We start from the raw sequence: 227225 nt of genomic DNA, 5'->3' as shown, positions 1-227225 counted from the left end.
AGCTCCGCGTCGTCCCCCAGCACTAACTTCTCCCTAGCCCGGCGCGATGCAGAACGGTACGGCCTGATGCGCCGTCCGTCCATGTTTGTACAACATGCAACAACATGGTCGCCAAGCGGGGTGTGACAGAAAACGCACGCACGGCGCTGAAGGGAGTACGGGCCGTCACACGGTCCGTACCGTGCGTCGGTCGGGGCCTCTCCTGTGGGGGGTGGCGGCCCCGACCGCGCATCCTCATCTCTATGGCCTGAACTGGGGTTATGCGGAAGGTCGCTCGCCGCCATGGCCCACCGCGTGACCAGCGCGTCCGGGAGTCCGCCCATCCGGCCAAGGCCGGTGCGCCGCGCCGTTCCCGGGGCCAGCGATCCGATCAGTGGCCACTCCGAGAACGCTCACTCAGCGGAACGCACCCTCGCCCCGGACAGCACGAACCGCGACCGCAGGACTCAGAAGAGCGTCTCGCAGTTCGCCCGGGTCTCGATCCGGATGTCGCATCGGTCGGCTACGCCCGGCCCTCCGTTGCCGAAGTCGCCCGCACCAGAGGGATCGGTCAGCAGATCGTTGCCGCCGCCACCGTGAAGTCGGTCGTTGCCCGCACCGCCGTCAAGGTCGTCGGCGCCTGCCTGGCCATGGAGAACATCCGGTCCGGCGCCGCCGTTGAGGGTGTCGGGCCCGGCCCCGCCGTAGATGGTGTCCGGGCCCGCGCCACCAGAGATCCGGTCGACCCCCGCCCTGCCATAGAGCGTGTCGCCGCCCCCGCCACCGGAAATCCGGTCGGCACCTGCTCGGCCGTCGATTAAGTCGGCGCCGGCACCCCCGTCCAGGGTGTCGGCTCCGGCGCCCCCGATGAGGCGGTCGTTGCCCGCACCGCCGAGCACGGTGTCTGGGCCGACGCCGCCGAAAACGGTGTCAGCGCCGCCCCGGCCCTCGATGTGGTCCCTGCCTCGCCCCCCGTTGATCCAGTCAGCGCCACTGCCCCCGATGACCGTGTCCGCACCGGCTCCGGCACAGATGATGTGGTTACCGGCGCCGCCGAGGATGATGACGTCGTTGCCAGCTCCGGTGGAGACCACCAGGCGGCTGTCGGAGTTCAGCACGATCCGGTCGCTGCCGTCCGTGCCGACGATGTCGGCAGCCACACCGTTGCATTTCGCCGCTGGCGCGGCATGCGCCGCCGTCGGCAGCGTGAAAGCCATCGCACCGGCCAGCATGGTCACGACAAGAGCCTGTCTCGTAGTGCTCATCAGATTTCCCTTCAGGTTGAACACAGGACTTTGGTTGGGACGGGCCACTGGGGCTCTCCCGCTTTCCGCTGCCGGAAGCAGCTCGGGCTACGCCCCAGCGATGTGTATCGTGCCGTGTCGGGAACAGCTTGTGACGGACCGATCACGCCAGGTTTCAGGACGGCGGGATAGTGGCTTCTTGAGCCTGCCCAGTGCCGGAGGCGCAGGCCGACGGCGCCGCCCACGCATGCCGCACCTCGCCGCACACGCCTCACGCCGGAACCTCCACTGAGGTTTTCAATCGCACCGGCCTGGGAATCTGGTCTACGCCGAGAGGGGGAGACGGGTGGCGGATTCAGACTCCGAAGGTTCTTCGAATCGAACGGCTCGAATTGCCGTGGTCGTTGCGATAATTACCGCAGTGGGGACTATCAGCGCCGCAGCCGTAACCGGAGTGTTCGGCCTGTTAGGAAACGGCGATTCCACCGAGGAAAAGGGTGCGCCGCCGAGCGCATCGGAATCTCCGAGTGGCACTCAGTCGGTCGCCCAGTCAGCGCCCCCGAGCGCCTCGGGTTCTCCGAGTACCGTTCAATCCGCGCCGCCCCCGAGCGCCCCTGGCGTAGTGGGCGATCCCGTGATGGTGGGAACCTGGGAAGGCTCCTACCGATGCGACGACGTCAAGGGAGTGCGGCTGGTCATCGTGAGCGACCCCGAGGTGGGTGAGGGTGGATTGCGGGCGACCGTGATCTTCTACCCCAAGGATGGAAACGCGGGCAGCCCTCTGGGGCAATACGCCTCAAAAGGAAGCTTCACCAGTGACACCTTCGTACTCAACGGGGACTACTGGATCGATAAACCCGCTGGTTACGGCATGACGGATCTCACGGCAGACGCCCCTGAAGGAGATCCACTCGTCTTGAAGGGCGCCATGAATGGCTACGGTTGCAAGCACTTCGAGGTGACGAAGGTATCCAAGGAGGCGACCCCACCCCCACTGTGATCAAGTGGGGCTCCACCTACCCGGACAGTGTGCGAACTCACTCGGCGGCCGCGCCGTCCCGGCAGCTGGTCAGAGGCGCGGGGTGCGTGACCCGGAGCTTGGACTGGCCGTGCGGCAGTCGCTCCCAGTCGTCCATGAAGCGGGCGCTCAGGCCGTGCTTCTCGGCGAGCTGGATCAGCGTCCGGGGACGGTAGTAGAAGTCCTCGCCGAGCACCTGGTGTTCGGTGCCCTCGGTGCGGTCGAAGGTGAAGTCGAAGAAGCCGTCAGGGGCCAGCACCCGTCCGACGTGGGAGAGGCATTCGTCGATGACCTCCAGCGGCGAGTGCGAGAACACGCTGTGCGCGTGCACCACCGTGAAGTACCCGTCGGGAAGGAAGTCCAGCGTCAGGTCCGCGACGGGGGTGAGATGCGGCACCTTCTGCTGGAGGTCGTACCGGACCAGGGTCTTCTTCGCCTCGATGAGGATCTCGGGCGAGATGTCGATCCCGAAGTAGTGCCCGGGCTCCAGGTACTCGATGAACCGCCACCCGGCGCGCAGATTGCCGCACCCGATCTCCAGCACCCGGTCCTGCGGCTTCAGCCCATGCCCCAGCAGGTAGTCGTACTGCATCTGCCCGATGGCCAGCCAGCGCGCGTGCGACGGCCCGCCGCCGACCGCGGCCTCGGGACTGCGCGCGGCGTCCGACGCCATCACCGCCCGGTAGTACGCGACGTGACTCCCGCGGTGCCGGAACCGCAGCCAGCCGTCCCTCGCCGACCGGCGCAGGTAGGGCACCACACGCTGTGGATGACGCAGTGCGTAACGCACCTTGTACCCCAGCCGCGAACGGTTCGTCGACAGGGGCGCGGCCGATGAGCTGGGCATGAGGGTCTCCGTGCCTTCCGTCCGGTCCGTAGGCATCACCTGTCCGGATGGTAACCACGGGGGGCCGACACAGCCTGTCTTCCGTGGAGGCTCCCCGGCTCGCCCTCACTCCTTCGGGAATAACCGCTCGGCCGAGTGCCTCACCGGCCTGGTGAGGCACCACAACCACCGGCAGCGTGCAGGAGCGGACACCAGCCGCGGGCACACGCCGCGGGCGCCGTCATCGGCCGGACCGTCGACGTCGAAGGAGACCGGACCATCCAGGAGCCACGTTTGATCTCCGGCTCGCGACAAGAGGTGCCGGATGACGCACAGCGAGAACAGACGCGAGGCGGCCGAGGCCGCCGAGGACACCCGGGCCGCCTAGGACACGGTGTGCGGCGGCGCGCCCTCAAACCCGGCGCGGCCGCCCGGCCAGTGCTGTGGCTGACGGCCGTCGCCGCCGCCTTCACGCTCGTCCAGCTCGTCCTGGTGGTGCCGGGTCTGGGGCTGGGCTGGGACGAGACGGTGTACGTCAGCCAGGTCAGCCCGCAGGCCCCGGCGGCGTTCTTCAGCGCGCCGCGTGCCCGGGGTGTCACCTTCCTCGTCGCCCCCGTCACGGCGGTGACCACCTCCACCCTGGCGCTGCGCGTCTACCTGGCACTGCTCTCCGGCGGCGCGTTGTTCAGCGCGCTGTGGGTGTGGCGGCGGATGCTTCCCACTCCCGTACTCGCGGTCGCCGGGGCGCTGTTCGCGAGCCTGTGGATCACGATGTTCTACGGCCCGCAGGTGATGCCCAACCTCTGGGTCGCGTACGGGGCGCTCATCGCCGTCGGCTGCTTCCTGCGCGCCGCCCGCCGACCCGGCCCCTGGGTGCTGACCGGCGTGGCCGCGGGGGTCGGACTCGCCTCGCTCATGCGTCCCACCGACGCGGTATGGCTGGCCCTGCCGCTCGCGGTGGCGGCCCTGCTGATGCGGGTGCGGCGCCAGGTGCTGCTGCTCCTCATGCTCGCTACGGGCCTGGCGATCGGCTGGGCCGGTTGGGTCATCGAGGCGTACGTACGGTACGGCGGCCTCTTCGCGCGGCTGCGGCGCGCCAGCGACATCCAGGGGCACCTGGGCGCGTACTTCGCCATCGACGACCACGTACGCGCGCTGAGCGGCCGCACCCTGTGCCGCCCCTGCGACGTGCCCTGGCAGCACCCCGTCACCAGTGTGTGGTTCCTCGCACTGCCGTTGCTCGTCGCGGGCGGCGTATGGGCGGCGGCCCGCACCCGGCACCGGGCCGCCATCGTCCTCGCGACCGGTACCGGACTGGCGCTGGCCGCACCGTACTTGTTCACCGTCGGCTACGCGGCGCCGCGCTTCCTGCTGCCCGCGTACGCCCTGCTGAGCCTGCCGGTGGCGCAGTGCCTGGTCCGCGTCTCGCGGGTCCGGCCGCGGTGGCGCCGGGCCGCCGTAGCGCTCGTCGCCGTGGCGGTCGCCGCGCATCTGGCGGTCCAGTTCCGGATCCTCGACAGTACGACGCACCGCGTACGTGGCTATATCGCCGACCAGAACCGCGTCGCCGCCGAACTGCGCGCGCAGGGCGTACGCCCGCCGTGCGTGATCACAGGGGAGGAGGCCATCCGGGTCGCGTTCGACATCGGCTGCGCCTCCCGCCAGCCCAGCGGTCACGACGAGAGCATCACGCCCGGCGGACTCGCCGCCATGGCCCGGCAGCGGCCGGTCGCCGTCCTGCGCTCCGACGAGCGGCCTCCCCCGGCCTACGCCCGCCGCTGGCGCGTCCACCCGCTCCCGGACCTGCACCACCGGACTGGCCTCCGTGCCTACCTGTCTCCCACGGCGTCCCCGCTGGGTCAGGCACCGGCTCGATGAGGTGAGGTGCGGTGAGGTGCGGTGAGGTGCGGTGCGGTGCGGTGCGGTGAGGTACCGCGGACCGTGCGCTGGCTACGGCCGACTCGACCGGGACGGACTTGGTCGCGAGCCTGGCCGGTTCGCCCTCGTCAGGCCCGCGACCAACGCGCCGAGAACGGCCCGCAGCGCGGCCCGGCGCCACGGGGAACGTGGCCGCCAGTCGTCCCGTCGCCGGGTGAGCCACGTACGGACGCCGGACGCGTGCGAGGCACGGAAGGCGGCGACTGCGGCGGACTCGGCGCCCGGGTCGACGGCGGACGGCCGCGCGGCGGCGGAGAGCAGCGCGTCGAGCCGAGCCGGGTCAGGCAGCTCTCCGGAGGGCGGCGGCCGGTCGGTACTCATCCTGTATCCCCCAGCGTCCGGGTGTCGTCATCCGTCACATCGCCGGGCCGCCCCAACTGTCCCGCCAGTCTCTTCAACCCCCGGTACACCGCCGTCCGTACGGCTCCCGGGCGCTTGCCCAGCACCCGTGCGGCAGCGGGCCCGTCGAGCCCGACGACGACGCGTAGCAGCACCGCCTCGGCCTGGTCCCGTGGCAGCCCCGCGATCAGTCCGAGCGCGTGCTCGGTGGAGATCGCCTCCATGGCCTCGGCGGGGGTGTCCAGGTTGCCCGCGACCTCCAGCAGCTGGGACTCAAGCCCGCCCGCGCGCGGCCGTTTCTTCTGCCGCCGCAGATGGTCGAGCGCCCGGTGCCGCGCGATGGTCGCCGTCCAGCCACGGAACCCCGCACCGTCACCCCGGAAACGCCCCAGATCACGGGCGATCTCCAGCCAGGCATCCGCCGCCACGTCCTCGGCCTCGTCGCCGACGAGCCCCCGCAGGAAGCCAAGCATTCCGGGCTGCACCAGCCGGTACGCGACCGCGAAGGCCCCCTCGTCCCCCTCCTGTGCCCGAGCGACGGCCGCCCCGAGTTCCCCGTCGTACGCACGCGCGCGACGGGACTCCCCACCCTGGCCCAATACGCCCCTCTTCGCCCCGGTCCGGCATGGACCACCGTGTCGATGACCTGTCCATGACCCCACCCGTACAGCGCTCAACCGCGCAGAAACGTCACAGAGAACTCAGGGGCCTCCGGCGCTACCGAGAGCAAGCGCGCTACGGGCACGGGGTCGCCGCCCCCGTCAGGCCTGGCCGCCCCGCGCCCGGCGGGAGACCACCGCGCGCAGCACCCGGCGGCCCTCCGTGGACACCTCGAGCGCCTGGCGCAGGCCGCCCGCGCCGCGCGTTGCCAGCAGCTCCAGGATCTCGGTCTGGCGGCGGAGTTCGCCCGCGACCAGGGGTCCGGCGCTCTCGGTGATGCCCTGGCGCAGCTTCTCCGACGGCACCTCGTCGTCGGCCGCCGTGCCAAGGAGCCGGTGGATCTGCAACGCCGCCACCGAGCAGGCGTCGGCCCAGCCGCGCAGCGCGTCCGGCGAGCGCCGCTCTGGTACGGCGTCGAGCATCCGGCGAGTGAGGGCGGACGGTTCGTCCTCGGCGTCGGCGGCGGCCGGGGCGCCCGAGGGCGCGAGGGTGGCCCGTACCTCCGCCAGCTGCTCCGACCAGTCCTCGCCGTGCTCCAGCCGCGCCCACAGCGGACGCAGCGCGTCATCCGGGGCGCCGGAGTCGCCCAGCAGGGGCAGGCACCGGTCGAGGCACGCGAGGCCGCTCGCGGCCAGGCCGCGCTCATCGGCTTCGGCCATCTGTTCCACGAGGCTCATGAACATCTCCTGTTGCGGACGCTGACTCCCTTACTGCGTTCCGCCTCCCGGAAATGTCACAGGGTCATGATCCCCTCACAGAAACGTCACGCCTCGCTCACGGCTCAGTTCGCTGCTCAGTTCGCGGCCCAGCTCACGGCTCGGTCATGCCTCCGGAAGGCCCAGCCGCTCCAGGAACCGGAAGAAGAGCAGCTCCGCGGAGGGCTCGGCGGCCGCGGTCAGGACCTCGGTGAGCTCCGCGGCCGTGGCCTGCTGCCCGGCCTCCGCCGCCCAGGCGACGGCCCGCTCGGCGGCGTCCCTGGCGGGCAGGAACAGGTCGTCCGGTTCCTTGCCGTCGGCGCTCAGGTACCCGGCCATCGCCTCGCGGTCCAGGCAGGCGTTCCACGCCCCGCTTTCGGGGCCCGCCGCCTCGACGGCCACGCACTCGCTGTCCATCACGAAACCGAACAGCGCGGGCGCCCCGGTCTCCCGCGCCAGTGAGGTCATCGAGCCCACCTCCGGCACCGCGGCCTCCCAGATCTGCCAGCCGCCATCCCGCCGCTCGTGCAGGGTGAGCCCTTCGCTCACGGCGCTGAGCGCGTCCAGTTCCGCCAGCGGCCGCTCGCTGCGGCCCACCACGTAGTAGCCCCAGAAACCCATATGTGTCCCCCATATCCCCCGTGCGCAACACAGCGGTTCAGCCAGTTCGGCCGGTTCAGCGGTTCAGCCGGTCCGGTCAAATCCATCACACCTGACCGGAACTCCGCCACCGAATCCGCAGCAGAATCCCGGATCAGGTCAGTTTCCCGGCGAGGCGTACGAACTCCGGCCAGGGCTTCGACGGTTCCCTCGGGTCCCACACCTTCTGCGCCAGCGCCCGCAGCGGCAGCCGCACCCCCGCCGCCACCTGGGCAGGTGTCTGCGCGTCGGCGAGGTCGCACCACACGGCGAGCCGGGCGCCGAGGATCTGGTCGTCATAGACGGCCGGGACCGGCTGGCTGCCGCGCAGGACCAGCGGGGTCCACTCCTGGTAGATCCGCCGCCCTGTCGGGTAACGGAATTCGTTGGGTTCGCCGAGGACGTAGTAGAGGTACTCGTCGTTGAGGTTGACCACGTCGCGGCCCGCGCTCAGATACTCCACTGGCTCGCGCGCGCCCAGTTCCTTCCCGGTCCAGTACTCGACCTCGATATCCGCCGCCGCCTCGACGGTGCCGCCGCGATAGAAGCCGTCGTTCCAGGCCTTGGGCCGCTTGTCGTGCGAACGGACCACGTCGGCCCGGTCGTTCAGCCACCCGGTCGCCAGGTCCCGCACCCGGGCCGCTGGCCCGTAGCGCTCGCGCGCGAGGCGGGCCAGTTGCGGATACGAGGCCTCCGGGTCGCGCGCCGTCAGCGCCAGGTACTCGTCGGCGCCCAAGTGCCAGTAGCTGCCGGGGAACAGTTCCGCGTACTCGTTCAGCAGGTCGTCGATGACGCGCGCGGCGCCCGGCTTGGAGATGTCGATGGCGCCGCGCGCGGGCCGCCCGTTGACGTCGCGCAACTGGAGGTCGGGGTGGGCCTTCAGGACCGCGCCGAGGTGCCCCGGCGAGTCGATCTCCGGGATGACGGTGATGTGCAGCCGCGCGGCGAGCCGCACGATGCGCCGGACCTCGGCCTTGGTGAGCCGCTGGGCGGAGACCACCTCGGGGTGCGAGGACGACTCGATACGGAACGCCTGGTCGTCGGAGAAGTGCAGGCCCAGCTGGTTGTACTTGAGGTCGGCGAGTTCGCGTACCCGGCTCTCGATCCAGCCCGCGGTGAAATGCTTGCGCGCGGTGTCGAGCATGAACCCGCGCTGCGGCTTGGCCGGACGGTCGCGTATGACACCCTCCGGCGCCGCGCCGTCCGCACGTATCGCCTGCTTGAGCGTGCGCGTGCCGTAGAAGACCCCGGCCTCACCGGTCCCGGAGATCCGCACCCGCCGCTCGCGCACGGTGAGGGTGTACGCCTCGGAGTCCGCCTGGCCCGACGCGAGGGCGAGTTCGACGTCCCCCGCGCGGGCTTTCGCCCCCTCGCGGTACGTCAGCCTCAGCTCACCGGCGAGGAGCCGCCCCTCGTCCGCCAGGTGCCTGGCGTCCGCCTTGGCGACCACGACCCGGCCGCCGTCGGCGGGCCGCCAGCCGGGGCCACGGGCCGCCTGGTGCTCTCGTACGGAGGGGATGGTGCTCGGCGCCTTGGACAGCGGGTACGTGGACGGGCTCGGCTCGTCGGTCGGCGCGCCGTCCGCAGTCCGAGTCGGCGGGGCTTCCGGCGGGGACGCCGTGGCTGGGGACGTCGCGGGCGGCGGGCTGTCCGTACCGTCGCGTCCGGCGGGGCTACCGGTGCCGTTCCCGTCCGGCCACAGCGTCAGCGTCAGCACGGCGGCGCCTCCCGCGACCAGCCCGCCCGCGAGGAGCGCCCGCCGTCCGCTCACGGGCCGCCCGCGCCGCCCGCGCCGACTCACCACGCCGCGTCCGGCGCGCGGGCAGCCCCCAACACAGAACCCGACACAGAACCCGATACGGACCCCGACACGCCCGCACAGGACCCCATAGCCGAGAATATTCGCGTCACGTCAGAAACCTCCCATGAGGGGCGCGGCTACGACTCCAAAACGACTCCGTCGTCCACCGGGCGTTCCGAAACTCTCCCATCCGGGTGAATTTCGCGCATCCGGCGGACGTCACTCCTGACACGTCGATAGCGTGGCGCCACTCCCTTGCCACCGCTCTCGCCGTTGCCTGCTTCCCCTGCTTCCCCTTTTCCTGCTCTGGAGCGCACGCTGCCCACGCCCACCGCTTCCACCGTGCACCCGGGACTCGAGCTGTTCAACCGCGCCCCCGTGGCCGCCACCGAGACCGCCCTGCTCCGGTGCTGCGCCAGCCCGCTGTGGGCGCGGCGGGTCGCCGCCCACCGCCCGTACCCGGACCTGGACGCGCTGCTCGCCGCCGTCGACGAGGCCAGCTACGACCTGCCGCTCGCCGACCGCACCGCCGCCCTGGCGGCGGAGGAGCCGCCGCGCCCAGGGCACGGCGACACGCCGCGCGCCGCGCTCACCGCGCTGAGCGCGGCCCACTGCGCGTACGAGAGCCGGTTCGGCCACGCGTTCGTGATCAGCCTGGCCGGGGTCCGCCCCTCGGAGCAGCTCGACCACACCCTGTCCGAGCTGCGCGCCCGGCTGGCCAACGAGCCGGAGGACGAGCGCGTGCTCGCCGCCGAGGAGCTGCGCGAACTGGCCAGGACCCGGGTCACCCGCCTCGTACAGAAGTTCCCAGAACAGCAGGAGCGGCAGGACCGCCAGGGCCGCCAGGAGCGCCAGACCCTCCAAGCACTCCACGCGGCCCAGGAAGTCCACACGGTCCAGACAGCCCAGGCGGCCGGAAAAGCGGGAAAAGCACGGCAAGCTCCGGATTCCGGACAACCTGATAGCCCGTACGTGGCTGTTTGATCACACCTGAGGACCCCGGGCGAGCGCACCGACAACTCGTCGATACGATGACGAGCGGCCGGTGGACCGTACCCGGCCGGGTCAGACCGACATCGAAGCCGGCCGACCCTAATCCCCGCTCCCGGAGGGTTCTTCCGTGCCGGCTGGAACGCTGTACCGCGGCCGGGAAGGCATGTGGTCATGGGTGGCTCATCGAGTCACCGGTGTCCTCATTTTCTTCTTCCTGTTCGTGCACGTCCTCGACACCGCTCTCGTCCGCGTCTCCCCCGAGGCGTACGACACTGTCGTGGCTACCTACAAGACGCCGATCGTGGCACTGCTGGAGTACGGCCTGGTGGCCGCAGTCCTCTTCCACGCACTGAACGGTCTGCGCGTCATCGCCGTCGACTTCTGGTCGAAGGGCCCTCGCTACCAGAAGCAGATGCTGTGGACCGTGGTCGGCTTCTGGGCCGTGCTGATGGCCGGGGCGCTCTACCCCGTCCTTGGCCACGCATTCCGTGAACTGTTCGGGAGCTGACGCTGATGTCTACCGACACCTCCGGCGCCATCGACGGCGTCACCCTCTACGACGTGGACAACCCCGCTCCCGTCATCGAGCCGCCCCGTAAGCGCACCAAGAAGACGCCCAAGGGCGGCGGCACCAACTTCGAGATGATCGCCTGGCTGTTCATGCGGCTGTCGGGCATCGTCCTGGTCGTCCTGGTCATTGGTCACCTGCTGATCCAGCTCGTCCTGGACGGCGGCGTCTCCAAGATCGGCTTCGCCTTCGTCGCGGGCCGCTGGGCCTCGCCGTGGTGGCAGACCTGGGACCTGGTGATGCTGTGGCTGGCCATGCTGCACGGCGCCAACGGCCTGCGTACGGTCATCAACGACTACGCGGAGCGGGACAACACCCGCTTCTGGCTGAAGATGCTGCTGTACACCGCCACGGTGTTCACCATCCTGCTGGGCACGCTGGTGATCTTCACCTTCGACCCGAACATCAGCTAGGCACCGGGACCGAGGGAATCACTGATGAAGATCCACAAGTACGACACCGTCATCGTCGGCGCCGGCGGCGCCGGAATGCGCGCGGCCATCGAGGCCACCAAGCGCAGCCGCACCGCCGTGCTGACCAAGCTCTACCCCACCCGCTCCCACACCGGCGCGGCGCAGGGCGGCATGGCCGCGGCGCTCGCCAACGTGGAAGAGGACAACTGGGAGTGGCACACCTTCGACACGGTCAAGGGCGGTGACTACCTGGTCGACCAGGACGCCGCCGAGATCCTGGCGAAGGAAGCCATCGACGCGGTCCTGGACCTCGAGAAGATGGGCCTGCCGTTCAACCGCACCCCGGACGGCACCATCGACCAGCGCCGCTTCGGCGGCCACACCCGCTCGCACGGCGAGGCCCCGGTGCGCCGGGCCTGCTACGCGGCGGACCGCACCGGCCACATGATCCTCCAGACGCTGTACCAGAACTGCGTCAAGGAGGGCGTGGAGTTCTTCAACGAGTTCTACGTCCTGGACCAGCTGATCGTCGAGGAGGACGGCGTACGGAAGTCGGCGGGTGTCGTCGCCTACGAGCTGGCGACCGGCGAGATCCACGTCTTCCAGGCCAAGTCGGTCGTGTACGCGTCCGGCGGCACCGGCAAGTTCTTCAAGGTGACGTCCAACGCGCACACCCTGACCGGTGACGGGCAGGCCGCCTGCTACCGGCGCGGGCTGCCGCTGGAGGACATGGAGTTCTTCCAGTTCCACCCGACGGGCATCTGGCGCATGGGCATCCTGCTGACGGAGGGCGCCCGTGGTGAAGGCGGCATCCTCCGCAACAAGGACGGCGAGCGCTTCATGGAGAAGTACGCGCCGGTCATGAAGGACCTCGCGTCCCGTGACGTCGTGTCCCGCTCCATCTACACGGAGATCCGCGAGGGCCGCGGCTGCGGTCCCGAGGGCGACCACGTCTTCCTCGACCTCACGCACCTCCCGCCGGAGCAGCTGGACGCCAAGCTGCCGGACATCACCGAGTTCGCCCGTACGTACCTGGGCATCGAGCCGTACACCGACCCGATCCCGATCCAGCCGACCGCGCACTACGCCATGGGCGGCATCCCGACCAACGTCAAGGGTGAGGTCCTGGCGGACAACACCACCGTCGTACCGGGCCTGTACGCCGCAGGCGAGGTCGCCTGCGTCTCCGTCCACGGCGCCAACCGCCTCGGCACGAACTCGCTGCTCGACATCAACGTCTTCGGCAAGCGGGCCGGTATCGCCGCCGCCGAGTACTCGGCCACCGCCGACTACGTCGAGCTGCCGGAGAACCCGGCCGAGCTGGTCGCCTCCCAGGTCGAGCGGCTGCGTGAGTCCACCGGTCCGGAGCGGGTGGCGGACATCCGCAAGGAGCTCCAGGAGACCATGGACGCCAACGTCATGGTGTTCCGTACGGAGCAGACGATCAAGAGCGCCGTCGAGAAGATCGCCGAGCTGCGCGACCGCTACCTGCGGGTGTCCATCCAGGACAAGGGCAAGCGCTTCAACACCGACCTCCTCGAGGCCATCGAGCTGGGCAACCTGCTCGACCTGGCCGAGGTGATGGCCGTCTCCGCGCTGGCCCGCAAGGAGTCCCGTGGCGGTCACTACCGCGAGGACTTCCCCAACCGCGACGACGTCAACTTCATGCGCCACACCATGGCGTACCGCGAGGTCACCGGCGAGGGCCCGAGCGCAAAGGACTCGGTCCGGCTCGACTACAAGCCGGTCGTGACGACCCGCTACCAGCCGATGGAGCGTAAGTACTGATGGCTACTCCCGTAATGGACAAGGCCCAGGCCACGGCTACCGCCGACTACATCACGGCCACGTTCCGCATCCGGCGCTTCAACCCGGAGGAGTCGGACGCGGTGATCTGGGAGGACTTCCAGATCACGATCGATCCGAAGGAGCGCGTCCTGGACGCCCTCCACAAGATCAAGTGGGACACGGACGGCACGCTGACCTTCCGGCGCTCCTGCGCGCACGGCATCTGCGGCTCTGACGCCATGCGCATCAACGGCCGTAACCGCCTGGCCTGCAAGACGCTGATCAAGGACATCAACCCGGACAAGCCGATCACGGTCGAGCCCATCAAGGGCCTCACGGTCCTGAAGGACCTCGTGGTCGACATGGAGCCGTTCTTCCAGGCGTTCCGCGATGTGATGCCCTTCCTGGTCACCGAGGGGAACGAGCCGACGCGCGAGCGTCTGCAGTCCGCCGAGGACCGCGAGCGCTTCGACGACACCACCAAGTGCATCCTGTGCGCCGCCTGCACGTCCTCGTGCCCGGTGTTCTGGAACGACGGCCAGTACTTCGGCCCGGCGGCGATCGTCAACGCGCACCGCTTCATCTTCGACTCGCGTGACGAGGCGGGCGAGCAGCGCCTGGAGATCCTGAACGACAAGGACGGCGTGTGGCGCTGCCGCACGACGTTCAACTGCACGGACGCCTGCCCGCGCGGTATCGAGGTCACCAAGGCGATCCAGGAAGTCAAGCGCGCCCTGATCACGCGCCGCTTCTGACGCTGACCTGCTTGGTCGTACGTCAACCGAGGGCCCCGCGCTCCCCGTTCATCCGGGAGGGCGGGGCCCTCGGCCGTTGCGGCTGTGCCAGGATCAAGGGCACCGTAGGGCTAGGCGCCGCCGCGGCCGAGGGGAGACCGGGACACATGAGCGACTCACGTCCGTACAAGGACCAGGGCGACGACCCCGGCGACGGCGCCTACCAGTGGGGCCCGGCACAGCCACCCGGCATGGGCGCGTACGGCCAGCCGCAGTACCCCACACAGCCGATGCAGCCGTTCGGCCAACCCATGCAACCCATGTACCCCATGGGAGGCGCCCCCCTGCTCGCCATCGGGGACATCACGGTGATCGGCGACCAGATCGTGACGCCATCCGGCACGATGCCGCTCAAGGGCGCCGTATGGAACGCCACCGACTTCTCCCGCGTGGAGGAGAAGATCCCCAGCCACGCCATCGTCCTGGCGGTCGTCTTCGCCCTCTTCTGCCTCCTGGGCCTCCTCTTCCTCCTCATGAAGGAACAGGTGACCACCGGCTACATCCAGGTCACCGTCACCAGCGGCGGCCGCCACCACGCGACGATGATCCCGGCCACCGGACCACAGACCCTCCCCTGGGTCATGGGCCAACTCAACTACGCCCGCTCGCTGAGCATCTGAGTGACCCGATCACCTCGTGCGGGGATCAGGCCGTCAGGCCGAGGCGGGTCAGGAGGGTGCCGACTCGGGCGTTCTCGGTGGTGAGGAAGTGGGCGAAGGCGTCGCCGGAGAGGTAGGCGTCGGTCCAGCCGTTGGAGCGGAGGGCGTGGCGCCACTGCGGGGTGGCGCGTAGGCGGTCCAGGAGGGTGAGGAGGTCGGCGCGCTGGCGGGGGGTGAGGTCGGGTGGGGCCAGGAGGCCGCGCCAGTTGACTACCTCCAGGTCGTGGCCCGCCTCGCGCAGGGTGGGTGCGTCGATGCCGGGGACCCGGGCGGGGCCGGTCACCGCGAGGACCCGGAGCTGGCCCGCGGCGATGGCGTGCCGGTACTCGGCGGAGCCGGTGAGGGCGAAGTCCACTTTGCGGCTGAGGACCGCGGCGAGCAGTTCGCCGCCGCCGTCGTAGCGGCCGAAGCTGATGTCGGTGGGAGACAGGCCCACCGTCTCCGCGATCAGCACCAGCGCCTGGTGGTCAGGGCCACCGACGTGCGAGCCGACCCCGGCGCGCAGCCGGGCCGCATCGCCGCGCCAGGCCGCGACCAGCTCGTCGAAGGTGCGGTACGGGGAGCCGCGCGGCACGACCACGGCTTCTGGCTCCTCGATCAGGCGGACCAGCGGGGTCGCCTCGTCGACCGACCGCGACGCCTCGCCGGTCAGCGCGCTGCCGACCAGGCCGAGGCCCATCTGCATGAGCAGCCGGTCATTGCCGGACTCGTGGACCAGCCGGGTGAGCGCGGTGGTTCCGGCCGAGCCGGTGAGGTTGAAGACCTCCGCCTCGTCGGTGAGGCCCGACTCCTCCAGGGCGAGGGCGATCGTGCGGGCGGTGACGTCGTAGCCACCGCCCGCGGGAGTCGGCACCATGAGCCGAAGCGGTTCGTCCCGCTTCGGCTCCACGGTGCAGCCACCGAGCAGCGCCGCCAGCAGTGGCAGCAGCGACACCGTTGCGATGACTCTGCTTCTCATGGTCGGTGCCTCACGGTCGTGTCACGTTCGCGTCCACCTTCGCGCCCTGCTCGTCCGGGTCATCCTGACCCGCGCCATCGTCCTGGGGCAATGCCCGCCCGCGACGCCTCCGCCGAAGCTGGCCGAACACCGGCGCCAGCAGCGAGACCGCGGCCAGGGCCAGCAGCACCGCGGAGATCGGCTTGGTGACAAAGGTGCTGAGGTCTCCGGAGGAGATCAGCAGCGCCTGCCGCATGGACTTCTCCATCAGGCCGCCGAGGATCACGCCCAGGATGAGCGGCGCCGCGGGGAAGTCGTTGGCTCGCATCAGGAAGCCGAGCACCCCGAACCCGATCAGCAGCCACAGGTCGAACGTCGAGAAGGACTGCCCGTACACGCCGACCACGCAGAAGACCACGACCAGAGGGAGGAGAAGGGCCTGCGGGGTCTTGAGGACCTTGGCGAAGAGCGGGATGAGGGGGAGGTTGAGGATCAGGAGGACGACGTTGCCGATGTACATGCTGGCGACGACGCCCCAGAACATGTCCGGTTGCTCGGTCATGAGCAGCGGCCCCGGCTGTACGCCGAGGACCAGCAGGGCCCCAAGCAGTACGGCCGTGGTGCCGGAACCGGGCACACCCAGCGTCATCAGCGGCACGAAGGAGCCGACGGCCGCGGAGTTGTTGGCGGACTCGGGGGCCGCGACGCCCTTGATGTTGCCCTTGCCGAAGGTCTTGCCGTCCTTGGCCAGCCGCTTCTCAAGGGAGTACGAGAGGAACGAGGCGACGGTAGCGCCCGCGCCCGGCAGTACGCCGACGAAGAAGCCGAGCACGGAGCCGCGCCCGGTGGGCCCGCTGATCTCCTTGACCTCGCGCTTGTTCAGCCGCAGGGAGCTGATGGCCCCGGTCTGGGCGCCCTGGCCACGCCGGGTCAGCATGGCGAAGACCTCCGCGAGCGCGAACACGCCCAGCGCCACGATCAGGAACTCCACTCCCTCGTACAGCTCCTCGTGACCGAAGGTGAAGCGGAGCACCGAGGTCTGCGAGTCGATGCCGACCAGCGCGATCATCACGCCGACCGTGCCGGAGATCAGGCCCTTGGTGACGTTGCCGCCGGAGAGGGAGACCACCGCGGTCAGCCCGAGCACCATCAGGGCGAAGTACTCGGCCGGGCCGAAGCTGACCGTCAGCGACGAGAGCGAGGGGGCCACCAGCATCAGGCCGATGACGCCCACGGTGCCGCCGATGAAGGAGGCGATCGCGGCGATCGACAGGGCCTTGCCCGCCTGCCCCTTACGGGCCAGTGGGTAGCCGTCGAAGGAGGTGGCGACCGTGCCCGCCACACCGGGTGCGTTGAGCAGGATGGACGAGGTCGAGCCGCCGAAGATGGCGCCGTAGTAGACCCCGGACAGCATGATGATCGCCGAGACGGGGTCCATGGTGAAGGCGACCGGGATCATCAGCGAGATCGCGCTGATCGGGCCAAGGCCCGGCAGCATCCCGATCACGGTGCCGATCAGGACGCCCAGGAAGACGAAGAGCAGGTTCTGTGGCGACAGCGCGACACCGAAGCCGCCCATGAGGTGAGAGAAAGCGTCCATGACGGCTCCCAGTCAGAAGGGCAGAGAGTCAGCGGGGAGTTAGAAGGGCAGAAGGCCCATGGGGAGGGCTACTTCGAGCCCTTCGGACATGACGAAGTAGAGGCCGAGCGCCGTCCCGGCCCCGACCAAGGCGTTCACCGCGTGCCTGCGGTAGCCGAGGTGCCAGGCCAGGCCGGACACGAACAGCGCCGTGGACAGGACGAAGCCGAGCGGGACGAAGAGCGCGGCGTAGAGGCCGATCGCGGCGAGCAGCGCGGCGAGTTCGAGGCGGGTGTCGGAGAAGCGGCCGATGGGTGGGGCGGACTGCTGCCCCACGGGCCCGCCGCCAGGCGGCTCCGGCTTCGACACCAGCTCCGACACCGACACCGGCTCCGGTTTCGGTTTCGGCACCGGCCCCGACTCCTCCTTCGCCTTCGGCTTCTGGAAGAAGAGCGCCACACTGAGCACGAACAGCACCAGGCCAAGCACCCGAGGCAGCGAGCCTGGCTGGACCGGTGTCTCGACCGCGGTGAACTCCGGAATGCGGTACGCCTGCACGGTGTACGCCACGGCCAGGATGCCGAGCGCCACGGCCAACTTGCGTTGGGTGAACCGGAAGTGATGCATGTCCCGGCCCCGACTATTTCTTCAGTCCGACGCTGGTCAAAACCTCGGAGTATTCCTTGTTCTGCTCGTCGAGGAACGTGCCGAATTCCTTGCTTCCCATAAAGGCGTCGGTCCAGCCGAGCTTCTCGCTCGCCTTCTTCCAGGAGTCCTGCTTGACCATCTCGGCGTATGCCTTCTCGTAGTACGCGATCTGACTCTCGCTCAGGTCCTTGGGCGCCATCACCCCGCGCCAGATGTCGAAGGCGTAGTCCACCCCGGTCTCGGTGAGGCTGGGGGTCTCCGGCAGGATCGGGGACCGCTCCTTCGAGGACACCGCGAGCACCCGTAGGTCGCCGGAACGCACCAACGGCTGCACCTCGGACGCACCCGCGACCGCGGCGTCCGCGTGGCCGCCGAGCAGCGAGGTCAGGGCCTCGCCGCCACCGTCGAAGGGCACGTATTTGACCTTCGACGCGTCGGCGCCCGCCGCCTGTACGGCGCCCGCGAGGCCGACGTGGTCCAGGCTGCCCGGGCCCGAGCCGCCCGCCACGCTCACGTCCTTCGGGCTGGCCTTGAGCTTCTTCGCCAGGTCGCCGAAGGTCTTGTACGGCGAGTTCGCCTTCACCACGTAGGCCAGCGGTTCGCTGTTCAGCCGGGCGATGGGCGTGAAGTCCTCGTACGTCTGGCCGGACGCGCCGGCCAGCGGCACCAGCAGGATGGGCGGGCTGGTGACGAAGAGCTTGTGCGGGTCCTTCTGGTGCTTGGCGACGTACGACCAGCCGATCGCGCCACCGGCGCCGGGCTTGTTCACCACCCGCAGTGGGCGGTCGACCAGGTTCGACTCGTCGAGGACTCGGGCGGTGGTCCTCGCCAGGGTGTCCCAGCCGCCGCCGGTCCCGGCGGGGGCGACGTACTCGATGGGCTTGGTCGGCTTCCAGTCACCGCCGGAGGCCGCGTCCTGCTGTCCGCCACCGCCGCAGGCGGCGAGGAGCACGGCGGCGGAACCGACGGCGACGGCCGCTCTTACCGCCCTGGGGCCTGAACGGGACATGTTTCCTCCAGCTGCTGCGTACGTCGGGGGGTGGGGCGTAATGCAAGCAGCGGGAGAAGCAGCCGGAAAGGGCTCCGGGTGTTGTGCAGCTATTGGCGATAACGAAAGTTGTGGACATAGTGTTCACGGCCGGAACGCGCCGGTGAGCGGCACAATGTCGACCGCGCGCAATGCGACAGGCAGGCCGAGACGAAGGGGACGAGATGCGGCGAATATCCCGCATACCCCTGGTATCCCGAATATCCTGCATCCCCCGGGTGCCCCGGATGCTCCGGGTACCCCGGATTCTCGCGCCCCGGCTGTCCCTCGCCGGTCAGTTCCTCGCCTTGCAACTGGCCCTGATCGTGGTGGTGCTCGGCGTCATCGCGGCCGTGTCGGTGGCCCAGTCCAACGCGGAGTTCCGCCGAGCCGAGGGCCGTCGGCTGCTGAGCGTCGCCGAGACCGTCGCCTCCACCGACGCCGTACGGGTCGGTCTGGCCGACACCGAGGAGCAGGGCATCCTGCAACCCACCGCGGAGAGCGCGCGCAGCGTCTCGGGGGCCTCGTACGTGATCATCACCGGCACCGACCGGCAGGTACTCACCGACATCGACCCGCGACGGATCGGGAAGCCGCTCTCCGTGGGCCCCAGTGGCGTGCTCTCCGGCCGGTCCTGGGTGGGCAGCGCCGAGCCAGCAGGACGGGACGCGGTGGAGGCGCATGTACCGGTGTTCGGGGAGCGAGGCCGGTTGCTCGGGGCCGTGGTCGCCGGGCGTTCCTACCCTGATCTCGGGGCGCGGATCGCCACCGCCGCGCCGTATCTGCTGGTCTACCTGGGCATCGCCAGCGCGCTGGGCGCCGCGGGCTCGGTGCTGCTCTCGCGGCGGATCAAACGACAGACGCTGGGCCTGGAGCCGCAGGAGATCACCGCCCTGGTGGAGCACCGCGAGGCGATGCTGCACGGCATCAAGGAGGGCGTGATCGGCCTGGACGGGCAGGGCAGGGTGACGCTCGCCAACGACACCGCCGTAGACCTGCTGCGGCTGCCGCCCGACGCGCCGGGGCGCACGCTCCGGGAGCTGGCCGTCGATCCCGCGCTGCACGATGTGCTCACCGGGCGGGTCGGGGGCGCTGACCAGGTCGTGATCGCCGGGGACCGGATGCTGACGGTCAACCGCATGCCGCTGGTCGCCAAGGCGGGGGCGAACGGCTCCGTGCCCCACAACTCCGTGACCCACGGCTCCGTGACCACGATGCGGGACCTCACCGAACTGGTCGCGCTCCGCAGCGAGTTGGACACCACTCGCAGCGCCACCAACACGCTGCGCGCCCAGGCGCACGAGTTCCACAACCAGCTCCATGTGATCGCGGGCCTGGTGGAGTTGGAGGAGTACCCGGAGGTCGCCCGCTATGTGCGCGGGATCTGCGGCACCCACACCCGGCGTACGGCCGAGGTGATCTCCAAGGTCACCGACCCCTCGCTGGCCGCGCTGCTGATCGCCAAGTCGAGCCTCGCCGCCGAGCAGGGTGCCACGCTGCGGCTCACCGGCAGCGGCGGGCTGGGTCCGGTGGACGACGACTCCCTCGCCTCCGACCTGGTGACCGTGGTCGGCAACCTGGTGGACAACGCGCTCGACGCGGTACGCAACACGGGACCCGGCAGTTGGGTCGAGGTGGAGCTGACCGAGCGGGAGCCGGAGATCGAGATCCGGGTACGGGACTCGGGCCCCGGCGTCGCCCCCGAGCTGACCGAGGAGATCTTCCGGCACGGCTTCACCACCAAGACGGCGGCCAGAGGCGGGCAGCGAGGGCTTGGCCTGGCCATCGTGCGGTTGGTGTGTACGCGGCGGGGCGGCTCGGTCGCGGCGGACGGGGCGGAGTTCCGGGCGATCCTGCCACGCGCGGCAGCATCAGAACGAGCGGCAGCTGACGGCAGACCTGAAGGCAAAGGCATACGAGGAAGCGAAGGAGTCCCCTCATGATCCGCGTACTCGTCGTCGACGACGACTTCATGGTCGCCCGGCTGCACAGCAAGCTGGTGGAGCGGGTCCCCGGATTCACCGTGGTCGGCGAGGCCCGCAGCGGCCGGGACGCCCTGACCGCGGTCCAGGAGCTCCGCCCCGACCTGATGCTGCTCGACATCTACCTGCCGGACATGAGCGGCCTGGACGTACTGCGCGAACTCCGCCGAGGCCAGACACCACCGGCCGAGGTCGACGTACTCGTGGTGACGGCCGCGCAGGACGCCGAGACCGTACGCGGGGCGCTGCGCGGGGGCGCCGTGCACTACATCATCAAGCCCTTCGAGGCTCCCGTACTGCGGGAACGCCTGGAGCACTACGCCCAGCGCCACCAGCAGCTCGCGACCATCGCCACGCCCGGCCAGGCCGACGTCGACCGCGTCTTCGGCACGCCCCCCAACGACGCACCCGCGCCGCCACCGGAGCCCACGCCCTCCTCCACGCCCGCCCCCGTCGCCACGATGCTGGGCCCCGCCACGCGCCTGCCCAAGGGCGTCACGGCGCAGACCGCCGAACTGGTGGCCAGCGCCCTCGCCTCCCACCCCGACGGCGTCTCCGCCTCCGAGTGCGCCGCGCACAGCGGCCTCTCCCGGGTCAGCGCCCGCCGCTACCTGGAGTTCTTCGTCTCCACCGGCCGGGCGGTCGTCACCCTGCGCTACGGCACCACGGGCCGCCCCGAACGCCGGTACCACCGGGGCTCAGGACTGCCGTGACGCCAGGGTGACCACGGTGATGTCCGAGGGCGCGCCCACACGCACCGGCGGGCCCCAGGTACCCGCGCCCCGGGTGACGTAGAGCTGGGTGTCGCCGTAGCGTTCGAGTCCGGCGAGGGTGGGGTTGGCGAGGTCGGCGATGAGGTTGCCGGGCCACATCTGGCCGCCGTGGGTGTGCCCGGACAGTTGCAGGTCCACTCCGTGCCGTACCGCGTCATGGATGGCGACGGGCTGGTGGGCGAGGAGTACGGAGGCGCGGGTGGTGTCGCGGTCGCCGAGTGCCTTGTCGTAGTCGGGGCCCTGGCCCTCGTTCTCGCCCGCGATGTCGTTGACGCCCGCGAGGTCGAAGGCGCCCAGCTCGACGCGGGCGTTCTCCAGTGGGCGCAGGCCGAGTTCGCGGACGTGGTCGACCCATTCCTCGGCGCCGGAGAAGTACTCGTGGTTGCCGGTGACGAAGTACGAGCCGTGCCGCGACCGCAGCTGGGCCAGCGGCTCGGCCGCCGGGCCGAGGTCCGCCACCGTGCCGTCCACCAGGTCGCCCACGACGGCGACCAGGTCGGGCTGCTGGGCGTTGATGGTGTCGACGATGCGCTGGGTGTGGGCGCGGCCCAGGACCGGGCCGATGTGGATGTCGCTGACCACCGCGATGCGGTATCCGTGGGCGCGGCGGCCCAGCTTGGCCAGGGGTACGGTCACGTTCTTGACGCTCGGTCCGCGCAGCACGCCGTACGTGCCGTAGCCGACGGTGCCGACGCCTGCGGCGAGGGCCGCGCCCGCGACCACCCGGGAGACGAACAGGCGGCGGGAGGGGTCGGCGAGGGTGGATGGGGCAGCGGGCGCGGGTTCGGGTGCGGGCTCCGATGCGGGTGCGGGCGCGGATGCGGGTGCGTTCTCGCCGCCGCGCGCCGCGACCGGCTGGGCCTCCCGTACCGGCGCGTCCTCCACGGCAGGCTCGGCCTCGGTCACGGCCTCGGCCCTCGCCGCGGCTCGCCGCTCCAGGAACCTCCGCAGCAACGGCCGTACGGCCTCGCCCACCAGCAGCGCCAGCAGTACGTACAGCGCGAGCGCCAGCCACAGGTAGCCGGGCCAGGCCAGCACCTGCTGGAGCCGGAACGGCAGCCCGGCCCGCCCGCCCACCAGCGCGCCGACCATCAGCAGCGGACCGGCCACGAACACCGCCGTACCGGCGCGGCGGCCCAGGCCCCCGGGTGCCGTGGTGTCGCGGACCAGCCTGCGCCAGACGTACCAGTGCAGGCCAGCCAGGACCGAGAGCACGGCAAGCGCGACGAGCACTCCCAGAACGATCACTTGAGTCACTCCCTATGACGTTCGGCGCAGCACTCTCAGCGATCGGAACCCAATGCCCCCGACCACCGTCCCCAAGACAAAGGACGTTACAGCGAGCAGCAGATGCACCCAGAAGTACCCCGTCGGATCACCGGCGTCGTCGAAGGCGAGGCCGCTCGCGTCCTTCCATAGATTCTTGACGAAAGTGACCCAGATGCCCCAGCTCCACACCCCGAAGGCGAGCAGGAACCAGGACAGGGAGCGGCTGAGCTTCATAGGGCCAGTATCGCTACTGTCCGTTCTGTGGAGCCGTCGGGGTGCGCCGGGGCTGGCTTCCTCTGCCACACCCTGTACGTTCTCGACCGTGCACGCCTTCAAGAAGATCGCCACCGTGGCCGCTTCTGCCAGTTTGCTGGCCATGTCCGTCGCCGTTCCCGCACTCGCGGACGAGAAGCCGGACAAGGACCAGGACGACAAGAAGCCGAAACCACCGGCCACCATGTCGACGGTCGGCGGTACCCGGCTGGGTCAGCCCGGCACCCAGGTGGACCTGGGGGGCGGCGAGGCTCCGGTGCTGCCGAAGAAGGAGAAGCTGACAGCACGCTCCTGGATCGTCGCGGACGCCCAGTCGGGCGAGGTGCTCGCCGCGCACAACGCGCACTGGCGGCTGGCTCCGGCGAGCACCATGAAGATGCTTCTCGCGGACACCCTGCTGCCGAAGTTCCCCAAGACCCGGGAGCACAAGGTCGACCCGTCGGACCTGGAGGGCATGGGGTCGGGCAGCAGCCTGGTCGGTATCAAGGAGAACCAGACGTACACCGCGCATGACCTGTGGCTGGGGGCCTTCCTGCGCTCCGGCAACGACGCCGTACACGTCCTGTGCGCCATGAACGGCGGCAAGGAGAAGACCGTACGGGACATGAACAAGCGCGCCCAGGAGCTCCAGGCGCTCGACACCCATGTGGTCAACCCGGACGGTTACGACGCCAAGGGCCAGGTCTCCAGCGCGTACGACCTCACCCTGATCGCCCGCTCCGGGATGCAGAAGAAGGACTTCCGCGAGTACGCCGCCACGGCGACCGCCAAGTTCCCCGGTGTGGAGAAGAAGGGCGGCAAGAAGGGCAAGCCCTTCGAGATCCAGAACACCAACCGGCTGCTGACGGGCGCGAGCGGAGTGACGCCGTACCCGGGCATCGCGGGCATCAAGAACGGCTCCACCACGCACGCCGGTACGACGTTCACGGGCGTCGCCGAACGGGACGGCACGGTGCTCCTGGTCACCGTGATGAACCCGGACTCGGAGGAAAGCGGCGCCGTCTACAAGGAGACGGCGCGGCTGCTTGACTGGGGCTTCGCCGCGTCCGGGAAGGTCACGCCGGTGGGCGAGCTGGTCCCGCCGCAGAACGTGGACACCAAGCAGTCGGACGCCGCCCCGGCACCCGGCCACGACAACGGCCAGGGCAAGGGCAAGGGCGGCGAGCAGGACGAGAAGGACTCGACGGCGGTCGCGGCGACCGGGCAGGGGGGCTCCGGCGGTCTGGGGATCGCGCTCGCGGTCGTCGGCGGGGTGCTCGCGCTGGTCGGGGCCGGGATGTTCCTGGTCAACCGCCGTTGGCCGGTGCCTGCTTTGGCCCGTCGCCGTCGCGGGCTCCGCCTCCGCCTTCGCCGCTGACGTCTGCCTCCGCTTCCGTCTCCGCCTCCGTTTCCTCTCCCTCTCCCTCTTCCTCTTCCGGTTCCTCTTCCGGATTCGTCGCCGTCCACGCGGCGCAGAAGAGCAGCACCTTCGCCATGAAGTTGATCCACAGCAGCAGCGCGATGGGCACCCCGAACGCCCCGTACATCGACTTCGCCGCGACGCCCTTCATATAGCCGCCGAGCAGCGCCTTGAGGAGCTCGAAGCCGACCGCGCCGATCAGCGCGGCGACGACCAGGCGGCGGTGCGGCGGGTGCACGCCGGGCAGCAGGGTCAGCACGTAGAGCAGGATCAGGAAGGCCGCGAGTACGGCGAACCCGAGTACGGCGACCACCAGCAGCCAGCCGACCGGCCCCTCGTCGTCGAGCCCGACCTCCCGTACGAACCAGAACACCGCGGTGTTGCCGATCGCCGACGCGGCGAGCGAGACGAGCCCGGTGAGACCGAGACCGAACAGCACACCCGCGTCCTTGAGCTTGCGCACGAATACGTTCTCGTCCGTGTCCTCCAAGCCCCAGACGGCGCGCAGCGACTCCCGCATCGAGCCGACCCAGCTGATACCGGTGACCAGCAGCAGCAAGGCCGCGACCAGGCCCACCGTCGCGGCGTTCTGCACCAGCGCCTCGATGTCGAGCTGCTCGGAGATGCCCGGCACCTGCTCGGTCAGCTTGTCCTGAAGCTCCTGTTGCTGCTGGGTACTGAGGGTCGCGGCGGCGATGGCGGCGGCGACGGTGAGCAGCGGAAAGAGGGCGACGAAGCTGGTGAAGGTCATCGCGGCGGCCAGCCGCGTCCAGTGGGCGCGGTCCAAGGTCTCGTACGAGCGCCACGCGTGAGTGGTCATCAGCCACGAGACGATCGGCCCGATCACGGGGAGCTTCTTCAGCCAGTCCATGCGCCCAGAATCCCAGCCAGCACAGTCCTGACCACGCGCCGAAGCCCACGTCGGCGCGTCGCGGCACGCCGTACGTCAGTCGGCGGCGCCGCCGCCTTCGGGCGCCTCGCCCGGTAGTTGCTCGGCAACGTAAGTGCCGCGCCCCTGCACCGTCCACACGACCCCGTCGTCGACAAGCACCGCGATCGCCCGTCGCACCGTCGACCGAGCAAGGCCGTACTCCTGCACCAACCGGGTCTCTGACGCGATCGGACGACCCGGCGCCCAATCCCCACGGGCGATGCGGGCGCGCAGGATCTCGGCGAGCTGTCGGTATGGGGTCACCGGGCCGACGTGATCGATCTCGGCGTTCGGATCTGCGGTCATGATCTCGACGTTACGCGGATGACCACAGATCGACCCTTTGAGATACGTATCGACTCGTCTCGACTCAGGGCGAGACAGGGCGATACAAGTTGCCTTACGCTGCGAAACGAGAAGACCCCCGCGACGCGGCGAACGTCCGGGGGCGTGGCCAACAGCCGTAGCCATAGAGGAGCTGTCAGCAATGCGCATTATCCATGCCCTAATCCTGTGGGCGAGCCTGGAGTTCGGCCTGCGGGGGCACGGCCGACACCGCACCCGCCCCGCCGCACTCCCCGCGCCCTCGCGCCCCGCTCCCGCCGCACCCCGACAACACGCAGCCCGCGCCCGCTCCCCGTACGGACTGGACACACCACTCAACGGCGAGGACACCGCACTGGTCCGCCCGTACCTCGCGGCATACGAGGAGCGGCAAGAACGTGCCAGGCGGCGCCGCCGACGCCTCGCCCTCGTACTCGCAGCCGACTTCGGCATCGACCTCGACGACCACCTGATCGGCACGGAGGCAGCGGCGTGAGCGACGAGGCCTACGTCGCGCTGCTCGACCACGCCGCCGCATGCACCGCGTGCCGCACCGCCCCGGACCTGTGCCCGCACGGCCAGCGCCTCGCGAACGCACTACGGAGCCCTTCGGCGATCTGCTGCCGCTGCGACCGGACCATCAAGCCGGACGAGCCGTACGAGCGCCACATCCACGACCGGGGGACGGGCGCACCCCTGGTCAACTACAGCCACCGCGACGGGTGTACCACCCCGGCACCGGCATCACACCCGAAGCGGGGCCGGTAAGCGGGGCCGGTCCTGGGGCGAGGTCAGCCGACTTCCTTCTCGATCGCCTCGAAGATGTACGCGTCGGTCTCCCGCTGATGGGGACTGTTTGGCCCCCGGTGTGGGATTCGGAAGCAACCGGCCGCTACCAGGTAAGAGGTGGGATGGAGCCGGCCGGATTCGAACCGGCGTCCTCCCACATGCGGTGAAGGCGCGACAACCGCTGCGCTACGAGCCCCATCCCGCTCGTGATCATACGAGCCACCCGCACCCTGCCGCTCTCGAATATTCGAAGGCGACGACAGATCACTCAGGGTGTCCGCGTCACGGAAGTTGAGCCAGAACCCAAGTTCAGGCGCCCCGACACAACTTCCCCTACCGTCACGGTCTCCACCGTACGAGGGAGACGCAAAGCGCTGGCCGCCGCACACGACCTCTCCCAGCTGCGATTCCGCCGCACCACCGACCCGGACAGCAACATCACGGTGTGACGCCCCGCCTCCTGCGACGGCGGCGGTGGCACGTAGCATCTGGTGCGTTTGCTCTGGCTTGGCAAGGTCACAAGGGGGAAGTCATGGCTGGCGGCGGGCGGAACCGCCTCAGCGTGGTCGGCGGATTGCTGGCGGGCGCGGTCTTCGCAATTGGTATCGGACTGGCTCCGGCACCTACCGGTCGCCGGAGAAACTGCCGGCCCTGCCCGGGTGGGAGGGCGTGAAGCCGGACACCTTCTGCGGGGTGAAGGGCCTCCAGCTCCCCGCCACATACCGCAAGGACCTGGAGCGTGTCGGCGGCGAGGGCGGGGCGACGGCCCGCACCTGCGCGTCGGGCCGTGACGGCCGCCCGAAGGATACGGATGTCGACGATCGTCGACCCGACTCAGACTTCGTCCGTGTCCTGCTGCCAGCCTACGTCGAGGCGGAGTTCGAACGCATCGGCTGCGGCCCGGGGAAGGCGAAACTCCCGGCTCCCTGAACTCCCTGAACTCCCTGACGAAGCCTCGCTCACCAGCACTCCCTCTGTCGCGTTCCCGAAAGTAGACAAAGTCATGACGCAGTCGCCGCTTCCCCCGCCCAATCAGCCGCCACCCGGTGGCTTCGGCCCCCCGCAGGACCCCCCGCCCGGAGGATTCGGCAACCCTCAAGGCCCCGGGCCCGGTTACGGCTACCCCCAGATGCCGCCGCCCACCCAGTCGCCGCAGCCGCCCGCCCTGCCCCCATCGCAGCAGCCGACGGATGCCGGGGACCAGCCTGTTTACGGTGCCCTGGCGCAACCGCCGCACTACGGGGCATACCAGCAGCAGCCCACCATGCCGATGCAGCCGCCAGGACCGGGACCGGGACCGGCGGGCCCCGGTGGGGGTAGCGGTGGCAAGAGGTTCAACTCAGCGACGACGGTCGTCATCGCCGCGGTGGTGGCGGTGGCCCTGGTCGTCGGCGGCGGCGTGCTGTACGCATCGAAGTCCGGTGACGACCAGGGCAAGACGGATGAGGCCAAGAGTTCGGCGGGCAAGGACGGCGGCAAGGAGGACACCGAGGGCGGCGGTACCGGCGGCAAAGAGGAGGCACCCTCCAACACCAGCGCCAAGGTGCTCCTCCGGGAGGTGACGCCCGAGATCCCCGAGGACATTCTCTGGGACGCCAGGGGCGCCTGGCTCACCGGCGACGTCTACGCCAAGAGCAACGACAAGGGGGTCGCCGGTTATGACCTGGCCACCGGCGAGGAGAAGTGGATCATCGAGCTCCCGGGCCCGGTGTGCGCGGCGAGTCGCCACGTCAACGAGGACGACCTGACGGCGATCGTCCACCAGAACAAGTGGCCGAAGAAGGAGAGCGATTACGCGGACGCGGACACGTTGTGCACCGAGGTCACGGCCATCGACCTCGCGGCGGGCAAGGAGCTGTGGACCCACACGGTCTCCGGCGGCACCAAGAAGGTGGAGTTCGAGGAGATCACCGTCAGCGGGAACATCGCCGCGGCGGGAGGCACGGGCGGCGGTGCGGCGTACGACATCTCCACCGGAAAGAACCTCTGGAAGCCGAAGGTCACGGACAGCTGCGCGGACGCCGGGTACGGCGGCGGCGCGCAGCTCATCGCGATCCGCAAGTGCGGTGAGTACGAGGATACGAGGATCGAGGTCCAGCTCCTCAAGAAGGACGGCAGGCCCGAGTGGAGCTACCGGCTGCCGGCCGGACTCGAGTACGCCTCGGTCGTCTCCACCGATCCGGTCGCCGTCGCCGTGGAGGACCCGCGCGCGGCCATCGGCGAGGCCAGTCCCGTGGACGTCTTTTCCTTCGACGACGAGGGCGAGCTGCTCACCAAGCTGAGCTTGATGGATGACCTGTACGAGTTCCACTGTGAGGGGGCGATCAGCGTGGAGCGCTGCGTAGCCATGACCGTCGGCAACGGCAAGCTCTATGTCGCGACCACCCAGCACTCCGGCAACAGTGAGTCCGGCCAGACCAACGAAATCGTCGGCTTCGACCTGAAGACCGGCAAGCTCTCGGGTCCCAAGGCCGACGCGGGTGAGCGAGGCAAGATCTACCCCCTGCAGATGGACGGGAGCAACGTCATAGCGTACCGGACCCCGTCCTACGAGAAGGGCGGACAGGTCGTGTCCCTCGACTCCCGGACGATGAAGGAGACGCTCCTGCTGGAGAACCCGGCAGAGGGCTCCGTACGCCAGGCGGAGACCAGCTTCAACTTCCCGGACGAGGGGACCGAGTTCCGCTACGGGAACGGACGGCTGTTCATCTCAGACGACCGGATGAGCGACACGGAGACTCTGCCCGGCCGCGAGGACTATCTGGCGATCGGCTTCGCCGTCGACTGACGCCGACTGACAGCCGGCCGCGGGGACCCGCCCCTGACAGAACGCGCCGCCGCGAATGATGACGACCCGTTCCCAGGTCTGGAAGAGCGGATGGCCGGGCGTAGCGTTGAGCAGTTGGTGGCCGAACTCAAAGCGGCCAAGCCGGTAGAGAAGGAGCAGTTCTGCCGCAGGCCCGCGCCATGCGACTGATGTCGAACGGTTCAACTTGCCTGATCCAGCTGCCGCTTGCCGTAGCTGTGGCTCTCGTCCCGGAGGCCTGCTTCATCTCGCGGTAGCGCTGGCGCCGTCCTCGGTCCTGGACCCACGCCGACATCCCCCAGACCTTCCTCGCCCTCAACTGCGCACATCTGCTGGCGGCGCCTCAGAAAGCAGTGCTGAATCTGAGCCCTCAGCCCGAACCGGCGACCAGTGCCTCGCCGAGCGGGGTGCGGCAGTAGAGCACCGACCGTCCGGACCGGGCGCGGACGAGCAGCCCCGCGCCTCGCAGGATGGCGAGGTGGTCTCCTACCGCGCCGGGTGCCATGGCGAGGCTTCGGGCGAGGTGGCTCGTACTGGCCGGGGCGTCCAGAGCTACCAGCAGCCGGGCTCGGGCCCGGCCGACCAGAGCGGTCAGCGCGTCCGGTCGGGGGATGGTCTCCTGTTCTCCCCACAGGGCGGCGGTGCCGCGGGCACGGTAGATCAGGGTTCTGGGCCAGGGGTCTTCCAGGTGGGCGGCGATGTTCCCGACGAAGACCGAAGGGATCAGCAAGAGCCCGTCCCCGGCGAGGCGGACTGTTCCGACTTGGGGGAAGTGGCCGACCTCGATGCCGCCGGCTTGCCAGGCGATGCTCGGGTGCAGGCTCTCGATCGTCGTGGCCCAGCCGTGTTCGCCGATCACCCCCACCTGGTGCACGACATCGCGCTCACAGATCGCGCGCAGTTGCGGCCAGTCCGTGGCGAGCAGCTCGTGCCACGCCTGGTCCATCGCCGCGGCGATCCTGGAGACGGCGTCCGGCGAGTCCAGCACCGCGCGTACGCGGGGATCACGGGCGGACGGACCGGTGGCGGTGGCGGCGGTGGCGAATTCGTGGCGGGCCGCTTCCCGTGGTGTGGCCCTGATCACGGCCAGGTCGTCCGCCCAGGTCTGGTTGAGGCCGCGCGGGGGCGGGGCGATGAAGTTCGGTCCGCCTTGCGGGATCTGCAGAGCGAGGGCGGCGTTCAAGTCGGTCTCGCGGCGCAGCCGTTCAAAGGCCGGCAGGAGCCGGGTGGCCCAGGCTCGCGGCAGCGGCCGGTCCTGGCCGGCGAGCGAGCGCAGCAGGAAGCAGAGGTCCATCGCGGGCGACAGTGCGAAGCGGCTGCGCAGCAGGTCCTCGACGGAGACTTCGAAGCGCAGCACCCTGCCAGGCTACCGCGGGACGTCTGTTCCGATTCGTCCAGCGACGAATCATTGGTGAGTGGCGTGGGCGCACGTCGAGGCTGGGCGCCATGACCCCGACCGCCGGACCCGCGCAGGGCAGCCACCGTGCCACCTACCGGGAGGTGTTGGCCGAGCCGCGTTTCCGGCTGCTCTTCTCGACCCGCATCGTCGCGATCACCGCGGGCTCGCTGCGGATCACCACGTTCTCGGTGCTGGTCTTCGCGGCCACCGGCTCCGCGCTGTTGAGCGCCGTGGCCTTCGGCATCGGCTTTCTCCCGCAGTTGTTCGGCTCGCTGCTGCTGGGCTCACTGGCTGACCGACTGCCGCCCCGCGCGCTCATCACTGGCGGCTACGCGTTGGAGTGCGCCGCCGCCCTGCTGCTCGCCCTGGTGCGGATGCCGATCGCGGCAAGCCTGGGTGTGGTGGCGCTGGTCGCCCTCGCCACACCGGTGTTCGGCGGCGCGTCGAGCCGTCTGGTCGCGCAGTGGCTGGAGGGCGACGCCTATGTGCTGGGCCGTTCACTGAACAACATCGCTGCCTCTGGCGCGCAGTTGTTCGGTCTGGCGCTGGGAGGTGCGGTCGTCGCGGTACTCGGCCCGCGCCGGGCGCTCGCGCTGAGCGCCGCGCTCTACCTCGGCTGCGCGCTCGCTGTCCGCATCCGGCTGCCCCGGCTGCAGCTGGGAGAGTTCGGCGGCATTCCCGGCAGCGCTCGGGGCGATGGCGGGGCCGTCCGGGCAAGCCTGCACGGTGCAGGTCTGCTGCTGCGCGGGCGCACGGTGCGACGACTGATGCTGGCCCAGTGGCTACCGCCCGCGTTCGTAGCGGGCGCGGAAGGCCTGATCGTCGCCTACGCGGGAGGACGCCACTTCGCGCCCGGCTGGTACGCGGTGCTGATGGGCTGCCTGCCGGTCGGCATGCTGGTCGGTGACCTGCTGGTCGGTCGGCTGCTACGGCCGCCCACCCGGGAGCGACTGGTCGTCCCGTTGATTGCGCTGATGGGACTGCCGCTGGTCGGCTTCGCTGCCGAACCCGGAGTGGGCGTCTCGTCCTGTCTGCTGCTGCTCTGCGGCTTCGGATTCGCCTACGGTCTCGGCCTGCAACGGCCGTTCCTGGACGCCCTGCCACAGCATGGCCAGGGCCAGGCCTTCGGCCTGCTCGGCTCCGGCAGCATGACGCTACAGGGCGTCGGGCCAGTCTGCTTCGGCTCGGTGGCCGCAGGCATCGGAACAGGCCGCGCCATCGCCCTGGCAGGCTGCGCGGCGGCGCTCACCGCCAGCTGGATTCTCACCTGGCACCCGCCCACACATCCCGGTCCCCGGTCCCCGTCCCGAACTACCCAACGGGATCTTGAGACCACGAACAACCCATGGAAGGTTCATGCCGCATGACCGATAAATTCGCGAAGGACAACCTGCACGGGAGACTGCGGCGGGACCGCGAGGCGCTGCTCTGGAAACTCGACGGCTTGTCCGAATACGACGCCCGCCGACCTTTGACAGCGACCGGGACCAACCTCCTCGGCCTGGTCAAACACGTGGCCACCGTCGAGGCCAGGTACTTCGGCGAGGTCTTCGACCGCCCCTCCCCGGAACCGCTGCCCCGGTGGCAGGACTCCGACGGCAGCGACCAGTGGGCGGCCGAGGACGAGACCCGCGATCAGATCATCGGGTTCTACCGGCGTACGTGGGAACACTCGGACGCGACGATCAATGAGCTTCCCCTCGACGCCCCCGGCCACGTGCCGTGGTGGCCGGAGCCTTATCCCAACACGAACCTGTTCGCCATCATGGTCCACGTCCTCGGCGAGTCCATCCGGCACGCCGGGCACGCCGACATCCTGCGCGAGGGCCTCGACGGCCGGACCGGGCTGCGCGCCGAACACGAGCAGCAGATCGATGAGGAAGCCCGTGCCGCCTACCGCGCGAAGATCGAGCGGGCCGCCAGGACGGCCGCATCCATAAAGGCTTAGTCGGACATACCAGGCAGCCTCAGGGGCCGAAGGGGCGCGGAGTCAGTTCGCGGGCCGCTTCCGCCAGTGAAGCCATCGCTGCCCGTTGCAGGCCGGGGCCGAACGTGATGCGGGTCGCGCCTGCCTCGCCCAGCGTGCGCACGCTCGAACCGTCGGGGCCCGCGAACGCGTTGAGGGGGCCGTCGATGGCCGCCCGCAGCTCTGGCAGCGCCTCGGGCGGGGCCAGGATCGGGTAGACGCAGTCCGCCCCGGCCGCCACGTACAGGCGTGCCCGGGTGATCGCCGCCGTCACGGGATCGGCCGACCCCCGTACGAACGTGTCCACGCGTGCGTTGAGGAAGAGCCGATCCCCCGCCTCGGCCCTTACCTCCGCCAGCCAGTCCGCGTGGCGCCGCGGGTCCTTGAGGACGCCGTCGACTGAGTCCTCAAGGTTTATGCCGACCGCGCCGGTGTCCAGGACCCGTGCGACCAGCTCCTTGGGAGCGAGGCCGTAGCCGGACTCGATGTCCGCTGAGACCGGTACGGAGACGGCCCGTACGATCCGGGTCACCGCCGCGAACATCTCCTCGGCGGGCGTGGACCCGTCCTCGTAGCCGAGGGAGGCCGCGATTCCGGCGCTGGGCGTCGCGAGGGCCGGGAAACCGGCCTCCTCGAAGACCCGGGCGCTGGCGGCGTCCCAGGGGCCTGGCAGGACCAGCGGGTCGCCGGGGGCGCGGTCGTGGTGCAAGGTCCGGAAGGTGTCCACCGGCACAGCCATAGCTATCTCGCGTCCGTCTCTACTTGAAGTCGCCGGGCTTGTAGTGGCCCGGGACCATACGGGTGCTGACGGCGAAGCGGTTCCAGGCGTTGATCGTGATGATCTGGGCGAGCAGATGGGACAGCTCCTGCTCGTCGAAGTGCTCGGCGGCCTTCGCGTAGACCTCGTCCGGTACGAAGCCGTCGGTGAGGACGGTGACCGCCTCGGTCAGCTCGATCGCCGCGAGCTCCTTGGCCGTGTAGAAGTGCTGGGACTCCTGCCAGGCGCTGAGCTGGATGATCCGCTCGACGGTCTCGCCCTGGTCGAGGGCGTCCTTGGTGTGCATGTCGAGGCAGAACGCGCAGTGGTTGAGCTGCGAGGCGCGGATCTTGACCAGTTCGGCGATGACGGGGTCCACTCCTTTCGCGGCGGTGGCCTCGAACCTCGCCATGGCCCGGTAGACCTCGGGGGCGTTCTTGGCCCAGTCGAATCGTGGGGTGTGCTCGGGTGCGTAATGCGTGGTCATGGGTACGAACTTAGCGGCGGGGCAGCCCAAGGGTATGGTCCATTTCCATGCCGGAAAACTGGGCCAATCTCGGCGTCGATCTGCATCTGGACGTGGGCACTTCAGGCGTACGGAAGGGGCTGACCGACGCCCTGCGCGAAGCCGTACGCGGCGGGCGGCTCGCCCCCGGCACCCGGCTGCCCTCCTCGCGTTCGCTCGCCGTTGACCTGGGCATCGCGCGCAACACGGTGGCTGATGCGTACGCGGACCTGGTGGCCGAGGGGTGGCTGACCGCGCGGCAGGGCTCGGGGACGCGGGTCGCCGAGCGGTCGGTGCCCCGGCCCCTCGCGGCGCCGCTGCCGCCGCGGAGCAGCGGCCCGGTGACGTACAACCTGCTGCCCGGCTCCCCCGACCTCGCCTCGTTCCCGCGCGCCGAGTGGCTCAAGGCCGCCCGGCGCGCGCTGGCCGCGGCGCCCAACGAGGCGCTCGGCTACGGCGATCCGCGCGGGCGCGTCGAGCTGCGTACCGCGCTCGCCGACTATCTGGCGCGGGCCCGTGGCGTCTACGCCGACCCGGACCGGATCGTCGTCTGCTCCGGCTTCGCGCACGGGCTGGCGCTGGTGGCGAAGGTGCTGCGGGAGCGCCGGGTGCGGGAGGTCGCGGTGGATTCGTACGGGCTCGATGTGCACTGGGACGTGCTGAGGTCGGCGGGGTTGCGGCTGCCGCCCTTGGCGTTCGACCTCCTCGGTACCCGTACCGAGGAGCTGGCGGCGATGCGGCCGGGGGCGGTGCTGCTGACGCCCGCGCACCAGTTCCCGATGGGGATGCCGCTGTCGCCGGGGCGGCGGGCGGAGGCCGTGGAGTGGGCGCGGCGCGGCGGCGGGCTGATCCTGGAGGACGACTACGACGGCGAGTTCCGGTACGACGGTCAGTTGGTCGGCGCGTTGCAGAGCCTGGACCCGGACCGGGTGGTCTACATGGGGACGGCCAGCAAGTCCCTGGCGCCGGGACTGCGGCTGGGCTGGATGGTGCTGCCCGGCTCCCTCGCGTCCCCCGTGGCCAAGGCCAAGGGACCCGAGGACTGGGCCTGCGGGACCCTGGACCAGCTGACGCTCGCGGAGTTCCTGACCTCGGGGGCGTACGACCGCCATGTGCGCGGCGCCCGGCTGCGCTACCGCAGGCGGCGCGACCAACTGGTGGCGGCGGTGCGAGAGCGCGCGCCGGAGGTGACGGTGAGCGGGATCGCGGCCGGGTTGCACGCGGTGCTCGAACTCCCGCCGGGCACCGAGCAGTCGGTGCTGCGCGGGGCCGCCTGGCAGCGGCTCGGCGTCCTCGGCCTCAGCCGGTTCCGCCACCCGGACGCCGATCTGCCCGCGCGCGACGCGGTGGTCGTCGGCTATGGGACACCCCCGGACCACGCGTGGGCGGGGGCGCTGGACGCGCTGTGCGGGGTGCTGCCGTAGGGCATGCTGGGCTCGAACACACGCAACCAACCACGGGGGATGGCAGAGATATGACGAGGCGTCAACGCAACCGGCAGCTGAAGACGGGTGGCGTGGTGCTCACCGCGACGGCTGTCCTGATGACCGCACTCGCGGCGTGCGGCTCCAGCACCAAGAAGTACTGCGTGGACGAGGACGACTTCCGCGCGGGCCGCGGCTATCGCGTGATCAACAAGAAGTACTGCTCGGACTCGGACAAGACCAAGGTGTCGGACTCCTCGAGTCTCAAGATCAAGGGCGTCGTCTCGGACCCGGAGTGGTACTACAAGGGCAAGAAGAAGAAGGGCTGGGCCAAGGGCGGCACCTTCAACAAGCCTGGTTAGAGCGCGTCGCGGGACCCGGGGCGGCGACGCGGCGCCCCGGGTCCCGCGCGGACCGTGCGAGCCGCGCGGGCCGTACGGCTCGGTGCGAACCGCGCGGGCCGTACGGCTCGGTGTCAGTCGGCTACGTACTGCCGCAGGTTCGCGGGCTTGAGGCCCGCCGCGTCCGCGGCGTCGAGTGCGCGGGTCAGGTCGGCCTCCAGCGTCGGGCCCATGTGCAGCAGGATGATGTCCCCCGACTCCAGCTCACCGGTGGGCTGCTGGCCCCAGGACAGGTCCTGGCTCCACATCACCAGGGCCTCGGCGCCACAGGCGCGGGCGACCTTCCGGGTGTCCTCGTTGTAGAAGGGCCAGGGGTACGTCGCCCCGCCCGAGGGGCGGAAGAGGCGGGGGCTGTCGCCGAAGGCGGCCAGTTGCCGGTCGCGGGCGTCGCACAGCTCCGCGCGCTGGTCCTGGTAGCTGAGCTTGGTCAGGTCGGGGTGGTTGACGGTGTGGTTCTCGACCCGGGAGGGCCCGCTCGCCAGCAGCGAGCGGTAGTACTCCGGGTACGCCTCATACGCGCCGGGCAGCAGGAAGAGCGAGGCCGGGATCTGGCGGTCCATCAGGAGCTTGCGCGCTCCGGCGGCCTGGTCGGCGCCCCAGCCGTCGTCGATCGTGATGAAGACGACCGGGTCTTCGGTGTCGACCTTGGTGACGACGGGGACGGGCTCCGGCCAGGCCGACCCGCCAGGCACCGACTCGCCTGGCGCCGAAGCGGCACCGGCCGCCGCTGCCGGGCCAGCGAGGCCCAGGAGCATCAGAACGGGTACGAGGACGGCGAGTGTTACTCGGGTTACTCGGGTTCTCCGCATGAGCCGCATCATTGGTCCAGACCAACTCTGCTGTCAACGCCCCGAATTCGGCCTCACACGCCGCCCTCGCCGCCCTCCCCCACCGGTGAGATCAGCCCGCCAGCACCGCCCGCAGCTGGTCGAGCCCCCAGTCCAGGTCCTCCTTGCTGATCACCAGCGGCGGCGCGATCCGGATCGTCGAGCCATGGGTGTCCTTGACCAACACCCCCTTGGCCATCAGCTTCTCGGAGATCTCCCGGCCCGTGCCGTACACCGGGTCGATGTCCACGCCAGCCCACAGCCCGCGCCCGCGCACCTCACGTACCGCCCCGGTGCCGGTGAGCAGCCCCAGCTCGCGGTGCAGATGCTCGCCCAGTTCGGTGGCCCGCTGCTGGAACTCGCCGGTCCGCAGCATCGCGACCACCTCAAGACCCACCGCACAGGCCAGCGGGTTTCCGCCAAAGGTCGAACCATGCTCGCCCGGCCGGAACACCCCGAGCACCTCCGCGCTGGACACCACCGCGGAGACCGGCACCACACCCCCGCCCAGCGCCTTGCCCAGGACGTACATATCGGGCACGACACCCTCATGCTCACAGGCGAAGGTCCGGCCCGTACGCCCCAGACCGGACTGGATCTCGTCCGCGATGAACAGGACGTTCCGCTCCCGCGTCAGCTCACGCACCCCCGCCAGGTAACCGGCCGGGGGCACCAGCACGCCGGCCTCGCCCTGGATGGGTTCGAGCAGTACGGCCACGGTGTTCTCCGAGACCGCCTTCTCCATCGCCGTCAGGTCGCCGTACGGCACGATCTCGAAGCCCGGCGTGTAGGGCCCGAAGTCGAGCCTGGCCTCCCGGTCGGTCGAGAAGCTGATGATCGTGGTCGTCCGGCCATGGAAGTTGTTCCCGGCGACGACGATCTTCGCGGCGCCCTCCTTGACGCCCTTGACGCGATACCCCCACTTCCGGGCGGTCTTCACCGCGGTCTCCACCGCCTCCGCCCCGGTGTTCATCGGCAGCACCATCTCCATGCCGCACAGCTCGGCCAACCGCGTACAGAAGTCCGCGAACCGGTCGTGATGGAAGGCCCGCGAAGTGAGCGTGACCCTCTCCAGCTGGGCCTTGGCCGCGTCGATCAGCCGCGGGTTGCCGTGGCCGAAGTTCAGCGCCGAGTACCCGGCGAGCATGTCGAGATAGCGACGGCCCTCGACATCCGTCAACCACGCGCCGTCGCCCGTCGCGACGACGACGGGCAGCGGGTGGTAGTTGTGCGCGCTGTGGGCCTCGGTCGCGGCGATGGCATTCGCCGTGGCGCTCGCCGTGGCATTCGCCGTGGCGTCCGCCGTCGAGGACGGCTGGCCTGTTGCAGTCGTACGAGACACGGGATCTCCGTTCGTTCTGCGATGTGATGTGGGGCAGGTGGTTCCGCGGTGTGGGGCGGGGGTGGTGCCCACTTTCTATCGTCGCTCGCATGCTGGACGAAGAAACCTCGCCCGGCGTCGCCGGGTAGTCTGCCCCCAGGATCGTGACTGGCGTGCTGGGATGGGATGGACCATCGGGGAGCGGTCCTTGAACTGTGTGCCGCGCGCCTGGGCCGACCCGTGTACGAACGTCACGTCCGGAGGTCCGTCCGTCATGCCAGAGCCCACCCATCCCGCCGCGTCCCCCGCCTTCCGTAACGCCCTCGAAGTGATCCGCGGGGTCGAGCCGCGCGTCGCCGACGCCATCAGCCAGGAGCTCGCCGACCAGCGCGAGATGCTCAAGCTGATCGCCAGCGAGAACTACGCGTCCCCCGCCACGCTGCTCACCATGGGCAACTGGCTGAGCGACAAGTACGCCGAGGGCACCGTCGGCCGCCGCTTTTATGCGGGCTGCCGCAACGTCGACACCGTCGAGGCCCTCGCCGCCGAACACGCCCGCGAACTCTTCGGCGCCCAGCACGCCTACGCCCAGCCGCACTCCGGCATCGACGCCAACCTCGTCGCCTTCTGGGCCGTACTCGCCCAGCGCGTCGAGGCCCCCGCCCTGGAGCGCGCGGGCGCCCGCCAGGTCAACGACCTCTCCGAGCAGGACTGGGCCGAACTCCGCGGCGAGCTCGGCAACCAGCGCATGCTCGGCATGTCCCTGGACGCGGGCGGCCACCTCACCCACGGCTTCCGCCCCAACATCTCAGGCAAGATGTTCGACCAGCGCAGCTACGGCACCGACCCGGCCTCCGGCCTGCTGGACTACGAGGCCCTGCGCAAGACCGCCCGCGAGTTCCGGCCCATGATCATCGTGGCGGGTTACTCGGCCTACCCCCGGCTGGTGAACTTCCGGATCATGCGGGAGATCGCCGACGAGGTGGGCGCGACCCTGATGGTGGACATGGCCCACTTCGCTGGCCTGGTCGCGGGCAAGGTCCTGACCGGCGACTTCGACCCCGTACCGCACGCGCAGATCGTGACCACCACCACCCACAAGTCCCTGCGCGGCCCGCGCGGCGGCATGGTCCTGTGTGACTCCACGCTGGCCGACCAGGTCGACCGTGGCTGCCCGATGGTGCTCGGGGGTCCGCTGCCGCATGTGATGGCGGCCAAGGCCGTGGCGCTCGCCGAGGCCCGTCAGCCCTCCTTCCAGGGCTACGCCCAGCGGGTCGTCGACAACTCCCGCGCGCTGGCCGACGGCCTGATGCGCCGGGGCGCGACCCTCGTCACCGGCGGCACCGACAACCACCTCAACCTGATCGACGTCGCCTCCTCCTACGGCCTCACCGGCCGCCAGGCCGAATCCGCCCTCCTCGACTCGGGCGTGGTCACCAACCGCAACGCCATCCCGGCCGACCCCAACGGCGCCTGGTACACCTCCGGCATCCGCATCGGCACCCCCGCGCTGACCACGCGCGGGCTCGGGGCGCGGGAGATGGACGAGATCGCCGCGCTGATCGACACCGCGCTCACCGTCGCCAAGCCCGGCACCACCAGCAAGGGCGCGCCCTCCAAGGCGCAGTACGTGCTGGACCCGAAGACCGCGGACGAGATCTCCCAGCGAGCCACCGACCTGCTCACGGACTTCCCGCTCTACCCGGGCATCGACCTGAGCTGAGCGGACAGCAGCGGCGGCAGCGGCGGACGGGCGGAGGCGCACCAGTACCAGCGCCCCGCCCGCCCGTCTGCCCGTCAGCCCGTCTGCCCGTCCGCCCGTCCGCCCGCCGCCCGTCCGTGCTCCCCGCGCGCCCCCGCGCGCTCCCCCATGTGTTCCCCGTCTCATTCCCCACGCTCCGCCGCTCGTCGGCGGCCCGGCACCGGCCACCTGAGCCCGAACCGGCCACGGCACCTGAGAGAATGAGCGCATGGCCTCTGATCGTCCCCGCGCGCTCTCCGGTATCCAGCCCACCGCAGGTTCGTTCCACCTCGGGAACTACCTCGGTGCGATCCGTCAGTACGTCGCCCTGCAGGAATCCCATGACGCGTTCTACATGGTCGTCGACCTGCACGCGATCACCATTCCGCAGGATCCGGCCGAGCTGCGCGCCAACACCCGGCTCGCCGCCGCCCAACTGCTGGCGGCCGGTCTCGACCCCGAGCGCTGCACCCTCTTCATCCAGAGCCACGTCCCCGAGCACACGCAGCTCGGCTGGGTGATGAACTGCCTCACCGGTTTCGGCGAGGCCTCCCGGATGACGCAGTTCAAGGACAAGTCCGCCAAGCAGGGCGCGGACCGCGCCACCGTCGGACTGTTCACCTACCCGGTACTCCAGGTCGCCGACATCCTCCTCTACCAGGCCGACCAGGTCCCGGTCGGCGAGGACCAGCGCCAGCACGTCGAGCTCACCCGCGACCTCGCCGAGCGCTTCAACACGCGTTTCGGACAGACCTTCACGGTCCCGGCCCCGCACATCGTCAAGGAGGTCGCCAAGATCTACGACCTCCAGGACCCGGCGGTCAAGATGAGCAAGTCCGCCTCCACGCCCAAGGGCCTGGTCAACCTGCTCGACGAGCCCAAGACCACGGCCAAGAAGATCAAGAGCGCGGTCACCGACACCGGGTCCGAGATCCGCTTCGACGCCGAGCACAAGCCGGGTATCAGCAACCTCCTCACCATCTACTCCACCCTCACGGACACCGGAATTCCGGAACTTGAGCAGAAGTACGAGGGCAAGGGCTACGGTGCGCTGAAGACGGACCTCGCCGAGGTGATGGTGGAGTTCGTCACACCGTTCCGCGCTCGCACCCAGGAGTACCTGGACGACCCGGAGACGCTGGACTCGATCCTCGCCAAGGGCGCGGAAAAGGCCAGGGCCGTCGCCGCGGAGTCCCTCGCCCAGGCGTACGACAAGGTGGGCTTCCTGCCCGCCAAGCACTGACCGGACCAACACCAGCACCAGCACCGCCACCACCACCAGCACGCGACGACCGCACATGGAGGAGAACGACGTGGGGACCGTAACGCTCGGCGTTTCGATCGCGGTCCCGGAGCCCTATGGCAGCCTGCTCCAGGAGCGGCGAGCGGGCTTCGGCGACCCCGCGGCATACGGCATCCCCACCCACGTCACCCTGCTCCCCCCGACCGAGGTAGCGGCCACGTCGGTGCCCGCCATCGAGGCGCATCTCGCGGAGGTGGCGGGCGCGTCCCGCCCCTTCCCGATGCGGCTGTACGGCACCGGCACCTTCCGGCCGCTGTCGCCGGTCGTCTTCGTCCAGGTCGCCGAGGGCGCCGCGGCCTGCACCTGGCTACAGAAGCAGGTCAGGGACGCGTCGGGCCCGGTCGCCCGGGAGCTGCAGTTCCCGTACCACCCGCATGTCACGGTGGCGCACGGCATCGCCGACGAGGCGATGGACCGGGCGTACGACGAGCTCAGCGAGTACGCCGCCGACTGGTCCTGCACCGGGTTCGCCCTGTACGAGCAGGGGCCCGACGGCGTCTGGCGCATGCTCCGCGAGTTCGGCTTCGGCTCCCCGACGGTCCCCGCGCAAGCCGACGCCCCAGAGGCCGAGGCCCCGTCAGCGCCTCGGGGTACGCTCCCCGCCCACTGACACAGCCGTGCCGGGCGCCCCACCACGGGGGCACCCGGCACCGGTCACTGTGCTACCGCGTCACTTCTTCGGGATCCACTGCTCCCAGGTGGACTTGTTCTCCTTGACCCACTTCTCGGCAGCCTTCTCCGGGGTCATCTTGTCCTTGGCCACGTACTTGGCCACCAGGTTCTGGTCGTCCGTCGACCAGTTGAAGTTCTTCAGGAACTCGGCGGCGTCGCCGCCTTCCTTGGCGAAGTCCGCGTTCATCCACTTCTGCAGGGGAACGTCAGGGTAGGCGCACTCGATCTTCTTGGCGTCCTTGTCACAGCCTTCCTTGTACTCAGGAAGCTTGACCTCGACCAGGTCCATGGTCGCGTTCATCCACTGCGGGGTCCACCAGTAGGTGAGGAAGGGCTTCTTGTTCTTGTAGAGCTGCTCAAGCTGCGCCAGGTGGGTGGCCTCGGCTCCGGCCTCGATCGGCTTGTAGTTCAGATCGAGGTTCTTGATCAGCGCGTTGTCGTGCGAGACGTACGACGGGTCGCCCTTGATGAACTGGCCCTTGTCGCCGCTCTCCGGTGTCTTGAAGAGATCGGCGTACTTGTTGAGGTTCTTGTAGTCGGTGATGTCCGGGTTCTTGTCGGCGACGTACTTCGGCACGAACCAGCCGATGTGACCCGTCACGCCAAGCTCACCGGCGGAGACGATGGTCTTGTTGCCCTCGACGTACCGCTTGACCTCCTTGGGGTGGCCCCAGTCCTCAAGGATGGCGTCGATCTTGCCCTGACTCATATCGTCCCAGGCCGGAGTCTCATCCATCTGCTTGGTCTCGACCTTGTAGTCGAGCTCGTTCTCCAGCAGGTACTTGGCGACAGCGGTGTTCACCTCCGCACCGACCCAGGTGGGCGTGTGCAGGCTGACGGTCTTGTCGTCGGAGCCGGTGTCGGCGGCACTGCAGGCGCTCAGGGCGAGCAGGGCCAGTGCGCCGGTGGCGGCGATGCCGGTTCTACGGAGACGGGCGGTGTGGTTCTTGTTCATGACGTACTGACTTCCTTAAATGGGGGGGAACAGCTGGTGAGCGGGGACGCTCACTGGGGTTTGCGCGCAGCGGACGGCTGCGTCAGCTTGTCGAGCATCAGGCCGAGGCAGACGATGCCCACGCCAGCGGTCAGACCCGTGCCGAGCTCGCTGGCTGTGAGGCCCTTGACGACGTCGAAGCCGAGGCCGCCACCGCCCACCAGGCCGCCGATGACGACCACCGCGAGGACCAGGACCACGCCCTGGTTGACAGCGACCAGCAGCGCGGGCCTGGCCAGCGGCCACTGGACCTGGCGGATCTGCTGCCAGGTGGTGGCGCCGAGCGAGCGGGAGGCCTCCAGCGTGGCCGGGGCGACGTTCTTCAGGCCCTGGGTGGTGATCCGGACCACGGCGGGCAGGGCGTAGACGGCCGCCGCGGTCACCGCCGCCACGCGACCCGCGTTGAAGAGCTGCACCACGGGGATGAGGTAGATGAACTGCGGCAGCGTCTGCATGGTGTCGAAGACCGGACGCAGCAGCTTCTCGGCCCAGCCCACTCGGGCGGCCAGGATGCCCAGCGCGAAGCCGAGCAGCAGTGCGATCGCGACAGCGACGAGGACCTGGGACAAGGTGTACATCGACGGGCCCCAGATGCCCAGCATCCCGATGCACGCCAGCGCCAGTACGGCGGTCACCGCACCGCGCCACGTGCCGACCAGCCAGGCCAGGGAGGCCGCGAGAAGCATGACCGACCACCAGGGCAGGGCCTGCAGACCGTCGTTCAGCGGAGCCAGCACCCAGGTCGTCAGGTTCCCTGCCCAGGCGGACGTGCCGCCGAGCACCGGAACATCCTGGTAGAAGTTGTTGACTACCCATTCCATGGCGCTGTTGAGCGGTGCCGTGACATCCACGGTCCAGCTCTCGGGCCAACTCCGGGAGAGGATCTGGCCGAGAGCCAGCGCTACGGCTCCCACCATGGCGGCGATACCGGCGGCCCACCGACCGGTGGCTGCTCCGGATCGCTCACCCGCCGCCGCGGTCGTTCGGTCCAGCCAGACGGCGATCAGCACGATGGCCAGGCCCGCGACGAGTCCCTGCCCGAAGTCCCGGCTCTTCAAGGCCGAGTAGATGCTCTCGCCCAGGCCACCCGCGCCGACGACGGCGGCGATGACCACCATGGACAGCGCCATCATGATCGTCTGGTTGAGGCCGAGGAGCATCTCCTTGCGGGCCAGCGGCAGCCGAGCTGTCCACAGCCGCTGCCACGGAGTCGACCCGAGTGAACGGGAGGCCTCAAGCACCGCGGGGGCACCGCCGCGCAGGCCCAGCGAGGTGAGGCGCACCATCGGCGGAACGGCGTAGATGACCGTGGTGATCAGCGCGGACGGGGTGCCGGTGCCAAAGATCAGGACGAGTGGCAGCAGGTACGCGAAGGAGGGCAGCACCTGCATGGTGTCCAGGACAGGCCGCAAAAGCCGCTGCGCCGTATCGGAGAGCCCGGCGGCGAGCCCGAGCAGCGTGCCCAGCACAGCGGCCGCGGTGACGGCGACCACCATCAGCGCCAGGGTCTCCATCGCCGGGGACCACAGGTCGACCAGGCCGATCGCGGCGAGTGCTCCGACGGCGATGCCCGCCGTCTTCAGCCCCTTACGGCCCGCACCCGCGACGTACCAGGCGAGGGCGGCCGCGATACCCAGCACACCGGCCCAGCCGAGTGACTCGAGCAGGTTGTGTACGCCGTCCACCGAGTCGGTGGCGACATTGGATATGTGCAGCAGGAAGTAGAGGAACAGGGGGTGGGTCTGGCGGTTTTCGATGACCCAGTCGGCGAACGAGTCCAGCGGAGTGACGGCGTCGACGCCCAGGCTGTCCGGCCAGCCGCCACTCCACAGCAGGGCGCTGGTCGGCAGCAGCAGCGCGAGGCCGAGCAGCACGAGCCAGGTCACCGGCAGCGGTCCCCGGGGGGTGGTTCCCTGCCGCTCGTCTTCCGCGCCGCTGCCCGTGTCGGCGCTCCCTCCCTTGGCGGCTGCCTTCTCAGCAGTGGTCGCACTCATGCCTGAACCACGTCTTCCGCGGCCTGTTCCGGTGTGGCGGGCAGCCCGATGCCCGCCACCACGGCGAGCAGCCGCTCGTGATCGACAACGCCGAGCAGCTTCCCGTCCGACACGACCCGCGCCGGGGCGCCTCCACGGGCGACAGCCTCGATTCCCTGGGCGACGGTGGCGTCGGGAGGCAGCGCCGCCCCGGTGTCGGCCTCGCCGTCGTGCGGTGGGCGCATGGCCCTGGCCACCGTGACGACCTGTTCGCGCGGCACATCACGGACGAAGTCCCGCACGTAGTCGTTGGCGGGGCTGTCCACGATCTCCTCGGGCGTGCCCAGCTGCACGATCTCGCCGTCACGCATCAGCGCGATGCGGTCACCCAGCTTGAGCGCCTCGGAGAGGTCGTGGGTGATGAAGACCATGGTGCGGCCCTCGTCGCGGTGCAGGCGGATGACCTCTTCCTGCATATCGCGACGGATCAGGGGGTCGAGGGCGCTGAACGGCTCGTCGAAGAGCAGCACTTCGGGGTCGACGACGAGTGCGCGGGCCAAACCCACGCGTTGCTGCTGCCCGCCGGAGAGCTGGTCGGGGCGGCGCTCGCCCAGACCGTCGAGGCCAACCTTCGCCACCATCGCGGCGGCGCGGTCGCGGCGTTCCTGCTTGGCCATGCCCTGGATCTCCAGGCCGTAGGCAATGTTGTCCAGAACAGTGCGGTGCGGCAGCAGGCCAAAGTGCTGGAAGACCATGGAGACACGGTTTCTCCGCAGCGCGAGGAGTCGCTTCTTGTCCATGGCGCGGACGTCCTCGCCATCCATGGAGAGCGTGCCGCTGGTCGGCTCGATCAGCCGGGTCAGGGTGCGTACCAGCGTGGACTTGCCCGACCCGGACAGGCCCATGACGACGAAGACCTCGCCCTTGCGGACGTCGAAGGAGACATCGCGTACGGCGGCGGTACAGCCGGTGCGCTCGCGCAGTTCGGCCGTGCTCAGGTCGGTGAGTGAGGCGTCGCCGGGGATGCGGTCGGCCTTGGGGCCGAAGACCTTCCACAGGTTGCGGACGGTGAAGACGGTGTCGGCGTCAGCGGGCACGCCCCCGGGTATGGGCTCGGGGGTGGCTTTGTCGAGGATCGCGGTCATCGGTTATCACTTCCGGTCAGCAGGTCCGCGCACTTCTCGCCGACCATCAGCACGCCGATCATGGGGTTCACGGCGGGCATGGTCGGGAAGACGGAGGCGTCGGCGATACGGATGCCGTCGAGGCCGCGGATGGTCAGGTCGGGGGCGACCACGGCGAGTTCGTCGTCGGCCGCGCCCATCTTGCAGGTGCCCGCGGGGTGGTAGACGGTGTGCGCCACCTTGCGCGCGTACGCACTGATCTCTTCGTCAGTGGTGATCTCGGGGCCCGGGCAGACCTCGCGCTTCAGCCAGTGGGCGAGCGGTTCGGTCTTGGCGATCTCGCGGGCGATCTTGATGCCGTCGACGAGGGTGTTGCCGTCGTAGTCGTCCTCGTCCGTGAAGTAACGGAAGTCGAGGGCGGGCTTGACCTCGGGGTCCGCACTCGTGAGGTAGAGGCGGCCGCGGCTCTTGGGCTTGGGGATGTTCGGCGTCATCGACACGCCGTGTTCGGGGCGTTCGTACCCCAGGCGCTCGGGGTTGTCGGTGAACGGGATCTGGTAGAAGTGGAACATCAGGTCGGGGCCCTGGAATTCGGGGTCCCGCTGGACGAACAGTCCGGCGTCGCTGTCCATCGCGGAGTTCTCGGGTATCGGCCCGTCGGTCTCCCAGACGATGACCGACTCGGGGTGGTCGAGCAGGTTCTCGCCGACTCCCGGCAGGTCCACGACGACCGGGATGCCCAGCGCCTCAAGGTCCTTGCGGGGTCCGATGCCGGAGTGCATCAGCAGGCGGGGGGTGTCCACCGCGCCCGCGCAAACCAGCACTTCACGGTGGGCCTGGACGAGGATCTCCGCGCCGTCCTTGGTGCGGACGTGCACGCCCCGCGCGTGGGTGCCGTCGAGCTCCAGCTGGTACGCCCAGGTCTCCAGCTTGATGTGCAGGTTCGGGCGGTCACCGGCCTCGATGTGCGGGTGGAGGTACGCGACAGAGGCGCTGGAGCGCTTGTTGTTCTCGGGGTGGTACGCGAGGTCGAAGAAGCCGACGCCGTCGGCGAAGGGCTTCTTGTTGAAGCCCTCGACGCGCGGCACGCCGAGCGCGGCCTGGGCGGCGTCGACGAAATCCCTGGCTATCGCGTTGCGGTCCTTCTCGTCGACGGCGACGATGTTGTTGCGCAGCTTCGGGAAGTACGGGTCCATGGCCGCGGCGTTCCAGCCGTCGGCGCCGTTCGCCTCCCACTCGTCCCAGTCGGACGGCAGCGGCTTGAACGAGATCAGCGTGTTGTGCGAGGAGCAGCCGCCCAGGACCCGGGCCCGGCTGTGCCGGATGTGCGAGTTGCCGCGAGGCTGCTCGACGGTCGGGTAGTCGTAGTCCAGGTCCCCGCCGAGCAGGCCGAGCCAGCGGCGCAGGGTGAGGACGTCGGGGCGGTCGATGTCGCTGGGACCGCCTTCGATGACCGCGACGGTGACATCCGGGTTCTCGGTGAGGCGCGAGGCGATGACCGAACCGGCGGTGCCGCCACCGATGACCACGTAGTCGTATATCTCGGTGGTCTCGTACTGAGGCATGTTCTGTGCTGCTCCACTCCGTGCGATGCCGCAAAGTGCTGCGCGTGTCAGGGGGTGGTACGGGTCGTACCGCGTCGTACGACCCGTACGGGAACGTGTGAGGGTCTGGGAGAGTCAGGCGCTAACCGGCGAACCAGCGCACCGGCTCCGGCGCGAGGTTCTGGTAGATGTGCTTGCTCTCGCGGTACTCGGCGAGACCGGCCGGACCGAGCTCGCGGCCGACGCCCGACTTGCCGAAGCCGCCCCACTCCGCCTGCGGCAGGTAGGGGTGGAAGTCGTTGATCCAGACCGTGCCGTGGCGCAGCCGGGCGGCCATCCGGCGGGCGCGTCCGGCGTCCGCGGTCCAGACGCCGCCGGCGAGGCCGTACTCGGTGTCGTTGGCCAGGGCCACGGCCTCGTCCTCGGTACGGAAGGTCTCCACGGACAGGACAGGTCCGAAGACCTCCTCGCGGACGACGCGCATCTCGCGGTGGCACTGGTCGAGCACGGTCGGCTCGTAGAAGTAGCCGCCTTCGGGGCGTACGTCGCTGGGCTCGGGGCGCTTGCCGCCCGAGCGCAGAACGGCGCCTTCCTCCAGCGCGGAGGCGACGAAGCCCTCGGTCTTGTCCAGCTGCTGCTGTGAGACGAGCGGGCCGCACTCGACGCCGTCCTCGGTGCCGCGGCCGAGCCTGATCTTGGCGGCGCGGCGGGCGAGTTCGGCGACGAAGCGCTCGCGCGCCGACTCCTCGATGATGAGGCGGCCACCGGCGGAGCAGACCTGGCCGCTGTGGATGAAGGCGGCGTTGAGCGCCTGGTCGACGGCGGTGTCGAAGCCCTCTTCAGTCTCCAGCGCGTCGGCGAACACCACGTTGGGGTTCTTGCCGCCGAGCTCCAGGGCGACCTTCTTGACGCTGACGGCGGCGGCCTGCGCGACCTTGGTGCCGCTGATCAGACCACCGGTGAAGGAGATGAGGTCGACGTCGGGGTGCTCCGAGAAGCGGGCGCCGACGGTGTGACCGGGGCCGGTGACGAGGTTGCCGACACCGTCCGGGAGCCCGGCCTCGACCAGCAGGTCCATCATGGCCACGGTGGTCAGCGGGGTGACCTCGCTGGGCTTGATGACGAAGGTGTTGCCCGCGGCGAGCGCCGGGGCGATCTTCCAGCTGGCCTGGAGGAGCGGGTAGTTCCAGGGGGTGATCATCGCGCAGACGCCGATCGGCTCGTGCACGACGACGCTGTGGATCGTGTCGGAGCCCGCGTCGACCACGCGGCCGGGGCCCTCACCGATGACGAGATCGGCGAAGTAGCGGAAGGCGTCGGCGACGCAGTCGACGTCGACCCGGCCCTCCTCGACGGTCTTGCCCGCGTCCCGGCTCTCCAGGAGGCCGATCTTCTCGCGGTCGCGCACCAGGAGGTCCGCGACGCGGCGCAGCAGCGCGGCGCGCTCAGTGACCGGCGTCTTCGGCCACTCTCCGTGATCGAATGCGCGGCGGGCGGCGTCGATCGCGGCGTCCGCGTCCTCCACGCCGCCCTCGGCCACCGTGGCGAACGGCTTGGCATCCGCGGGGTCGAGGATCTCGCGCGTGGCTCCGTCAGCGGCGTTACGCCACTTACCGTCCACATGAATGGTCTGTTGTCCCGACACGTCGCTTTTGGCCTTCCGTTCCCGTCATGTTCACCGCCGGTCCCCGGCAGCCCAGGGCGTCTGCCCTGCATGCACGAAAGCATGCGCCTCCGCTGCCGAAAGTGGGTCGGGTCACTTCCGGAGGGAGCCAAATATCACACGATCACCCGAGAAATTAGCTATTTGGCCTAGTCAGAGCGGGGATACGGGCCGAGGAACGGGCCATCGTCCCTGGTCACTCTTCGTGTGCGCCTCACCGGCAGACCGTAGCCCGTGAGGTGCTCGGGAGGCAGAAGGAGTCGACCACGGTACTCAGGACCCGCCGCTGGGTCGGCCACTCGGTGGCCGGGCCGCTGCTCAGCACCGCGTAGAGCGTGTCATCGGCCGTGGGGAAGACACGGTCCAGGACGCGGATCCGGGTGTCCCAGGTCTTGCTGGTGTAGGAGTAGTCGAGCTCGGCCGCGGGCCCGCTGACGCCAGGGACGTCGCGGAGGGAGTGGCGCCGGTAGCCGCTGTCCGTTTCCTTACCCTTGGTCTCGTCGGTCACGGAGAGTGCCTTTCGCGGGGTGTAGCCCTCTTCGGTCACCGGGAAGACCTGGACGAAGCGCGGGCCGCCGCCCGGCTCCTCGTAGAAGTAGATCGTGACGCCCTTCTGGCCCCGTTCCGTACGGCGCTCCCAGCCCTCGGGGACGTCGATGACGAAGTCCGACTCGACGAAGGACTGGTATCCGGCGGGCGGGCCGGACGGTGCGCCCTGGGAGGCGGCGGTTTCCTGGGGGTCCTCGGTGCCTTCGGTGAAGGTCGGGCCCTCGGCCGGGCCCTCGGTAGCGCCTTCGGTCGGGTACGTGTACGAGGGGGTGGGCGGGGGCGGCACCGGCTGAGCGTCAGTCGGATCGGTCGGTGTGGACAGGGTGGACGGGGCGGCGGTGTCCGCGGCCCGCTTCGCGTCCGGCGTCCCGTCGTCGGCCGGGCTGAACAGCAGCCAGCCGCCGAACCCCGCGAGCAGTACCGCGGCCGCGACCGGCACGACCACCACACCCCGGCGGTACCAGGGCAGCCGTGGTAACCCGAGGGCGGGCCCCATCCCCACCGACTGCCAGTGCGGCCGCGGCGCCAGCTCGACGCGCGGCTCGGTCGGTGGCTCGGTCGGCGGCTCCGACCCGGGCGGTGGCGGAGGGGGCGGGGTGAACCGGGGCGGCGGGGCGTTGCCGGTCTCCCAGCGTTGCGTGCGCGCGTTCCAGTGCGGCTCGCCAGCGTCGGCCACGCTTCCTCACTCCCCGATCAGCGCGCGCACCGAGTCGGACAGCGCCGTCGCCGAGGCCAGCAGCCCCGTCACCGCCGTCGCCCGCGTGAGCGCCTGCCCGATCCGGCCGAGCAGCCCCGGCTCAGCCCGCCCGGTCCGGCCGATCTCGTCCTCCGCGTCGGCGAGTTCCCCGTCCAGGGCGGCCGTCTCGTCGGTGGTGTTCAGCCGGGCCAGATCGGCACGCAGTTCCCGTACGGCCTTGAGCAGCTCCGCCGCCGCGGGGTCCGGCTGCGCGGCGCCGGGCTGGTTGACGACGCTGTTGTGGTCGCCGATGGCGAACGCGCCCTGTACGTGCTTGATGTGGATGCCGCCCCGGCTGTCATCGCTCGCCATCGTTGTCGCCTCCCAGGCCACTGCGCGCGCCCTGCGCGTTGTTGTTGGTGATCGTGTTGTGGTCGCCGACGGCGAACGCGCCCTGCGCCTTCTCGATGAGCACCCCGCCGCCGCTGACGTGCGTGATCTTCTGGACGAACTCGTCGGTGTGGTACCCCGCTTCGCGCAGCGCCTGCCGCACACCGTTGGCCACCCGGTCCTGGACGGCCTTGAGATAGCGGCGTACGTCCATGTCCTGGAACAGCGAGCAGGCGTCGGCCGCGCCCAGCTCACGGACCGACACGGCGGGCCCGTCGGGCATCGCCCCGCCGTAGCCGCCGGTCATGATCCGCCAGGTCAGTGCCATCCCCTGGGCGAGCGTGGCGACGGCGAGCGGCAGCGAGCGCGGGGTCCTGGCCAGGGCCCAGACGGCCTTGCCCAGCACGCTGTTGTTGCGGTACTGGTGCGCGATCCGGTCGGCCTCCTCGAAGTCCTCTCGTACCGGAAGCAGCACATGCGGGGCGATCTCCAGCATCAGCATCCGGCCCTGCGTGTGCACGCGGACGAAGACGGTCGTGACCAGCTCCTCCTCCCAGCCGCCGACCCTGATCCGCAGGAAGTGCCGCCGGGTCTCGCCGCCCTCCTCGACCGCGTCGGCCCGGTGCGCCTCGAAGACCTGCTGGTCGTACGGGGCGAGTTCACGGCGCGGCAGTCCGGCGACCGGGAGGAACACGCACTCGTCGATCTCCAGCTGGCGCAGCCGGTCCCGTACCGCGTCCCCCGCCTGGGGCGACGGCACCCGCAGCCCGGCGAGCAGCGGCCGCACACGCTCCAGGATCATCCGGTTGCTGACCGGCTCCGGGGGGTGCTTCCGGTCGGCGTCGGGCCGCAGTTCGACCGCGAGGGTCCAGGAGTCGTACGGGCTTCCGGCGCCGCAGAACGGGTGTCCCGCGTGGTACATCACCAGCGGGGCGTGCTGCTCGGTCCTGATGCGCTGCCGCAGCCGCTGGAAGCGCTGGCCCGGCGCCGCCTCGGCGGGGTCGCTGGCCATGTCGGCGAACCGGCCCGGGTGCAGTTCACCGGCGAGCGCCCGGGCGAACTGCCCGCGCTGCCCGGCCAGACACAGCGCCGCCAGCAGCAGGACGACGATCGCGACCCAGGCCTCGAACGGCTTCACCTGGCCGTCGGTGTCGAGCATCGCGAGCACGGGGTCGGGCAGCAGGGCGTCCATGAGCTCCCTGACGTCCGCCGACTCCTCCGCCCCGAAGCCGATCCGCACCATCAGGATCACCATGAACAGCAGCAGCGGCCGCCCCGTCCAGCGCATCCACCAGGCGGGCACCCTGCGGTAGAGCGGCGGACGCGGCTCCCGCCCGCGGATCCGGTCGGCGGCCGTGAGCATCAGACAGGGCAACAGGAGGAGGATCACCGTCTCGACGGCGAGCACCGCCCCCACCAGCCACACCGCCAGGGCCCCGGCCGCCCAGCCGAGTTCGGCGCGGCGGGCGCGCAGGGCGTGGGCCAGTACGCGGGCCGCGTCGAAGCCGAGCGAGGGGGCGGCGATGCGCTCCTCGTGGACGTACAGCTCCTCGATGACGGCGTCACGGTAGGCGCTGTCGAGGTAGCTGCCCGCGCAGAGCAGCCGGGTGGCCTCGCTGGCTCCGGGCGGTGTCACGGGGACCTGCGGGGGTGCGTCCGGCAGGTCCGGCTGCCCTGGCGGCTCCGGCTGCTGCGGCACGTAGGTCTGCGTCAACGCTTCCCCCTGGGACTCCAACTGCCTTACGAGACGCACGTGTTGCCGTGGGCATGTGCGCTGCGTCACATCATAGGGGAGCGCCGGGCGCTCGGGAGCCATCTCGACAGCAGCACACACAGAAGGTCCCGGCCCTTGCGGACCGGGACCTTCTGAGGTGTCTGGCGGGACCAGACGCGAGGATCAGACGACGGGTCAGATGAGGCCGAGACCGCGCACCGCGTCGCGCTCCTCGGTGAGCTCCTTGACCGACGCGTCGATCCGGGCGCGGGAGAAGTCGTTGATCTCCAGGCCCTGGACGATCTCGTACCTGCCGTCCTTGGCGGTGACGGGGAAGGAGGAGATCAGGCCCTCCGGGACGCCGTACGAGCCGTCCGACGGGATACCCATCGAGGTCCAGTCGCCGTCAGCGGTGCCGTTGACCCAGGTGTGTACGTGGTCAATGGCGGCGTTCGCGGCCGACGCGGCCGAGGACGCGCCACGGGCCTCGATGATCGCGGCGCCGCGCTTGGCGACGGTGGGGATGAACGTGTCGGCGAGCCACTGCTCGTCGCTGACGACCTCGGCGGCGTTCTTGCCCGCGATCTCGGCGTGGAAGATGTCCGGGTACTGGGTCGCCGAGTGGTTGCCCCAGATGGTGAGGCGCTTGATGTCGGAGACGGCGGCGCCGGTCTTCTTGGAGAGCTGCGAGAGCGCGCGGTTGTGGTCCAGGCGGGTCATCGCGGTGAAGCGCTCGGCCGGTACGTCCGGGGCGGCGGCCTGCGCGATGAGCGCGTTGGTGTTGGCCGGGTTGCCGACGACCAGGACCTTGATGTCGTCCGCGGCGTGGTCGTTGATGGCCTTGCCCTGCGGCTTGAAGATGCCGCCGTTGGCGGAGAGCAGGTCGCCGCGCTCCATGCCCTTGGTACGGGGGCGGGCGCCGACCAGGAGGGCGACGTTGGCGCCATCGAAGGCGACGTTCGGGTCGTCCGAGATGTCGATGCCCTTGAGCAGCGGGAAGGCGCAGTCGTCCAGCTCCATCGCGGTACCCTCGGCCGCGCCGAGCGCGGGGGTGATCTCGAGGAGGCGGAGCTTGACCGGCACGTCCGGGCCGAGCAGGTGACCGGAGGCGATACGGAACAGCAGCGCGTAGCCGATCTGTCCGGCCGCGCCGGTAACGGTGACATTCACGGGAGTGCGGGTCATGGCGATCTCCGTAAGACAGCTGGCGGTTGGGGTCCTGCCCCGGGGTGCGGGATCTCCCGACGCTCAGCGATCTGACGATCCGGGGACCGAACCAACGATCCGATGATCGATCTTTCCCTCGACGTCAAGAGAGATCCATCGGTCAGGCTATCCGAACCCCGGCACCGTACACCTCCTGGGGCGTGTGGCCCGGCGCACAGCGCGGGGGCGGGCATGCCCCCGCGCTGCTCCGCTTCCCGTCCCCTACTCCGTTTCCGTGCAGCCCTTCTGGCCGGTCACCAGCGTGCCGCATGCCTTGACGTCGGTCGCGCCCTTCGCGGGCACCATCGCGGTGTACGTGTCACCAGGCACGGTCAGCTCGTCGGCCTGCTTGCCCTTGGCGCCCTTGACGGAAGACGTCGAGATCTCGATCGTGTCGCCGACCGCCGCCTGCTGGATGCGCGCCCAGGCGGCGCCGCAGGTCTTGCTGTACCTGACCTCGATCAGGGCCGTACCGACGGTCGCCCTGGCGCTGGTCGTGGCGTGCTCGCCACCGCAGCCCATGTCCTCCGGGTCCTGGCCCGCGCAGTCGGTGCCACTGCACTTGACGCCGGCGGGCAGCGGGGCGGCGCTGGTGGTCGGCGGGGGCGTCGACGGCTGGGCCTGCGGGGTCTTGTCGCCCCGGCCGAAGTCGGTGAAGTAGACGGCCGCCGCGATGACCACGAGGGCGCCGACGACGCCCGCGAGGAACATCGTCAGCTTCCGGCGCTGCCGCTCCTTGTCGGGCGAGCCGCCACCCTGGGGCCCGGCCGTCGGCGGTCCGGGAGGTCCCGGAGGGCCGGAGCGCGCGGCGACGGAGCCGTACGAGCCATCCGGACTGTCAGCGGGACGCGCGGCACCGGCACCGGCACCGGCACCCCGGGGCCCCTGGGGGGCGCCGGACGGGCCGGACGGGCCGCCGGGCGTACGCCCATGGGCGCTGCCGTTCCTGCCCTTCGCCCTCCCCGGGGCGGAACCGACCTCGCCAAGCGCGGCGCGCGCCTGCGAGATCCGGATCGCCTCCATGGTCATGTCGTGCCGCATCTCGGAGCGGCTCCAGGCGCGCTCCGCGAGCTCCCACATGGTGGTGAGGTGCACGGGGTTCGTGTTCGTGACCTCGGCCAGCGCCACGACCGCGCCCTTGGGGGCGAGCAGCCGGCCGTTGAGATACCGCTCCCAGGACGTCTTGCTGTAGCCCGTGCGGTCCGACACCGCGGCGATGCTCAGCCCACTGCGGTCCACAAGCCGCCGCAGCTGGCTCGCGAACTCGCGTACCTGAGGGTCGAGCTCCTCCGGTAGTGCCTTCCAACGAGGCATTACTTCCCCCTTGTCCCCCCATGTACGTGCCTGACAGCCCCCGCGCGCGACGCCCTGCTTGCCTGCGATCCGGCTACCCACAGGGATGCGCGTAGCCAGGGTGTCAGTTCCCGCGAAGGGGGCGCACAGAAGCATCCGGCCATGGGCGTGCCCCGTCGCGCGCCACCTGGTCCGCAGACCAGTGTCCCATCACCCGGGAGCCCGACTCCACGAATCCCCCTGCTTGTGACCTCACAGTTGTGAATCAACGCATTCGTTGCAGGGCTCGGACACGGTCCCGGAATGGTCACTTCCGCGCTACAGAGGCAACCCATCGCTTGTTCACGCTTGGCACGTCCATGACTCTGGTTCCCGGAACGCCCCACTGGCAGACGGTGCCCGTCCTTCCTCGGGGGAGGGGATGGACACCGTTGCCTGGGGCCTCCGGCGGGGGGGCCAGACGGCCCCTAGGACGCCCAGGACGCCCAGGACGTCTAGGACGCCTCGGGTGCGACGCTGGCCCCGCCGTCGAAGCACTCCCGCACCCCGTCCCGTACGAGACAGGCCCTGACCCGGGACAGATCGGCCTGAACCACCGGTGCCATCGGCGTCGACACCGAGCTCTGCGCGTCGAACCGGTCCCGCACCTCGCCGCGCTGAGGCTTCGCCCCGGGGGCGGTGACATCGAACTGGTCGCCCTCCAGCCCCCGGTCGATCCGGGCCCACACCGTGCCGCAGGGCACGGAGCGCCGCACCTTGATCACCGTGCCGCCGTCGAAGCGGTGCGCGACCACCGTGCCCGGCGGGTGGACGGCACTGGCACACCGGGTCGACTCCGGGTTCTTGCCGGTGCAGGCCTCGCCCTCGCAGCTCGGCCCGGGCGCGCTGCCAGTCGGCGGCGACGCGCCCTCGGCGGACTGACCGCTGTCACCGCCCACACCCCAGACGACCAGCAGGACTCCGGCGGTGACCGCGGCCAGACCGGCGACGACACCGGTGAGGAAGCCGAGCTTGCGCCGCTTGTGGAACCCGCGCGCGGGAGCAGCCTCGGGAGCGTCGGCAGGAGCACCAGGTGGTCCCTCTCCCCCGGCCGCCTCCGTACCTCCAGTACCTCCAGTACCTCCAGTACCTCCCGTACCGGCGGCTGTCGTAGGCCCCGCCCTCGTACGCCCGGCTCCCGCGCGGCCGCTCCAGGTGGACTCCGCCAGATCCCAGAACGCCAGCGCCCTGGCCGGGCGTTCGTCCGCCAGCATGCACAGCTGCTCGACGGCGCCACGCGGCGGCAGCGCCTTGCCGTTGAGATAGCGCTCCCACGAGGACTTGCTGTACGGGGTCTTCGCCGCCAGCGCGGCCAGGCTCAGCCCCGTCGCCGCGCGCAACTCACGCAACGCGCGCGCGAGCTGGACGCATTCCACGGACTCTTGTGGACGTCTCACTTGCGTCACTTGCGCAGCACCTTCCAGGTGTCTGGTCCCACCTTCCCGTCCACCGCGATGTGCGCCTCGTCCTGGAGGCGCCTGACCGCGCGCTCGGTGTTGTTGCCGAACGCTCCGTCGACGCCTTCCGGTGAGAACTCATGGTGCTCCAGCAAACACTGGGCCTCCACCACGGACCACCGCGTGGACGACTGCTCGATCAGCTCGGTACGGGTGCGGCTGTAGCCCGCGTAGAGCCTGCCGTCATCGTCCCGCTTGACCTCGCACGCGTACGTCTTGCCCGGCTCGTAGGTGAACTCGCCGAGTTCCGGGTGCGCTTCCCCGGTGAACGGCTTGTCGCGGGCCTCGCTTCCGGAGTTGCCTCCGCCGCCGCTCTCCCAGGGCGCCCAGAGGACGAGCGCGACCAGCATCACCAGCGCTGTCACGGCACTCGATCCGACGATGGCCAGCCACGGAACGACCGCGGTCCGCGTGCCGCGCACGTCGGAGGTCGGGGAGGGGTACGGGTCGGGGTCGGGGTCTGCGTCGGGGGCCGCGTTGGGACCGGCTTCGGGCTCGGGGTCGCCGCCACGCCCGGCGTTCCACGCCTCGGCGGCCACCTCACGCTGGACGAGCAACCGGGCCGGATCGGTGTCACAGGCCCTGGCCAACGCCTCGACCGCCTCGGCCGGTGGCAGTGCCTTCCCGTTGAGATAGCGGTCCCAGGACGAACGGCTGTACCCCGTTCTGGAGGCTAGCGCCGCCAGCCCCAGACCACTGTGGTCCTTGAGCCTGCGCAGTTGTACGACGAGCTGCCGCACTCGCGGGTCCAGCGAGTCGGGCAGCTCCTTCCACCTAGACATGTTCCACCCCACGTCTTGGATTCCTTGGTGCCGATGATGTCCGAACTCCGGCCTCCAGTTCCTCTTCCTCCATCGGACGACGCTGGGGCAAGGCGGTTTCCAGCCGTCCCGCCGTCCCACTCACGCCGCGTCGCGCGGCACATCGCCGCAGGTCACCGCCTGGGACGTCCCAGCCTTGCCTGGAATCCCGTACCCCTCTGGCCGCGGCACGGACTGACCGGCCAAGGTCAGTGGTGCACCAGGGGCGGTGCGGTCCACCCCGCACCGCCCGGCCACGTCACCACCACGGCGGGGAAGCTCCACGGTGGCCCGTCCTGCTCGGGGGAGAGGACGGGCCACCGGGGGCGGGGACTCGGGGGCGGGTCGCGGGGTCGGGTCGCGGGGGCTTAGCGAATCGTGAAGTGCAGCGTGTCGTCCAGGAACGGGATGTTGATCACGGGGTCGGGCTGCGCCATCAGCGCCAGCAGAACGATCACCACACCGAGCACGCCGTACGTCAGGATGTCCGTGAAGCGCGACCGTACGGCCAGCATCCCGACCACGGGCAGCGCCCAGCGCAGCACGGCGCCGAGCAGCAGCGCCACACCGATCAGCAGCGTGCCCGCCCGGAACACGTCGAACGCCGTGAGCAGCAGGCCGAGCCCGGCGGTGCCGAGCACCAGGAGCATGGGCCACTGGCGCGCGGGCGCCGGAGCGTCCCCGGGCGCGACCCGGCCGCCGCCTTCGGGGCGTGCGGTGTCCTGGGTGACGGAGGGGAAGCGGCGAGACTTCCGCAGCAGCCCGGACCGGGTTCCGGGCTCCTTCACGGGCTCGCTCACAGGCTCCTCCATGGGCTCGTTCACCGGCGCGTTCACGGCCTCGTTCGCGGACGCGCTCACGGGCTCGCCGCCCTCCTGGTCAGTCGGCAACGTTCGCCGCGCGCTCGGCCGCCTCGACCACGTTGACGAGCAGCAGGGCCCGCGTCATCGGGCCGACCCCGCCGGGGTTCGGCGAGATCCAGCCCGCGACCTCGGCGACCCCGGGGTGCACATCCCCGACGATCTTGCCGCTCTCGTCCCGGCTGACGCCGACGTCGAGCACGGCGGCGCCGGGACGTACGTCCTCCGGCTTGATCAGGTGCGGGGAGCCCGCGGCCGCCACGATGATGTCCGCCTGCCGTAGCTGCGCGGAGAGGTCGCGGGTGCCGGTGTGGCACTGCGTCACCGTGGAGTTCTCGGACTTGCGGGTGAGCAGCAGCGGCAGCGACCGCCCGATAGTCACGCCCCGGCCGACGACCACCACATGCGCGCCGTTCAGCTCGACGCCGTACTGGCGCAGCAGCTTGATCACGCCGTGCGGGGTGCAGGGCAGCGGCGCGGGCTCGTTCAGTACGAGGCGACCGAGGTTCGCCGGGTGCAGACCGTCCGCGTCCTTGGCCGGGTCCATCAGCTCCAGGATGCGGTTCTCGTCGATGCCCTTGGGGAGCGGCAGCTGCACGATGTACCCGGTGCACTCGGGGTCGTCGTTCAGTTCACGGACGACGGCCTCGATCTCCTCCTGCGTCGCCGTGGCGGGCAGCTCCCGCTGGATCGAGGCGATGCCGACCTGGGCACAGTCGCGGTGCTTGCCCGCGACGTACTTCTGGCTACCGGGGTCCTCACCCACCAGCACGGTGCCGAGTCCGGGCGCGCTGCCCCGCGCCTTGAGTGCGGCCACGCGCTGGGCGAGGTCCGCCTTGATCGCGGCCGCGGTGGCCTTACCGTCGAGAATCTGGGCGCTCATGCCCCCATCCTCGCGGATAAAGCGCCCCTGGCTCCAATTACCCCCGTAGACCACGCGTAGATCGCACGTACATCGCGCGTAGATCCGAACCTCACACCCGTTTTGCCTGGGTTGGCGATGTTGCACTTGCGCAACGCGGGTCCATCTGGCTGGACAAACAGGCCACGCCTTTAGAACCATGAACCGCGCAGTGCCGCGGGCAGTGCCGGGGGGAACGACCAACACACCGCTCAGGCTCCTCCGTACGGAACCGCGCAGTCCCCGCACTTTCAACGGAGGAAGTAACACCATGGCTTACGGCGACCCGAACAACCCCTACGGCCAGCAGCAGCCCCCGCAGGGCCAGCCCGGGTACGGCTACCCGCAGCAGGCTCCCCAGGGCGTACCGCCCCAGCAGGGTTACCCGCAGCAGCCGGGCTACCCCCAGCAGCCGGGCCAGCCGTACGGCGCGTACCCGCAGCAGCCCGGCCAGCCCTACGGCGCGTACCCCGGGGGCCCGCAGGGCGCGGCGCTGATTCCGAACGCGTACGCCGGGTGGGGTTCGCGGTTCATCGCCCGCATCCTCGACACGCTGATCATCAGCATCGTCCCGACGATCCTGATGATCAGCTCGATGGACTTCGAGACCGGCGAGAGGGGCGGCCTGTACTACGTCGGCGTGCTGCTGATCTTCGTCGGCATGATCGGCTTCGCGTACCTGCTGGGCACCACCGGCCAGACCCCCGGCCGCAAGGCGGTGAACATCCAGGTCCTCAAGGAGTCGACCGGCCAGCCGCTCGGCTTCGGCATGGCCGTCGTGCGCTACATCCTGGACTTCCTCAACAGCCTCCCCTGCTACCTCGGCTACCTGTGGCCCGCCTGGGACGCCAAGAAGCAGCACTTCACCGACAAGATCTGCGGCACCGTCGTCGTCCGCAAGAACTGACACGGGCGCTACACACCCCGCACCACCGCTCAGGGCCATGCCCTCCCATACGACGGGAGGGCATGGCCCTTTCGGCGCGCTGGCTGAGCGCGCTACCGCGCGCTGACGAGCGCTCCTGGGGCGACCCTGAATAGTTCTAGGTTCCGCTCGCCACGGCTTTCGGCCAGAGTGGTGACTGCGCCGCAACGGGGGGCAGCGCATATCGGGGGAGCAGGTAGCAGCACCATGGGGCCGTAGAACGCCCCATGTCTGTCCAGCGGCCGCGGGGACCTCAGGGTCTCCGCGGCCGACTGCTTGCCACCCCCGCCATCCCCGCCTACCCCCACCGCCCCGCACCACCTGTCAGGGACCAAACACGCACAAACCAGCCAGACACGGGCCCGGAAAGGTTCGCTCCGCCTCTCGCACTCCCCCTACCCTGACGACCGTATAGGGGTAAAGGGGGCGATCTTGTACACCATCATCGTGGTTCCACCGGCCTGTGCCGGTCCCGAGCAACAGACCCGTCTCGCGCCCGGCGAGAAGCTGACCTTCGGCAGGAGCACGGCAGTTCGCGGCCGTCACCTCGCCCTCGCCCACTCTGGCGTGTCCAGAGCCGCAGGCGAGATCGCCGCACAGGACTCCTTCTGGCTGCTGAGCAATCTCAGCCGCACCCAGACGTACGTGGTGGAGAACCCGGAGGGCGCCGGAGAGCACATCAAGGTGGCGCCGGGCCGACTGGACGCCCCGGTGCCGTTCGAGTTCTCGCGTGTCGTACTGCCCGCGGCGGGCGAACTGCTCGGCCTCGACGTCTGGGCACCGCGCCACGACCACCTGGACACGCGGCCCACCGACCCGGAGTTGATGACCGGCGACCCGACCGCCGTGGCCTTCGCCCTGGACCGTACGAAGCGCTACTTCGCCGTGCTGACCGCCCTGTGTGAGCCCCGGCTGCGCGGCGCACCGCACGCTCCACTGCCCACCGTCGAGCAGGTGGTGGAGCGGCTGCGTCCCAGCTGGCCCGCGGCGAACCGCGCGAACGTGCAGTGGAACATCGACTACCTCTCGATCAAACTCCGCCTGAAGCCCGCCCCGGACGCCGTGGACGCTCCGGAGCCGGGCCACCGCCTCAACGGCAAGAAGGAGTCCCTGGTCTCGCTCGCCCTCCGCTTCGACCTGGTGCGCGAGGAGGACCTCGTACTCCTGACGGCCGACGCGGCAACTCCCGCCGACGCGGCCCGGGAGACGGTGCGATGAGCGCACGCCCCGCAGGCGCGGGACGGCCGTACGCGGTCAGCGTCCCGAAGGGGTACCGGGTGGGCCGCTGGGAGGTACGTGAGGCGCTCGCCTCAGGCGCGTTCGGCAGCGTGTACGCGGCCCGGCGCACCCCCTGTGCCGACGACAAGCTGCCCAAGGGCAAGCTGCCCGAGGACGGACTGTCCGACGATGGCCTCCCCGACACCGCAGCCCTGAAGTTCCTGCCCACCGGCACCCACACCCCGCGCCAACTCCGCCACCTGCGCGAACTCGCCGAACGCGAAGTCGACCTGCTCCGACGCCTCCGCTCACCCCGGCTGATCCGGATGTACGAGACCCTCACCGTCGACGATCCCGGCATACCCGAACTCGACGGCGCCACCGTCCTCGTACTCGAACAAGCCGAGGGCTCCCTGGACACCCTGCTGACCCGCTCCCCCACGCCGGACACCGGGCCCGCCCTGCTGGCCCAGATCTGCGAAGGGCTGCGCCAACTGCACCGCGCGGGCTGGGTACACGGCGACCTCAAGCCCGCCAACGTCCTGCTGATGCGCGACGGCACGGCACGGCTCGCCGACTTCAACCTCGCCGCCGAGCTGGAGGGCACGCACGCCTATACCCCGGCCTTCTCCACCCCCGACTACACCCCGCCCGAACTCCTCTGGTCCGAGATCGGCGAACGCGGCCAGCAGATCCGCCCCACCGCCGACACCTGGGCCTTCGGCGTACTCGCCCACGTCGTGCTAGCCGGTTCGCTGCCGCTGCCCGGCGCCACCACCTCCGCCCGCAGGGACGCGGCGGTGCGCTACGCCCGGGGCACCCTGGAGCTGCGCCTGTCGCCCGAACTCCCGGAAGCCTGGCGGCAGATCATCACCGACTGCCTCGCCCCCACGCACGCCGAACGCACCGCCCGCACCACCGACACCGCCACTCTGCTCCGCCGAGTCGAGCGGGCGGCGGGTACGCCCCCTTCGGCACGGCCACGCCCGGCGCACGTACTCCGACGGCGGCCCTGGGCCACCGCCGCCACCGCTGTGGCGGCGGTCGCCGCGCTCGGGTTCGGGGTGAGCGGCACCCTCACCGACTCCGACTCCCACTCCGGCCCCCGTGCCTCCAAGCCCCAGGCCACGGGCTACGACCGCTGCGCCCGGGGCGACGTCTGCTTCTTCACCCAGCGGGACGGACAGGGCGAGATGTGCGCCTGGGAAGGCGACGACACCGACTGGGTCAGAGGCCCCCACACCTGCGACTGGGCCACCACGCGTCACCCAAGGTCGGTGTTCAACAACGGCTACGACACCGACGAAGGCGAGGAGCTGGTCGCGGTCCTCTACTACGCGGAGAACCGGCTGCGGGAGCAACTGGGCTGCCTAGGGGTGCGGAAGAAGGCGAACTTCGCCAAGCCGGTCGCGGTCCGGTCCCACACCTGGGTGGAGCACTGCTAGACCGGCGGCGCCTCCTCACCCACCTCCTCACCCACACCTCCGCCGTGCTGACGACGGCCGCGACAACGGGCCGGTGGCGCTGACGCGTCACCGGCCCGCCGCGTTGCCGTACGGCTCAGTGGTTGCCGTTCGGCTCAGTGGAAGAAGTGGCGCGTGCCCGTGAAGTACATCGTCACGCCCGCCTTCTTGGCGGCCTCGACGACCAGCTCGTCACGGACCGAACCACCCGGCTGCACCACGGCCCTGACCCCGGCCGCGGTCAGGATCTCCAGCCCGTCCGGGAACGGGAAGAAGGCGTCCGATGCCGCGTACGCGCCGCGGGCGCGCTCCTCGCCCGCCCGCTCGATGGCCAGCTTCGCGGAGTCGACGCGGTTGACCTGGCCCATACCGACGCCGACCGAAGCGGCGTCCTTGGCGAGGAGGATGGCGTTGGACTTGACCGCGCGGCAGGCCTTCCAGGCGAAGGCCAGCTCGCGCAGCTCGTCGGCGTTCAGGGCGTCACCGGTGGCGAGGGTCCAGTTCTCCGGGTCGTCGCCCTCGGCCTGGAGCCGGTCGGTGATCTGGAGCAGCGCACCGCCGTCGATCGCCTTGACCTCGACCGGGTCGGCCGGGGCGTCCGGGCAGCGCAGGACCCGGATGTTCTTCTTACGGGCGAGGACCTCGACCGCGCCGTCCTCGTACGCCGGGGCGACGATGACCTCGGTGAAGATCTCGGCGACCTGCTCGGCGAGCGCGACGGTGACCGGGCGGTTGACGGCGATCACGCCGCCGAACGCGGACAGCGGGTCACAGGCGTGTGCCTTGCGGTGCGCCTCGGCGACGTCCGCGCCGATCGCGATGCCGCACGGGTTGGCGTGCTTGATGATCGCGACGCAGGGCTCGTCGTGGTCGTACGCGGCACGGCGGGCGGCGTCCGTGTCCGTGTAGTTGTTGTACGACATCTCCTTGCCGTGCAGCTGCTCGGCCTCGGCCAGGCCGCCGCCGTTGGCGCCCGTGCCCGCGCCGCTGACGTAGAGGGCGGCGGGCTGGTGCGGGTTCTCGCCGTAGCGCAGGACGTTCGCGCGCTCGTAGGTGGTGCCGAGGAAGTCGGGGAAGCCCGAGTCGTCGGCGGCGGCGTAGTCCGCGGCGAACCAGGAGGCGACCGCCACGTCGTACGCGGCCGTGTGCTGGAACGCCTCGGCGGCGAGCCGCTTGCGGGTGGTGAGGTCGAAGCCGCCGCCCTGGGCGGCGGTCAGGACGTCCGCGTACCGCTCGGAGCTGGTGACCACGGCCACCGACGGGTGGTTCTTGGCGGCGGCGCGGACCATCGAGGGGCCGCCGATGTCGATCTGCTCGACGCACTCGTCGGCGGACGCGCCGGAGGCGACGGTCTCCTTGAACGGGTAGAGGTTCACGACGACCAGGTCGAAGGGCTCGACGCCCAGCTCGGTGAGCTGCTCGCGGTGGGCGTCCAGGCGCAGGTCGGCGAGGATGCCCGCGTGCACCCGGGGGTGCAGGGTCTTGACCCGGCCGTCCAGGCACTCGGGAAAGCCGGTGAGCTCCTCGACCTTGGTGACCGGGACACCAGCGGCGGCGATCTTCGCGGCGGTGGACCCGGTGGAGACGAGCTGGACGCCCGCCTCGTGCAGGCCGCGGGCCAGCTCTTCGAGCCCCGTCTTGTCGTAGACGCTGACCAGGGCGCGGCGGATGGGCCGCTGCTGCTGCGTACCTTCGGCGGACTTCGTACCTTCGGCGGTCACGGGATGGAAACCTTTCGTCCCTCAATGCGGTAGCCGTGCCGGGCCAGACGCCCCACGACCTCGACGAGCAGGCGTCGCTCGACTTCCTTGATGCGCTCATGGAGCGCGGCACCGTCGTCCTCGTGGTCTTCGCTGCGGACCTCGACCACGCCCTGCGCGATGATCGGGCCGGTGTCGACGCCGTCGTCGACGAAGTGGACGGTGCAGCCGGTGACCTTCACGCCGTACGCGAGCGCGTCACGTACGCCATGGGCCCCGGGAAAACTGGGCAGCAGGGCGGGGTGTGTGTTGACCACGCGGCCGCCGAACCGGGCGAGGAAGTGCTTCCCCAGGATCTTCATGAAACCGGCGGACACGACCAGGTCGGGGGCGTAGTCGGCGGTGGCCTCGGTCAGCGCCTGGTCCCAGGCCTCGCGGCTCTCGTAGTCCTTCACCTTGCGGACGAAGGTGGGCAGCCTGGCGCGCTCCGCCCGCCGAAGGCCCTCGATGTCGTCCCGGTCCGCGCCGACGGCCACGATCTCGGCGCCGTAGACGGACGCGCCCTCGGCGGCGATGGTGTCGAGCAGGGCCTGCAGGTTCGTACCGGAACCGGAGACCAGGACGACCAGGCGGGTCCGGGGGGAGGGGGAGGCCACGGCGGGGCCCTTTCATGAATCAGGATCTGACACACTCGGTCGTTTGTATGGTCGTACGAATAGTCCGCGCTCCCTGATACGGGGAACTCTACGAACCGGCCGACCGTCAGCAACGATACCGGCACACCAGCCTGCCCCCACGGCACGGGGGCAGGGCCGGAAGGTAGCGTCTGGGGAGCAAGCGCTACGGAACTTCGACTCAACCTCAACTAGGGGAAGACGCACACCTGATGCCGGACCGACAGCCCTCACCCTTGTCCTCCACTCCGCAGGGCGAGCCCGAATCGGGCGCTCCGAAGGGTTCGCACGACCCTCAGGACCCGCAGGGACAGGCGCAGGGACAGGCGCAGGGAGAGCAGGGCTCGCGGGACCCACAGGACGCGCGTGACGCGGGCGACTCGTCGCGTGAGGACAACCCCTTCGCACCGCCGCCAGAGGGCAGCCCCGACCAGCCTTGGCAGCCCCGGCACCCCGAGAACGGCGCCAGAGGCGGCGACGGCGGCGCGGGTGACTCACGCCGGGGTCGCGGCCGGTGGAGCAACCGCCAGCCCGGCCGTTCCCCTGGCGGCTTCGGCCAGAAGCCCGGCGCGCAGGACGGCCCCGGCGGCTCCGGCGGCCCGGGCGGCTCACGCTGGGACCCCACCGACCCCACGCAACGGCGCGCCAGGTACGCGCTGCTCGCGGGCATGTGGGCGTTCTTCTTCGCCCTGTTCAGCTGGCCGTACGTCGCGCTGCTGCTCGGCGCGCTCGCCGTGCACTGGGGGATCGCCGCCCTACGGGCCAAGCCCGACCCGACGAAGCCGAGCACCTCCGCCACGGCCACGGCCGAACCCAGCACCCCCACCACGCCCGCGACACCCCCCAAGGCGCCCGGCAGGCCCCAGACGACCGCGGCGGTAGCGGGCCTGGTCACAGCGGGCCTCGCGCTCTCGATCGTCGCCGCGACCTTCACGGCGCAGATCGTCTACCGCGACTACTACACCTGCGTAAACGACGCTCTCACCAACGCGGCCAAGGATTCCTGCGAGTCCCTCCTCCCTGAAGAACTCCGCCCCCTCCTAGGCGAGCAGGACTAGGGCTCCTCCACCCCACCCACTACGCGCTTCCCCAGCCTGCCCCGCAAAATCCAGCCCGGTCGGCGTTTGAGGCCATTCTTAAGCTCGGTCGGGACCGGGAGACGGTTGAGCAAGCCTGTCCAGCGCTTGAGGACTCTCGGGAAGGGGCGGGGTGGGGGATGAATCCTTGACCTCAGCCCCCACCTCCAGAAAGTCGTACAGCTCAAAGCCGGAGTCGACATCGGAGCCGGGCCCCGACGCGGCCGCCGGGACAGCGGCGGCCTCCGGGACAGCGGCCGAACCGGAAACAGGCTCACCCCGCCCAAACCACCACCGCCGCCCCAAAGCCACCGGCACCCCCACCACCCCACCCCATCCCAGCGCCGCGCCCCCCACCTGCCACCACACCGGCCCAAACGACGCCAGTCCCCCCACCCCGAGCGGCCCACCCGAGAGACCCGCGAGCGCCCCCACCCCCACCCCGCACAACCCCGCCGCGAAGACCGCCACCAGCGCCGTCTCCCCCACGGACCGGCCCACAGGCCGGACAGCGTCGTCGCCCCGCACGGTGAACCACCCCACCGCCACCCCTGACGCGACCGCCACCCCCACCGCCGCCCAGTTCAACGGCGTACCCGCACCCGCGTCCGGCATCGCCGCCAGCAGCGGAAACGGCGGCAGCGCATCCACGGACGGCCCCGCGAGCGGCCAGACGACACCCCCGCCGCCTTCCCCCGTACCCAGCGCGAAGCCGGGACCAAGCCCATACGCCGCACCCCACACCACCGCGTTCGGCACCAGCGCGAGCGCCACCAACAGCACGGCGAACCGCCCCGACCAGTCCCCCTCCCCCGTGACCTGCGAGAACATCCCCTGCGCCGCCCCCATATGGCACACCAGGGACACCGCGACCAACAGCGCACCACCCCCGAGCAGCACCAGCGCCCCGGCCGCCCCAGCCCGCCCCGCGACCGCGCCCCGGTCCCGTACCAGGAACCACCGCAGCCCACCAGGCAGCACCTCCAGGCCCCGCCGCAGCCCGGGCGGCAGCGGGCCACGCGGCCGCCCGTACCCCGTCCACACCCCGGCCGCCGCCGCGAGCACCGCGACGGCGACCAGGTGCAGCGCGGCGCTCCGCACGTCCGGCCGCAGCGAGCCACCCATGGCGTACGCCGTCGCGGCCGCACCGACCAGCAGATACCCCGCGACCACCCCACACAGCGCGCCCCGCACCTCGGCCGCCGCGTCCACCGCGTCCCGCGCCGCCCGGTGCAGCAGCCAGCCAGGCAGCGCGACCAGCAGCAACGGCGTCACCCCCACCGGCGCGGGCACACCGGACAACGTGTCGGTACGGATCAACTCGGCGCCATGGGCGAGCAGCCACAGCCCCGCCGCGACCCGCAGCGCGCCACCGGGCCCACTGTCCGGATAGGGCGAGCTGATCCACAGCCCCATCACCAGAACCGCGAGCGCGCCAAGCCCAAGGCCCGCGGCGATCACGCCGCCGAGCAGCGACGTGGCCAGGCCGGGCACTCGGCGGCGCTTCGCGAGGCCGGAGAACAGCAGGGACGCGCGACGGGCGTGATCGGTCATCTGCGGCACGCCGCCATGCTCCCAACGACACGCGCTTCGTCCGGGTAACAGGCGAATGCCGGAAGTGTCGCTCAAGATACGTTTATGTACTTTTCCGTACGGCATGGTGCCGCGCTCGGCGCACCAACCTGCGGAAAACGGTCCTAAGGCCCACGGTGTGGAGAGTCCGACATGCCCCAGAACCCCGCCACCTCCCTGCCGCCCCCGAAGGAACGCCGCAGACTGCGGGAGTCGAAGGCGCTGACCCAGGCCCAGGTCGCCGCCGAGGTGGGGGTAACCCGCGCGACCGTACGGTCCTGGGAGACCGGCCGCACCCGCCCCCGGGGCCGCACCCTCGAGGCCTACGCGGAACTGCTCGCCGCGGCGTTGACTGAAGCAGAGGCGGAAGCGGAAGCAGAACCCGCCAGAGCTACCCACACGACAGCTCCCACCAAAACCACCAACACCAACGCCGACGCCAACGCCGACACCAACGCCGACGCCGACACCGACACCGGCACGGGCACCGGCACCGGCACCGGCACGGGCACCGGCACCGAGGGCGGCGTCGCCCCCACCCCCCATCTCCCCCTCACCCCAGCCCAGGCGTTCGACGCCCTCTACGCCTTCAGCGCCCCCGACCTCGTACGCCAGACCTACCTGCTCACCGGGCGGCGCGCGCTGGCCAAGGAATCCGTGGAGCGGGCCTTCCACCAGGCCTGGGAGCGCTGGCCAGAAGTCGCGACCGACCGGGACCCGGTGGGCTGGGTACGGGCCGCGGCGTACGAGTACGCCCTCTCTCCCTGGCACCGCCTCCGCAGCGCGCACCGGCACCCGGACGCGCCACCCGCCGCGCGCGACGACCGCGAGCTGCTCAGCACACTGCTCAGCCTGCCCCCCGCGTACCGGCGCACCCTGGTCCTCTACGACGGCGTGGGACTCGACCTGCCCGAGACCGCGGCCGAAACGGAGGCCACCACTCCGGCCGCCGCGAACCGGCTGCTGCACGCCCGGGAGACCGTCGCCGAGCGGCTACCCGAACTCTCGGCCCCGCCGGAACTGCACCGGCGGCTCACCGAGCTGGCCGCTTCCGAGAAGCTGGCCGCCCCGCCCGCACGCCGGGTCCGTAGCGCGAGCGAGCAGCGGACCCGGTTCTGGACCCGCGCGGCGATCGCGTTCACGGCGCTGATCGTCGGGGCCTCCGCACTGACCCTGGCGACCGCTCCGACCCGCTACGAGCCGCCCCGCGCCCCCGGCGAGACGATCAGCGGGGTGCCGCCGCGGATGGGGCCCGGCCAGCTGTCCGAGCGGGTCAGCGAGCTCCGCGAGAAGCTCAAGGCGGAACCGATGAACGGCCCGGAACGACTGATCCCGCAGGCCCACTAGCACGCGTGTGGGCCCGCACCCCCCGAAAGGGAGTACGGGCCCACACGTACCGGAAGACGCTCAGGCGGTGAGCGCCTCGCGTGCCAGCTTGGCGGTCTCGGTCGGGGTCTTGCCGACCTTGACGCCCGCGGCCTCGAGGGCCTCCTTCTTCGCCTGGGCGGTGCCGGAGGAGCCGGAGACGATGGCGCCGGCGTGGCCCATGGTCTTGCCCTCGGGCGCGGTGAAGCCCGCGACGTAGCCGACGACCGGCTTGGTGACGTTCTTCGCGATGAAGTCCGCCGCACGCTCCTCGGCGTCGCCGCCGATCTCGCCGATCATCACGATCAGGTCGGTGTCGGGGTCGGCCTCGAACGCCGCGAGGGCGTCGATGTGCGTCGTACCGATGACCGGGTCGCCACCGATGCCGACGGCCGAGGAGAAGCCGATGTCACGGAGCTCGTACATCATCTGGTACGTCAGCGTGCCGGACTTCGAGACCAGGCCGATACGGCCCGGCTTGGTGATGTCGCCCGGGATGATGCCCGCGTTCGACTGGCCGGGGGTGATCAGGCCGGGGCAGTTCGGGCCGATGATCCGGGTCTTGTTGCCCTTCTCGACGGCGTACGCGTAGAACGCGGCCGAGTCGTGGACGGCGATGCCCTCGGTGATCACGACGGCCAGCGGGATCTCGGCGTCGATCGCCTCGACGACGGCGGCCTTCGAGAAGGCGGGCGGCACGAAGAGCACGGACACGTCGGCGCCCGTCTTCTCCATCGCCTCGGCGACGGTCCCGAATACGGGGACCTCGGTGCCGTCGAAGTCGACGGACGTACCGGCCTTGCGCGGGTTCACGCCGCCGACGATGTTGGTGCCGTCACCGAGCATGAGCTTGGTGTGCTTCATGCCCGTGGCACCGGTCATGCCCTGGACGATGACCTTGCTGTCCTTGGTGAGGAAGATAGCCATGGTGGTCTGAGTCCTCTTCCTTACTTCGCAGCCGCTGCGGCGAGCTCGGCGGCCTTGTCGGCCGCGCCGTCCATGGTGTCCACGCGCTGCACGAGCGGGTGGTTGGCGTCGCTCAGGATCTTGCGACCGAGCTCCGCGTTGTTGCCGTCCAGGCGCACGACGAGCGGCTTGGTGACGTCCTCGCCCTTGGACTTCAGCAGCTCCAGGGCCTGCACGATGCCGTTGGCGACCTCGTCACAGGCGGTGATGCCACCGAAGACGTTGACGAACACGGACTTGACGTCCGGGTCGCCGAGGATGATCTCCAGGCCGTTCGCCATGACCTCGGCGGAGGCGCCGCCACCGATGTCGAGGAAGTTGGCGGGCTTGACGTTGCTGTGCTTCTCACCGGCGTACGCGACGACGTCGAGGGTGCTCATCACGAGACCCGCGCCGTTGCCGATGATGCCGACCTCGCCGTCCAGCTTGACGTAGTTGAGGTTCTTGGCCTTGGCGGCAGCCTCGAGCGGGTTGGCTGCGGCCTTGTCCTCGAGCGCCTCGTGGTCGGGCTGGCGGAACTCGGCGTTCTCGTCGAGCGAGACCTTGCCGTCGAGGGCGATGACACGGCCGTCGGCGACCTTGGCCAGCGGGTTGACCTCAACGAGGAGCGCGTCCTCCTTGATGAAGGTGTCCCACAGGGTCACCATGATCTCGGCGACCTGCTCGGCGACCTCGGCCGGGAACTTCGCCTGGGCGACGATCTCGCGGGCCTTCTCGATGCTCACGCCTTCGTTGGCGTTCACCGGGACCTTCGCGAGGGCGTCGGGGTTCTCCTCCGCGACGACCTCGATCTCCACGCCGCCCTGAACGGACGCCATGGCGAGGAAGGTGCGGTTCGTGCGGTCGAGGAGGTACGAGACGTAGTACTCCTCGGCGATCTCCGGAGCCGTCTCGGCGATCATCACCTTGTGGACCGTGTGGCCCTTGATGTCCATGCCGAGGATGTCCGTCGCGCGGGCGACGGCCTCGTCCGGTGTGGCGGCCAGCTTCACGCCACCGGCCTTGCCACGGCCACCGACCTTGACCTGGGCCTTGACGACGGACTTGCCGCCAAGACGCTCGGTCACCGCGCGCGCCGCCTCAGGCGTGTCGATGACTTCACCGGCCAGCACCGGTACACCGTGCTTGGCGAAGAGGTCCCTCGCCTGGTACTCGAACAGGTCCACGCGCGTCCATCCCTTTTCAGTGGTCTCGCGAGCGGTGTGCATCGCCTGCATCGCCGCTCTTGCGATTCGTTGTCTGCGTGGGCGTGCCGCGAAGGGCAACGTGACGGGCGCTGTCACAGGGAAGGCGCTCACGGTGTCCGTGGACGCGGCATGTCCGTCTCGCAGATTATCGCCGCAGGCCCTGGGGCCCTAAATCGCAGATCACACTGCGGCGGTGATTACAGTCACAGATCGTGGGCCAGACGGCGGATCGAAACGCTTCCGGGTCCCCTCCGGTGCGCTGACGAGTCCCGCTGTCCGGCCCACGATCAGCTACTTCAGCTAGTCAGGAGCTCAGCTCTGTATGTCTGCCTGTCTCCTCATCGGCTCAGAAGCTGGGCACGTAGCTCGGGGTGACGGACGAGACCGCGCCCTGGGTCCCGGTCGCGATGTTCTCGACGAGCGGCTCGGCGTCGGATGTGACGGTTCCCACGACGCCCTCGGCGACCGGCTCGGCGCCGCCCGTCACGTTCTGCGCCAGATCGGTGGTGTTGCCGCCGACGCCCTTGGCGAGCGGCTTGACCGGGGCCACCACCGTCTCGGCGAAGTCCTTCGCGTCTCCGGTGACGGCACCGGCGTAGGGCTTCACCTCGCCGGTCGCGTCCTGGGCGAAGGGCACGGCGCTGCCCGTCACGTCGCCCGCCACGCCGTCGGCGAGCCCGGTGGCGTCGCCTCCGGCCCGCTCGACGACCGGGAGCACCGCCTGGACCGCGTCGACGGCCAGCGGCGGCAGGACGGCGTACGCGGTCTCGTCGACGATCGGGCCCGCGGTCCGCGCGACGTCGTCGGCGTGGCCCGGCGCCTCGTCGACGAGCTGCGGGGCGAAGTCGGCCAGCGGGCCGAAGAGGTAGTCGACCTCGGCGTCGACCGTGGCCTCGGCGTCAGGCGTGGAGACCTCGGGGGCGCCCGGGATGGCCGGCAGGTCGTACTCCGGGGTGTGCGCCTCGCCGGTCCGACCGGCCGCGTCGGCGGTGTCGGTGGCGTCCGAGGTCTCGGGGGTGTTGGCATCGTCGACGTCCGGCGTGCTGACCGGCACGGAGACGGGGAGCTTGCCGAGGTCCGTGGCGTTCGCGGCGCCCGCGCCCAGCGCGATCATTCCGGTGGCGCCCGCGGCTATCACGATGGAGCGGCGGATGTTCCCGCTGCCCGTGTTCGGCTTGGCGTGCTTGCTGCTGTGCTTGCTCATGCTTGCGTCAGATCCTTCGAATTCGCACTCGGGTGCTTCGGTGGGCAGACCTGTCCCGCCCCCGCGCGGCAGGTCAGACGGCGGGGAAGGCCTGCCCTAACCGGGGAATTCGAGGATGTCGCGGTGCCGGTCGCGGACCGGTGAGTACGTCTCGGGGGCACCGGGTCCCGGGACGAGCTGAACGGACGCGCCGCCGGAGAGGGTGGCGGCAAGGGGCTCACCGTGGTGGCGCTGAGTGCCGCTGTCCACGACCGCGTGGGCACCGACGCCGAACGGCTGCGGCACCAATGGCCGCGGAAGCGGAATTCGAATCGGAAGCGACGCATGCGGCGGTACGGCGACGATCCCGTCAACGACGGCGTGGCCACGGCTCATCACGGAGCCGCCGTCCAAGCCCCGGGTGTCCAGCGGCCTGTACGTAGCCGTCGGCTCCACCACCGGCGAGGAGGCGGCGGCGGAAAGATCGGCAGCGTCGGTGGCAGCGTCCACGCCGCCCCGCTTCACCTGCCCCCGCTCAGCCGCCACCGGGTCACCGTCAGCGCCCGGCCGCACGGCCTCCCCGACCAGCCTCCCAACCCTCCGGTCCACCGGCTGCCGCACCGTCTCAGAAACGGACCGCAGCCCGTCACCAACAGCCTGGACGGACTCACTCAGCCTGTCCCTCACCGGGGCACCCACGGCACCCACCACACCACCAAGGCGCTCGCCACCAGCGGCGCCAGCGCCCTCGACGACGCGGGCAACCTCAGCGCCCCGGTCGATCGGCGCCGCGTCCGAAACCACGTCCGAAACCACGTCCGAAGCCACGTCAGCCACGTCCGAAGCCACGTCCGGCACCTGGGCCGCGTCGGAAACGGCGGCCGCGGCACCGTCAGTCGACCGCTGCGCGGTCTCACGTATGGAGTCCAACGCCTCCGTCTCCTCGGTCGCGTCGGTCAGGGCCTCGGCAGGGGTCGCGGCCTCGGCCTCGGCGGCGGACTCGGCCTCGAGGAGCCGGGACTCGCCCGGAGCGTCAGGCGCGTCAGGCGCGAGTTCAGACGCCTGCGCCTGTGCCGCGCCGATGAGGCCGAGCGCCAGCAGACCGCTGAGGAACAGGGCCACCCGCAGCGCACGCCACCCGACCACCGAGCGCACAAGGCGCCGGGCGGCAGGGCGAAGCGTGGCTGTGGCAGTCAAGGTGAGGTGAACTCCTATCGCGGAATATGCCGCTCCGTACGCGGCGCGCGCCGATCCTTGCATGGAACTCCTGGCTTCGCGCAAGCCCCCTGTTACTGATGAGTCGCCATGTCCGGTATGGGCAGGGGCCGTTTCTCGATCGCCGCCGCCATCACCTCCGGGAAGAGGTCGGGGGTGCAGGCGAACGCCGGTGCGCCGAGCGCACCGAGCGCCGCCGCGTGCTCCCGGTCGTAGGCGGGCGCGCCCTCGTCCGACAGCGCGAGCAGCGTCACGAACTGCACACCCGAGGCCTTCATCGCCGCGACCCGCTTCAGCATCTCGTCGCGTATTCCCCCTTCGTAGAGGTCGGAGATGAGCACGACCACGGTGTCCGCGGGCCGGGTGATCTGCGACTGGCAGTACGCGAGCGCGCGGTTGATGTCGGTGCCGCCGCCGAGTTGGGTGCCGAAGAGGACGTCGACCGGATCGTCAAGCTGGTCGGTGAGATCCACGACGGCCGTGTCGAAGACGACCAGGCGGGTCTGGATGGACCGCATGGAGGCGAGCACGGCGCCGAAGACGGAGGCGTACACGACGGAAGCGGCCATCGAGCCCGACTGGTCGATGCAGAGGACCACTTCCTTCTTCACCGACTGGGACGCCCGGCCGTACCCGACGAGTCGTTCGGGGACGATCGTGCCGTATTCGGGCAGGTAGTTCTTGAGGTTGGCCGCGATGGTGCGGTTCCAGTCGATGTCGCGGTGGCGCGGCCGGTTGATCCGGGCCGAGCGGTCCAGGGCGCCGGTGAGTGTGGCGCGGGTGCGACTGGCGAGGCGCTTCTCCAGGTCGTCGACGACCTTGCGGACCACAGCGCGTGCGGTCTCCTTCGTCGTCTCCGGCATGGCCTTGTTGAGCGAGAGCAGGGTGCCCACGAGGTGCACATCCGCCTCGACCGCTTCGAGCATCTCCGGCTCTAGGAGGAGCGTGGAGAGCCCGAGCCGGTCGATCGCGTCGCGCTGCATCACCTGCACCACGGACGCGGGGAAATACGTCCGGATGTCCCGAAGCCATCGTGCGACGGACGGCGCCGACGCCCCCAGCCCCGCGCCGCGCCGCCGCCCCTGCTCCGGCTGCTCCCCCTGGCCGTAGAGGGCGCTGAGCGCCGCGTCCATAGCCGCGTCCTGGCCAGCTAGCTGGCAACCGGTGCCGTCAGCGGACTCTCCGCCTAGAACCAGGCGCCACCGCCTGATCCGCTCCTCAGTGCTGCTGTCCACGCCCATCAGCCCGCCACCTCCACCACGCCGTTACCCTCCACGGCATCCGCATCCATGACATCTGCATCCATGACATCCGCCAGATTCGCGACATCAGCCCCCGGTACAGACCCCAGCAGCAGCCGAAGCACCGGAAGGACGGCGTCGGCCCGCTCCTGGTCGAGTTCCGGCGCGAACCCCGGGAGCGCCGCGGCCTCCGGGCGCACCCCGGGAGCCTCGGGGCCGCGGCGGACCAGTTCCCCCAAGGTGCGGCGCACCCCGGGCTCGTACGCCGAGAAGGTGCGGCGCAGCAGCGGCAGTACGTCCGTGAAGGCCTCCGCCGACACTCCGCTCAGCCAGGCGTCCACCAGGCCGAGCAGCCGCCCGTCGTGGACCAGTAGCATGCCGCCACCCGAGCCGCCACCGACGAACCCCTCGATCCAGGCGGCCGCGTCGGCCGGTGGCGTACCCGGGGAGAGGGCGAGCCCCATCAGCCGCGCCGCCGCGTCGTCCGCCAACTCGCCATCGTCCAGCAGCAACCGCACGGCCCGCCCCCGGATGACCCCGGGCACGGTGTCCCGCCCGGAGAGCACCCCCAGCACGGCGTGCCAGCGCCCCCGCAGGCCCGTGCCCGTGCCACCCGTACCGCCAGTGCCGCCGCCTTCGGCCGTCGTGGTTTCGCCGAGCAGCCCCACCGCCGTGTGTACGGCGTCCACATGGCCGCGCAGTTCGGCCGCTCCGTCAGCGTCCAGGGCGGCGCACGCCGGAGGCAGGCCGACGAAGACGCGTTCGGCGAGGCCCGCGGCGACCTCGGCCAGGGCGTGCGTCCCGGTGCCGCGGACGTCGCCGTAGCGCAGGGAGCGGACCAGGGCGGGCAGGGCCTGGGCGAGCTGTCCGACGTCCGTGTCCAGGGCCGCCCGGTCGGCCAGGACCTTCATCACCACCGGGAGCGCGTCCGGCAGTTCGGCGAGCAGGCACCGCTCGGCCAGCGCGGTGACGTCGGCGAGCGCCGTCGCGCCGACCGCGTCCGCCTCGGCCTTCGCCGTCGCCGCGGCATCCACCGTGGTGCCCCAGATGCCCGCCTCGGCGATCCGCACCGCCAGCTCGGGCTCCCAGCGCAGCCGCCAGCTCTCCCGGAACGTCCCGGTCGTGCTGCGCGCCGACCGCGCGGGCTCGCCCCAGTCGATGCCGAGCAGCCGCAGCCGGTGCAGCAGTCGGCTGCGCGCGGCGTCGGTCTCCTTGCGCAGGTCGAGGTCCACCTCCCGCTCCAGCGCCTCTGGTTTGAGCCGTAGCGTCCGCTGGAGTCGGGTCAGGTCACGCTGCAACGGCACGGCGGGTGCCGACGCGGGCACCTCACCCAGGACGTCTCCGACGATGAGCCGGTCCCGCACCAGCGCGAGCGGGATGTCGGACCCCTCGCACATCACGGCCCGTACCGCGTCCGTCGTCTCGGACAGGCCCGGCAGTGGCCTGCCGCGCATCGCGGCGAGGGTGTCGGCGAGCCGGACCGCCTCGATGACATGCGCCGACGACACCGGCTGGTCCTCGTCCCGCAGCAGACCGGCGACCTTGGTCATCCAGCGCTCCAACGGCCGGTCGGGTGAGCCGAAGAGGTGCGCGTACCAGCCGGGTGAGTCGATCCCGGCGCCGTAGCCACCGGCGCGGGCGAGGCGGCGGTGGGTCCAGGGCACCCAGGTCAGGTCGACCTTGGCCTTCGGCAGGCCCTTGAGCAGGGCGCGGTCGGCGGCGACGGTGCTCTTCGCCGTGAGCGCGGGGACATGCCAGGCGCCGCAGACGACCGCGATCCGGTCGTCGAACTCACGGCGTGCCGCCCGCACCTGAAGCCGCATATACGCCTCGCGCACCAGGTCCTGTCTCGCCGGTCTCTGCGGAACAGCCTGCGGCGTCAGGTGCGTGCTCTCGGCGTGCCGGGTGCACGCCCTCGTACTGGATGTACTTGGGCTTGTGCCCGGTGCGGCGAGAGTGCGTGCATGGCGCCGCGGGCCCGCAGAGACCGGGGAGACAGGGCCTGGGTCGCGCTGGTGGCCGCCGTCTCCGTACTCCTCGCGCAGGGCCGTCATGGCGTCCCCGAGCGCGTCGAACGGGGCGAGCGGATCGGCGGCGGCTGGCCCGGCGCCCCGGTGCTCGACGGCGTCCTCCCACCAGCGCTCCGGATCGTCGTACCCCGCCGCCTCGGCCAGCGCGGCAAGCGGATCAACCCGCAGCCCCGCGCCCGCACCCGCGTCGCGCTCGTCCGACTCATCCAGCCCATCCGGCTCATCCGGCTTCCGCGCCAGCGTGTGGGCCGCCGGGAGGTCGATGAAGCGGGCCGGAACGCCGTGCTCCAGCGCCCAGCGGATCGCCACCCACTCCGGGGAGAACCCGGCGAACGGCCAGAACGCGGAGCGCCCGGGATCGTCCGTGACATGGGCCAGGAGCGCGACGGGTGGGCTCATCCCGTCGTCGGCGGCCAGCTCTACCAGCGCGTCGGCCTCCGGCGGGCCCTCGATCAGTACGGCCGCGGGCCGCCGCGCCTCGAGCGCGGCACGTACCGCCCGCGCGGAGCCTGGCCCGTGATGCCGTACACCGAGCACCCAGGGCCCACCCCCGTCCGCCGTCGGCGCACGGCCCGCCGTCCCCGCGACACTCACGCCGTCACCTCCCGGCAGGCGCGGTAGAAGTCCTTCCAGCCATCGCGCTCGCGGACGACCGCCTCCAGGTACTCCTGCCAGATGACGCGGTCCGCGGCCGGGTCACGGACGACGGAGCCGAGGATTCCGGCCGCCACGTCGCCGGGACGCAGCACTCCGTCACCGAAGTGCGCCGCCAGGGCGAGTCCGCCGGTGACCACGGAGATGGCCTCGGCGGTGGACAGGGTGCCGCTGGGCGATTTCAGCTTGGTCCGCCCGTCCGCGGTGATGCCGTCGCGCAGCTCGCGGAAGACGGTGACGACGCGGCGGATCTCGTCGATGCCGTCCGGCCCGGCGGGCAGGTCGATCGAACGGCCGATCTGGTCGACGCGGCGGGAGACGATGTCGACCTCGGCCTCAACACTCTCCGGCAGCGGCAGCACGACGGTGTTGAAGCGGCGGCGCAGGGCGCTGGACAGGTCGTTGACCCCGCGGTCGCGATCGTTCGCCGTGGCGATGAGGTTGAACCCGCGGACGGCCTGCGCCTCCTGGCCCAACTCCGGGATGGGCAGCGTCTTCTCGGACAGGATCGTGATCAGGGTGTCCTGGACGTCGGCCGGGATACGGGTGAGCTCCTCGACCCGCGCGGTCATGCCCTCGGTCATGGCCCGCATGACCGGGCTCGGAACCAGCGCGTCCCGGCTGGGGCCGTGCGCGAGCAGCTGCGCGTAGTTCCAGCCGTACCGTATGGCCTCTTCCGGCGTACCGGCCGTGCCCTGCACCAGCAGGGTGGAGTCGCCGCTGATCGCCGCGGCCAGATGCTCCGAGACCCAGGTCTTCGCGGTACCCGGCACTCCGAGCAGCAGCAGTGCGCGGTCGGTGGCGAGTGTGGTGACCGCGACCTCGACGAGGCGACGCGGGCCCACGTACTTGGGTGTGATCACGGTCCCGTCCGGGAGCGTGCCGCCGAGCAGATAGGTCGCCACGGCCCAGGGCGAGAGGCGCCAACGAGCGGGCCGGGGTCGGTCGTCGGCCGCGGCGAGTGCGGTGAGTTCGTGCGCGAACGCGTTCTCGGCGTGCGGCCGCAGGGCGTCGTTGGTCATGAGTCCCCCTCAGGTTCCGACAGCTTTCCGGCTGTGTGACCACCGTGCACCACGCCACTGACAATCGACCGTCTGCGCAGGTCAGAAAGGTACGCACGGCCGTTGTCAGTGGCGGGGCCTACCGTCGCAGACATGACTCAGCAGGGGGTTCGCTGGACGGCTGAGCAGGTGCTGGCATTGGCGCCTGACGCGTCGTCACGCAAGGCGGGAAGCAAACTCGGCGTGGCCGGGCCGTGGTCGGAGACGGGAAGCTCGGGAGAGGGGGCGGTGTGGGGACTGTGCAAGGGCAGCGGCAGCAAGCCGTATCAGACGGTCGTGGATGTCGCGGACACCACGGGCCCGGCGTACAAGTGCAGTTGCCCCAGCCGGAAGTTCCCGTGCAAGCACGCGCTGGGACTACTGCTGCTGTGGGCGGGCGACGACGGCGCGGTACCAGACGCCTCGGCACCAAGCGCGTCGGCACCAGACGCCTCAGCGCCTGAGTGGGCCGAGCAGTGGCTGGCCGGGCGTCGCACGCGGGCGGAGAAGAAGAGCGGAACCGGGGCGGACGCGGCCAGGTCCGCTGATCCGGAGGCGGCCCGACGCAGGGCGGAGCGCCGGGCCGAGCGGATCAGCGCGGGTGCGACGGAGCTGGAGCAGCGGCTGACGGACCTGCTCCGGGGCGGCCTCGCCACGGCGGAGCGGGCGGGGTACGGCATGTGGGAGGAGACGGCCCGGCGCATGGTCGACGCGCAGGCGCCGGGGCTCGCCTCGCGGGTGCGGGAGCTGGGTGCCATCCCGGCATCGGGGCCAGGCTGGCCGATGCGGCTGCTGGAGGAGTGCGCGCTGCTGCATCTGCTGGACCAGGCGTGGCTGCGCCGGGAGCGGCTGCCCGAGCCGCTGGCCGCGACGGTCCGCGCGCGGATCGGGCTGACCACCACACCCGAGGGGCCGCCGGTGCGGGACCGGTGGCTGGTTCTCGCGCAGTACGACACGGCCGACGCCAAGCTCACGACGCGCCGGATATGGCTGTACGGCACCGAGTCCGGGCGTACGGCGCTGCTGCTGTCCTTCGGGGCGGCCGGGCGGGCACCGGAGCTCGCGCTGCCGGTCGGCCTGTCGCTCGACGCCGAGCTGTCCCCACATCCAGGAGGCGGGCAGCCGCGCGCGGGTCTGGGCGAGCGCTTCGCCGCGCCCGAACCCACCTCCGCGCGTCCGCCGGGGCTGGGCCCGTGGGAGGCCGCGGCTGCCTACGGCACCGCGCTGCGGGACGACCCCTGGCTGGATTCCTGGCCGGTCACCCTCCAGGGGGTCATACCGACTCCAGTCGGCGACAGTTGGCAACTGGCCGACGCGGAAGGCAAGTCGGCGCTCCCCCTGACACCGGCGGCCCTGACCCACCCCGGCCGGTGGAAACTCGCCGCGCTCTCGGGCGGATCCCCGGTCACGGTCTTCGGCGAGTGCGGCCACCGAGGCTTCACCCCCCTTACCGCCTGGCCGGACCCCGCAGGAGAGGCGGTCCCCCTGTGCTGACGCACGCGACGCCGTACAGCCCAGACCTCGTCCACCCCGCACGGGAGGCCCGATGACCAGCACCGGCACGGCCACCAGCAGCAACAACAGCGCCAACAGCCCTGCCAGCTGGCAGGAGTGGGAGGAGCTCGTCACCTCAGCCCTGCTCGGGACCGAGCGGCGAACACCACCGGTCGCCGTCCCCGGCAAGGACGCCCCGAGCGCGCTCCTGGACGCGGCGGCCGCGCACACCGTGCGGCGCAGGGCGGGCCTGTGTGCCGCCCCCGCCGCCGCCCCACCGGCGTTGGCCACGCCCGACGCTCGGCCGGTGCTGCCCACCGCCGCCAGGAACCGGCTCGCGATGCTGCTGACCGGCCGCCCCGGGGGCGGCGGAGGCGGGCGGCGCGGTGCGGCACCCGACCTGACAGAGCTGCTGCCGCAGTGGCTGGCCCTGGCGAACGAGCACGGCTATGCCGCACCCCCGGAGGCACTCCCCGCGTTGCTCGACGCGGCCCGTGCGCGTACGGATCTGCGGCCGCAGGCGCTGGCCTTCGCGGGGCCGCGTGCGCTGTGGCTGGCCCGGCTCAACGCCGACTGGAAGTTCGCACTGCGCGCGACCCCGGGCGGTGCCGAGCTACCCGCCCCCGAAGAGACGGCGGAGGTCCAACGGCTCTGGGAGGAGGGCCTGTTCGCGGAGCGAGTGGCGCTGCTCAGCGCCGTACGAGCACATGACGCGGCCACCGCGCGCGACCTGCTCGCCACCACTTGGACGACCGAGCGGGCCGAGGACCGGCTGATGTTCCTTGACTCTCTCCGCGTCGGCCTGGGGGACGCCGACGAGCCGTTTCTGGAGCAGGCGCTCACCGACCGCAGCCGTAACGTCCGGGCGACCGCTGCCGAACTGCTCTCCGCCTTGCCCGGATCGGCCCTGGCAGCACGGATGGCGGCCCGCGCCGCGACCTGTGTCGCGCTGGACCGGACGGACGGCAAGCTGGTGGTGGAGGCGCCGCACGAGTGCGACGCGGCCATGGAGCGGGACGGCGTCACGCCGAATCCACCGTCCGGGCGGGGCCGCCGTGCCTGGTGGCTGGGCCAGGTGGTGGAGGCAACGCCCCTCGCCTCCTGGTCGGCGCGGCTGGGCGACCGTACGCCGGAGCAGATGGTGGCGCTGCCGGTCGCCGACGACTGGCAGAGCGAGCTGCACGGCGCGTGGTGCAGGGCCGCCGTACGCCAGCAGGACGCGCCATGGTCCCGGGCCCTGCTCGGCACACCCGCGGCGCCGGGTGCGAGCGGCCCAGGTGCGGTGTCGCTCGCCGAGCGCGCCAAGCTGCTGGCCGCGCTGCCCGCCGATGAGCGGGCGGACTGGGTCGCCGGTTTCATCGCGGCGCACGGCCTGTCCGAGGCGTTCCAGCTGCTCGGCGGGTGCGCGGTGCCCTGGTCTCAGCCGCTCGGCCACGCGGTGGTCGACGCGCTCAACATCGCGCGGGACGCGGGGAGTTATCCATGGAGCTTCAGCGGGGTGATGGGCCTGGCGGAACGCTGCCTGGACCCGGTCGAGGCCGACCGTCTGGAGTCCCTGGCCGCGATACCGGACGAGCCGGAGGACGGAGCGCCAGGGGCCGTGGGGTACTGGTCGGAGGCGTTCCAGCGACTGGTGAGCACGTTGCGCTTGCGGGCGGCGATGCGAAGGGAGCTCACGGGAACCTAGCAAGGCCCGCAGACCGCATCCGCAGGCCGCGGGTCGTAGGCCGCGGGTCGCAGGCGTCCGCCCACCTCGCCCCTGATCGGGCGGGGCGGGAAGGAAACCCCTACCCCTACCCCTACGCCTCGGCCGGGAGCCGGACGTTCGCGCGAACCCAGTCCACGATCGACTTCGTCGTCGCACCCGGGGTGAAGATCTCCGAGACGCCCTGCGCCTTGAGCGGCGCGATGTCCGCCTCCGGGATGATCCCGCCGCCGAAGACCTTGATGTCCTCCGCGTCGCGCTCCCGCAGCAGCTCGATCACCTTCGCGAACAGCGTGTTGTGCGCACCCGAGAGGATGGAGAGGCCGATCGCGTCAGCGTCCTCCTGGATAGCCGTGTCGACGATCTGCTCGGGCGTCTGGTGCAGACCGGTGTAGATGACCTCCATACCGGCATCGCGCAGCGCACGCGCGATCACCTTGGCCCCGCGATCGTGCCCGTCGAGACCTGGCTTGGCGACCACCACGCGGATCGGGCCGGTTGCCACACCCATCACTGCCTCCATGTACCGACATTTGCCGAGATATACCGAGCGTCACCCAGTGGACACGGCGGGTTACCCCGCAGACACACTGACCGGGCGCAACCCAGGACCATGTGAACGAACGTTATCTCCAGCATCCCCTACCCGGCAGTTTCGCGGTGGAGAGGGAGGGGGAAATCACACGAAGGGACACGTTCGCTAGCGCCTGCTACCGCACGCACCACCCGGCCCAGAGGCCAGGGCCACGACTACAGCCGGGAGCACGCGCCAAGGGGAGCCGCTACGAGGCCTCCTCTGCCCACCGTGCCATCAGCCGCACGGCACGGCGGCAGAGGTGCATCACCGACCTCCGACCGGCGCCCCGTGAGGGCACACGGGGGACAGAGCCGTCCTTCGCGTGCCATTCGGGAGGTCGGCCATGAGGGCCCTACCCTTTCTGCTTCCGCCGTGGCTCCAAGCCGCAGGCCAGGCATCACACGCCCCCCTCAGACTCTCCGCCACGCTGCTCAAGGCGACCGCGCTGGAGCTGACCATCCTCGCCGGGCACCTCCTCCTCTACCCGTCAGGCATCACCCAGGAGAGCCGCCCCGCCTCCAGGCCGACCGGGACACCTCACCTGCCGCCCGCCGACGGCGCCAGGCCCGTCGTCCTGCTGCATGGCTTCATCGACAACCGCTCGGTCTTCGTCCTGCTGCGCCGCTCGCTGGCCCAGCACGGCAGGCACCATGTGGAGTCACTCAACTACTCGGTGCTCACCTGCGATATTCGCACCGCGGCCGACCTGCTCGCCCAGCACATAGAGGAGATCTGCGAGCGCACCGGCCACCGCGAGGTGGACATCGTCGGACACAGTCTCGGTGGCCTGATCGCGCGCTATTACATCCAGCGCCGCGGCGGCGACCACCGCGTCCGTACCCTGGTCACGCTCGGCACCCCGCACGAGGGCACCAGCGTCGTCCCCCTGATGAGCGCGCACCCGATCGTCCGCCAGATGCGCCCCGACTCCGATGTGATCGCCGAGCTCAGGGAGCCCGCCCCCGGCTGCAGCACCAGGTTCGTGAGCTTCTGGAGCGATCTCGACCAGGTGATGACCCCACCGCGGACGGCCCGCGTCGACCACCCGGACCTGCTCACCCACAACGTCCCGGTCACTGGCATCGGACATCTCGCCCTGCCCGTACACCCCGCGGTCGCGGCGGGAATCCGGCAGGCGATCGACTCCGACGACCTGGCGTCCCACGCCGACGGCTCAGCCTCCGTGGCCTGACCCGGCCCCACCCCGACCCCACCCCGAGCCCCCAGGGTCGAACGAAAGTCGAACACAAAGCCAAGGCTGTACCTATGAACTCCCGAAAGGCGGCCGATTGCCCGTTTCCTGAAATCATGAAACCTGCCGAAGATTGTCGCCGTCGCATACCGCCGGGTACAGTCGCCGCACTCGCTCTGCCCCCCGCTGTCGAGGCGAAAGAGAAGTTGGTGAACGACCAGCACGGCTATGCCGCCGGTTACGGCGACAACGCGACCGGTGCCTTCGACGCCACCTTCGCCTCCGACCCGCTGTTCGGCACGATGCCCGGCGCCGCCACACCGTCCGACCCGTACCACGCGTACGACTCCGGACAGAGTGGCCAGTGGGACAGCACCGCATGGTCGACGGGTTCGTACGACACGCTGGGCACCACCGGCGTCGGCGCGCACGCCACGGTCACCTACGACCCGTACGCCGCGCAGTCCACCACCCCGTACGAGACAGGCAGTTACGACACGACCGCCGTCTGGGCGAACGCCGGTTACCAGCAGCTCTCCGACATCCCCGCCCAGCCGGGACCGCAGGCCACCGAGCAGTGGGACGGCACGGGCCAGTGGCAGGCGGGGTCCTACGGGCAGCACCCGCAGACGTACGACTCCGGGGCCTACGACGCCACCGCCTGGAACTCCGACGGCGCGACGACCACCGCGTACGGCACCTACGACGCGTACGGCACCCTCACCACGCCGACGTACGAGCAGCCGTCCACCGGAGCGGACTTCCCCGAAGCCGAGTTCCCCGAAGCCGAGTTCAGCGAGCCGGACGTCATCGGCACCACGGAGCCCGACGACGGCGCCAACGGTTACGAGAGCACCGGGTACGCGTACGACGGCGGTCACGACGGCGACGTCGGCTACGACGACCACGACGCGTACGCCACCGAGGACGACGACCACGGAAGCCTCGCCGCCGACGTCACCCCGGCCCCAGCCCCGGCCGCGTACACCCCGGACACCGCGCGCCCCCGCAACCGCGACCGCGGCGGCAACCGCACCCGCCGCCGCGCCCCCGCCAAACGCTCCGGCCTGCTCACCGTCGCCGTGCCCTCCGTCTGCGCGCTCGGCGTCGCCGGGATCGCCGCCGCCTCGGTGAACACCGGCCTCGGCGACAGCAAGGGCGACACCAAGACCCAGGCCGCACCCGACCCGGCCACCCCCACGGTCAAACCGGCGCAGGTCAACAGGCAACTGGACACCCAACTGGCCAACCTCTCCGCCGAAGCCGACAACTTCGCCGGACGTGCGAGCCGCACCCAGGAACGTATCGACCTCAAGGAACGCCAAGAAGCCGAGCGGAAGCGCAAGATCGAGGAGGCGGAGCGCAAGGAGCGGCTACGCCCCAAGTTCGCCGCGCCCGTGGCACCCAAGGGGCTCAGCGCGCGCTTCGGCCAGGCCGGGATCAACTGGATGTCCGTGCATACGGGCATCGACTTCCCCGTCTCGTACGGCACTCCCGTGATGGCGGCGACCGACGGCACCGTACGCACCCAGTGGAACAGCGCGTACGGCAACATGGCGATAGTGACCGCGCCGGACGGCACCGAGACCTGGTACTGCCACCTCTCCAGCACGAAGATCCGCAGCGGCACGGTCAAGGCCGGTGACGTCATCGCGTACGCCGGTAACTCGGGCAACTCCACCGGCCCGCACCTGCACTTCGAGGTGCGCCCCGGCGGCGGCGCGGCGATCGACCCGCTGGCGTGGTTCCTGAGCCACGGCATCAACCCGGCTTAGGACCGATCACCTCCCCCTCCCCACCGGCGCACCTGCCCATCCTGCCCCTCTCTACAACTTCTCCACCGGCGCGTACCGCAGCAACAGCACCTTCGGCTTCGGGTCGCCGAAGTCGATGCTCGCCCGGGCCTGATCGCCCACGCCCTCCACCGCAACCACCGTTCCCAGCCCGAACTGGTCGTGCGTGACCCGGTCCCCCACCGCCAGCGACACCACCGGCTTGTCCCCCGCCCGACGCGTCGCGAACCCCGACGGCCCGCGCCGCGCACGGGACGAGGACAGCGAAGACGTCAGCGAAGACACCGCGCCCGATCCGCCCGATCCGCCCGACCCGCCGCCCCTGCTGGACGTCGGCGCCGGGACCGAAGGCCCGGTCCGCTTCCACTCCAGGTGCTGGTCCGGAATCTCCTCCAGGAACCGCGACGGCGGGTTGTACGAAGGCTGTCCCCAGGCACTGCGCATCGTCGCGCGCGTCAGATACAGCCGCTCACGCGCCCGCGTGATGCCCACATAGGCCAGCCGCCGCTCCTCCTCAAGCTCCTTGACCTGCCCCAGAGCACGCATGTGCGGGAAGACGCCGTCCTCCATACCCGTCAGGAACACCACAGGAAACTCAAGGCCCTTGGCGGTGTGCAGGGTCATCAGCGTGATGACACCCGAGCCGTCGTCGTCCTCGTCCGGAATCTGGTCGGAGTCCGCGACCAGGGCGACCCGCTCCAGAAACTCCGAAAGCGTCCCGGAAGCCGCCGCGCCCCCGCCTTCGCCACCCGCGCCTTCGCCACCCGCGCTCTCACTCTCGACCGAGGCCGCGGCCTCGGTCTTCTCCTGCTCGAACTCCAGGGCCACAGCCGCCAGTTCCTGGAGGTTCTCGATCCGCGTCTCGTCCTGCGGGTCGGTGGAGGCCTGCAACTCGGCCAGATACCCGGTCCGTTCCAGCACGGCCTCCAGGACCGTGGCCGGTCCCACGCCGGACTCGGCGATCGTACGGAGCTCTTCCATCAGCGTGTTGAAGCGCTTGACGGCGTTCGCCGAGCGCGCCGCCATGCCGTACGCCTCGTCCACCCGCCGCAGTGCCTGCGAGAAGCTGATCCGCTCACGCTGCGCCAGCGCGTCGATCATGGCCTCCGCACGGTCGCCGATGCCGCGCTTGGGGACGTTGAGGATACGGCGCAGCGGTACGGAGTCCTCCGGGTTGGACAGCACCCGCAGGTAGGCCAGTACGTCCCTGACCTCCTTGCGCTCATAGAAGCGCACCCCGCCGACGACCTTGTACTGGAGCCCGACCCGGATGAAGATCTCTTCGAAGACACGGGACTGGGCGTTCGTACGGTAGAAGATCGCGACGTCACCGGCCTTGGCGTCGCCCGCATCCGTCAGCCGGTCGATCTCTTCGGCGACGAACTGCGCCTCGTCGTGCTCGGTGTCGGCGACATAGCCGGTGATCCGGGCACCAGCGCCGGCGTTGGTCCACAGGTTCTTCGGACGGCGGCTTTCGTTACGCTCGATGACGGCGTTCGCCGCGGTCAGGATCGTCTGCGTGGAGCGGTAGTTCTGCTCCAGGAGGATCGTGGTCGCGTCCGGGTAGTCCTCCTCGAACTGGAGGATGTTGCGGATGGTGGCGCCGCGGAAGGCGTAGATGGACTGGTCCGCGTCACCCACGACGCACAGCTCGCCCGGCTCCGGGTCGCCCTCGCCGCCGACCGGGCCGACCAGTTCGCGCACCAGGGCGTACTGGGCGTGGTTGGTGTCCTGGTACTCGTCGACCATGATGTGCCGGAAGCGGCGGCGGTAGTGCTCGGCGACGTCCGGGAACGCCTGCAGCAGATGCACCGTCGTCATGATCAGGTCGTCGAAGTCGAGGGCGTTCGCCTCGCGCAGCCGTGACTGGTACATCGCGTAGGCCTGGGCCACGGTCTTCTCGAAGCCGTCCGCGGCCTGCCCCGCGAAGGTCTCCTCGTCAATCAGCTCGTTCTTCAGGTTCGAGATCTTGGCGCTGAAGGACTTGGGCGGAAAACGCTTGGGGTCCAGGTCCAGATCCCGGCAGACCAGCGCCATCAGCCGCTTGGAGTCGGCGGCGTCGTAGATCGAGAACGAGGACGTGAAGCCGAGCCGCTTGGACTCGCGGCGCAGGATGCGTACGCAGGCGCTGTGGAAGGTCATCACCCACATCGCGGCCGCGCGCGGTCCGACGAGGTCGGCGACGCGCTCCTTCATCTCGCCCGCGGCCTTGTTGGTGAAGGTGATCGCCAGCACCTGCCCGGGGTGCACCCCGCGCTCGGCGAGCAGATACGCGATCCGGTGGGTCAGCACCCGGGTCTTACCCGACCCGGCCCCGGCGACGATGAGCAGCGGGGTGCCGGAGTGCACGACGGCGGCGCGCTGATTGTCGTTCAGCCCGTCCAGCAGGGCAGCCGGGTCCACCGCGGGGCGGGGGGCGCCGTCGCGGTAGTACGCGTCCCGGTCCACGGGTGCGTCGAACCGGCCCCCGAAGAGGTCGTCCGGAAGCGGCTCGGCTTCCGGAGCGTGCTCCTCGGGTGGCGGCGGAGGCTCGTCGCCCGAGTGCTTGAGGTCCGCCAGGAAGCTGTCGTCAAAGAGGCTGCTCATCGTCTACCGAGTCTAGGCGGCCGCACTGACAACCGGTCCCGGGTTCCCCCGGTCACCACATGAACGCACACACTCACAGAGCGCGAAAGTCACGAAAAGGTATCGGACATATCGCGCACCAACCTTCCCAGGCACCTCGGGAGTTGGCTAGCGTGCTCACCGGGCGGTCCGTATCCCCACCGGCGAACCACGCCGGGAACGGGCAGCCCCCGCCGAGTCTGGCGCGCCCGCGAGGGGCCGCCGGAGCCGGGGACCCACGTGCCCCTGGGGTGAATCGGCACCGTACGCACACACCTGCACGCGCATACACGCCCATGCACAAGAGGTCGCGTACGAGACCGTAGGGCAACCTTCCGACACACCGCCCGAACCCGACAGCTAACCCGGTAGGCGGTCTACGGAAGGAGCGCCTCCGTTGGCGTCGCACCGCAAGCCGCGCAACAGTTTCGGCCCCATACGCAGCACCTCCCAGGCCGTCGGGATCACCACGGCCGCCGTCACCTCCGTGGCCCTGTTGTCGCAGACCGCGTACGCCGGGCCGCCCGCATCGCCGTCCACGGCCCCCGAGCCGTCCCTCGAAGAGGTGCGGAAGAAGGTCGACGACCTGTATCAACGGGCGGGCGTCGCCACGCAGAAGTACAACGCGGTCAAGGAGCGCACCGACAAGCAGCGCGGGCAGGTCGACAAACTCCTCGACGAGGCCGCCCAGCGCACCGCCAAGCTGAACGACACCCGACAGGAACTCGGCGCCATCGCGGCAGCCCAGTACCGCAACGGCGGGGCTTCCGACACGGCGACGCTGATGCTCGCGGACGACCCGCAGAGCTACTTCGACCAGCGTCACCTGATGAGCCGCCTGAGCGGCAAGCAGGAGAAGTCCCTCTCGGACTACCAGCAGCTCCAGGCAACGGCGGCCAAGAAGCGCGGCGAGGCGACCAAGAGCATGAAGACCCTGGCCGAAACCCAGGGTGAGCTCAAGTCCTCCAAGCGGGAGGTCCAGCGGAAGCTGTCCGAGGCTCGTGAGCTGCTGTCCACGCTGACCGCTGAGGAGAAGGCGCGGCTGGCGGCGCTGGAGAAGAAGCGGGAGGCCGAGGCCCGCGAGAAGGCGAAGGAGCTGGCCCGCAAGAAGGCCGCGGAGGCGGAGCGCAAGCGGCTGGCGAAAGAGGCGACAGCGAAGGAGCAGAAGCAAGGGCAGGAGCAGAGCTCCAACACCGACGCAGGCACCGACGCGGGTCCGAACGACGACGGCAGCGGCGGCGCAACCGAGACCACCCCACCCCCAGCTGCAACGCCAACCCCAACCCCCTCCCCCGACACGTCGACGGACGGCTCGACAACGGGCGACTCGACGAACGACTCGTACGCCGCCAAGGCCGAGAAGGTCATCGCCTTCGCCGAGGCGCAGATCGGCAAACCGTACGTCTGGGGCGCGCAGGGCCCGGACTCGTACGACTGCTCAGGGCTGACCGGCGCCGCCTGGAAGACCGCCGGTGTCACGCTGCCGCGCACCACCTGGGACCAGGTGAAGTTCGGCACCCAGGTGTCGGTCGACGACGCCAAGCCCGGTGACCTGGTCTTCTTCTACGACGACATCAGCCACGTCGGCATCTACATCGGCGACGGCAAGATGATCCACGCCCCGAAGCCGGGCACCAACGTCAGGACCGAGTCGATCTACTACATGCCGATCCACAGCGTCCGCCGCGTGGCGTAACGCGTGGCATAGCAGTGCAGTACGGCTGGAGGCGCGCTGCCACCCAGATCAGGTCCACCAGATCAGGTCCACAGGACAGCGATAAAGACGTTCGTCGTGGTCAGCGCGCCTACAGCGCCAAACATCGACTTGTCGATGCTTTCCTCGTCCCGCTTCACGTACACCAGCGCCAGGATCACGATCAGCACCGCCATCTTGACGGCGATCTTGACGTTGTTGACCGCATGGTCATCGGCCTGGTTCAGACCGACGAGCGCGACGCCGGTCACCAGCATGGTCAGCGCGCCATGCAGCATCGCGGGCGTGAACCGCGCCGTACCCTCGCCCATCGCCTTCATCTGCGTAAGGAACCCGCCCAGCAGCGAGGCGATACCGATGATGTGCAGACCGACGAAGACATTGATCAGTACGTCCATAACGCCGGAGCCTAACCGGACCCCCACCAGCCCCCCTCAGCCAGGTGTGCCCCACCAGACCCGCCAGACGCACCAGCCCCCCTCCCACACGCGACCCATCACACTCGCGCCGCACACGATCACCTGCGCTCACATACGGTCATCGAGCCACGCATTTCCACCACCTACGGGCAACTCCCCGCCGCCTCCCGGCCCCCAGGCCTAGCGTCCCTCTCCAGGTGACCGGCTCCCCACCGCCGCCCGGGCCGACCCGGGCGGCAGTTCGGTCACCACCGCCGAAAGGACTGGCGGCGGCCCGTTCCCCTGGGCGGGCCGCCGCTGGGACGAACGTAGGGAGTTATCCGGTGGCCGCTCACCGAAAACCCAAGCAGTACCAGTCCCCGCTGACCGGCACGACCGCCCGAACCGCCCTGACCCTCGCCCTGGCCAGCGCCGCTAGCGCCATGGCCCTCGAGGGCACCTCGGTCGCGGAGCCGCGCCTCACCCCGTCCCAGGTGAAGGCCAAGGTCGACCGGCTGTACCAGGAGGCCGAGGTCGCCACCGAGAAGTACAACGACGCCAAGGAGAAGGCCGAGCAGGCTAAACGCGAATTCGGCAACCTCCAGGACGAGGCCGCCCGCAAGACGGAGGACCTGAACGCCGCCCGCAGGTCCCTGGGTTCGGCCGCCACCGCCCAGTACCGCAACGGAGGCATCGACCCCGCGGTCCAACTCGCCCTCAGTTCAGACCCGGACGACTACCTGGAGCGCGCCACCTTCGCCAACCGCGCGGGCCTGCGCCAGGCCGCGACCATCACTCGCGTACAGCGGCAGCTACGCGACGCCGACCGGCTGAGCAAAAAGGCGGACAGCCGCCTCAGCGAACTCCGCGCCCGCCAGGCCGACCTCAAGCGCCACAAGGCCACGGTCACCACCAAGCTCAAAAAGGCCGAACGCCTCCTCAGCAACCTCACCACCGAGGACCGCGCCCGCATAACGAAGCCCCCAGCCACCCCCACCCCAACAACCACACCAAAGAACCCCACCCCAGCCACCCCCACAACCCCCGCAACCCCAACCACCCCACCCCGCAACTCCCCCAACGCCACCCCCACCCCCTCTTCCTCCCGAGCCGCCCAAGCGATCGCCTTCGCCCACAGCGCCATCGGCAAGCCGTACGTCTGGGGCGCGACGGGCCCGAACGCCTTCGACTGCTCCGGCCTCACCCAGGCCGCCTACCGCTCAGCAGGTGTCTCCCTCCCCCGCACCACCTTCACCCAGATCAACGCGGGCCGCCGCGTCTCCCGCTCCGAACTCGCCCCGGGCGACCTGGTCTTCTTCTACTCGGGCCTCAGCCACGTAGGCCTCTACATCGGCAACGGCCAGATGATCCACGCCTCCAACCCAAGCGCCCCGGTCAAGGTGGCCCCCATCAGCTCCATGCCGTTCGCCGCCGCGACGCGGGTGGCCTAGCGGCGGTTCGGGAATCCGGGGGCTTCCAGCCGCGTTGGCCAAACAGCCACTCGTACGTCCCCGCTTCGCCCAGGAGACGTCTCTCATGTCAGACCTCACGTCAGATCTCACGCTCGATCTCACGCCAGAGCCAGAGATCGATGCCGTCGTGTTCGACGTGCTCGGCACGCTGGTCGACGAACCCGCCGGTATCCGCGCGGGCATTCGTGAACTCGACCCATCGCTCGGTCATCCCAGGGTCGAGCAGCTTTTGTCGCTGTGGCAGCAGCACATCGACCGCGAGCAACGTCGCATCCTCGACGGCGTCCGGCCCTACCACCCAAGCGACGTCCTCGACCTGGAAGCGGCCCGGCTCGTCGCCGATGCCGTCGGAGTCGACGACCCGACCGCTGTAGCGACGCTGGCTCTGTCAGGTCGCAGGCTCCCGCCATGGCCCGACACCCTGGCAGGGCTCGCCCGACTTGCCGAACGGTTCCCGCTGATCGGACTCTCCAACGCCAGCCGGACAGCACTGCTGCGACTCAACGCTCACGCCGGGCTGCGCTGGCACCAGGCACTGTCCGCCGAAGACGCCCGGACCTACAAGCCGGACCCAGCAGTCTACCAACTGGCCGTCACCGTCTCCGGACGCCCACCGGAGCGACTCCTGATGGTCGCCGCGCACGCCTGGGACCTGCGTGGAGCACAGGGCCTCGGCCTGCGCACCGCCTACGTCGCCCGCCCCGTCGGCGACCCGCCCACCGCATCGGACGAGTTCGACCTGCACGCCGATGACCTGGTCACCCTGACCGACCAACTCACCCAACTCACCCAACCCACCCAACTCGACCACGCCTAGACGGTGCCGTGGGGGCCTAGCGCGGGTCCCTCCATCACGAGCTGCGCGCAGGACCACACCGACCGAATCGGTCCGCAGCGCACGCACCCTCAGGGCGGCCTGGTCGAACGGCGCCCGGGTCAAGGTCAGCTTGGCAACACAGCGGCCCCGTCCGCCCGTTGGCCGGGGCAGTGTCGGGGGCGCCCAGTGTCCGCAAGGGCACAGGGATGGCCGCCCTCTAGTCGCAATGGTCGCGGGGCCGGGCCGGCCGTCAAGGGCGCTCCCTACGGTCGCGTCGGCTCCGCCGATTCCGCTGTCGCTCCACCCTTGACACCCGCCCCGTCCCCGCTATGCGGGTTGTGGGAGGGCGGCCCGGGGGAGGCGGCGGGCAGCGCTTCGGGAGGGGCGAGCGTTTCGCTGCCGGGTGCGGACCGGTTGTGGTTGCGGGGCGCACGAGGGGGATGGGTGGTCCGACACCGGCTCAGCGGCTGCGGCAGGTGGGGACCGAGGGTGCGCACGAAGGCTGGGTGGGTGGTCGCGCCCCGGCTCAGCGGCTGCGGGCTGGTGGGACCGGGCCGCGAGCGGCGCGTGGGTAGTGACGCCCGGCCTGGCGGCCACCGGCCGGTGGGGCAGGAGGGCACGTCTGGGGCTGGTGGGATCAGGTCGCGGAGTGAAGTGCGACTTTGGGACACTAAAAGCCGGGCAAAAGGGGCGACTTGGTGTCCCAAAGTCTCCTCTTACTCCCGACTGGGGTGGGATGGGATGGGCCCGCCAAGCGCCCCTCAGCCCAGCCCCAACCCCCGGTCCGGGCCTCCTGGCCGGTCCGGGCCTCCTGCCCGGTCCTCGGCCGGGCCACCGGCCTGGCCCTCGCTTAGCCTCGCGCGACGGGTGCGAGTGCGAGTGCGACCGACAGCAAACCAGCCGCCGAGCCGGGGCGGCACCACCCACCCCCTCATGCGCCCCAACAACCAGTCCGCACCCGGCAGCGAAACGCGCGCCCCTCCCCCACCCGCCCCGCTGCCCTGCTTTTTGGGCCGCCCGGTGTACCTCGCCCTCGCGGGTCCGGGACGGGTGTCAAGGGTGGAGCGACAGCGGAATCGGCGCAGCCGACGCGACCAAAGGGAGCGCCCTTTACACCCGGCCCGGACCCGCCACCATCCGACGAACCGGGCGGCCACCGGCGCCCAACGCGGCACTGGCCCACCACAACGCAGCCCCGCCCCACCCTGGACAGTTCGGCCAGCCCCGATCCTTTGCACCAGCTGAGTCAAACGGCGGGAGGCTGGGCAGACGGCTCACCAACCCCCGACGTGAGCTGGGTAGATGACGGACGCTCACACGTACGGGGACAAAGTGCCTCCAGGAACTCCAAGAGCATGGCATGGAGGAGTTCCGGTCGTTCGAGGTGCAGGTCGTGGCTGGTGCCGGGAACACTCATCGCGACGGTTGTGGGCCGCTGTTGGAGCATCCTGTCAACGTCTGGCTCGGAAAGGACGCTCGACTGGGCGAGCACGACGAGGGTAGGGCAGGTGATCTGCCGCACTCATCCTCGAAGGAGTACTGGGCGCCTTCCGCCAGCGCGGCGACCATGACGTCCCGGTCGAAGCGTGGGTGCCAGGCGCCGTCGCGCTCTTCCAGTCCCGCTGCCCAGCCCGCGCCCACCGGCCCTCCGCCGAAAAACTCGGCCGCCGCTGCACGTGAGGGGAACGGGGTCGGCCATGAGTCGAACCAGTCGCCGATCTCCTTGGGAACGTTCGGATTCGGGCCGTCAGGACCGGCTTCGACGAGCACAAGTCCGCGCACCACTTCGGGGTGAGAGGCGGCGGTGAGCATCGCGGTATGGCCGCCGAGCGACTGGCCGACCAGGACCGGTCGCTCCAGCCCCAACTGCTCGGCAATGGCCACCACGTCGGCGACGTAGGCAGCGCGCGAGACATCTCCCGGATACCGCTCGCTGGCGCCGTGTCCACGCTGATCGACCGCGACCACGCGAAACCGTTCACGCAGGCGACTCGCCAGCACGTCCCATTCACCCGCGTGACCGGCCAGTCCGTGTAGCAGCACGAGCGGGTGGCCCGCCCCTCCCCAGTCACGACAGACCACCCGGACGCCGTCCCGCAGCACGAGCCGCTCGGACACACCCATCTCAACCCTCCCCGCAGACGTCATCCCGATCATGCCCCACGGGGTCTGGCCGCGCCCGACGAGGTGGTGTCCGCGCGGCACCCGGCAGCTTCCGGCTTCCGGCTTCCGGCACTCACGCGAGGAGCGGTGCGCGGACCTTTGCGCGCAGGTGCGCGGCGCGAGCGCGTACGTCCTCCGGGGTCAGCCAGCGCCGCCGCGCTTCGGTCGCGCCTCCATGGCCACGGCAGGCGCGGCAGAGTCCGCCAGGCAAGGCCTCCGGGCGGCCGGGTACGCCGCAGTCGGTGCACTCCATGATCGGCGCGCGAGCGGCCAGGGACAGATGTGCCGGAGCCAGCGCCGGGGCCGGGGCCGGGGCCGCTGGCAGTTCGGGTGGCATCCGGTCGATAAGGCGGCGACGGGTGAAGGCTCCGGGCGCGTGTACGCCCTCGGCGGGGAGCCCAGCCGTGAGGGCGTACGCGAGGGTGTCGGGCGTCGCCCCACGCGCCAGCCAGTCGGCGGCGAGGGGTTCCAGGGCTTCGCAGTCGGCGGCGGAGAGGGCCAGGCGCGGGTCCCTGCGGCCCAGTTGGGCGAGGGCGAAGTAGGCGGGGGACGGCTGGGAGGTGTGCTCTGCCTTAGGGAATTCCTCGGGCGATACGTCGTCGGCCGCGCCCCCGTCACCCTCTGACACTGCGGCGGCCTGCCCGGTCGGGACCACTGGGACGTCACCGTTGAGGTACCGGGCCCACCATTCGCCGGTACGTGCGGTACGGGACCAGTGAGTACGGGAGACCCAACGGGTCACGCCGTCGCCGGTGTCGGCGAGCTGACGTACGCGGCGCAGGTGCCCGGCGCTGGAGAGGGCGTTGAGGGCCGTACGGACGGCCTGCTGGCCGTAGAGCGGGAGCGCCTTGGCGAGGGTCTTGGCATCCATCGCGGCGCCTTCGGGGAGCCGGTCGACGAACGCGGCGATGTAGGCCTCGCGGGCGGGGAGATGGGCGAAGTCGCCGGGGCGGCTGGGCGGCTCGTCAAGCACGGAGCGTTTGCCGTAGCCGGGGTTGGCCATGGGGTGTGCGTGCGCGGGCAGGGCCGCGTTAGAGTTTTCGTAAGCCACGAGATCGCCTTTTCCGATCTTGAGGTGAGACCCCGGCGGGTGTTGTCAGCACCCGACCGGGGTTGTTTATTGCCGCGAACGCTAGACCGTCGCAACTGCCCGTGGCAAGCCGATCACGAAAAGTCATGCGCGCTGGTGAGTGCGGGAGTTGGCGGGGAGGAGGGGAGGTAACCCAACCTCCCATTCCCTGCAAAAGCGGCTCGGACCTCGACGCCCGAAGCTCGGGTCGCGAGCGCCGGGGCTCAGACGCGGGTCGCGTACGCGACGAACGCGGCCCAGGCGGGTGCGGGCACGGCGAACCGGGGGCTTTGGGCTCCGAGCTTCGAGTCTCGGACGTGGATGGTGTGCGGGCAGGCGGCAACTTCGAGGCACGCGCCGCCCTCAGTGCCGCTGTAGCTGGACTTCCGCCAGGCGTAGGCGACTTCGAGGCAGGCACTTCCCGAGTCGTCGCTGTAGCTGGACTTGAACCAAGCCAGTTCGGTGCTCACAGCTCCTCCGCCACCTTCCTGATGAACTGGGCAGACTCCGCAGCGTTGAGCGCCTGCATGCGGATCATGCCATAGCGTTGACCAAGGACACTCAGCTTGTCCCCATCACCGTAAAGGGCGCCCGTCTCCTGCCCGTCGACGAAGGCATAGCGCTCGTGTTCCGCCGTCTCCACCAGCACGATCGGCCCGCTGAGTGCAGCAGCAGGAGCCAGATCGAACGGTAGGACCTGAATCGACAGATGCCGCTGCCCGCCTGCCTCCAGTAGGTGACCAAGCTGTCGCTTCATCACGACCGGACCTCCTACGGCTGAGCGCAACGTCGCCTCGTGGATCACGTAGCTGAAGTGTGTCGGCGGCATGCTGGTCAGCTTCTCTTGCCGTTTGAGCCGGGCGGTGACTCGTTCCCCGACCGTTTCCTCATCCAGAGGAGGACACCTGTCGCTGATCAACGCCTGCATGTACTCCCTGGTCTGCAACAACCCCGGGATCAGCATGGGCTCGTACCACTGGATCGTGATCGCCTCGGCCTCAACCTGCACGTACTCCTGCGCACGCTCGGCAAACGGCTCCGGCTTCAGGTACTCCTGCGCGGCCGTGAGCTTCCCGCCCGCCCCGCACACCTGGTCCGCCACCTGCAACAACCGCAGCGTCGGCCGTCTCCGACCGTTCTCCATCGACTTGACGTACTCGTAGTCGTAGCTCGACTCGTCGGCCAGCGACTGCCGACTGACGCCCGACGCCTCGCGCCACAACTTGATCTGACTCCCGCAGTACCGCCAAGCAATCGGCGGCTGAGAGTTCGTCTCGGACACAGCGCCCACCTCCCCGGGGTCCACGCCGGGTACGCCACCCTCCGTACCCGCGCCGCTACTCCAGAGGCTACGCGCCAACCCTCAACGTGAGCTGGGTGAATGACGGAAACTCACACGCAAGGAACGAGGAACGAGCGCGCATGCCGATGACGCCGCCTGGAGGCTCCGCGTCCCTCAACCAGGAACGGGAAGTCGAGTGGCGCCTGTCGCGGCACGCGCGGAGCGTGGGGCTGGCCCGGGCGCTTCTCCGTGAGCAGGCCAGATCATGGAAGCTCTCGGACGAGGTGACCGATACGGCCGAATTCCTCCTCAGCGAACTACTGACGAACGCCTACCGCCACGGCGCGGTCCCGAAGGGCCGTGAGATCTGGGCGCGCTGCGCGTTGGAGGACGACCGCATCCGCATGGAGGTATCGGACGCGAACCTGACGCTCCCCGAGCCGCAGGAAGCGGCCCCGGACGACACGTCGGGCAGGGGCCTGGCCCTGGTCGCCGCACTCGCGGACGCCTGGGCCGCAGAACCCCGCGTTTGCGGCATCGGCAAGACGGTCTGGTTCGAGCTCCGCCTCAGACCAGACGGCGAGCCGTCGCCCACCGAGTCAGCTCGTGCCGGTTCGACAGCTGCAACTTCCGCAGGACCGCCGAGACATGCGACTCGACCGTCTTGACGGAGATATAGAGCTGCTTGGCGATCTCCTTGTACGCGTACCCGCGCGCGATCAGCCGCAGCACCTCGCGCTCGCGCTGGGTGAGGCGGTCCAAGTCCTCGTCCACGGGCGGAGCATCCGTCGAAGCGAAGGCGTCCAGCACGAACCCAGCAAGCCTCGGCGAGAACACCGCGTCGCCGTCCTGCACGCGGAAGATGGAGTCGACCAGGTCGATGCCGGTGATGGTCTTGGTGACATAGCCGCGCGCGCCGCCCCGGATGACACCGATGACATCTTCTGCCGCGTCGGACACCGACAGAGCCAGGAAGCGCACGGGGTCCTCGGCCGCCGACATCAGGGGGGCGCAGCGGCGCAGGACCTCGACGCCGCCGCCGCCCGGCAGGTGGACGTCGAGGAGGACGACTTCCGGCCTGGTCGCGGTGATGACGGTGACCGCCTGGTCCACGTCGGCCGCCTCGCCGACGACCTCGACACCGGTGCGTTCGGTCTCGCCGATCTCGGCCTGCACGCCGGTGCGGAACATCCGGTGGTCGTCGACCAGTACGACGCGTACCCGGCGCCCGGGCCCGCTCCCGGTCTCGTCCGCACCCGACTGGCCAGCTCCGCTCGCCTCAGTGTGCTCGCTCGCCCCGGTGTGCTCGGTCGCGTCGCTCATGTCGTCGCCGTCCTCTCCATCTCCAGCTCGACTTCCGTACCGCCGCCCTGCGGCGAGCGCAGCCGCGCCGTACCACCGTGCCGCTGCATCCGGCCGATGATCGATTCTCGTACGCCCATCCGGTCGGTGGGAACCGCGTCCAGGTCAAAGCCTGGTCCGCGGTCGCGGATGGATACGAAGACCGTGTTCCCCTCGACCTCAGCGAAGACCTGGACCGCGCCGCCCTCGCCACCGTACTTGGCGGCGTTCACCATGGCTTCCCGCGCGGCCTGCATCTGTGCGGTCAGCTTCTCGTCCAGAGGGCAGTCGCCGACGACCACGACCTCGATCGGGACGCCGTGCTTGTCCTCGACCTCGGCCGCGGAGCCGCGGACCGCGTCGGCGAGGGTTTCGGGCTCGTCCTCCTCGTCCTTGCCGGTGCCCTCCGGCTTGTAGAGCCAGGTGCGCAGGTCGCGTTCCTGGGCGCGGGCGAGGCGGCGGACTTCGTTCGCGTTGTCGGCGTTGCGCTGGATCAGGGTGAGGGTGTGCAGCACCGAGTCGTGGACATGGGCCGCGACTTCCGCACGCTCCTGGGCGCGGATGCGCATCAGGCGCTCCTCGGACAGGTCCTGTGTCATCCGGATGAGATACGGGCCTGCCAGCAGCGCGATGCCGACGAACACGGCGAGCGCGGCCTGCAGTACGGCACCCAGGTCTTCGGCCGAGCCCTGCACGATGAAGATGCTGGAGACACCCGCACCGACCAGCAGCACTCCGGCGGCGGACCGTGCGAGGCTCAGGGTCCTGCGGCGGCGGCCGACCTCGATCCAGCGGGCCCTGCGGGCATTGTCCGCCTGTCGCCAGACGAGAGCGACGCCCGCGCCGACCAGGACAGTGGGCCACAGGTAGGCCTGGGCGTGGCCGCCGACGTCGACGGAGCCGACGAAGACCATCGAGATGATGACCATCGCGAGGAGCGCGACGAACTGGCCCTTGTCGACCTTCCGGACCACCAGCTTGCGGCGGCCGTCGGGGCCCGTCTCGGTGGTGAGCGTGTGCTGGCGCTCGCCGCCGACACCGCCGACACCGAGCGGCACGAAGAACCAGAACGCGGCGTACAGCAGTGCGCCCAGGCCGTTCGCCATAAACAGTCCGACAAAGATGAGCCGCACCCAGATGACGGGCAGCCCGAGGTGTCCGGCGAGTCCGCGCGCGACCCCGCCGAGCCAGCGGCCGTCACCGCTGCGGTAGAGCTTGCGCAGCGGCTGCGGTTCTTCGGTCGGCACGGTGGCGGCTGCGGGCATGACACCGATATTCACACGGGTGCGGGGGCCAGGGCATCAGGGTCGACCCCCGAGACGTCCCGGATCTCTGTCGGCCTCCCTTGTGTCACGTCTCCTTAGGGTCGAAATCAGGGATGCACCAGGGTCGTCCCGCCTGCCGCACCCGGCCCGCGCCCGGCACCATGTACGTATGACGGATCAGCACGCCGCGGCCCCGGAGCCGCACGACGCCGAGCCACCGGGCCAGCCGGGAGGCGCGAGGCGGTCGGCCGCGCCCGGGCACGGGGGCGGCTGGGGTGACAGCTGGCGGAAGCCAGGCGAGCGGGGTACGGGTCGGGGCACGGACGCGGACACGGACTCCGACGCGCCGCCCGGTATCCACCTCAAGCTGCGCCGCGACCGGCGGCACAAAGTGCTGGGCGGTGTGTGCGCGGGGCTCGGGCGGCGCTGTGACATGGACCCGGTGATCTTCCGGATCGGGCTCGCGGTACTCGCGATCACCGGTGGGGTCGGCCTGGTCTTCTACGGCTTCGCCTGGCTCCTCATCCCCTACGAGGACACCGAGGAGAACGAGGCGCGGCGACTGCTCTCCGGCCGGGTCGACGGCCCAGCGGTCACCGCACTGCTGTTCGCCCTCGTCGGCTGCGGCCTCTTCCTCTCGATGCTGAACAACGGCGGAGTGCTCACCTTCGCCGCCGTACTGGCGCTGCTGCTCGCGGGGGCGGGCTACTGGTCAGAGCAGCGATCCACTAACGCCCCGGACCCGGTGACCGCGCAGACGGTCGCTGACGCCCCGCCGGAGGCACAGGCCCCACCCGTCTCCGCCGCCCCCTCCTGGTGGCGGGGCCCCATAGTCAAGGACGGCACCTACGACGGGTACACCGGCTATTTCTGGGGTCCCCCCGAACTGGCCGGAACCGAGATCCGGTACGAGCCCAGGCCCCCGTGGGCACCGCCCGGGCACTACTCCCCCGCGCCGCGCCGTCCCGCGGCCCCGGCCAAGCCGCCGGGGCCGCGCTGGATCGGCGGCTGGACGTTCCTGCTCGCGCTCGTCGCGGGCGGCATCGGCACCAGCCTGGCCTGGGGCAACAACTGGCGCGAGGCCTCACTCGGCACCAGCCTGCAGACCGGCCTCGCCTGCGCCCTGGTCGTCTTCGGCCTGGGCATCGCGGTGAGCGCCCTGTTCGGCCGTACGGGCGTGGGGTCGATGATCCTCGGGGTGATCACCGCGGGCCTGCTGGCCGGGGCCTCGGCCCTCCCGGCCAACATCAGTACGGAGTGGATGCGGACGGACTGGACACCCGCCGCGATAGCCGACGTACGGCCGAACTACGAGCTCGGCACCGGCATCGGCACCCTCGACCTGAGCGGGATCGAGCTGGCCGAGGACCAAACCCTGCAAACCGGTGCCGATGTGGGCGCGGGCCGCGTCAAGGTCATCGTCCCGCACAACGTGACCGTGCAGCTGAACGCCGAGGTCGGCATCGGAGACATCCAGCTGCCCAGTGAGACGCGGGAGGACGTGGACATCCAGGCCGATCAGAAAAGGGAGGTGACGCTCCGGCCACCGGAGCCCCAGGGCGGCGGAAACGACGGCGGGAAGAGCACTGAGAAGGGCGGCACCCTTGCCCTGGACATCGAACTCGGCATCGGACAGGTGGAGGTGACCCGTGCTACGCCATGAGCTACAGCCGGGCAAGCTGGTCGCGGGGCTCACGCTGTTGGCCGCGGGGGTCCTGTACGCGGGCGACGCGGCCGACGCTTGGAGCGTCCCGTGGTACGCGGTGATACCGATCGTCGTCGGGGGACTGGTCCTCGCGGCCGTGGTGGCGGCCGCGAACTACGGCATCCGGCGCCGTCGGCGCTCCCGCAGCATCGCGTCCAAGGAGAACATCGACGCCCCGGCGAGCAGCAACGGCAGCCAGGCCATGAGATAGGCGAGGTCGTTGCCGTAGTAGTACGGCTCGACGGCCCAGCTCACGGTCAGCCACAGGCTCAGCGAGATCAGTACGCCACCGAGCGCGGCGATCCTGGCCAGCAGGCCGATCAGGGTCCCGATGCCGACGGCCAGCTCGCCGAAGGCGATGGCGTAGCCGAAGCCGACGGGACTCTTCAGGGCGAGGTCGACCAGTGCGGGGATCGCCGAGTTGTCCCGTACGCCGTTCATCATCTCGCCGATCGACCCCACGCCGGTCGCGGACATGAAGGCGGAGTCGGTCAGCTTGTCCAGTCCCGCATAGATGAAGGTGACGCCGAGGAAGACGCGCAGCGGCAGCAGCGCGTAGCGGGACGCTGCCTCTCGCCAGCCATCGCCGCCCGAGTGGCCGCCGCCCCCGCCACCCCAGGTGTCGTACCGGTCGGTCCGCATACCGTGCGCCATCGAGCCCGCCGCCTCTCGGTTGATCCCTCACCAGGACCATACGTACGCCTAGAAGACCGCGCTCACCAGACCTGCGGCGGATTCCGCCGAGCGGCGGACCTTCGTCCGCCTCACGCACGGGTCTTCTCCACCGATCACACCCGTGCCATGGTTCCCCCCTGAGCACCCGGCAGAGCCGTCAGGAAGTGGAGGTACCCGAGGTGGCGCAGGACTGGACGCCCATCTATCTCGCGCACCGCAAGACGTACGCCGCCTTCCTCACGGCCACCGACGCCGAAGCGCGGGTGTGCTGGCACCGGTGGCGCGGCGACTACACCGACAAGGAGTGGGCACTCACCGAGACCGACGCGGCGTACACGCGGACGCAGTCCGAGTTCAACATGATCGACCTCGAAGGGCTTGGGCCCATAGAAGAGGCCAGAGCGCTCATCACCTGCATCCGCTCCATGCACACCGAGGACACTGAACCGGATGGCGTCTGGGAGCGCTACACACAGCTGCGCACGGCGTTCGTCGAAGCCGCCCGCCAGCATCTCGCGGACCACCCGTAGCCGACGCGGCCAAGGGCGCCTCGCGTACCCGACAGAAGATGTCTGGTACGCGCGCCAGACTGGACGTATGTCCTCCAACTGGGAAGCATTCGCCGCCGCGGAACCAGCTCTCGCCAAGACGGTCGAGGATCGCTTCGGCGCGTTCACCCACCACGTCCTCGCCACCCTCCGCAAGGACGGCTCACCGCGCACGACCGGCCTGGAAGTCCGCTTCCTCGCGGGCGAGTTGTGGCTCGGCATGATGCCGAACTCGCTCAAGGCCCTCGACCTGCGCCGCGACCCGCGCTTCGCCCTCCAGGCCAACCCCGGTCCCGGCACCGAGATGGGCGGCGGCGATGTCCGCGTGAGCGGCCGTGCGGTCGAGGTCCATGACCCGGAGGTGATCGCCCGCTATGTGGGCGATGACGGGCCACAGGAGCCGTTCCACCTGTTTAGGGCCGAGCTGACCGAGGTGGTCAGGACGTCCGTCGACGGCGACCAGCTCGCCATCCAGACCTGGCAGCCGGGGCGGAGGCTGCGCACGGTACACCGGCAGTAGCCCGCAGTCCGCGCGTGCCCACGCATCCGTCAACGGCCGTCAGCGGCGGCGGTTCATCGCGGTCAGGTCGATGTCGACAGGGAACGGCAGAGACACCTTGAGCCGGTCGTGGTAAATGCCGGTGGGCGCGTACGACTTGAGGGCCGGGTCTAGCTCGAAAACATAGACGACGGGTAGACCCTCGTTCTCCTCGACCCGCCAGTAGTACGGCACGCCTGCCTTGGCGTACTTCCGGGGCTTGACCTCACGGTCACGCTCGACGGAGTCCTTGGAGACGACCTCAACCGCGAGGATGACGTCCTCCGGCTTAAACCAGGTCTGCAGGGGACCGGTGTCCGCACCGACCGGGACGACGAGGATGTCGGGCTCGGGCCGATTCCGCTTGTCCAGCTTGATGGTCATCTCTCGGATGGCTTCGAGGTCGTCGGGCGCCTGTTCGAGTAGCGCGTTCTCCAGTAGCCGCATGGTGCGCGTGTGAAACCGGGTCTGCGGACTCACTAGGACGAGGCTCCCGTCGATCAGCTCCGTGTGCGGGGGAAGGTTCGGAAGCCAGTCGAGATCGTCCGCCGTCCAGCCGCCCTCAGGGGGGCGTGCCCAGACATGATCAGCGTCCAGTCCGTAATCACGCGCGGCGCTCATGATTGCTCCCATGCGACGGAGTCTCGCCTCTCAGGCCAGCGTACCCAGCGGATACGCCACTGCCGCCGCCCAAACGAATGAGCGACGGCAGTGGCGTTGACCCGCTAGGGGTCTAGGTGGAGGTCACTCCCACTCGATGGTCCCCGGGGGCTTGCTGGTCACGTCCAGCACCACACGGTTCACATCCGCGACCTCGTTCGTGATCCGCGTCGAGATCTTCGCCAGCACGTCGTACGGCATCCGCGTCCAGTCCGCCGTCATCGCGTCCTCGGACGAGACCGGCCGCAGCACGATCGGGTGGCCGTACGTACGGCCGTCGCCCTGGACACCTACCGAGCGGACGTCCGCGAGCAGCACCACGGGGCACTGCCAGATCTCGCGGTCGAGCCCGGCCGCGGTGAGCTCCTCGCGGGCGATGGCGTCGGCCTCGCGCAGCAGGTCGAGGCGCTCGCGCGTGACGTCGCCGACGATGCGGATGCCGAGGCCGGGGCCCGGGAAGGGCTGGCGCTGGACGATCTCGTCCGGCAGGCCGAGCTCCTGGCCGACCATCCGGACCTCGTCCTTGAACAGCTTGCGCAGCGGCTCGACGAGCTCGAACTCAAGGTCGTCGGGGAGGCCGCCCACGTTGTGGTGGGACTTGATGTTGGCCGTGCCGGTGCCGCCGCCGGACTCGACGACGTCCGGGTAGAGGGTGCCCTGCACCAGGAAGGAGACCGACTCGCCGCCCGCCGCCTCGGCGACGATCTCGGCCTGGGCCTGCTCGAAGACCCGGATGAACTCCCGGCCGATGATCTTCCGCTTCTCCTCGGGGTCCGAGACGCCCGCCAGCGCGTCCAGGAAGCGCTGCTCGGCGTCCACGACCTTGAGCTGGACACCCGTCGCGGCGACGAAGTCCTTCTCGACCTGCTCGGTCTCGCCCTTACGCATCAGCCCGTGGTCGACGTACACGCAGGTCAGCTGCGAGCCGATGGCCTTCTGCACGAGGGCGGCGGCGACCGCGGAGTCCACGCCGCCGGACAGCCCGCAGATGGCGCGCCTGGAGCCGACCTGCTCGCGGATGAGCGCGACCTGCTCCTCCACCACGTTGGTGGTGGTCCAGGAGGGGGTGAGGCCCGCGCCGCGGTACAGGAAGTGCTCGAGTACCTGCTGGCCGTGCGTGGAGTGCATCACCTCGGGGTGGTACTGCACGCCGTACAGCTTCTTCTCGTCGTTCTCGAAGGCGGCGACCGGCACGACGTCCGTGGACGCGGTGACCGTGAAGCCCTCGGGGGCGGCGGAGCAGGCGTCGCCGTGCGACATCCAGACAGGCTGCTCGTCCGGGGTGCCCTCGAAGAGGGTCGAGCCGGACTTGGAGACGTGCAGGGGGGTACGTCCGTACTCCCGCGCGCCCGTGTTGTCGACGGTGCCGCCGAGCGTGGTGGCCATGAGCTGGAAGCCGTAGCACATGCCGAAGACGGGGACCCCGGCCTCGAAGAGTGCGCGGTCCAGGCGCGGGGCGCTCTCCGCGTATACGGAGGAGGGGCCTCCGGAGAGGATGATCGCGGCGGGGTTCTTGGCGAGCATCTCGGCGACCGGCATGGTGCTCGGCACGATCTCGCTGTAGACCCGGGCCTCACGCACGCGTCGGGCGATGAGCTGGGCGTACTGTGCGCCGAAGTCGACGACCAGCACGGTGTCGGGGGCGGCAGCTGGGGAACCTGATGACACTGCTGGCACTGCGTGGCCTTCCGGCGGTGGATGAGGGAGGAGGGGGTCTCTCTTGTCGATTCTAACGGGGCGTGGGAGTGGTCCCTCGTCTCACCATCCGAACCTTCGGCCTCTCCCGTTGACCGGCCCGGCGCAGGTGGGGGCATACTGTCCCCGTGACCAAGCACCTGCGCCGCGAGATCTTCGCGTTTACCTATGGCAACCGGCCCACCGGCTGCCATGGTCGTGCTGCTTGATCCACTGACAAGCGACTTCCCAGGCGCCCCGGGCCGACAAGGCCCGGGGCGCCTGTCGTTTCCCTCCCGGGTCTGGCCGCTCCGGGGCATCCACCGGACCCACCACGCAGGAGGAGCCCCACCATGACCGCGACGAAGACCCACACCAGCACCCGCACCACCGCCACCGCCACCGAGCAGACGGGCGCCCGCACCGAGGACGCCGCGTCCCTGATCACCGACGCCCGCGACCGCATCGACGCGCTCGACGACCGGATCATCGGTCTCGTCCAGGAACGGATGGCCGTCTCGGCGGTGATCCAGCAGTCCAGGATCGCGTCCGGCGGCCGACGTGTGAACCTCTCCCGCGAGATGGACGTCCTCAGCCACTACAGCGACGCACTCGGCAAGCCGGGCACCGCACTCGCGATGACCCTGCTCGAACTCTGCCGCGGCCGCGTCTGAGCCCTGAGGTATAGGGCTCAGGGCGTACGGCTCGGGCGTACGGCTTGCGGCGTGCGACTTGGGGCGTACGGACCTCCCCCGCACCCACGTTCGCCCCCTTCTCACCCGTACGGCACCGTGACCGCGCGCCAAGGGGCTTCGTTGGTCCGGGTGTCCGTGTCATCCAGGGGCGGGCCCGAAAGAACCACGCGTGGCTTCGCTGGGGCGATGAGACGTGCGGCCCGAGCTCATGGCTCGTACCGAACGTCGTGGGACCTCGCTCCAGAGCGTGACCGGACGGCAGGGGACAGCAGCCCGGTCACCTTGAGAAAGACGGTCGGTTCCGGGGACGCCCGGGGCCGACCGGCGGTCACATTCCCAAGACCTCCCAGGACTGGCACAGTCCGGCCAAGGCTGGCTGAAACGGTTGCGCAGTCCGCGGATCGTCCAGCACGATGCCCAAGAGAGACCTGCCATGGGTCGAAACCACCGACGCGCCCCCAGCGCGCCGGGGCGGCGCCGACCAGCGACCCACCACACCAGCGGCGCTCCCCCTCCCCCCTCCAGCGCCGCTTCGCAGCACCGACGCTGCCCTGACGTCGGTGCGCAGCGAAGGGCCCCGCGATCCACTCGCGGGGCCCTTCGCTCGCTCTACGCACCCAGGTCGGCCTGAACAACCAGAGCAACCAGAATGATCAGCCCGCGACCTTCTCCAGCTTGGCCATCTGCGCCTCAACGATCGCGGCGGGCGTCTCGGTCTTCCCCTTGCCCGTCACGTTCATGCTCGAGAAGACCACCAGCGTCGAGCCGCTGCGTACAACGGTGAACGACCTGGGCACCTCCTCGCCATCGTTGTCCTCGATGAGGTGGTACGCGAGGGACTCGTCCCCCAGCTTGGGGTCGGGCTGGGTCTTCACGCCGACGAACGCGCCCTCCGCCTGGTCGAACTTCTCGCACTTGTCCAGCGAAGTGCGCAGCCCGTCAAGCCCCTTCTTGGCGTCGGCCTGCTCCTGCGCGAGCAGCGCGACGAAGTTGAAGGCGGTGAGCTTCTTGTCGCCGAAGGTCCGTGCGATCCTCGCCTTCGGCTTCGTTCCCGTGGAGAACATCACCATGTCGGCCAGCGGCTGACAGGCGTCGTCGCTCGCGGGAACGGACTTCGTGGGCCACTCCTCGTCGGGCATGTCCTCTACCTCGTAGCCCTTGACGTCACCCGCGCCGATGATGGCCTGCTTCAACTGAGCGGCGCTCAGCACCTTCGCCGGCGGCGAGTCGTCCCCTCCCTCGCCGTTACTACCACCACACGCGGCAGTGAGTCCCAGCGCGGCAACGACAGATGCGGCCAACACGGCACGCGAAACAGCTGACTTCAACGCTTCACACCCTCAAGGTCCGGGCGCACTCCCCGTGCGCCGCATCTCATCCAAGGCCGCGACCAACCCACTTGGCCAGTGACACCAGATAACGATCAAGCTCTCGCGGCGGCGCGGTCACACACGCAGCCGAGAGGCGTGCGCGTACGCACACACGTACACGTACGCCTCTCAACTCAGCCGAATCAGCCCGCGACCTTCTCCAGCTTGGCGAGCTGCGCCTTGATGATCGCGTCCGGCACCTTCAGGTTCTCGACGTCGAGCATGTCCATCGCGCGGAAGCCGACCACGGTCGAGCCACTGCGCACGACGGTGTAGGACGTCCCCATCTTGTCGCCCTCGATGTCACCGACCATCTGGAACGAGACCGACTCGTCGCCCAGCTTGGGGTCCGGCAGCGCCTTCACATCGGAGTACTGGTACTCGACGTGCTCGTACTTGGTGCAGTCCTCGGTCGCCGTGCGCAGATCGCCGATGACCTTCTCGGCGTCGGACTGCTTGTACGCCATCAGCGCGACCGTGTTGGCCGTGGTGTTCATCAGGCCGTCAGGAAGCAGCGTCCGCCCGACGCGCGCATCGGCCCCGGGCCGCGTGGCGAAGAAGAACAGGTTCGCCAGCGGCTGGCACTTCTTGTCCGACGCCGGAATGAAGATCACCGGCATCTCGTCCTTCGGCGTCTTGACGACCTTGCTGAAGCCCTTCACGTCCCCCTTGGCGAGGGCAGCCTCCTCCAGCTCATCAGCGCTCAGCGCTTCCGCCTGGGGCTGAGGCTTGGGCTTCGCCGCCTCAGTCGTCTTCTCCGCCGAGGGCTTGTCCTTGCCCTCGCTACCACTGTCACTACCACCGCACGCCGCGGTGAACCCGAGCGCGGCCACCACGGATGCGGCCATGACAACGCGCGACACAGATACCTTCAACGTTCCCACTCTCCTGCTTGCCCCTCGGCTAACCCAAGGGCCCAGCCAAGAGAAAAGCAGATCCCACCCTCCTGACCAGCGATTTCACGTAACGATCAGGGTTCGTCGGAAGGTTGCCCCGCGATGATCACAACCGCACAACAGATGAATCGCGGACGCATCAACACCCCAGAGGCGCCAGCCACAGCCGGAGCCCCCCCCTCTTCCACCCCATTGCACCGTGGTGCAAAATCCGAGGTGGCGAGGAGGAACCAGAACATGCGCAGGGCGCGAAAGCGAAATAAGGGGATCAAGGCGCACAGACCGCCCTCCCCCACCCAGCAGCCCTCTACCCTCCATCACGCCACCTCACCCCCCGCACACCCCTCGCACCACCCCCAGCACCACCTGCGCACCCGCCTGAAGCGCCACCTCTGGGGGCCCGCGGAGTACACCGGCAGCCCACCCCGCTGGCTGTCCAGGGAAGGCGTCGTGGTGTCCGCACTGTCTACAGCCGCGATCATCACAGCCGGGGCCGCCGGAGCGCTCACGGGCACCCCTGTGCTGTTCTCGGGAATGATCGGCGTACTTCTCACCCTCAGCCTCGCGATCTACCTGATCACCACCAGGGCGGGCCACCTGCTGGTAGCCGCGGTCACCATCCTGGGCGTCACCCTCGCACTACAGTCACCAGAGGTGGCAGCCGAAGCGGTACTGGCCAACCGGGGCGAACCCCAGACGGCCACGGTCACTTCGATCGCATTCGGCACGGCAGCACACTGCTCGGTGGCGGCCCAGGACGGCAGAATCGTCCGGACCACCATCACCCGCGGCTGCAGCCAGACCACCCGGCCCGGAGACGCCATCGGCATCATCTCCGACCCCAAGGGCCACCTACGCCCAAGAGGCGCGGGCTTCTCCGAATCCCTGAACCGCTCCCTCGCCAAAACCACCGGCCTGGCCCTGGCCCTAGCCTCCCTCTGCTACCTCACGGTCATCCGCTCCTACCGCCTCCCACGCCCACGCCCGCCCCGCTAAGCGGGCTCGGACCTTGAGCCTGCCGCACCGGCTAACTCCCCGTCGTAGCTAGGCATCCGACTGATGCGCTCGCTGCGGCCGACAGCCCCGTCGGCGACTACCTCACGTACTGACTGAACAACGTCGCCGTCCACCAGTTGCGCTAGAACACGCACACCCGCTACACCGACTATGTCCGCCTCCACCTCGTCCCCGGCCTTGGCAAGAAGAAGCTCGCGCGGCTCACCGCACGCGACGTACACGCCTTCCTCGACGAGCTCCGCACCACCTACCAGTGCTGCACGCTTCCGGCTCCTCGTGGCAACTGAGGCCCGCCAGTTCCTTCAGGCAGCCAGCGGTGACCGGCTACACGCGCTATACGAACTCGCCCTGCGCACCGGACTCCGCAAGGGCGAACTCCTCGGCCTGCGCTGGGAAGACCGCGACCTCGACGGCGGCACCGCCACCATCCATCGCTCGCTCCAGCGGACCCGCAGCCAGGGTCTGACTGTCTTGAACACCAAGACCCTGGCCTCCGAGCGCCGCATCGCCCTCCCCACCGAGTGCCTCAGCTCCCTCAAGATCCATCAGGAACGGCAGCAGGAAGAGCGCCAGGCGGCCGGAACGGGCTAGACGGACAACGGGCTCGTCTTCACCACCTCGAAGGGCAGGCCGCTCGACCCCACCAACCTCACCCGCCGCTTCCGCCGCCTCCTCCACAGCGCAGGGCTCCGGGCGATCCGCTTCCACGCCCTCCGCCACTCGACTGCCACCCTGCTCCTGGAACAGGGCGTCGATCTCGTCGTCATCAAAGAACTCCTCGGCCACGCCCACATCGGCGTCACCGCCGGCGTCTACGCGCACGTACGCCTCCGCTTCCAACGCCAGGCCATCGACACCCTCGGCAGCATTCTCGGCCCGACCGACACCCCGGACGATCCGCCCACTGCAGCCGTCGTCCGCTGACGTTGCCGTCACCGTTGCCGTCAAAAGGCTGAAGAGCCCCACCGAAATAGGAATTCGGTGGGGCTCTTCAGTCGCATGCGGGCCTGACCTCGATATCAAAGATCAGTTATCGAGATTCACCTTCACTGACGGGGCGCAACACAGACCGCAAGCGGTCAATCGCAGCCTGGGCCTCAGATCTCTCCTCAGCATCAACCCAGCTTCGCCAGAACCAACCGTCTGCGGGCAATGCCACTTCCAGCGCTTGGACAGCAGATGACGCCAGGGCCTGCGCGATTGGTTTCGCTAGCCATTCTGTGATTCCCGGATATTCCTCGTTCCAAGCCAGAGAGTGCCCAGCAGGGATATTTGCCGCAACCACCGCCGCAGCAGCCATCACCTCCTCTGGCAGTACCGAGGAAGAGGAGCTCCCACCCCCCTCAACAGCGGAACGGAACGTGCTCTGCACGACCGCTAGCCGCTGCGGAGCCGACTGTTCTTCCAGCTCATCGAGGAAGTCCTCAGCTGTGTCGCTGTCGAACGGACCTGAACCCCAGGTTCCCATCACTAACTCCAGTTAGAGGCTTACGGTAGGTACCCGCCGCTAGGAACTTCGATTTCTGGGTCTCTTCGGTTAAGGAGAGTTCCACCTCTCGCCTTAACGCCCTCCATCATAGTCTGCTCCATACGACGGATAGCCGTCTTGCTTGTACCAGCAGGCAGAGTGAAGTAGGTGACATTAACTACGTCATCCGACGTGTATCCAGCCTTGCGGACCGCATGCTTGGATCGCATCGACTTGTTCACTCGTTCTCTAATACTTGACGTTGAGCTTCCTACGTACTTCGTTCCGTCATTGAGATGAATGGTGTAGATGCCTGGCCCGGTAGGCACATCGAATTTCGTACCCGGCCCGCAATTTGAGTTGTGCACGAGGACCGGCGTCTCGCCTGCCAGCACATAGTACGTGTGGACGCCCTCAATGGTGAGGTTGTAGGTGCGCTGATCGTCTTTGTATTGGCGCGTGGCGGTCACGGTGACGGTGTGGCCGTCGTCCGTGCGAAGGGTCATGCCGGGTTGGAGGTCTCCGGCTTCGATCCAGTCCTGTTCGGAGACTGCCCAGAAGGGGTGTTCGTGGGTGGCGACGAGGGATTCCGGCCCGTCGGGTGTGGTGATGGTGAGATCAGTGAAGTACTTGTCGTCGTTGGTGACGATGGTGGCGGTGACGTCGCGTTCGCTGGTCTCGCCCGTTTCGGGGTCAGTGGCCAGGACTGTGTCGCCGAGTTCGATGTCCTCGATGTTCTTGGTGGTGCCATCGGCCAGGAGGACGTCGGTTCCGGCGAGGAAGCACATGCAGCCGCCGGACTTCTTCCCCTTCTTCGCTTTATCTGCCCCCTTTCCTAGCTTGAGGGCTTTCGCGCCCTTGGCGGGGGTCGGCAGGTCCAGTGCCGCCCATCCGCAATCTGACAAGTCCCCTTCGCCGAAGCACCCCTTCCACGCCTCGGTGTCCACCACGAATGGCTTGACGTGCTTGTTCAGCAAATCAAAGAGATCCGGGGTCGGTTCGTAGTAAGTCATCTTCGAATCGAGATGCCTGTCTACGCTTGGGCCGTAGCCAGACTGCGAGCAGCCCCCGCCACACCTATATTGCTTGCGCGCCTCTGCGCCAGCCGCCTGCGTAGCTGCCGCCTGCGCGCGGTTAGCGGCTCTAATTATCGCCGTAGTTGCCTGCATTTTGACTACAGCTTTGCTGTAGCCGGGTTCGTTGCCGCCGTGGGCCCTGCCCTTACTGGAGCGGGCGCCGCTGGAGTCGGTGACAACACCGCTGCCGCAGCCCTCCATGGCGCCGCCGCGTCCGCCGCAAGCGAGGCCGAGGCCGGTGGGATCGGTGTAGGTGAGGGGGTTCTGGGCGGCGTAGGTGTAGCCGTTGAGGGTTTGGGAGTGGTCGAGCTCGAGGAGGGGGTCGACGGAGAGGAAGCGGGCGGTGGTGGGGTCGTACTCGCGGGCGCCGAGGTGGGTCAGGCCGGTGCTGGCCGTGTCGTCGGTGCCGCCGATGAAGCCCTTGGTACCGGGCCAGGCCTCCGGGGTCTCGCCTCGGGGGGCGCCGAAGGGGAGGGTGCGGCGTTGGGTGAGGGCCAGGTCGGTGGCCGTGATGGCGAGTTGGCCGGTGCCGTTGGGGTCGGCGGTCGTGAAGCTGACCGTGCCGTCGTCGGCCTTGATGGCCTGGTGGCCGCCGCCTAGCGGGGTGTAGCGGGTGGCCTTGGCCTTCGTGGCGCCCTTGGGTAGGACGACCTCGGTGTGGCCGAGGTAGAGGGTCGTTTCGGTGGGGGTACGGCCGATGAGGCGGTTGCCTTCAGCGTCGTACAGGTACTCGGTGATCTTGTCCGGCTTGCTCTCGACCGGCTGCGTGGCCTTGGCGAGGTGGCCTTCGGCGTCCCAGGCCAGGGTCTGGGTGGTGCCGTTCAGGGTGCGAGCGGTCGTGTTGCCCGCCTTGTCGTAGGTGTAGGAGTCGCGGGTGCTGGTGCCGCCGGGGAGCTGGCTGGTGACCGAGGTCAGGGTGTGCGGCTGGGCCTGGCCGGAGCCTGGGTAGGCGTAGGTGCGCCGGACGTTCTTGGTGGTGTCGCCGCTGGTGTCGTGGAGGGTTTCGGTGAGGCGGTTGCCGACCTTGTCGTAGGTGTAGGAGTGGTGGTATGGGGCTGGGCCGTCGATGGTTGCGGTGCTACCGGTGGCTGCGCAGGTCTTGCTCCCCTGGGTCCAGGCTTCACTCAGGCGGCGCAGATGGTCGTAGGTGAAGCACTGAGTGTCGGTACCGCTACGAGACACGTCCGACGCGGACAGGATGTTGCCCACCTGGTCGTAGCCGTAGGTCGCGTACTGGTCGACACCTGCCTGGTCCTGGCGGTCGACCCGGGCGGTCTTCAGACGCTGGGTGCCCCACTCGTAGGTGTTAGTGGCCCAGGTCTTCTTCCCGTCGGTGGCACCCAGTTCGTACTGAAGCGGCTTGCCGGTCAGCGAGTGGGTCACGTCCGCGCGGATACCGCCGCCGAACACGGCGGTCGGGCGCAGAGTCTCGTCTTCGTAGGAGTAGTTGTAGCTGCCGCCCGGCAGAGACCCGGCCGCCGAGTAGGAGACCGCGCCTACCAGGCCGGAGGTCCGGTAGGCGGTGCCGGTCTGGTACGTGCCCGCCAGGGCGCCTTCGGCCTCGGGGATCACCACCGCGGTCTTGACCGGCCGGTACAGGCGGTCGTACTGGGTGACCTTTGAGGTGTAGGCGTTGCCGCCGTCGTAGCGGGTGGCCTCGGCGAGCTGGCCCTTGGCGCCGGTGATCGTGTCATACACCCACTTCGCCCGCAGGGGGCCCGTCTTGCTGTCCCTACGAAGCTCGGTCTGACGGCCCAGGTCGTCGTAGACGCTGGCCAGGGTGATGCCGCGGGCGTCAGTGGTGGTGAGGACCTGGCTGCGGTCGTCGTAGGTGCTGGTGGTGGTGCCCTTGTCCGGGTCGGTGGCCTTGGTCTGCCGTCCGAGTTGGTCGTAGGCGTAGGTCCAGGCGCTGCCCTCCTGATCGGTGACCTTGGCCAGCTCGCCGCGCGGCGTGTAGGCGCGCTTGACGGTGTCGAAGGCGGCGGTCACGTTACGGGAGTGGTGCTGGCGGACCTCGGTGGTCTGGCCCCGGGCGTCGACCAGGGTGGTGGTGGCGATGCCGCCCTCGGGCGGGATGACGGTAGTGCGGTCCCCGCCGTGGACGGTCCTGGTGACGCCGAGTACGGTGCCGCCGTCGCCGTTTCCGGCGATCAGCTTCTCCTCCACCGGGCGGCCGAGGCCGTCGTAGCTGGTGCGGGTCTGGGACTCCACACTCAGCGCGTCAGCTGGCGTGAACAGGCTCCGGCTGGGTGCGCCCTGGGTGTAGTACGGGGCGAACGTCTTGGTGACCTGGCCGCGCTCGTCGTAGAAGACGTCGGTCAGGAGACGGCCGCCGTCCGGCCCCGGGCTCTGGCTCTGGCGCTCGCGCAGGAACCCGTCATAGAGGGTGTAGGAGGCGAGCTGGCCGCCGGTGTTGTTCAGTGTCTGGGTACGGACGCTGACCGGTTCACCCTCGTTGACGTAGTACGTGAACTGGTAGCTGGGGGTCTGGCTGGTGCGGCGGTCGGCCAGCCACACCTTGTCCGAGCGTCCCAGCGCGTCATAGGTGAACGTGGTCCGCTTGCTGTTGCTGTCGACCGTCACGGTGGGCTGGCCGCGCAGCGGGTCCAGTTCGGTGACCGTGGTCTGGGCCGTTGTGCTGTCGCCTGCCTTGGCGGGCGGGGTGGCCTCGGTGAGCTCGGTGGGGAAGCCGGTCTTTGGGCTGTAGGCGGTGGTCGCCGTGCGGCCGTCGGTGCGGGCGGTGCGGACCGGCGTGCCGGTGTTCGTGGCCGTGACGTTCGCCGTCAGGTCGGTGGTGGTCAGCGTCCGGCCGTAGCCGTCGAAGGTGGCGCCGGACTCCAGGTAGGTGCCAGTGGTCCCGTCATGCTTCTTCAACGTCGCGGCCGCGGTGGCGTCGCCCTTGGTCGGGGCGACGTTGTAGGCGGCGCCGTCATAGGCGGTGCGGACGTCGGACAGGACGTGCTTGGACCGGTCGGGGGTGACGGAGCACCGGACAGCGACGGTCTCCACCCGTGAGGGCAGGGTGAGGATGTTCTTGGTGGTGTTGGTGGCGTAGGTGGTGCGGGTGCACCGATTGTCGGCGGAGGTGGTGTTGTCGGCGAAGTCGTCGACCTGGATGACGCGGCCCGCGACCGTGTCGTACTTCGTCGAGGTGGAGGTGACCCGCCAGTTGGTGCCCGCGCCGTTGTCCAGGGAGGTCCAGGACTTGGAGTGGGAGGTGCCGGTGAGGTTCGCGGTGAGAGTGCCCCAGTCGCGGACCTTCTTGCCGGTCTCGTGGTACCAGGGGCGGCTGACCGTCTTGCCCAGGACCTTGCCGTCGGGCTTGTCGAAGGACACGGTCCGGTACGTGAATCCGGCCGCCGACTCGTGGTCGGTGATCGGGTCTCCCTCGGCGGCATCCAGTGAGACGGTCACGGTCTTGGTGCCGCCGCTGGTGTCCTTGCGGTCGCCGTGCATGCCGCGCAGGAAGTAGGAGTCCTGCTGCGACTTGAGGGCGGTCGCGCCGCCCTGGCCGCCCGTCTTGACGCGGACGTGGCCGTAGCCGCGCCACTGGGACCAGGTCTTGAACTTCTCCTTGGTTAGGCCGTCGTCATCGTCGTAGTGCCAGGCGGCGCCGCCCTTGTACTCGTAGACAGTCTTGTTGTCCGGGGCGCCGCCGGTGCGGTCGGTGGTGACCGTGGAGGTGACGACGTACTTGTTGAACCACTGCCTCTCCTTGTCCGCGGTGTCCGAACCGCCGATGTACTGCGGGAAGCAGCGAGTGGTGTTCGACTCCGGGGCCGGCAGGGCGTCCCAGGTACAGGCCGGGGGCGAGTAGTTGACGTCGACCTGGCCACCGGACTCGTCCGCGATGGTGGACAGGCGGGCCTTGATGAACGGGGCGTAGCCGTCGCCGGTCTTGTCCAGGCGGTTGGCGAGCTGGGTGTAGGCGAAGGTGGTCTTCGGCAGGGTCACCGTAGGTTCGGCGGTGTGGCCGGTGCGCTGCACCGAGTCCAGCAGCAGCTGGTAGTCGATGTCGGCCTGGCCCCAGCGGTGGCCGAGCTTGAAGGAGTCGACCTTCGCGTACGTGTCACCGTCTCGGACCTGAGTGGTGACGCCCGTGAGGCGCTTACTCGTGAAGAACACCGGGGACATCCGGCCCTGGTCGCAGTCCTCGGTCGCCTTGCAGTTCAGGTCCCAGGGAGTGTCGTACCAGTAGAACGCGTCGTTCTCGATGGATGTGCAGTCGGTGCTGGCGTTGGGCAGGCAGCGCTCGGCAGTGGTGAAGTCGACCTTGGCCAGCGGCTTGGTGCCGTACATGGACGAGGACTTCAGGCCGTACTCGATACGATCCAGGGAACCTCCGCGGGTGTAGCGGGTGTTGTCCTTGGCCTCCAGGTTGCGGCCGTAGGAGTTCTTCTCCTGGTCGTAGTAGTAGGCCACCGCGTTGGCGCGGGGGTCGACCACGTAGTCCAGGTTCCAGCGCCAGGCCTGCTGGCACCAGGAGTCCTTGAAGCCTGAAGTGGCGTGGCAGGGCTCGCCGGAGTTGTTGCCGAAGACCGGGACGGCCCAGGTGGAGTTAGTGGTCGCCTTGCCGTCGGCCCAGCCGGGCAGGCGGTTGTAGCCGAAGTAGTAGCGCACGCCGTTCGGGTCGGTGAGGCGCCAGTACTCGCCGTTGTTGTCGCCGTTGCCGCGGTTGGTGGACTTCAGGCGCTTGATGCGGCTGCCGTCGTCCTGCTGGAACTTGAACTCGTCGCCTCCGGCCGGGACGAGCTCGCCGCCCTTGCCGTTGAAGGTGATGAACGCATTGTCGTAGTCCCAGCACAGGTCGCCGGGCTTGTTGCCGTCGGCGCTCTCCTCGCCGTCGTCGGCGCACGGCTTGTAGCGGCGCTCGATGTAGCCGGGCCACAGGTCGAAGCCGTCACCGACCCAGGAGGACTGGTTGTTGGTGGTGCCGGTGCGGCCGTCGATTGCCCCGGAGGAGTAGGACAGACCCACGTTCGGTTGCAGACCGCCGGGCACGCCGGGCACCGGGATGTCGTAGGACCAGGCGAAGTCACCGGTGTTGAGGTTGGTGTTCCACGTCGCGGAAGGGGACAGCGAGGTCGCGGTGTAGTCGCTGTTCTCGCCCTCCTCCGCCGCGACGGCCGCCAGCACCGTCGGTGCCGAGGCTCGCAGCGCCACCCCGTCCGTGGTCAGGGTCTGCTTCTCCGTGTCATTGACCGTCGGCACCGGCTCACTGGTACGGCACTCAGGCTTGCTCGGCTCGTCCAGGACACAACCCGGAAGCTCGACCAGGGTGAGCCGACGGGCGTAGCCGCCGCCAAAGGCTTCGGCGAAGGAAGAGTAGTCGACCATCGCCTGTGCCCTACCCGGCTTGTCGCCCTTCCTTTCCCCCGGCTCCAGGGCGAACAGCACACCGTTCACTCCGGCGCGCTCGGCCGCCTTTCGGCCCAGGACCCGTGCGGAGACCTTGCCCCGCACTGGCGTCTTGGCCGCCTTGACGTCCTCCGGCGCCCCCAGCGCCAGGGGCAGCCCCTTCGCCTTGCGCGGCGTCGGCGCGTCAGCGGCCTTGGACGAGGCCGCCGGGACCGTCACGACCGCCGAACCGGCCTTGGGCCACTTCGCCTTCGGCTTCTCCGTAGGCGCCTTAGGCCCCTTGGCCAGCTTGCGCGGCTCGGCCTTGACGCCGTCCCGGCCCTTGACCGGATTCTCCGCCGAGGGCAGGTCGGGGCGGCTGTTGCCCGTGGGCTCCGCCGTCGCTGTTGGTGTCACGATGGCCTGCAGCAGGGTGCCGACCATCACCGCCGATACGCCCAGGGCGACCCGGCGCCGCAGCGCGGAGTACCGCCGGGGTCTGGATATGCCGTTCATCGTGGAGATCAATCTCTCGGTGGAGGGCGCCGGAGCAGCGCCGAGGCAGGAGAAGGGGGGTGCCCGCGGCGGGGTGCGCGGTCTATCAACCGCACACCCCGCCGCGCGGGCCTCAGCCCCGGGGTACTTCGGTGGGGAGGCCGAACAAGGCCCCGGCCAGTTCCTCAATCTGGTTGTCGGTCAGGGCGCCTTGGAAGGTCCAGACGTCATCGACCGCGCCGGGGAAGTACTCGCCCCAGGCGCCGTTGGTCTTGGCCCGGCCGACTTGGAGGGACTTGGTGGCTTTGAAGGACAGGACGTTCTCGCCCCAGGACAGCTGGTCCTCGCAGCCTGCCTCGTCCGCGCTGCCGTCGCCGTCGGCGTCGGTGCAGGCGATCTCCTGGAGCGCCCCGTTGACGTAGAGGCGGGTCTGCTTGGCGAAGCCGTCGTAGACCATCGTCAGGTGGTTCCACTCCCGTGCGTCGAAGAACTCGCTGTTGGTGACCCGTGCGACGGCGGGGGAGGCGGTGTCCTGGTCCGGCATCGCCAGCTCCCAGTGGCCCAGCCCCTCAGGGTCCTTCGCGTCCGGTACGAAGCGGACGTTGAACGCGCTCTGGCTCGCGCCCTCCGCGCTCACCAGCGACACTCCGTCTTCGGGGATGGCGGCCGCCTGGGCCCAGGCGGTGACGGTGAAGCTCGTGCCGGTGTTCACTGGTGCGCCCGCGGTGGCGGCGTAGCTGTCGGTGCCGTCGAGGACCAGGCCGTTGTCGCCCATGAACGCGCCCTCGAAGCCGACCTCCGCGCCGCCGTGCAGGGTCATGTCCTTGTCCCAGGCGGAGGCGTCCGGTGAGGTTCCGGTGGTGCCCGCGCTGGCCTGGTCGAACTTCCAGCGGCCCTTGACCAGCGGGCGCTGCTGGAACAGCTGGTGGGCTTCCTCGGCCGAGACGGGCCGGTCGAAGATCCGGACGTCGTCGATGCTGCCGGGGAAGTGCTGCTTGAGCTGGCCGCTGTGTACGGTCGCGCCGATGAACATCGACTGGTTGGCGTAGAACGACCCGTCCGTCTGTGTGGAACCGGCCTCCTGGCCGTTCACGTACAGGGTGAGGGTGTCGGTGACCGTGTCATGCACGCCGGTCAGGTGCACCCACTCCTTGGCGTGTGCGGTGGTGCCGGTCGGCTGCATCGCCCGGATGATCTTCGCGTCGCTGCTGTCGCTGGCCCACTGGTTGAAGATCCACCGGTCGAAGTAGGCGGAGTAGTAGAGCTGGAAGCCGGGCCGCTCCTTGCCCTCCTGGGCGACAAGCACCGCCGGGCTTTCCGGCTTCTCGTCGAGCTTGGCCCAGGCGGAGACGGTGAAGCTACGGGAGGTGTTCACATGCGGTCCGCTGGTCTGACCGATCTTCGCGTAGCCGTCGGTGCCGTTGAACCTGGCGGCCTTGCCCGCCACGCCCGGCTGCCCCGGGGTGACCCCGCCGTGGAACTTCGCGGGCAGCACCCCACCATGGCCGGTGATCTCGGTCGTGTCCGCGGCCTCGTCCAGCGGGAAGATCGCCACAGCGGGGCGGCCTGGGTCGCCCACCGTCTGGTGAACGCCGAGCTTGTCGACCTCGTCTTGGGCCAGCGGCTTGTCGAACAGCTGCACCTCGTCGATGGTGCCCGGGAAGAAGCTCTTCATCTCACCGCTGTAGGTTCCGGCGCCGAACTGCAGGCCCCGCCGTGCCTGCCAGGGTGTGGCATACGGGGTCTGGCCGACCAGCTTGCCGTCGACGAACAACTCCAGCACATCGCGGCCCGAGGAATAGGAGCCCACCAGGTGGGTCCACTCATCCGCGCTCGCCCCGCCGGGAGCATCGGCCATCGCCCGGATGATCTTCGCGCCGGGCTCGTCAGCGGCGTACTGGTTGAACACCCACCGGTCGAAGTACGCCGAGTAGTACAGCTCGAATCCCGGGCTGTGGTTGCCCGGCTGCGCGGCGATGATCGCGGCCTCGTCGGGCATCTGAGACAGCTTCACCCACGCGGAGACCGCGAACCCGCCACTGGTGTTCACGGCCGGGATGTCGGTGGCCGCATAGCCACTGGTGCCGTCCAGGTGCAGGGCGGTGCCCTTCTTGCCCGCCGCGCCCATCGTGGCCCCGCCGCGCAGGGTAGCGGTGCGCGCCGGAGTCGAGCCCTGCGCCTCCGTGGCGCCCGCGCCCTCGTCCAACTGCCAGGTAGCCCGCTCGGGCTGACCGGCCTTGACCCGGAACTGGTAGGTGCGGATCTCGCTGCCGTTACCCGCGGTGTCGAAGGCCTGCGCGGTGACGAAGTTCAGGCCCGGCTTGCCCGGCAGCACATTGACCGCCTTGGCCGCACCACCCGAGGTGGTGATCTGGTTCTTGGAGCTCGGGTCGGTGTTGATGCCGTACCGGTAGCGGTTCACGTCCGACGAGGACGAGTTCAGCGTGAACGTGCCGTACTGGCCCACCCCGTCCAGCCACGGGTCGTCCGGGTTCTCCGGATCGGAGGCCGGATACTCGCCCGAGGAGATCGCCGGAGCCTTCGGCACACTCGTGTCGTACACGAAGTAGCAGCCGGTCGGATCGCCCGCGTACGACCACGGGGAGTACTGCGCCCCGTCATGGGACCGGACGTACCAGTGCACGGTCTTGTTCGCCGGGATCGACGACGGCAAGCTGATCGCGAAGTCGGAGCCGGACTTCTTCGCCGAGGTCCGGGACGGCTTCCAGCGTGAGATCAGGCCCTTGCCGTCACCGGAGTCCCACTTCGCCTGGAACTGCACCGACACCCCGTCCTTGTCCGGGTCGGTGACGTTGTTCGCGTAGATCTTGCCCAGCGTGCGCACCCGCGCCTTGTCGGCGGGCTTCTTGCACACCCCGCCGTACTCCATCGTCAGCTGCGACATCTTCACCTGCGGCGGCGGGCGATTGTACTGCACCCGCAGAAACGCCTCGTCCGAGAACCGCTTCCAGCCGTACTTGTCGGACTCGGTCGTCGCCCGCAGCCCGAACGTCATCGTCGACCACTTGCCGTCCGCGGCCTCCTGCACCGCCGACTTCACATTGAACTCCGCGTCCTTGGCCGCACAGCCGCTGTAGCCATGGGCGAACGACTCGGTGGCCAGCTTCTTGACCCAGAACCCGGACGCGTTCTGCGAGTTCCACGTCGTCTTGTCCGAGATGCCCTTGGTACGCCACAACTGCACCTCACGCTTGGTGCACGAGGCCGAGTGCACGTTGCGCACCACGAACTCCGCCGACAGGATCGACCGGCCCGCGAACTTCGACGTCGGAATCCGGTAGAACAACCGCTTCGTGTCATGCGGCGCACAGTAGCTCCAGCCGCAGAAGCCAAGACCCGCGTCCGACTTGCCGTTGAACTTCCACTGCGGCGACGACGCCCAGTACTTCGACGCCATCGTCCACGCCGACGCCCCCGGCGCATGCCACTGCGGATCGATGAACACCGGATACTCGGTATCCTTACCTGTCAGCAACTCTCGGTCCGGCCTCAGCACCAGCTCCCCACCATCGGCGGGCAGTTCCACACCCACCGGCGCCAGCTTCCCGGACTCACCCGCACCCGGCTCACCGCCGCCCTCAACCTCAGCCTCACCGCTGCCGTCGGCAGCCGCAGGAGTGCCGACAGCCGTGCGCAAGCTCTTACTCGTGGGCACGACAGCCGTGCGGACCTGCGGCACGCCATCGGAGTCACTCGCGTCCGCCACGGTGCGGCTGGAGTCCCACATCACCGGCTTCAGCGCCTCGAACACCACACCCTGAGCACCCTTGTCGACCGCCTCCAGACCGCCCCCAACACCTTCACGGACGTCCATGCCGTCCGCCTTCAGCTTCAGTCGCAGCTCCCTGAGCTCCGAACTCGCCGCGGCTTTAGCTGTTTTGACGACCAGCAGTTGCGTGAAGCCGTCCTCCTGGGCCCCCATCCGCAGATCGACGCCCGGCAGCACATCGGCATAGGTGGCCGTCGCACCGTCCGTCTTCGGCGCGGGCAGCCTGCCCGGCCACGACAGCGCCAGCTCCCGGCCGGCCTTCGTCATCCGTACCAGCGGACTGTCCCCGCCACCGGAGAACTCCAGCCCTACCGTGGTCGCCTTCGGCGCGACCGTCCCGCCAGGCGACTTCACCAGGTCCGTGTCGACCGGCTTCCACTCACCGCCAACTCGCGCCCACACCGGACGGAGGTACTCCCGCGCCTCCAGGTCCCCCTCGGGCGTGACGAACACCTCGCTGCTCTCCCCACGCAGCGACGCCACCTCCACCGGCTCCCCGGTCCGCTTCGCCTTCGCCCGCGCCGCATCCTCCGACAACGGACCATCCGGCCCATCCGCAGCCGTCGGCTTCGCGGCATCCCGGCCCGCCGGTGGCTGTACCGCCGACGCCCCCTCGGCCCCCGACAACAGGCTCGCAGCCATTGCAGCACTCAACGCGAAAGCAAAAGCTCCCCCGACGCCACGCATACGCGCATGCGTCCCCATCCGTTACACCCCGCCCACAACATGAAGATTTTCTAAAGAAACGGAACGCCCACCCCAACACGAGAGAAACCCGCGGTCCAGGCCAACTAAGCGGACATCCCGGACTAGTTCCCTCCGCGCTGTATGACCATCGACACGTTTAAGGGTGGTTGTACGAGATTCGGACGCGATCACATAACCCTGAGGTCACGCAGCGATCACGCGAGGAAGGGGGCTCCCGCCAGCCCCAGCCACCCTCCTAATCTCGGACAGCGCCCAACGTGACCTCGATTACGGTCGCCACGCGTCGCACAACCCTCGACACGCACGTTGGTCTTCACTTACCCAGCGCCGCCCCCCATTGAGATCTGTCACTGGGCGAAACGTCCACCATTGACAGAACCTCACAGGTCATGACTTCATTGCCGAGCCTTCCAGGCTGTGCGATTGGGAAGCAGCGCGATGACCGGCGCTGCTCGGAGCCACGCAAGCAGTGGTCTGCGACGCCGCCAGCGGTGAGCGGCACGGCCACTGGTGGGGCGCTCGGCGTCCGTGATGCACCCGGGCCGGAACGGCGAACCAACTCGTAGCACCACCAGAAGGGCTCAGTAGGACATGCGGGCGCGTTTGAAGATCCACGGGGAGCGTCTGCTTCCGACTGCCGTCAGGGAGCGCCGGGAGGCGGAGCGGCAGGAGGCCGAGGCGAAGCTGCGCGAGGCCGAAGACGCAGCGGCGGCTCGGCAACGGGAAGCCGAGGCCGAAGCGGCAGCCCAGAAGCGTGCCGAGCAGATCGCCAAGCGTCGGCGGGCGATGCTCGAATCGGACAGCGCACTGCGCGAGTTCACGGTGGACGGTACGGCCTACTACGGCCGGGTCGTCGACACCTTCACCGCCAGTGCGGCGTCCGCCCACAATCTCGGCCTTGTCGTCAGCGCCCTTGAGGCCGCCGGAATCGACTACTTCGTCGTCCCCGGGCTCTCCCACTCGCAGCACGTACTGGGTGTGCGCTTCGACGACCGCAAGCGTTTCCTGGTATCCCTGCGGGAGCTTTACGGCGGCTCGCCCCTCTACATAGCTAAGCCCAGCCCCGAGGGACTGCCCGCCGAAGGCACGCTGTACGCGGACGGCTCCCTGCCGACCGAGATCAAGCGATCGCACACGGTCAGGCTCGGGGAGATCCTGCTGGGACCGGCGGGACAGGTCCTCGCGGATCTGGAGTTCGGCTGCGATGTCGAGTTCTGGCGCGACGGCGAGAAGCTGCTGGATCTCGCGCCGGAGAAGGCCACCGAGCGGATCAAGCTGCTGCTGCGCCAGAATCCCGCGGAGGTCATGACCGACGCGCTGGTCGCGCCACGCCGCAACGCCGTGGCCGAGGTGCTGCCCGCCCCGGCACGGACTCCGGCGACTCTCACGGTGCGAGAGCGGACGCTGCCCTCGTTCCCCGATTTCCTGGCCCCCCGTGTCGACACCGTCGATTTCCCCGTGGACGTCGTCTACACCTGGGTCGACGGCAACGACGCGGAGCTCACCGCGAAGCGTGACTCGTACCGCACCGGTCTCGCCCCCACCGCCTCCGCAAGGGAAACCGGAGCCTCCCGCTACGTCAGCCGGGATGAGCTGAAGTACTCGCTGCGCTCCCTCCAGATGTATGGGGAGTTCATCCGGCACGTCTACATCGTCACCGACGGGCAAACGCCGTCGTGGCTCGACCCGGACGCCGCCGGAATCACCGTGGTCGACCACAAGGAGATCTTCGCGGACCCGTCGGCCCTGCCGGTCTTCAACTCCCATGCGATCGGCTCCCAACTGCACCGCATACCGGGCCTGTCAGAGCACTACCTGTACTTCAACGACGACGTCTTCCTCGGCCGACCCGTGACAGCTGAGCACTTCTTCCACGGCAACGGCATCGCCCGGCTCCCCTTCTCACCCTCCCAGTTCGGCACCGGCGACCCACACCCCGACGAACCCGCGCCGAGCTCTGCGGGCAAGAACGTGCGACGCCTCATACTGGACTCACACAGCCGCTTCATCACCAACAAGTTCATGCACACCCCGCACCCCCAGGTCCGCTCGGTGATGCAAGAGATCGAGGAGCGGTACGCCGACGAGGTCGACCGCACCAGCCGGTCCCGGTTCCGCGCGCCCACCGACATCGCCATGGCGTCCTCCCTGCACCACCACTACGCCTACCTGACAGGCCGCGCGGTCCCCGGCACATACCACTTCCGCTATGTCCACCTCGGCAAGGACGACATGGAGCAGCGGCTGGCGGAACTGCTGCGGACCCGGCGCTTCGACTTCTTCTGCCTCAACGACGTCGACCTGCCGGCGGAGGACCGCCAGCGCGTCGACGAACAGGCCCAGGAGTTCATGGAGAGCTACTTCCCCTATCCCAGCTCGTTCGAGCGCTCGGCGTAGACGCGCGCGGGGCGACAGTGATCCACCTCACATAAACTTTCTGTGAAGTTCAGGGCAACCATTCACAGGGGTCACGGGTCATGCATGCGTAACAACGGCCACGCCTGCGTCCCCACAACGCGGCAGCGGCCTCTACAAACTTTTGCGCTGCGATATCGCAGCACACCGGAATTCTGAGGTCTTGATGAAGCTTCGCCGTGCCGTGGCGGTTGCCGCCGCGACCGCTGTTATCGCCCCTGCCGCTCTGCTGGCCGCCCCGATGGCCTACGCCGATGACACCAAGCCCGCCACCTCCGAGTCGACCGAAGAGACGACCGGAGGCACCGGCTCCGAGGGCTCGAACGAGACCGAGACGGAGACCGAGGAGGGCGCCGGGTCCGAGGAGTCCACCGAGGGCGAGGGCTCCGAGGAGGAGACCACCGAGGACGAGGACTCCACCGAGGGCGAGGGCTCCAAGGACGGGTCCACCGAGGAGGAGACGGCCGAGGGCGAGGGCTCCGAGGAGGAGACCACCGAGGACGAGGACTCCACCGAGGGCGAGGAGTCGGACGACGAGAACTCCGAGGACGCCGAGGGCGAGGACAAGGGCGAGGACGAGGACTCGGATTCCGACAAGGACAAGGACTCCGACAAGGACGAGGACTCGGACTCCGACGAGGACGAGGACGAGGACTGGGACGAGGACCTCCTCGAGGAGTGCACCGACACCAAGGTCGACCTCGACATCAAGGGTCTGCCCGGCAAGATCGCTGCGGGTAGCGGCTGGCACAAGTTCAACCTGACGGTGGCCAACAACTCGGACGCCACCCTGACGGACCTCGTCTACGTCGCCGGCGCATCCGCCGACAAGGACGGCGTCGACATCTTCAAGAACAACCAGGTCCAGGTCCAGGCCTACAACAACGACTCGAACGCCTGGGAGACGCTCGGCGCCGAGTACGGCTACGCCGTCGACGTCGTCGGCTTCACCGACCAGCTCAAGCCGAACCACTACGTCGACATCGCGATGCGCCTGAACGTCAAGGCCAGCGCCCCGGTTGGCGCGGGCTTCTCCCTCGGCGGCAGCGCGTACAGCGACTCCGACGCCCGGTGCGAGGGCTGGGGCGAGACCGCGTACAAGTTCCAGATCGTCGCCTCAGGTACGGACACGGACGGCACCAAGCCGCAGACCGGTGGCACCGTGCCGGTCCCGGACAAGAAGCCCGACACGAACAACGCCCCCAAGGCGACCGGTGAGCTCGCCGAGACCGGTTCCAGCTCGATGCTGCCGACCATCGGTCTCATCGGCGGTATCACCATCGTCGCCGGTGCCGGTGTCATGTTCGCCGTGAAGCGTCGTCGTGGCGAGGACTCGGGCGCCGTCGCGTAAGGCACAGCCTTAAAGGCACAGTCTTAGCGGACCGCCGCTGAAGTAGCACAAGAGGACCTGCGCTCGGAGGGGGGCGCAGGTCCTCTTGTGTGTGGCTACCTCTTCGGCTTCTTCGGCGGGACCGTCGGCATCCCCAGGAACGGCAGCCGCAGCGCCCCGAAAGCGTCCGCCGGGACGGCCGGTGCCTTCGGTGCCACCGGTGCGAGCCGAACGTACCCCGTGCCCTGGGCCGGACGCGGGTCCTGCTCGCCCTTGTTGGGCCACAGGGACATCGCGCGTTCGGCCTGTGCGGTGATCGTCAGGGAGGGGTTGACGCCCAGGTTGGCCGTCACCGCCGCGCCGTCGACCACCGAGATGCCCGGGTGGCCGTACAGCCGGTGGTACGCGTCGATCACCCCGGTGTCGGCCGAGTCGCCGATCGGACAGCCGCCCAGGAAGTGCGCGGTGAGCGGAGTGCCCATCAGCTCACCGATGTTGGAGCCGGGGAAGCCGTTGATCTCCTCGGCGAGCAGGCTCGCCGCCTGGGTCGCCTCGCGGATCTGCGTCGGGTTGGGCGCGCCGTGACCCTGGCGGGCCGTCAGCAGCCCCTTGCCCAGCCCCTTCGGCTTGCGGTACGTGGTCAGGGAGTTGTCCAGCGACTGCATCACCAGGCCGATCATGGACCGCTCCGACCAACGGCGGTTGGACAGCGACCTGAGCGTGAGCACGGGGTGGCGGGCGCAGTTGCCCAGCCAGCCCAGGACCCGGTGCGGGCCGTAGGGCACCTGGAGGATCGTCAGACCACCCATGGAGTTCGAGCCCTTGCCGTAACGCACCGGCTCGATATGGGTGTTGGCGTTCGGGTGGACGGAGGACGTGATCGCCACTCCGCGCGTGAAGTCGACCTTCGCACCGCTCTTGGCGCTCGCGCCGCCGTGCTTCTTGCGGTAGCGGCGGTCAGTTGTCTGCGCGCCCACCAGTCCCTCAGAGTTGGTACGGGTCAGGTCGCCGAGCCGGGCGGACAGGCGCGGCAGCAGACCCGCGTCCTTCATACGGTGCAGGAGCGTCTGGGTGCCGTAGGTGCCCGCGGCGATCACGACCCGCCGCGCCTTGTACGTACGGCCTTTGCCCTTGCGCTTGTTGTCGGTCGGGAGGGTCGCCACCGCGAAGCCGCCCCGGGAGTCCTCGGTGACGGCGACGACCGGCGTCATGGCGTGGACGATCGCGCCCGCTCGTTGTGCGAGGTACAGGTAGTTCTCGTTCAGGGTGTTCTTGGCGCCGTGGCGGCAGCCGGTCATACACTCGCCGCACTCGGTGCAGGCCCTGCGGGCCGGACCCGCCCCGCCGAAGTACGGGTCGGGGACCTCGGTACCAGGACCCACCTTCGTAGCCTCCCCCGTGGCGTCGGCGTCGGCGTCGGCGTCCGCACCGTCACCGAAGAACACCCCGACCGGGGCCATATGGAAGGTGTCGCCGACGCCCATCGCCTGGGCGACCGCCTTCAGATGGACGTCCGACGCGGTCACGGTCGGGTTCAGGCGGACGCCCAACATCCGCTGTGCCTGGTCGTAGTACGGCTTCAGCTCGTCCTGCCAGTCCGTGATGTCCTTCCACTGCGGGTCGTTGAAGAACGCCGCGGGCGGTACGTAGAGGGTGTTGGCGTAGTTGAGGGAGCCACCGCCGACCCCCGCGCCCGCCAACACCATGACGTTGCCCAGCAGATGGATGCGCTGGATGCCGAACAGGCCCAGCGCCGGGGCCCACAGGAAGTTCTTCAGGTCCCAGGAGTTGCGCGGCAGCGAGTCACGCGTGAAGCGCCGCCCGGCCTCCAGGACGCCGACCCGGTAGCCCTTCTCCGTCAACCGGAGTGCGGACACCGCGCCGCCGAAGCCGGAGCCGACCACGATCACGTCGTAGTCGTAGCCCTCGTAGCCGTCGCCCTCGTAGTCATAGCCCGTGTTTTGGGCAGACTCGTCCTGTGACACCGGTACCTCCCGAGAAAAGTGCAGGTCAGCGGGTTGAGCTGAGCACGGTCCGTCAGCGCAGGCGTAGCGCCTTCATCGCACGCAGGCTCCGGGTCATCAGCCGCGCGTACTGCTCGTCGTCCATGCCGAACGACGGCGCCAGCGGCATCACCCGCTGGTGCGCCACAGTCTGCGCCTCGGTGTACTTGAGGATGCCCTCGGAGCCGTGCCGACGGCCGAGGCCCGAGTCCTTCATGCCACCCATGGGCGACTGCACACTGCCGTACGCGGGCCCGTAGCCCTCGTTGACGTTCACCGTGCCGGTACGCAGCCGGGCGGCCACCGCGCGGCCGCGTCGCCCGTCCTTCGTCCACACCGACGAGTTCAGCCCGTACGGGGTGGCGTTGGCCCGCTCGATGACCTCGTCCTCGTCCGTGAAGCGGTAGATCGAGACGACCGGGCCGAAGGTCTCCTCGGTGCAGACCGCCATCGGCGCCTCGACGCCGTCCAGGATCGTCGGCTCATAGAAGTACGGACCCACATCCGGGCGGGCCACCCCGCCCGCGACCAGCGTGGCGCCCTTCGCGACGGCCTCGTCGACATGCCGCCGTACGGTCTCCAACTGGCGCTCGCCGACCAGCGACCCCATCTCGGCGCCGTAGGCCAGGGACCTGCCGAGCCGCATCGCCTTCGTACGAGCCGCGAAGCGCTCCACGAAGGTGTCGGCGATCGACTCGTGGACGTACAGCCGCTCGATGGAGATGCACAGCTGGCCCGCGGAGGAGAAGCACGCGCGCACCGCGCCCGCCGCGGCCTTCTCGATGTCCGCGTCCTGGAGCACCAGCATGGCGTTCTTGCCGCCGAGTTCGAGTGAGACGCCGACGAGCCGGGCCGCGGCCCCCTGGGCGACCTCCCGGCCGGTGCGGGTCGAGCCGGTGAAGGACACGTAGTCGGCACGCTTGACGAGTTCGGGGCCGACCACCGGGCCCTCCCCCAGCACCACCTGGAAGACCTCGGCGGGCAGTCCGGCCTCGATCAGCAGGTCGCGCGCCCACAGCGCGGTCAGGCAGGTCTCCGTGTCGGGCTTCATCACGACGGCGTTGCCCGCGACGAAGGCGGGCAGGGCGTCGCCGACGGAGAGCTCCAGAGGATAGTTCCATGGCGCGATCTGGCCGACGACGCCGCGCGGAACGCGGTTCTCGACGACCTTAGTGAGCATCGGTACGACGCCGGTGTGGCCGCGCGAGTGCAGATAGGCGGGCGCCTTGCGGCCGTAGTGGCGGGCGGCAACGGCGACCGCCTGGACCTCTTCGTGCGCGTGCAACCGGGCCTTGCCGGTCTCCAGCTGGATGAGGTCGAGCACCTCGGCCTGACGGGCCAGGACCAGGTCATGGAAGCGGAGCAGGACGGCGGCCCGCTTCCGTACGGGGGTCGCGGCCCACACCCGCTGGGCGGCCCGGGCCCGTTCGAAGGCCCGGTCGACGTCATCCGGTGTGGACTCGGGCAGGTCCGCCAGCTTCTCCCCGGTGAACGGCGTGTGGTTGGCGGTACGGCCCGAGCCCACGACGTCCCGGGTGAGCTGGGCGATCAGCTCGGGGGTGACCACGTCGGGCGCCGTGCGGGCGCCTTCGGGTGCGGGCGCGAGCGGGTTCGTACCGACCGAGTTCGTACCGAGCGGGTTCGTGTCGAGCCGGTTCGTACCAAGGGCCGGGGAGGGGGCCTGGGAGTCCGTCATGAGCGTGAGCGTACGGGGAGGCCAGGCGTTTGGGTACCCGTCGGTAACGGGCTTTCACCACGCGCACACCACGCGCACACATCGCGCCAGCGATCACTGGCACAAAGCCCCTGATCAGGGGCTTGTCCCCAGCAGCCGTGCGCTAGCTCACTCCTTGCCGATCTCCAGTTTGTCGAGGACCGACTGCGCCACCTCGCGGCCGCGCTCGGCGAAATCGCCCTTGCCCGGGTAGTCGATCCGCACGCGGTACATGTCGCCCTCGTCGCTCCGGTAGTAGAAGAAGCGCGTCTCGCGGGGGGCTGGCTTGTCCGGGTCGAGGCTGATCCTGCTGTTCGCGTACGTGACGAGGTTCTCGGCGGCCTTCTCCTCGCCCTGGAACGGCACGTTCGGCGTGTACTCACCATCCGGGGCGGGGTCCTTGACCGCGTTGATCAGGCTGGTACTGCCGCTCTTGATGTCCTCCAGGTCCTTGCTCGCTTGAGCGGACGCGGTGCTGGCAATCCGGTCGAACTTGTCGTCCGCCTTCCGGTTGACGTCCAGCTCAACCACGATCGCCCCGCTGGGGTCGGCATAGTTGACCCGCTGCTCGTCACTTGAGGAGCTGCTACGTGGCAGCTCCTGGTAGTGCTCGGGAAGCGCCAGCGTCGCACCGAAGCCCTTGGGCGAGCGCTCCTTCCAGGAGTCGGCCTCGGACGTCGAGGACGCGAACGGATCGGTGATGACCAGCACCACGGCCACCGCCACCGCGACCACGGCCGCGCCGACCGCCAGCAGGGTCTTCCGCCCGACCCAGATGCCGCTGCGGCCACCGTCGCCACGGCCGCCCGGGGCGCGGACGGTCTGGGTGGCGGGCTGGGGGACGGGCTGCGGGGGGTTCGCCGCCGCTTCGAGCAGCTGGCGGACCTGCGCGGCGTTCGGCCGCTGGCTGGGGTCCTTGGCAAGGAGCTGGTTGATCGCGTCGGCCAGCGGCCCCTGCGCGGCGGCGGGGGCCGCCGGGGTCGCGTTGAGTACCGCCTGCAGCGTCGCGGGCGGGTTGCTGCGGCGGAACGGCGAGACGCCCTCGGTGGCCGCGTACAGCACCACACCCAGGGCCCACAGGTCACTCGCGGGCCCAGGCCGCTGGCCCAGGACCCGCTCCGGGGAGATGAACTCGGGCGAGCCGATGAACGACCCGGTGTCCGTGAGGTTGGTCTCGCCCGCGATCTGGGCGATACCGAAGTCGGTGAGGACGACGCGGTCGTGACGGCCGAGCATGACGTTGTCGGGCTTGACGTCGCGGTGCAGGACGCCCGCCTGGTGCGCGGCGTCCAGCGCGTTCAGCACCTCAAGGCCGATCCGGGCGGCCTCGCGGACGCCGAGGGTGCCCTCCTGGAGGGCCGCGCCCATCGAGCGGCCCTGGACGAACTCCATGACGATCCACGGCTGGCCGTCCTCGACCGCGACATCGTGGACGCTGACCACGGCCGGGTGGTCGAGCCTGGCGGCGGCACGGGCCTCGCGACGCATGCGCTCGAACGCGGTGGCGCGTTCGCGTTCGGGAAGGTGGTCCGGGATGCGGGGTTCCTTGACCGCGACCTCGCGGTCCACCGTCTCGTCCTTCGCGCGCCATACGGTACCCATGCCGCCGTGTCCCAGCTTGGACAGCAGGCGGTAGCGGCCCGCGATCAGACGCCCGGCTCCGGGGTCCTGCGGGGCTGCGGGTGACTGAGCGGGGGACGACTGAGCGGGGGGCTGAGGGGCTACGGGCGCCTGCTGAGCCACCTGGGTGGGAACGGCGTGCGGCGCGGGGTGCCCTGGCTGGGGATCAACGGGCTGGGGACCAGCGGGCTGCTGCGCGTACGGGTGGTTGCCGCCCGGCGGCTGGGGCGGCCGCAAAGTGAAGCTGGTGGGCTCGTTGGGGCCGTAGGGAGATCCCCCGTCATTGCTCATGCGCCCATCTTTATCGCGCGGGGCGCCACCAGTTCCAGTCCGGTCACTGACCCGTGACCCCGGACGCCGCTTTTGCCGCGGTTCGCCTCTTTCCTCAGCTGCGCGACGGGGCCTCGCGCGTACGTTTCGGGACCGCCCCGCGCGTACGTCAACGGGGCCGGGGGTGCGGCGCTGCGGGTCCGCTCGCCGGGGCCGGGGTCCTCGCCCCGGTCGCGGCCACGGTCGATGAGCAGGGCCACGGCGGAGATCCCCGCGGCGGCCACGACGGCCACCAGGACGGCGATCAGGACCGTACGACGGCGGGTCAGCCGCACGGGCGGCCACCCTGGCGTCCGGGCGAGTGGGGCGAGTAACCGGAGCGGCGACCACCGCCGCGCCGGGGCGGCGGCCGGGGCCCGGCCGCCGGGCGGGGCTGAGCGGCTGGACAGGGCGGAGCGACTCGGCGCCGGGGCCCCGCCCCGTCCAGCCATCACCGCCCCGGCCACCGCCCCCGCCACCACCCCCTTCGCCGTCGTCACGTACGCCCGCAGCAGCCGCTCCGCCTGCGCCGTATCGATCCTGCGGTCCGGGTCGCGCTCAAGCAGCCCCCGTACGACAGGCAGCAGCGGCCCCGCCTCGGGCGGCGGCCGTACGTCGTCCATCAGAACGGCGTGCACCACCGCGCCCAACGAGTCCCGGCGAAAGGGCGACTGCCCACTCAGCGCGGTGCACAGCAGCACCCCGAGCGACCACAGGTCGGACGCGGGTCCGGCCCGCCCGCCTGAGATCCGCTCCGGCGCGGTGTACTCGGGCGACCCGACGAACGACCCGCTCTCGGTGAGCGTGCTGAATCCGGCGACCTGCGCGATCCCGAAGTCCGAGAGCACCACGCGGCCAGTACCCGCCTCCAGCAGTACATTGCTGGGCTTGAGGTCGCGATGCAGCACCCCGCTGGCATGCGCCTCCCGTAACGCGCCCAGCAGGGCCAGACACAGTTCCGCCGCGTCCACGGCGGTGAGCGGTCCATGCCGGGCAAGCCGGTCGGCCAGCGAACCGCCCTCGATCAACTCCATGACGATGAACGGATGTCCGTCGTCGACCACGACATCGTGCAGGACCACCACGTGCGGGTGTCTGACCTGGGCGACGGTGCGGGCCTCGCGCAGGGTGCGCTCGCGGTGCTGCCGGGCGTCGTCGGCCGGAACCGTCTCCTCTATGTGCAGTTCCTTGACGGCCACCTCACGGCCGAGGAGTTCGTCCGTCGCACGCCAGACAACACCCATCCCGCCCCGGCCGAGTGGGGCCGCCAGGCGGTAGCGCCCCGCGATCAGGCGGCCATGGACGCCATGACTGGTCATGCACTCATCATGCCCATTGCTGCGTACCGTCCAGCCAGCGCCCTCATCCCGTGGACCCACGCCCCCATCCGGTGGACCCACGCCCTCATCCCGTGGACCCGCGCGCTCATCCCGATCCGTGCGCTCATCCCGTCGGACGGTAGGTATCCGACGCCTGCTCGAAGAGCCGCGTCACCTCGTCGCGCTCGGACTCCGGACCCTTGACCATGACGATGTGGTAGCGGCCGTCGACGATCATCGCGCGGTTGCGTACGTACACGTCGTCGCCCGACTCCCGCCAGGTGAACTGCCCCTCGGCCATCACCCGGTCACCGATGTTGATCTTGCGCAGTCCGGTCGCGGTGGACCAGGTCGAGTCCCGGAAGGGCTGTAGCTCGCGCTCCGTCTCCCGCTGGTACCGCAGCGGGTCGCTGCCGTCGCCGCTGGTGCTGTCCCGGCCCGGTACGACCGTCAGCTCGAAGTCACCACCGGTGTATCTGACCTGGCTGTCGCCGTTCTTGCCCTGCCGGGACCAGCCGCTGGCCACGGCGACCTCGAAGCCCTCCGGGTCCTTACGGAGCACGAAGCCGTCGGCGACCTGAGGGACGCTGCTCTGCGGGTCCGGCGTCGCGCTGTCCGTCGCACTGTCCGTGGGGCTGTTTCCGTCCGTGGCGTTGCCCGTCTCGGCTGGCTCGCCTGACTGCCCCGGGGACTCCGGGGCCGGATCGGACGGTGGCGCCGACGTGGCCCCGCCTGGCTGCCCGGCGCCCGCGTTCCGCGCGTCACCCGAGCCCTGGGACTCCGCCTTCGGCATGAAGAGCATGGCGTACGCGATCGCCGCGGCCATTCCGAGCAGGACCAGCAGGAGCAAGGTGCGGCCCAGCCGCCGCGAACTCCGCGGGCCCTGCGGGCCCCGCTGCCCCGGGGTCCGCTGACCTCGCGGCCGCTCGTCGAGCCGCTCCCTCTTCTCCCTCTTGCCCGGCTTCTCCTTGAGCCTGCCCCTCTTGTGGCGGCCGTGCGCGTCACCGTTTCGGCGCCTGCGGACCAGCTCGCCACGACGGCGTACGACGGGCAGCTTGCTGGCCTCGACCGCCGGGAGCGGCACCACGTTCGTCCCGGCCTCCGGCTCCGGCGCGGACCTGACCAGGGAACGCAGCCAGCCGCGCAACTCCTCGAAGTCCGGCCGCTCGGTGGGGTCCTGGCGCAGCAACGACTCCACGACCGGCCGCAGCGGGCCGCACTCCTCGGCGAAGGCGGGCGGCTCCGCGCAGACCAGCTGGACGAGTTCGTACGTACTGTCCTCGGGGTACGGGGCATGGCCCTGCAACGCCCGGAACAGCAGCGCGCCCAGCGCCCAGAGGTCGGTGGCGGGTCCGACCGGCGCGGCCAGCTGCCAGTTCTCGTGTACGGGACCGGCCTGCTCGGGCGCCCACCGCTCGGTGACGGCGCCGACGACGGTCATCCGCGCCTGCCGCGCCCGCTCCAGCGCCAACGGCGTCGCGGGGCCGCGCCGCGCCTGCCCGTTCCCCACCAACGCGTCCCAGCCCTGCGTGTCTTGCCCCTCGCTCCGGCCCTGACCCTGGCCCTGCTCTTGGACCTGGGCTTCGTAGGCCTCGTGGGCCCCGTAGGCCTCGTGGGCCTCCTCGGTCTCGCGCTGGGCATCCGCCTCGGGCGCCGCCGCCTCCACGGACGTCCCGCCGCGCGCCGTCGCCGCTCCGCGCGGCACCGCCCCGTGCCACCCGGGCCCGGCTCCCGTGGCTGGGCTGTCGCCCGGCAGGCGGCCTACGCGGAAGTCCCTGATGTCACCCGGCTGCTGACCCGACTGCTGCCCCGGCGCGGTGGCGGCATTCGACGGACCACCGCCGACTCCGTACGGGTCGGAGATCCGCCCCGAGGGCTGCCGCGCCGCCGCGGCCGCCTTCGCTCCGGCGCGGTACGCCGCGATCGCCCCGGCCCGGGCCGCCCGTACATCCCCCGCGGGCAGCTCCGCGCGGCCCCCGGAGTCGGGCTCCGTACGGGATATGCCCTGGTCCGCAGGCGCGGCCGCCACACGACTGGGCGACGGCGGCCGCGCCTGCGGACCCACTCCCGCACCCAGTCCCGGCCGCCCCGGCCCCGACCCCAACCCCAGTCCCGAACCCGGACCCGCCTCCGGAGGGGCCGCATCGTCGAACTGCGGCTCCGGCACCGGGTCGTAGCCACACAGCGCCTCCTCCGCCGCGCCCGCGGCCAGCCCCGTGAGCATCACCCGGCCGTCGTCGCAGACCAGGACCGTACGCACGGTGATGTTCCGGTGTACCCAGCCGTGCGCGTGCAGCGCGCGCAGCGCGGTCAGCACATCGGAAGCGACCTCCGCCGCCCGATACGGCGACAGCGGCTTCTCCGCGAGCAACGCGGCCAACGGCCGCGCCGCCACCACCTCGCTCACGATCCACAGCGAACCGCCCTCGGCGAACACATCGAAGACCTGGTCAAGGCGCGGGTGATCGGGAATCTGCGCGGCGGCCTGCGCGGCCTCGATCGCGCGCCGCACGGCGGGGTCGGTCGGCCTGCGCGTCGTACGCCCGGAGGCCCGCCGCGGCGCCGGAGCCGCGCGAGGCACCCCGGAGTCCCCCGGGTCCCCGTCGAGCACCTCCGCGTCCACGACCTCGGGCAACGGCACCTGCCGGACCAGGACTTCCTGGCCGCTGTAGGTGTCGAAGGCGCGGGTCTCGGCGAACTCGTACGCGTCGGACGGCGGCAGCGGCAGGCGGTAGCGGTCGGCAAGTACCCGTCCCGCGTAGTCGTCCACGACGCCTCCCCGTCAGCGCGCGCAGCCAGAACCAGTCACGGCCCTGACATCCCAGGCCCAGCTCCCCGCACCGCCATCAATCCGTCAAGTCCGGTCGATTCCCGGCACATTGCGGCTGCGTACGGTCCGCGAGCTCTCACGATACGTGTCCTCGACCCGCCGTGGAGCCGGGTCTTGGCAAACCGCCCCGCTCAGTTCGCGGGCCGGAACGTGTCGAACGACGTCTTGCGCAGCGTGCCGCACTCATCGCCGTCCCACTCCGACACCTTGCAACTGATCATGATCGAGTAGCCGCGGCCGGCGTCGACCTTGAAGCCCCGGTTGAGGACCCGTACCCGCTCGCCGTTCTGCTCACGCTCGAACTGCCAATCGGCCACGGTCGGATAGCCGTTGTAGTCGTCGACCTTGTGGATGCCGAGCAGCTTGAAGTTGGTGCTGCTGCTGGCGACGGCGGGCACCAGCCCCCTCCAGGCGGCGACGGCGTCGTCACCCGGGCTGGAGGTGAAGTCGACCTGGACGCGCGGGAACCCGCCGGACTCGCTGTATATCCGGCCGGAGTTCTGTCCCGCTATGGCCGTCGGGCGGAAGCTCTCGGGCATCGCCATGGAGAAGCGGAACTCGGCGTCAGACACCTGCTTGTACCCGTCGGGCAGGCCATCGTCCCCGGCGTCCTTGCCGCCGTCATCGCCGTCGCCCTTCCCGGCGTCGTCCTGCCCCTTGTCCGTATCCTCGTCGCCCTCGCCCTGGTCGCCCTGGTTGTCCTTGCCGTCCTGGTCGCTCCTGTCCTTCTCGCTGCCCTGGCCGTCGCCCTTGTTGCCGTCCTTGCCCTGGCTCTGGCCGTCGTCGGTTCCGGCGGCGGCGCCGCTCGACACGGACTGGTCGCCGCCCTGGCCCTTGTTGTCCTGCTGGCCGCCGTCGTTCCCGGTGAGCGCGACGCCGAGTACGACCCCGATCAGGGCGAGCGCGGCGAAGGCCGCCACGAGCACCAGCGTCCGTCGCGGCACCTGTCTGACGCGGGCCAGCGCCCCCGACCCGGACGCCGCGCCGGTCCCCGGACGCCCAGGCTCCGAGCGGTTCGTCACCGCAGGACCGGCGCCCGCCGCCGCCATCGCACCCCCGCGCGCGGACTCCGACGGCAGCGGCACCGCCTTCGTCGCGTCCTGCGGCGCCTCGGCCGCCGACTCCTCGGGGGCCGGGTCCGGCGCGTCCAGCACTTCGTTCAGCAGCGCCCGCGCGCCCACCTCGTCGAGCCGCTGCGCCGGGTCCTTGACGAGGAGCCCGTAGATGACCTTCTCCAGCCGGGGGCCCGCGTTCTTCGGCGGGTCCAGCGGCTCGGTCATCACGGCGGTGAGCGTGGCGATCGCCGAGCCCTTGTCGTACGGCGGGCAGCCCTCGACCGAGGCGTACAACAGACCGCCCAGTGACCACAGGTCGGCGGCGGGCCCCGGCTTGTGGCCGCGCGCCCGCTCCGGCGAGATGTACGAGGGCGCGCCGACCAGCATGCCGGTCGAGGTGATAGACGGATCGCCCTCGACCTGCGCGATGCCGAAGTCGGTGAGGACGACCCGCCCGTCTTCGGCGATCAGTACGTTCGACGGCTTCACATCGCGGTGCAGGATCCCCTCGCGGTGCGCGGCGCGCAGGACGTCCAGGATGGCGAGGCCGACTTCGGCCGCGCGCTTCGGCGTCAGCAGGCCGTCCTCACGTACGGCTTCGGCGAGCGACTTGCCCTCGACGAGCTCCATCACGATCCACGGCCGGTCGTCCTCGTCCACGACGTCGAAGACGGTGATCGCGGCGTTGTTGCGGATCCGGGCGATCGCCTTGGCCTCGCGCAGCGTTCGGGTGATGAGCCGCCGCTTCTCCTCCTCGTCGATGCTTGAGGGGAAGCGCAGTTCCTTGACCGCGACCGTGCGGCCCAGCGTCTCATCGACCGCCCGCCAGACGGTCCCCATGCCACCGCGCCCGAGCACATCTCCCAGCCGGTACCGCCCGGCCAGCAGGCGCGCGCCCGTGCCCTGACCGGCCTCCTTCGGCTGCTCCGCCTCCGACATGCGTCCCCTCTGCGTCGCCGTGCCCCACGTTGCCTGTCAGGTCGCCGCAGACAACCAGCCCTGGCAGAGCCCCCATTGTCCCCCATGCCAGGGCCCGCCCCGGCCGGGGGTGGCCCTCTCGGCCCAACGCCACGGCTGATTCCCGCCACACCGCTCTGACCTGCGCACGCGCCCCCCGAACCAGAGCCACGGCGGGCTACGGCGGGCTAGACGTCCCGCCGCGCCCCCGGAGCCCCTCCTACCGCGGCACGATGTCCGGCGCCCCCAACCTCGCCGCGTCGGCGGTCAGATCGTCCGGCTGCCGCTGCGACTCCCGCTCGGCTTCCACCCGCTTCTCGTAGTGCTCCACCTCGCGCTCGATCTGGTCCTTGTCCCAGCCCAGGACCTTCGCCATCAGTTCGGCACACTCCCGCGCACTGCGCGTGCCCCGGTCGAAGGTCTCAATGGAGATACGCGTACGGCGGGTCAGCACATCGTCCAGATGCCGGGCCCCTTCGTGCGAGGCGGCGTAGACGACCTCGGCCCGCAGGTAGTCCTCCGCGCCCGTCAGCGGCGCTCCCAGCGAGCTGTCCGCCGCGATCAGCTCCAGCAGTTCCTCGGTGAGCGAGCCGTAGCGGTTCAACAGGTGTTCCACCCGCACCACATGGAGCCCCGTCTCCGCGGCGATCCGCGCTCGCGCGTTCCACAGCGCCTTGTACCCCTCGGCGCCTACCAGCGCGATGTCCTCCGTGACGCAGTCGGCGACCCGTTGGTCCAGGCCGTGGACCGCCTCGTCCACGGCATCCTTGGCCATCACCCGGTACGTCGTGTACTTGCCGCCCGCGATGACCACCAGGCCCGGCACCGGATGCGCGACCGTGTGCTCCCGCGACAGCTTGCTGGTGGCGTCCGACTCCCCGGCCAGCAACGGCCGTAGCCCCGCGTAGACCCCCTGGACGTCGTCGCGCGTGAGGGGCACCGCGAGCACCGAGTTCACATGCTCCAGGAGGTAGTCGATGTCCGCGCTGGACGCCGCCGGGTGTGCCTTGTCCAGGTCCCAGTCGGTGTCCGTGGTGCCCACGATCCAGTGCCGCCCCCACGGGATCACGAACAGCACGCTCTTCTCGGTGCGCAGGATCAGCCCGGTGGTCGAGTTGATCCGGTCCTTGGGCACCACCAGGTGGATGCCCTTGGAGGCCCGTACGTGGAACTGGCCGCGCTCTCCGACCATCGCCTGGGTGTCGTCCGTCCACACCCCGGTGGCGTTGACGATCTGCCGGGCCCTGATCTCGTACTCGCCGCCGCCCTCGAGGTCCTGCACCCGGGCGCCTACTACGCGCTCGCCCTCGCGCAGAAACCCGGTGACCCGCGCGCGGTTGGCGGCCTTGGCGCCGTACGCCGACGCCGTACGCACCAGCGTGGTGACATAGCGGGCATCGTCCATCTGGGCGTCGTAGTACTGCATCGCGCCGATCAGCGCGTCCTTCTTCAAGCACGGGGCAACCCGCAGAGCATGACGTCGAGTGAGGTGCCGGTGCAGGGGCAGCCCGCGCCCGTGCGCCTTCGACATCGACATGGCGTCATAGAGCGCCACGCCCGAGCCCGCGTACACCCGCTCCCAGCCCTTGCCCTTGAGCGGGTACAGGAACGGCACCGGCTTCACCAGATGCGGAGCGATCCGCTCCAACAGCAGCCCACGCTCCTTGAGGGCCTCCCGTACGAGCGCGAAGTCGAGCATCTCCAGATAGCGCAGCCCGCCGTGGATGAGCTTGCTGGACCGGCTCGACGTGCCCGACGCCCAGTCGCGCGCCTCGACGATGCCGGTGGAGAGCCCACGGGTCACGGCGTCGAGCGCGGTGCCCGCGCCGACCACGCCCGCACCCACGACCAGCACGTCGAGTTCTCGCTCGGCCATCGCCGCAAGTGCCTCGGCCCGCTCGGCCGGTCCCAGAGTCGTTGTCCTCACCGCTGCCTCCCGTCGCCCCCGTGTGGTCGGGCTCACACGCTCGATTCTGTAGCCAACCGCCGACTTCAGCCACCGCCTGTGGACAACACTCCGCAGAATGACACTCCCCAATGCGGCATATCGGTCATATTTACTCCTAACCTGACATTGCGCTCGCTCGTTCTGTCCACAGGGCTTGCGCGCTCCTCCCGCTCCGGCTATTGGGAAGGACGGCCCACCGCCATGCCCGCAGATCTCGCCGTCGTCGGAATCGGCCACCTCGGCCTGCCCCTCGCCCAGGCCGCCGTCTCGGCCGGTATCGAGACCCTCGCCTACGACACCCGGCACACCCCCGCACTCGTCGCGGGCCGCCTGCCCGCGGACGAAGGCCCGCTCACCGCCGCCGACCTGCGCCGGATGCTCGCGGGCGGCTTCCGGCCCACCACCAACGCGGCCGAACTGGGCCGGGTGCGCACCGCCGTCATCTGCGCCCCCACCCCGCTCGGCGCCGACCGCGCTCTCGACCTCACCCAAGTGGCCGACGCGGCCCGCGCGCTGGCCGCCCGGATGCGCCCGCACACCACGGTCATCCTGGAGTCACCCGCGTACCCGGGGACCACCGACGATTTCCTGCGCCCCCTGCTCGAAGAGGGCTCAGGACTGCGCGCGGGCCGCGACTTCCACCTCGCCTACTCCCCCGGCCGCCTGGACCCGGGCAGCCGCACCCACGGCTACACCAACACCCCCAAGGTGATCGGCGGCCTCACCCCGGCCTGCACCGAGTCGGCCGCCGCCTTCTACGGACGGCTCACCGACAAGGTCGTACGCGCGCGTGGCACGCGAGAGGCCGAGACCGTCCACCTCCTGGAGACCAACTACCGGCACGTCAACATCGCCCTGGTCAACGAGATGGCCGTGCTCTGCCACGACCTCGGCGTCGACCTCTGGGACGTCATCCGCTGCGCCGAGACCAAGCCCTTCGGCTTTCAGGCCTTCCGTCCAGGACCCGGCGTCGGCGGCCACGCCGTCCCCCTGGACCCCAACAACCTCCCGCACACCACGCGCACCCCGGGCCACCCGCTGCGGATGGTCGGGCTGGCGCAGGAGATCAACCAGCGGATGCCGCAGTACGTCATCCAGCGCGCCGCGACCCTCCTCAACGAGCACGGCAAGTCGGCCCGTGGCGCCCGCGTCCTGCTCCTCGGCACCACCTACAAACCCGACCTCGCCGACCAGCAGGGCGCCCCGGCCCAGGAGATCGCCACCCGGCTGATGGAGATGGGCGCCACGATCAGCTACCACGACCCGTACATCCCGCACTGGCGTGTGCTCGGCTGCCCTGTCCCGCGCGCCGACTCCCTCTACGAGGCCGCGGCCGAGGCCGATCTGACGATCCTGCTGCAGTCCCACCGCACGTACGACCTCCAGGGACTCGCGGTCAAGGCTCAGCTCCTCCTGGACACCCGTGGCGCGAGCCCGGTGGGCGCGGCGCACCGGCTCTGACGGCCGACCAGGAACGCGCGAAGGCCCGCACCATCGGTGCGGGCCTTCGCGTACTCGTACGGTGGTGTCAGCGGTGGTGCTGGGAGTCCGCCACCGTGACCTCGACCCGCTGGAACTCCTTGAGGTCGCTGTAGCCGGTGGTCGCCATCGAGCGGCGCAGCGCGCCGAAGAGGTTCATCGAGCCGTCCGGGCGGTGCGAGGGGCCGGTGAGGATCTCCTCGGTCGTGCCGACCGTGCCCAGGCCGACCTTCTTGCCGCGCGGCACGTCCTCGTGCACGGCCTCCATGCCCCAGTGGTGGCCCGGAGCGGGCGCGTCCGTGGCGCGGGCCAGCGGGGAGCCCATCATCACGGCGTCCGCGCCGCAGGCGATGGCCTTGGGCAGGTCGCCGGACCAGCCCACGCCACCGTCCGCGATGACGTGGACGTAGCGACCGCCGGACTCGTCCATGTAGTCACGGCGGGCGGCCGCGACATCGGAGACCGCGCTCGCCATCGGCACCTGGATGCCCAGCACGTTACGGGTGGTGTGCGCGGCCCCGCCGCCGAAGCCGACCAGCACACCGGCGGCACCGGTGCGCATCAGGTGCAGCGCGGCCGTGTAGGTGGCGCAGCCACCGACGATGACCGGGACGTCCAGCTCGTAGATGAACTGCTTGAGGTTCAGCGGTTCGGCGGCACCGGACACATGCTCGGCCGACACGGTCGTGCCGCGGATCACGAAGATGTCCACACCGGCGTCGACCACGGCCTTGGAGAACTGCGCGGTGCGCTGCGGCGACAGGGCGGCGGCGGTCACCACGCCCGAGTCGCGCACCTCCTTGATGCGCTGCCCGATCAGCTCTTCCTTGATCGGGGCGGCGTAGATCTCCTGGAGGCGCCGGGTGGCGGTCTCCGGGTCAAGCGCGGCGATCTCGTCGAGCAGCGGCTGCGGGTCCTCGTACCGGGTCCACAGGCCCTCGAGGTTCAGTACGCCCAGGCCCCCCAGCTCACCGATCCGGATGGCGGTCTGCGGCGAGACGACCGAGTCCATGGGAGCGGCCAGGAACGGCAGCTCAAAGCGGTAGGCGTCGATCTGCCAGGCGATCGAGACCTCCTTCGGGTCCCGGGTGCGGCGGCTCGGCACGATGGCGATGTCGTCGAACGCGTACGCCCTGCGGCCGCGCTTGCCGCGCCCGATCTCGATCTCAGTCACGTTGGGTGGCCTTTCCAGTCTCCGGTCTGCGCGTACCAGTATCCCCGACGCGGTCCCCGGCACACGCGGCCGAGCCCGCGGGCGGCGTCGCCCGCGGGCTCGTAAGCGCCGGTCTTCGGGTCAAACGAGGGTCAGCGGCGCGAGTAGTTCGGCGCCTCGACCGTCATGGCGATGTCGTGCGGGTGGCTCTCCTTGAGACCGGCCGCCGAGATCCGTACGAACCGGCCCTTGGCCTTCAGCTCCGGGATGTCCGCCGAGCCGACGTACCCCATGGAGGCCCGCAGACCGCCGATCAGCTGGTGCGAGACCGAGGCGAGCGGTCCGCGGTAGGGCACCTGGCCCTCGATGCCCTCGGGGACCAGCTTGTCCTCGGACAGGACGTTGTCCTGGAAGTAACGGTCCTTCGAGTACGAGCGGGCCTGGCCACGCGACTGCATCGCGCCCAGCGAGCCCATGCCCCGGTAGGACTTGAACTGCTTGCCGTTGATGAAGACCATCTCGCCCGGCGACTCCTCGCAGCCCGCGAGCAGCGAGCCGAGCATCACCGCGTCGGCACCGGCGGCGATCGCCTTGGCGATGTCGCCGCTGTACTGCAGTCCGCCGTCGCCGATGAGCGGCACGCCCGCGGGGCCGCAGGCCTTCGCCGCCTCGTAGATGGCGGTGACCTGGGGGACGCCGATACCGGCGACGACCCGGGTGGTGCAGATGGAGCCGGGTCCCACGCCGACCTTGACGCCGTCCACACCGGCGTCGATCAGGGCCTGGGCGCCGTCGCGCGTGGCGACGTTACCGCCCACGATGTCGACGTTGATGTGGGTCTTCAGCTTGGCGATCATGTCGAGGATGCCGCGGCTGTGGCCGTGCGCGCTGTCCACGACCAGGAAGTCGACCCCGGCCTCGACCAGGGCCTGCGCCCGGTCGTACGCCTCGTCGCCGACGCCGACCGCGGCACCGACGACCAGGCGGCCCTCGGCGTCCTTGGCGGCGTTCGGGTACTTCTCGGCCTTGACGAAGTCCTTGACCGTGATGAGGCCCTTGAGGATGCCCGCGTCGTCGACCAGCGGCAGCTTCTCGATCTTGTGGCGGCGCAGCAGCTCCATGGCGTCATCACCGGAGATGCCGACCTTGCCAGTGACCAGCGGCATCGGCGTCATGACCTCGCGGACCTGACGCGAGCGGTCCAGCTCGAAGGCCATGTCGCGGTTGGTGACGATGCCGAGCAGCTTGCCCGCGGGGTCGGTGACCGGGACACCGCTGATACGGAACTTGGCGCACAGGGCGTCGGCGTCGTGCAGCGTGGCGTCCGGCGAGACCGTGATCGGGTCGGTCACCATGCCGGACTCGGAGCGCTTCACCAGGTCGACCTGGTTGGCCTGGTCCTCGATGGAGAGATTGCGGTGCAGCACACCGGCGCCGCCCTGGCGCGCCATGGCGATGGCCATCCGCGCCTCGGTGACCTTGTCCATCGCGGCGGACAGCAGGGGGAGGTTCACCGTCACGTTCCGGGAGATCCGGGTCGTGGTGTCGACCTTGTTCGGCAGCACTTCGGAGGCGCCCGGCAGCAGCAGGACGTCGTCGTAGGTCAGCCCGAGCATCGCGAATTTCTCCGGCGCTCCGGCTCCGTCGTCGACGAGATCAGTCATGACACCTTCCCCAATGCTCTTGCCAGCCGCGGACCACCATGCTAACGGGCCTCAGCGGTACTTCATTCCACGATCGCCCCACCGCAGATCACGATCGTTGTACTTTTCTACGAAGCTTCTATGAAGCTCGCGCTGTGCGGTTCCGTGAAGTCCACGGGGTCACTGCTCGGCGAGGGCGCGAAGCCTGCTCAGCGCCCGGTGCTGGGCGACCCGGACCGCGCCCGGGGACATCCCCAGCATCTGCCCGGTCTCCTCCGCTGTGAGCCCGACGGCGATCCGCAACAGCAGCAGCTCGCGCTGTGTCTGGGGCAGATTGGCGAGGAGCTTCTTGGCCCACTCGGCGTCGCTGCTGAGCAGCGCCCGCTCTTCGGGGCCGAGCGAGTCGTCCGGCCGCTCGGGCATCTCGTCGGACGGCACGGCGGTGGAGCCGGGGTGACGCATCGCGGCTCGCTGGAGGTCGGCGACCTTGTGCCCGGCGATGGCGAAGACGAATGCCTCGAAGGGGCGGCCGGTGTCCTTGTAGCGCGGCAGCGCGAGCAGGACGGCGACACAGACTTCCTGCGCCAGGTCCTCCACGAAGTGCCGTGCGTCACCCGGAAGGCGGGACAGCCTGGTGCGGCAGTAGCGCAGCGCCAGCGGGTGTACGTGAGCCAACAGGTCATGGGTGGCCTGCTGGTCGCCTTCGACGGCGCGGTGGACGAGGGCACCAATCGCCGTCGTCTCTTCGTCACGCATCGGTCCATGGTGCCCTGGCTCCGACCGATCCGTGACACCGCGCCTGTAGTTGTGCACTGAAGCGTTATGAGCAGGTGCGCCGGAACTCATCTCCTGCGCCCTCCCCTCCCGCTCGATCGACTCGTCCCCGAGGAACTCCACACTCCAAGGATGCGGCATCGCGCGGGAAACGGCGTAAGCCACCACCACGAAGGGCACTTCCGGACAGCCCCCGCCCCGCCCGCGCACACGCGAACAGGGCTAGGGTCTGCCCGGCGGATCACGCCGGGGTCGCGGGGCGTGGCACGCACGCCCCCACCCTCGAACTCGCTTCGCTCAGCTCGGGCGGGAGGGACCCCCTCGGCGTTGTCGTCAGTCACCGACGCTCCGCGTCGCCTCAATCCTCCGCCTTGCAGCTGCACGCACCACGCCCCGCTCACCAGCACAGACAGCGCACCGAGCGTCCAGCCCGACCTGATCCGCCGGACAGACCCTAGAACCGGGACCGGAACTCTCGCGGCGGCGCGGTCTCAGCGGACCAGGCCCCAGCGGAAACCGAGCGCCACGGCGTGCGCGCGGTCCGAGGCGCCCAGCTTCTTGAAGAGCCGCCTGGCGTGGGTCTTCACGGTGTCCTCGGAGAGGAACAGCTCGCGGCCGATCTCGGCGTTCGACCGGCCGTGGCTCATGCCTTCGAGCACCTGGATCTCGCGCGCGGTGAGGGTCGGCGCCGCGCCCATCTCGGCCGAGCGCAGTCTGCGCGGGGCGAGCCGCCAGGTCGGGTCGGCGAGCGCCTGGGTGACGGTCGCGCGCAGTTCGGCGCGCGAGGCGTCCTTGTGCAGATAACCGCGGGCACCGGCGGCGACCGCGAGCGCGACGCCGTCGAGATCCTCGGCGACCGTGAGCATGATGATCCGGGCCCCGGGGTCAGCGGAGAGTAGTCGGCGTACGGTCTCGACACCCCCGAGCCCCGGCATCCGTACGTCCATCAGAATCAGGTCCGAACGGTCGGCACCCCAGCGGCGGAGGACTTCCTCGCCGTTGGCCGCCGTCGTGACACGCTCGACGCCGGGCACGGTCGCGACCGCACGGCGGAGCGCCTCTCGGGCAAGCGGGGAGTCGTCGCAGACGAGGACGGATGTCATGGCCGCCCTCCGCAGCTGATGCGCGTCACCTTGAGCCTCCAGGCTGGGTACGAATCGTCACCTGTGCGATTGACGCCCTCAGACATCTGCCCGAGTGCTTGTGTTCTCAACCGCCTCGCACTCTCAACGACGGTCACTCGAAAGAGTTACGGGTCCGCTGACCCCCTTCGACACTCTACGTGAGGGCCCAGACACGGGACGGGCGTCGCAGGTCACCGAAGGTTCACCGGACTCGATGCCCCATTTAGCGGATTTTCTTCCCTTTCGTAGGTGTCTCTAGCTAGATTCACCATGGATCATATTTTCATCTACTAGGACAGTAGATGTACGGTCATGAGGCACTGAACCCGCCCACCACGGTTGCAAGGGGACACGCAATGGCAGATTTCTCCCGCCTTCCCGGACCAAACGCAGACCTGTGGGACTGGCAGCTCCTGGCCGCCTGCCGCGGGGTCGACAGCTCGCTCTTCTTTCACCCGGAGGGCGAGCGGGGCGCGGCGCGCAGCGCCCGCGAGACCTCGGCCAAAGAGGTCTGTATGAGATGCCCGGTTCGCGCGGAGTGCGCCGCTCACGCGCTGGCGGTACGCGAACCGTACGGAGTCTGGGGTGGACTCACCGAAGACGAACGCGAAGAACTCATGGGACGCGCCCGGCACCGTCTGGTCACGGCGTCCACCGCTTCGGCGGCGAGTGCGCCGGGGCACTGACCTCTCCCGAAGCGACGGCACACGGAGGAACGTTTCTGTAGCCGACGAGCCCTTCAGCCCTGTAGCCGACGGGCCCTTCAGCGGGCCGCCGCGCCCGCCAGCCGGTCGAGTGTGGCCACCACAGCGGGCACCTGGGCCAGGTCGGGGAGTGTGAGCGCGACGATCTCGCGCCGCACCGCGGGCTCCACCGTCACCGCGCGGGCGCCCTTGGGCCGTACCGACTCCAGGGCCAGCTCCGGCAGTACCGCCACCCCGAGACCGGCGCCGACCAGGCCGATCACCGCGGGGTAGTCGTCGGTGGCGAAGTCGATACGCGGGACAAAGCCCGCACCCTCGCAGACCTCCACCAACTGCTTGCGGCAGCGCGGGCAGCCCGCGATCCACGGCTCGTCGGCGAAGTCCCCCATGGCGACCGTCGCCGCGTCGGCGAGCCGGTGCCCCTCGGGGACCAGCCCGACCAGCCGGTCGGCGAGGAGCGGCCGTACGACCAGATCGCTCCAGTCGTCCGCGGCGCTCGCCCCCTCGTACCGGAAGGCGAGAGCCACATCGCAGTCCCCCTCACGCAGCATCTCGACCGAGCGCGGGGGCTCGGCCTCCACCAGGGAGACCCGCGTGCCCGGGTGCGCGGCGCGCAGCGCGGCGAGCGCCGTGGGAACCAGGGTCGAGCTGCCGCTGGGGAAGGAGACCAGGCGCACCCGGCCCGCGCGCAGCCCGGCGATCGCGGCGACCTCTTCCTCGGCCGCGGTCAGTCCGGCGAGGATGCCCGCGGCGTGCCGGACGAGCGCTTCACCGGCCTGCGTCAGGCGCATCTCGCGGCCCGTACGGATCAGCAGCGGCGTGCCGGTCGAGTGCTCAAGGGCCTTCATCTGCTGGCTCACCGCGGGCTGGGTGCAGCCCAGTTCGCGGGCGGCGGCGGAAAAGGAGCCGGTAGCGGCCACGGCGCGCAGCACACGGAGATGGCGGGCCTCGATCATGCGTCGAGCATAAGCGAGGCTTGGGGAGCAGCGCGAATACGGCACTGAACCTTTGCCATCTCGGGGGTCGCGCTCAGGGTCTGCTCAGGGTCGCGCCGGGGTCGGTTCAGGGCGCTTCCCGATACTGCGCCGCGTCCTGACGCGGAATCGTGAAGGGCATGAAGGAGACGGGGAGCGGAAGAGGCGAGAGGCGCGGCAAGCCGGGCAGGCTCAAGCGGGTGCTGATCACGCTCGGCGTGGTCGTCGGCGTGCTGATCGCCGCGCTCGGCGGTGGCGTCGCCTGGCTGTGGACGAGCGCCGACGTCAGCACGGTGGGCAAGGTCTCCTTCCGCAACGAGCTGGCCATACCCCCGCTCGCCGACTCCACGGTGGAGCAGGACGGTACGCGGGTCTTCGACCTGCGGATGCAGGCGGGCGAGACCGAGTTCAAGGACGGTCAGCAGACCCCGACCTGGGGATTCAACGGCAGCTATCTCGGGCCGACGCTGCGCGCCGAGCGCGGCGAGAAGGTCAAGGTACGGATAGCCAACGGCCTGGACGAGGCGTCCACCGTGCACTGGCACGGGATGCACCTGCCCGCGAAGATGGACGGCGGCCCGCACCAGATGGTGCGACCGGGCGGCACCTGGACCCCCGACTGGAAGGTCGACCAGCCCGCCGCGACGCTCTGGTACCACCCGCACCCGCACGGTGCCACGGAGAAGCACGTTCAGCGTGGGCTGGCCGGGATGTTCCTCCTGGACGACGAGAAGTCCGCGCGGCTGCCACTGCCCGGGACGTACGGCGTCGACGACATACCCGTCATCGTGCAGGACACGAAGTTCGACGGCGCCAAGTTCGACCACGGTCGCGGAATGATGCGGAGCCTCGGCTTCCTCGGCGACCAGACGCTGGTCAACGGCACGCTCGCCCCGTACCAGGAAGTCGGCGACGAGCTGGTGCGGCTGCGGTTGCTCAACGCCTCGACCGCGCGCACCTACGCCTTCGGGTTCTCCGACAGCAGGCAGTTCGCGCTGATCGGCACCGACGGCGGGCTGCTGGAGGCGCCGGTGCGGATGGGCGGCCATCTGCGGCTGTCACCCGGTGAGCGGGCCGAGGTCGTGGTGCGGATGGAGCCGGGCGAGAAGACCGTGCTGCGGAGCTTCCCTCAGCGGCTCGGCGACGCCTTCAACACGCGCTTCGGTGGTGGTGACGACTCCTTCGACATTCTTCAACTGCGGGCGGGTGACACCCTGCGCCCTTCCCCCGAACTCCCCGACATGCTGGGTGAGCTGGAGATCCCCGAAGGCAAGGACCCCGCGCGCGGGCGGCACTTCGACCTGAAGCTGTCCGGGATCAACGGCCGGAAAATGGACATGGGCCGGATCGACGAGGTCGTTACCCGGGGCACCGAGGAGGTCTGGACGGTACGCAACGGCAACGGCATGGCGCACAACTTCCATGTGCACGACGTGCAGTTCCGGGTACTGGAGATGGACGGCCAGGCGCCGCCGCCCGAACTGCGCGGCGCCAAGGACACGGTCTTCATACCGGACGGCTCGACGGTGAAGCTGGCGATGCGGTTCGACGGGCCACCTGACCCGGATGTCCCGTACATGTACCACTGCCATCTTCTGTACCACGAAGATCTGGGCATGATGGGTCAGTTCGTGGTGGTCGAGAAGGGACAGCAGGCGGGGACGCCGCCGCCGGGGCGTCACCAGCACTGAGCGTGCCACCGGACAGGCTCTAGCCTTGGGCCATGACTACGGCTCTGATTACCGGATCGACCGCAGGCATCGGCGCCGCTTTCGCGCGGCGTCTCGCCGCGGATGGTCACAACCTGGTGCTGGTCGCCCGCGACACCAAACGGCTCCAGGAGCAGGCGACCGAACTGCACGACCGGCACGGCATCGAGGCCGAGGTGCTGACCGCCGACCTGTCGACCGACGACGGCATCGCGGCGGTCGAGGCCCGGCTTGGTGACCGCAGGGACCCGGTCGACCTGCTCGTCAACAACGCGGGCTTCGGCAACAAGGGCCGTTATCTCGAGGTCTCGATGGCCGACGAGCTCACGATGCTGAAGGTGCACTGCGAGGCGGTGCTCCGGCTGACCTCGGCGGCCGCCGAGTCGATGCGGGAGCGTGGGCGCGGCGGTGTCGTCAACGTCGCCTCGGTCGCTGCGTTCGTACCGCGCGGGACCTATGGCGCGTCGAAGGCGTGGGTCGTGCAGTTCACGCAGGGCGCGGCGAAGGACCTGGCGGGTTCGGGGGTGCGGCTGATGGCGCTGTGTCCCGGGTTCGTGCGGACGGAGTTCCACCAGCGGGCCGGGATGGGCACGGACAACATCCCGGGCTGGCTGTGGCTGGACGCGGACAAACTGGTGAGCGCCGCGCTGGCGGACCTGGCGCGCGGTAAGTCGGTGTCGATCCCCGACCCGCGGTACAAGGCGATGATGGGCGTGGTGAAGGTGACCCCGCGCGCTCTGCTCGGTGGGCTGAGTTCCCGTACCGGCCGCAAGTACGGACCGAAGTAGCGCAGCGCGAAGGCCCGGCACCCCGCGACGGGGTGCCGGGCCTTCGTCAGCTCGGCTCAGCGGCTCGGCTCAGCGGCTCGGCTCAGTCAGAGCACGCTGGGTCGGTGCGCGCTGGGTCAGTGCGCGTGGCCGTGACCGTGGCCACCGGCGGCCTCGTCCTCGTCCGCGGGCTTCTCGACGACCAGGGTCTCGGTCGTGAGCAGCAGCGAGGCGATCGACGCGGCGTTCTCCAGGGCGGAGCGGGTGACCTTGACCGGGTCGATGACACCGGCCTTCACCAGGTCGCCGTACTCACCGGTGGCGGCGTTGAAGCCGTTGCCCTTGTCGAGCTCGGCGACCTTGGCGGTGATGACGTAGCCCTCAAGGCCGGCGTTCTCGGCGATCCAGCGCAGCGGCTCGACGGCGGCGCGGCGGACGACGGCGACACCGGTGGCCTCGTCACCCTCCTTGCCGAGGTTGCCCTCGAGCACCTTGACGGCGTGCACCAGAGCGGAGCCACCACCGGAGACGATGCCCTCCTCGACCGCGGCGCGGGTCGCGGAGATGGCGTCCTCCAGACGGTGCTTCTTCTCCTTGAGCTCCACCTCGGTGGCGGCACCGACGCGGATCACGCACACGCCACCGGCCAGCTTCGCGAGGCGCTCCTGGAGCTTCTCGCGGTCCCAGTCGGAGTCCGTGGTCTCGATCTCGGCCTTGATCTGGCCGATGCGGCCCTGGACGTCCTCGGCGTTGCCGCCGCCGTCCACGATCGTGGTGTCGTCCTTGGTGATGGTGACGCGGCGGGCGGTGCCCAGCACGTCAAGACCGGCCTGGTCCAGCTTGAGGCCGACCTCTTCGGCGATGACCGTGGCGCCGGTGAGGGCGGCCATGTCGCCGAGCATCGCCTTGCGGCGGTCGCCGAAGCCGGGGGCCTTGACGGCCACGGCGTTGAACGTGCCGCGGATCTTGTTGACGACGAGGGTGGAGAGCGCCTCGCCCTCGACGTCCTCGGCGATGATCAGCAGCGGCTTGGAGCCACCGGCCTGGATGACCTTCTCCAGCAGGGGCAGCAGGTCCTGGATCGAGGAGATCTTGCCCTGGTGGATCAGGATGTACGGGTCGTCGAGGACGGCCTCCATACGCTCCTGGTCGGTCACCATGTACGGCGACAGGTAGCCCTTGTCGAAGGCCATGCCCTCGGTGAAGTCGAGCTCCACACCGAAGGTGTTGGACTCCTCGACGGTGATGACACCGTCCTTGCCGACCTTGTCCATCGCCTCGGCGATGAGCTCGCCGATCTGCTTGTCCTGCGCGGACAGCGCGGCGACGGCGGCGATGTCGGCCTTGGAGTCGATCGGGCGGGCGGTCGCGATCAGCTCGTCGGAGACGGCCTTGACCGCGGCGTCGATGCCCTTCTTCAGGGCGGCCGGGGACGCGCCGGCGGCGACGTTCCGCAGACCCTCGCGGACCAGGGCCTGGGCGAGCACGGTGGCGGTGGTGGTGCCGTCACCAGCGATGTCGTTGGTCTTGGTCGCCACCTCCTTCACCAGCTGGGCGCCGAGGTTCTCGTACGGGTCCTCGACCTCGACCTCGCGGGCGATGGTCACGCCGTCGTTGGTGATGGTGGGGGCGCCGAACTTCTTGTCGATGACGACGTTGCGGCCCTTGGGGCCGATCGTCACCTTCACTGTGTCGGCCAGCTTGTTGACGCCGCGCTCAAGGGCGCGACGGGCGTCCTCGTCGAACTTCAGGATCTTCGCCATGGAGCTGTCTCAAGTCCTCTCAAAAAAGAAACCGCGCCCCTGTCCACCCGGCGATTTTTGAATTCACGGGGGCCAGGGGCGCGGTACACAACTTTCGGGAGTTCATCGACTCCCAGGTGACTTACTTCTCGATGATCGCGAGTACGTCGCGAGCCGAGAGGACGAGGTACTCGTCGCCGTTGTACTTCACCTCGGTGCCGCCGTACTTGCTGTAGAGCACAACGTCGCCGACCTTGACGTCGAGCGGCAGCCGCTCGCCGTTCTCGAAGCGACCCGGGCCCACGGCCAGGACTGCGCCCTCCTGGGGCTTCTCCTTCGCGGTGTCCGGAATAACCAGGCCAGAGGCCGTGGTCTGCTCGGCGTCGAGCGGCTGGACCACAATGCGGTCCTCAAGCGGCTTGATGGCAACCTTGGAGCTGGTGGTCGTCACGGTCCGGTCTCCCCCTTCGGAGATCTCACGGGGTTAACTGTTTTGGGGTGGCGACCAGGTGGATCCGTCGTCGCGGGTGCCGGACCTGCCCGTCGCTGTTGGCACTCTCCGGTGGGGAGTGCCAGACCTGAGACTATGACCGCGATTAGCACTCGGTCAAGCGGAGTGCCAATGACTCCACTCGACCGGGTCGCGAGGACTCTCCCGGCGCCCCTCCCAGCGCTCCTGTCGGCGGCCCTTCCAGTGGCCCCCAGTGGCCCTCCCAGCACCCGTCTCGGTGGCTCAGAGGTAGTCCTCCAGCCTGCCCACCGCGTACCCCTTGTCCGTCACCGTCTTCATCATCTGGCGGATCATGTCCGGCATGCTGCCCTTCCAGTCCCCCTTGCCCCGGAAGTGGGTGAGGATGATGTCGCCGGGATGCAGATCACGGTCCCACTCGCGCCAGTCCATCCGGTCCGCGAAGGCCTCGGCATTCCACAGCGGCACGGCCTTGATGCCGCAGGCCTTGGCCGCCCGCAGGGTGTCGCCGTTGTAGTTGCCGTACGGCGGACGGAAGAGCTCGGGCCGCTTGCCGTAGCGCTTCTCGATGACGTCCTGCATCCCGCAGATCTCGCGCTTCTGCTGCGCGTACGAGAGCCCGGGCAGATAGCGGTGGTTGAGGGTGTGGTTGTTCAGGACGACGCCGTGGTCCTGCATCTTCTTGAAATAGCCGTAGTCCTCCTTCACCAGGTAGTCACTGAGGAAGGCGGTGTACGGGATGTCCAGCTCGCTCATCATCCTGAGCAGCTCGGGGTCCTTCTCGGCACCATCGTCGATCGTCAGGAAGACGACCTTGTCTTTGGTCGGGATGGTGGTGAAGACGGGCGGCAGGTTCTCGTGCCCGGCGACCTCGAACCCTCGGCGGGTACTGACCTTCGGCTTCTTGGCCGGTGGCTTGGGTGGCGTCAGCGGCATTTTGTCCAGGCCCCAGCGCTTGACCGCGGCCACCTTCGCGGCCCGCTGCTGGGCGGCGCGCTTCTTGGCCTGTTCCTTGGCCTGTTCCGCCTGCTGCTGGCCGTGGGCGGGCTCGACCGGGGGCTTCGCCGACTCGCTGGTGGAGCAGCCGGACGCGACGGCGGCCGCGGCGAGGAGGGCAAGGCCCGCTCGGACCCGGGTGCCCCGCCGTCCACTTCCGGCGATCTTTTCCTTTTGTCGTACTAGTCCTGTCCGCATGGCGTCGGATCCTGTCAGCGCACCGGGCCCCGGGCGGCCAGGCGCCACCACCGGGCGCGCACGATCCACCGACTGGCCGACAATGGCCGGGTGAACGACCTCGACCGCGACCCCGAGCTGGCCGCCTTCGCCGCCCTGCGCACCGACGAGGGCCAGGCCCTGCTCGCCGAACTGCGCGACCACGACCCCGCCCAGGAGCTGGCGCTCGCCACCCGGCTGCGCCGCGACCACCCGGCCGAGCTGGTCTCCGCCGCGCTGGGCCAGGCACGGCTACGGCAGCGGGCGGCCGCCAAGTTCGGCGTCGACGACGCGCGGCGGATGTACTTCACCCCGAACGGTGTCGAGCAGGCGACCCGGACCACCGTCGCGACGTACCGCGCGGAGCGCTTCCACGCCCTGGGCGTACGGAGTGTGGCGGACCTGTGCTGCGGCATCGGCGGCGACGCGATCGCGCTGGCCCGCGCCGGGATCTCCGTACTGGCCGTGGACCGCTCCCCGCTGACCTGCGAGGTGGCCCGCGCCAACGCGGCGGCGCTCGGCCTGGACGCGCTGATCGAGGTGCGCTGCGCGGAGGTCGCCGACGTGGACACGGCGGGGTACGACGCGGTGTTCGTGGACCCGGCGCGCCGGGGCGGACGCGGCCGCGTCTTCGACCCCGAGGCGTACTCCCCGCCCCTGTCCTGGGCCTTGGAGGCCGCTCGCAAGGCCCCGTACGCCGCGCTGAAGATCGCCCCCGGCATCCCGCACGAGGCGGTCCCCGAGGACGTCGAGGCCGAGTGGATCTCGGACGGCGGTGATGTGAAGGAGGCGGTGCTCTGGTTCGGGGACGAGTCCACGGGCGAATCCACGGGCGAATCCACGGGCGAATCCACAGGCGAGTCCGGAAGCGGCACCGCCCCGCAGCCTGCCCCCCAGCCCACCCCACCGCCAGCCCCGCAGCCCGCCTCGATGCGCGCCACCCTCCTGCCCACCGGCGCGACGCTCCACGCGCCCCTGGCCGCGATGCTGCCCGACCCCGAGCCCCGCCCCGTAGGCCGCTACCTCTACGAGCCCGACGGCGCCGTCATCCGCGCACACCTGGTCGCCGAGGTCGCCCGGCAGGTCGACGGGGGACTCATCGACCCGATGATCGCGTACGTCACGAGCGACACGCTGCACCCGACCCCGTACGCCACCGCCTACGAGATCACCGATCAGCTGCCGTTCAACATGAAGAAGCTCAAGGCCCTGCTGCGCGAGCGCGAGGTCGGCGTCCTGACGGTGAAGAAGCGCGGCTCAGCCGTCGAACCGGAGGAACTCCGCCGCAAGATGAAGCTCCAGGGCAAGCGGTCAGCGACGGTCTTCCTGACCAGGGTCGCCGACGCCCCCACCATGCTCGTCGGCGCCCCCGCCGTCGCCTAGCTCCGCCCGGTCGGTCAGCTGCTCCGCGAACACCTGCGAGAGCGGCTGCGGACCTATGTACTGCTGGCAGTTGCACTGCCCCGCCTCGAAGCGCACCGGCTTCTTGTCCTCGTCCCAGGCCGTCGCCACCTCGACCCGCTCATGGCAGCGCCCCCGCTTGTCGTGCTTGGCGAGGTGATGTGTGCAGCCGCAGATCGGCTCCGGGGGCTGGTGCGCCGCCTCGACGGCGAGCCGCTCCTGCTTCGCCGCCTCCATGAGCTCCAGCTTGCGCTCATGCCGGTTGCGCAGTGCGGTACGGACGTTGTCGGCCGCCCAGGCGAAGCCTCCCGTCCAGAAGATGATGAGCACCGCCCAGAACCAGCTCATCAGCCGCCCCTTCCCCTCTGCGCGGCACGCCCGCCTTCTCAGGATAAACGGCACTCCCGTACGAACCCCGCCCCGAGATTCGACCCGTTGCCGTCCGTCTCTGTGTAACGGCGCGAGCCGGGGAGACGTTCCCGTCTCCCCGGCTCACTCAGCCTCACTCAACCCGCGCGACCGCCTACTTCAGGCCATTGCCGATCGCGCTCACCAGCTCACCGTTCGCGGTGTCACCGCTGAACTCCCAGAAGAAGGCGCCGCCGAGTCCCTGGTTCTTGGCCCAGGTCATCTTTCCGGCGATCGTCGACGGGGTGTCGTAGCTCCACCAGTCGCTGCCGCAGTGCGCGTACGCCGTGCCGGCGATGGTGCCGTTGGCCGGGCACTTGCCCTTGAGGACCTTGTAGTCCTCGATGCCCGACTCATAGGTACCCGTGGCCGGTCCGGTGGCCGAGCCACCCGGCTCCGACTGCGTGACGCCCGTCCAGCCGCGCCCGTAGAAGCCGATGCCGAGCAGCAGCTTCTCGGCCGGTACACCCTTGGCCTTGAGCTTGGCGATGGCGTCCGCGGAGTTGAAGCCGTCCTGCGGGATACCGGGGTACGAGGTCAGCGGCGAGTGCGGAGCGGTCGGGCCGTTCTTCGCCCAGGCGCCGAAGAAATCGTAGGTCATGACGTTGTACCAGTCGCTGTACTGCGCGGCGCCCGCGTAGTCCGCCGAGTCGATCTTGCCGCCGTCGGAGGCGTCGGCGGTGATCGCGGCCGTGACCAGGTTGCCGCTGCCGAACTCGGCCCGCATCGCCTTCATCATGTCCTTGAAGACCGCGGGACCGCTGTCGTCACAGGACAGACCACAGGCGTTCGGGTACTCCCAGTCCAGGTCGATGCCGTCGAAGACGTCGGCCCAGCGCGGGTCCTCGACCAGGTCGTAGCAGGACTTGGCGAAGGCGGCCGGGTTCTTCATCGCGTCACCGAAGCCACCGGACCAGGTCCAGCCGCCGAACGACCACAGCACCTTGATGTCCGGGTACTTGGCCTTGAGCTGCCGCAGCTGGTTGAAGTTGCCGCGCAGCGGCTGGTCCCAGGTGTCGGCCTTGCCGCTGACCGACTGGTCGGCGGTGTACGCCTTGTCGATGGCGGCGTACGAGTCGCCCATGGTGCACTTGCCACCCTGGACGTTGCCGAAGCTGTAGTTGATGTGCGTGATCTTCTCGGCCGAGCCCGAGGTCACCAGGTTCTTGACGTGGTAGTTGCGCCCGTAGACGCCCCACTCGGTGAAGTACCCGAGGTTGATCTTGTCGCCGGGGCCAGGACCGGGGCCGGGGTCGCCACCCGTCGTCCGCACCGTGACGGACCCGCTGACCGGACCCGTCTGGCCGGCGGTGTCGCGGGCCTGGACGCTGTACGAGTAGTCGGTCCCCTCGGTCAGCCCGGTGTCCGTGTACGAGGTGCCGGTGACCGTGGCGACCACGGAGCCGCCCCGCAGGACGTCGTAGTTCTTGACGCCCTTGTCGTCGGTGGCCGCGGACCACGAGAGCTTCGCGGAGGTGTCGGTGATGCCGGACGCGGTCGGAGTGCCGGGCGCCGACGGCGGGTTGTCGCCCGGAACCTCCCCGCCACCGTCGCAGGAAGCGCCGTTGAGCTCGCAGTTGTCCGGCGCGCCGTCCCCGCTGCCGTTGAACCCGAACGAGACCGACGCCCCCGGCGTCAGCGTGCCGTTCCAGCCCTTGTTCTTGGCGGTCCAGTGGTTACCGGAGTTGGTGACGGTGGCGTCCCAGGCCGAGGTCACCTTCGTACCGGAGGGGAAGTCCCACTCGACGGTCCAGGAGTTGAGCGTCGTGGTGCCGGTGTTCTTGATCGTCCACTTGCCCTCGAACCCGGTACCCCAGTCCTGCGTCTTGCTGTAGGTGGCCGTCACCTCCTCGGCGGCCTGCGCGGGCGAGGCCAGGCCGACGAGGGCGGCGAGCGGGAGAGTCAGGGTGGCGACAGCCGCGGTAGCTCTGTGCCGGAAGCGTTTTCTGCGTGGCGGGGTGCCGGGGCTCGTACTCAAGGCGTGCTCCTCGGGTGGGGGACGACAGGGGCGGTGGAACGCTGCGCCGTCCGTGAGCACGCCTAGTTGAACGTTTCGTTGAAAACGCACTCACCGCAGTGCGGTGAGAATAGAAAGGTCCAGACCACCGGTCAATAGGTCTGGACCAAAGAAGTTACTGACGAGGTCTACTCCCCCGGCGTCGTGACGCCGTGGGACGCGAAGCGCCAGCGGTGGACCGGACGGCTGATCAGGTCCGGACCTGGCTCGGGGAGTTCGGGGAGGGGGGCGTCGTACGGGGCGTCCCACCAGGTGATGACGAGGACCCGGTCGCCGGGGGCCGTGAGGATTTCCCGGCGCTGCGGACTGCCCTCCAGGTGCTGGCTGTTGACCCAGGCGAGCAACTCCGCGCCGTGGCCGTCGAGGGCCCGCGCCTCCCACATCAACGCGACGGTCATGAGTACAGGTTGTCCTTGCTCGTCTCGTGGACGTGATCGTGGGAGTGGGAGTGGGCCTGAGCGTGCGTGTGGGTGTGGGTGTCGCCCGGCACATGCGGATCCGTCACCGGCAGCGACGAGTCCGCCGACAGGTCCCAGTCCGAGGGCGCCCGGTTCCGCGCGACCATCTCCGCGCCCAGGGCCGCGACCATCGCACCGTTGTCCGTGCACAGGCCAGGCCGCGGCACCCGGAGCGTGATTCCGGCCCGCTCACAGCGCTCCTGAGCCAGCGCGCGCAGACGGGAGTTGGCCGCGACGCCGCCGCCGATCATCAGATGGTCGACACCCTCGTCCTTGCAGGCACGGACGGCCTTACGGGTCAGGACGTCGACGACCGCCTCCTGGAAGGACGCCGACACATCACGTACGGGCACGTCCTCGCCCGCGTTCCGCTTCGCCTCGATCCAGCGGGCCACGGCCGTCTTCAGACCGGAGAAAGAGAAGTCGTACGCCGGGTCACGCGGGCCGGTGAGACCGCGCGGGAAGGCGATCGCGTTCGGGTCCCCTTCGCGCGCGTACCGGTCGATGACCGGGCCGCCGGGGAAGCCGAGGTGCAGCACGCGGGCGATCTTGTCGAAGGCCTCGCCCGCCGCGTCGTCGATGGTCGCGCCCATCGGGCGGACGTCTGAGGTGATGTCGGACGACAGCAGGAGCGACGAGTGACCGCCGGACACCAGCAGCGCCATCGTCGGCTCCGGAAGCGCCCCGTGCTCCAGCTGGTCCACACAGATATGCGAGGCCAGGTGGTTGACGCCGTACAGGGGCTTGCCGAGCGCGTACGCGTACGCCTTGGCCGCCGATACGCCGACCAGCAGGGCACCGGCCAGCCCAGGGCCCGCCGTAACCGAGATGCCGTCCAGGTCGCGGGCCGAGACGCCCGCCTGCTTCAGGGCGCGCTCGATGGTCGGGACCATCGCCTCCAGGTGGGCGCGCGAGGCGACCTCGGGCACCACACCGCCGAAGCGCGCGTGCTCGTCGACGCTGGAGGCGATCGCGTCCGCGAGCAGGGTGGTGCCGCGGACGATGCCGACTCCGGTCTCGTCGCAGGACGTCTCGATGCCGAGTACCAGGGGTTCGTCAGCCATCAGCCTTCATCTCTTCGTGCGGTTCCAGGGTCAGGCGCATGACCAGTGCGTCCACATTGCCCGGCTGGTAGTAGCCGCGCCGGAAGCCGATCGGCTCGAAGCCGAAGCGCTCGTAGAGCTTCTGCGCGCGGGTGTTGTCGACGCGCACCTCGAGCAGCACCTCGCCGCACTCGAAGGCGGTGGCGTGCTTGAGCAGGTCGGTGAGGAGCTCGGCGCCGAGTCCGGTGCCCCAGTGGTCGCGGGCGACCGCGATGGTCTGTACGTCGGCGAGCCCGCCCGCGGCGGCCAGGCCCGCGTACCCCACGAGCCGCTCGCCACCGCCCTCCTGAGCACCTTCCCCGGCGCCTTCCCCGGCGCCCTCCTGAGCGCCTTCCTCGCCGTCGGCCGCACCCGGCACCACGGCGACGACATAGTGCCGGGTCGCCCCCAGCCCGCGCGCATGGGCGAGCTCGGACCAGAACATGCCCTTGGACCAGGCGTCGTTGGGGAACAGCTCGCGCTCGAGACGCAGCACGGCGGCCAGGTCCCACCAGCGCATCTCACGCAGTACGGGCTGCGCGGAGGTGGCGTTCGCAGAGGTGGCGGCGGTCACTTGGGGGTGACCACCTTGTAGTTCTTGGGGACCTGCGCGTCCGGGCGGCGCAGATACAGCGGCCGCGGCTCGGGCAGCTCCTCGCCCGCCGCCAGCCGCGCGGCGGCCAGCGAGGCGAGCGCGGCGGCCGATACGTGCTCGGGTTCGCGCGCGTCCGGGAAGGCCTCCGGGTACAGCAGCGCGCCCGCGCCCACCACCGGCAGCCCCGCGAGCTCGGCCGCGATGTCGGCGGGCCGGTCCACGGCGGGTTCGGTGGTTCTCGTACGGGCCGAGGCGTAGCGCGCCCAGTAGACCTCCTTGCGTCTCGCGTCCGTCGCGACCGCGAAGGGGCCGTCCAGCCCGGAGGCGTACGCCAGCCCGTCCAGGGTGCACAGTCCGTACACGGGGACGCCGAGCGCGGAGCCGAAGGCCGTGGCCGTCATCAGGCCGACGCGCAGTCCGGTGTACGGTCCCGGGCCGGTCCCGACGACCAGCGCGGTGACCGCGTCCAGGTTGAGACCCGCGTCGGCGAGCACCCGGTCGACGGCCGGGAGCAGCAGCTCCCCATGGCGGCGGGCGTCCACCTGACTCGACGCGGCGAGGGCCGACGAGCCGTCGTGCAGGGCGACGGTGACGGCGGGAGTGGCGGTATCCAGAGCGAGCAAGAGCACGCGAACAGCCTACGGCTTGGCGGACGGGGGCACGGCGCCCCGAACAGGCGGGCGGTGGCTGCTACCGTCACCACTCACGTACGTATGAGAGGTGGATGCACGGTGGCACGCAGCAGCTCGGGATTCGTGGCCGGGCTCACCGCCGCAGCCGTCGCGGTGGTCGGCTTCCTCGCCTACCAGGCATCGGCGAACGTCCCCGACACCCTGGGCAAACCCGTGGTGAAGGACTCCGCGAGCGCCTCGAAGGCCCCCGCGGGCGCCAAGGACGAGAAGGCGGACCCGAAGGCGCTCCCGGCCGACTCCGGCACGGGCGAGCGCGTGGTGTACGCGCTGGGCACCGACCGGGTCTGGCTGGTCGGCGCGGACGGCGAGGTGACGCGCACCTACCGGGTCACGCCGAGCACGGTCGACCCGCCGCTCGGCGAGCACACGGTCACCTCGCGGTCCGGTTCGATCACGGGGTCCGACGGCGTACCGATCGAGAACGTGGTGCGCTTCGCGAGCGTCGACGGGGTGACGGTCGGCTTCAGCGCCGCGGTGGACGGCTCCACGCCACCGCCCGATCCGGAACAGCAGACGGGCGGCGTCCGGCAGGCCCGGGCGGACGGCAGGGCGATGTGGAAGTTCGCCACGATCAACAAGACGGTGGTCGTGGTCCCGTAGTCAGGCGCCAGGCATCAAACAGCGGCCAGGCATCAGACCGCGCATCAGACAGCGGCCAGGCGTCAGGCGACCGCCGAGTGTCGGACGGCCGCCAGGCGTCAGGCGGCGTCCTTTCGCCGCTGGCCCGCGGTGTCCGGCTCCTCACGCCGCCGCTCCGGCGGCCGCGGCGGGGTGGACACCGCCTTCGCGGCCGCGCACGACGCCAGCAGGTCTCTCATCGACAGCGCTCGCGGCTGCGGCCGTGTCTCACGTTCCGGCGTCGGCATGAATGCCTCCTGAACTCCGAGGGCAAGCGAGTTAGGCATACCTAACCAGCTCTCGGTACCATAGGAACACGCCGGATGTCAGAGGCGCAATATCTTGCCGACGCCTTGTCGGAAAGTCGGAACGTTCAGAGGGCGAGCGCCGCCAGGTCCGCGTCCGCCCACCGCTCGCCCACACCGGCCAGCGTGACCTTCCGTACGTCGTCGTGATCATGCTCCGCGTCGCCGGTGGCGCGGTCGATCACCAGGTGCAGCCGGTCATCCGACAGTTCCTCGACCTTGCCCTCGCCCCACTCCACGACGATCACCGAGTCCGGCAGCGAGACATCAAGGTCCAGGTCCTCCATCTCGTCCAGACCGCCACCAAGCCGGTACGCGTCCACATGCACCAGCGGCGGTCCGTCACCCAGCGGGGGGTGCACCCGGGCGATCACGAAGGTCGGCGAGGTGACGGCACCCCGTACGCCCAGACCCTCGCCGAGCCCACGGGTCAGCGTCGTCTTCCCGGCTCCGAGCGCGCCGGTCAGCATCACGAGGTCACCGGGGCGCAGCAGTTTCGCCAGGCGGCGCCCCAACTCCCGCATCTCCTCGGGAGAGTGAAGGGTGAGCCCTGCCGTGTTGACGGCGGGCCCGAAGGTGTCGGCGAGCGTGGCGGCGTCAGCGGGCGCCGGGCTGTGCGGTGCTTCCATAGTGAGTCACGGTAGCGCCAGTGGCCGCCGGGAGAGCTCCCACGCGGACGAGCAGGTCCCCCAGCCGGTCCGAGACCGCCTCCGGGTGCTCCAGCATCACCAGGTGCCCGCCGTCCGGCACGATCACCAGTTCCGCGTTCGGCAGCGCGTCCGCGATGACCTCACTGTGCTCGCTCGGCGTGACCAGGTCCCGGTCCCCGGCCAGGACGAGCACCGGGATCGCGTACTTGGGCCCGGTGAAGTGCTTCAACGCGTCCGCCTTGTCGTGCTCGACGAACGCCGGATAGAACTCCGCGACCACATCGATCGGCGTCGCCTCGATCAGCCGCTCCGCGAACCGCGCGACGGCCGGGTCCACGTCCTTGGACGCGAACGAGTAGCGCTTGACGATGCCCGCGAAGAGATCCGCCGTCGCCCGCCGACCGCGCTCCACCAGCTCCGCCCGCGAGCCGAGCACCTTCAGCACTCCGGGGAGCACCCGCCGTACGGCGTTGACGCCCACGGCCGGCAGGCCGTAGCTGACCTCGCCGAGCTTCCCCGACGACGTACCGATGAAGGCGACCCCGACCACCCGGTCCCGGACGAACTCAGGGAACTGGTCGGCCAGCGCCATCATCGTCATGCCGCCCATCGAGTGCCCAACCAGCACCAGCGGCCCCTCGGGCGCGGCCGCGTCGATCACCGCCTTGAGGTCGCGGCCCAGTTGCTCGAAGTTGACCGGCACACTCGGTTTGCCATCCTCGGGGGTCTGCGCGCGGCCGCGCTCCGAGTGCCCGTGGCTGCGCTGGTCCCAGTACACCCCGCGTACGACACCGCGCAGGGCGGCCCGCTGAAAGTGCCAGGAGTCCTGACTGAGGCAGTACCCGTGGCTGAACACCACGGTGACCGGGGCCGGAGACTTCCGCCCGAACAACCGCCTGCGCCGCCGCGCGACGCCGTTCGACGGGTCGACCTCGTCCACCTCGTAGTGCAGCTCGGTGCCGTCTTCCGCCCGCGCCCTGCCGGGAGTGCCGCGCAGGGTGCCGTACGGGCCCGTGGAGTCCAGCGCGAGCCTGGCCTTCCTGCGGATGTCACGCCCGACGGTGAGCCGCTCGACCGCGACACCGGCCGCCGCGCCCGCGGCGACCACACCCACCGCGACACCGGCGACACCGGCCCGGCGCCAGTTGTCGGCGGCCGAGCCCGCCAGAGCGATCGCGTCCCCCGTACTGGTCTCGCTCACTGTGCCCGCTCCTCGTAGCTGGTTAACCTTCGGCGCGCTCGTTCACATAGACGCGCGGGACCCGCGATCCGATGCGCGTCACGATCTCGTACGCGATGGTGCCCGCGGCCCGCGCCCAGTCCTCGGCGGTCGGCTCACCCCGGTCCCCCGGGCCGAACAGTACGGCCGACTCCCCCACCCGCGGCTCATCGCCACCCAGATCGACAACGAACTGGTCCATCGCGATCCGCCCCGCCGCCGTCCGCAGCTTGCCGCCGACCAGCACCGGACCACGGCCGGACGCGTGGCGCGGCAGTCCGTCACCGTAGCCGACGGGCACTAGACCGAGGGTCGTGTCGCCCGGGGTGACGAAGTGATGTCCGTAACTCACACCATGCCCCGCCGGAACATGCTTCACCAACGCCAACGAGGCCTCAAGGGTCATCACCGGCCGCAACCCGAAGTCCTCCGGCACGCCCACCTCCGGGCTCGGCGACACGCCATACATCGCGATGCCGGGCCGCACCAGGTCATAGTGCGACTCGGCGAGCGTCAGAGTCGCGGGCGAGTTCGCGATATGCCGCACCTCGGGACGGAGGCCCGCCGTCTCCGCGTAGCCAAGCGCCCGCTCGAAGGCGGCCGTCTGGGCGGCGATCGAGGGATGGCCGGGTTCGTCCGCACAGGCATAGTGCGACCAGATGCCGGTGACCTTGACCGAACCCTCCGCCTCGGCCTTCAGCGCGGCCTCCACCAGCTCCGCCCAGTCCGCGGGCTGGCAGCCGTTACGGCCCAGGCCGGTGTCGGCCTTGAGCTGCACTCGGGCCGTACGCCCCAGGGCGCGAGCCGCCGCCGTGACCTCGCGCAGCGCCCACATCCCGCTCACCGACGCCTCGATATCGGCCTCGATCGCCTCGCGCCAGGGTCCGCCGGGCGTCCACAGCCAGCACAACACCCGGGCCTGCTCAGGCCCGATCCCCGCGGCACGCAGGGCGAGCGCCTCCTCGGGGGTCGCGGTGCCCACCCAGCTCGCACCCGCCTGGAGCGCGGCCCTGGCACAGGGCAGCATGCCGTGCCCGTACGCGTCCGCCTTCACCACGGCCATGAACTCGGCACGGGGCGCGCGGGCGCGCAAAGCCCGCACATTGGCCCGCAGGGCGGCCAAATCGATCTCGGCGCGGACGCGCAAGGATGTCTCGTTCATCGCGCCCAGTCTCTCAGAGCCCCCCGCCGCCCCTCCCGCAGCCGCCACCACCGGCAACCACGCGCCGACGTACGGCGCCGCGGCTACGCGGCTACGCGGCTACGCTCAGCTGCGCCGTACGTCGCGCCAGGCCTCGGGGACCGCGTCCGCGACATCGTGCGCGCTCACCGGCGCACCCACCGCCGCACCGACACCACCCGCCGCACCGCCACCACCCGCGGCACCGCCACCCCCCGTGCCCGCGCCCGCCGCCGCATGCCGCGCCGCGAGCCCATGCACGTACGCCCCCACCGACGCGGCGTCCACTGGCGCGAGCCCCGCCGCGAGCAGCGACCCCGCGAGGCCGGACAGCACGTCACCGCTCCCGGCCGTCGCCAGCCACGGCGTACCCGTCGGGTTGACCCGCACCGGACGGTGACGGCCCTCCGCGGGCTCCGCCACCAACGTCGTATCCCCCTTCAGCAGAACCGTCGCCGCATACACCTCCGCCAGCTCCCGCACAGCCGCCAACCGCGCCCCCTCGACCTCCGCCCGCGACACCCCCAGCAGCGCCGCCGCCTCCCCCGCGTGCGGCGTCAGCACCGTAGGCGCCCGACGGCCCCGCACCGCCGCCGGATCGGCGAGCCGCAGCCCGTCCGCGTCAACCAGCACCGGCACGTCGCACCCCAGCACGTCCGCCAGCCGCTCGGCGTCGTCACCGAGCCCGGGCCCGACGACCCACGCCTGCACCCGCCCCGCCTTCGACGGCGGCCCCGCCGACACCAGCGACTCCGGATAGCGAGCGAGCACCGCGTCCGCCGCGGGCCCCACGTACCGCACAGCCCCCGCCCCACCACGCACGGCGCCCGCCACCGCGAGCACCGCCGCACCCGGATAGCGCGCCGAGCCCGCCGCGATACCGACGACGCCCCGCCGGTACTTGTCGCTCGCCGCGCCCGGCTCCGGCAGCAGGGCGGCCACATCGGCGTACTGCAACGCCTGAACGTCCGGCGCATTCGATCCATCCGGCGCATTCGATCCATCCGGGGCATGCGATCCATCCGGAGCATCCGGCAGCGACAGCCCGATGTCGACCAGCCGCACCGCGCCCGCGTACGTCCGCGCGGGGTCGATCAGCAGCCCCGGCTTGTACGTCCCGAAGGTCACCGTCGCGTCCGCACGCACCGCGTCCCCCCGCACCTCACCGGTATCCGCCTCGACGCCGCTGGGCAGATCCACGGCGACGACGACCGCACCGGAACTCCGCGCGCCCGCGACCAGGGCGGCGAGCCGGGCGGCACCGGGCCGCAGCCCACCCCGCCCACCGATCCCGACGATCCCGTCCACAATGAGGTCAGCCCGCCGCAGCACGCCCCCCACAGCCTCCGCGACCGCCGCACCTTCCGCATCCGCCGCACCTTCCGCATCCGCCACGCCCTCCGCGGACACCACGCCACCCCCCGCCCCCCGAAGCGCGGCCAGCCCCCCAGCGTGCGTACGCTCCGGCGCGAGCAGCACCGCCGTCACGCCCGCCCCGCGCCGCGCGAGTCGCGCCCCGGCGTACAGCGCGTCCCCGCCGTTGTCCCCGCTGCCCACGAGCAGCACGACCCGGGCCCCGTACACCCGCCCCAGCAGCTCGGCACAGGCGACCGCGAGCCCGGCCGCCGCCCGCCGCATCAGCGTCCCCTCGGGCACCCGCGCCATCAGCTCCCGCTCGGCGGCCCTGACCGTCTCCACGCAGTACGCAGTACGCATGCCCCGAGTCTGCCGCACAGCACTGACACACACCCGCACCCACACTCACCCCCACCCGCGCCCACCGCGAGCTACCCCTCCGCCACCACCACCGCCGACGCCACCCCCGCGTCATGGCTCAGCGACACATGCCAGCCCTGCACCCCGAGCTCCGCCGCCCGCCGTGCCACGCTGCCGCGTACCCGCAGGCGGGGCTGGCCGCTGTCCTCGACGTACACCTCGGCGTCGGTCCAGAGGAGGCCCGCAGGCGCGCCCAGCGCCTTCGCCAGCGCCTCCTTGGCCGCGAAGCGTGCGGCCAGCGAGGCCACCCCGCGCCGTTCACCGCTGGGGAGCAGCAGCTCATGCTCCACGAAAAGCCGGTCCGCGAGCCCCGGTGTGCGCTCCATAGACACCCGGAAGCGCTCGATCTCCGCGACGTCGATCCCCACCCCGATGATCACTTGCCCGCTCTCCGCTCACTCGACTCGCACACGCGGGCAGCCTACGGCGCGAATCCCAGCAGGACGGTCAGGCCAAGCAGGAGGGGCAGAACGTTCAGCGACCGCGGGCTATGCGGTCCACCGCGTCCTGGACGAGGGCAAGGTATTCCGCTTCCTCGCAGCGCGGCTTGCTGCCCATCTCGTACAGGTCGAGGCAGTCGCCCAGGTCCTCGACCAGATCCTCATCCGGAAGGTCCAGCGCCAGTTCGCTGCACACCTCTCCGGAGAACCCCGCCGAGGGAGACTGACCAGCTGGTTTTCGACGGACGAGATCACGGACAACGCGCGCGTACATGCGGGGGCCTCCAGATCGACACCCCCGGTGCCGCGGACGCTATCCCCCTACGCCCGTCCCGGTCCATGCCCAGAGCAACACCCGCGTGACATACGACACCCGCCATGCCGTTCATCCACCCGCGACAATGAAGGGTGATCACTTCGCCGCCCCGCAGTGCCCACCGCCGCGCGGAGTCGACGCCCTACGTCGACCTGACCCGCACCGAGTGGAGCGCCCTGCGCGACAAGACACCGCTGCCGCTCACCGCCAGCGAGGTGGAGCGGCTGCGCGGCCTCGGTGACGTCATCGACCTCGACGAGGTACGAGACGTCTACCTGCCGCTCTCCCGGCTGCTCAACCTGTACGTCGGCGCGACCGACGGCCTGCGCGGCGCACTGAACACCTTCCTCGGCGACGCGGGCAACGGCCACGGAACACAGCACGGCACGCCCTTCGTGATAGGCGTCGCGGGCTCGGTCGCGGTCGGCAAGTCGACCGTCGCCCGCCTCCTCCAGGCGCTGCTGGCCCGCTGGCCCGAGCACCCCCGGGTCGAGCTGGTCACCACGGACGGCTTCCTGCTCCCCATGAAGGAGCTCAAGGCACGCGGGCTCACGTCACGGAAGGGGTTCCCGGAGTCGTACGACCGACGGGCCCTCACCCGCTTCGTGGCCGACATCAAGGCGGGCAAGGACGAGGTCACCGCACCGGTCTACTCCCACCTGATCTACGACATCGTCCCGGGCCAGCGGCTGACCGTACGACGCCCGGACATCCTCATCGTGGAGGGGCTGAACGTCCTACAGCCCGCCCTGCCCGGCAAGGACGGCCGCACCAGAGTCGGTCTGGCCGACTACTTCGACTTCAGCGTGTACGTCGACGCCAAGGCCGAGGACATCGAGAACTGGTATCTCAACCGGTTCAAGAAACTCCGTCAGACGGCGTTCCAGAACCCCGACTCGTACTTCCACCGGCACACCGAGGTCTCCGAGGAGGAGGCGCTCGACTACGCGCGCACGATGTGGCGCACCATCAACAAGCCCAACCTGGTGGAGAACGTCGCCCCGACCCGCGGCCGCGCCACACTGGTCGTACGCAAGGGCCCCGACCACAAGGTCCAACGCCTGAGCCTCCGCAAACTCTGACGCCACATCGCGCCACGCTCACAACGCAACGCTGCCCCGCCCAGGATCAACTCCTAGGCGGGGCAGCATCATGACACCAGGTCACACGGCTTACCCAAGCGCCGACTTCACCACATCGGCCAACCGCCCCGCCACCGACCGCGCCTGCTCGATATCCGCGGCCTCGACCATCACCCGCACCAGCGGCTCCGTACCGGACGGCCGCAGCAGCACCCGCCCCGTCGCACCGAGTTCCCGCTCCGCCTCGGTGACCGCCGCGGCGAGCTCCGCCGAGGTCGACACCCGGGACTTGTCCACGTCCGGGACGTTGATCAGCACCTGCGGCAGCTGCTCCATGACCGAGGCCAGGTCCGCGAGCGTGCGCCCGGTGGCCGCGACCCGGGCCGCCAGCATCAGCCCGGTCAGGGTGCCGTCGCCGGTCGTCGCGTGGTCGAGGATGATCACATGCCCGGACTGCTCGCCACCGAGCGCGTAGCCGTGCTCCTTCATCGACTCCAGTACGTACCGGTCACCGACGGCGGTCTGGATCAGGTCGACGCCCTCGCGCTCCATGGCCAGCTTGAAGCCCAGGTTCGACATGACGGTGGCGACGACCATGTTCTCGCGCAGCGCGCCGCGCTCCCGCATCGCCAGGGCCAGTACGGCGAGGATCTGGTCGCCGTCGACCTCGGCGCCGGTGTGGTCGACGGCCAGGCAGCGGTCCGCGTCGCCGTCGTGTGCGATGCCGAGGTCGGCGCCGTGCTCGACGACGGCGGCCTTGAGCAGCCCCAGGTGGGTGGAGCCGCAGCCGTCGTTGATGTTCAGGCCGTCCGGCTCGGCGCCGATCGTGATGACCTCGGCCCCGGCCCGCGCGAACGCCTCGGGCGAGACCCGGGCCGCGGCGCCGTGCGCCTCGTCAAGCACGATCTTCAGGCCGTCGAGACGGTTCGGCAGTACGCCGATGAGGTGCGCGATGTACTGGTCGAAGCCCTCGTCGTACGCGCGGACCCGGCCGACGTCCGCACCGGTCGGGCGCTGCCAGGGCGCACCGGTGCGGTGCTGCTCGTACAGGGCCTCGATGCGGTTCTCCAGCTCGTCGGCCAGCTTGTGACCACCACGGGCGAAGAACTTGATGCCGTTGTCCGGCATGGCGTTGTGGCTCGCGGAGAGCATCACGCCGAGGTCGCCGCCGAGCGCGCCGGTGAGATACGCCACCGCGGGGGTCGGCAGCACGCCGACGCGCAGCACGTCCACACCCGCGCTGGCCAGGCCCGCGACCACCGCGGCCTCCAGGAACTCCCCGGACGCGCGCGGGTCACGCCCGACCACCGCGACCGGCCGATGGCCTTCGAACGTGCCCGCCTCAACGAGTACATGAGCCGCTGCCACGGAGAGTCCGAGCGCGAGCTCGGCCGTCAGATCCGCGTTGGCGACACCGCGCACACCGTCCGTGCCGAAGAGTCGTCCCACTGATGTCCTCCGAACGTGTCTGAAGCCTCGGAGGTACACCGATCGGGTAGCTCCGAAAATGAAGCACGAACGCCCCGGCGGCACGCAACGTGCCGCCGGGGCGAACGAGTGGTCCAAGCAGCCAGCGATTAGCGCTTGCTGTACTGCGGAGCCTTACGGGCCTTCTTGAGACCGGCCTTCTTGCGCTCGACCGCACGGTCGTCACGCTTGAGGTAACCGGCCTTCTTGAGGGCGCCGCGGTTGTTGTCGACGTCGGCCTCGTTCAGCGCGCGGGCGACACCGAGACGGAGCGCACCGGCCTGACCGGAGACGCCGCCACCCGAGATGCGGGCGACGACGTCGTAGCGGCCGTCCAGCTCGAGCACCTTGAAGGGCTCGTTGACTTCCTGCTGGTGGACCTTGTTCGGGAAGTAGTCCTCGAGCGTGCGCCCGTTGACCTTCCACTTGCCGGTGCCCGGGACGATCCGGACGCGGGCGATGGCGTTCTTGCGACGGCCCAGGCCGGCGGCCGGCTGCGGCTCGCCGAACGCGGAGGCCATCGACTCCGAGGTGTACTCGCCCTCAAGGGGCACCTCGGACTCGGTCGTGTACTGCTCGACGTCGGCGATCTCGGTCTCTTCGACCGGCTGCTCAACGGTGGTCTCGGCCACGATTCTCCTCAGATCTTTCTGTACGTCTTAGGGGCTGTGGCCGGTATTACTGCGCGACCTGGGTGATCTCGAACGGCACCGGCTGCTGGGCAGCGTGCGGGTGCTGGTCGCCCGAGTAGATCTTCAGCTTCGAGAGCATCTGACGACCCAGGGTGTTCTTGGGGATCATGCCCTTGATGGCCTTCTCGACGGCCTTCTCGGGGTTCTTGGCGAGCAGCTCGTCGTAGCGCACCGAGCGGAGGCCGCCCGGGTAGCCGGAGTGGCGGTACGCCATCTTCTGGGTCTTCTTGTTGCCGGACAGGTGAACCTTGTCGGCGTTGACGATGATGACGAAGTCGCCCATGTCCATGTGGGGGGCATAGGTCGGCTTGTGCTTGCCCCGGAGGAGGTTCGCTGCCGTAGTCGCCAGACGGCCCAGGACGATGTCCTGCGCGTCGATGATGTGCCACTGGCGAGTGACATCGCCGGGCTTGGGGCTGTACGTACGCACGGTCGTAGCCTTCGCTTCTTCAGTGAGTGGGTCCTGACAAGGCCACCACGGACGATGTACGACAGCCCTGGCGGACATCGGTGACGCAACCGAGTCCTGCCGCTGGTCATCGGCCCGGTGGGCCGGTGTAAGGGCCCCTCACGTGAGAATGAGAAAGCCAATACACATAACGAACTAGCAGAATACCCGCGCTGGCCCGTACGGGTCAAAACGCGCGCATGCCTCACGGCACTGCCAGCGGACATCTTACCTGCCTCCTGGCATACCCCCGACCCTGGCGGCGGCTCCCGGCCCAGGCTCTAGGATGCGGCGCATGAGCTTTGGGCAAGGGGGGCCGCAGTCGGGCCCAGGGGGAGAACACGGACCAGCGGGACCTCCCAGCTGGAGTCCGCCCGGCGGCTACCCGGGTCCGCAGCAGCCCGACCCGTATGCCGGGCCGCAGGGCGCGCCGCCCTCCGGTCCCGCGCCCGACTGGGCGGCGCTCGCCGAGGCGTCCGAGGCCCGTGCCCGGCGCCGCAGGTGGCTGCTGATCGGTGGAGGCGCGCTGGCCACGGCCGCCGTGGGCTCCGTGGTCGCGTTCGCCGTCATCTCGGCGAACAGCGGCGAGACGTCCGCGAACAAGCCGTCGGGGCAGCTGCCGCCGTCCGCCACGCTCCCGAGCAACACCGACTCGCCCGCGCCGTCCTTCGCGGAGACCGAGCCGCCGCCCCCGCCGGACCCCAAGGAGTTCATATCGAGCGCCGAGAAGGACAAGGCGCCGCTGAGCGCCGACACCCTCTTCCCGAGCGGGAACCACACCAAGAACGACGGCACGGTCTACCAGCGCGGCGCCACCGACACCACCGACAAGTGCGCCGACGCCACCCAGGGTGACCTCGGCACCGTACTCACCAAGAACGACTGCGAGCAGGTCTTCCGCACCAGCTACCAGAAGGACGGGATCGCGGTCACCGTCGGCATCGCCGTCTTCGACAGCGAGAAGCAGGCGCTCCAGGCCAAGAAGCAGGCCGACGGCGGCAACCTCCGGTCGCTGTCCGGCGCCAGCGTCCCCGCCTTCTGCGAGACCTCGCTCTGCCGTAAGACGACCAACTCCTACGGCCGCTACGCCTACTTCACCATCACCGGCTTCACCAACGGCAAGGACGTGACCACGTCCGACAAGCCGGTCTTCACCGCCGGGGACGACCTCGCGCTGTTCGCCTTCCAGCAGATCCGGGCCCGCGGCGAGGCCCAGGCATCGGCGGCGGTCCGCTCCCCCGCCACCGCCTGAGCCCGCTCAGCAGCACCCAGCCCCGGCCCCGGCCCCAGGCAGCGTCCGCCGGTTCCGTGCCTCCAGGTTGCGCGCCGCGAGGAGATCGTCCGCGGGATAGCCGACCTCCTCCAGGGTCAGCCCATGCGGCCGCACCACATGGACGGCGGAGTCCCGCACCCCCGCGGCCAGCACCTTCGCGGGCCACTCCACCGGCCGGTGCCCGTCGCCCACGAACAGCATCGCGCCGACCAGCGAGCGCACCATGTTGTGGCAGAAGGCGTCCGCCTTCACGGTCGCGGTGATGATCCCGTCCGCCCCGCGCTCCCAGCTCAGCCGCTGGAGGGTACGGATGGTGGTCGCTCCCTCGCGCTTCTTGCAGTACGCCGCGAAGTCATGCTCCCCGACCAGCTTCTCCGCCGCCGCGTTCATCGCGTCGACGTCCAGCTCCCAGTCGTGCCAGAGCACGTGGCCGCGCAGCAGCGGGTCGACGCCACCGGGGTGATCGGTGACGCGATAGGCGTAGCGCCGCCAGATCGCCGAGAACCGCGCGTTGAAGCCGCTCGGTGCCTCGGCCACCCGCCAGACCCGCACATCGTGCGGCAGTCGCCCAGCGAGCCTGCGGAGCAGCTTCTCGCGGTGCTCAGCCCACAGCTCGGCGGGCAGATCGACATGGGCCACCTGCCCGCGGGCGTGCACCCCGCTGTCCGTACGCCCGGCGACCGTCAGCTCGTACGTCTCCTGCGACCGCGTCACCGTGCGCAGCGCGTCCTCGATCTCCGCCTGTACGGTGCGCTGCCCCTGGCGCTGCTTGGCCCAGCCGGAGAAGTCCCTGCCGTCGTAGGAAAGGTCCAGCCGCACCCGTACGAATCCGGGCTCTACTTCGTCACTCACCCGTAGATCCTCTCAAAACCTCAAGACAGCGGAACGGGCCCGCACCCCCGAAGGGATGCGGGCCCGCCCGATGGACCTCAGAACGCTCAGGCGTCCTTGGCCTCGGTCTCAGCCGCGGCCTCAGGCTTGGCGTCCTCGACGACCTCGTCCTTCTTGAGGTCGGCGACGGCCTCGTCACCAGCGGCGTCCTTGGCGGAACGCTTGGTGGCGGCCTCGGCCTCACCGACAGCGGTCTGCTGCACGGTCAGCGCCTCGACCAGCTCGATGACAGCCATGGGCGCGTTGTCGCCACGGCGGTTACCGATCTTGGTGATACGGGTGTAACCACCCGGGCGGTTCTCGTAACGCGGGCCGATCTCCGTGAAGAGCGTGTGCACGATGCTCTTGTCGGTGATGGTTGCCAGCACCTGGCGGCGGTTGTGAAGGTCACCCTTCTTCGCCTTGGTGATCAGGCGCTCCGCGACCGGGCGCAGACGGCGCGCCTTGGCCTCGGTGGTGGTGATCCGGCCGTGCTCGAACAGCGACTTGGCGAGGTTCGCCAGCATCGCCTTCTCGTGCGAAGCGCTGCCGCCCATACGGGCGCCCTTGGCGGGCTTCGGCATGGTCTTTCTCCTTCTTTGCTGCACCGGCCGTGTGAGGTACCGGTGTCAGTTCCCCCGAGGCGGTCGCCCCGGGGAAGTTTTCAGTACTGGACGGTGCTCAGTACTGCTCGGTCTCGACGAAACCGGCGTCCGCGTCGTCGTCGGCGCCAAAGGCGTCAGCGGCGGCGGTGGGGTCGAAGCCGGGAGGGCTGTCCTTGAGGGCCAGGCCCATGCCGTTGAGCTTCATCTTGACCTCGTCGATCGACTTCGCACCGAAGTTGCGGATGTCGAGCAGGTCGGCCTCGGAGCGCGCCACGAGCTCACCCACGGAGTGGATGCCCTCACGCTTGAGGCAGTTGTACGAGCGAACGGTGAGCTCGAGCTCCTCGATCGGCAGCGCGAGATCAGCGGCGAGGGCGGCGTCCGTCGGGGACGGGCCCATGTCGATGCCCTCGGCGTCGATGTTGAGCTCGCGGGCCAGACCGAACAGCTCGACCAGGGTCTTACCGGCCGACGCCATGGCGTCACGCGGACGCATGGCCTGCTTGGTCTCGACGTCGACGATCAGCTTGTCGAAGTCGGTGCGCTGCTCGACACGGGTCGCCTCGACCTTGTACGTGACCTTGAGCACCGGCGAGTAGATGGAGTCGACCGGGATACGGCCGATCTCCTGGCCCACCTGCTTGTTCTGGACGGCGGAGACGTAGCCACGACCGCGCTCGACGGTCAGCTCCATCTCCAGCTTGCCCTTGCCGTTCAGCGTGGCGAGGACGAGGTCGGGGTTGTGCACCTCGACACCGGCCGGGGGCGCGATGTCGGCGGCGGTGACCAGACCCGGGCCCTGCTTGCGCAGGTACATCACGACCGGCTCGTCGTGCTCCGAGGAGACGACCAGCTGCTTGATGTTGAGGATCAGGTCGGTGACGTCCTCCTTGACGCCCGGCACGGTGGTGAACTCGTGCAGGACACCGTCGATACGGATGGACGTGACCGCCGCACCCGGGATCGAGGAGAGGAGCGTACGGCGCAGGGAGTTGCCGAGGGTGTAGCCGAAGCCCGGCTCCAGCGGCTCGATCACGAACCGGGACCGGAACTCGTCGACGACCTCTTCGGTCAACGACGGACGCTGAGCGATCAGCATGCGTGGATTCCTTCAGTCAGGGGCACCCGCTATTTGATGCCCATGGAGTACTACACAAGGGTACGGGCGATACGGCCCGAAAGAGCCATACCGCCCGGAACCTCAGATCAAGCGACGCGTGTCAGGTGACATGCATCAGACGACGTGCGTCAGACGATGTACGTCAGACGCGACGGCGCTTGGGGGGACGGCAGCCGTTGTGCGGCGTGGGGGTGACATCCTGGATCGAGCCGACCTCGAGGCCGGTGGCCTGGAGGGAGCGGATCGCGGTCTCACGGCCGGAACCGGGACCCTTGACGAAGACGTCGACCTTGCGCATGCCGTGCTCCTGCGCGCGACGGGCAGCCGACTCGGCGGCCATCTGCGCGGCGAACGGAGTCGACTTACGCGAGCCCTTGAAGCCCACGTGGCCCGCGGAGGCCCACGAGATCACGTTGCCGGTCGGGTCCGTGATGGACACGATCGTGTTGTTGAACGTGCTCTTGATGTGCGCGTGGCCGTGAGCGACGTTCTTCTTTTCCTTGCGGCGCACCTTCTTGGCAGCGCCCTGACGACCCTTGGGGGGCATCTAAATCTCCTACAGGGAGGTGGTCGGTCCTACAGCGAAGACCGCTGGCGGGGGTCCGCTGAGGACTACTTCTTGCCCGGCTTCTTCTTACCGGCGATGGCGCGACGCGGGCCCTTGCGGGTGCGGGCGTTGGTGCTGGTGCGCTGACCGTGAACGGGCAGGCCACGGCGGTGACGCAGACCCTGGTAGCAGCCGATCTCGACCTTGCGGCGGATGTCGGCCTGGATCTCGCGGCGGAGGTCACCCTCGGTACGGAGGTTGGCGTCCACGTACTCACGGATCTTGACCAGGTCCTCTTCGGACAGGTCACGAACGCGGGTGTTGGGGTTCACGCCGGTCTCGGCGAGAGTCCGCTGGGACTGAGTCCGGCCGATGCCGAACACGTAGGTGAGGGCGACCTCGACGCGCTTGTCACGCGGGATGTCGACACCGGAAACGCGTGCCATTCAATGGCTCCAGTTGATTCTCGGAGGTCTTCCGCAGCACCGCTCCCAACCGCCGACCACTTCCTTCGAAGCGGTGGTACGGACTGGGTCCCCGGCCTCCGAGCCGGGGGTGTCGCCCTCCGTTACAGAGAGGGACGGGTCCTGCGTATGTACATTTCGCTTGCGTCGCGCGAAGTTCTGCGGGTGCAGTAGGTGCGTCAGCCCTGGCGCTGCTTGTGGCGCGGGTTGTCGCAGATAACCATGACCCGGCCGTGACGGCGGATCACCCTGCACTTGTCGCAGATCTTCTTGACGCTCGGCTTGACCTTCATGTGGGTGAGGTTCTCCGGGTCAGTGCCACCACCCCGCGGACGCGGGGCACAGGCAAGATCTACTTGTAGCGGTAGACGATCCGGCCACGGGTGAGGTCGTACGGAGACAGCTCCACCACGACCCGGTCGTCAGGGAGGATGCGGATGTAGTGCATACGCATCTTGCCGCTGATGTGTGCCAGGACCTGGTGGCCGTTCTGGAGCTCAACCTTGAACATGGCGTTCGGCAGAGACTCGACGACAGTGCCCTCGATCTCGATGGCACCTTGCTTCTTGGCCACGCTTCGCCCTTCGAATCGACTACCTTGATCGACCTCGTGCGCACATGCAGACACACGGATGCACGAGAGCCGACGAGTCAGTCTACGTCAGGGACCTCGGAAAGACGAATCGAGGAAGGATGCCCCGCTGACAAGATCGTTAAGCAAGACGCAGGCCAGGCACAGGCCAGGCAGGCGCCAGGCAGGGGCCAGGCCCAGCTCAGCCCAGCGGGTCCGGCGCGGCCGTGATTCCGTACTCCGCCAGCTTCGCCCTGCCGCAGTCCGGCGCCGTCAGGACCAGCGGGCCCTGCTCCGTCAGCGCGATGGAGTGCTCCCAGTGCGAGGACCAGGTGCCGTCCGTGGTTTCCACGGTCCAGTCGTCCTCAAGCACCTCGGTGCGGGCGGTGCCCAGGCTCACCATCGGCTCGATGGCCAGGCACGTACCGGGCACCAGCTTGGGCCCACGGCCACGGCGGCGCTCGACGTAGTTCAGGACGTGCGGCTCCATGTGCATCTGGCTGCCGATGCCGTGGCCGCCGTAGTCCTGGATGATGCCGTACTTGCCGCTGGCCGGACGGGGCTGGCGGCGGATGTACGTCTCGATGGCCTTGGAGATGTCCACCAGCCGGTTGCCCAGCTTCATGGCCGCGATCCCGGCCCACATGGACTCCTCGGTCACCCGGGAGAGCTCCACCAGCTCGGGGGCGTGCCCGGACCCGACGAAGGCGGTGTACGCCGCGTCACCGTGCCAGCCCTCGATGATCGCGCCCGCGTCGATGGAGATGATGTCGCCGTCCTTGAGGACGGTCTCCTCGCTGGGGATGCCGTGCACCACGACCTGGTTCACCGACGTGCAGATGGTGGCGGGGAAGCCGCCGTACCCGAGGAAGTTCGACTTGGCGCCGTGCTCGGCCAGCACCTTGCGCGCCACGTCGTCCAGGTCCTTGGTGGTGGCGCCGGGCACCGCCGCCGCACGCGTGGCCTGGTGGATGGCGGCGACGACCAGTCCCGCCGCACGCATCTTGGCGATCTGCTCGGGAGTCTTGATCTCCACCATCGGGGCTTGCCTTCCAGATTCACGGTCATGGTCTTTACGCGGTCACCACCGCAACCGCCACTTGCTAACACTACGGCCGCGGTGACTGTTCGGTCACCGCGGCCGTAGGGGACGTACTGGCGCTGGCTCAGCTCTCGTCGGACTGCTTCAGCGCGGCCATCGCCCGCTCGGTCACATCGGCGACCTCACCGAGCGCGGAGATGGTGACCACCAGACCCTGGGCCCGGTAGTGGTCGATGATCGGCTCCGTCTGCTCGTGGTAGACGTCGAGCCGGGTGCGCACCGTCTCCTCGCTGTCGTCACCGCGCTGGTAGAGCTCGCCGCCACAGGCGTCACAGACATCCGCGGTCTTCGGCGGGCTGTACGTGACGTGGAAGACGTGCGCGCTGTCCTTGCGGCAGATCCGCCGCCCGGCGATGCGCTTGACGACCTCGTCCTCGGGAACCTCGAGGTCGAGCACCGCGTCCAGCTGCTGGCCCTCGGACTTGAGGAACTCGTCCAGCGCCTCGGCCTGCGGCACATTGCGCGGGAAGCCGTCGAGCAGGAAGCCACCAGCGGCGTCCGGCTGCTCCATGCGGTCCTTGGCCATGTCAATGGTGACCTCGTCCGGCACCAGTTGACCGGCGTCCATGATCGTCTTAGCACGCCTGCCCAGCTCAGTGCCCTGGCTGATGTTGGCGCGGAAGAGGTCGCCCGTGGAGATGTGCGGGATCGCGAGGTTCTTGGCGAGGTACGCGGCTTGCGTGCCCTTGCCAGCTCCTGGCGGTCCAACGAGGACGATACGCATCAGCGGAGGAACCCTTCGTAATTGCGCTGCTGGAGCTGGCTTTCGATCTGCTTCACGGTTTCCAGACCCACACCCACGATGATGAGGATGCTCGTCCCGCCGAACGGGAAGTTCTGGTTCGCGCCGAAGCCCGCCAACGCCATTGTCGGCACAAGAGCGATCAGGCCCAGATACAGCGACCCCGGCCAGGTGATCCGGTTGAGCACGTAGCTCAGATACTCAGCGGTGGGTCGACCAGCCCGGATGCCCGGGATGAAGCCACCATACTTCTTCATGTTGTCAGCGACTTCCTCGGGGTTGAACGAGATCGCCACATAGAAGAAGGCGAAGAACACGATCAACAGGAAGTACAGGATCAGGTGCGGCGTCGCGCCGCTGTCGGCCAGGTTGTCCTGGATCCAGCGCGCCCATCCGGAAGTCGAGCCGGAGAACTGCACGATCAGCGCCGGGATGTAGAGCAGCGACGAGGCGAAGATGACCGGGATGATGCCCGCCTGGTTGACCTTCAGCGGGATGTACGTGGACGTGCCGCCGTACGACCTGCGGCCGATCATGCGCTTCGCGTACTGGACCGGGATACGGCGCTGGGCCTGCTCGACGAAGACGACCAGGCCGACCATGAAGAGGCCCACCAGGATCACGATGCCGAACTCAATCCAGCCGTTGGCCAGCGAGCCCTGCTCCTTGATGGCCCACAGCGCGCCGGGGAAGCCGGCGGCGATGGAGATGAACATCAGGATCGACATGCCGTTGCCGATGCCGCGGTCGGTGATGAGCTCACCGAGCCACATGACGGTGGCCGTACCGGCGGTCATCGTGATGACCATGGTGACGGTGACGAAGATCGACTGGTCGGGGACGATCTGTCCGGCCTCCGGGCAACCCGGGAACAGTGCGCCGCTGCGGGCGGTGGCCACCAGGCCGGTGCCCTGCAGGACGGCGAGGGCGACGGTCAGATAACGCGTGTACTGCGTGATCTTCGCCTGGCCGGACTGGCCCTCCTTCTTGAGGGCTTCAAGGCGCGGGATCACCACGGTCAGCAGCTGCAGAATGATGCTCGCGGTGATGTAGGGCATGATGCCCAGCGCGAAGATGGTGACCTGGAGCAGCGCGCCACCACTGAACATCTGCATCAGGCCCATGAGACCGCCGGTATCGGCTCGGTCCAGGCATGCCTGAATGTTCGTGTAACTCACGCCGGGCAGCGGAATGTGCGCCCCGAAGCGGTAGACCACGATGATGCCGAGTGTGAAGAGCAGCTTCTTGCGCAGGTCGGGAGTTTGGAACGCCCGGGCGAACGCGGTGAGCACGGTGCCTCCTGCGACCCCCGCGCTACTGCGTCAGAGGTGACGGTCTTGAGGATCGACGTTTATGGACAGACAAGAGCCGCGGAGTCTGCCGAACGGACGGACCACGCGGCCCGGGACCGAAGTCCCAGATCGAATTACAGCAACAACGCACGCCACCTTACCGGCGCGCGTCGTCCCCCGGAACGACCAACCGGGGATGCCCCATTTGTGATGGGCATCCCCGGTGGGATCGTTCAGATCATCGGGCTCAGACGAGCTCGGTGACGGTGCCACCAGCGGCGGCGATCTTCTCCTTGGCGGAGCCGGAGACGGCGTCAACCGTCACCTGCAGCGCCACGGAAACCTCGCCCTGACCGAGGACCTTGACCAGGCTGTTCTTGCGAACGGCGCCCTTGGCGACCAGATCGGCCACCGTGACCTCGCCACCCTGCGGGTAGAGCGCGGCCAGCTTGTCAAGGTTCACGACCTGGTACTCGGTCTTGAACGGGTTCTTGAAGCCCTTGAGCTTCGGGAGACGCATGTGGAGGGGCATCTGGCCACCCTCGAAGCGCTCCGGAACCTGGTAACGGGCCTTGGTGCCCTTGGTACCACGACCAGCGGTCTTACCCTTGGACGCCTCACCACGACCGACACGGGTCTTGGCGGTCTTGGCACCCGGGGCAGGACGGAGGTTGTGGACCTTCAGCGGGTTCTGCTCCGCCATGTCAGTCGACCTCCTCGACCTTGACGAGGTGACGCACGGTGTGGACCATGCCGACGACCTCGGGGCGAGCCTCCCGGACGACGCTGTCGTTCAGCCGCTTGAGGCCGAGCGTGCGCAGCGTGTCACGGTGGTTCTGCTTGCTGCCGATGTACGACTTCGTCTGCGTGATCTTAAGGCGGGTCATTACGCACCCGCCCCAGCACGCGCACGGAGCAGAGCCGCGGGGGCGACGTCCTCGAGCGGCAGACCACGGCGGGCCGCGATCTCCTCGGGACGCTGCAGGCCCTTGAGGGCCGTCACGGTCGCGTGCACGATGTTGATCGCGTTGGACGAGCCGAGCGACTTCGACAGGATGTCGTGCACGCCGGCGCACTCGAGCACGGCACGCACCGGGCCACCGGCGATAACGCCGGTACCGGGGGAAGCCGGCTTGAGCATGACGACGCCAGCCGCCTTCTCACCCTGGATCGGGTGCGGGATGGTGCCCTGGATGCGGGGGACCTTGAAGAAGTTCTTCTTGGCCTCCTCGACGCCCTTGGCGATGGCGGCCGGAACTTCCTTGGCCTTGCCGTAACCGACACCCACGGTGCCGTCACCATCGCCTACCACGACGAGCGCGGTGAAGCTGAAGCGACGACCACCCTTCACAACCTTGGCGACGCGGTTGATCGCGACAACGCGCTCAACGTACGCGGTCTTCTCGGCGGCAGATGCGCCACCGTCGCGACCCTTCCGGTCCCGCCGCTCGCCGCCACCGGCACCGCTTCCGCGGCGCTGGGGTCCAGCCATTGGATTACCTCTCTCTTTCCGCTAGCTACGGAAGCTCAGAACTTGAGTCCGGCTTCGCGGGCGGCGTCCGCCAGGGCGGCGATGCGCCCGGCGTACTGGTTACCACCACGGTCGAACACGACGGCCTCGATGCCCGCGGCCTTGGCGCGCTCGGCGACCAGGGCCCCGACCTGCTTGGCCTGCGCGGACTTGTCGCCCTCGCCACCGCGGATCGACGTGTCCAGGGTGGACGCCGACGCGAGGGTGTGACCCTTCACGTCGTCGATCACCTGGGCGACGATGTTGCGGTTGGAGCGCGTCACGACCAGGCGCGGACGCTCAGCCGAACCCGTGACCTTCTTACGGATCCGGATGTGACGACGCTTGATGGCCGCACGCTTGTAAGCGTCGCCCTTAGCGATCTTCGTACCGTATGCCATGGCTTACTTACCCGCCTTTCCGACCTTGCGGCGGATGACTTCGCCCTCGTACTTGACACCCTTGGCCTTGTACGGGTCGGGCTTGCGCAGCTTGCGGATGTTGGCCGCAACCTCGCCGACCTTCTGCTTGTCGATGCCCTCGACCGAAAGCTTGGTCGCGGACTCCACCTTGAAGGTGATGCCCTCGGGGGCCTCGATCAGGATCGGGTGGCTGTAGCCGAGCGAGAACTCCAGGTTGGAGCCCTTCGCCAGGACGCGGTAACCGACACCGCTGATCTCGAGCTTCTTCACGTAACCCGTGGTCACGCCGGTGATCATGTTCGCCACCAGCGTGCGGGACAGGCCGTGCAGGGCCTTGTTCTGACGCTCGTCGTTGGGGCGGGTGACGTTGAGCACGCCATCCTCGCCCTTAGCAACCTCGATCGGTGCGGCGACGGTGTGCGAGAGGGTTCCCTTGGGGCCCTTCACCTGCACCGTACGGCCGTCGATGGTGACGTCCACGCCGGCGGGAACCGTGATGGGGAGCTTGCCAATACGCGACATTAGCTTTTCCTCCGTTCCCGACTACCAGACGTAGGCGAGGACTTCCCCACCTACGCCCTTCTTGCCTGCCTGCTGACCGGTCAGAAGACCGTGCGACGTGGAGATGATCGCCACGCCGAGGCCGCCAAGGACCTTGGGCAGGTTGGTGGACTTCGCGTAAACCCGGAGACCGGGCTTGGAGATCCGCTTGATGCCCGCGATGGAGCGCTCACGGTTCGGGCCGAACTTCAGCTCGAGGACGAGGTTCTTGCCGACCTCGGCGTCCTCGACCTTCCAGCCCGTGATGAAGCCCTCCTGCTGGAGAATCTCCGCGATGTGAGACTTGATCTTGCTGTGCGGCATCGCCACGGTGTCGTGGTACGCCGAGTTCGCGTTACGCAGACGCGTCAGCATGTCCGCGATCGGATCAGTCATGGTCATGAATTGGCCTTCGGCCTCTCTCACCGGGGTTTCCTGTATGCGCCATCCCTCTCCCCACACAGGGGCGGGACGGGTGCGGCGCGGGGACCTACGGCGTAGTAAGTCGGTAGGGCAGCGAGTGCCCAACCCCACAAGCCTACGGCATGTGAAGGAGGGCTCCCGCCGACCCGATACTTACCGAGAGCCTCTGGGTCATCCCAACTAAGGGATTACCAGGAGCTCTTGGTCACGCCCGGCAGCTCGCCACGGTGAGCCATCTCACGAAGGCACACGCGGCACAGGCCGAACTTGCGGTACACGGAGTGCGGACGGCCACAGCGCTGGCAGCGGGTGTAGGCACGCACACCGAACTTGGGCTTACGAGCAGCCTTGGCAATAAGAGCCTTCTTCGCCATCTCGCTTACGCCTCCTTGAACGGGAAGCCGAGGTGACGAAGGAGGGCGCGGCCCTCGTCGTCGTTGGTCGCCGTGGTGACCACGGTGATGTCCATACCCCGGACGCGGTCGATCTTGTCCTGGTCGATCTCGTGGAACATGACCTGCTCGGTGAGACCGAAGGTGTAGTTGCCACGGCCGTCGAACTGCTTGGGGGACAGACCACGGAAGTCGCGGATGCGCGGCAGCGCGAGCGACAGGGTGCGGTCCAGGAACTCCCACATGCGGTCGCCACGGAGCGTGACGTGGCAGCCGATCGGCTGGCCCTCACGCAGCTTGAACTGCGCGATGGACTTACGGGCCTTGGTGACGGCCGGCTTCTGACCGGTGATCGTGGTGAGGTCCTTGATGGCACCATCGATCAGCTTGGAGTCGCGGGCGGCGTCGCCCACACCCATGTTGACCACGATCTTCACGAGGCCGGGGATCTGCATGACGTTCTCGTACGAGAACTCCTCACGCAGCTTGCCCGCGATCTCCTCGCGGTACTTCGTCTTGAGACGCGGAGTGGTGGTGGTCGTCATCAGATGTCCTCACCCGTCCGCTTGGCAACGCGGATCTTGTTGCCCTCGTCGTCGAAGCGGTAACCGACGCGAGTGACGACCTTGTTGCCGTCCTTCTCCACGACGAGCTGCACGTTGCTCACGTGCACCGGCGCCTCGGTGGTGACGATGCCGCCGGCCTGCGAAGCGCGGCCCGGCTGGTTCGCCTTCGTGTGCTTCTTGACCCGGTTGACACCCTCGACCAGGACGCGGTCCTCGCGGGGGAAGGCCGCGATGACCTTGCCCTGCTTGCCCCTGTCCTTACCGGTGATGACCTGTACCAGGTCGCCCTTCTTGATCTTCATGCTTACAGCACCTCCGGCGCGAGCGAGATGATCTTCATGAACTTCTTCTCGCGCAGCTCACGGCCGACCGGGCCGAAGATACGGGTGCCGCGAGGGTCGCCGTCGTTCTTCAGAACAACAGCGGCGTTCTCGTCGAAGCGGATGTACGAGCCGTCCGGACGGCGGCGCTCCTTGACGGTGCGAACGATGACCGCCTTGATGACGTCACCCTTCTTCACGTTGCCGCCGGGGATCGCGTCCTTGACAGTGGCGACGATGACGTCACCGATGCCCGCGTAGCGGCGACCCGAGCCACCGAGAACACGGATGCAAAGGATTTCCTTCGCACCAGTGTTGTCGGCGACCTTGAGTCGCGACTCCTGCTGGATCACGTCTATCTCCTGATCGTCTGCCGGTTCCCGGCAGGGGCTTCACTCTTACGAGGTCGGCCCCTGCCGAGCCTGGCGGAACTGTCCTGCGGGATGAGCCCCGCAGGAATTACTTGGCCTTCTCGAGGATCTCGACGATGCGCCAGCGCTTGGTGGCGGACAGCGGCCGGGTCTCCATCAGGAGGACACGGTCGCCGACACCGGCAGCGTTCTGCTCGTCGTGGGCCTTGAGCTTGTTGGTACGGCGGATGACCTTGCCGTACAGCGCGTGCTTGACACGGTCCTCGACAGCGACGACGACGGTCTTGTCCATCTTGTCGCTGACGACCAGACCCTCACGGGTCTTGCGGAATCCGCGGGCGGCAGTCTCTTCAGTCACGTTCTTCTCGCTCATCAGGCGCTCTCCACCGTCTCGATGCCCAGCTCGCGCTCACGCATGAGGGTGTAGATCCGCGCGATGTCCTTGCGGACGGCCTTGAGCCGGCCGTGGTTCTCGAGCTGACCAGTCGCCGCCTGGAAGCGGAGGTTGAACAGCTCTTCCTTGGCCTCGCGGAGCTTGTTGAGAAGCTCCTCGTTGCCCAGCTCGCGCAGCTCGGACGCCTTGGTACCGGCCGACATCACGACTCACCTGCCTCGCGCCGAACGATCCGGCACTTCATCGGAAGCTTGTGAGCAGCGCGGGTAAGCGCCTCACGCGCAATCTTCTCGTTCGGGTAGGACAGCTCGAACATCACCCGACCGGGCTTGACGTTCGCGATCCACCACTCGGGGGAACCCTTACCGGAACCCATGCGGGTCTCGGCGGGCTTCTTGGTCAGCGGGCGGTCCGGGTAGATGTTGATCCAGACCTTGCCGCCACGCTTGATGTGACGCGTCATGGCGATACGAGCGGCCTCGATCTGACGGTTCGTCACGTAGGCCGGGGTCACCGCCTGGATGCCGTACTCGCCGAACGCCACCTCAGTGCCACCCTTGGCCATACCACTGCGCTTGGGGTGGTGCTGCTTGCGGTGCTTGACCCTACGAGGGATCAGCATGTCGGTCAGGCCTCCGTTCCAGTGCTCTCAGCCGGAGCGGCAGCCGCGGGCGCCTCGGCCTTGGGGGCCTCGGCTGCCGGTGCGGACTGCTGCTGCGGCTTGCGGCCGCGGCCGCCACGCTCGCCACCACGGCCACCACGGGCCGGGCGGTCGCTGCCGCCGCCACCACGGGCCGGGCGGTTACCCGCACGGGCCGCGGCGTTCTCGGCGCGAACCTCGGCGATGTTCTTGACGTCGCCCTTGTAGATCCAGACCTTCACGCCGATACGGCCAAAGGTCGTCTTGGCCTCGAAGAAGCCGTAGTCGACGTTCGCACGGAGGGTGTGCAGGGGCACACGGCCCTCGCGGTAGAACTCCGAGCGGGACATCTCGGCGCCGCCGAGACGGCCACCACACTGGATCTTGATGCCCTTGGCGCCGGCCTTCATCGTGCTCTGCATGCTCTTACGCATGGCACGACGGAAGGAGACGCGGGAGGACAGCTGCTCCGCGACGGCCTGCGCGACCAGCTGAGCGTCCACCTCGGGGTTCTTGACCTCGAGGATGTTCAGCTGGACCTGCTTGCCCGTGAGCTTCTCGAGGTCGCCGCGGATGCGGTCGGCCTCGGCGCCACGACGGCCGATGACGATGCCGGGACGCGCGGTGTGGATGTCCACACGCACACGGTCACGGGTGCGCTCGATCTCCACCTTCGAGATGCCGGCGCGCTCCATGCCCTGCGTCATCATCCGACGGATGGCGACGTCTTCCTTGACGTAGTCCTTGTACAGCTTGTCGGCGTACCACCGGGACTTGAAGTCCGTGGTGATGCCGAGCCGGAACCCGTGCGGGTTTACCTTCTGGCCCATTACCGGGTTCCTTCCTTGCTGCTGACGACCACGGTGATGTGGCTGGTCCGCTTACGGATCCGGTAGGCACGGCCCTGAGCACGCGGACGGAACCGCTTCAGGGTCGGGCCCTCGTCCACGTACGCCTCGCTGATGACCAGCGAAGAGGCGTCAGTGTGGTCGTAGTTGTGCGCGGCGTTGGCGATGGCGCTGTCCAGCACCTTGCCAACCGGCACGCTCGCGGCCTGCGGGGCGAAACGCAGGACCGCCTGAGCCTCCGTGGCATCCATGCCACGGATAAGGTCCACCACGCGGCGGGCCTTCATGGGCGTGACGCGGATGTACCGCGCCTGGGCCCTGGCTTCCATGGTTGTCCCTTCGGTGTCGTTCATAGTCTTCGCACCCGCCTCGTCAGCGACGCTTCGACTTGCGGTCGTCCTTGACGTGGCCGCGGAAGGTGCGGGTCGGCGCAAACTCGCCGAGCTTGTGGCCGACCATCGACTCGGTGACGAACACCGGGATGTGGGTCTTGCCGTTGTGCACCGCGATGGTGTGACCCAGCATGGCCGGGATGATCATCGAGCGCCGGGACCAGGTCTTGATGACGTTCTTGGAGCCTGCCTCGTTCTGTACGTCCACCTTCTTGATCAGGTGGTCGTCGACGAAGGGCCCCTTCTTGAGACTGCGCGGCATCTAAACCCGCTCCTAGCGCTTCTTGTTCGACTTGCGGCGGCGGACGATGTACTTGCTCGATGCCTTCTTGGGCGAGCGCGTACGACCTTCCTTCTTGCCCCACGGCGAGACCGGGTGGCGACCACCGGAGGTCTTGCCCTCACCACCACCGTGCGGGTGGTCGACCGGGTTCATCACGACACCACGCACGGTCGGGCGGACGCCCTTCCAGCGCATACGGCCGGCCTTGCCCCAGTTGATGTTCGACTGCTCGGCATTGCCGACCTCGCCGATCGTGGCGCGGCAGCGAACATCGACGAGACGGATCTCGCCAGACGGCATACGAAGGTGGGCCATAGCGCCCTCCTTCGCGAGCAGCTGCACCGAGGCACCCGCGGAGCGGGCGAACTTGGCGCCACCACCGGGACGGAGCTCGATCGCGTGGATCGTGGTACCGACCGGGATGTTGCGCAGCGCCAGGTTGTTGCCGGGCTTGATGTCGGCGCCAGGGCCGTTCTCAATCCGGTCGCCCTGGTTCAGGCCACGGGGGGCGATGATGTAGCGCTTCTCGCCGTCTGCGTAGTGCAGCAGCGCGATGCGCGCGGTGCGGTTGGGGTCGTACTCAATGTGCGCGACCTTCGCCGGCACGCCGTCCTTGTCGTGACGACGGAAGTCGATCACACGGTAGGCGCGCTTGTGTCCGCCACCCTGGTGGCGAACGGTGATCCGACCGGCGTTGTTACGGCCGCCCTTGCTGTGCAGCGGGCGAACCAGCGACTTCTCCGGCGTGGACCGCGTTACCTCGACGAAGTCGGCGACGGAGGAGCCACGGCGGCCCGGCGTCGTCGGCTTGTACTTGCGGATTCCCATTTCTCAGTCCTCGTCCGATATTCGGACCAGGGCACTCCGTTAGGAGGCCTGGCCGAAGATGTCGATACGGTCGCCCTCAGCGAGGGTCACGATGGCGCGCTTGGTGTCCGCACGCTTGCCGAAACCGGTGCGGGTGCGCTTGCGCTTGCCCTGCCGGTTGATCGTGTTGACCCCGGTGACCTTGACCGAGAAGACCGCCTCGACGGCCTGCTTGATCTGGGTCTTGTTGGCGCGCGGGTCGACGATGAACGTGTACTTGTTCTCGTCCAGGAGCGCGTAGCTCTTCTCCGAAACCACCGGCTTGACGAGCACGTCGCGGTGGTCGGTGTAGGTCTTGCTCGGCTCCGCCGGCGACTGCGGGCCGGGGCCCTCGGTGGCGCGACGCGCGGCCTTGGCGGCCCGCGCAGCCTTCGCTGCCTTGGCTTCCTTCGAGGCGATGCTCTGGTGGAACGTAGCCATCAGGCGTCACTCCCTTCGTTCTCTGCGGCCTTGGGGCCAGCGACGAAGGTGTCGAAGGCGGCCTTGGTGAAGACCACGTCGTCCGAAACGAGCACGTCGTACGTGTTCAGCTGGCCCGGCTCCAGGATGTGCACCTGGGGCAGGTTGCGAGCCGACAGCAGGGCCTTCTCGTCCTCGCGGGAGATGACCAGGAGCAGGTTCTTGCGCTCGCTGATCTTGCCCAGGAGGGTCTTGGCGGCCTTGGTGGAAACGTCGCCCTCGACCACGCCGGACACGACGTGGATGCGGTTGTTGCGGGCCCGGTCGGTGAGGGCACCGCGCAGGGCGGCGGCCTTCATCTTCTTCGGGGTCCGCTGCGAGTAGTCACGCGGTACGGGACCGTGGACGACGCCACCGCCGGCGAACTGCGGCGCACGGGTCGAACCCTGGCGCGCGCGGCCGGTGCCCTTCTGGCGGTACGGCTTCTTGCCACCGCCACGGACCTCGCCGCGGGTCTTGACCTTGTGCGTGCCCTGACGGGCCGCGGCCAGCTGCGCGACGACGACCTGGTGGATCAGCGGGATGCTGACCTTCGCGTCGAAGATCTCGCCCGGGAGCTCAACGGTCCCGGCGTTGTCGCCGGAGGGCGACAGAATGTCAATGGTGCTCATAGTCCTCAGGCCCCCTTGGCCGCGGTGCGGACCAGGACGAGGCCGCCGTTCGGACCAGGAACCGCGCCCTTGATGAGGAGCAGGCCCTTCTCCGCGTCAACGGCGTGAACGGTCAGGTTCTGGGTGGTGACCCGCTCGTTGCCCATGCGACCCGCCATGCGCATGCCCTTGAAGACACGGCCGGGGGTGGCACAGCCACCGATGGAACCGGGCATGCGGTGCACACGGTGGGCACCGTGGGACGCCTTGCCACCCTTGAAGTTGTGACGCTTCATGACACCGGCGAAGCCCTTGCCCTTGGTCTTGCCCGTGACGTCAACCTTGACGCCGGACTCGAAGACCTCGGCAGTGATCTCCTGACCGAGCGTGTACTCGCTCGCGTCGGAGGTACGGAGCTCCACCAGGTGGCGGCGCGGGGTCACGTCGGCCTTGGCGAAGTGGCCCTTGAGGGGCTTGTTCACCTTGCGCGGGTCGATCTCGCCGAAGGCGATCTGGACCGACTCGTAGCCGTCGGAGTCATTCGTACGGACCTGGGTAACGACGCAGGGCCCGGCCTTGACAACGGTCACCGGGACGACACGGTTGTTCTCGTCCCAGACCTGGGTCATGCCGAGCTTCTCGCCCAGGACGCCCTTGATCTGCTTAGCCATCTTCTCCGCGCCTCTCAGAGCTTGATCTCGATGTCAACGCCGGCCGGAAGGTCCAGGCGCATCAGCGAGTCAACGGTCTTGGGAGTCGGGTCGAGGATGTCGATCAGGCGCTTGTGCGTGCGCATCTCGAAGTGCTCGCGCGAGTCCTTGTACTTGTGCGGCGACTTGATGACGCAGTACACGTTCTTCTCAGTGGGCAGCGGCACCGGGCCTGCGACCGACGCACCAGTGCGGGTCACCGTCTCGACGATCTTCTTCGCCGAGGAGTCGATGACCTCGTGGTCGTAGGCCTTGAGCCGGATGCGGATCTTCTGTCCCGCCATGGCTACTTTGTAGTCCTGTCTCTCGAACGCTCTGGAACCTGAGGGGTTCTACCAACTCTTCTCCGACCCACGCGGTCGGGCGTGTCGCAGTCTCACTGACAGGGATCTCCCAAAGGATTTCCCTGCTAGGGGCTGCGGCCGATGACCGCGCAGTGGGGGAAGAACACCCACCAGGCGCCTGGTTGAAGGCACCCCGCTGCACTTCCCGGAAGATTCCCGTACGTCCGCCCCAGCGCTGCCATAGGGCAGATAGGGCGACGAGTACTGTGGGACTCGCTTCCGGTCCTCCCGGCGGGAGGCGCGCAGCATCGGCACTCAACCGAGCAACCCCGACAGTCTGCCATACGGGGCAGAGCCCTGGCCAATCGAGCCGGAGAGCGTACCCGGTACGGGGCGAAGGTCAAACCCAGGACGGCACGCCCCGCACTCCCGGTCGGTTGATATATTGGACAGGTCGATATATCAACCACGTTCCCGCAGGAGGCCCCCATGTCCAGGACCCTGGTCGACATCGACGACGACACTCTCCACGCGGCACAGCGGCAGCTCGGCACCAAGACGAAGCGGGACACCATCAACCGCGCCCTGACGATAGCGGCGGCGATCAGCGCGGACGATCGGGCGCGGGCGCTGCGCTGGCTGCAGGAGAACGCCGACTCGTACCTCGACTTCGACGTCCTGGAGGAACGGGAGCGGTCCGGACTGTGACCTACCTCGCCGACACCTCCGCCGTCTGGCGGCTGCTACGTGGCCAGATCGACGAACCCTGGCCGGGCCGCGTGGCGCGCGGACTCGTCGCCCTCACCCCACCCGTCGAGACCGAGCTGATGCCCGGCCTGCGCACCGACCGCGACCACGAGCCCTTCTTCACCATGCTCGGCCAGACCTTCGGCTGGGTTCCCGCGATCGAAGACCCCTGGCCACACGTCATCGCCGTACAACGAGACCTCGTGCGCATCGGGCACCATCGCGGCCCCTCCCCGCTGGACATCGTCATCGCGCTCACAGCGGAACGCCGGGACCTGACCCTGCTCCACGTCGACGACGACTTCGCGGCGATCGCGAAGGTGCGCCCCGACCTCCGACTGGAACGGCTGCGCCCGACAGTCAGGTGAGGAGGGTCAGCTCCAGCTGACGGGTCGCTTACGGGCGGTCACTCGCCCGGCCACCTCACCGAGACGTAGTTGCCGGGCCTGCCCGCGTGCCCTGGCCGATCACCTGAGGGTCAGGCGCATTCCGACGAGCTGTTGTCGACGTGGAAGACGTAGCCGCCCTTCCAGTTGACGAGGTTCGAGGTGTTGGCCTCGTTCCTCATCACCGCGGAAATGCCGACACAGCGACCTCCGCGCGCGAGGGTGCTGCTGTACACCGGGCCCGCGTACTGGGAGAACTTTCCGTGGTCGCGGTCACCGGCCGACTTGTTCTCGCCTGGCCAGATCCGCAGGTCCATGTAGTTGGCGCCCCCGGGCGTGTTGTTGTCGAGGATCGCGCAGGCGCTCTTGCCCTTCATGTAGAAGAACAGTGTCGCGTGGCGCTTGCTCGCATTGGGCAGCGCCTTGGCGTCGGTGAATTCGTACCCGCTGCCGCAGACGCTCGCGGATGCGGCGGACGCCGTGGTGGCGGGCATGGCTATGCCCATCACGGCGAGCGCGGAGCCCGCGACGGCCAGACGTGTCAGATTCCTGCCGAACGAAGACACAGGTTCCCCCTGAAGTTGTTGTGCTGGTCGAGTGCCTCTGAAGCCGAGGAGGGAGATCGAACCCCGCTCGGGTGGAAGCGACAGGACCCTAGGCGCCGGGACTCTTCAGAGACTCTTCCTTCTGGAAGATCACTCTCCGCACTGGTCTCCCTACCGGGGCCGGATGGCGGACAGGTCCTCGCCGTACACCGGACCTCGTACATCACGCGGTCCGCCCCGACATGGATGCGCAGCAGGTCGGCGCTGCCGAACGCACCCCGGAGCCGTGGTTACGGAGGAGGCCAGCGAGGTCAGCGACGACGGGGGCGAGGCGCGTGAGCCGGGTCGAGCGGATGGGGCAGGCGGGGCGGGGTGCGCGGGTCGGCGTCGTGGTGGGCCAGTACCGCATTGGGCACCGGTGGCCGCCCGGTCCGTCCGATGATGGCAGGTCCGGCCCGAGTATCAAGGGCGCTCCCTACGGTCGCGTCGGCTCCGCCGATTCCGCTACCGCTCCACCCTTGACACCCGACCCGGACCCGCGAACGCGAGGTACACCGGGCGGCCCAAGAACGGGGCAGCGGGAGGGGTAGGGGGTGGTGGGCGTTTGAGTGCCGGGTGCGGACCGGTCGTTGGGGCGCAAGAGGGGGGTGGGTGGCCGGACACCGGCTCAGCGACTGCGGGCCGTGGGGGCCGGTGCGCACGAAAGGGGGTGGGTGGTCGCCCCTGCTCAGCGGCTGCGAGTGGTTGCGGGATGCGAATGGTGGGGTGCGGCCTGCCTGTGTCGGTGTCTGCGGCCCCGGCCGGAGGTCGGCAACGGGCGGTGGTCTGCTGTCGGCCGTCGCCCACACCCAGCACGCGACGCTGAGCGTGGGCCTGGCCAGGGGGCAGGTCCGGTGAGCCGAGCTGGGAGCTGCTCGGCGGCCTTTCCGGCCCCTATCGGGGGCAATTGGAGGTAAGAAGAGACTTTGGGACAGCAAGCCGCCCCTTTTGCCCGGCTTTTGGTGTCCCAAAGTCGCACTTCACTCCGCGACCTGATCCCACCAGTCCCAGCCGTGCCCTCCCGCCCCACCGGCCGGTGGCCGCCAGCCCGGGCGCCACCACCCACGCGCCGCTCGCGCGCCCGGTCACCCGCTGGTCGGCAGCCGCCGAGCCGGGGCAGCACAACCCACCCAGCCTTCGTGCGCACCGGCCACTCCCACCTGCCGCAGTCGCTGAGCCAGTGTGACCGCCCTGCCCCTCTCGTGCGCGCCCTCGGCCCGCGCCCCCACGACCCGCAGTCGCTGAGCCGGTGTCGCACCACCCATCCCCCTCGTGCGCCCCAACAACCAATCCGCACCCGGCAGCGAAACGCGCGCCACTCCCTTACCTCCGCCGCCGCCTCCCCTGGGCCGCCCTCCCACGGCCTGCATAGCGGGGACGGGGCGGATGTCAAGGGTGGAGCGTTAGCGGAATCGGCGGAGCCGACGCGAGCGAAGGGAGCGCCCTTGACAGCCGGCCCGGCCCCGCGACCATCGAACGACGAGGGCGGCCACCCCCGCACCCCACAAACACTGGGTAAGTCCGTCGGTGACCCGGCCAACCCCGCTCACCCATCCCGCTCGGCACTGCGCGGAGAACCGCGCGCCGGACGGTCCATAGTGCTGCGCGGGCAAGGTGGACCGGGTGGCGGGGGTGAGGTGGGGGTGGGAGCCGCCCGGGGTATTGGAGGCACGCGTGGATGCGCCCGCGGGGCGGGGGGCGGTCTCGACACACGAGTCACCATCAGGACCACGGCTGTAGGTGCTCTTAAACCACGCCCAGTTCGGAGGCGCCCCCGGCAGCAGGTCAGCCCTGGGTGAGGGATGAGACGAGGCCTGCCCAGGCGGTGGGCGTCAGCGCGAGCTGCGGGCCGCCGATGTTCTTCGTGTCGCGGACGTGGACTGCGCCGGGGGCCACTGCGACCTCGATGCACTCGCTGCTGTTGCTGCTGTCGCTGTAACTGCTCTTGAACCACTCCTGCTCGGCAGCGCGTGCCGTGAGGTCAGCCATGGGCAATCAGCGAGACGAGGCCAGCCCACGCGGTAGGCGTGAGCGCGAGCTGAGGGCCCACGGTGTTCTTGGAGTCCCGGACGTAAACCGCTCCCTGAGTAACCGCTACCTCGACGCAGTCGTTGATGTTGCTGCTGTCGCTATAGCTGCTCTTAAACCACTCGAGCTCGGAAGCATCTCCGGCAGAAGTCTTGCGGATCATGTTTCTCCCAGCACTTGCTCGATGAAGACCAGCGACTCACGTGGTGTAAAAGCCTGGGCCCGGATCATGCCATAGCACAGCTCAAGGACCCGGAGGTCCTTCGGGTCCGAGACCAGTCGGCCGTTGAACACCCCCTCGGAGCGCCCCACCGCCGAGCCGTCTCGGAACCTCAACACCTGGATCAGGCCGTCCATTCCGCCATGGTCCTCACGGTCGGTCGGCATCACCTGGATCGCCACGTTTCGCAACTGGCCTACTTCTAGCAGGCGTTCGAGCTGTCCGCGCAGCACCATTCTCCCCCCGATGGGGCGCCGCAGCGTCACCTCTTCCAGGACAAAGCTGAGCGCGGGGGCAGGCAACCGCTCGAAGATCGACTGCCGGGCCATGCGTGCTGCCACCCCGCGCTCCACCTCGTCCTGCGAGTACGCGGGCTGTCGCATGCCGAACAAGGCCCGCGCGTACTGCTCCGTCTGCAACAGGCCGTGCAAGTTGTGGTTGCCGTACGACTCCAGCTCGACCGCCTTGGCCTCCAGCTTCGCCAAGTCCCGAACCTTCTTCGGGTAGCGAACCTCCGCCACGTCCCGCTTCATCGCGGAGATCTTGCCGCCCGCGCGGAGCACGCCGTCCGCCTCGTCCAGGTACTCCGGGCGCGGAATCCGGCGCCCGCCCTCGACCTTGTAGACCAGGTCCTCGCCGTACCCGATCGCCGCCCCAAAGTCCGCGGCCCGCATCCCCGCAGCCTCGCGCCAGACCTTGAGTTGGCGGCCGACCGCCGCGACTACCGCCGCCCCCGACTCGTCGTCCGGATCGACGTCCCAGCCAGGTTCGTCCGTGCCGCCCGCCGAACCACCCGTACGCCGCTGTCCACGCTCATGCGCGCCCACCTCCGACGTACCGTCCATCGTCAACGCCCGTTATCCCCAACTCGTCACTCCGGACAGCCGGGACACCACTGGACAAGCTCCGGACAGTCGCTATACGCGAGGGCGTTATCGCACAACACGGTACGCATGTGCCACCACGCTGAGTGACATGAACCAAGAAACCTCTCCCCAGGCCCCCAGCCCACAGCAGTTCGCGGCCCGGGTCCCGGCCACCCGCAGAGGCGCCCGCCTGGCCCGCGCCCTCGCCACCGAGGAGCTACGCGCCTGGGGCCTCCCGCTGGACCCCGCGTCCCTCGTCATCGCCGAGCTGACCGCGAACGCCGTCCTGCACGCCCACGTACCCGGCCGGGACCTCCACCTGACCCTGGCCGTCACGGGTGACACCCTCCGCATCGAGGTCACCGACACCCGCCCGGACCGCCTGCCAGCCGTCCAACGCCCCGGTCCCGGCGACGACAGCGAGTCCGGTCGCGGCCTCCTGCTCGTCGAGGCCCTGGCCAACCGCTGGGGTGTCACCTCGGGCCCCACACCACGCAAAACGGTGTGGGCCGAACTGGCTCTGGGCGCCACCCAGGAGGCGCCGTGGGCCCTCGCGGTTCCAACTGGCGTTAAGGCCTGACGACCCCGCCAGCCTTCTAGCGGCGGCGTGGGATAACGATCTGCCCGAAGGTGCCTTCGCACGTCGGACACGACCAGTTACCGGTGACGTCCGCCTCCACGTACGTGCGGCACACAGGACAGTTCAGCTTGACCGCGCCGTCGGGGTACCAGTGCACGAAGGCCCCGCACCGGTTCTCCTCGCGTGGACAGTCGCAGTCACCTCGCCCGGGCTCGCTCACATGCGGCGGCGGTTTCGGCGCTGCTTCTTCCGGGCGCCGCCGCGCCCAGGGCCGGGTGACGATGCGCAGCACCAGGGAGACGAGCCAGGACACCACAGCATTGACGATCCGCACCGGTCCTCCTACCCCGCCGAAAGACGAACAGGTCTGTTGTAGGCCGGAGTTGGCCTGCCACGCATGAGTACCCGTGCCTATGGGCTGCCCACCGGGTCACGAATACCGCGACCCGGTTGGCCGCGTCGCGGTCACCCGCGTCCTGGCTCACCGCGACGCGGCGACCCGCGACATCAAAGCTCTTAAGTAACGCTCTTGAAGACCGAGGGAAATACCCTTCCCTACCCCTCCAGCCCCCCCGTCACCCACAAGGGTGATCTCTACCAACTGGGCTGGATTTCGGGCGGGTTGGCGGGCATATGCTCGCCGCAACAACCCAAGAAATGAGACGACCCCCGTCGGGACTAGCGATCCCGAGCGAGGGTCTAACCAACGAGGAAGACAACCCTTCCCTATGGCTCCCCAGCACTCTAGCGCGCCCTCGCGCGCCTCGTCCGCCGTTCCCGGACGCACTGCCCGATCCGGTGTATCCGGCGTCGTCCACGACAACGTCCGGCACACCAGCCGGTACACCGTGGTCGGCAACCACCTCGCCCAGCACCGGGAGTTGTCCCTGCTGGCGATCGGGCTCGCCGTCCACATCCAATCGCTGCCCGCAGGGGCGCAGATCGGCATCAAGTTCCTGGCGGCCCGCTTCCCGGAGAGCGAGTACCGGATCGCCGCCGCCCTGCGCGAGCTGGAGGCGTACGGCTATCTGCGGCGTACCCGTGAGCGGCTGCCGAGCGGCAAGGTCGTCACCCGTACGGTGTCCCGCAACCAGCCGTCAGAGGTGACGCCGGGCCCGGCTCCAGCAGCCACACCAGCACGGCTCGCTCCGGCGCCCGCGCCAGCCCCGGTCGCCCCCACCCCCGTACCGCGCACACCACCGCCGCCACCCCCGCTCCCCGAGCCCGTGACCCCCGACTCGGACCGGCTGCGCGCCGCAACCGAACTCCTCGCCGACCTGCACCGACACGAACCCCGCCTCCTCCTCGCCGACCGTGACGTACGCCGCCTCGCCCCCGCCGCCGCGGCCTGGCTGGAACGCGGGGCCGCGCCAGACGCCGTACGCCGCACCCTCCTCGCCCGCCTCCCGGAGCCGCTCGGCCACCCAGCCGGACTGCTCGCACACCGGCTGACCGCGCTGCTGCCGCCACTCCTGCCGACCGGCCCACGGGGTCCAGACCCGCTCCAGAACTGCGAAGGGTGCGACCGAGGCTTCCGCGCCCCGGAGCCCGGCCACTGCCGCGACTGCGAATCCCACCTACGGCGAGAGGCCGCCTAGCCCCATGGCCACCGATCCGGACGAAATGCCAGCAGGCACGCCCACGTACCGCGCGATGCGAGAGTTCGTCGAGTCCACGGACGGCATCCTTCCCGGCACCTTTGAGATCACCACGGAAGGCATCGTCCACGACTTGAGGGCGCCCAACGCGCCGGACGAATTCGTCGCCCACACAGGAAAACCAGACGTGGAGGACCCGGCCCAGGGCATCCTGCGCCGCCCCGACCTGATCGTGCTGGCCTGGGCGGACATGGAGGGCGAGGGCTCCTTCCCTCCCCGTACCCTCATCGCCGCCATCGAGATCGTCTCCCGCTCCAACCCCGACAACGACTGGGTGAGCAAGATGCGGGACTACCCGCTACTCGGAATCCCCATCTACGCGGTCTTCGACCCGCGCACGGGCACCGGAGCAGTCCTCTCCGACATCCACTCGACACCGCAGGGCCCGCGCTACGCCACCCGCAGGGAGTTCGTGTACGGCGAGGACGTCACCAGCAGCGAGTGGACCATCTCCACCGAGGGCCTACCCCGCTACGAGCAGGGGTAGCCCCATGGCCCACGAGCGCCCGACCCACTCCGGCGATGACCACCTGCCCGACAAGGCAGAAAGCCGCGAGCCGGTACGCCGCACGTTTCACTCCGCCGCGGCAGGTGACCGCGGGCGCGGCGACATCTCCGTACGCCCGGACTAGCTGCTGGCCGGGCTGGCCGAGGAGCGCGACATCCGCTCCGGACGGTAGAGGGCACGGGCGCGAGTCAGGTCGGCGGCGAGCCCGTCCTGACCAAGGTTGACGAAGTAGCCCACCTGCCAGGCCTGCGTCCCGCGCGCCTGCCGGTTGGTCGTGGTCACCCACGGCGGGTAGACGCGGAAGCCGCGCTTCCCGCCAGAGCCGTCGCGCGAGACGATGCCGCGCTCGCACAGCACCTCGCGCGGGAACACGAACTGCCCGAAGCCACCACCCTCGTCGTCGCGGCTGCTGATGACGAAGAGGTCCACTCCGTCGGCGGCGTCGAAGGGCCGGATCGGCCCCTCTTCTGACCGCTGCCAGACGGTGACGAACTGGCCCACCTTCGTCGGGGTGGTCTTGGCCACGCGGAACCGAACCGCGCGGTCGTCGAGCGTGAACGCGCAAGCCGCGTACTCGGCGCTCTCCGGTTCGGGCGCCGGCGGCGAGCAGGTGAAGCCGCTCGGGTCGTATACCAGGGCCTTCGCGGCCAAGAGGTCGCCGTGCAGGTCCGTCCACGGCTGATGCGTCACCATGCCCTCATCCTGCCATCGCTCCCCTATGCCCACTGCCCCGGTCCGACCCCCAGCACGGCCGAAGCCCCCGTACACACAAGGTGTACGGGGGCTTCGGTTCAAGCAGCAGCTCGCAGCTCGCAGAGCGCAGAGCGGCTACCAGGTCAGAACCCTAGAGCGTCGATCAGGCGACGATCTTGGTGACCTGGCCGGCGCCGACGGTCCGGCCACCCTCACGGATGGCGAACTTGAGGCCCTCCTCCATGGCGACGGGCTGGATGAGCTTGACGCTCATCTCGGTGTTGTCGCCCGGCATGACCATCTCGGTGCCCTCGGGGAGCTCCACCACGCCGGTCACGTCCGTGGTACGGAAGTAGAACTGCGGGCGGTAGTTGTTGAAGAAGGGGGTGTGACGGCCACCCTCGTCCTTCGACAGGATGTAGGCCTGGGCCTCGAACTCGGTGTGCGGCGTGACCGAACCGGGCTTGATGATGACCTGGCCGCGCTCGACGTCCTCGCGCTTGATGCCACGAAGCAGCAGACCGACGTTCTCACCGGCCTGGCCCTCGTCGAGCAGCTTCCGGAACATCTCGATGCCGGTGACCGTGGTGGTGGTCTTCTCGGTCTTGATGCCGATGATGTCGACGGTCTCGTTGACCTTGAGGACACCACGCTCGATACGACCGGTGACGACGGTGCCACGACCGGTGATCGTGAAGACGTCCTCGATCGGCATCAGGAACGGCTTGTCGACGTCACGCTCGGGCTGCGGGATGGACTCGTCGACAGCCTTCATCAGGTTGAGGACGGACTCACCCCACTCCTTGTCGCCCTCGAGGGCCTTGAGCGCGGAGACCTTGACGACCGGAAGGTCGTCGCCCGGGAACTCGTACTCGGAGAGCAGCTCACGGACCTCGAGCTCGACGAGCTCCAGGATCTCCTCGTCGTCCACCATGTCGGCCTTGTTCAGGGCGACGACGATGTACGGAACGCCGACCTGGCGGGCCAGGAGGACGTGCTCCTTGGTCTGCGGCATCGGGCCGTCGGTGGCGGCGACCACGAGGATGGCGCCGTCCATCTGCGCGGCACCGGTGATCATGTTCTTGATGTAGTCCGCGTGACCCGGGCAGTCGACGTGGGCGTAGTGACGCGCCTCGGTCTGGTACTCGACGTGCGCGATCGAGATCGTGATACCGCGCTGGCGCTCCTCGGGAGCCTTGTCGATCTGGTCGAAGGCCGAGGCCTCGTTAAGGTCGGGGTACGCGTCGTGCAGCACCTTGGTAATGGCGGCCGTGAGGGTCGTCTTACCGTGGTCGATGTGACCGATGGTGCCGATGTTGACGTGCGGCTTAGTCCGCTCGAACTTCGCCTTCGCCACTGGGTCCTCCTGTGGAGTGGTTCTGGTACGCCTTACTCATCGGCGCCAGGTGATCTTTGCTGGGATGCCGGGGCCCGGGGTGTTCCCTACCGAAGCGGTACGGAACACCCCTGGGCACCGGTGACAAGCCTAAAGCGTGAACTCGGGTGAGTTACTCGCCCTTGGCCTTCGCGATGATCTCCTCGGCGACGTTCCGGGGAACCTCGGCGTAGGAGTCGAACTGCATCGAGTAGCTTGCGCGACCCGAAGTCTTGCTGCGGAGGTCTCCGACGTAGCCGAACATCTCCGACAGCGGCACGAGGCCCTTGACGACGCGAGCGCCGCTGCGCTCCTCCATGGCCTGGATCTGGCCACGGCGGGAGTTGATGTCGCCGATGACGTCACCCATGTAGTCCTCGGGCGTGGTGACCTCGACGGCCATCATCGGCTCAAGGAGCACGGGGCTCGCCTTGCGCGCGGCCTCCTTGAACGCCTGCGAACCGGCGATCTTGAAGGCGAGCTCGGAGGAGTCGACCTCGTGGTAGGCACCGTCGATCAGGGTGACGCGGACGCCCACCATCTCGTAACCGGCCAGGATGCCGAACTGCATGGCCTCCTGCGCACCGGCGTCCACCGACGGGATGTACTCCCGCGGGATACGGCCACCGGTGACCTTGTTCACGAACTCGTAGGACGCGTCGCCGCCCTCGATGGGCTCGATCGCGATCTGCACCTTGGCGAACTGACCGGTACCACCGGTCTGCTTCTTGTGGGTGAAGTCCACGCGCTCGACGGTCTTGCGGATCGTCTCGCGGTACGCGACCTGCGGCTTGCCGACGTTGGCCTCGACCTTGAACTCGCGGCGCATACGGTCGACGAGGACGTCGAGGTGAAGCTCGCCCATACCACCGATGATGGTCTGGCCGGTCTCCTCGTCCGAGTGAACCTGGAAGGAGGGGTCCTCCTCCGCGAGACGCTGGATGGCGACACCCAGCTTCTCCTGGTCACCCTTGGACTTGGGCTCGATCGCGACCTGGATGACCGGAGCCGGGAAGTCCATGGACTCCAGGATCACGGGCTTCTTGTCGTCGCACAGCGTCTCACCGGTGGTGGTCTGCTTCAGGCCCATGACGGCGACGATGTCGCCGGCGCCCACCGACTCGATCTCCTCACGCTTGTTCGCGTGCATACGGTAGATCTTGCCGATGCGCTCCTTCTTGCCCTTGACCGAGTTCAGCACCGCGGTGCCGGCCTGCAGGCGTCCGGAGTAGATCCGGATGAAGGTGAGCTTGCCCAGGTGCGGGTCGCTCGCGATCTTGAAGGCCAGGGCGGCCAGCGGCTCGTCGTCGTTCGGCTTGCGCTCGATGACCAGCTCGGGGTCCTTGACGTCGTGGCCCTCGACGGACTCGACGTCCAGGGGCGACGGCAGGTAACGCACGACCGCGTCGAGCAGGGGCTGCACGCCCTTGTTCTTGAACGCGGTGCCGCAGAACACGGGGGTGACGGTGGTGCCGCCGCCCTTGCCGGAGGCGATGGTGATACGGCGGATCGCCGCGTACAGCTGCTCCACGGAGGGCTCTTCGCCCTCCAGGTACAGCTCCATGACCTCTTCGTCGTTCTCCGCGACGGCCTCGAGCAGCTTGCCGCGCCACTCGTCGGCGGCCTCGGTGTGCGTGGCCGGGATGTCGACGATGTCGTACGCCTCGCCCTTGGCGGCCTCGGCCGACCAGACGAACGCCTTCATCGTGACCAGGTCGACGACACCCTTGAAGTCGGCCTCAGCGCCGATCGGCAGCTGCATGACCAGCGGGGTCGCGCCCAGACGGTCGACGATCATGTCCACGCAGCGGTGGAACTCGGCGCCGGTACGGTCCAGCTTGTTGACGAAGCAGATACGCGGCACGCCGTAGCGGTCCGCCTGACGCCAGACAGTCTCGGACTGGGGCTCAACACCGGCAACACCGTCGAACACCGTCACGGCACCGTCGAGGACGCGCAGCGAACGCTCCACCTCGACGGTGAAGTCGACGTGACCCGGGGTGTCGATGATGTTGATGGTGTGATCGACGTCCTCGAGCGGCCAGTGACAGGTCGTCGCGGCGGACGTGATCGTGATGCCGCGCTCCTGCTCCTGCTCCATCCAGTCCATCGTGGCAGCGCCGTCGTGGACTTCACCGATCTTGTACGAGACACCGGTGTAGAACAGGATCCGCTCGGTGGTCGTCGTCTTGCCCGCGTCGATGTGGGCCATGATCCCAATGTTGCGGACCTTGGCCAGGTCAAGCGAAGTGGTGGCCATAAGGCTCAGTCTTCTCTCGGTCTCGATGTGGGTAGTGACTACCAGCGGTAGTGCGCGAAGGCCTTGTTGGACTCGGCCATCTTGTGCGTGTCTTCACGCTTCTTGACGGCAGCACCGAGACCGTTGGAGGCGTCGAGCAGCTCGTTCATCAGGCGCTCGGTCATCGTCTTCTCACGACGGGCGCGGGAGTAACCCACGAGCCAGCGCAGCGCGAGCGTGTTGGCACGACCGGGCTTGACCTCGATCGGCACCTGGTAGGTGGCGCCACCAACACGGCGGGACTTGACCTCGAGGGTCGGCTTGATGTTCTCCAGCGCGCGCTTGAGCGTGATGACCGGGTCGTTACCGGACTTCTCGCGCAGGCCCTCCATGGCGCCGTACACGATGCGCTCGGCGGTGGAGCGCTTGCCGTTCAGCAGCACCTTGTTGATGAGCGAGGTCACCAGAGGAGAACCGTAGACCGGGTCGATGATGACCGGGCGCTTCGGGGCGGGGCCCTTACGAGGCATTCTTACTTCTCCTTCTTGGCGCCGTAGCGGCTGCGGGCCTGCTTGCGGTTCTTGACACTCTGGGTGTCGAGCGCACCGCGGATGATCTTGTAGCGAACACCCGGCAGGTCCTTCACACGACCGCCACGCACGAGCACGATGGAGTGCTCCTGCAGGTTGTGTCCCTCACCCGGGATGTACGCCGTGACCTCGATACCGGAGGTCAGACGCACACGCGCGACCTTACGGAGGGCCGAGTTCGGCTTCTTCGGGGTGGTGGTGAACACACGCGTGCAGACGCCGCGGCGCTGAGGCGAAGCCTCCAGGGCCGGGGTCTTAGTCTTCTCGACCTTGTCCTGCCGGCCCTTCCGGACCAGCTGCTGGATCGTAGGCACTACTTCTCCGGTTTCTGTGTGCCGTATAAAGCTAACCTGGAACACATCTCCGACCCACGCGGTCGGGTGTGTCGAATACCGCGGAATCCCGCTGACTAAGGCGGGAAGGCGCAGATTGCGGTGTGACTCAGCCGAGGCTCGCCGCACGGACTAGGGCACGCACGGGAGCCTGGGCACACCCCAGGCACAAGGTCTGAGCGTACCTACCCTATGGGCTCTGGTCAAAAGAGAAGGACTCGCCCAGAGCGGAATCGCCGCTGGACAGCCTTGGAACCGGCACTACGGCAGGTCAGCCGCCTGCCGCCGCGCCCAGCACACCGAACGCGATGATCATCACCCAGAAGACGATCGCCGCGTATCCCAGCACCAGGCCGGTCACCGCGGAGCCGTCCCCGCGCTCGCCGGTCCGCGCGATCGCGGCACGGGCCGCGTGCCCCAGAACCACCGCGGGTACGGCGGTGATCCCCATGGTCACCGGCGTGAGCAGCCCACAGACCAGGGCTCCGGTGGCCCAGGTGTTCGTGGTGACCGCGGGCGGCGGGGCCGCCCAGAACGTATGCGGCACCGCATGCATCTGGGGCGGTGGATACATCTGCGGCGGCGGCTGGTACATCGGTGGCCGGAACACCGGCACAGGACCCTGCGGCAGGTCCGCCAGCAGCGTACTCAGCTCGCCGTAGGTACCGGCGTCGTAGACCCTGGCCAGTCGCTCGTCGTAGGCGGGTTTGTTGAGCCGCCCTTCGGCGAACGCGGCCTTCAGCACATCGGCCGCGCGCTCACGGTCCGCGTCCGAGGCACGCATCATCGAATTCTGTCCGGCCTGCCAGCCGTGCCACTCCATCGACATGTCAGCACCTCACCGCCTCTCCCCCGGTACCCGACTCCATAGTCTCTGACGTTTGGCGTTCAGGGCCAGGTTCCCAGGTGACGGGTTGTGTCCACTTGACCGAAAGCCCCCGAAACGCCGCAGGGCGGCTCCCCCTCTCGGGAGAGCCGCCCTGCGGTGTGGTGCTGTCGCCTTCCGGCGCCGCCGCCTACTGGTTGTACGGACCGTAGTCGTAGTCCTCCAGCGGAACGGCCTGGCCGGAGCCGGTACCGAACGGCGAGTAGTCGATGTCGTCGTAGCCGACGGCCGAGTACATCGCGGCCTTGGCCTCCTCGGTGGGCTCCACCCGGATGTTGCGGTAGCGGGACAGGCCCGTACCAGCCGGGATGAGCTTACCGATGATGACGTTCTCCTTGAGGCCGATCAGGGAGTCCGACTTGGCGTTGATCGCCGCGTCGGTCAGAACCCTGGTCGTCTCCTGGAAGGACGCCGCCGACAGCCACGACTCGGTGGCGAGCGAGGCCTTGGTGATACCCATCAGCTGCGGACGGCCGGAGGCCGGGTGGCCGCCTTCCTTGACCACACGACGGTTCTCGGTCTCGAACTTGCCGCGCTCGACCAGCTCGCCCGGCAGCAGCTCCGCGTCGCCGGACTCGATGATCGTCACCCGGCGGAGCATCTGCCGGATGATGATCTCGATGTGCTTGTCGTGGATCGCCACGCCCTGCGAGTTGTAGACCTTCTGGACTTCGCCGACCAGGTGCACCTGGACCGCACGCTGGCCGAGGATGCGCAGCACGTCGTGCGGGTTCTCGGTACCCACGGTGAGCTTCTGGCCCACCTGGACGTGGTCGCCCTCGCCCACCATCAGACGGGAGCGCTTGGAGATCGGGAAGGCGACCTCGTCGCTGCCGTCGTCCGGGGTGACGACGATCTTCTTGGTCTTCTCGGTCTCCTCGATACGGACCCGACCGGCCGACTCCGAGATCGGAGCCATACCCTTCGGCGACCGCGCCTCGAAGAGCTCGACGACACGCGGCAGACCCTGGGTGATGTCGTCACCGGCCACACCACCGGTGTGGAAGGTACGCATCGTGAGCTGGGTGCCGGGCTCACCGATGGACTGGGCGGCGATGATGCCGACCGCCTCACCGATGTCGACCAGCTTGCCGGTGGCCAGCGAGCGGCCGTAGCAGAAGGCACAGGTGCCGACCGCCGACTCACAGGTCAGGACCGAGCGGGTCTTGACCTCCTCGACGCCGTTGGCGACCAGGGCGTCGATCAGGACGTCACCGAGGTCGACGTTGGCCGGTGCGATGACCTTGCCGTCGATGACGACGTCCTCGGCGAGCATCCGCGCGTACACCGACGACTCGACGTTGTCGGCCTTGCGGAGCACACCGTCGGCGCCCTTGCTGGCGATCTTCAGCTTGAGGCCACGGTCGGTGCCGCAGTCCTCTTCGCGAATGATGACGTCCTGCGACACGTCCACCAGACGACGGGTCAGGTAACCCGAGTCGGCGGTACGCAGAGCGGTGTCCGCCAGACCCTTACGGGCACCGTGCGTGGAGATGAAGTACTCCAGCACGGACAGACCCTCGCGGAACGACGCCTTAATCGGCCGCGGAATGGTCTCGTTCTTGGCGTTGGACACCAGACCACGCATACCCGCGATCTGACGCATCTGCATCATGTTTCCTCGAGCACCGGAGTCCACCATCATGAAGATGGGGTTGGTCTTCGGGAAGTTCGCGTTCATGGCCTCGGCGACGTCGTTGGTCGCCCGGGTCCAGATGGTGATCAGTTCGTTGGTGCGCTCGTCCTTGGTGATCAGACCGCGCTCGTACTGCTTCTGGACCTTCTCGTCCTGCGCCTCGTAGCCCGCGACGATCTCCTTCTTCGCCTCGGGAACGACGACGTCGGTGATCGCGACGGTGACACCGGAACGGGTCGCCCAGTGGAAACCGGCCGCCTTCAGGTTGTCCAGCGTCGCCGCCACGATGACCTTGGGGTAGCGCTCGGCCAGATCGTTGACGATCTCGGAGAGCTGCTTCTTGCCCACCGAGTAGTCGACGAACGGGTAGTCCTCGGGCAGCAGCTCGTTGAAGAGCGCGCGGCCCAGGGTCGTACGCAGCCGGAAGCTGTCACCCTGCTGCCACTCGGGCTCGCCCTCTTCACGCGCCGGCGGGGTCCAGCCGCGCGGCGGCATGGTGCCCACCGGGAAGCGGATGTCGATCGGCGCCTGGAGCGTGAGCTCCTTGGCGTCGAAGGCCATGACCGCCTCGGCGGTCGAGGCGAAGGACCGGCCCTCGCCCTTGGTGTCCCGCATCTCTCCGTCCGTGGTGAGGAAGAAGAGACCGAGCACCATGTCCTGGGTGGGCATGGTGACGGGGCGGCCGTCGGCGGGCTTGAGGATGTTGTTCGAGGACAGCATCAGGATGCGGGCCTCGGCCTGCGCCTCCGCGGACAGCGGCAGGTGCACGGCCATCTGGTCACCGTCGAAGTCCGCGTTGAACGCGGTGCAGACGAGCGGGTGGATCTGGATGGCCTTGCCCTCGACCAGCTGCGGCTCGAAGGCCTGGATGCCGAGGCGGTGCAGCGTGGGCGCACGGTTCAGCAGGACCGGGTGCTCGGCGATGACCTCTTCGAGCACGTCGTACACGACCGTGCGGCCGCGCTCGACCATGCGCTTGGCGCTCTTGATGTTCTGCGCGTGGTTCAGGTCGACCAGGCGCTTCATCACGAACGGCTTGAAGAGCTCCAGCGCCATGTACTTCGGCAGACCGCACTGGTGCAGCTTGAGCTGCGGGCCGACGACGATGACGGAACGCGCGGAGTAGTCCACACGCTTACCGAGCAGGTTCTGACGGAAGCGGCCCTGCTTGCCCTTCAGCATGTCGCTGAGGGACTTCAGCGGGCGGTTACCGGGACCGGTGACCGGGCGACCGCGGCGGCCGTTGTCGAACAGCGCGTCGACGGCCTCCTGCAGCATCCGCTTCTCGTTGTTCACGATGATCTCGGGGGCACCGAGGTCAAGGAGACGCTTGAGGCGGTTGTTGCGGTTGATCACACGGCGGTACAGGTCGTTCAGGTCGGAGGTCGCGAAGCGGCCACCGTCCAGCTGCACCATCGGCCGCAGGTCCGGCGGGATGACCGGCACGCAGTCCAGCACCATGCCCTTGGGGCTGTTGCTGGTCTGCAGGAACGCCGAGACGACCTTGAGGCGCTTGAGCGCACGGGTCTTCTTCTGGCCCTTGCCGGTACGGATGATCTCGCGGAGGCGCTCGGCCTCTTCGTCCAGGTCGAAGGACTCCAGGCGCTTCTGCAGCGCCGCGGCACCCATCGAGCCGTCGAAGTACGTGCCGAAGCGGTCACGCAGCTCGCGGTAGAGCAGCTCGTCGCCCTCGAGGTCCTGGACCTTGAGGCTCTTGAACCGGCTCCACACCTCGTCGAGACGGTCGATCTCGCGCTGCGCACGGTCACGCAGCTGCTTCATCTCACGCTCGGCGCCTTCGCGCACCTTGCGGCGCACGTCGGCCTTGGCGCCCTCGGCCTCCAGCTCGGCCAGGTCGGTCTCGAGCTTCTTGGCGCGGGCCTCGAGGTCGGCGTCGCGGCGGTTCTCGATCTGCTGGCGCTCGACGGAGACGTGGGTCTCCAGCGACGGCAGGTCGCGGGTGCGGCGCTCCTCGTCCACGAATGTGATCATGTACGCCGCGAAGTAGATGACCTTCTCGAGGTCCTTCGGGGCGAGGTCGAGCAGGTAGCCAAGGCGCGACGGGACGCCCTTGAAGTACCAGATGTGGGTGACGGGCGCGGCCAGCTCAATGTGGCCCATCCGCTCACGACGCACCTTGGCGCGAGTGACCTCGACGCCGCAGCGCTCGCAGATGATGCCCTTGAAGCGGACACGCTTGTACTTACCGCAGTAGCACTCCCAGTCCCGGGTCGGACCGAAGATCTTCTCGCAGAAGAGTCCGTCCTTCTCGGGCTTGAGGGTGCGGTAGTTGATGGTCTCCGGCTTCTTGACCTCGCCGTGGGACCAGGTTCGGATGTCGTCCGCGGTCGCCAGGCCGATCCGCAGCTCGTCGAAGAAGTTGACGTCGAGCACTGTCGTCAATCCCTCTTTCAGGGTCGTGCCCCTCGCGTGAAGCGATGAATGGGCTCTACATCATGGTCTGTACGGGTCCGGGGCGACCGGGGCTCCCAGCTGGGAGCCCCGGCCAGGCCCGTCAGACCTCTTCGACGCTGCTCGGCTCGCGCCGGGACAGGTCGATACCGAGCTCCTCCGCGGCGCGGAAGACGTCCTCATCCGTGTCGCGCATTTCGATGGACATACCGTCGGACGACAGCACCTCCACGTTCAGGCACAGGGACTGCATCTCCTTGATGAGCACCTTGAAGGACTCGGGGATGCCGGGCTCGGGGATGTTCTCGCCCTTGACGATGGCCTCGTAGACCTTCACGCGGCCGGTGACGTCGTCGGACTTGATGGTCAGCAGCTCCTGGAGGGCGTACGCGGCGCCGTATGCCTCCAGCGCCCACACCTCCATCTCGCCGAACCGCTGGCCACCGAACTGGGCCTTACCACCCAGCGGCTGCTGGGTGATCATCGAGTACGGACCGGTCGACCGAGCGTGCAGCTTGTCGTCGACCAGGTGGTGGAGCTTGAGGATGTACATGTACCCGATCGAGATCGGGTCCGGGAACGGCTCACCCGAACGGCCGTCGAACAGCCGCGCCTTGCCGGACGGCAGCACCATACGGTCGCCGTCGCGGTTGGGCAGGGCGTGCTCGAACAGACCTGTGAGCTCGTCCTCGCGCGCGCCGTCGAAGACCGGGGTCGCGACGTTCGTACGGGTCTCGACGCGGTCGGCGCCGATGGCCTGCAGGCGCTGTGCCCACTGGTCGCTGAGCCCGGAGACGTCCCAGCCCTGGCTGGCGAGCCAGCCGAGGTGGATCTCCAGGACCTGTCCCGGGTTCATTCGGGACGGGACACCCAGCGGGTTGAGGATGATGTCGACCGGGGTGCCGTCCTCCAGGAACGGCATGTCCTCGATCGGCAGGATCTTGGAGATGACGCCCTTGTTGCCGTGACGGCCGGCGAGCTTGTCACCGTCGGTGATCTTGCGCTTCTGCGCGACGTAGACACGAACCAGCTGGTTCACGCCCGGCGGCAGCTCGTCGCCCTCTTCGCGGTCGAAGACGCGGACGCCGATGACCTTGCCGATCTCGCCGTGCGGGACCTTCAGCGAGGTGTCACGGACCTCACGGGCCTTCTCGCCGAAGATCGCGCGGAGCAGACGCTCCTCGGGGGTCAGCTCGGTCTCACCCTTGGGCGTGACCTTGCCGACCAGGATGTCGCCGGCGACGACCTCGGCACCGATCCGGATGATGCCGCGCTCGTCGAGGTCGGCGAGGACCTCTTCGGAGACGTTCGGGATGTCCCGGGTGATCTCCTCCGGGCCCAGCTTGGTGTCACGGGCGTCGACCTCGTGCTCCTCGATGTGGATCGAGGAGAGGACGTCGTCCTGTACGAGGCGCTGCGACAGGATGATCGCGTCCTCGTAGTTGTAGCCCTCCCACGGCATGAACGCCACGAGCAGGTTCTTGCCGAGCGCCATCTCGCCGTCTTCAGTGGCGGGACCGTCGGCGAGGACCTGGCCCTCGATGACCCGGGCGCCCTCGTCGACCAGGACCTTCTGGTTGACGGACGTGCCCTGGTTGGAGCGGGAGAACTTGGCGACGCGGTACGTGGTGTACGTGCCGTCGTCGTTGGCGACGGTGATGTAGTCGGCCGAGACCTCCTGGACGACACCGTCCTTCTCGGCCTTGATCACGTCACCGGCGTCGACCGCGCAGCGGTACTCCATGCCGGTGCCGACGAGCGGGGACTCGGCGGTGATCAGCGGCACGGCCTGGCGCATCATGTTCGCGCCCATCAGGGCGCGGTTGGCGTCGTCGTGCTCGAGGAACGGGATCATCGCGGTGGCGACCGACACCATCTGGCGCGGCGAGACGTCCATGTAGTCGACGTCGTCGCCCGGGATGTAGTCGATCTCGCCGCCACGGCGGCGGACCAGGACGCGGGACTCCTCGAAGCGCATGTCATCGGCGAGCGTGGCGTTGGCCTGCGCGATGACGAAGCGGTCCTCTTCGTCGGCGGTCAGGTAGTCGACGTGGTCGGTGACGACACCGTCGACGACCTTGCGGTACGGCGTCTCGACGAAGCCGAAGGCGTTGACCCGGCCGTACGAGGCGAGCGAACCGATCAGACCGATGTTCGGGCCTTCCGGGGTCTCAATCGGGCACATACGGCCGTAGTGAGACGGGTGCACGTCACGGACCTCGAAGCCGGCCCGCTCACGGGAGAGACCACCCGGGCCAAGCGCCGACAGACGGCGCTTGTGGGTGAGACCCGACAGCGGGTTGTTCTGGTCCATGAACTGCGACAGCTGGCTGGTGCCGAAGAACTCCTTGATGGAGGCGACGACCGGCCGGATGTTGATCAGGGTCTGCGGCGTGATCGCCTCGACGTCCTGGGTCGTCATGCGCTCACGCACGACGCGCTCCATCCGCGCCAGGCCCGTACGGACCTGGTTCTGGATGAGCTCGCCGACGTTCCGCAGACGGCGGTTACCGAAGTGGTCGATGTCGTCGGTCTCGACGACGACCTGGGCGCCGCTGTCGCCGACCGTCTCGGTCTCGCCAGCGTGCAGCTTCACCAGGTACTTGATCGAGGCGAGGATGTCCTCGACAGTCAGGATGCCGGCGTCCAGCGGAGCGTCCGCGCCCAGCTTCTTGTTGACCTTGTAGCGGCCGACCTTCGCGAGGTCGTAGCGCTTGGGGTTGAAGTACAGGTTCTCCAGAAGCGTCTGCGCGGCCTCGCGCGTCGGCGGCTCGCCCGGACGCAGCTTGCGGTAGATGTCGAGCAGCGCGTCGTCCTGGCCCTGGGTGTGGTCCTTCTCCAGGGTGGCGCGCATGGACTCGTACTCGCCGAACTCCTCGAGGATCTGCTCGGTGGTCCAGCCGAGCGCCTTCAGGAGGACGGTGACGGACTGCTTGCGCTTACGGTCGATACGCACACCGACCATGTCGCGCTTGTCGATCTCCATCTCCAGCCAGGCGCCCCGGGACGGGATGATCTTGGCGGAGAAGATGTCCTTGTCGGACGTCTTGTCGATCGAGGAGTCGAAGTAGACACCCGGCGAGCGGACCAGCTGGGACACGACGACACGCTCGGTGCCGTTGATGCAGAAGGTGCCCTTGTTGGTCATGAGCGGGAAGTCGCCCATGAAGACCGTCTGGGACTTGATCTCGCCGGTCTCGTTGTTGGTGAACTCGGCGGTGACGAAGAGCGGTGCGGCGTACGTGAAGTCGCGCTCCTTGCACTCGTCGATGGAGTTCTTCGGAGGCTCGAAGCGGTGGTCGCGGAACGTCAGCGACATCGACCCGGAGAAGTCCTCAATCGGGGAGATCTCCTCGAAGATCTCCTCCAGGCCGGACTTGGTGGGGACGTCTTGTCCACTGTCCAGAGCCGCCTCGACACGAGCCTTCCAGGCGTCATTGCCGAGCAGCCAGTCAAAGCTCTCGGTCTGCAGCGCAAGAAGGTTCGGAACCTCGAGGGGCTCCTTGATTTTTGCAAAGGAGATGCGCAGCGGGGCAGTGCTGGCGCCGTTGTTCGTATTGGAGGTCGAGGCGTTGCGCGAGGCGGCCAAGAGGGGGTCCTTCCGAGGGCTCGGACTCACTACGCGCGTACCGGTCCCGTGTTTGAGCGGTCCAAGAGAAATCCCATGTCAGGGACGTTCAATCAACGGTGCTCAAGCACGGGCATGCCCCTGGTGACGGGCAGGAGGCAGCTAACAGGCAGCGCAAAGGGTCAGTGTAGCCACTTGGCCCACTGATGTCCAGGGCGGGTTTTTGATTCGACCCACGACTCCCTCGGAGGCTTGCTGTTGTCAACGCCTGCGGCAGACCCCTCGCCACAGTGGCGCCATATGCACACTGCCCTGTTCGCCAACGATCCATGCCTCGGATCCGGATCGATGTGACGACGCGTCCTGAGAATTGCGCGCTGCGTGCGGTTCGTCAAGGCCCCCCCGCGCAAACCCGAGCACAACGAAGATCACCATACTCGGCCCAGCCTTCGGCGCAAGGTATCCGTCACGGGAACGCCGAAGGGCGACCACCCACATGGGTGATCGCCCTTGGCATGCTGTCCGTTACACCCGAGGGCGTGCGAGACGAAGAGTCAGCGACTCAGTGAAGTCACTTGACCTCGACGGAGGCGCCGGCGGCCTTGAGGGACTCGGCGGCCTTGTCGGCGACGTCCTTGGCGACCTTCTCGAGGACCGGCTTCGGGGTGCCGTCGACGAGGTCCTTGGCCTCCTTGAGACCCAGCGAGGTCAGCTCACGCACGACCTTGATGACCTGGATCTTCTTGTCGCCGGCGCCGGTCAGGACGACGTCGAACTCGTCCTGCTCGGCCTCGGCCTCGGCGGGGGCACCGGGGACACCGGCGACGGCCACGGCGGCCGGGGCGGCGGCGGTGACGTCGAACTTCTCCTCGAAGGCCTTCACGAACTCGGAGAGCTCGATGAGGGTCATCTCCTCGAACTGGGCGAGCAGGTCGTCCTGGGTGAGCTTCGCCATGATGGCGGTCCTTCCACTAATTCGGCTGGTGCCGGATGTACATGTGTGGCGGGCGTACGTTCGGGCCCGCTTCGACCGACGCCCTAGTGGGCGGCGGTCATGACGCGAGCCGAATTACTCGGCACCGCCCTGCTCGGCCTGCTTGGCACGAAGCGCCTCCGCGGTGCGGACGAACTTCGAGGGAAGCGCCTGGAAGAGCGCGGCAGCCTGCGACTGCTTGCCCTTCATGGCGCCCGCCAGCTTGGCGAGCAGAACCTCGCGGGACTCGAGGTCCGCAAGCTTCTTGATCTCGTCGGCGGACAGCACCTTGCCATCAAGGACACCGCCCTGAATGACGAGAGCGGGGTTCTCCTTGGCGAAGTCACGCAGACCCTTCGCCGCCACGACCGGGTCACCGGTCACGAAGGCGACAGCCGTCGAGCCCTTGAGGTGCTCGTCCAGCTCGACCCCGGCCTCCTTGGCCGCGATCTTGGTCAGCGTGTTCTTCACCACACGGTACTGAGCGTTCTCGCCGAGAGAACGACGGAGCTGCTTGAGCTGCGCCACGGACAGTCCGGTGTAGGACGTCACAACAGTTGCGTTCGATGCACGGAGCTTCTCCGTGATCTCGGCAACGGCTGCGACCTTGTCGGACGTCGCCATGAGCCTCGGCCTCCTTCCGGGGTGATGATCCTCGACTGACCTTTCGATCAGCCGCGTTCGCCGGACCGCCTGCATCAGGCACATGAAGAAGGGGGCTCTACAAGACGAAACGCCCCGGCGCAGGCGCACGGGGCGTGGCTCGACCGGACGAACCGACCGGGAGCAACTCCACAGACACCTACGCGGGCCGTCCGCAGTTCAGCGGATTCCTTCGGCCACCGCACCCACGAAGTGGGCACAGCGACGACCAGCGGTCTTTGGCTTCTGGGGAAGAATACGCGAAGGCCTACGCGCCGAGCAAATCGGGCGAGGCGCGACGCCCGGCAGCCGTCAGCGGCTCTCCTCAGACGTCGCCGTCGGGCCCACCAAGGCCGCCGTCGGACCCGCCAAGGCCGCCCTCGCCGCCCGCGTCCTCGCCTATCTCCTTCAGCTTCTTGAAGAGGTCTACGGTGTCGCTGGCGGGCGGAGTCTTCACCGTGGCGCCGGTGCCGTAGTCGGAGTACTTCGCCGTGATGGAGACGGTGCCCTCGGGGCTTTCCATGCCGACGTCCATCCGGACCGGGTACCCGTCCTCGTTCACCCAGACCTCGGTGTCGTACCCCTCGATGCCTGCCTCCTCGATCGTGTCGAGGAGTTCCTTCCGCTCCTTCTTGTCCAGCATCCCGAGGGAGTCGTTGCTCTCCATCATCTCCGAGACGGTGAGCGTGCCCTTGTAGTGCTGGGTCTGAACGCCGTCGACCTTCTGCGGGCCGACGTGCTTGAGGTTGGGCGACTCAAGCAGCATCGCCAGCTGCTGTGCCGGGTCCTGGTTCATGTCGTCCAGGCCGTTGGTCATCTGCTTCGTGAGGTCTTCGTCGCCGGACTCCTTGGCCATGGCGGCCAGGTCCAGCTTCATCCAGCGCTTGCCGTCCATGTCCGCGCTGGCGGCCTCGCCCATGTCCATGTACATGACGTTGTCCCGCCAGAGCATCCGGATCTGGTCCGGGGCCTCCGGTGCGGACTCCAGGGCCGAGCCCGTCATCGTGACGTCCATGACGGTCGGGTCCCAGCCCATGACGCCAGAGAGCTTCATCTCGCCGCCGCCCTCGATGCCATCCGGCATCTCGACCGACAAGTCGATCTTGGCGGACTTGGCGCCCGCGGTCTTCTCGTACGCGGCCGTGAGGACCTCCGTCGCCGTCGAACGCGACTGGTTCTCCTCGGCCCACTTCCCCGCGACTCCGTCGGCGCTGTCACTGCCGCAGCCCGCGACGCCCACCATGGCCGCCGAAGCCACCAGTGCCACTCCGGCCCGCCGGTATGCGTGTAGCCCCATGATTCCCACCCCTGTGTGATGTTGTTCCTTCTGGACGCTATCGCATGGGTCCGACATCGCGAACCGAAAAAAGCCGGGCCCCGCACCCCTCGAAGGAGGTGCGGGGCCCGGCCACGCTTCAGCGCGCCGTCAGTGTCAGACGGCGGCCGGGTCCTCCTCGACGAGGAGGTTCCGGGTGCGGTTCGAGTCCAGCGGAATGCCGGGGCCCATCGTGGTGGCGATGGCGGCCTTCTTGATGTAGCGGCCCTTGGCTGCGGACGGCTTCAGGCGCAGGATCTCCTCCAGCGCGGCGCCGTAGTTCTCCACCAGCTGGGTGTCGTCGAAGGACACCTTGCCGATGATGAAGTGCAGGTTCGAGTGCTTGTCGACGCGGAACTCGATCTTGCCGCCCTTGATGTCGTTGACAGCCTTGACGACATCGGGGGTGACGGTGCCGGTCTTCGGGTTCGGCATCAGACCACGCGGGCCGAGGACGCGGCCGAGGCGGCCGACCTTGCCCATGAGGTCCGGGGTGGCGACGACGGCGTCGAAGTCCAGACGGCCCTTCGACACCTCGTCGATGAGCTCGTCGGAGCCGACGATGTCGGCGCCCGCGGCGAGCGCGGCCTCGGCACGGTCACCGGTCGCGAAGACCAGGACCCGGGCGGTCTTACCGGTGCCGTGCGGGAGGTTCACGGTGCCACGGACCATCTGGTCGGCCTTGCGCGGGTCAACGCCCAGACGCATGGCGACCTCGACGGTGCCGTCGAACTTGGTGGAGGAGGTCTCCTTGGCGAGACGGACGGCCTCGAGCGGGGCGTAGAGCTTGTCCCGGTCGATCTTCGCGTCCGCAGCGCGGAGAGTCTTGCTGCGCTTCACTGCTACTCCTGGAGTTCAGGGATGGAGTTGTGGTACGGGCCAGCGCTGGCCCTGCCACAGGGGTTACGACGGGGTGGGTGTCAGCCCTCGACCGTGATGCCCATGGAACGGGCGGTACCCGCGATGATCTTGGACGCGGCGTCCAGGTCGTTCGCGTTGAGGTCTTCCATCTTGGTCTGCGCGATCTCGCGGATCTGCGCCTCGGTGACCTTGGCGACCTTGGTCTTGTGGGGCTCGCCGGAGCCCTTCTCGACACCCGCGGCCTTGAGGATCATCTTCGCGGCCGGCGGAGTCTTGGTGATGAAGGTGAAGGAGCGGTCCTCGTAGACCGTGATCTCCACCGGCACGACCCAACCGCGCTGCGACTCGGTCGCGGCGTTGTAGGCCTTGCAGAACTCCATGATGTTGACGCCGTGCTGGCCCAGCGCGGGGCCGACCGGCGGAGCCGGGTTGGCCGCACCGGCCTGGATCTGGAGCTTGATAAGCCCCGTGACCTTCTTCTTCTTGGGAGGCATTGCTCTCTCCGGGTCCTAGTGAGAGTGTTCCGCCGCCGTCCGGTCATCCGGATGGAGGCATACCGCACAACGATAACGGGTATCTCTGCGCAGCTAAAAACCGAGCAGGTCAGACCGGCTTTGGCAGCCCGTCTGACCTGGTCGGAAGCGGTGTTCCAGAAGTCAGTTCTTCTGGATCTGGTCGAAGCTCAGCTCGACCGGGGTCTCGCGGCCGAAGATCTCGACGAGGCCCTTGACCTTCTTCGAGTCGGCGTTGATCTCGTTGATGGTCGCCTGCAGCGTCGCGAACGGTCCGTCGGTGACGGTGACCGCGTCGCCGACCTCGAAGTCCAGCACCTGGACCTCGACCTTGCGGTGCGGCGCCGGCTTGCCCTCGGCCTCGGCGGCCTCACGGGCGGCCTTCTCCTCGGCCTCCGGGGCGAGCATCTTGACGATCTCGTCGAGGGTCAGCGGGTACGGGTCGTAGGCGTTGCCCACGAAGCCGGTGACGCCGGGAGTGTTGCGGACGACGCCCCAGGACTCGTTCGTCAGGTCCATGCGCACCAGCACGTAGCCGGGGAGCTTGTTCTGACGGACCGTCTTGCGCTCGCCGTTCTTGATCTGGGCGACTTCTTCCTGCGGCACCTCGGCCTGGAAGATGAAGTCCTCGACGTTGAGCGAGACGGCGCGCTGCTCGAGGTTGGTCTTCACGCGGTTCTCGTAACCGGCGTAGGTGTGGATGACGTACCACTCACCGGGGAGGGTGCGGAGCTCTTCGCGCAGGGCCGCGATCGGGTCGACCGGCTCGGCGGGCTCGACTGCCTCGTCCTCGACTGCCTTCTCCTCGGCCGCCTCGTCCTCGGCTGCTTCGGCCTGGGGCGCCTCGGTGGCGTCCTCGGCGTCCGCGACGCTCTCGGACTCACCCTCGACGTGCAGGGCGGCCTTCTCCGCGGGCACGCCCGCGGCGGCGTCGGCAGCCTCGGCCTGGTCCGGGTCCACGGAATCCGCCGCCTCGACGATGCCGACCTGGTCCGCTACGGACTGGGCAGCGTCCCCGCGAGGCTCAGCGGCGTCATTCACGTTCGGGTCAGACACTGTGGCTGCTTCTTCCTGGATACCTATGGGTGGAACGCGCGAAGAGGGGCACCGGAGACGGCGCCCTTCGCTCGCCTTCTAGCCGAAGACGTACTTGACGGCTTCCGCGAAGCCGAAGTCAACCGTCATCACGAACGCGATCATGACGACTACGAAGATAATGACCACTGTGGTGTAAGTGGTGAGCTGATGGCGAGTCGGCCAGACGACCTTGCGGAGCTCCGCAACGATCTGTCGATAGAAGAGCGCGAAGCGACCGAACAGGCCCTTCTTGGCGCGCTTGCCGCCCTTGCGGCCCTTCTTCTTGTCTGCCTCATCCGGAGCATCAGGCATGTCGATGGAGCCCACGGCGTCCGTCACTCGTCCTCACCTGATTCCGGGTCGTGGCCGTGCCGCGCCCGGTTGAGCCGCACGGCTGTGCATTGCAGTACGTACATGCGCACACATCCTGGCGAAAGGCGTGTGTAGCAGGGCCGGAGGGACTTGAACCCCCAACCGCTGGTTTTGGAGACCAGTGCTCTACCAATTGAGCTACGACCCTTTGATTTCCCCCAACGTACCGCATCCGCCCAAGTGCACGGAGTGCGCGTGGTGAGTGCGGCCGGTGAGGGCCAACGAGTGAAGAGTGTACGTGGTCCGCGCCTCGGCGTCGAACAGCTTCCGCGCCACCCGCCGATGAATCCCGAGTGCCACGGGTCTTTCCGGTCTGGAACGATGGGGTCCATGAGCGCTGCAACTCCTCCGACCGACCGCCGGGTCTCCGCCCGCATCGGTGCGATCTCCGAGTCCGCCACCCTCGCCGTCGACGCCAAGGCCAAGGCTCTCAAGGCCGCCGGGCGCCCGGTGATCGGCTTCGGCGCGGGCGAGCCTGACTTCCCCACGCCGGACTACATCGTCGAGGCCGCCATCGAGGCCTGCCGCAACCCGAAGTACCACCGCTACACGCCGGCCGGCGGGCTCCCCGAGCTCAAGGCCGCCATCGCCGCGAAGACGCTGCGCGACTCCGGCTACGAGGTCGAGGCCGCCAACGTCCTGGTCACCAACGGTGGCAAGCAGGCGATCTACGAGGCCTTCGCCACGATCCTGGACCCGGGCGACGAGGTCATCGTCCCGACCCCGTACTGGACCACCTACCCCGAGTCGATCCAGCTCGCGGGCGGCGTCCCGGTGTTCGTGACCGCGGACGAGACGACCGGCTACCGCGTCTCCGTCGAGCAGCTCGAGGCCGCCGTCACGGCGAACACCAAGGTCCTGCTGTTCGTCTCGCCGTCCAACCCGACCGGCGCCGTCTACTCGCGCGCCCAGGTCGAGGAGATCGGCCGCTGGGCCGCCGAGAAGGGCCTGTGGGTCCTGACCGACGAGATCTACGAGCACCTCGTGTACGGCGACGCGGAGTTCGCCTCGCTCCCGGTGGTCGTCCCCGAGCTGCGCGACAAGTGCATCATCGTGAACGGCGTGGCCAAGACGTACGCGATGACCGGCTGGCGGGTGGGCTGGGTGGTCGGCCCCAAGGACGTCGTGAAGGCCGCGACCAACCTCCAGTCGCACGCCACCTCCAACGTGTCGAACGTGGCCCAGGCCGCGGCCATCGCGGCCGTCTCCGGAGACCTGACCGCCGTGGCCGAGATGCGTACGGCCTTCGACCGGCGCCGCCAGACCATGGTGCGGATGCTGAACGAGATCGACGGCGTGTTCTGCCCGGAGCCCGAGGGCGCCTTCTACGCCTACCCCTCGGTGAAGGGCCTGCTCGGCAAGGAGATCCGCGGCAAGCGCCCCGCCACGTCGGTGGAGCTGGCCGCGCTGATCCTGGACGAGGTCGAGGTCGCGGTGGTCCCGGGCGAGGCCTTCGGTACGCCCGGCTACCTGCGGCTTTCGTACGCCCTGGGTGACGAGGACCTCGTCGAGGGTGTCTCGCGGGTGCAGAAGCTGCTGGCCGAAGCGCGCTGACTGCCCCCCTGACCGCGCCTTTGGCGCACCTTTCGTGCGGGTCCCCGGCTTCGGCCGGGGACCCGTTTGTTCGTTCGGGCCGGTCCCTCGTGGGAGAAAGCGGCTACCCGGACGGCGGTTTCGTACGGCAAGATCTGCGAATGGCGCACGTACGTGATCTGACCCAGCTGCCCAAGGCCCATCTGCACCTGCACTTCACCGGGTCGATGCGGCCCTCGACCCTGCTGGAGCTCGCCGACAAATACGGCGTCCATCTGCCTGACGCGCTGACCAGCGGTGAGCCGCCGCAGCTGCGGGCGACCGACGAGCGCGGCTGGTTCCGCTTCCAGCGGCTGTACGACATGGCCCGCTCCTGTCTGCGGCAGCCGGAGGACATCCAGCGGCTGGTGCGGGAGGCCGCGCAGGAGGATCTCGCGGACGGCTCGGGCTGGCTGGAGATCCAGGTCGATCCGACGTCGTACGCACCGCGGCTCGGTGGGCTGATTCCGGCGCTGGAGATCATCCTGGACGCGGTCGATGCGGCGTCCCGGGAGACCGGGCTCGGGATACGGGTGCTGGTGGCGGCGAACCGCATGAAGCACCCGCTGGACGCGCGGACGCTGGCGCGGCTCGCGGTGCGGTACGCGGACCGCGGGATCGTCGGCTTCGGGCTCTCCAACGACGAGCGGCGCGGCCTGGCCAGGGACTTCGACCGGGCCTTCGCGATCGCCCGCGAGGGCGGGCTGCTCGCGGCCCCGCACGGCGGCGAGCTCACCGGGCCCGCGTCGGTGCGGGACTGCCTGGACGACCTGGACGCGTCACGGATCGGGCACGGCGTACGGGCCGCCGAGGACCCCCGGCTGCTGCGGCGGCTGGCGGAGCGCGGCGTGACCTGCGAGGTCTGCCCGGCGTCGAACGTCGCCCTCGGGGTCTACGAGAAGCCCGAGGACGTACCGCTGCGCACGCTGTACGACGCCGGGGTGCCGATGGCGCTGGGCGCCGACGACCCGCTGCTCTTCGGGTCACGGCTGGCCGCGCAGTACGAGATCGCGCGCACCCGGCACGGCTTCGACGACGCCGAGCTCGCGGAGCTGGCACGGCAGTCGGTACGGGGCTCGGCCGCGCCCGTGGACGTACAGCAGAAGCTGCTGTACGGGATCGATGCCTGGCTGGCGGACTGAGGGCGCTAGGTGCTAGCCCGCCAGGCGCCAGGCGGGCTACAGGGCGACTCCGATGGTCACCGGTTCGTTGACGAGGGTGACGCCGAAGGCGTCCCGTACGCCGGTGACGACCTCGCGGGCGAGCGCGAGCAGGTCTTCGGTGGTGGCCTCGCCGCGGTTGGTGAGGGCCAGAGTGTGCTTGGTGGAGATCCTGGCCGGGCCCGTGCCGTAGCCCTTGGTGAACCCGGCCTTGTCGATCAGCCACGCCGCGGAGGTCTTGGTGCGGCCCTCGCCCGCCGGGTACGCGGGCGGGGTGACATCCGGGCCGAGACGCGTCGCTACGCGCGCGTGGAAGGCGGCCAGCTCATCGGCGTCGAGGATCGGGTTGGTGAAGAACGACCCGGCCGACCAGGTGTCGTGGTCCTCGGGGTCGAGCACCATGCCTTTCCCCGAGCGCAGCTTCAGTACCGTCTCGCGCGCAGTGGCCAGAGGGACACGATCGCCCGCCCCGACGCCGAGGACGCGAGCCGTCTCCGGGTACTTCAGGGGCGCGCTCAGGCCGTCGGCGTCCTCCAGCTCGAAGCGGACGCGGAGGACGACATAGCGGCTGGGGTCGGCCTTGAAGCGGCTGTGGCGGTACGCGAAGGCGCACTCGGCGTTCGTCAGGGTGACCGTCTGGTCGGTCCTGCGGTCGTAGGCGACCACCTCGGTGATGACCGAGGAGACCTCCTGGCCGTACGCGCCGACGTTCTGGATCGGCGTGGCCCCGGCGGAGCCGGGGATCCCGGCGAGGCACTCGATGCCCGCGAGGCCCGCGTCGACGGTGCGGGCGACGGCGTCGGTCCACACCTCACCGGCCGCCAGCTCCAGCCGCGTGCCGTCGAGCGTGAAGCCGGTGGTGGCGATCCGCAGTGCGGTTCCGGCGAAGCCCTGGTCGCCGATGACCAGGTTGCTGCCACCGCCGATGACCAGCAGTTCGGTCCCCGCGGCGTCCGCCTCGCGGACGGCGGCGACCACCTCGGCGTCGGTCGTCGCGGTGATCAGTCGGGTCGCGGGGCCACCGAGGCGGAAGGTGGTCAGCGGGGCGAGGGGGGCGTCGTGGAGTTCCTGCACGGGCTCAAGGGTACGAGAACGGCCCCGCGGGTCAGGGCGGGGCCGTTACCGGGGCGCGCGGACGGGCGGTTCAGGCGGGTACCTTCGTGCGCTCATCGGGGCGCGCGACCGCCGCGGGCGCCTGCTCCCGGGACGGGATGAGCAGCGCCACCAGGGCCGCCACCCCGACGGTCGCCGCGCCCAGCCACAGCGCGGGCGCCAGCCCGTCCACGAAGTGCCGCGGCGGCCCATAGCCGCCCCGCGCCGAGAAGACCGCGGCGAGGACCGCGATGCCGAGCGCGCCGCCCAGTTCCCGCAGGGCGTTGCTCGCGCCGGAGGCCATGCCCTGCTCGGCTTCGCTGACGGTGCTCATGACGACGTTGGCGGCCGGGGCGAAGTACAGCGCCATCCCGATGCCGCTGACGATGAGCGCGGGCAGCTGTGCCGCGTACGAGACGTCGACGGCGACCACCGCCGCGTACAGCCCGAGGCCGATGGCCTGGAGTGCGAGGCCGGTCACGACGATCGGGCGGCCGCCGACGCGGTCCGAGAGCGCGCCCGCGATCGGGGCGACGAGCAGCGGCATCGCGGTCCAGGGCAGCATCCGGACGCCCGTGTCCATCGGCGAGTAGCCGCCGACGTTCTGCAGGAACTGGCTGAGCAGAAAGATCGAGCCGAACATGCCGAGGAACATCAGCAGGCTGGCGGTGTTGATCGCGGCGAAGCCACGGTTACGGAAGAGCCGCATGGGAAGCAGCGGGGCCTGGTGGTGGATGCCGTGGTGGATGAAGCCGCCCAGCAGCGCGCTGCCCACGATCAGGCCGGTCAGTACGGGTGTGCTGGTCCAGCCGTCGGCGTTGCCGCGGATGACGGCGTAGACGATGCCGAAGAGTCCGGCGCTGGCGAGGGCGGTACCGGGGATGTCCAGGCGGGCGTTCGGTCCGTAGGACTCGGGGAGGCGGAGCCGGATGAGGGGCAGTAGCGCGAGGCCGATGGGCACGTTGAGCCAGAAGATCCACTGCCAGGAGAGGTGCTCGGTGACGGCGCCCCCGACCAGCGGCCCGAAAGCGACGGCGAGGCCCTGGACCGCGCCCCAGATGCCCAGGGCCATGCCGCGCTTGGCGGCGGGGACGGCCGCGGTGAGCAGCGTCAGGGTGAGCGGCATCAGGATCGCCCCGCCGACGCCCTGGAGGGCGCGGGCCGCGATGAGGCCGCCGATGCCGGAGACGAGGGCGGCGGCGGCTGAGGCGACGGTGAAGACGGTGAGGCCGACCATCAGCATCCTGCGGCGGCCGAAGCGGTCGCCGAGTGCGGCGCCGAGCATCAGCAGGACCGCGAAGGTGAGGGTGTAACCGCTGACGGTCCACTCCAGGTCTTCCAGGCTGCCGCCGAGGTCCTCGCGGATCGACGGCAGGGCCGTGACGACGACCAGGTTGTCGAGAGCCCCCATGAAGCTGGCGGCGCTGGTGATGACGAGCGCCCAGGTGATGCTGACGCGCTGTGGCGTTCGCTGTTTCATGACTCCCCCTGATTCCATGACTCCCCCTACAAACAATTAGTTATTGATCACTAACTTTCCTGGACAGGAAAGCGCCGCCCGCCCCACAGGGCCCGTACCCGTACCCCCACCTACTCCGAGGACGGCAACCCGGCGAAGCCGGACCACACCCGGTGCTCCGGCGGGAAGCCCAGCGAGACCAGGGTGTTGATGAGCATCCCGTAGGCGAGGAAGGACGTGGTCTCCTCGGTGTCCGCCCCCAGGAGCAGATGCGAGGAATCCCACAGCTCAAGCCAGGCCGCGCGGACCCCTTCGCCGAACTCACGGTCCCCGGCAGCCTCGGCCGAGGCCACCGCGACGAAGATCTGCATCTGCATCAGCAGCGCGTCGGGGTCAGCGAGCAGCTTCTGGTACGCGTCGGCCATGGCCGTATGGACTTCCTCGGGCGGCACGTCGCGCGCCGCGTCCGCCATCACCCGGCGGATGTCCTCCAGGCATCGGGTCGCGGCGGCGAGGAACAGCTCCTGCTTGTTCTTGAAGAGCCGGAAGAGGTACGGCTGCGAGACGCCGACACGCTTGGCGATCACCTCCGTGGAGGTTCCCTTGTAGCCACCGCGCGCGAACTCGGTGATCGCCGCGCGGATGACGTTCTCGCGCCGCTCTTCCGCTGTCATCCTGACCATGTGACCAAGTTAGTGACCAATCACTAACAGAGTCAAGGGGAGTAAGGGGCACCCGCAATGGCGAGCGCCCCTTACACACCTCACGCGTAGCCGGATGTCAGGCCAGCCGTACGACCGCCCGAGCCATCCCCAGAACCTTCTGCCCCGCGCTCATCGCGGTCAGGTCAACCCGCACCCGGTTGTCGTCCAGCTTGGCCGCGACCTTGCCGCTGACCTCGATGACCGCCCCCTGGTCGTCGTTGGGGACCACGACCGGCCTGGTGAAGCGGACGCCGTACTCGGCCACCGCGCCCGGGTCGCCCACCCAGTCCGTCACCACGCGGGCCGCCTCGGCCATGGTGAACATGCCGTGCGCGATGACGTCCGGTAGGCCGACCTCACGCGCGAACTTCTCGTTCCAGTGGATCGGGTTGAAGTCGCCGGAGGCACCCGCGTACCGCACCAGCGTGGCACGGGTCACGGGGAAGGTCTGCGGCGGCAGCTCGGTGCCGACCTCGACGTCCTCGTACGAGATCTTCACCGACGAACTCGTCATCGTCATGCCTCCTCCTCCGCCGCGCGTGCCACCAGCTTGGTGAAGGCGGTCACGACGTGCTCGCCCGCCTCGTCGTGGACCTCACCGCGGATGTCCAGGATGTCGTTGCCCGCCATGGACTTGATCGCCTCGATGGTCGAGGTGACCGTCAGCCGGTCCCCGGCACGCACCGGGCGGGTGTACGCGAACTTCTGGTCGCCGTGCACCACCCGGCTGTAGTCCAGGCCGAGCTGCGGGTCCTGGATGACCTGACCGGCCGCCTTGAAGGTGATCGCGAAGACGAAAGTCGGCGGGGCGATCACATCCACATGACCGAGCGCCTTGGCCGCTTCCGGGTCCGTATAGGCGGGGTTGGTATCGCCCACCGACTCGGCGAATTCGCGGATCTTCTCCCGGCCGACCTCATAGGGGTCGGTGGGCGGGTAGGTCCGTCCAACGAAGGACTGGTCGAGCGCCATGGGCTCGGCACCTCCTGCAACAGAGTCGATGTCCAACAGAGTGGATCAGAGTCGAGACAAACGACGCGAGGCCGCCCCCCGCAAAGGGGACGGCCTCGTGTACGAGCCTGTTCTAGCGCGTTTCGCGGTGCGCGCGGTGCGCGTTGCAACGCGGGCAGTGCTTCTTCATCTCAAGACGGTCCGGGTTGTTACGCCGGTTCTTCTTGGTGATGTAGTTCCGCTCCTTGCACTCCACGCAGGCCAGCGTGATCTTCGGGCGGACGTCGGTGGCAGCCACGTGAGTGCTCCTTGGACGGACAGATGATCGGATGAACGCAGACTAGAGTAGCCGATCGGAGGACCGACCCCACAATCGGCTACTGTTCGTAGCGGTGACCGGACTTGAACCGGTGACACAGCGATTATGAGCCGCTTGCTCTACCGACTGAGCTACACCGCTTTGACGCGAGCCCCCTCACCCGAAGGCGAGGGTGCCGCACATCAGAGCCCCAATACGGAATCGAACCGTAGACCTTCTCCTTACCATGGAGACGCTCTACCGACTGAGCTATTGGGGCGAGCGATGAAGACATTACACGGTGGGCTGCCGATCGCCCAAATCCGTTTCGATGCGGCAACCTCCCCCGCCTCTCCCGTCTCCCCCGCCTCAGACGCCGCACGTCGGCATGGCTACCGGCATGACTACCGACGTGACTACCGGTATGACTATTCGGGCTCCTCCCCGAACCTCCTCGAAGCCGACCGCCGCGCGTCCTAGGCTCGCGTCAGCTGCGTGATCTTGCCGTGGCTGCCCTGATCTCCACCTCCAGGAGCGCGATGCCCGACAGTCAGCCGCAGCCGCCGCGCCGTGACGAGGCCACCGACGACACCACCTCACTGCTGCTCTGCGGCGCCCGGCTCACCGACGGCAGGACCGTGGACGTGCGGCTCGGGGGCGGGCGCATCGAAGCGGTCGGGACCGCGGGCAGCCTCACCCCCACCGCGCACGCCGCGCGGGTGGACCTCGACGGCTATCTGCTGCTGCCCGCTCCCGCGGAGCCGCACGCGCACGGCGACACGGTGCTCTCCGCGGACACCGAGGGCCCGGTCTCGTACGAGACGCCGGACGTCCAGCGGCGTACCACCGAAGGCGCGCTGCTGCAGCTCGGGCACGGCGCCACGGCGCAGCGCTCGCACGTCCGGATCGGTGATGTGGCGGGCCTCGGCGCGCTGGAGGCGGTGCTCCAGGCGCGCCGGTCGCTGCGCGGGCTCGCCGATCTGACGGCCGTGGCGATGCCCCGGCTGCTCACCGGGACCGCGGGGGCCGACGGTCTGGCGATGCTGCGGGACGCGGTCAAGATGGGCGCTGGTGTGGTGGGCGGCTGCCCCGACCTCGACCCCGACCCGACCGGGTACGTGGAAGCCGTCCTGGAACTCGCGGCCGAGCACGGCTGCCCGGTCGACCTGCACACGGACGGCGGGGATCCGGCCCGGCTGGCGCGGCTCGCGGCGATGGCGGGCGGACTTCGGCCCGGCGTGACGGTCGGCCCGTGCGGCGGGCTCGGCAGGGCGCCGGCCGAGGTGGCGTCCCGTACCGCCGAGGCACTCGCCGCGGCCGGGGTGTCGGTGGCCTGCCTGCCGCAGGGCGACTGCGGGGCGCTGGGCCGGCGCGGCACGGCGGCGGCGCCCGTACGGCTGCTGCGAGCCGCTGGGGTGCGGGTGGCCGCGGGGAGCGGGGCGCTGCGGGACGGGGCGAACCCGGTGGGGCGCGGGGACCCGCTGGAGGCCGCGTATCTGCTGGCCACCCAGCACGGGCTGGTGCCCGATGAGGCGTACGACGCGGTCAGCGCGGCGGCGCGGGAGACGCTGGGGCTGCCCGAGGTGCGGGTGGAGGCCGGTTTCCCGGCCGAACTCCTCGCCGTACGGGGCGATCGCCTCGCGGGGGCGCTGTCGCTCGCGTACAGCCGGATCGTGGTGCACCGGGGGCGGGTGGTGGCGCGGACCAGCGCGGTCCGCGAGTACTGCGACTCGGCGGTCGCGGTGGCGCTCGATCTGCCCCGGCAGGGCCGCTCGAAGGGCCCGGGACCCTCGTGAACCACGTCGCGGGGAGGGCGCGTTCGGTGTTGCGCGGCGCGGGCGCCCGGCGCGGCGTACGGTCGGAGGCATGCGCATTGTCATCGCAGGCGGACACGGACAGATCGCGCTGCGCCTTGAGCGACTGCTCAGCGCGCGCGGCTACGAGGTCGCGGGCCTGATCCGCGACCTCGACCAGGGCGACGACCTACGGGAAGCGGGTGCGGAACCCGTCCTGTGCGACCTGGAATCGGCCTCGGTCGAGGAGGTCGCGGCCCACCTCCAGGGCGCCGCCGCGGCGGTCTTCGCGGCTGGTGCGGGGCCCGGCAGCGGCGCCGGGCGCAAGGACTCCGTGGACCGGGCGGCCGCGGTCCTCTTCGCCGAGGCCGCGGAGCGCGCCGGGGCCCGCCGGTACATCGCGGTCTCCGCGATGCGTGCCGACCCGTCCCACGAGGGCGACGAGGTCTTCGACGCCTATCTGCGCGCCAAGGGCGAGGCGGACGCCTACGTACGCACGCGCAAGGGTCTGGACTGGACGATCCTGCGCCCCGGCTTGCTGACCAACGACGCCCCCACCGGCCTGGTGCGCCTGGAGGCTTCCACCGGCCGAGGGCCGATCCCGCGCGACGACGTGGCGGCGGTGATCGCCGAACTGGTGGAGTCCCCGGCGACGGCGGGCCTGACCTTGGAGCTGATCAGCGGCACGATCCCGATCGCGGTCGCGGTGAAGGACGTCGCGGGCAACTGAGCGCGACTCAACTCGGTGAAGAATCAGTGCTGTTGGGCAATTCTTCAGCGCGCCCTCCCCTACCCTGGCGGGGCACAGTTCAACTGGCCGCGCAACTGGTCGCGCCGCTCGGACACCTCGGAGGGCAGATGGACCCCGCCGTGATCGGAGCGAGGCTCGCGTCGAGCATCGTGGGCCCGCTGGTGCGGAAGCTGTTTCTCTCCGAAGGCCCCGGCGCCGGACTGGTCGACAAACCCGTGCGCGTATCCCGGCTCGTATCCTTCCGCGGTGAGAAGCGCACGCTGACCGACGACGATCTGTACACGATCGCGGAGGAACTCGTCGGGCGCGCCTCCCAGTCGACCGACGCGGGAGAGTCACTGCCCTCCTTCGAGAAGCGGGCCGTCGCCCACGCCGTAGCGGACTCGCTGCGTGCCATGGAGACGCTCGACATGGACGATGTGCAGGCCGTACGCCTCGGACACCTGGAGCTCTCCCATCATCTCCGCACCCAGAACAGGGCGGCCACCCTCGGCCTGTCGAGCGACGCGGTCGCCCTGCACGCGAGGGTGATGAACACCGCCTGCCTGCACATCCTGAACTTCTTCACGCAGCGGTCCACGTTTGTCCCCCGCACGCTGCTCGAACAGACCCGCAGGCTCGACGAACTGACGCAGAAAATCGACTCGATGATCGCGCGGTCGCCGTCCCCGGCAGACCTGCGCTTCGAGGAACGCTATGCCCACTACATCGCGAGCAAGCACGGCAAGCTGAACATCTTCGGACTCGATCTGTCCGGGGCACCGGAGGCGTGGCGGCTCGACGTGGCCTATCTCAGCCTGGACGCGGCCAGTGGCGCCCGGAACGCCGTGCCCACCCTGGTCTCGGCCGACCATGTCCTCGCGGACCGCAATCGCGTACTCCTCCGTGGCGTGGCCGGGTCCGGGAAGACCACTCTCGTGCAGTGGCTGGCGGTCTCCACCGCGCGCAAGGCCCTCGACGAAAGCCTGCTGTACCTCTACGGACTCGTGCCGTTCGTCCTGCCGCTGCGCACCCTGACGCGAGGTGGTTCCTCCCTCCCCGCGCCCGACGAGTTCCTGTCCACGGTGGACTGCCCCATCGCCAGCCTCCAGCCCCCGGGGTGGTTCGACAGGGTGCTGCGAGCGGGCCGTGGGCTCATCCTGATCGACGGCATCGACGAGATCCCCGAGAACGACCGCAGCGACGCCCGCCGCTGGCTTCGGGACCTCCTCAGCGTCTATCCCGCCAACCGGTGGCTGGTCACCTCCAGGCCATCGGCCGTACGCGAGCACTGGCTGGTCGATGACGACTTCGCCGAGCTGGACCTCGCCCCCATGAGCCGGGACAACGTCGCCGAGTTCGTCAAGCGGTGGCACAAGGCGGCGGGCATGAGCGACCGCTACGCCCTGGAGTTGCTCCGCGCGGTCCGCGCCAAACCGGATCTGAGCCGGATCGCCACCAACCCCCTGATGTGCGCCCTGGTCTGCGCCCTCCATCAGGACCGCCGCGGCTACCTTCCCGAAGGCCGCAAGGAGCTCTACGACGCGGCCCTCTCCATGGTGCTGTTCCGGCGTGATCGCGAGCGCGGTGTCTCCCCGTCAGGACGGATTCGCCTCAGTGAGGCCGAGCACATCCAGCTGATCCAGAAGCTGGCCTACTGGATGATCCGCAACGGCCGATCCGAGATGTACCGCACCGACGCGGTGAAGCTCCTGGGCCAGGCCCTGTCGGCGATGCCGCGCGTCGCCGAGCAGGGCACTCCGGAGGACATCTACCGCCACCTGCTGGTCCGCAGCGGTCTGCTCCGGGAACCCAGCACGGAGTCGATGGATTTCATCCACCGGACCTTCCAGGACTACCTCGGGGCCAAAGCGGCGGTCGAGGAGATCGATTTCGAGTTCCTCATCGCGCACGCCCATCTGGACCAGTGGGAGGACGTCATCAGAATGGCCGTCGCCCACGCACGTCCCACCGAGCGGACCCGCCTGCTCACCGGCCTCATCAGACGCGAGGACGCCTCGCCGCAAGGCATGAACCGCCTCCACCTCCTCGCGGCCGCCTGCCTGGAGCACGCCA

Annotated in this window: 210 protein-coding genes, 4 tRNA genes, 3 pseudogenes and 2 riboswitches (2 of these 219 only partly in view); of the genes and pseudogenes, 62 read left to right on the top strand and 155 right to left on the bottom strand. The window is 69.4% G+C overall.

Annotated elements, in window-relative coordinates:
* Both GCN81_RS23630 and GCN81_RS23625 read right to left on the bottom strand, forming a co-directional pair.
* Positions 1-23: the start of an RNA polymerase sigma factor gene (locus tag GCN81_RS23630; protein ID WP_156723173.1), read on the bottom strand. The gene continues 652 nt to the left of window position 1, outside the view; only the first 23 of its 675 coding nucleotides appear in the window; its start codon is at positions 21-23; the stop codon falls past the left edge of the window.
* Between the two features lie 423 nt (positions 24-446).
* Positions 447-1244, bottom strand: a complete 798-nt coding sequence (locus GCN81_RS23625) for a calcium-binding protein (RefSeq protein WP_156723171.1) — start codon at positions 1242-1244, stop codon at positions 447-449.
* A 601-nt stretch (positions 1245-1845) separates the two neighbouring features.
* On the opposite strand from GCN81_RS23625, the gene GCN81_RS23620 reads away from it, so the two are divergent.
* Complete coding sequence (locus GCN81_RS23620) at positions 1846-2223, top strand: hypothetical protein (protein WP_156723169.1); 378 nt, start codon at positions 1846-1848, stop codon at positions 2221-2223.
* Positions 2224-2260: 37 nt separating this feature from the next.
* On the opposite strand, the gene GCN81_RS23615 is transcribed toward GCN81_RS23620, so the two are convergent.
* Positions 2261-3088 (bottom strand): class I SAM-dependent methyltransferase, encoded by an 828-nt coding sequence (locus GCN81_RS23615; protein WP_156723167.1) that lies wholly within the window; start codon positions 3086-3088, stop codon positions 2261-2263.
* 375 nt (positions 3089-3463) lie between these two features.
* Here GCN81_RS23615 and GCN81_RS23610 point away from each other — a divergent pair, with 375 nt between their 5' ends.
* Positions 3464-4945, top strand: a complete 1482-nt coding sequence (locus GCN81_RS23610; RefSeq protein WP_156723165.1) for a hypothetical protein — start codon at positions 3464-3466, stop codon at positions 4943-4945.
* Positions 4946-5017: 72 nt separating this feature from the next.
* On the opposite strand, the gene GCN81_RS32000 is transcribed toward GCN81_RS23610, so the two are convergent.
* The 5 genes from GCN81_RS32000 to GCN81_RS23585 all read right to left on the bottom strand — a co-directional run bounded on the left by GCN81_RS32000 (position 5018) and on the right by GCN81_RS23585 (position 9109).
* A complete protein-coding gene (locus tag GCN81_RS32000; protein ID WP_197287526.1) occupies positions 5018-5326 on the bottom strand; it encodes a hypothetical protein in 309 nt (102 codons plus the stop codon).
* On the bottom strand, positions 5323-5943 hold the full coding sequence (locus tag GCN81_RS23600; RefSeq protein WP_156723164.1) for an RNA polymerase sigma factor: 621 nt from the start codon (positions 5941-5943) through the stop codon (positions 5323-5325). The genes GCN81_RS32000 and GCN81_RS23600 overlap by 4 nt, the downstream gene beginning before the upstream one ends.
* A 162-nt stretch (positions 5944-6105) precedes the next feature.
* Positions 6106-6681 (bottom strand): hypothetical protein, encoded by a 576-nt coding sequence (locus GCN81_RS23595; protein ID WP_156723162.1) that lies wholly within the window; start codon positions 6679-6681, stop codon positions 6106-6108.
* Positions 6682-6825: 144 nt separating this feature from the next.
* Positions 6826-7320, bottom strand: coding sequence for a hypothetical protein (locus tag GCN81_RS23590; protein ID WP_156723160.1), 495 nt, complete (start codon positions 7318-7320; stop codon positions 6826-6828).
* 133 nt (positions 7321-7453) lie between these two features.
* Positions 7454-9109 (bottom strand): beta-N-acetylhexosaminidase, encoded by a 1656-nt coding sequence (locus tag GCN81_RS23585; RefSeq protein WP_231626488.1) that lies wholly within the window; start codon positions 9107-9109, stop codon positions 7454-7456.
* A 372-nt stretch (positions 9110-9481) separates the two neighbouring features.
* Between GCN81_RS23585 and GCN81_RS23580 the strand changes: the two genes are divergently transcribed.
* The 6 genes from GCN81_RS23580 (at position 9482) to GCN81_RS23555 (ending at position 14315) form a co-directional block, all read left to right on the top strand.
* The gene (locus GCN81_RS23580) at positions 9482-10123 is read left to right on the top strand and encodes a 2-oxo-4-hydroxy-4-carboxy-5-ureidoimidazoline decarboxylase (RefSeq protein WP_231626485.1); all 642 of its coding nucleotides are present in this window, start codon (positions 9482-9484) and stop codon (positions 10121-10123) included.
* A 136-nt stretch (positions 10124-10259) separates the two neighbouring features.
* Positions 10260-10640, top strand: coding sequence for a succinate dehydrogenase, cytochrome b556 subunit (sdhC, locus tag GCN81_RS23575; protein WP_156723159.1), 381 nt, complete (start codon positions 10260-10262; stop codon positions 10638-10640).
* A gap of 5 nt (positions 10641-10645) precedes the next feature.
* Positions 10646-11113, top strand: coding sequence for a succinate dehydrogenase hydrophobic membrane anchor subunit (locus GCN81_RS23570; protein WP_156723157.1), 468 nt, complete (start codon positions 10646-10648; stop codon positions 11111-11113).
* 24 nt (positions 11114-11137) lie between these two features.
* A complete protein-coding gene (gene sdhA, locus GCN81_RS23565; RefSeq protein ID WP_156723155.1) occupies positions 11138-12901 on the top strand; it encodes a succinate dehydrogenase flavoprotein subunit in 1764 nt (587 codons plus the stop codon).
* Positions 12901-13656 carry a succinate dehydrogenase iron-sulfur subunit gene (locus GCN81_RS23560; RefSeq protein ID WP_156723153.1) on the top strand — a complete coding sequence of 252 codons (756 nt, stop codon included), beginning with the start codon at positions 12901-12903 and terminating at the stop codon, positions 13654-13656. The genes sdhA and GCN81_RS23560 overlap by 1 nt, the downstream gene beginning before the upstream one ends.
* Positions 13657-13802: 146 nt before the next feature.
* Positions 13803-14315 (top strand): hypothetical protein, encoded by a 513-nt coding sequence (locus GCN81_RS23555; protein ID WP_156723151.1) that lies wholly within the window; start codon positions 13803-13805, stop codon positions 14313-14315.
* Positions 14316-14340: 25 nt separating this feature from the next.
* Here the strand turns inward: GCN81_RS23555 and GCN81_RS23550 are convergent, their stop codons facing one another.
* Genes GCN81_RS23550 through GCN81_RS23535 form a run of 4 tightly spaced genes read right to left on the bottom strand, consistent with a single transcriptional unit; the run spans position 14341 to position 18527 of the window.
* Positions 14341-15312 carry a tripartite tricarboxylate transporter substrate binding protein gene (locus tag GCN81_RS23550; RefSeq protein WP_156723150.1) on the bottom strand — a complete coding sequence of 324 codons (972 nt, stop codon included), beginning with the start codon at positions 15310-15312 and terminating at the stop codon, positions 14341-14343.
* A 10-nt stretch (positions 15313-15322) separates the two neighbouring features.
* Positions 15323-16891, bottom strand: coding sequence for a tripartite tricarboxylate transporter permease (locus tag GCN81_RS23545; protein ID WP_156723148.1), 1569 nt, complete (start codon positions 16889-16891; stop codon positions 15323-15325).
* Between the two features lie 39 nt (positions 16892-16930).
* On the bottom strand, positions 16931-17497 hold the full coding sequence (locus GCN81_RS23540; protein ID WP_156723146.1) for a tripartite tricarboxylate transporter TctB family protein: 567 nt from the start codon (positions 17495-17497) through the stop codon (positions 16931-16933).
* Between the two features lie 13 nt (positions 17498-17510).
* Complete coding sequence (locus GCN81_RS23535) at positions 17511-18527, bottom strand: tripartite tricarboxylate transporter substrate binding protein (RefSeq protein ID WP_156723144.1); 1017 nt, start codon at positions 18525-18527, stop codon at positions 17511-17513.
* 266 nt (positions 18528-18793) lie between these two features.
* Here GCN81_RS23535 and GCN81_RS23530 point away from each other — a divergent pair, with 266 nt between their 5' ends.
* On the top strand, positions 18794-20488 hold the full coding sequence (locus tag GCN81_RS23530; protein ID WP_156723142.1) for an ATP-binding protein: 1695 nt from the start codon (positions 18794-18796) through the stop codon (positions 20486-20488).
* Positions 20485-21240 carry a response regulator gene (locus GCN81_RS23525; protein WP_156723140.1) on the top strand — a complete coding sequence of 252 codons (756 nt, stop codon included), beginning with the start codon at positions 20485-20487 and terminating at the stop codon, positions 21238-21240. The genes GCN81_RS23530 and GCN81_RS23525 overlap by 4 nt, the downstream gene beginning before the upstream one ends.
* Here the strand turns inward: GCN81_RS23525 and GCN81_RS23520 are convergent.
* On the bottom strand, positions 21226-22548 hold the full coding sequence (locus GCN81_RS23520; protein ID WP_156723138.1) for a metallophosphoesterase: 1323 nt from the start codon (positions 22546-22548) through the stop codon (positions 21226-21228). The two genes, GCN81_RS23525 and GCN81_RS23520, sit on opposite strands and share 15 nt — an antisense overlap.
* Positions 22549-22560: 12 nt before the next feature.
* Positions 22561-22803 carry an SCO4848 family membrane protein gene (locus GCN81_RS32540; protein WP_231626484.1) on the bottom strand — a complete coding sequence of 81 codons (243 nt, stop codon included), beginning with the start codon at positions 22801-22803 and terminating at the stop codon, positions 22561-22563.
* Positions 22804-22891: 88 nt separating this feature from the next.
* On the opposite strand from GCN81_RS32540, the gene GCN81_RS23515 reads away from it, so the two are divergent.
* Positions 22892-24199: a D-alanyl-D-alanine carboxypeptidase family protein gene (locus GCN81_RS23515; RefSeq protein WP_231626480.1), complete on the top strand. Its 1308-nt coding sequence runs from the start codon at positions 22892-22894 to the stop codon at positions 24197-24199.
* Here GCN81_RS23515 and GCN81_RS23510 read toward each other — a convergent pair.
* Both GCN81_RS23510 and GCN81_RS23505 read right to left on the bottom strand, forming a co-directional pair.
* Positions 24129-25112 carry a YihY/virulence factor BrkB family protein gene (locus GCN81_RS23510; protein ID WP_156723135.1) on the bottom strand — a complete coding sequence of 328 codons (984 nt, stop codon included), beginning with the start codon at positions 25110-25112 and terminating at the stop codon, positions 24129-24131. The two genes, GCN81_RS23515 and GCN81_RS23510, sit on opposite strands and share 71 nt — an antisense overlap.
* Before the next feature lie 75 nt (positions 25113-25187).
* The gene (locus GCN81_RS23505; protein WP_156723133.1) at positions 25188-25478 is read right to left on the bottom strand and encodes a GntR family transcriptional regulator; all 291 of its coding nucleotides are present in this window, start codon (positions 25476-25478) and stop codon (positions 25188-25190) included.
* A 181-nt stretch (positions 25479-25659) separates the two neighbouring features.
* On the opposite strand from GCN81_RS23505, the gene GCN81_RS23500 reads away from it, so the two are divergent.
* Complete coding sequence (locus tag GCN81_RS23500) at positions 25660-25992, top strand: hypothetical protein (RefSeq protein WP_156723131.1); 333 nt, start codon at positions 25660-25662, stop codon at positions 25990-25992.
* The gene (locus tag GCN81_RS23495) at positions 25989-26264 is read left to right on the top strand and encodes a hypothetical protein (RefSeq protein WP_156723129.1); all 276 of its coding nucleotides are present in this window, start codon (positions 25989-25991) and stop codon (positions 26262-26264) included. The genes GCN81_RS23500 and GCN81_RS23495 overlap by 4 nt, the downstream gene beginning before the upstream one ends.
* Before the next feature lie 144 nt (positions 26265-26408).
* Here GCN81_RS23495 and GCN81_RS23490 read toward each other — a convergent pair.
* Positions 26409-26482, bottom strand: a tRNA-Ala gene (locus GCN81_RS23490).
* 472 nt (positions 26483-26954) lie between these two features.
* Here GCN81_RS23490 and GCN81_RS31995 point away from each other — a divergent pair.
* Positions 26955-27215, top strand: a complete 261-nt coding sequence (locus GCN81_RS31995) for a hypothetical protein (protein ID WP_197287524.1) — start codon at positions 26955-26957, stop codon at positions 27213-27215.
* Positions 27216-27549: 334 nt separating this feature from the next.
* The gene (locus GCN81_RS23485; RefSeq protein WP_197287523.1) at positions 27550-29073 is read left to right on the top strand and encodes an outer membrane protein assembly factor BamB family protein; all 1524 of its coding nucleotides are present in this window, start codon (positions 27550-27552) and stop codon (positions 29071-29073) included.
* Between the two features lie 388 nt (positions 29074-29461).
* Here GCN81_RS23485 and GCN81_RS23480 read toward each other — a convergent pair whose 3' ends face one another.
* Complete coding sequence (locus GCN81_RS23480; protein ID WP_156723126.1) at positions 29462-30448, bottom strand: ArsR/SmtB family transcription factor; 987 nt, start codon at positions 30446-30448, stop codon at positions 29462-29464.
* An 89-nt stretch (positions 30449-30537) separates the two neighbouring features.
* Between GCN81_RS23480 and GCN81_RS23475 the strand changes: the two genes are divergently transcribed.
* Complete coding sequence (locus GCN81_RS23475; RefSeq protein WP_156723124.1) at positions 30538-31857, top strand: MFS transporter; 1320 nt, start codon at positions 30538-30540, stop codon at positions 31855-31857.
* Entirely contained in the window at positions 31854-32438 is a 585-nt protein-coding gene (locus GCN81_RS23470) for a DinB family protein (RefSeq protein WP_156723122.1), read from the top strand. The genes GCN81_RS23475 and GCN81_RS23470 overlap by 4 nt, the downstream gene beginning before the upstream one ends.
* A gap of 19 nt (positions 32439-32457) precedes the next feature.
* Here the strand turns inward: GCN81_RS23470 and GCN81_RS23465 are convergent, their stop codons facing one another.
* Positions 32458-33195, bottom strand: coding sequence for an isocitrate lyase/PEP mutase family protein (locus tag GCN81_RS23465; protein WP_156723120.1), 738 nt, complete (start codon positions 33193-33195; stop codon positions 32458-32460).
* A 19-nt stretch (positions 33196-33214) separates the two neighbouring features.
* Entirely contained in the window at positions 33215-33700 is a 486-nt protein-coding gene (locus GCN81_RS23460; protein WP_156723118.1) for a carboxymuconolactone decarboxylase family protein, read from the bottom strand.
* A gap of 47 nt (positions 33701-33747) precedes the next feature.
* Here GCN81_RS23460 and pdxR point away from each other — a divergent pair, with 47 nt between their 5' ends.
* Positions 33748-35142 (top strand): MocR-like pyridoxine biosynthesis transcription factor PdxR, encoded by a 1395-nt coding sequence (gene pdxR / locus GCN81_RS23455; protein WP_156723116.1) that lies wholly within the window; start codon positions 33748-33750, stop codon positions 35140-35142.
* Positions 35143-35192: 50 nt separating this feature from the next.
* Complete coding sequence (locus GCN81_RS23450) at positions 35193-35504, top strand: hypothetical protein (RefSeq protein WP_156723115.1); 312 nt, start codon at positions 35193-35195, stop codon at positions 35502-35504.
* Positions 35505-35617: 113 nt separating this feature from the next.
* On the opposite strand, the gene GCN81_RS23445 is transcribed toward GCN81_RS23450, so the two are convergent.
* A complete protein-coding gene (locus GCN81_RS23445; RefSeq protein WP_156723113.1) occupies positions 35618-36352 on the bottom strand; it encodes a polysaccharide deacetylase family protein in 735 nt (244 codons plus the stop codon).
* A 91-nt stretch (positions 36353-36443) separates the two neighbouring features.
* A complete protein-coding gene (rocD, locus tag GCN81_RS23440) occupies positions 36444-37628 on the bottom strand; it encodes an ornithine--oxo-acid transaminase (RefSeq protein WP_156723423.1) in 1185 nt (394 codons plus the stop codon).
* 217 nt (positions 37629-37845) lie between these two features.
* Positions 37846-37932: riboswitch (ZMP/ZTP riboswitch) on the top strand.
* A gap of 33 nt (positions 37933-37965) precedes the next feature.
* Here rocD and GCN81_RS23435 point away from each other — a divergent pair.
* The 3 genes from GCN81_RS23435 to GCN81_RS23425 all read left to right on the top strand — a co-directional run bounded on the left by GCN81_RS23435 (position 37966) and on the right by GCN81_RS23425 (position 41345).
* Positions 37966-39414, top strand: a complete 1449-nt coding sequence (locus GCN81_RS23435) for a glycine hydroxymethyltransferase (RefSeq protein WP_156723111.1) — start codon at positions 37966-37968, stop codon at positions 39412-39414.
* 247 nt (positions 39415-39661) lie between these two features.
* Complete coding sequence (trpS, locus tag GCN81_RS23430) at positions 39662-40675, top strand: tryptophan--tRNA ligase (protein WP_156723109.1); 1014 nt, start codon at positions 39662-39664, stop codon at positions 40673-40675.
* A gap of 70 nt (positions 40676-40745) precedes the next feature.
* Positions 40746-41345, top strand: a complete 600-nt coding sequence (locus GCN81_RS23425) for a 2'-5' RNA ligase family protein (RefSeq protein ID WP_156723107.1) — start codon at positions 40746-40748, stop codon at positions 41343-41345.
* A 60-nt stretch (positions 41346-41405) separates the two neighbouring features.
* Here GCN81_RS23425 and GCN81_RS23420 read toward each other — a convergent pair whose 3' ends face one another.
* The 14 genes from GCN81_RS23420 to GCN81_RS23355 all read right to left on the bottom strand — a co-directional run bounded on the left by GCN81_RS23420 (position 41406) and on the right by GCN81_RS23355 (position 58572).
* The gene (locus GCN81_RS23420) at positions 41406-42362 is read right to left on the bottom strand and encodes an ABC transporter substrate-binding protein (RefSeq protein WP_156723105.1); all 957 of its coding nucleotides are present in this window, start codon (positions 42360-42362) and stop codon (positions 41406-41408) included.
* A 50-nt stretch (positions 42363-42412) separates the two neighbouring features.
* Entirely contained in the window at positions 42413-44395 is a 1983-nt protein-coding gene (locus GCN81_RS23415) for an ABC transporter permease (protein ID WP_156723103.1), read from the bottom strand.
* A complete protein-coding gene (locus GCN81_RS23410; protein WP_156723101.1) occupies positions 44392-45519 on the bottom strand; it encodes a quaternary amine ABC transporter ATP-binding protein in 1128 nt (375 codons plus the stop codon). The genes GCN81_RS23415 and GCN81_RS23410 overlap by 4 nt, the downstream gene beginning before the upstream one ends.
* A complete protein-coding gene (locus GCN81_RS23405; protein WP_156723098.1) occupies positions 45516-47063 on the bottom strand; it encodes a GMC family oxidoreductase in 1548 nt (515 codons plus the stop codon). Before GCN81_RS23405 ends, GCN81_RS23410 begins: the two co-directional genes overlap by 4 nt.
* Positions 47064-47184: 121 nt before the next feature.
* Complete coding sequence (locus GCN81_RS23400) at positions 47185-48663, bottom strand: aldehyde dehydrogenase family protein (RefSeq protein WP_197287522.1); 1479 nt, start codon at positions 48661-48663, stop codon at positions 47185-47187.
* Positions 48664-48919: 256 nt separating this feature from the next.
* Positions 48920-49930: a hypothetical protein gene (locus tag GCN81_RS23395; RefSeq protein ID WP_156723094.1), complete on the bottom strand. Its 1011-nt coding sequence runs from the start codon at positions 49928-49930 to the stop codon at positions 48920-48922.
* Positions 49931-49936: 6 nt separating this feature from the next.
* The gene (locus tag GCN81_RS23390; protein WP_156723093.1) at positions 49937-50302 is read right to left on the bottom strand and encodes a hypothetical protein; all 366 of its coding nucleotides are present in this window, start codon (positions 50300-50302) and stop codon (positions 49937-49939) included.
* A complete protein-coding gene (locus GCN81_RS23385; protein WP_156723091.1) occupies positions 50289-52034 on the bottom strand; it encodes a hypothetical protein in 1746 nt (581 codons plus the stop codon). Before GCN81_RS23385 ends, GCN81_RS23390 begins: the two co-directional genes overlap by 14 nt.
* A 195-nt stretch (positions 52035-52229) precedes the next feature.
* Entirely contained in the window at positions 52230-53219 is a 990-nt protein-coding gene (locus GCN81_RS23380) for a malate dehydrogenase (RefSeq protein WP_156723089.1), read from the bottom strand.
* Positions 53220-53462: 243 nt separating this feature from the next.
* Positions 53463-54554 (bottom strand): helix-turn-helix domain-containing protein, encoded by a 1092-nt coding sequence (locus GCN81_RS23375; RefSeq protein WP_156723088.1) that lies wholly within the window; start codon positions 54552-54554, stop codon positions 53463-53465.
* A gap of 473 nt (positions 54555-55027) precedes the next feature.
* A complete protein-coding gene (locus tag GCN81_RS23370) occupies positions 55028-55969 on the bottom strand; it encodes a helix-turn-helix domain-containing protein (protein WP_231626477.1) in 942 nt (313 codons plus the stop codon).
* Positions 55970-55974: 5 nt separating this feature from the next.
* A complete protein-coding gene (locus GCN81_RS23365; RefSeq protein ID WP_197287521.1) occupies positions 55975-56811 on the bottom strand; it encodes a helix-turn-helix domain-containing protein in 837 nt (278 codons plus the stop codon).
* A gap of 386 nt (positions 56812-57197) precedes the next feature.
* The gene (locus tag GCN81_RS23360; RefSeq protein WP_156723421.1) at positions 57198-57641 is read right to left on the bottom strand and encodes a DUF3017 domain-containing protein; all 444 of its coding nucleotides are present in this window, start codon (positions 57639-57641) and stop codon (positions 57198-57200) included.
* Between the two features lie 67 nt (positions 57642-57708).
* A complete protein-coding gene (locus tag GCN81_RS23355) occupies positions 57709-58572 on the bottom strand; it encodes a bifunctional methylenetetrahydrofolate dehydrogenase/methenyltetrahydrofolate cyclohydrolase (RefSeq protein WP_156723082.1) in 864 nt (287 codons plus the stop codon).
* Positions 58573-58861: 289 nt separating this feature from the next.
* Between GCN81_RS23355 and GCN81_RS23350 the strand changes: the two genes are divergently transcribed.
* The 3 genes from GCN81_RS23350 (at position 58862) to GCN81_RS23340 (ending at position 62178) form a co-directional block, all read left to right on the top strand.
* Complete coding sequence (locus tag GCN81_RS23350; protein ID WP_156723080.1) at positions 58862-59497, top strand: RDD family protein; 636 nt, start codon at positions 58862-58864, stop codon at positions 59495-59497.
* 450 nt (positions 59498-59947) lie between these two features.
* Positions 59948-60733, top strand: a complete 786-nt coding sequence (locus GCN81_RS23345; protein ID WP_197287520.1) for an FHA domain-containing protein — start codon at positions 59948-59950, stop codon at positions 60731-60733.
* The gene (locus GCN81_RS23340; protein ID WP_156723078.1) at positions 60730-62178 is read left to right on the top strand and encodes a protein kinase domain-containing protein; all 1449 of its coding nucleotides are present in this window, start codon (positions 60730-60732) and stop codon (positions 62176-62178) included. The genes GCN81_RS23345 and GCN81_RS23340 overlap by 4 nt, the downstream gene beginning before the upstream one ends.
* A 134-nt stretch (positions 62179-62312) precedes the next feature.
* Here GCN81_RS23340 and purH read toward each other — a convergent pair whose 3' ends face one another.
* Entirely contained in the window at positions 62313-63917 is a 1605-nt protein-coding gene (gene purH, locus GCN81_RS23335) for a bifunctional phosphoribosylaminoimidazolecarboxamide formyltransferase/IMP cyclohydrolase (RefSeq protein WP_156723077.1), read from the bottom strand.
* Positions 63914-64552, bottom strand: a complete 639-nt coding sequence (gene purN, locus GCN81_RS23330) for a phosphoribosylglycinamide formyltransferase (protein WP_156723075.1) — start codon at positions 64550-64552, stop codon at positions 63914-63916. Before purN ends, purH begins: the two co-directional genes overlap by 4 nt.
* Positions 64553-64782: 230 nt before the next feature.
* Here purN and GCN81_RS23325 point away from each other — a divergent pair, with 230 nt between their 5' ends.
* Complete coding sequence (locus tag GCN81_RS23325) at positions 64783-65628, top strand: hypothetical protein (RefSeq protein ID WP_407697950.1); 846 nt, start codon at positions 64783-64785, stop codon at positions 65626-65628.
* Positions 65629-65706: 78 nt separating this feature from the next.
* Here the strand turns inward: GCN81_RS23325 and GCN81_RS23320 are convergent, their stop codons facing one another.
* Positions 65707-67200: a cell division protein PerM gene (locus tag GCN81_RS23320; RefSeq protein ID WP_156723073.1), complete on the bottom strand. Its 1494-nt coding sequence runs from the start codon at positions 67198-67200 to the stop codon at positions 65707-65709.
* A gap of 171 nt (positions 67201-67371) precedes the next feature.
* Between GCN81_RS23320 and GCN81_RS23315 the strand changes: the two genes are divergently transcribed.
* Complete coding sequence (locus tag GCN81_RS23315) at positions 67372-68565, top strand: helix-turn-helix domain-containing protein (RefSeq protein ID WP_156723071.1); 1194 nt, start codon at positions 67372-67374, stop codon at positions 68563-68565.
* Between the two features lie 60 nt (positions 68566-68625).
* Here GCN81_RS23315 and sucD read toward each other — a convergent pair whose 3' ends face one another.
* The 7 genes from sucD to GCN81_RS23280 all read right to left on the bottom strand — a co-directional run bounded on the left by sucD (position 68626) and on the right by GCN81_RS23280 (position 78081).
* On the bottom strand, positions 68626-69510 hold the full coding sequence (sucD, locus tag GCN81_RS23310; RefSeq protein ID WP_156723069.1) for a succinate--CoA ligase subunit alpha: 885 nt from the start codon (positions 69508-69510) through the stop codon (positions 68626-68628).
* Between the two features lie 20 nt (positions 69511-69530).
* Positions 69531-70715, bottom strand: a complete 1185-nt coding sequence (gene sucC, locus GCN81_RS23305; protein ID WP_156723067.1) for an ADP-forming succinate--CoA ligase subunit beta — start codon at positions 70713-70715, stop codon at positions 69531-69533.
* A 367-nt stretch (positions 70716-71082) separates the two neighbouring features.
* Positions 71083-71940, bottom strand: coding sequence for a hypothetical protein (locus GCN81_RS23300; RefSeq protein WP_156723065.1), 858 nt, complete (start codon positions 71938-71940; stop codon positions 71083-71085).
* Between the two features lie 96 nt (positions 71941-72036).
* Positions 72037-73116 carry a hypothetical protein gene (locus GCN81_RS23295; RefSeq protein WP_156723063.1) on the bottom strand — a complete coding sequence of 360 codons (1080 nt, stop codon included), beginning with the start codon at positions 73114-73116 and terminating at the stop codon, positions 72037-72039.
* Positions 73117-73208: 92 nt separating this feature from the next.
* Positions 73209-74369, bottom strand: coding sequence for a VWA domain-containing protein (locus GCN81_RS23290; protein ID WP_231626472.1), 1161 nt, complete (start codon positions 74367-74369; stop codon positions 73209-73211).
* A 5-nt stretch (positions 74370-74374) separates the two neighbouring features.
* Entirely contained in the window at positions 74375-76999 is a 2625-nt protein-coding gene (locus GCN81_RS23285) for a DUF5682 family protein (RefSeq protein WP_231626468.1), read from the bottom strand.
* Positions 76996-78081, bottom strand: a complete 1086-nt coding sequence (locus tag GCN81_RS23280) for an ATP-binding protein (protein WP_156723059.1) — start codon at positions 78079-78081, stop codon at positions 76996-76998. Before GCN81_RS23280 ends, GCN81_RS23285 begins: the two co-directional genes overlap by 4 nt.
* Before the next feature lie 132 nt (positions 78082-78213).
* Here GCN81_RS23280 and GCN81_RS23275 point away from each other — a divergent pair, with 132 nt between their 5' ends.
* Together GCN81_RS23275 and GCN81_RS23270 are read left to right on the top strand one after the other, a co-directional pair.
* Positions 78214-79593, top strand: coding sequence for an SWIM zinc finger family protein (locus GCN81_RS23275; RefSeq protein WP_156723057.1), 1380 nt, complete (start codon positions 78214-78216; stop codon positions 79591-79593).
* Positions 79594-79645: 52 nt separating this feature from the next.
* Positions 79646-81280 carry a DUF5691 domain-containing protein gene (locus tag GCN81_RS23270; protein ID WP_156723055.1) on the top strand — a complete coding sequence of 545 codons (1635 nt, stop codon included), beginning with the start codon at positions 79646-79648 and terminating at the stop codon, positions 81278-81280.
* A gap of 112 nt (positions 81281-81392) precedes the next feature.
* Here the strand turns inward: GCN81_RS23270 and GCN81_RS23265 are convergent, their stop codons facing one another.
* Positions 81393-81809, bottom strand: coding sequence for a cobalamin B12-binding domain-containing protein (locus tag GCN81_RS23265; protein WP_156723054.1), 417 nt, complete (start codon positions 81807-81809; stop codon positions 81393-81395).
* A 409-nt stretch (positions 81810-82218) separates the two neighbouring features.
* Here GCN81_RS23265 and GCN81_RS23260 point away from each other — a divergent pair, with 409 nt between their 5' ends.
* Entirely contained in the window at positions 82219-83067 is an 849-nt protein-coding gene (locus tag GCN81_RS23260; RefSeq protein WP_156723052.1) for an esterase/lipase family protein, read from the top strand.
* A 209-nt stretch (positions 83068-83276) separates the two neighbouring features.
* Positions 83277-84842: a M23 family metallopeptidase gene (locus tag GCN81_RS23255; RefSeq protein ID WP_156723050.1), complete on the top strand. Its 1566-nt coding sequence runs from the start codon at positions 83277-83279 to the stop codon at positions 84840-84842.
* Positions 84843-84893: 51 nt separating this feature from the next.
* On the opposite strand, the gene pcrA is transcribed toward GCN81_RS23255, so the two are convergent.
* Complete coding sequence (gene pcrA / locus GCN81_RS23250; protein WP_156723048.1) at positions 84894-87446, bottom strand: DNA helicase PcrA; 2553 nt, start codon at positions 87444-87446, stop codon at positions 84894-84896.
* Positions 87447-87674: 228 nt separating this feature from the next.
* Positions 87675-87855, top strand: a riboswitch (cyclic di-AMP (ydaO/yuaA leader).
* A 6-nt stretch (positions 87856-87861) separates the two neighbouring features.
* On the opposite strand from pcrA, the gene GCN81_RS23245 reads away from it, so the two are divergent.
* Complete coding sequence (locus tag GCN81_RS23245; RefSeq protein WP_156723047.1) at positions 87862-89160, top strand: C40 family peptidase; 1299 nt, start codon at positions 87862-87864, stop codon at positions 89158-89160.
* Positions 89161-89222: 62 nt separating this feature from the next.
* On the opposite strand, the gene GCN81_RS23240 is transcribed toward GCN81_RS23245, so the two are convergent.
* Positions 89223-89576 (bottom strand): hypothetical protein, encoded by a 354-nt coding sequence (locus tag GCN81_RS23240; protein WP_156723045.1) that lies wholly within the window; start codon positions 89574-89576, stop codon positions 89223-89225.
* Positions 89577-89920: 344 nt separating this feature from the next.
* Between GCN81_RS23240 and GCN81_RS23235 the strand changes: the two genes are divergently transcribed.
* Both GCN81_RS23235 and GCN81_RS23230 read left to right on the top strand, forming a co-directional pair.
* Positions 89921-91027 (top strand): C40 family peptidase, encoded by a 1107-nt coding sequence (locus GCN81_RS23235; protein ID WP_156723043.1) that lies wholly within the window; start codon positions 89921-89923, stop codon positions 91025-91027.
* Between the two features lie 85 nt (positions 91028-91112).
* Entirely contained in the window at positions 91113-91865 is a 753-nt protein-coding gene (locus tag GCN81_RS23230; RefSeq protein WP_156723041.1) for a haloacid dehalogenase type II, read from the top strand.
* A 1246-nt stretch (positions 91866-93111) separates the two neighbouring features.
* Here the strand turns inward: GCN81_RS23230 and GCN81_RS23225 are convergent.
* The 4 genes and pseudogenes from GCN81_RS23225 to GCN81_RS23210 all read right to left on the bottom strand — a co-directional run bounded on the left by GCN81_RS23225 (position 93112) and on the right by GCN81_RS23210 (position 96379).
* A pseudogene (locus GCN81_RS23225) lies at positions 93112-93989 on the bottom strand (alpha/beta fold hydrolase).
* 112 nt (positions 93990-94101) lie between these two features.
* The gene (locus tag GCN81_RS23220; protein WP_231626465.1) at positions 94102-95079 is read right to left on the bottom strand and encodes a hypothetical protein; all 978 of its coding nucleotides are present in this window, start codon (positions 95077-95079) and stop codon (positions 94102-94104) included.
* A gap of 242 nt (positions 95080-95321) precedes the next feature.
* The gene (locus GCN81_RS23215; protein ID WP_156723039.1) at positions 95322-95567 is read right to left on the bottom strand and encodes a DUF397 domain-containing protein; all 246 of its coding nucleotides are present in this window, start codon (positions 95565-95567) and stop codon (positions 95322-95324) included.
* Entirely contained in the window at positions 95564-96379 is an 816-nt protein-coding gene (locus tag GCN81_RS23210) for a helix-turn-helix domain-containing protein (protein ID WP_156723037.1), read from the bottom strand. Before GCN81_RS23210 ends, GCN81_RS23215 begins: the two co-directional genes overlap by 4 nt.
* Before the next feature lie 140 nt (positions 96380-96519).
* Here GCN81_RS23210 and GCN81_RS23205 point away from each other — a divergent pair, with 140 nt between their 5' ends.
* On the top strand, positions 96520-97047 hold the full coding sequence (locus tag GCN81_RS23205) for an ATP-binding protein (protein WP_325065094.1): 528 nt from the start codon (positions 96520-96522) through the stop codon (positions 97045-97047).
* On the opposite strand, the gene GCN81_RS23200 is transcribed toward GCN81_RS23205, so the two are convergent.
* Together GCN81_RS23200 and GCN81_RS23195 are read right to left on the bottom strand one after the other, a co-directional pair.
* Positions 96947-97702: a LuxR C-terminal-related transcriptional regulator gene (locus tag GCN81_RS23200; protein ID WP_156723035.1), complete on the bottom strand. Its 756-nt coding sequence runs from the start codon at positions 97700-97702 to the stop codon at positions 96947-96949. The genes GCN81_RS23205 and GCN81_RS23200 overlap by 101 nt on opposite strands.
* A complete protein-coding gene (locus GCN81_RS23195) occupies positions 97699-98985 on the bottom strand; it encodes an ATP-binding protein (RefSeq protein ID WP_156723033.1) in 1287 nt (428 codons plus the stop codon). Before GCN81_RS23195 ends, GCN81_RS23200 begins: the two co-directional genes overlap by 4 nt.
* Positions 98986-99154: 169 nt before the next feature.
* Here GCN81_RS23195 and GCN81_RS23190 point away from each other — a divergent pair, with 169 nt between their 5' ends.
* Positions 99155-100648 (top strand): PspC domain-containing protein, encoded by a 1494-nt coding sequence (locus tag GCN81_RS23190; protein ID WP_156723031.1) that lies wholly within the window; start codon positions 99155-99157, stop codon positions 100646-100648.
* Between the two features lie 156 nt (positions 100649-100804).
* Here GCN81_RS23190 and GCN81_RS23185 read toward each other — a convergent pair whose 3' ends face one another.
* Positions 100805-101344, bottom strand: a complete 540-nt coding sequence (locus GCN81_RS23185) for a DoxX family protein (protein ID WP_156723030.1) — start codon at positions 101342-101344, stop codon at positions 100805-100807.
* Positions 101345-101529: 185 nt separating this feature from the next.
* On the opposite strand from GCN81_RS23185, the gene GCN81_RS23180 reads away from it, so the two are divergent.
* Both GCN81_RS23180 and GCN81_RS23175 read left to right on the top strand, forming a co-directional pair.
* A complete protein-coding gene (locus GCN81_RS23180) occupies positions 101530-101895 on the top strand; it encodes a hypothetical protein (RefSeq protein WP_156723028.1) in 366 nt (121 codons plus the stop codon).
* 67 nt (positions 101896-101962) lie between these two features.
* A complete protein-coding gene (locus tag GCN81_RS23175; RefSeq protein ID WP_156723026.1) occupies positions 101963-102433 on the top strand; it encodes a pyridoxamine 5'-phosphate oxidase family protein in 471 nt (156 codons plus the stop codon).
* Positions 102434-102472: 39 nt separating this feature from the next.
* Here the strand turns inward: GCN81_RS23175 and GCN81_RS23170 are convergent, their stop codons facing one another.
* Together GCN81_RS23170 and guaA are read right to left on the bottom strand one after the other, a co-directional pair.
* Positions 102473-103072, bottom strand: a complete 600-nt coding sequence (locus GCN81_RS23170) for a Uma2 family endonuclease (protein ID WP_156723025.1) — start codon at positions 103070-103072, stop codon at positions 102473-102475.
* Between the two features lie 123 nt (positions 103073-103195).
* Positions 103196-104779: a glutamine-hydrolyzing GMP synthase gene (gene guaA, locus GCN81_RS23165; protein WP_156723023.1), complete on the bottom strand. Its 1584-nt coding sequence runs from the start codon at positions 104777-104779 to the stop codon at positions 103196-103198.
* 359 nt (positions 104780-105138) lie between these two features.
* Between guaA and GCN81_RS23160 the strand changes: the two genes are divergently transcribed.
* Positions 105139-105459, top strand: a complete 321-nt coding sequence (locus GCN81_RS23160) for a chorismate mutase (RefSeq protein ID WP_156723021.1) — start codon at positions 105139-105141, stop codon at positions 105457-105459.
* Between the two features lie 674 nt (positions 105460-106133).
* Here the strand turns inward: GCN81_RS23160 and GCN81_RS23155 are convergent.
* Positions 106134-106673 (bottom strand): hypothetical protein, encoded by a 540-nt coding sequence (locus tag GCN81_RS23155; RefSeq protein WP_156723019.1) that lies wholly within the window; start codon positions 106671-106673, stop codon positions 106134-106136.
* A 320-nt stretch (positions 106674-106993) separates the two neighbouring features.
* Positions 106994-107713, bottom strand: coding sequence for a hypothetical protein (locus GCN81_RS23150; RefSeq protein WP_231626460.1), 720 nt, complete (start codon positions 107711-107713; stop codon positions 106994-106996).
* A 270-nt stretch (positions 107714-107983) separates the two neighbouring features.
* On the opposite strand from GCN81_RS23150, the gene GCN81_RS23145 reads away from it, so the two are divergent.
* Both GCN81_RS23145 and GCN81_RS32530 read left to right on the top strand, forming a co-directional pair.
* The gene (locus GCN81_RS23145) at positions 107984-108742 is read left to right on the top strand and encodes a hypothetical protein (RefSeq protein WP_156723015.1); all 759 of its coding nucleotides are present in this window, start codon (positions 107984-107986) and stop codon (positions 108740-108742) included.
* Between the two features lie 68 nt (positions 108743-108810).
* A pseudogene (locus GCN81_RS32530) lies at positions 108811-109687 on the top strand (tyrosine-type recombinase/integrase); the annotation flags it as partial.
* Positions 109688-109793: 106 nt separating this feature from the next.
* Here GCN81_RS32530 and GCN81_RS33030 read toward each other — a convergent pair.
* From GCN81_RS33030 to GCN81_RS23120, 3 genes are all read right to left on the bottom strand, one after another.
* Positions 109794-110231, bottom strand: coding sequence for a DUF4259 domain-containing protein (locus tag GCN81_RS33030; protein WP_156723013.1), 438 nt, complete (start codon positions 110229-110231; stop codon positions 109794-109796).
* A 20-nt stretch (positions 110232-110251) separates the two neighbouring features.
* Positions 110252-117160: a polymorphic toxin-type HINT domain-containing protein gene (locus GCN81_RS23125; RefSeq protein ID WP_231626457.1), complete on the bottom strand. Its 6909-nt coding sequence runs from the start codon at positions 117158-117160 to the stop codon at positions 110252-110254.
* 112 nt (positions 117161-117272) lie between these two features.
* The gene (locus GCN81_RS23120) at positions 117273-121634 is read right to left on the bottom strand and encodes a LamG-like jellyroll fold domain-containing protein (protein ID WP_407697949.1); all 4362 of its coding nucleotides are present in this window, start codon (positions 121632-121634) and stop codon (positions 117273-117275) included.
* A 594-nt stretch (positions 121635-122228) separates the two neighbouring features.
* Here GCN81_RS23120 and GCN81_RS23115 point away from each other — a divergent pair.
* Positions 122229-124034: a stealth family protein gene (locus GCN81_RS23115; protein WP_156723009.1), complete on the top strand. Its 1806-nt coding sequence runs from the start codon at positions 122229-122231 to the stop codon at positions 124032-124034.
* A 184-nt stretch (positions 124035-124218) separates the two neighbouring features.
* A complete protein-coding gene (locus GCN81_RS32525) occupies positions 124219-125403 on the top strand; it encodes a hypothetical protein (RefSeq protein ID WP_231626450.1) in 1185 nt (394 codons plus the stop codon).
* Between the two features lie 95 nt (positions 125404-125498).
* Here the strand turns inward: GCN81_RS32525 and GCN81_RS23105 are convergent, their stop codons facing one another.
* The 7 genes from GCN81_RS23105 to GCN81_RS23075 form a co-directional block, all read right to left on the bottom strand.
* Positions 125499-127367, bottom strand: a complete 1869-nt coding sequence (locus GCN81_RS23105) for a GMC oxidoreductase (protein WP_156723008.1) — start codon at positions 127365-127367, stop codon at positions 125499-125501.
* Between the two features lie 52 nt (positions 127368-127419).
* Positions 127420-129081 (bottom strand): succinic semialdehyde dehydrogenase, encoded by a 1662-nt coding sequence (locus GCN81_RS23100; protein ID WP_156723006.1) that lies wholly within the window; start codon positions 129079-129081, stop codon positions 127420-127422.
* A 147-nt stretch (positions 129082-129228) separates the two neighbouring features.
* A complete protein-coding gene (locus GCN81_RS23095; RefSeq protein WP_156723004.1) occupies positions 129229-131010 on the bottom strand; it encodes a serine/threonine-protein kinase in 1782 nt (593 codons plus the stop codon).
* Entirely contained in the window at positions 131007-132347 is a 1341-nt protein-coding gene (locus GCN81_RS23090; RefSeq protein WP_156723002.1) for a serine/threonine-protein kinase, read from the bottom strand. Before GCN81_RS23090 ends, GCN81_RS23095 begins: the two co-directional genes overlap by 4 nt.
* A gap of 124 nt (positions 132348-132471) precedes the next feature.
* Positions 132472-135117 carry a protein kinase gene (locus GCN81_RS23085; RefSeq protein WP_156723001.1) on the bottom strand — a complete coding sequence of 882 codons (2646 nt, stop codon included), beginning with the start codon at positions 135115-135117 and terminating at the stop codon, positions 132472-132474.
* 191 nt (positions 135118-135308) lie between these two features.
* Positions 135309-137171, bottom strand: a complete 1863-nt coding sequence (locus GCN81_RS23080; protein WP_156722999.1) for a serine/threonine-protein kinase — start codon at positions 137169-137171, stop codon at positions 135309-135311.
* Positions 137172-137409: 238 nt separating this feature from the next.
* Positions 137410-139116, bottom strand: a complete 1707-nt coding sequence (locus tag GCN81_RS23075; protein ID WP_156722998.1) for a glycerol-3-phosphate dehydrogenase/oxidase — start codon at positions 139114-139116, stop codon at positions 137410-137412.
* Between the two features lie 222 nt (positions 139117-139338).
* Between GCN81_RS23075 and GCN81_RS23070 the strand changes: the two genes are divergently transcribed.
* Positions 139339-140598, top strand: a complete 1260-nt coding sequence (locus tag GCN81_RS23070) for a nucleotide sugar dehydrogenase (protein ID WP_156722996.1) — start codon at positions 139339-139341, stop codon at positions 140596-140598.
* Between the two features lie 67 nt (positions 140599-140665).
* Here the strand turns inward: GCN81_RS23070 and GCN81_RS23065 are convergent, their stop codons facing one another.
* The 4 genes from GCN81_RS23065 to GCN81_RS23050 all read right to left on the bottom strand — a co-directional run bounded on the left by GCN81_RS23065 (position 140666) and on the right by GCN81_RS23050 (position 145289).
* Positions 140666-141790, bottom strand: a complete 1125-nt coding sequence (locus tag GCN81_RS23065; protein ID WP_156722994.1) for a GuaB3 family IMP dehydrogenase-related protein — start codon at positions 141788-141790, stop codon at positions 140666-140668.
* Between the two features lie 131 nt (positions 141791-141921).
* Positions 141922-143433, bottom strand: coding sequence for an IMP dehydrogenase (guaB, locus tag GCN81_RS23060; protein ID WP_156722993.1), 1512 nt, complete (start codon positions 143431-143433; stop codon positions 141922-141924).
* A 159-nt stretch (positions 143434-143592) separates the two neighbouring features.
* The gene (locus GCN81_RS23055) at positions 143593-144168 is read right to left on the bottom strand and encodes a sigma-70 family RNA polymerase sigma factor (protein ID WP_156722991.1); all 576 of its coding nucleotides are present in this window, start codon (positions 144166-144168) and stop codon (positions 143593-143595) included.
* Positions 144169-144677: 509 nt separating this feature from the next.
* Entirely contained in the window at positions 144678-145289 is a 612-nt protein-coding gene (locus tag GCN81_RS23050) for a response regulator transcription factor (protein WP_003948568.1), read from the bottom strand.
* Positions 145290-145666: 377 nt separating this feature from the next.
* On the opposite strand from GCN81_RS23050, the gene GCN81_RS23045 reads away from it, so the two are divergent.
* Entirely contained in the window at positions 145667-145996 is a 330-nt protein-coding gene (locus GCN81_RS23045) for a WhiB family transcriptional regulator (protein ID WP_156722989.1), read from the top strand.
* 77 nt (positions 145997-146073) lie between these two features.
* Here the strand turns inward: GCN81_RS23045 and GCN81_RS23040 are convergent, their stop codons facing one another.
* On the bottom strand, positions 146074-146970 hold the full coding sequence (locus GCN81_RS23040; RefSeq protein ID WP_156722987.1) for a LysR family transcriptional regulator: 897 nt from the start codon (positions 146968-146970) through the stop codon (positions 146074-146076).
* 158 nt (positions 146971-147128) lie between these two features.
* On the opposite strand from GCN81_RS23040, the gene GCN81_RS23035 reads away from it, so the two are divergent.
* Positions 147129-148679 carry a multicopper oxidase family protein gene (locus tag GCN81_RS23035; protein WP_156722986.1) on the top strand — a complete coding sequence of 517 codons (1551 nt, stop codon included), beginning with the start codon at positions 147129-147131 and terminating at the stop codon, positions 148677-148679.
* A gap of 32 nt (positions 148680-148711) precedes the next feature.
* Positions 148712-149485, top strand: a complete 774-nt coding sequence (locus tag GCN81_RS23030; protein WP_156722984.1) for an SDR family NAD(P)-dependent oxidoreductase — start codon at positions 148712-148714, stop codon at positions 149483-149485.
* Positions 149486-149601: 116 nt separating this feature from the next.
* Here GCN81_RS23030 and groL read toward each other — a convergent pair whose 3' ends face one another.
* From groL to GCN81_RS23015, 3 genes are all read right to left on the bottom strand, one after another.
* Complete coding sequence (gene groL, locus GCN81_RS23025; RefSeq protein WP_156722982.1) at positions 149602-151227, bottom strand: chaperonin GroEL; 1626 nt, start codon at positions 151225-151227, stop codon at positions 149602-149604.
* 121 nt (positions 151228-151348) lie between these two features.
* Complete coding sequence (gene groES / locus GCN81_RS23020; protein WP_066995800.1) at positions 151349-151657, bottom strand: co-chaperone GroES; 309 nt, start codon at positions 151655-151657, stop codon at positions 151349-151351.
* Between the two features lie 282 nt (positions 151658-151939).
* Positions 151940-152869 (bottom strand): polysaccharide deacetylase family protein, encoded by a 930-nt coding sequence (locus GCN81_RS23015; RefSeq protein ID WP_156722981.1) that lies wholly within the window; start codon positions 152867-152869, stop codon positions 151940-151942.
* Between the two features lie 90 nt (positions 152870-152959).
* Here GCN81_RS23015 and GCN81_RS23010 point away from each other — a divergent pair, with 90 nt between their 5' ends.
* On the top strand, positions 152960-154270 hold the full coding sequence (locus GCN81_RS23010) for a class I SAM-dependent methyltransferase (protein WP_407697948.1): 1311 nt from the start codon (positions 152960-152962) through the stop codon (positions 154268-154270).
* On the opposite strand, the gene GCN81_RS23005 is transcribed toward GCN81_RS23010, so the two are convergent.
* The 6 genes from GCN81_RS23005 to tsaB form a co-directional block, all read right to left on the bottom strand.
* Positions 154199-154636: a hypothetical protein gene (locus tag GCN81_RS23005; RefSeq protein ID WP_231626447.1), complete on the bottom strand. Its 438-nt coding sequence runs from the start codon at positions 154634-154636 to the stop codon at positions 154199-154201. The two genes, GCN81_RS23010 and GCN81_RS23005, sit on opposite strands and share 72 nt — an antisense overlap.
* Before the next feature lie 175 nt (positions 154637-154811).
* Positions 154812-156674, bottom strand: a complete 1863-nt coding sequence (locus GCN81_RS23000; RefSeq protein ID WP_156722977.1) for a glycoside hydrolase family 18 chitinase — start codon at positions 156672-156674, stop codon at positions 154812-154814.
* A 167-nt stretch (positions 156675-156841) separates the two neighbouring features.
* Positions 156842-157111 (bottom strand): hypothetical protein, encoded by a 270-nt coding sequence (locus tag GCN81_RS22995; RefSeq protein WP_156722976.1) that lies wholly within the window; start codon positions 157109-157111, stop codon positions 156842-156844.
* A complete protein-coding gene (gene tsaD / locus GCN81_RS22990) occupies positions 157108-158235 on the bottom strand; it encodes a tRNA (adenosine(37)-N6)-threonylcarbamoyltransferase complex transferase subunit TsaD (protein ID WP_156722974.1) in 1128 nt (375 codons plus the stop codon). Before tsaD ends, GCN81_RS22995 begins: the two co-directional genes overlap by 4 nt.
* Positions 158228-158773, bottom strand: coding sequence for a GNAT family N-acetyltransferase (locus tag GCN81_RS22985; RefSeq protein ID WP_156723409.1), 546 nt, complete (start codon positions 158771-158773; stop codon positions 158228-158230). Before GCN81_RS22985 ends, tsaD begins: the two co-directional genes overlap by 8 nt.
* Positions 158774-158823: 50 nt before the next feature.
* Complete coding sequence (gene tsaB / locus GCN81_RS22980; RefSeq protein ID WP_156722972.1) at positions 158824-159477, bottom strand: tRNA (adenosine(37)-N6)-threonylcarbamoyltransferase complex dimerization subunit type 1 TsaB; 654 nt, start codon at positions 159475-159477, stop codon at positions 158824-158826.
* A 102-nt stretch (positions 159478-159579) separates the two neighbouring features.
* Here tsaB and GCN81_RS22975 point away from each other — a divergent pair, with 102 nt between their 5' ends.
* Positions 159580-160140 carry a hypothetical protein gene (locus GCN81_RS22975; RefSeq protein WP_156722971.1) on the top strand — a complete coding sequence of 187 codons (561 nt, stop codon included), beginning with the start codon at positions 159580-159582 and terminating at the stop codon, positions 160138-160140.
* A 98-nt stretch (positions 160141-160238) separates the two neighbouring features.
* Here the strand turns inward: GCN81_RS22975 and GCN81_RS31990 are convergent, their stop codons facing one another.
* The 7 genes from GCN81_RS31990 to GCN81_RS22945 form a co-directional block, all read right to left on the bottom strand.
* Entirely contained in the window at positions 160239-160406 is a 168-nt protein-coding gene (locus tag GCN81_RS31990) for a hypothetical protein (RefSeq protein WP_197287518.1), read from the bottom strand.
* Between the two features lie 125 nt (positions 160407-160531).
* The gene (gene tsaE / locus GCN81_RS22970; protein WP_156722969.1) at positions 160532-161092 is read right to left on the bottom strand and encodes a tRNA (adenosine(37)-N6)-threonylcarbamoyltransferase complex ATPase subunit type 1 TsaE; all 561 of its coding nucleotides are present in this window, start codon (positions 161090-161092) and stop codon (positions 160532-160534) included.
* Positions 161061-162314: an alpha/beta fold hydrolase gene (locus GCN81_RS22965; RefSeq protein WP_156722967.1), complete on the bottom strand. Its 1254-nt coding sequence runs from the start codon at positions 162312-162314 to the stop codon at positions 161061-161063. The genes tsaE and GCN81_RS22965 overlap by 32 nt, the downstream gene beginning before the upstream one ends.
* Positions 162315-162336: 22 nt before the next feature.
* Complete coding sequence (gene alr, locus GCN81_RS22960) at positions 162337-163494, bottom strand: alanine racemase (RefSeq protein ID WP_156722965.1); 1158 nt, start codon at positions 163492-163494, stop codon at positions 162337-162339.
* Positions 163495-163599: 105 nt separating this feature from the next.
* Positions 163600-165228, bottom strand: coding sequence for an NAD(P)H-hydrate dehydratase (locus GCN81_RS22955; protein ID WP_156722963.1), 1629 nt, complete (start codon positions 165226-165228; stop codon positions 163600-163602).
* Between the two features lie 71 nt (positions 165229-165299).
* Complete coding sequence (locus GCN81_RS22950; RefSeq protein WP_156722961.1) at positions 165300-165668, bottom strand: holo-ACP synthase; 369 nt, start codon at positions 165666-165668, stop codon at positions 165300-165302.
* 94 nt (positions 165669-165762) lie between these two features.
* Positions 165763-166002: a hypothetical protein gene (locus tag GCN81_RS22945; protein WP_156722959.1), complete on the bottom strand. Its 240-nt coding sequence runs from the start codon at positions 166000-166002 to the stop codon at positions 165763-165765.
* Between the two features lie 134 nt (positions 166003-166136).
* On the opposite strand from GCN81_RS22945, the gene coaA reads away from it, so the two are divergent.
* On the top strand, positions 166137-167126 hold the full coding sequence (coaA, locus tag GCN81_RS22940; protein WP_156722957.1) for a type I pantothenate kinase: 990 nt from the start codon (positions 166137-166139) through the stop codon (positions 167124-167126).
* Between the two features lie 90 nt (positions 167127-167216).
* On the opposite strand, the gene glmM is transcribed toward coaA, so the two are convergent.
* From glmM to rplM, 3 genes are all read right to left on the bottom strand, one after another.
* A complete protein-coding gene (gene glmM, locus GCN81_RS22935; RefSeq protein ID WP_156722955.1) occupies positions 167217-168575 on the bottom strand; it encodes a phosphoglucosamine mutase in 1359 nt (452 codons plus the stop codon).
* Between the two features lie 128 nt (positions 168576-168703).
* A complete protein-coding gene (gene rpsI, locus GCN81_RS22930) occupies positions 168704-169225 on the bottom strand; it encodes a 30S ribosomal protein S9 (protein ID WP_156722953.1) in 522 nt (173 codons plus the stop codon).
* 46 nt (positions 169226-169271) lie between these two features.
* On the bottom strand, positions 169272-169715 hold the full coding sequence (rplM, locus tag GCN81_RS22925) for a 50S ribosomal protein L13 (protein ID WP_156722951.1): 444 nt from the start codon (positions 169713-169715) through the stop codon (positions 169272-169274).
* A gap of 313 nt (positions 169716-170028) precedes the next feature.
* On the opposite strand from rplM, the gene GCN81_RS22920 reads away from it, so the two are divergent.
* Positions 170029-170985 (top strand): hypothetical protein, encoded by a 957-nt coding sequence (locus GCN81_RS22920; protein WP_156722949.1) that lies wholly within the window; start codon positions 170029-170031, stop codon positions 170983-170985.
* A gap of 6 nt (positions 170986-170991) precedes the next feature.
* On the opposite strand, the gene truA is transcribed toward GCN81_RS22920, so the two are convergent.
* The 31 genes from truA to rpsJ all read right to left on the bottom strand — a co-directional run bounded on the left by truA (position 170992) and on the right by rpsJ (position 188330).
* On the bottom strand, positions 170992-171858 hold the full coding sequence (gene truA / locus GCN81_RS22915) for a tRNA pseudouridine(38-40) synthase TruA (RefSeq protein ID WP_156722947.1): 867 nt from the start codon (positions 171856-171858) through the stop codon (positions 170992-170994).
* 86 nt (positions 171859-171944) lie between these two features.
* The gene (rplQ, locus tag GCN81_RS22910; protein ID WP_156722945.1) at positions 171945-172460 is read right to left on the bottom strand and encodes a 50S ribosomal protein L17; all 516 of its coding nucleotides are present in this window, start codon (positions 172458-172460) and stop codon (positions 171945-171947) included.
* Positions 172461-172557: 97 nt separating this feature from the next.
* Positions 172558-173580, bottom strand: coding sequence for a DNA-directed RNA polymerase subunit alpha (locus GCN81_RS22905; RefSeq protein ID WP_016645160.1), 1023 nt, complete (start codon positions 173578-173580; stop codon positions 172558-172560).
* A gap of 163 nt (positions 173581-173743) precedes the next feature.
* Positions 173744-174148 (bottom strand): 30S ribosomal protein S11, encoded by a 405-nt coding sequence (rpsK, locus tag GCN81_RS22900; protein WP_003948617.1) that lies wholly within the window; start codon positions 174146-174148, stop codon positions 173744-173746.
* A gap of 65 nt (positions 174149-174213) precedes the next feature.
* Positions 174214-174594: a 30S ribosomal protein S13 gene (gene rpsM, locus GCN81_RS22895; RefSeq protein ID WP_156722943.1), complete on the bottom strand. Its 381-nt coding sequence runs from the start codon at positions 174592-174594 to the stop codon at positions 174214-174216.
* Positions 174595-174791: 197 nt separating this feature from the next.
* Entirely contained in the window at positions 174792-174905 is a 114-nt protein-coding gene (rpmJ, locus tag GCN81_RS22890) for a 50S ribosomal protein L36 (RefSeq protein WP_003974245.1), read from the bottom strand.
* 59 nt (positions 174906-174964) lie between these two features.
* Positions 174965-175186, bottom strand: a complete 222-nt coding sequence (infA, locus tag GCN81_RS22885; protein ID WP_003948620.1) for a translation initiation factor IF-1 — start codon at positions 175184-175186, stop codon at positions 174965-174967.
* A gap of 199 nt (positions 175187-175385) precedes the next feature.
* The gene (gene map / locus GCN81_RS22880; protein WP_156722941.1) at positions 175386-176222 is read right to left on the bottom strand and encodes a type I methionyl aminopeptidase; all 837 of its coding nucleotides are present in this window, start codon (positions 176220-176222) and stop codon (positions 175386-175388) included.
* A gap of 127 nt (positions 176223-176349) precedes the next feature.
* Positions 176350-177009 (bottom strand): adenylate kinase, encoded by a 660-nt coding sequence (locus tag GCN81_RS22875; RefSeq protein ID WP_156722940.1) that lies wholly within the window; start codon positions 177007-177009, stop codon positions 176350-176352.
* The gene (gene secY, locus GCN81_RS22870; RefSeq protein WP_156722938.1) at positions 177009-178319 is read right to left on the bottom strand and encodes a preprotein translocase subunit SecY; all 1311 of its coding nucleotides are present in this window, start codon (positions 178317-178319) and stop codon (positions 177009-177011) included. Before secY ends, GCN81_RS22875 begins: the two co-directional genes overlap by 1 nt.
* A 247-nt stretch (positions 178320-178566) precedes the next feature.
* Complete coding sequence (gene rplO / locus GCN81_RS22865) at positions 178567-179022, bottom strand: 50S ribosomal protein L15 (RefSeq protein WP_156722936.1); 456 nt, start codon at positions 179020-179022, stop codon at positions 178567-178569.
* A 1-nt stretch (position 179023) separates the two neighbouring features.
* Positions 179024-179206 carry a 50S ribosomal protein L30 gene (gene rpmD, locus GCN81_RS22860; RefSeq protein ID WP_156722934.1) on the bottom strand — a complete coding sequence of 61 codons (183 nt, stop codon included), beginning with the start codon at positions 179204-179206 and terminating at the stop codon, positions 179024-179026.
* Complete coding sequence (rpsE, locus tag GCN81_RS22855; RefSeq protein ID WP_156722933.1) at positions 179206-179811, bottom strand: 30S ribosomal protein S5; 606 nt, start codon at positions 179809-179811, stop codon at positions 179206-179208. Before rpsE ends, rpmD begins: the two co-directional genes overlap by 1 nt.
* A 35-nt stretch (positions 179812-179846) precedes the next feature.
* Positions 179847-180230 carry a 50S ribosomal protein L18 gene (rplR, locus tag GCN81_RS22850; protein WP_156722931.1) on the bottom strand — a complete coding sequence of 128 codons (384 nt, stop codon included), beginning with the start codon at positions 180228-180230 and terminating at the stop codon, positions 179847-179849.
* 3 nt (positions 180231-180233) lie between these two features.
* Entirely contained in the window at positions 180234-180773 is a 540-nt protein-coding gene (rplF, locus tag GCN81_RS22845) for a 50S ribosomal protein L6 (RefSeq protein WP_156722929.1), read from the bottom strand.
* A 21-nt stretch (positions 180774-180794) separates the two neighbouring features.
* The gene (gene rpsH / locus GCN81_RS22840; protein ID WP_018528360.1) at positions 180795-181193 is read right to left on the bottom strand and encodes a 30S ribosomal protein S8; all 399 of its coding nucleotides are present in this window, start codon (positions 181191-181193) and stop codon (positions 180795-180797) included.
* Between the two features lie 209 nt (positions 181194-181402).
* A complete protein-coding gene (locus tag GCN81_RS22830) occupies positions 181403-181588 on the bottom strand; it encodes a type Z 30S ribosomal protein S14 (RefSeq protein ID WP_003956452.1) in 186 nt (61 codons plus the stop codon).
* A gap of 5 nt (positions 181589-181593) precedes the next feature.
* A complete protein-coding gene (gene rplE / locus GCN81_RS22825; RefSeq protein WP_156722926.1) occupies positions 181594-182151 on the bottom strand; it encodes a 50S ribosomal protein L5 in 558 nt (185 codons plus the stop codon).
* Positions 182151-182474, bottom strand: a complete 324-nt coding sequence (gene rplX / locus GCN81_RS22820; RefSeq protein ID WP_156722923.1) for a 50S ribosomal protein L24 — start codon at positions 182472-182474, stop codon at positions 182151-182153. The genes rplE and rplX overlap by 1 nt, the downstream gene beginning before the upstream one ends.
* A gap of 2 nt (positions 182475-182476) precedes the next feature.
* Positions 182477-182845 (bottom strand): 50S ribosomal protein L14, encoded by a 369-nt coding sequence (gene rplN, locus GCN81_RS22815; RefSeq protein WP_156722921.1) that lies wholly within the window; start codon positions 182843-182845, stop codon positions 182477-182479.
* A 106-nt stretch (positions 182846-182951) separates the two neighbouring features.
* On the bottom strand, positions 182952-183236 hold the full coding sequence (rpsQ, locus tag GCN81_RS22810; protein WP_156722919.1) for a 30S ribosomal protein S17: 285 nt from the start codon (positions 183234-183236) through the stop codon (positions 182952-182954).
* Positions 183236-183460: a 50S ribosomal protein L29 gene (gene rpmC / locus GCN81_RS22805; RefSeq protein WP_010036720.1), complete on the bottom strand. Its 225-nt coding sequence runs from the start codon at positions 183458-183460 to the stop codon at positions 183236-183238. Before rpmC ends, rpsQ begins: the two co-directional genes overlap by 1 nt.
* The gene (rplP, locus tag GCN81_RS22800; protein ID WP_156722917.1) at positions 183460-183879 is read right to left on the bottom strand and encodes a 50S ribosomal protein L16; all 420 of its coding nucleotides are present in this window, start codon (positions 183877-183879) and stop codon (positions 183460-183462) included. Before rplP ends, rpmC begins: the two co-directional genes overlap by 1 nt.
* A gap of 5 nt (positions 183880-183884) precedes the next feature.
* Entirely contained in the window at positions 183885-184727 is an 843-nt protein-coding gene (rpsC, locus tag GCN81_RS22795) for a 30S ribosomal protein S3 (protein ID WP_156722915.1), read from the bottom strand.
* The gene (gene rplV / locus GCN81_RS22790) at positions 184727-185074 is read right to left on the bottom strand and encodes a 50S ribosomal protein L22 (RefSeq protein ID WP_004571827.1); all 348 of its coding nucleotides are present in this window, start codon (positions 185072-185074) and stop codon (positions 184727-184729) included. Before rplV ends, rpsC begins: the two co-directional genes overlap by 1 nt.
* 43 nt (positions 185075-185117) lie before the next feature.
* On the bottom strand, positions 185118-185399 hold the full coding sequence (gene rpsS, locus GCN81_RS22785) for a 30S ribosomal protein S19 (protein WP_156722913.1): 282 nt from the start codon (positions 185397-185399) through the stop codon (positions 185118-185120).
* Positions 185400-185411: 12 nt separating this feature from the next.
* The gene (rplB, locus tag GCN81_RS22780; protein WP_156722911.1) at positions 185412-186248 is read right to left on the bottom strand and encodes a 50S ribosomal protein L2; all 837 of its coding nucleotides are present in this window, start codon (positions 186246-186248) and stop codon (positions 185412-185414) included.
* Positions 186249-186287: 39 nt separating this feature from the next.
* Positions 186288-186707, bottom strand: a complete 420-nt coding sequence (gene rplW, locus GCN81_RS22775; RefSeq protein ID WP_156722909.1) for a 50S ribosomal protein L23 — start codon at positions 186705-186707, stop codon at positions 186288-186290.
* Positions 186707-187357, bottom strand: a complete 651-nt coding sequence (rplD, locus tag GCN81_RS22770) for a 50S ribosomal protein L4 (protein ID WP_156722907.1) — start codon at positions 187355-187357, stop codon at positions 186707-186709. The genes rplW and rplD overlap by 1 nt, the downstream gene beginning before the upstream one ends.
* Before the next feature lie 5 nt (positions 187358-187362).
* Positions 187363-188007, bottom strand: a complete 645-nt coding sequence (rplC, locus tag GCN81_RS22765; RefSeq protein ID WP_156722906.1) for a 50S ribosomal protein L3 — start codon at positions 188005-188007, stop codon at positions 187363-187365.
* A 14-nt stretch (positions 188008-188021) separates the two neighbouring features.
* On the bottom strand, positions 188022-188330 hold the full coding sequence (rpsJ, locus tag GCN81_RS22760) for a 30S ribosomal protein S10 (RefSeq protein WP_003948644.1): 309 nt from the start codon (positions 188328-188330) through the stop codon (positions 188022-188024).
* Between the two features lie 489 nt (positions 188331-188819).
* Here rpsJ and GCN81_RS22755 point away from each other — a divergent pair, with 489 nt between their 5' ends.
* Positions 188820-189038, top strand: coding sequence for a type II toxin-antitoxin system VapB family antitoxin (locus tag GCN81_RS22755; protein ID WP_156722904.1), 219 nt, complete (start codon positions 188820-188822; stop codon positions 189036-189038).
* Positions 189035-189445 carry a PIN domain-containing protein gene (locus tag GCN81_RS22750; protein ID WP_156722902.1) on the top strand — a complete coding sequence of 137 codons (411 nt, stop codon included), beginning with the start codon at positions 189035-189037 and terminating at the stop codon, positions 189443-189445. Before GCN81_RS22755 ends, GCN81_RS22750 begins: the two co-directional genes overlap by 4 nt.
* A 110-nt stretch (positions 189446-189555) precedes the next feature.
* On the opposite strand, the gene GCN81_RS22745 is transcribed toward GCN81_RS22750, so the two are convergent.
* The 5 genes from GCN81_RS22745 to GCN81_RS22725 form a co-directional block, all read right to left on the bottom strand.
* The gene (locus GCN81_RS22745) at positions 189556-190029 is read right to left on the bottom strand and encodes a hypothetical protein (protein WP_156722901.1); all 474 of its coding nucleotides are present in this window, start codon (positions 190027-190029) and stop codon (positions 189556-189558) included.
* 1421 nt (positions 190030-191450) lie between these two features.
* Positions 191451-191828 carry a DUF397 domain-containing protein gene (locus GCN81_RS33025; protein ID WP_407698009.1) on the bottom strand — a complete coding sequence of 126 codons (378 nt, stop codon included), beginning with the start codon at positions 191826-191828 and terminating at the stop codon, positions 191451-191453.
* Positions 191829-191832: 4 nt separating this feature from the next.
* Complete coding sequence (locus tag GCN81_RS22735; protein ID WP_156726510.1) at positions 191833-192036, bottom strand: DUF397 domain-containing protein; 204 nt, start codon at positions 192034-192036, stop codon at positions 191833-191835.
* Complete coding sequence (locus GCN81_RS22730; RefSeq protein WP_156726509.1) at positions 192029-192238, bottom strand: DUF397 domain-containing protein; 210 nt, start codon at positions 192236-192238, stop codon at positions 192029-192031. The genes GCN81_RS22735 and GCN81_RS22730 overlap by 8 nt, the downstream gene beginning before the upstream one ends.
* Complete coding sequence (locus GCN81_RS22725) at positions 192235-193140, bottom strand: helix-turn-helix domain-containing protein (RefSeq protein ID WP_156726508.1); 906 nt, start codon at positions 193138-193140, stop codon at positions 192235-192237. Before GCN81_RS22725 ends, GCN81_RS22730 begins: the two co-directional genes overlap by 4 nt.
* Positions 193141-193270: 130 nt before the next feature.
* Here GCN81_RS22725 and GCN81_RS22720 point away from each other — a divergent pair, with 130 nt between their 5' ends.
* Positions 193271-193741 (top strand): ATP-binding protein, encoded by a 471-nt coding sequence (locus GCN81_RS22720; RefSeq protein ID WP_156726507.1) that lies wholly within the window; start codon positions 193271-193273, stop codon positions 193739-193741.
* A 16-nt stretch (positions 193742-193757) separates the two neighbouring features.
* Here the strand turns inward: GCN81_RS22720 and GCN81_RS22715 are convergent, their stop codons facing one another.
* Complete coding sequence (locus tag GCN81_RS22715) at positions 193758-194075, bottom strand: hypothetical protein (protein ID WP_156726506.1); 318 nt, start codon at positions 194073-194075, stop codon at positions 193758-193760.
* Between the two features lie 394 nt (positions 194076-194469).
* Between GCN81_RS22715 and GCN81_RS22710 the strand changes: the two genes are divergently transcribed.
* From GCN81_RS22710 to GCN81_RS22700, 3 genes are read left to right on the top strand one after another with little or no spacing between them, the layout of a single operon-like run.
* On the top strand, positions 194470-195339 hold the full coding sequence (locus GCN81_RS22710; RefSeq protein WP_156726505.1) for a helix-turn-helix domain-containing protein: 870 nt from the start codon (positions 194470-194472) through the stop codon (positions 195337-195339).
* A 4-nt stretch (positions 195340-195343) separates the two neighbouring features.
* Positions 195344-195886, top strand: a complete 543-nt coding sequence (locus tag GCN81_RS22705) for a Uma2 family endonuclease (protein ID WP_156726504.1) — start codon at positions 195344-195346, stop codon at positions 195884-195886.
* Between the two features lie 4 nt (positions 195887-195890).
* Positions 195891-196031: a hypothetical protein gene (locus GCN81_RS22700; protein ID WP_156726503.1), complete on the top strand. Its 141-nt coding sequence runs from the start codon at positions 195891-195893 to the stop codon at positions 196029-196031.
* Here GCN81_RS22700 and GCN81_RS22695 read toward each other — a convergent pair.
* The 16 genes from GCN81_RS22695 to GCN81_RS22620 all read right to left on the bottom strand — a co-directional run bounded on the left by GCN81_RS22695 (position 196028) and on the right by GCN81_RS22620 (position 215538).
* Entirely contained in the window at positions 196028-196600 is a 573-nt protein-coding gene (locus tag GCN81_RS22695) for a MepB family protein (RefSeq protein ID WP_156726502.1), read from the bottom strand. The genes GCN81_RS22700 and GCN81_RS22695 overlap by 4 nt on opposite strands.
* A 163-nt stretch (positions 196601-196763) precedes the next feature.
* Positions 196764-197957: an elongation factor Tu gene (tuf, locus tag GCN81_RS22690; protein WP_156726501.1), complete on the bottom strand. Its 1194-nt coding sequence runs from the start codon at positions 197955-197957 to the stop codon at positions 196764-196766.
* Positions 197958-198108: 151 nt separating this feature from the next.
* Positions 198109-200235, bottom strand: coding sequence for an elongation factor G (gene fusA / locus GCN81_RS22685; protein WP_156726500.1), 2127 nt, complete (start codon positions 200233-200235; stop codon positions 198109-198111).
* 38 nt (positions 200236-200273) lie between these two features.
* Positions 200274-200744 carry a 30S ribosomal protein S7 gene (gene rpsG, locus GCN81_RS22680; RefSeq protein WP_116511074.1) on the bottom strand — a complete coding sequence of 157 codons (471 nt, stop codon included), beginning with the start codon at positions 200742-200744 and terminating at the stop codon, positions 200274-200276.
* Positions 200745-200746: 2 nt separating this feature from the next.
* Complete coding sequence (gene rpsL, locus GCN81_RS22675; protein WP_156726499.1) at positions 200747-201118, bottom strand: 30S ribosomal protein S12; 372 nt, start codon at positions 201116-201118, stop codon at positions 200747-200749.
* A 289-nt stretch (positions 201119-201407) separates the two neighbouring features.
* On the bottom strand, positions 201408-201965 hold the full coding sequence (locus GCN81_RS22670) for a DUF1707 and DUF4190 domain-containing protein (RefSeq protein WP_407698008.1): 558 nt from the start codon (positions 201963-201965) through the stop codon (positions 201408-201410).
* Between the two features lie 187 nt (positions 201966-202152).
* The gene (locus GCN81_RS22665; RefSeq protein WP_156726526.1) at positions 202153-206052 is read right to left on the bottom strand and encodes a DNA-directed RNA polymerase subunit beta'; all 3900 of its coding nucleotides are present in this window, start codon (positions 206050-206052) and stop codon (positions 202153-202155) included.
* Between the two features lie 121 nt (positions 206053-206173).
* The gene (gene rpoB / locus GCN81_RS22660) at positions 206174-209659 is read right to left on the bottom strand and encodes a DNA-directed RNA polymerase subunit beta (RefSeq protein ID WP_156726498.1); all 3486 of its coding nucleotides are present in this window, start codon (positions 209657-209659) and stop codon (positions 206174-206176) included.
* 550 nt (positions 209660-210209) lie between these two features.
* Positions 210210-210593, bottom strand: coding sequence for a 50S ribosomal protein L7/L12 (gene rplL / locus GCN81_RS22655; protein ID WP_156726497.1), 384 nt, complete (start codon positions 210591-210593; stop codon positions 210210-210212).
* 114 nt (positions 210594-210707) lie between these two features.
* Positions 210708-211235, bottom strand: a complete 528-nt coding sequence (rplJ, locus tag GCN81_RS22650; protein ID WP_156726496.1) for a 50S ribosomal protein L10 — start codon at positions 211233-211235, stop codon at positions 210708-210710.
* 343 nt (positions 211236-211578) lie between these two features.
* Positions 211579-212550, bottom strand: coding sequence for a LolA-like protein (locus GCN81_RS22645; RefSeq protein ID WP_156726495.1), 972 nt, complete (start codon positions 212548-212550; stop codon positions 211579-211581).
* A gap of 135 nt (positions 212551-212685) precedes the next feature.
* Positions 212686-213408, bottom strand: coding sequence for a 50S ribosomal protein L1 (rplA, locus tag GCN81_RS22640; RefSeq protein ID WP_156726494.1), 723 nt, complete (start codon positions 213406-213408; stop codon positions 212686-212688).
* An 80-nt stretch (positions 213409-213488) separates the two neighbouring features.
* On the bottom strand, positions 213489-213923 hold the full coding sequence (gene rplK / locus GCN81_RS22635) for a 50S ribosomal protein L11 (RefSeq protein WP_156726493.1): 435 nt from the start codon (positions 213921-213923) through the stop codon (positions 213489-213491).
* A 162-nt stretch (positions 213924-214085) separates the two neighbouring features.
* Positions 214086-214997 carry a transcription termination/antitermination protein NusG gene (gene nusG / locus GCN81_RS22630; RefSeq protein ID WP_156726492.1) on the bottom strand — a complete coding sequence of 304 codons (912 nt, stop codon included), beginning with the start codon at positions 214995-214997 and terminating at the stop codon, positions 214086-214088.
* 78 nt (positions 214998-215075) lie between these two features.
* The gene (secE, locus tag GCN81_RS22625; RefSeq protein ID WP_156726491.1) at positions 215076-215357 is read right to left on the bottom strand and encodes a preprotein translocase subunit SecE; all 282 of its coding nucleotides are present in this window, start codon (positions 215355-215357) and stop codon (positions 215076-215078) included.
* 108 nt (positions 215358-215465) lie between these two features.
* A tRNA-Trp gene (locus GCN81_RS22620) sits at positions 215466-215538 on the bottom strand.
* Between the two features lie 182 nt (positions 215539-215720).
* Between GCN81_RS22620 and GCN81_RS22615 the strand changes: the two genes are divergently transcribed.
* On the top strand, positions 215721-216944 hold the full coding sequence (locus tag GCN81_RS22615; protein WP_197287752.1) for a pyridoxal phosphate-dependent aminotransferase: 1224 nt from the start codon (positions 215721-215723) through the stop codon (positions 216942-216944).
* Between the two features lie 140 nt (positions 216945-217084).
* A complete protein-coding gene (locus tag GCN81_RS22610; protein WP_156726489.1) occupies positions 217085-218104 on the top strand; it encodes an adenosine deaminase in 1020 nt (339 codons plus the stop codon).
* 36 nt (positions 218105-218140) lie between these two features.
* Here GCN81_RS22610 and GCN81_RS22605 read toward each other — a convergent pair.
* The 8 genes and pseudogenes from GCN81_RS22605 to GCN81_RS22570 form a co-directional block, all read right to left on the bottom strand.
* Positions 218141-219214, bottom strand: a pseudogene (locus GCN81_RS22605) (UDP-N-acetylmuramate dehydrogenase); the annotation flags it as partial.
* 52 nt (positions 219215-219266) lie between these two features.
* Entirely contained in the window at positions 219267-220694 is a 1428-nt protein-coding gene (locus tag GCN81_RS22600) for a DHA2 family efflux MFS transporter permease subunit (protein ID WP_156726487.1), read from the bottom strand.
* Between the two features lie 110 nt (positions 220695-220804).
* Entirely contained in the window at positions 220805-221356 is a 552-nt protein-coding gene (locus tag GCN81_RS22595; protein ID WP_197287751.1) for a TetR/AcrR family transcriptional regulator, read from the bottom strand.
* 97 nt (positions 221357-221453) lie between these two features.
* Entirely contained in the window at positions 221454-221891 is a 438-nt protein-coding gene (locus GCN81_RS22590) for a MaoC family dehydratase (protein ID WP_156726524.1), read from the bottom strand.
* Between the two features lie 2 nt (positions 221892-221893).
* Complete coding sequence (locus tag GCN81_RS22585) at positions 221894-222349, bottom strand: MaoC family dehydratase N-terminal domain-containing protein (RefSeq protein ID WP_156726486.1); 456 nt, start codon at positions 222347-222349, stop codon at positions 221894-221896.
* Between the two features lie 112 nt (positions 222350-222461).
* The gene (gene rpmG, locus GCN81_RS22580) at positions 222462-222626 is read right to left on the bottom strand and encodes a 50S ribosomal protein L33 (RefSeq protein WP_156726485.1); all 165 of its coding nucleotides are present in this window, start codon (positions 222624-222626) and stop codon (positions 222462-222464) included.
* Positions 222627-222715: 89 nt separating this feature from the next.
* Positions 222716-222788: transfer RNA gene (locus GCN81_RS22575), tRNA-Met, on the bottom strand.
* A 45-nt stretch (positions 222789-222833) separates the two neighbouring features.
* Positions 222834-222906, bottom strand: a tRNA-Thr gene (locus GCN81_RS22570).
* 259 nt (positions 222907-223165) lie between these two features.
* Between GCN81_RS22570 and GCN81_RS22565 the strand changes: the two genes are divergently transcribed.
* From GCN81_RS22565 to GCN81_RS22555, 3 genes are all read left to right on the top strand, one after another.
* Positions 223166-224422: an amidohydrolase family protein gene (locus GCN81_RS22565; RefSeq protein ID WP_156726484.1), complete on the top strand. Its 1257-nt coding sequence runs from the start codon at positions 223166-223168 to the stop codon at positions 224420-224422.
* Positions 224423-224492: 70 nt separating this feature from the next.
* Positions 224493-225149, top strand: a complete 657-nt coding sequence (locus GCN81_RS22560) for an NAD(P)H-binding protein (protein ID WP_156726483.1) — start codon at positions 224493-224495, stop codon at positions 225147-225149.
* Positions 225150-225277: 128 nt separating this feature from the next.
* Positions 225278-227225, top strand: the 5' portion of a protein-coding gene (locus tag GCN81_RS22555) for an NACHT domain-containing protein (protein ID WP_156726482.1). 776 nt of this gene lie beyond the right edge of the window; 1948 of the gene's 2724 nt are visible here — the first part of the coding sequence; the start codon lies at positions 225278-225280; its stop codon lies beyond the right edge, outside the window.

Origin of the sequence: Streptomyces apocyni, assembly GCF_009739465.1 — a bacterium.
Classification (GTDB): Bacteria; Actinomycetota; Actinomycetes; order Streptomycetales; family Streptomycetaceae; genus Streptomyces; species Streptomyces apocyni.
The sequence above is the reverse complement of the archived record's forward strand: the minus strand, read 5'-3'. Positions and strand labels throughout refer to the sequence as shown.

Excerpts from the sequence above, each read along its gene's own strand:
- GCN81_RS23055 (WP_156722991.1), bottom strand. The coding sequence starts at position 144,168 with ATGCGTGACGAAGAGACGACGGCGATTGGTGCCCTCGTCCACCGCGCC.
- groL (WP_156722982.1), bottom strand. The coding sequence starts at position 151,227 with ATGGCGAAGATCCTGAAGTTCGACGAGGACGCCCGTCGCGCCCTTGAG.
- rpsC (WP_156722915.1), bottom strand. The coding sequence starts at position 184,727 with ATGGGCCAGAAGGTAAACCCGCACGGGTTCCGGCTCGGCATCACCACG.
- rplW (WP_156722909.1), bottom strand. The coding sequence starts at position 186,707 with ATGGCTACGTTCCACCAGAGCATCGCCTCGAAGGAAGCCAAGGCAGCG.
- GCN81_RS23200 (WP_156723035.1), bottom strand. The coding sequence starts at position 97,702 with ATGAGCGACGCGACCGAGCACACCGGGGCGAGCGAGCACACTGAGGCG.
- GCN81_RS23300 (WP_156723065.1), bottom strand. The coding sequence starts at position 71,940 with ATGAGCAAGCACAGCAGCAAGCACGCCAAGCCGAACACGGGCAGCGGG.
- GCN81_RS22720 (WP_156726507.1), top strand. The coding sequence starts at position 193,271 with ATGAACCAAGAAACCTCTCCCCAGGCCCCCAGCCCACAGCAGTTCGCG.
- GCN81_RS23125 (WP_231626457.1), bottom strand. The coding sequence starts at position 117,160 with ATGAACGGCATATCCAGACCCCGGCGGTACTCCGCGCTGCGGCGCCGG.
- GCN81_RS22615 (WP_197287752.1), top strand. The coding sequence starts at position 215,721 with ATGAGCGCTGCAACTCCTCCGACCGACCGCCGGGTCTCCGCCCGCATC.
- pcrA (WP_156723048.1), bottom strand. The coding sequence starts at position 87,446 with ATGAGCAGCCTCTTTGACGACAGCTTCCTGGCGGACCTCAAGCACTCG.
- GCN81_RS23080 (WP_156722999.1), bottom strand. The coding sequence starts at position 137,171 with ATGTCGGAGGCGGAGCAGCCGAAGGAGGCCGGTCAGGGCACGGGCGCG.
- GCN81_RS22955 (WP_156722963.1), bottom strand. The coding sequence starts at position 165,228 with ATGCGTACTGCGTACTGCGTGGAGACGGTCAGGGCCGCCGAGCGGGAG.
- GCN81_RS23375 (WP_156723088.1), bottom strand. The coding sequence starts at position 54,554 with ATGCCTCGTTGGAAGGCACTACCGGAGGAGCTCGACCCTCAGGTACGC.
- GCN81_RS22560 (WP_156726483.1), top strand. The coding sequence starts at position 224,493 with ATGCGCATTGTCATCGCAGGCGGACACGGACAGATCGCGCTGCGCCTT.
- GCN81_RS23160 (WP_156723021.1), top strand. The coding sequence starts at position 105,139 with ATGACCGCGACGAAGACCCACACCAGCACCCGCACCACCGCCACCGCC.
- GCN81_RS23510 (WP_156723135.1), bottom strand. The coding sequence starts at position 25,112 with ATGGACTGGCTGAAGAAGCTCCCCGTGATCGGGCCGATCGTCTCGTGG.
- GCN81_RS23265 (WP_156723054.1), bottom strand. The coding sequence starts at position 81,809 with ATGGGTGTGGCAACCGGCCCGATCCGCGTGGTGGTCGCCAAGCCAGGT.
- GCN81_RS23535 (WP_156723144.1), bottom strand. The coding sequence starts at position 18,527 with ATGTCCCGTTCAGGCCCCAGGGCGGTAAGAGCGGCCGTCGCCGTCGGT.
- sdhA (WP_156723155.1), top strand. The coding sequence starts at position 11,138 with ATGAAGATCCACAAGTACGACACCGTCATCGTCGGCGCCGGCGGCGCC.
- rplQ (WP_156722945.1), bottom strand. The coding sequence starts at position 172,460 with ATGCCGAAGCCCGCCAAGGGCGCCCGTATGGGCGGCAGCGCTTCGCAC.
- rpmD (WP_156722934.1), bottom strand. The coding sequence starts at position 179,206 with ATGACCCGCCTTAAGATCACGCAGACGAAGTCGTACATCGGCAGCAAG.
- GCN81_RS23590 (WP_156723160.1), bottom strand. The coding sequence starts at position 7,320 with ATGGGTTTCTGGGGCTACTACGTGGTGGGCCGCAGCGAGCGGCCGCTG.
- rplJ (WP_156726496.1), bottom strand. The coding sequence starts at position 211,235 with ATGGCGACGTCCGACAAGGTCGCAGCCGTTGCCGAGATCACGGAGAAG.
- rpsG (WP_116511074.1), bottom strand. The coding sequence starts at position 200,744 with ATGCCTCGTAAGGGCCCCGCCCCGAAGCGCCCGGTCATCATCGACCCG.
- GCN81_RS23115 (WP_156723009.1), top strand. The coding sequence starts at position 122,229 with ATGCGGGCGCGTTTGAAGATCCACGGGGAGCGTCTGCTTCCGACTGCC.
- pdxR (WP_156723116.1), top strand. The coding sequence starts at position 33,748 with ATGCCGGAAAACTGGGCCAATCTCGGCGTCGATCTGCATCTGGACGTG.
- GCN81_RS23100 (WP_156723006.1), bottom strand. The coding sequence starts at position 129,081 with ATGACGGACTCCCAGGCCCCCTCCCCGGCCCTTGGTACGAACCGGCTC.
- GCN81_RS23315 (WP_156723071.1), top strand. The coding sequence starts at position 67,372 with ATGCCCCAGAACCCCGCCACCTCCCTGCCGCCCCCGAAGGAACGCCGC.
- GCN81_RS22700 (WP_156726503.1), top strand. The coding sequence starts at position 195,891 with ATGGCCCACGAGCGCCCGACCCACTCCGGCGATGACCACCTGCCCGAC.
- GCN81_RS22730 (WP_156726509.1), bottom strand. The coding sequence starts at position 192,238 with ATGATCCGCAAGACTTCTGCCGGAGATGCTTCCGAGCTCGAGTGGTTT.
- GCN81_RS22595 (WP_197287751.1), bottom strand. The coding sequence starts at position 221,356 with ATGGTCAGGATGACAGCGGAAGAGCGGCGCGAGAACGTCATCCGCGCG.
- rplP (WP_156722917.1), bottom strand. The coding sequence starts at position 183,879 with ATGCTGATCCCTCGTAGGGTCAAGCACCGCAAGCAGCACCACCCCAAG.
- GCN81_RS23340 (WP_156723078.1), top strand. The coding sequence starts at position 60,730 with ATGAGCGCACGCCCCGCAGGCGCGGGACGGCCGTACGCGGTCAGCGTC.
- GCN81_RS22755 (WP_156722904.1), top strand. The coding sequence starts at position 188,820 with ATGTCCAGGACCCTGGTCGACATCGACGACGACACTCTCCACGCGGCA.
- GCN81_RS23525 (WP_156723140.1), top strand. The coding sequence starts at position 20,485 with ATGATCCGCGTACTCGTCGTCGACGACGACTTCATGGTCGCCCGGCTG.
- GCN81_RS23095 (WP_156723004.1), bottom strand. The coding sequence starts at position 131,010 with ATGAGCAATGACGGGGGATCTCCCTACGGCCCCAACGAGCCCACCAGC.
- GCN81_RS23450 (WP_156723115.1), top strand. The coding sequence starts at position 35,193 with ATGACGAGGCGTCAACGCAACCGGCAGCTGAAGACGGGTGGCGTGGTG.
- GCN81_RS22705 (WP_156726504.1), top strand. The coding sequence starts at position 195,344 with ATGGCCACCGATCCGGACGAAATGCCAGCAGGCACGCCCACGTACCGC.
- rpsM (WP_156722943.1), bottom strand. The coding sequence starts at position 174,594 with ATGGCACGCGTTTCCGGTGTCGACATCCCGCGTGACAAGCGCGTCGAG.
- rplK (WP_156726493.1), bottom strand. The coding sequence starts at position 213,923 with ATGCCTCCCAAGAAGAAGAAGGTCACGGGGCTTATCAAGCTCCAGATC.
- GCN81_RS23405 (WP_156723098.1), bottom strand. The coding sequence starts at position 47,063 with ATGCCTCAGTACGAGACCACCGAGATATACGACTACGTGGTCATCGGT.
- rplC (WP_156722906.1), bottom strand. The coding sequence starts at position 188,007 with ATGGCTAAGCAGATCAAGGGCGTCCTGGGCGAGAAGCTCGGCATGACC.
- GCN81_RS23615 (WP_156723167.1), bottom strand. The coding sequence starts at position 3,088 with ATGCCCAGCTCATCGGCCGCGCCCCTGTCGACGAACCGTTCGCGGCTG.
- GCN81_RS22875 (WP_156722940.1), bottom strand. The coding sequence starts at position 177,009 with ATGCGTATCGTCCTCGTTGGACCGCCAGGAGCTGGCAAGGGCACGCAA.
- GCN81_RS22985 (WP_156723409.1), bottom strand. The coding sequence starts at position 158,773 with ATGCGCTGGTGGGACCTGGCCGCCGTGCTGCGTCTCGAGCGCGAGCTG.
- GCN81_RS23190 (WP_156723031.1), top strand. The coding sequence starts at position 99,155 with ATGACGGATCAGCACGCCGCGGCCCCGGAGCCGCACGACGCCGAGCCA.
- GCN81_RS22830 (WP_003956452.1), bottom strand. The coding sequence starts at position 181,588 with ATGGCGAAGAAGGCTCTTATTGCCAAGGCTGCTCGTAAGCCCAAGTTC.
- rplF (WP_156722929.1), bottom strand. The coding sequence starts at position 180,773 with ATGTCGCGTATTGGCAAGCTCCCCATCACGGTTCCCGCCGGCGTGGAC.
- GCN81_RS23540 (WP_156723146.1), bottom strand. The coding sequence starts at position 17,497 with ATGCATCACTTCCGGTTCACCCAACGCAAGTTGGCCGTGGCGCTCGGC.
- rplL (WP_156726497.1), bottom strand. The coding sequence starts at position 210,593 with ATGGCGAAGCTCACCCAGGACGACCTGCTCGCCCAGTTCGAGGAGATG.
- GCN81_RS23545 (WP_156723148.1), bottom strand. The coding sequence starts at position 16,891 with ATGGACGCTTTCTCTCACCTCATGGGCGGCTTCGGTGTCGCGCTGTCG.
- rplO (WP_156722936.1), bottom strand. The coding sequence starts at position 179,022 with ATGGCGGAGCAGAACCCGCTGAAGGTCCACAACCTCCGTCCTGCCCCG.
- GCN81_RS23275 (WP_156723057.1), top strand. The coding sequence starts at position 78,214 with ATGACTCAGCAGGGGGTTCGCTGGACGGCTGAGCAGGTGCTGGCATTG.
- fusA (WP_156726500.1), bottom strand. The coding sequence starts at position 200,235 with ATGGCCACCACTTCGCTTGACCTGGCCAAGGTCCGCAACATTGGGATC.
- GCN81_RS23530 (WP_156723142.1), top strand. The coding sequence starts at position 18,794 with ATGCTCCGGGTACCCCGGATTCTCGCGCCCCGGCTGTCCCTCGCCGGT.
- GCN81_RS31990 (WP_197287518.1), bottom strand. The coding sequence starts at position 160,406 with ATGCCGACGCCGGAACGTGAGACACGGCCGCAGCCGCGAGCGCTGTCG.
- GCN81_RS23280 (WP_156723059.1), bottom strand. The coding sequence starts at position 78,081 with ATGACCAACGACGCCCTGCGGCCGCACGCCGAGAACGCGTTCGCGCAC.
- GCN81_RS23355 (WP_156723082.1), bottom strand. The coding sequence starts at position 58,572 with ATGAGCGCCCAGATTCTCGACGGTAAGGCCACCGCGGCCGCGATCAAG.
- GCN81_RS22670 (WP_407698008.1), bottom strand. The coding sequence starts at position 201,965 with ATGTCGATGGAGTGGCACGGCTGGCAGGCCGGACAGAATTCGATGATG.
- rplD (WP_156722907.1), bottom strand. The coding sequence starts at position 187,357 with ATGAGCACCATTGACATTCTGTCGCCCTCCGGCGACAACGCCGGGACC.
- rpsH (WP_018528360.1), bottom strand. The coding sequence starts at position 181,193 with ATGACCATGACTGATCCGATCGCGGACATGCTGACGCGTCTGCGTAAC.
- GCN81_RS23420 (WP_156723105.1), bottom strand. The coding sequence starts at position 42,362 with ATGAACAAGAACCACACCGCCCGTCTCCGTAGAACCGGCATCGCCGCC.
- GCN81_RS23320 (WP_156723073.1), bottom strand. The coding sequence starts at position 67,200 with ATGACCGATCACGCCCGTCGCGCGTCCCTGCTGTTCTCCGGCCTCGCG.
- GCN81_RS22905 (WP_016645160.1), bottom strand. The coding sequence starts at position 173,580 with ATGCTGATCGCTCAGCGTCCGTCGTTGACCGAAGAGGTCGTCGACGAG.
- GCN81_RS23230 (WP_156723041.1), top strand. The coding sequence starts at position 91,113 with ATGTCAGACCTCACGTCAGATCTCACGCTCGATCTCACGCCAGAGCCA.
- rpsK (WP_003948617.1), bottom strand. The coding sequence starts at position 174,148 with ATGCCCCCCAAGGGTCGTCAGGGCGCTGCCAAGAAGGTGCGCCGCAAG.
- GCN81_RS23625 (WP_156723171.1), bottom strand. The coding sequence starts at position 1,244 with ATGAGCACTACGAGACAGGCTCTTGTCGTGACCATGCTGGCCGGTGCG.
- GCN81_RS23505 (WP_156723133.1), bottom strand. The coding sequence starts at position 25,478 with ATGACCGCAGATCCGAACGCCGAGATCGATCACGTCGGCCCGGTGACC.
- GCN81_RS23445 (WP_156723113.1), bottom strand. The coding sequence starts at position 36,352 with ATGCGGAGAACCCGAGTAACCCGAGTAACACTCGCCGTCCTCGTACCC.
- GCN81_RS23360 (WP_156723421.1), bottom strand. The coding sequence starts at position 57,641 with ATGGAGGAGCCTGTGAGCGAGCCCGTGAAGGAGCCCGGAACCCGGTCC.
- GCN81_RS23090 (WP_156723002.1), bottom strand. The coding sequence starts at position 132,347 with ATGACCAGTCATGGCGTCCATGGCCGCCTGATCGCGGGGCGCTACCGC.
- GCN81_RS23240 (WP_156723045.1), bottom strand. The coding sequence starts at position 89,576 with ATGGACGTACTGATCAATGTCTTCGTCGGTCTGCACATCATCGGTATC.
- GCN81_RS23185 (WP_156723030.1), bottom strand. The coding sequence starts at position 101,344 with ATGGCGCACGGTATGCGGACCGACCGGTACGACACCTGGGGTGGCGGG.
- GCN81_RS23595 (WP_156723162.1), bottom strand. The coding sequence starts at position 6,681 with ATGAGCCTCGTGGAACAGATGGCCGAAGCCGATGAGCGCGGCCTGGCC.
- GCN81_RS23570 (WP_156723157.1), top strand. The coding sequence starts at position 10,646 with ATGTCTACCGACACCTCCGGCGCCATCGACGGCGTCACCCTCTACGAC.
- GCN81_RS32525 (WP_231626450.1), top strand. The coding sequence starts at position 124,219 with ATGAAGCTTCGCCGTGCCGTGGCGGTTGCCGCCGCGACCGCTGTTATC.
- GCN81_RS23175 (WP_156723026.1), top strand. The coding sequence starts at position 101,963 with ATGTCCTCCAACTGGGAAGCATTCGCCGCCGCGGAACCAGCTCTCGCC.
- GCN81_RS23050 (WP_003948568.1), bottom strand. The coding sequence starts at position 145,289 with ATGACATCCGTCCTCGTCTGCGACGACTCCCCGCTTGCCCGAGAGGCG.
- sucD (WP_156723069.1), bottom strand. The coding sequence starts at position 69,510 with ATGGCTATCTTCCTCACCAAGGACAGCAAGGTCATCGTCCAGGGCATG.
- GCN81_RS22920 (WP_156722949.1), top strand. The coding sequence starts at position 170,029 with ATGAGCTTTGGGCAAGGGGGGCCGCAGTCGGGCCCAGGGGGAGAACAC.
- GCN81_RS23475 (WP_156723124.1), top strand. The coding sequence starts at position 30,538 with ATGACCCCGACCGCCGGACCCGCGCAGGGCAGCCACCGTGCCACCTAC.
- GCN81_RS23415 (WP_156723103.1), bottom strand. The coding sequence starts at position 44,395 with ATGAGTGCGACCACTGCTGAGAAGGCAGCCGCCAAGGGAGGGAGCGCC.
- rpsQ (WP_156722919.1), bottom strand. The coding sequence starts at position 183,236 with ATGAGCGAGAAGAACGTGACTGAAGAGACTGCCGCCCGCGGATTCCGC.
- GCN81_RS23260 (WP_156723052.1), top strand. The coding sequence starts at position 82,219 with ATGAGGGCCCTACCCTTTCTGCTTCCGCCGTGGCTCCAAGCCGCAGGC.
- GCN81_RS23030 (WP_156722984.1), top strand. The coding sequence starts at position 148,712 with ATGACTACGGCTCTGATTACCGGATCGACCGCAGGCATCGGCGCCGCT.
- rplB (WP_156722911.1), bottom strand. The coding sequence starts at position 186,248 with ATGGGAATCCGCAAGTACAAGCCGACGACGCCGGGCCGCCGTGGCTCC.
- alr (WP_156722965.1), bottom strand. The coding sequence starts at position 163,494 with ATGAACGAGACATCCTTGCGCGTCCGCGCCGAGATCGATTTGGCCGCC.
- rpsE (WP_156722933.1), bottom strand. The coding sequence starts at position 179,811 with ATGGCTGGACCCCAGCGCCGCGGAAGCGGTGCCGGTGGCGGCGAGCGG.
- rpmC (WP_010036720.1), bottom strand. The coding sequence starts at position 183,460 with ATGTCGGCCGGTACCAAGGCGTCCGAGCTGCGCGAGCTGGGCAACGAG.
- GCN81_RS23365 (WP_197287521.1), bottom strand. The coding sequence starts at position 56,811 with ATGTCTAGGTGGAAGGAGCTGCCCGACTCGCTGGACCCGCGAGTGCGG.
- rplE (WP_156722926.1), bottom strand. The coding sequence starts at position 182,151 with ATGACGACCACCACCACTCCGCGTCTCAAGACGAAGTACCGCGAGGAG.
- rpmJ (WP_003974245.1), bottom strand. The coding sequence starts at position 174,905 with ATGAAGGTCAAGCCGAGCGTCAAGAAGATCTGCGACAAGTGCAGGGTG.
- GCN81_RS22945 (WP_156722959.1), bottom strand. The coding sequence starts at position 166,002 with ATGTACGCGCGCGTTGTCCGTGATCTCGTCCGTCGAAAACCAGCTGGT.
- tsaD (WP_156722974.1), bottom strand. The coding sequence starts at position 158,235 with ATGGCTGACGAACCCCTGGTACTCGGCATCGAGACGTCCTGCGACGAG.
- GCN81_RS23465 (WP_156723120.1), bottom strand. The coding sequence starts at position 33,195 with ATGGCTGTGCCGGTGGACACCTTCCGGACCTTGCACCACGACCGCGCC.
- GCN81_RS23435 (WP_156723111.1), top strand. The coding sequence starts at position 37,966 with ATGCCAGAGCCCACCCATCCCGCCGCGTCCCCCGCCTTCCGTAACGCC.
- GCN81_RS23350 (WP_156723080.1), top strand. The coding sequence starts at position 58,862 with ATGGCTTACGGCGACCCGAACAACCCCTACGGCCAGCAGCAGCCCCCG.
- GCN81_RS23555 (WP_156723151.1), top strand. The coding sequence starts at position 13,803 with ATGAGCGACTCACGTCCGTACAAGGACCAGGGCGACGACCCCGGCGAC.
- GCN81_RS23005 (WP_231626447.1), bottom strand. The coding sequence starts at position 154,636 with ATGAGCTGGTTCTGGGCGGTGCTCATCATCTTCTGGACGGGAGGCTTC.
- map (WP_156722941.1), bottom strand. The coding sequence starts at position 176,222 with ATGGTGGAGATCAAGACTCCCGAGCAGATCGCCAAGATGCGTGCGGCG.
- GCN81_RS22585 (WP_156726486.1), bottom strand. The coding sequence starts at position 222,349 with ATGGCGCTCGACCAGTCCTTCGTTGGACGGACCTACCCGCCCACCGAC.
- guaB (WP_156722993.1), bottom strand. The coding sequence starts at position 143,433 with ATGACTGATCTCGTCGACGACGGAGCCGGAGCGCCGGAGAAATTCGCG.
- GCN81_RS22995 (WP_156722976.1), bottom strand. The coding sequence starts at position 157,111 with ATGACCGTCGCGTTGATGTGGGAGGCGCGGGCCCTCGACGGCCACGGC.
- GCN81_RS23270 (WP_156723055.1), top strand. The coding sequence starts at position 79,646 with ATGACCAGCACCGGCACGGCCACCAGCAGCAACAACAGCGCCAACAGC.
- GCN81_RS23560 (WP_156723153.1), top strand. The coding sequence starts at position 12,901 with ATGGCTACTCCCGTAATGGACAAGGCCCAGGCCACGGCTACCGCCGAC.
- GCN81_RS22565 (WP_156726484.1), top strand. The coding sequence starts at position 223,166 with ATGCCCGACAGTCAGCCGCAGCCGCCGCGCCGTGACGAGGCCACCGAC.
- GCN81_RS32540 (WP_231626484.1), bottom strand. The coding sequence starts at position 22,803 with ATGAAGCTCAGCCGCTCCCTGTCCTGGTTCCTGCTCGCCTTCGGGGTG.
- GCN81_RS23390 (WP_156723093.1), bottom strand. The coding sequence starts at position 50,302 with ATGGCGAGCGATGACAGCCGGGGCGGCATCCACATCAAGCACGTACAG.
- GCN81_RS23120 (WP_407697949.1), bottom strand. The coding sequence starts at position 121,634 with ATGGGGACGCATGCGCGTATGCGTGGCGTCGGGGGAGCTTTTGCTTTC.
- GCN81_RS23170 (WP_156723025.1), bottom strand. The coding sequence starts at position 103,072 with ATGAGCGCCGCGCGTGATTACGGACTGGACGCTGATCATGTCTGGGCA.
- GCN81_RS22710 (WP_156726505.1), top strand. The coding sequence starts at position 194,470 with ATGGCTCCCCAGCACTCTAGCGCGCCCTCGCGCGCCTCGTCCGCCGTT.
- GCN81_RS22600 (WP_156726487.1), bottom strand. The coding sequence starts at position 220,694 with ATGAAACAGCGAACGCCACAGCGCGTCAGCATCACCTGGGCGCTCGTC.
- rplX (WP_156722923.1), bottom strand. The coding sequence starts at position 182,474 with ATGAAGATCAAGAAGGGCGACCTGGTACAGGTCATCACCGGTAAGGAC.
- rpsS (WP_156722913.1), bottom strand. The coding sequence starts at position 185,399 with ATGCCGCGCAGTCTCAAGAAGGGGCCCTTCGTCGACGACCACCTGATC.
- GCN81_RS22725 (WP_156726508.1), bottom strand. The coding sequence starts at position 193,140 with ATGGACGGTACGTCGGAGGTGGGCGCGCATGAGCGTGGACAGCGGCGT.
- GCN81_RS23045 (WP_156722989.1), top strand. The coding sequence starts at position 145,667 with ATGGCAGATTTCTCCCGCCTTCCCGGACCAAACGCAGACCTGTGGGAC.
- GCN81_RS22695 (WP_156726502.1), bottom strand. The coding sequence starts at position 196,600 with ATGGTGACGCATCAGCCGTGGACGGACCTGCACGGCGACCTCTTGGCC.
- GCN81_RS22735 (WP_156726510.1), bottom strand. The coding sequence starts at position 192,036 with ATGGCTGACCTCACGGCACGCGCTGCCGAGCAGGAGTGGTTCAAGAGC.
- GCN81_RS23070 (WP_156722996.1), top strand. The coding sequence starts at position 139,339 with ATGCCCGCAGATCTCGCCGTCGTCGGAATCGGCCACCTCGGCCTGCCC.
- GCN81_RS23550 (WP_156723150.1), bottom strand. The coding sequence starts at position 15,312 with ATGAGAAGCAGAGTCATCGCAACGGTGTCGCTGCTGCCACTGCTGGCG.
- GCN81_RS23460 (WP_156723118.1), bottom strand. The coding sequence starts at position 33,700 with ATGACCACGCATTACGCACCCGAGCACACCCCACGATTCGACTGGGCC.
- rplV (WP_004571827.1), bottom strand. The coding sequence starts at position 185,074 with ATGGAAGCCAGGGCCCAGGCGCGGTACATCCGCGTCACGCCCATGAAG.
- GCN81_RS23145 (WP_156723015.1), top strand. The coding sequence starts at position 107,984 with ATGCGCAGGGCGCGAAAGCGAAATAAGGGGATCAAGGCGCACAGACCG.
- rplR (WP_156722931.1), bottom strand. The coding sequence starts at position 180,230 with ATGGCATACGGTACGAAGATCGCTAAGGGCGACGCTTACAAGCGTGCG.
- GCN81_RS23325 (WP_407697950.1), top strand. The coding sequence starts at position 64,783 with ATGCCGGACCGACAGCCCTCACCCTTGTCCTCCACTCCGCAGGGCGAG.
- GCN81_RS22645 (WP_156726495.1), bottom strand. The coding sequence starts at position 212,550 with ATGGGGCTACACGCATACCGGCGGGCCGGAGTGGCACTGGTGGCTTCG.
- GCN81_RS23470 (WP_156723122.1), top strand. The coding sequence starts at position 31,854 with ATGACCGATAAATTCGCGAAGGACAACCTGCACGGGAGACTGCGGCGG.
- GCN81_RS23380 (WP_156723089.1), bottom strand. The coding sequence starts at position 53,219 with ATGACCCGCACTCCCGTGAATGTCACCGTTACCGGCGCGGCCGGACAG.
- trpS (WP_156723109.1), top strand. The coding sequence starts at position 39,662 with ATGGCCTCTGATCGTCCCCGCGCGCTCTCCGGTATCCAGCCCACCGCA.
- rpsJ (WP_003948644.1), bottom strand. The coding sequence starts at position 188,330 with ATGGCGGGACAGAAGATCCGCATCCGGCTCAAGGCCTACGACCACGAG.
- GCN81_RS23040 (WP_156722987.1), bottom strand. The coding sequence starts at position 146,970 with ATGATCGAGGCCCGCCATCTCCGTGTGCTGCGCGCCGTGGCCGCTACC.
- GCN81_RS23015 (WP_156722981.1), bottom strand. The coding sequence starts at position 152,869 with ATGCGGACAGGACTAGTACGACAAAAGGAAAAGATCGCCGGAAGTGGA.
- GCN81_RS23485 (WP_197287523.1), top strand. The coding sequence starts at position 27,550 with ATGCCGATGCAGCCGCCAGGACCGGGACCGGGACCGGCGGGCCCCGGT.
- GCN81_RS23035 (WP_156722986.1), top strand. The coding sequence starts at position 147,129 with ATGAAGGAGACGGGGAGCGGAAGAGGCGAGAGGCGCGGCAAGCCGGGC.
- GCN81_RS22590 (WP_156726524.1), bottom strand. The coding sequence starts at position 221,891 with ATGACGAGTTCGTCGGTGAAGATCTCGTACGAGGACGTCGAGGTCGGC.
- GCN81_RS23205 (WP_325065094.1), top strand. The coding sequence starts at position 96,520 with ATGCCGATGACGCCGCCTGGAGGCTCCGCGTCCCTCAACCAGGAACGG.
- GCN81_RS23195 (WP_156723033.1), bottom strand. The coding sequence starts at position 98,985 with ATGCCCGCAGCCGCCACCGTGCCGACCGAAGAACCGCAGCCGCTGCGC.
- GCN81_RS32000 (WP_197287526.1), bottom strand. The coding sequence starts at position 5,326 with ATGAGTACCGACCGGCCGCCGCCCTCCGGAGAGCTGCCTGACCCGGCT.
- GCN81_RS22610 (WP_156726489.1), top strand. The coding sequence starts at position 217,085 with ATGGCGCACGTACGTGATCTGACCCAGCTGCCCAAGGCCCATCTGCAC.
- tsaE (WP_156722969.1), bottom strand. The coding sequence starts at position 161,092 with ATGGAAGCACCGCACAGCCCGGCGCCCGCTGACGCCGCCACGCTCGCC.
- GCN81_RS23410 (WP_156723101.1), bottom strand. The coding sequence starts at position 45,519 with ATGACCGCGATCCTCGACAAAGCCACCCCCGAGCCCATACCCGGGGGC.
- GCN81_RS23500 (WP_156723131.1), top strand. The coding sequence starts at position 25,660 with ATGCGCATTATCCATGCCCTAATCCTGTGGGCGAGCCTGGAGTTCGGC.
- GCN81_RS33030 (WP_156723013.1), bottom strand. The coding sequence starts at position 110,231 with ATGGGAACCTGGGGTTCAGGTCCGTTCGACAGCGACACAGCTGAGGAC.